This window comes from Halomicrococcus pelagicus, from assembly GCF_050954125.1.
Genome location: NZ_JBPBWC010000001.1, coordinates 380,222 through 597,220, shown reverse-complemented (window position 1 = coordinate 597,220; position 216,999 = coordinate 380,222). Strand labels below are relative to the sequence as shown.

Below are 216,999 nucleotides of genomic sequence, written 5' to 3'. Positions count from 1 at the left end.
GTTTCTCTATCTGGGCCTCGAAGTCCGGGCGCTGGCGCTCGGTTTCCTCCTCGTCCTCGGTCAGGTCGAGGTTCGTGAAGTAGTCGTCGACGGCGGCGTTGAACGAGTCGAACGACTCCGAGTCGAGGCCGGCGTACTCCTCCAGCGGGAACGGCGTCACGTCCACGCGACGGTCGTCCTCGTAGTACACCCGCGGGTCGAACTGCCCCGTTTCGAGCGGCTCTTTCAGCCGCTGGACCGCGTCGTACAGCTTCTCGTACTGCTCCTCGTCGGCGTCCGAAATCGCCGTCTCCTTCTCGACGCCGGCCCGCGTGCAGACCTCCTCGGCGTAGAGTCCGCCGAAGTTCAGTTGCGTCGCCAGCGTCCGGACGAGGTCGGTGTCCGACTCGTCCATCTTCGCCGCAAACGGCTCGTAGTCGATGGTCAGGGGGTTCAGTCGCGAGTCGGGGAACCCGTACTGCGACCCGGGAGCGACCGTCCGGGACTTCAGCCGCACCGTGTCCAGCGAGTCGACCACCTCGTCGTTCTCGTCGAGTACGGCGACGTTGCCCTGGCCGAACAGTTCGGCGACGATGGTGGTGTCGCCGTCCTGTCGCTTGAAGTGGAACTGGAGGATGCGGTCGAACTCGAACTGTTCGACGCCGGCGAAGTCCGCACCCGACAGCCGGTTCCGCAGCATCTTGGCGAAGTTCGGCGGTCGTCCCGGCGCGGCCGGGACGTGCTCGGGCGCGGCGGCGTGCGCCCGTTTCACGTCGCCGACCTCCACGAGCAGTTCGACGCGACCCTCGTCGAAGTCCCGCATCTTCAGGCGCAACAGGTCGTCGCCGTAGAGGTAGGCCTTGTCGACCTTCGCCCCCTCGTAGGCTCCCAGCTCTCGCACGACGGCGGCGAGGTCGATGCTGGAGAGTTCCTGCTTTTCGTCCATACCGGCGATTTCTCGGGGCGACCGGAAATGCGTGTCGTTCGGTGGTACGGCCGAGAGACGACCCTGCGGCCGAGCGCGATGCGGCGGCAGCGTCGGCCGCCGGCAGTCGTGGACGCGACCGTCGGCGGAAGATTCTCCCTTCGAGTCAAACGGAGAGGGTCATGCCGTCGTGGCCGAACCGGAGGTCGAGGTCGGCGTACTCCGCCTCCAGCGCGCGGTAGTCGTCGTAGCTCCGCTGGAACGCCTCCTCTATCTCCGTGAGGACGGTCCGTTCGGGGCGCACCGAGCGGACCTGTTCGACCGTCTCCGCGAACGTCTTCTCCAGTCGCGTCTCGCGCTCCCAGAGGTCGTCGGTCAGGAGCCGATTCCCCTCCGGGTCCTCGCGGAACAGGCCGCACTCGTGTATCCACAGGTCGAGATCGTCGGGAAGACGGTCGACGTCGAGGAACTTCGTCTCGTCAGGCGTCACGACCGCCGACGAGTCGTCGTCCTCGAAACGGTAGCCGTAGACGAGTTCGTCGCCGCCGGGTTCCATCTCCCAGCCGAGGCAGGTCGCGGTGACGTCCCCGAGGTCCAGCGTCTCGCCGTCCGACAGCGTCTCGAACTCGACAAACCCCCAGTCCTCGTAGTCGGCCACGACGCCGTGCGCGTCGTCGAGGAGGGCCATCGTCGCCTCGCCCGCGACGACCGTTACGGGGTCGGCGACCCACTCGGAAACCGGGTAGTCGTCGCGTCCGAGCGCCTGCACGACGCGCAGGCCCCGGACGTGGTCGCTGTGATGATGCGAGAGGAAGACGTACTCCACGTCATCGATTCGCTCGCGGTTCAGCATTCGCCACACCGCCTCCGGCGCATCGACGAGCGCCTCCGCGTCGTGGAGGAAGGTGGCGTTGCCCGCCCGGGCGTACGGGACTCCCTCGTCGCGGGCCTCGATGCAGACCCGGCAATCGCAGGTCGACATCGGCGTCGGGAAGTTGCCGCCCGACCCCGGTACCGTCACGTCCATGCGCTCTCCTCGCCGGGGGGTGAAAGAATCAGCGATGTGACGGAACGGCCCGCGGGTCGTCCCGGCGACCGGACGCCCACCCGTCCCGTCCGTCGCTCCCAGTCCGACGCCGCTCGTCGTCCGTCCGATTCGTCACCGCTCGCAGTCAACCCCGTTCCTCACTCCTCGTCCTCGAAGTCGAGTGCGACCGAGTTGATGCAGTAGCGTTTCCCGGTCGGGTCGGGGCCGTCGTCGAAGACGTGCCCGAGGTGACCGCCACAGTTCGCGCAGACGACCTCCGTCCGCTCCATCCCGTGGCTGTGGTCGGGGCGCAGTTCGACCTTCGCGTCGTCGGCGTCGTAGAAGCTCGGCCAGCCGCAGCCGGACTCGTATTTCGTCTCCGAGTCGAACAGTTCCGTGCCGCAGCCGGCACAGACGTATGCGCCGTCCTCTTTCCGATCCAGGTGCTCGCCGCTGAACCGCGGTTCGGTGCCCTGCTCCCGGAGGACGCGGTACTCCTCCTCGGAGAGAATCTCGCGCCACTCGGCGTCGCTGTCGGGCAGTTCGGTGTCTGACTGTCCCATCTCGGCGGAGATACGTGCCGGAGCGGATTGAACCCTCCGCCGCGGAGGCCAGCAAGTTGATGAGGGTCGGCGGTGACGTTTCGAGCGATATGAGTTCGACGACGAAGTCGAGCGTCATCCGACGCCTCGAAGGTCGACAGTGCCAGTGGTGCGAGGACGGACGGCTCGAGCGAGACACCTACAAGGGCAACAGGGCCGCTGTCTGTCAGTCCTGCGAGACGCCTGCCGTCCAGATCTGGTAGCGCTCTCGTCGCGGTCTTCGCCTCTTCTCTTTTCGCAATCCTCTCGGCCAGGAGGCACCCCCGTCGGAGCGTCGTCCGTCGACCGGGAGGGCGTCGTCCGGCGGTCGCTCCCGAACCGCGGGAGTTAACCGTCCGTGACAGCTACGACGCTCCAATGAGCCAGCAGAGCGAGTACAGCGAGGGGGACCTACGGAAGACGGGAATGTCGCTACGCCACGACCGGGAGTGGGACTACGAACTCGACCGCATCGTCTCGGCGGTCGAGGAGCGCGACGCGGAGACCGTCGGCCTGCAGTTCCCCGAGGGACTGAAGCGCCGCGGCCCGAAGGTCGCAGACGACCTGCGGGAACTGCTGGGCGACGACGTGACCGTCATGATGTCGGGCCAGCCCTGTTACGGCGCCTGCGACCTCGACACCTACCTGATGAAGCGGACGGACGTGTTCGTCCACTTCGGCCACTCGCCGATGAAGAACACGGACAAGGTCATCTACGTCCCGCTGTTCTCGAACGTGGACGTCTTCCCCATCATGGAGGAGGCCACCGAGGAACTCGACGACCCCGACGAGAATTCCGGCGTCGGTCTCGTCACGACCGCCCAGCACATGAACCAGTTCGATGACATGAAGACGTGGCTCGACGACCGCGGATTCGACGTCCACACCCGCCGGGGCGACGACCGCCTCACCCACGAGGGGCAGGTGCTCGGCTGCAACTACGCCAGCGCCGACATCGACGCCGACCAGGTGCTGTACGTCGGCGGCGGGAAGTTCCACCCGCTCGGCCTCGCGATGGAGCACCCCGACAAGTCGGTGGTCATCGCCGACCCCGTCAACAACGTCGTGACCATCGCGGACACGGAGCAGTTCATGAAGCAGCGCTACGCCTCGGTCCACAAGGCGATGGACGCCGAGAAGTGGGGCGTCATCTTCTGTACGAAGATCGGCCAGGGTCGCTGGGAGGTGGCCCAGGACATCGTCGACGACAACGACGACGCCTACCTCATCACGATGGACGAAGTAACCCCCGACCGCCTGCGGAACTTCGACATGGACGCGTTCGTCAACACGGGCTGTCCCCGCATCACGACCGACGACGGCCCGCAGTTCCACAAGCCGATGCTCACCCCCGGCGAGTACGAGATCGCCATCGGCGAAAAGCCGCTCGACGAACTGAACTTCGACACCTTCCACGGCACCTGGTAACCTCCCCGTCGGCCCGACAGCGCAATTCTTACCCCCCTGGTCCGGCTATCGCGGAGTGATGGAACGCGATGCTTTCGAAATCCGCGACCAGGACGCCGCGGGGCGCATCGGCGAGTTGACCGTGCCCCGGGCGGGCGTGACCGTCGAGACACCTGCCCTCCTGCCGGTCGTCAACCCGCACGTCCGCACGGTCGAGCCCGCGCGTCTCGAATCCGAGTTCGGCGCGGAGATTCTCATCACCAACTCCTACATCCTCTACGGCAGCGACGACTTCCGCGAGGCGGCCCTCGACCGCGGCCTCCACGACCTGCTCGAGTTCGACGGTGCCATCATGACCGACTCCGGGTCGTTCCAGCTCGCGGAGTACGGCGAAATCGACGTGACGACCGAGGAGATACTCCGGTTCCAGCACGAGGTGGGGTCGGACATCGGGACGCCGGTCGACATCCCGACGCCGCCGGACGCCCCGCGCGAGCGGGCCGAGTCAGACCTCACGACGACCCAGGATCGACTCGAAATCGCCGAGAACGTCGCCGTTGGCGAGATGCTGGTCAACGCGCCGGTCCAGGGCTCGACGTACGCCGACCTCCGCGAGGCGGCCGGCCGCCACGCCGAGGCGACGAGCCTCGACGTGTTCCCGGTCGGCGCGGTCGTCCCGCTGATGAACGAGTACCGCTACGCCGACATGGTGGACGTGGTCGCCGCCGCGAAGCGGGGACTGGGCGCGGACGCGCCGGTGCACCTGTTCGGCGCGGGCCACCCGATGATGTTCGCCCTGGCGGTGGCGATGGGCTGTGACCTCTTCGACTCGGCGGCCTACGCCCTCTACGCCCGCGACGACCGTTACCTCACGGTCCGGGGGACCGAACACCTCGCGGACCTCGATTACTTCCCCTGCTCGTGTCCCGTCTGCGCCGAGCGCACGCCCGACGACCTCCGGCAGCACGGGAACGAGGAGCGCGAGCGCCTCCTCGCCGAGCACAACCTCCACGTCACCTTCGAGGAGATGCGGACCGTCAAGCAGGCGCTCCGGTCCGGCAACCTGCTCGAACTGGTCGAGAACCGCGCCCGCGCCCACCCCGCGATGCTCGACGGCTACCGCGCGCTCGCCGACCACGCCAGTCAGCTCGAACGGTCCGACCCCGCCTCGAAGAGTTCCTTCTTCTACCTCTCCGGGGAGAGCGCGACGCGGCCCGAAGTGGTGCGCCACCACGAGCGACTCTCGCGCCTCAACCCCGAGGGCGACGTGTTGCTGACCGAGGGCAGTCCTAGCGACAACTTCGACGAGTCCTGGCGCGTCGTCGCGCCATTCGGCCCGTTCCCGCGGGCGCTCTCCGAGACCTACCCCCTGACCGCCGAGACGCCGGAGCGGATGGACGCCCGCGGTTACGAGCAGGCGGCCCGCGGCGTCGCCCGACTCGTCGCCGAGAACCCCGACTGTTCGTTCACGCTCGCCCACCACGACTGGCCGGCGTCGGCGGTGGCGCTGGTCCCCGACGAGGTGGACGTGCTGGACCTGAGCGAGGAGTACTGACGGCTCTCGGCGAGCGACGCGCGGCGTCGCCACTGGTCACCGATTCGTCGCGCGGAGGAGGGGGACCAATCGAACCGGGCGGTTACTTGTACTCCGTGATGGTCAGGTCGTAGCTGCCCGACCCGCTGTAGGAGTCCACGTCTATCTGCATGTCCGTCGAGTCGTCGGGGTTGTCGATGGTGATGCTCTCCTGGCTGTTCGTGCTGGTCGAGGCGTAGTCGTAGTTGCTCGGGGAGGCGTTCGTCGTCGTGCCCGTGTTGATGTAGAGGTCGAAGTCGGCGTCGCTCGGACCGTCGAGGACGACTTCGACCTTGCTCGGGTCGCTGTACTCCCACGCCCACGTCCAGTCGTCGTAGTCCCAGTAGCCCTCGAGCGAATCGGAGACCGTCGTGCTCGTCGACTCGCCGTCGCCACCGCCGCCGCCGCTGGACGGGTCGGTGGTGACCGCGGCGTAGGCGTCGACCTGGCCGCTGCCCTGCTGGTCGCTGGAGAGGCCGACGTCCTCGGCCGTGTTCTTGAGGTGGCTGCGGAGTTCGGCGTTGGAGAGGCTCCACTTGGCGAGCGTCAGGCCGGCGACGCCGGACGTGACGGGCGTCGCCATGGAGGTGCCCGACAGCTTCTCGTAGCTACCGCGGGTCTCCGTGGTGGTCGAGAGGACGTCTACGCCTGGCGCGCAGAGTTCGATTTCGCTCCCGTAGTTGGAGAACGAAGCGAGGTTCTCGCTGGAGTCGACCGCGGAGATGGCCATGCACTCGCTGTAGGCCGCCGGGTAGCTCACGCTGTTCGTACCGTCGTTGCCCGCCGCACAGACGAGCAGACTGCCGTTGTCGTAGGCGTAGGAGACGGCGTTCTTCATCGTGTCCGTGTAGCCGCCGCCGCCGAGGGACATGTTGATGACGTCCGCGCCCTGGTCGGCGGCCCACTCGACGGCGTCGGCGATGTCGGACGTCGAGCCCGAGCCGTTCTCGTCGAGCGCGCGCCCGTTGATGAGCGAGGAGTTACCCTGCCCGGAGACGCCGGTACCGTTGTCGACGACCGCCGCGGCACAGCCGGAGACGTGCGTGCCGTGGTACTCGTCGGACGGGACGTCCGGTGCCGGGTCGGAGTCGCTGTCGACGAAGTCGTACCCGGGGTCGGACTGGTAGTTACCCTCGAGGTCGGAATGGGTGTACTGAGCGCCGGTGTCGACGACGGCGATGAGGACGCTGGAGTCGCCGAGCGTCGTGTCCCAGGCCTGGTCGGACTTGACCTGCTGGGGCGCGTACTGCTGGTCGAACTTGGGGTCGTTCGGCGTGTACTGGGTCTCGAGCGTCTCGTTCTTCTCTGCGTACTTGATGCCCTCTTTCTTCGTTACGGCGTCGATGAAGTTCTCCCGGTCGGTCTCGTTTCCGGGGAACTTCACCGCGACGTACCGGAGCTTCTCGTTCTTGTGGACGACTTCGGCGTTGCCGGGGACGTGCTGGGCGACGGTCTTCTCGACGTCGCCGGCACCGGCCGACACGCCGACCAGCACTTCGTCCTCCTTGGGCCCCGGTTCGCGGCCCGGGGTCGCGGCCGTGACGCCGCCGAGCGCCGCGGCGGCCCCGACAGCGCCAGTCGTTTTCAGGAATGTACGTCGGTCGAATCGAGTGTTGTCGTCTGCCATGCGGTAGATTAACAACTGACCTTATATAATATAAATTTTAATGTTTCATAATATTCAAATCTGTTGAGTCGAAAGAATAGATAAGTAGATAACAAGTAGAATAGAAGTGGAGAGTTCGCAACCTTTGCGCGACTGATGACGATTGTCGGCGCTGAGGGGACGGAGAGAGAAAGTTCCGAAACTACCGAGCGCACGTATACGGAAGGTGGTAGTTCTGCCGACGGCGTGGCGGCTCTACTCGGTATTCGCTCCGAACGGGCGGGAGATTGAAAGTCACGGTTGTTGAGTAAGGGGTATGCGAATCTGTGAAATCTGCGAGAAGCGGAAGGACAACGGGACCAGACTCGTCTCCCGGACGGACGAGGTGTGGGTGTGTCGGGGATGTATGATGCGCGCCGTGACAGGCGAGCGAGACGAACTCTCGTTCGCCGAGTTCTGACGCGGTTTTAAGTCCGTGGCGGGCGTCAGTCCGGACGATGCAGACGGGGAGCCGGCTATCACACCTACGATACGCGAGAACGGACGCCGACTTCGAGAGCGACGGCACCCGCTGTGCCGGATGGCTGTACACGCCGGAGGGGGCGGCGAGACCGCCGGTGGTCGTCATGGCCCACGGCTTCGCGGGCGAACGCACCTTCGGCCTGGAAGCGTACGCCGAGGCGTTCGTCGCCCGTGGCTACGCGGCGTTTCTCTTCGACTACCGCGGCTTCGGCGACAGCGACGGCGAACCCCGAGGTCTCGTCGACCCCGGGAAGCAGGTCACCGACTGGGAGGCCGCCATCGACCACGTTCGTCACCTCGACGGCATCGACCGCGGGCAGATAGCGCTCTGGGGGACCTCGCTCAGCGGCGGGCACGTCGTCGAGGCCGCCGCGGGCGACCACCGCATCGCGGCCGTCGTCGCGCAGGTACCCCTCCTCGACGGTCGCGCCGCGACGAAGGCGGCCGGCGTCGGACACGCGCTGAAGGGAGTGGCCGCCGGGGTCCGCGACACGCTCCGTAAGTACACGTTCCGCTCGCCGTACCGCGTCCCCGTCGTCGCCGACCCAGACGAGTTCGCGGTGATGAACGCGCCGGGAGCGAAACGGGGAATGCTCGACATCGTCCCGGACCCGCCGGTCTGGGACAACGACGTTCCGGCGCGCGTGCTCCTCGACGTCCCCTTCTATCGACCGGTGACGAGCGCCGAGGACGTGTCCTGTCCCGTCCTGCTTGTAGCGGGTCGTGACGACGCCATCGTCCCGTCGTCGTCGGTGGAGTCTGCCGCCGACGAGTTCGGCGACGCGACGCTCGTCTCGCTTCCCATCGACCACTTCGACGTGTACGGAACGGCGTTCGATGAGGTGGTCGCCTACGAGTCGTCGTTCCTCGACGAACGAATCCTGGACTGAGCGTCCCCTCGAACCCTTACGCCGACCCCTCGTCCGATTCGCCGTTCGACCAGTCGGCCGCCGTCTCGGCCTCGAACCGCCAGCCATCCCCGTCATGGTGGACGAACGGTAGTTCCTCGAGCGCGGAGCGCACGCACCCCTCCCAGCGGGCCGGCTCGTCGAGTTCCCCGCGGAGGTCGTCGGTACTCACCGGCCCGTCGCGGTACACCGACAGGCAGGCGGCGTACACGTCCGTTCGACACGCCTCCGTGTCCTCGTCGGGCAGGTCCAGACCCTGAATCGCGGTCTCGACGGGTCGCGGGAGCCCATCCTCGGCGTTCTGCTGGTCACCGTCGTGGACACCGGGGTCGGTGTTGCCCGACGTCTCCGTGTGCCCGGGCAGCCACCACACCGTTTCGCCGTCCCCGACCGTCTTGCGGGCCAGGATGCCGGATTCGGCGAGTTCCTCGAGACGTGACGCTACCCGATGGACCGGCGCTGCGTCGCTGACTTCGGGCGTCGTCAGGACCGGATCGTCGGCCTCACGGAACGCGTCGAGTACGTCTTCACTGGTCACGGTCATCGTACGCAGAAGTAAAAGAAAAGCCCTGTCGTTGCGTATGCTGGTTGGGCCGGGGGTGGAGACACTGTTCGATCGAGCGGAACCGGCGGCTAACGCGTCGAGCGCATCGAAAACGAGGGTACTGCCGCCGACCGCTCAGGGCCAGTTGCCGGACTCCTCGTAGGAGTCGAGGACGCGATCGATGGCCACGACGTACGCCGCCGTGCGGAAGTTCGGCAGGTCGTTCTCCTCGTAGGCGTCCGTGAGGTCGTCGAAGGCGGTGGTGATGATGCCCTCCAGTTCCTCGTTGACGCGTTCCTCGGACCAGTAGAAGCGCTGGCGGTTCTGGACCCACTCGAAGTACGAGACGGTGACGCCGCCCGCGTTCGCCAGGATGTCCGGGAAGACGTACGTGTCCGACTCGGCGAGCACGTCGTCGGCCTCGGGCGTGAGCGGGCCGTTCGCGGCCTCGACGATGACGTCGGCGTCTACGTCCTTCGCGAGGTCGCCGTCGATGGCGTTCTCCAGGGCGGCCGGCACGAGCAGGTCGACGTCGAGCGTGAGCAGGTCCTCGTTGCTCAGCTCCTCGTCCGCACCGTGGTAGCCGGAGACGCTGCCGGTCTCGTTCTTGTGGTCTTTCACGTCCCGGGGGTCGAAGCCGTCGCCGCGGTAGATAGCACCGCTGGAGTCCGAGACGGCGACGACGTTCGCGCCGAGTTCGTCGATGAGTTTGGCCGCTATCCAGCCGGCGTTCCCGTAGCCCTGCACGGCGACCGACGCGCCGTCTATCTCCTCGCCCAGGTAGTCGAACGCCTCGCGGGCAGTTATCACCGTCGAGCGGCCGGTCGCCTCGACGCGACCCGCGCTCCCGCCGGACTCGATCGCCTTCCCCGTGATGACGCCGGGCGCGGTCGTGTTCTCCAGCGTCTCGTAGGTGTCTTTGATCCAGTTCATCTCCCGCTGGCCGGTGTTCACGTCGGGCGCGGGGACGTCCCGGTCCACGCCGATGAACGGCCGTAGCTCCTTGGCGAACGACCGGGTGATACGCTCCAGTTCGTTCTCGCTGTAGTCGTCGGGGTCGATGACGATGCCACCCTTCCCGCCGCCGTAGGGGATGCCGACGACCGCGCACTTGTACACCATCCAGCCCGAGAGCGCCTTCACCTCGTCGCGGTTGACGCCCGGATGGTAGCGGATACCGCCCTTGTACGGGCCACGGTCGCCGTTGAACTGCGAGCGGAAGGCCTTGAACACCTCGACGGACCCGTCGTCCATCTCGACCGAGAGGTTCGTCTCCAGCACACGCTCCGGACGCTTGAGCCGTTCGAGCACGTCGGCATCGGCGTCGACGTACTCCGACGCGTCGTCTATCTGCTCCTGTAGGCTTTCGAATGGGTTCGCTTGCTCCGCCATGGTCCGAAGGAATCGGGCGACAGCCGTAAACTTACTGGAAAAGCGTAATTTTTACGTAGTGCTAGAAGAAAACCAACAGGTTTCTGGACGCCGCACTCCTCTCCATTCTCCCCACACCACGCTCGACGTATAATTGTGTATAAGGCCCTTATTCTCGTCCATATCATTAATATTTTATGCTCGTACACGGACCCCCACACACGATGCAGCGAAACGCCGACGCGGGTTCGGTGGGGGTACGGTTCGACCGTCACGCGCCGGACCGTCGGGTCGGTGTCTCGCGCCGCGACGCCCCGCGCATCTGGGGATAGCGACACCACACGCCACCATGTCTTCAGGAACAGTCGAAAACACGGAGCCGAAGGAGAGCGACGAGAAAACGGAGGAGCCGGAGTCCGCGCTCGAAACCGCGCGCCGACAGCTCGAACACGCGGCTGCCCACCTCGACGTCGATTCCGGCGTCATCGAGCGGCTGAAACACCCGACGAAGGTCCACCGGGTCGCGGTTCCGCTGGAGCGCGACGACGGCGAGGTCGAGGTCTTCACGGGCTACCGCGCCCAGCACGACGACGTTCGCGGTCCGTACAAGGGTGGCCTGCGCTTCCACCCGCACGTGAGCGAGGAGGAGTGCGTCGGCCTGTCGATGTGGATGACCTGGAAGTGCGCCGTGATGGACCTGCCGTTCGGCGGCGGCAAGGGCGGCGTCGTCGTCGACCCCAAGAGCCTGAGTAGCGACGAGAAGGAGAAGCTCACGCGGCGGTTCGCGGAGGAACTTCGGCCGTTCATCGGTCCGAAGAAGGACATCCCCGCGCCGGACATGGGCACCGATGCCCAGACGATGGCGTGGTTCATGGACGCCTACTCGATGCAGGAAGGCGAGACGATTCCGGGCGTCGTCACCGGCAAGCCGCCCGTCGTCGGCGGCAGCGAGGGCCGCGACGAAGCCCCCGGCCGGAGCGTGGCTATCATCGCCCGCGAGGCGGCCGACTACTACGACTACGACCTCGAGGAGACGACGGTCGCGGTCCAGGGGTTCGGCAGCGTCGGCGCGAACGCCGCCCGCCTGCTCGACGACTGGGGCGCGACCGTCGTCGCCGTCAGCGACGTCAACGGCGCTATCTACGACCCCGACGGGCTCGACACCCGGTCGGTGCCGTCCCACGAGGAGGAGCCCGAAGCGGTGATGACCCACGACGCCCCGCAGAAACTCTCGAACGAGAAGATTCTCGAACTCGACGTGGACGTGCTCGTGCCGGCCGCCGTCGGTAACGTCATCACGGCCGACAACGCGGCCGACGTCGAGGCCGACATCGTGGTCGAGGGCGCGAACGGCCCGACCACGTTCGCCGCCGACTCAATCCTCCAGGAGCGGGGCGTCCAGGTCGTTCCGGACATCCTGGCGAACGCGGGCGGCGTCACCGTCTCGTACTTCGAGTGGCTGCAGGACATCAACCGCCGCCAGTGGTCGCTCGAACGCGTCAACGACGAACTCGAATCCCACATGCTGTCCGCGTGGAACGACGTTCGCGCGGAGGTCCAGGCGCGCGACGTGAGCTGGCGCGACGCCGCCTACATCGTCGCGCTGTCCCGCATCGCGGAGGCGAAGAGCACCCGCGGCCTCTGGCCGTAGCTACCGCTCGTCGGCGGCGCGAGCGTACTCCAGTATCCGTTCCGCCTGCGCGACCAGCGGCGCGTCTATCATCTCGCCGTCGACCCGGAAGACTCCCCGGTCCTCGGCGTCCGCCTCCGCCTTCGCTTCCAGCACCCGCTCGGCCCACTCGACGCGCTCCGCGGACGGCGTGAACGCCTCGTTGATCGGGTCGACCTGCGCGGGATGGATGGCCATCTTGCCGTCGTAGCCGAGTTCGACGGCGAACGCCGTCTCCTCGCGGAGTCCATCCACGTCCTCGATGTCGGTGTACACAGTGTCGATGGCGTCCACGCCGGCCGCGCTGGCGGCCAACACGACGTGCTCGCGGGCGTACAGGACCTCAGTTCCCTCGCGGGTTCGGGTCGCCCCGACGTCCGCCGAGAGGTCCTCCGCGCCGAACGCGAGCGCGTCGGTCGCGTCGGCCGCCGCGATATCGGCGGCGTTCAGGACGCCCGCCGCGGTCTCGACCAGCGCGAGCACGGGCACGTCGCAGTCGTGTTCGTCGAGCAGGCGCGCCAGCGTCGTCACGTCGTCGGCCGAGGCGGTCTTGGGGAGCATCACCGAGTCCAGCGTCGCGGCCGCGTCGGTGACGGCGACCTCGCGGAGGTCGTCGTCGGCAGCGACGCCGGTCGGGTTGATTCGCACGCAGACCTCGCAGTCGGGGTCGAACTCCGGGTCCGAAAGTACCGCCCGCACCGCCTCGCGAGCCTCCGCCTTCCGTCCGGGCGCGACGGCGTCTTCGAGGTCGAAGACGACGACGTCCGCGCCCGCGTCCGGTGCCTTCCGCAGCATCTCCGGGCGGTCGCCCGGCGTGAACAGCACGCTTCGTCGTGGCATGTCCGGGACGACGCGCCGCGAGGGTTTAACGGTGGGCGAACCGCGACGCTCGCGTCGGACCGGCCGTCGTTCGCGCCCGGTCTGCGTTCGGTCGCGCGGGAATGTTCGGCCGGCGGGGCTGTAACCTCTAAGGGCGCTCGCTCCGTACTCCCGGAGATGCTCGGGAGACGGGGATTCGTCCGGGCGGCGACGGCGCTCGCGTCCGGCGGAGCGACGACGCTGGCCGGGTGCGTCGAGGAGTTCGGTGGAGAAGCAGACGAACCGCCGGGGACCGCGACCACGACGATGCGTTCGACGCGGTTCGGCACGCCGGCGTTCGAGGACGGCGAAACGATTCCGAAGGAGTACACGTGCGCGGGCGCGGACCGCTCGCCGCGGCTCGAAATCGGGGATGCGACGGGGAAGGCGGAGTCGCTGGCCGTCGTCGTCGTCGACCCCGACGCCCCCTCCGGCGTCTTCACCCACTGGCTGCTCTGGGACGTCCCGCCGGACACGACGACGATTCCGAAGGACGTCCCGACGACCGAGACGGTGGAGGACCTGGGCGGCGCGAAGCAGGGCAAGAACGACTTCGGCGAGATAGGCTACCGCGGTCCCTGCCCGCCGAAGGGGAGCGACCCGCACACCTACCGGTTCACCCTCTACGTGCTCGAACGGCGACCCCGGATCGGTGCCGGTGCGTCGCGGAACCCGCTGCTCGACGAACTGGAGGTCCTCGCGCTCAGAACCGAGCGGTTCACGGGCGAGTTCGGACGGTAGCTATCGACAGGGCGAAGTTCCCCGGGGTCGCGCGTTCGAACGCCATGATAAAGATGGTCGACCTGCTGGTGCGCAAGGACGGCACGAGCCACGAGGAGTTCGTCGACTACTGGCTCGGCGAGCACTCCGAACTCGCGAAAGACCTCCCCGGACTCCGGAAGTACGTCACCTCGGTGCCGAACGACCCCGAGAAGGCGGGCTACGACGGCCTTCTGGAGCTGTACTTTGACTCCACCGCCGACATGAAGGCGGCGTTCGATTCGGACGTCGGCCGACGCGTCCAGGAGGACGCAGCGGAGTTCGTGAACATGGACGAGGGGCCGACGCTCGTCGTCGACGAGACGGTCCAGCTCGACGAACTCGACTAGCCGGGCGAAGCCACTTCTCTTGCTGCCGGAACGGCCCGCCGATACCGCTGGGACCGACCGGTGTCCGACGGGCTACCGCTGGAGTTCGAACTCGACGACGGTCTCGGGGACGTAGACCCGCTTCGTCACGTACTCGACGCTGACGACGGTGCCGTTCGCACGGGTCACGTTCAGGCCTTTCCGCTCGAAGTAGCGCCGCCACGCCTCGGCCCGGGGCGATTCGACGGTGACGTTCATCTCGACGTCGGCACCCGGACCGGCGTGGAAGCGGTCGAACCCGGTGGACTGTCGGTGGGCGACGACCAGCACCGTGGAGTCGCCGCTGACGCTGTGGCTCCCACCGCGCGGGTAGGTGACGAGGAACGGGACGGCCGTCCGACGGGGGCCGAACAGGTAGCCGGGGTCCCGCACCATCACGCTGCGGTCGCCGTCCGTGCGGAACACCGCGCCGGCGACGTAGACGACTTCGCTGTCCTCGACGCCGGAGTAGACCACCGGCTGGGGCTGCATCGCGAACGTCTCGTTCGCGGCGGTGTTGCTGTCGTTTGCCTGCACCCTGACGGTGACGGGGTCGCCGTAGCCCAGTGTCGCGCCGCCGAGGCGGAGTTCGGTCGCGCGACTCGGCGCGCCCTCGCGGCGCACGTCCTCGACGTTCTCCGCGAAGACGTCGAACCCGCGCTGGGCGTTGTTCACCTGCTCGAACTGCTGTGCGTCGTGCAGGCCGCCGATGCCCGCGGCGTACACCACGCCGACCGTCGCGGTCACGAGGACGAACGCGAACACGAATCCCAGCGTCTCGGTGGCCGCCCGGTCCGCGTTCGCGGAACGGCTCACCGTCGCACCTCCAGGTTCCGCTGGCCGTCGCCGTACGCGTCGGGTGCGAGCACGACGCGCAGTTCGCCGCCGGAGACGGTCGTCGCCGCGACGGTGTGGTTCGTCCGGTACGGCACCTCGACCGACACGTCCCTGAAGTTCGCGTCGAGGACGATGGTCGACCCCTCGACCTCGACGGTGTAGCTGACGCCCGCGACGCGGTCCGGGAGCGGCGACGTGACCACCACCGTCTCGCCGCCCGCGTTCGCCAGCCGGTCGGCGGTTTCGATGTCGGCGGCGAGGCGCTGGCCGACGACGCGCAGCTCCGAGCGACCGGCCCCCTCCCGGTGGTCGACGACGACGCCAGCCGTGGCGGTGAGCACGCCGGCGAGGACGACCGCCGCCACGGCCAGGTTGAGCGCGTAGTTCACCGTGACGGAGACGGCGCGGTCACTCATCGCGCTCACCCGGGGCGACCCGGACCTCGGTCGCGTACGTCAGCCGCGGCGTCTCGTAGCGCACGTCGAACGTGGCGCTGTAGACGGCCCGAGCGTAGTACGGCGACTGACCCGTCGTCAGACCGGTGAAGTTCGCTCGCTGCACGGTCGCGTCCGAGGATTCGTTCCGCACGACGAGCGAGTAGGTCCCGTTCGCCTGGTCGCCGTGAACGTACCGGACCGCGTACTCGCCGTCGACGCCCTCGGCGAACGCGAACCCGCAGGTTCGGTTCGCGAGCGTCCCCGCCGTGAGGTCGACCGTCGCCGACGCGGCGTCGACCGAGCAGGTGCCCGAACTCGTGTCGACCGTGACGTTGCTCCCGTTCCGGTAGACGGACGCCCACCACTCGTCGTCGCCGTCGTCCGCGACGACCTGGAAGGCGTCCGAGGAGGACGCGAGGTCCTCGCGGTCGACCGCGACCCGGAACCGCCGGAGTTCGCGCTCGCCGACGTCCGTCGCCAGCGTCCAGTTGGCCTCGCTGCTCGCGTTGGTGAACGCCCAGGAGTCGTTCGCGTGAACGAGCCGGGTCCCGTTCGTCACCGAGACGTTCGAGACGGTCGCCAGCGTCCCGCGTTCGAGGTAGCCGCTCTCGAGCAGGCGCGCGTACCGCCGAATCCCGGCCGTGACGTTCTCGCTCGCGTTCCCGGCGTCCGCGTAGTCGTTCGCGTTCTCCGTGACGACGACCCGCGCCGCGCCGGACTCGACGCCGTTCCGGAAGGCGACGGCGTCGCGGCCGCCGACGTCCGCGCCGCGGGTCGCGAGGTTCTCCGTGTAGACGACCGTGTTGAGCAGCAGGACGAGCGACACGAGCACGACCGCGACGGCCAGCCCCGTCACGAGGATGAGCTGTCCCCTGTCGGCGTCTCTCACATCTTCCATACGACCACGTGCACCTCCAGGACGTTGTACAGCGTCGCGTTCGGGGCGGCGTCGGGCGCTTAGAAGCCGTCGGCGACGGTGCCGCTCGCGCCGGGCGCGGTGCGTTCGTCCCCGTCGAACACCGCGACCGTCCGCGTGGCGACGACCGCGTTGTCGCTCGGCGACCCCATGTACACCATCGTCTGCCGGCGCGTGCCCCCGCCGGGCGTCCGGTAGTCGACGAACACGTCGTAGGCGACCCGGCCACCGCCGGTGGTCAGGTTGCCGAACGTCTCGTTCAGGGCCGCACCGAACGCGTTCGGCGGGCCTCCGTTCTGATAGCCCTCCTCGCTCGCCCCGGCGAAGCGGTCGCCGCTCGCGTTCCAGTACAGCACCGCCGTCCGAAGGCTCCCCTCGGCGTCGCTGGCGGCGAGCAGGTCCGCGGCGGTCGCCTGCTGCTGGTTCTCGACGTGCTGGTTCGACGTGCTCGCAGTCAGCGGCGTCACCGCCGTCGCCTGGAGCGCGAAGACGACGCCGCTCACCACGAGCAGCGCGGCCGTGAACGCCTCCAGCGTGTGTGCCATCGCTCTGTCCATCTTACCACGTCCTCACGTAGAGGTCGCTCTCCTCGCCGTCCAGCAGGACGAGCCGTCGCGCGACGACGACGCTGCCCCGGTCGGGAACCGGCGGGCCTGCACGTAACTCGCTCCCGGAGAGGTTGCGGACGGAGCCGTCCTCCTCGACCGTGACGTTGACCTGGTCCGGGGCATCGATGCCCATCTGTTCGTCCAGGTCGGCGACGCTGCACGCGCCGGCGAGGCTTTCGTTGAAGAACTGTCGGGTGCAGGTGGCGTTCAGGACGCCGGGTCGCCCGGGGCGCGCGAGGGCGTCCTCGACGAGGGTGGCCGCGCCCCGGTCGGCCGCGAGCGTGTCCGATGCCTCGGTCCCCGTGAACGGTGCGAAGATGCCGGAGAGCGAGGCGAAGACGAATCCCACGGTCAGCAGGAAGACGCTCGCGCCGACGAGGAAGTCTATCGTCGTCTGGCCGCGTCGGTGGTTCGTTTTCCCGTGCATGGTCAGATGAACGCGAACACCGCCAGCGCGACGGTCGGGAGGACGACCGCGAACTTCACGCCCGACAGCAGGTCGGCGTCCCGGATGTAGCCCGCGATGAACCCCGAGAGGATGGCCTGCAGCGTGACGGCGTGGAAGAACAGGGCCGCGAGCGTGTTCGTGTCGATGCTCGTCCCGAACTCCATCCCCTGGGCTCCGCCGCCCGCGCTCGGTCGTATTTTTCGAGCGTCTCGGTGAGCAGTTCCGCGACGTCGTCGTCGCCCTCCGAGTAGAGGTCGTAGCGTTCGAGCAGGCGGCGCGTCTCGCGCTCGATGACCTCCTCCCGGGCCTCCTCGTCCGCCTCGACGACCACGTCGTCGCTGGCGTACTTTATCGACGTGCGGAGCTTCCCCGTCAGGAACTCCAGCAGGTCCGCCTCGATGGGCGTCCGGTACGGTTCGACGACGTAGTACTTCGTCTCGTTCTCCTTCTCGGAGTGGAAGATGACGACGAACGAGTAGGGCTTGTTTACCCAGTAGCGGTCCACCTCGCGGAAGTGCTGCTTCTTCGGCAGCGCGACCGTCTTCTCCAGGTCGTAGCGGTTGACCAACGTCGTGTGCCCCTCGACGGTCGAGAAGAAGGCGTCCTCGTCGAGATCCTCGGGCACGTCGAGGGTGCGCTCGTCCTCCACCGCGAGCAGTTCCTCGGCCTTCGCGGCCCCTTCCGCGAGCAGGTCCGGCAGGTCGACCTCCTCGAAGCCGAGCCACTCCTCCTTCTCGAAGTCGACGACGTCGCCATCTTCGTCGCGCGGGCGCTCCGGCGCGGTGACGTCCGTGTCCTCGTAGTAGTACTCGTACTTGAAATGCTCCCACTGGTACTCGCCGACGGTGACCGGCGTCGTGGCCGGGTCGAGGAACTCCTCAAACCGTCCGCTCGCGCGGTCGGCCGCGAACCCGCCCCGGAACAGTCGGTCGGGGAGGTCCTCCTCCGGGAATCCGAGCCACTCCTCGGGGTCGAACGCGACCACCTCGCCGTCCTCGTCGGTCGGCCGCTCGTGCGGTTTCTCGCGGTCCTCGTCGTAGTAGTACTCGTAGCGGAAATGCTCCCAGAGATACTGCCCCAGCGCGACCGGCGTCTCCTCGGGGTCGAGGAACGCTTCGAAGCGCGACGCGAGCGCGGTCGCCTCCGTCGCCGCCGTCTCGACGCGTTCGCGCGTCTCCCCGGGGTCGAACTGGAGGTACTCCTCGGGGTCGAACGGTTTCGGTCGCCCGCGCCAGTCGGTCGGGGGACCGCCGTCCTCGTGGAAGAACTCCTCCTCGAAGTCCTCCCACGTGTACTCCCCGACCGCCACGCGCGCCGGGAGACCGTCCGACAGACGGACTCCGCCGGGTCCTGCGCTCTCTTCGCCGTCGAGCGCTGCGGACTCGTCGCTTGCCATTGACTACCGAAAGTTACTAATCCATTAAAAATACTTGTTAAAATAAATATACATATGATATCGGTTGGATACCGGAGGTTCGCCTCGCTGTCGGCGGATTTCCTGCTATAATCTCCGTTAACTATCGCGAAAGTGGTGCGTAGGTGGGGGAGAACCGGACGCGCCTTCCGACGCGCCCGCGACGCCTGACTTGGTTGCGGTATCGACGAACCGTCGTACCGCAATCACCCATGCTAATAGACAGGTAATAAAAGTTTCACTGGCGAGTCGGGAACGAAGGGCGCACGCTTCGCTGTTCGTTCCTCGCGTTCGCTCGTCACAGAACAGCGGGCGTGGCGGGATTCGAACCCGCGATCGAGAGGTTAGGAACCTCTCGCCCTGTCCGCTAGGCCACACGCCCCGGTTCGAACCCCGGGCAGGGTCGAAAAAAGGGTTACCGTTCGGATTCGCGTTCGGTCTCGGTGTCCTGGGAAGTTTCGGCGTCGGTCTGGTCGACGTTCTGGACGCGCTCGGCGTCGGCCTCGCCGACGTCGCTCGGTGCCGTCTGGCTGCCGGAGCTCTGCATCTCCTGAAGCTCCTGCTCGACCTCTTCGCGACCTTTCTTGAACTCGCCCATCGCCTCGCCCGTCGAGCGAGCGAGCTTCGGAATCTTGTTGGCGCCGAACAGCAGAACGGCTATCAGCAGGATGACCGCCAGTTCCATCCCGCCCGGCACCGGCCCGAACAGTGGTATCATTTCGAACATCCTCTACCTGTTGCTTACCGACTGGCAATTATAGGCTTTTTGCCTTTCACAGGACTGGAAAAGACGCGATACGAACGTTCGCGCTCGGCCGCAAACGCCCGCGGAACTTCCGGTACACGCCGATTGACTCCGGGGGAACCTCACTCTTTTGGCAGCGGAGTCGGTGCGAGACGGCTCGCAGCAATGTCCGGGAACGGCGCCGACCGACGTTTTAAGCCTCGCGGCTGCGTAATTCGACGCATGCTCGCGGGACTGCGCTGGCTGGCGCTGGAAGTGAAGTACCTCGACCGCGCGCGGTCGTTCTACGAGACGCATCTCGACCTCTCCGCCCGTGAGAACGACGGCGAAGTCGCCTTCGAGGTTGGCGACCACCGGCTCGTCCTCCGGGAACCCGGCGGCGTCCCGCGCGGCGGACTCCACACTCACTTCGCGTTCGCCGCGCCCGCCGACCGCTACGACGAGTGGTACGACCGCCTCGACGGGGAGTTCGACCTCGTCGAACACGAGTTCGGGTCGGCGCGCTCGCTGTACTTCTACGACCCCGACGGCAACTGCGTCGAGATCGGCGGTGGCGGCGACGGCGTCGAGCCGATTACGGGCATCTTCGAGATAGTGCTCGAGGTCGAAGACGTAGAGCGCGCCGAGTCGTTCTACGGCGACCTCGGCTTCGAGACATACGACCGCGGTAGCGAACGCCGGCGCGTCCGCATGGGCGGTCCGGTCGACCTGGAACTCTGGGAACCCCAACTCGGTATCGCGGACGCCCGTGGCGGCGTGCACGTCGACGTGGGATTCGACGCCGACGACCCGAACGCCACCGCCGAGCGCGTCGCCGACCGCGCCTGTGACGTTCGGACGCTGTCCGACGGCGTCCGGGTCCGCGACCCCGACGGCCACTCCCTGACCTTCCGTTGAGACCGGCGCAGACGCCGAAACGTTCGGTCCCTAGCGGCTCTCCGTCAGGTACGCTTCGAGCGCCTGCGCGTCCTCGCAGTAGCAGTCGAACAGCTGTCGCCCCCAGCGTTTCGCTCGTTCGGACTCGGCGATGAACTCCGTACGGGGGTCGTAGGACCCGTCCAGGGTCGGTAGCGAGAGCATCACGTAGTCGTCGGTCACCGTCAACGCGAACGAAAACTCGGCGACTCGGATTCCGTCGACGTCCGCCTCGCTCTCGTCCTCGTCGGCTTCCTCGCGGAGGTCGTCGATCACTCCCGCGTCGAGCACGAGCTGCAAGCTCTCGCCGTCCTGTGCGGCGGCGTCGAATCGCTCGTTGTAGATCGGCGCGAGGACGGCGATGGAGTCCGCCTCCGCGAGTCGTCGTTCGGTCTCCCTGACGGCGCGGGACGGCTGCGTGTCGGTCGCACGGACGACCACACCACCGGCCAGGTCGGCGAGTCGGGTACGGAACGCCGGCGGCAGCACCGTCACGTCGTGGTTCTGCCAGTACTCGGGGTCCGCGCTCAGGACCGACTCCGCCTCCCGCTGGCGCTCGATGAGACCGGCGACGACCGTCCCCGCGCCGGTCGGAGCCCACCGTTTCGAGCGCGGTTCGTGGATGAGACCCTGGTCCTGCAGTTCGGTCAACGCGTTGTACACCGCCGACTCGCTCGCGAGGTCGCTGTCGAGTAGCGTCTGCGTCGAGTTGGAGCCCTCGGACACCGCCATGAGAACGTTCGTGCGCGCTCCCGACCGGAGGACGTACTCGACGAACGGTCCGCAGTCTTCCATACACGTACCCCCGGAGCCGTCCCCGTTAGCTTTTTCCAGTCTCTCCCGCGGTGGATTCCAGCCCTCTTGGAGAGTTCTCCGGGCAGGAAACGCTTCCATTCGACCAAATAGAAGATTTAATAAAGTGGGCGTCGTCTGTTTAACCGGCCCTCAGCGGCCCGCTGACGCTCGGTCCCTCCTCCGTTCTACAGTTCGCTCGTGTCGATGTCCACGCCGGCCGGAGAGACGACGAGGAACTCCCGGAAGTGGACGAGGCTGCCGTCGCGACGTTTGACGGCGGGTGCGATGTCCGCGGCGAGTTCGTTCAGGTCGCCGTCGATGGCCAGCACGAGGACGTGTCCGCGCTCGACGGCCGCCACTCGCTCTTCCGCCGGAGTCGTGCCGTCGAGGACGCCGAGGATGACCCGCGCGTCCTCGGTGTGGTCTATCTCCTCCTCGACTGCCTGGAGGTCCAGATCGAAACCGGAGTTGCTCATGGAGAGTCGCTCACGCTCCCCCGAGAAAATCCTTACCCTTGTTTCGGCGCTGAACCGACGCTGCCGCGAACCGAAAACAGGGTCGCGAAACCCGTCTCTGCGAGCGACGTTACTCCTCGTACTCGCGCTTGAACCCGCGGAACTCCGAGCGGTGGGCTTCCTCGTCGCTCAGGATGGTGACCGCCAGGTCCTCGGTGACCGGGTCGTCGGCGTCCCGCGCCGCGTTGATGAGGGAGCGGTACGTCTCGATGGCGTCCTCTTCGGCGTCGAGGACCCCGTCGATGACCGACAGCACGTCCGTGCTCTTCTCCGGCGGCTGGAGGCTCTCCTGGTGCGCCTCGAAGTCGTAGGAGGCCGGCGGGCGCTCGTCTATCTGTTTCAGCCGCTGGCCTAGCATCTCGGCGTGGTTGAGTTCCTCCTGGATGTCCGCCGCCAGGCTCTCTTTGACCTCCTCGGCGCTGACGCCGTCGAGGACGACCGAGTTCGTCAGGTAGTTCATCACCGTCTCGATTTCGTCGCCGTAGGCCTTCTGCAGAAGCCGTGTGATCTCTTCGTTCGTCATGCGCGATGACATACGTCGCGCGACGACCTTATCGTTGTGGCGGCGGGAGCCTCTCGCCCCGAACGGTCGACTCCGGTCGGCGACCGGGTTAAACCGTTCGAGCGCCTACGGTCGTTCATGACCGTTCCCGTTCGATACTACTGTCCCTACTGCGGAGCCATCGTCACGCTGGAACGCGAACCGAGCATGGCCGACAAGTCCGTCACGCGAGACCCGCTCTCCGGCTGGGAGTACGCCCACGCCTACGAGGAGTTCGAGGAGGCCGACGGCGTTGAGATAGTCTGTGGCGCGAGCGAGACCGACGGCGAGGGCTGCGGAGAGGTCTTCTACCTCAACTTCGTGAACTTCGAGGCGGGCGAGGAACTCGACCCGCCCACGCCGCTGCGCCCCGAGGACGCGCCGAACTTCGACTTCCGGACCTGACTCAGTTCCGGACGCGGACCGTGAACCCCCAGTCGAACGTCGTCCCGTCGACCTCGTAGGTCGTCTCGAAGCGATACGCGCCCGGGGGAAACACGTGTCGTTGCCGGGGTGACCGAGCACCGACCACTCCACGGAGCGGCGGTCGCCCGGTGCGACCGCATGACGGCCGACGGACGGTCGAACGTCGGGCAGCGCAGTTCGCCAGCAGTCGCCGCGGTCGCCGACCGCCTCGTACGCCAGGACGAGTTTCGCGTCGCTCTCGCGTTCGACGCCGACCCGGTCGGCGAACGGGAACGGGTAGGCCGCGACGACGGTTCGAGGACCATCGGCGGTGCTCCGGAAGGTGACCCGCAATCGCGCCGGTTCCGCGTCGGTCTGCCCGGTCAGCAGGTCTACCGAGAGCGCCACGGGTAGTCCCGCCGGAGCCGGGTCGGCGGTCACGCCGAGTTCCGGACCGGTTCGACGTCGGAGGACGCCGCCGAACGCCCCCGACACGACCCCGGCGGCGACCGCCCCGAGCATCGTTCGCCGTCGCATACCGTCGGGGTCGTCCGGAACGCCCGAATAGTTTTGCTAAACTGAAAATTTAGCTTTAGCTACCTGTGGCGGACTACCCCTTGATGTTGCAGACGGGGTACGTGCGAACCACCTTGTCCCCGATGCCGAGGGCGTCCGAGACGCGGACGACTTCGTCGACGTCCTTGTAGACGCCCGGCGCCTCCTCGGCGACGGTCGCACCGCTCTGGGCCTTCACGTAGATGTGTTCTTGCTCCAGTTCGTCCTGCACGTCGCCGCCCCAGTAGTCTTTCTTCGCCTGTGTGCGGCTCATCACGCGACCCGCGCCGTGGGCCGTCGAGCCGAAGCTCAGGTCCATCGACCGCTCGCCGCCCCGGAGGACGTAGCTTCCCGCCCCCATGCTCCCGGGGATGATGATGGGCTGTCCCACGTCGAGGTACGCGCCGGGAACCTCCGGGTGACCGGCCGGGAACGCCCGCGTCGCGCCCTTCCGGTGGACGTAGAGCTCGCGGTCCTCGCCGTCGACGCTGTGCGTCTCCTTCTTGGCGATGTTGTGTGCCACGTCGTACAGCAGCTCCATCTCCATGTCGCGCCAGTCGCGGCCGAACACGCGTTCGAACACCTGCCGCGTGCGGTACATTACGAGCTGGCGGTTCACCCACGCGAAGTTGATTGCCGCGCCCATCGCCTGGTAGTAGTCCTCCGCGAGCTGGCTCCCCGCGGGCGCGGCGGCCAATTCCTTGTCCGGTAGCCTCGACAGCAGGCCGGCGTGGGCCTTCTCGATGTCCCGGAGGTAGTCGGTACAGATCTGGTGACCCAGTCCCCGGCTCCCGCAGTGGATGAGGACGACGATCTGGTCCTCCTCGAGCCCGTAGGCGTCGGCCACGTCCGCTCGGAACACGTCGGTGACCCGCTGGACTTCGAGGAAGTGGTTGCCCGACCCGAGGCTCCCGAGCTGGTTCTTCCCGCGGTCTTTCGCCTTCTGGGAGACCTTGCTCGGGTCGCTCTCCTCGCGGACGCCCTCGTCCTCGCAGTGGGCGAGGTCGGCCTCGGTGGCGTACCCCTCCTCCAGCGCCCACTCCATCCCGCGGTCGAGCACCTCGTCCACCGTGTCGACGCCCGCTTCGACGACGCCACCTCCGCCGAGTCCGGAGGGGACGTTGGCGAACAGCGAGTCGACGAGTTCCTCCTCGTTCCCCTGGAGGTCGTCGTACGTCAGGTTCGTCCGCATCATCCGGACGCCGCAGTTGATGTCGTAGCCGACCGCTCCGGGCGAGATGCACCCGTCTTCGGCGTCGATGCCTGCCACGCCGCCGACGGGGAAGCCGTACCCCTGGTGGCCGTCCGGCATGCAGATGCCGTACTTCTGCACGCCCGGCAGGTGGGTCGCGTTCTTCAGTTGCTGGAGCGTCTTGTCGTCGGATATCTGGTCGAGCAGTTCCTCGCTGGCGAACACCCGCGCCGGGGCGTTCATGCCGCCTTCCTGGGGAATCTCCCAGACGTACTCCTGGACCTTCTGCAGGGTGACGTCTCCGGCGGTGTACGTGTCCATAGGCGTGGGTTCGTCGCGCACTCCGAAGGCGTTTCGGGTCGGACGTCACGAGACGATTCGGTTCGGGCGTTCCGGGACAGTTCGGGCGTCCCGGAACGGTTCGGTTCGGGTGTCCTGGAACGGTTCGCGTATCGGCAGACGGGCGCGCCCTCGCTGACGACCGCACGTCAGGCTCCGGGGACGGTGTTGGTCACGTCGAACGTCTCCAGTACCATCCAGACAATAAACAACAGGTAGACGGCCAGCAGGCCCCAGGATTCTCCCTTCGACAGCGCCAGTTCCGTGCGCAGGACGCCGAACACGATGACTGTCGCCAGGGTGAGAAAGCCGAGTAGCGGGACGGCGACGGCGAAGTTCACGGTCACCCGTCCCACGACGAGCACACCCGCCGGGACGGCGACCAGCAGGTCGAAGACGTTGCTCCCGAGGACGTTGGCGAGGCTGACGACGCCCCTGTCGGCGCGGGCGGCGCGAACGCTGACGAGGGTGTCCGGGAGGCTGGTGCCGGCGGCGATGATGGTCAGTCCCCAGAGGAAGTCCGGCGTGTCGAAGAGGCGACTGAAGCCGCGCGCGGACGTCACCAGCCCCTCGACCGCGACGGCAATGACGACGAGACTGACCGCCAGCGCCCCCCACTGCCGGAGCAGGTCGATGTCGCCGGTCGAGTCAGGAGTGACGTGGTCCTGCGTGTCCTGGTACTGGGTGAACACGTAGACGCCGTAGAACGCGACCGGAACGAGCGCCATCGGACGCGTGACCACTCCCGACAGTTGGCCGCTCCCGGAGTCGAGCGGCAGGACGGGGTTGTAGATGACCGCCAGCGCGAACGTGATGACGATAACGGAGACGGCTATCATGTAGAACTGCGCCTCCTTGTAGACGAGCGTGCGGTCGGCCTCGACGCCGTCGGCGAGGATTCCCGACAGGGCCGGGATGACGAGCAGGTTGAAGACGGCCGAGCCGACGATGGCGCTCACGCCGAGGTCGAAGGTCCCGTGGAGCCACGTCGCGATGACCACGCTCGACAGCTCGGGGAAGCTCGACCCGACTGCGACGACGACGGCTCCCTGGACCGCCCGGGGAAGGCCGTACCACGTCGCCAGCCGCTCGCTCGACCGTTCGAGCGTGCTGCTTCCCTTCCAGACGACGGCGGTGCCGCCGACGGCCAGCGCGACGTACCAGGCGAGCGCGGCGAGCATCCGGTCGCCACTTCTCACCAGAAGCTTAAATTAGCGACGTACTACTCCAGGCGCTCGGCGGCGTCGCGTTCGAGCAGCGGTTCGGCGTTCGCGGCCGGCAGCGTGACCACGTCTTCGGTCGAGAGGTCGTAGGCTCGCTCGTCGACGCCGAAAATCTCGCCGACGTCGCTGGTGATGCGGACCGTCGTCCGGTCGTCCAGTCCGGCGAACGAGTCGTCGCCCGCGTCCCCGCCTGCGCCGTCCGCGTCGTCCCGGGACTCGCCGTCCGGCGTTCCATCACCGCTCGCGCCGGCGTCGGAATCGGCGGCGACCGCTTCCGCCTCCTCGCTCGGGCGCGGCGCGTCGGCTCCGCTAGACGTCGTCTCCGGCACGCCGCCGTTCGCCGCGTCGGCCGGCGTCCCGGCGGCGGTGTCGACCGGCGAACCGGTGGTCGCGTCGGACGACTCGTCGCTCGACGTGCCGTCGCTCTCGCCGGCCAGCACGTCGAGCACCGTCTGCTTGTTCGACTCGATGCGCTCGACCAGGTCGGCGAACAGCTCCTGTTCTTCCGTCGTCAGGCCCTCCTCGTCGGCCGGCATGTCGGCGGCCGCCAGGCTCGCGCGCTTGACGACCTTGCCGACCCTGCGCTCGTAGATGGCCTCGACGACCTCCTCGGCGGTCTTTATCTCGTCGGTCAGCCGATTGACCTCCTCGGAGTCGAACGGGCTGTCGGCCCGTTCGGCGGCCCGCTCGCGCTCCTCGCGCAGTTCGCTGATGTACTTGCCGACCTCCGCGTAGAAGGACTCCCGTAGGTGCTGGAGGCTGTCCTTTGACCGCTCCTTGCTCTGAACGCTGCGGAGTTCGTCGAGATTCATTCTTTCCCCTTTTCGGCCCGTCCACGCGCCATCAGGAAGTTGGCTACGTATTCGGGAACCGATACATTACCGGCGGAGAGTGTAAATGTTTCGTCCAGTAGCTCGACCGTCGCCGGTTCGCGTAGCTCGACCGTCACGTCGTGGCCGACGAACGTCTCCGGGACGGCGTCTACGAGCGGGTCGAACTCGTCCACCTCGTCGCGTTCGATGCGGGTGACCCGGAGCGCGCTCCCGCCGTGGAGGCTCCCCGGCAGGCGGATGAGCCGATGGGTGTCGGTCGTCACCGGTTCGTCCACCGCGGCGGTCTGGTCCTCGAACACGTCCGCGGCGAGGATCTTCGCGAGCTGGTAGAAGGCGGGGTGTACGTCGACGTTGCCCGCATCGATTTCGCGGCGGTTGTTCCGCGCGGCGGTGAGCGCACCCTCCGCCTTCCCGCTGCCGATGCCGTCGAACTCCTGGAGACGCTCCATGGCGGTCGCCTCGTCCAGCGCCAGCAGTTCGTCGACGAACGACACGAGGTGGTCGTGGACGCGTCGCCCCCAGCCGCCGTCGGTCGGGAGCGTGCGCTTCTCGGTCGGGTTCTTCAGCCCGATGCCGGCGACGGTCTCCGTCTCGACGAGCGAATCGAACTCGAGGTCGGCGGCCCGAACGTAGTCGACCACCTCGCGGCGCTGGTCGCGGTCCAGGTGCTGGACGCCGTCGTCGCGGACGTGGACGTGGTATCCACGGCCGCCGGAGAACACTATCGTCGCGTCCTCGAACCCGAAGTCGCGTTCGAGCAGGTCCAGCAGGTCGAGCAGTTCCGCCTTGCAGGTGGCGAGCATCTCGGCGTAGGAGTCGACGTCGGGGTCGACGCCCGGCAGGTGGTCGGCGTCCAGGTCGAAGACGAGGTCGGAGCGCTGCCACTCCTTGTCGTCCATCGTGCTCGCGCCGGGGTCGGCGTAGCGTCCGGCCGAGAAGTAGACGTGGCGCGGCCGCTCGCGGTAGAGGAAGTCGCCGAGGTCGCCGAGGTCCAGGAGCGAACTGTGCCGGACCATCGTCGTCCCGGGACCGGCGGTCCAGGGGATGTAGCCCCACTCGCGCTCGTCCGCACCCGGCGGTAGCGACGGCTCCGTCCGTCGATAGTGGTCGCCGAACCGCCCGCGGAGATACGCTCGCGTTCGCTCCTCCATCGTAGTTGCTCTCCGAAGGCCGGCCTCTAAAAACATGCTGTCTTCTCATCCGACGCCGAACGCCGCGCCGCCGCCGTTCGACCTCGCTGTCATTCGACAGCCGGCTTTTTCTGGAAAGGGCGAGTACGGTAGAACATGACGGACGTAATCGTCGTCGGCGGGGGTCCCGCCGGCCTGAGCGCCGCACTGTTCACGGAGAAGAACGGCCTCGACACGACGGTGTTCGACGCGGACGAGACGTGGATGCACAAGGCCCACCTGTACAACTACCTCGGCATCGAGAGCAGAGACGGTACCGAGTTCATGGAGGACGCGCGCGACCAGGTCGACGAGTTCGGCGTCGAACGCCGCCAGGGTGAGGAGGTGACGAGCGTCGACCCGGACGGCGATGCCGTTCGCGTGACGACCGACGACGGCGACTACGACGCCGACTACGTGGTGCTGGCGACGGGTGCCGACCGCGACCTCGCGGACGACGCCGGCTGCGAGTTCGACGACAACGAGACGGTGACGGTCGACCTGAGCATGGAGACCAGCGTCGAGAACGTCTACGCGACGGGCGCGATGGTCCGCGACCAGGAGTGGCAGGCCGTCATCTCCGCGGGCGACGGCAGCGCCGCCGCGCTCGACATCCTGAGCAAGGAGAAAGGCGAACACTTCCACGACTTCGACACGCCGTCCGACGCCGAGTGAGGCCGGCGTTCGCCGGTCGCCGACCCGGTTCGACACTCTTTTCGGAATGCGAACATCTTGGGAGAGCATGGCCGACGAAGGCATCCGAGTGGTCGCTCGCGGCGTGGTCCGGCGCTCTCGCGACGGAGGAGCCGTCGACGGAACGGGCGGCGCGGGCGAGGAACTCCTCGTCACTCGCGACCGGGACCTGGACGGGGACGACCCGTTCTACTACCTCCTCGGCGGCGGCGTGGAGTTCGGCGAACGCAGCGAGGACGCGCTCCGCCGTGAGTTCCGCGAGGAACTCGGCGTCTCGCTGGCCGACGTCGCCTACCGCGAAACCTACGAGGAGGTGTTCACCTTCGACGGGAGGCGGGAGCACGAGGTCTGGCGCGTGTACGAGGTCGAGATCGCCGAGGACTGGCCGTACAAACGCGACGAGTTCACTTGCCGCGAACCGGAACTCGACGAGAAGATAGTCTGCGAGTGGAAACCGCGGACGGCGTTCACCGAGGGCGGGGAGACGTTCCATCCGAAACCGCTCCTGTCCGACCGCTGAACCGCCGCTACTCTGCCCAGTAGGCTTCGCCGGGCGTCGTCTCGAAGACGGCGCGTTCGAGCATGTCGACCGCCTTCTCCAGCCCTTCGCGGGAACTGGTCAGCGAGTCCTCGTGTTCGATGGAGAGCGCGCCGTCGTAGTCGACCATCCGGAGCGCGCTCACCACGTCCTTCCAGTGCTCCTCGCCGTGGCCGTAGCCCACCGAGCGGAACAGCCACGAGCGCTCCGACTCGTCGGTGTACGGCGTCGTGTCGAGCACGCCCTTGTAGCGGGCCTTGGCGTCGTACACCTTCGTGTCCTTCGCGTGGAAGTGGTTGATGGCGTCGTGCTCGCCGAGGAACCGGATCGCCTCTGGCACGTCGATACCCTGCCAGTAGAGATGGGAGGGGTCGAAGTTCGCGCCGACGTACTCGTTGGTCGCCTCGCGGAGTTCCAGCATCCCGGCGGGTTCGTGGACGAGCATGTTCGGGTGCATCTCGACCGCCAGCTCGACGTCGTGGTCGGCGGCGTGCTCGGCCAGGTCGCGCCAGTACGGGATGGCGACCTCCTCCCACTGGTACTCGTGGGCGTCGGCGTGCTCGCCCGGCCACGGCGCCGTAATCCAGTTCGGCACCTCGTCCTCGGGACCGCCCGCGGGGAGACCGGAGAAGCAGGTGACGGCGTCGACGCCGAGCTGGTCCGCGAGTTCGACGGCCTCTCGGAGGTCCGTGTCCGCCTGCTGGGCGGTCTCCTCGTCGGGATGCAGCGGGTTGTTGTGCGTCGCCAGCGCGGAGACGTACATGTCGTACTCGTCGAGCAGAGCGGACAGGTCGTCCTGGGCCTCCTCGTCGTCCAGGTACTCCGAGCGGGGCAGGTGGTCCTGACCGGGGTGGCCGCCACAGCCGAGTTCGACCGCGTCGACCCCGATGTCGTCGAGGTAGGCGAGCGCGTCTTCGAGCGACTCTCCTCCGAGTGGGACAGTGAGAACGCCGATGTCCATGTCCGAAACGACAACCCGGCTCGGGAATAATATTTTGGTGCAAACGCTTACACGCCCCCGGCGCGTGGCCCCCTATGCTCGCCGACTCGTTCCGGAACTTCGCCGACTGGGCCGTCGGCACCTCGCCGCTGTACGAACGCCTCGCGCGCGGCGTCGACCTCCACCCCCTCGACGTGACCGACGAGGACGACGTGCGCTGGCTCCGCGCGCTCGTCTGGCCCGAACACGCGACCCGCCACCGTCTCCTGCGGTCCGCGATCGCAGTGGCCCGCGAGGACCCGCCGGAGCTTCGGCGGGGCGACGCCGTCGAGGTGCTCCCCTCGGTGCTCGACGGGATTCCGGCGTCGCGACCGGTCTGTCTCTTCGACACGCAGATGCGCTACCAGCTAGACGAAGAGCGGGACGCCGAACTCCGGGAGACCGTCGCAGCGGCCGCAGCCGACCGCGAACTGCACTGGCTCTCGGGTCACGCCGCCGCCGAGCGCGACAACGCGCTCGTACTCGAGTGGTTCGACGGCGAGCGGTCGCGGTCGCTGGTGGCCTACGAACAACACGGAAAGTGGGTCGAGTGGCTGCTCTGAGCGGTTCGGACGTTACAGCTCCACGGAGCCGCCCTGTTCTGCGGAGCGGTAGATGCCGTCGATGACGCGCTGGACGGACAGCGCCTGGTCGACGGTGTTGCGGCCGGGGGCGACGCCCTCCTGGACCGCCTCGAAGAAGACGCGCTGTTCGGCCTTGTGGGGGTCCTCCTGGCGCGTCTCGACGTCGCTGTCCGAGAAGTGGTCCGCGCCGACCATGCTCGTCTCGTAGAGCGTGAGCGAGTCGTCGTGCTTGTCGAAGCGCGCGCCGGCCTGCGTCCCGCGGATGAAGAACTCCTCGTTGGAGTCGCGGTTGGCCGCCCACGCGACCTCGAGCGAGATGGTCCGGCCGTCGGCACAGCGCACGAACGCGGTCACCGAGTCGTCGACCGTGAACGTTCCCGATTGGGTGTCCTCGCCCCACATCTCCAGGTAGGTGTAATCGTCGCGGTCGCCGAACTGCGAGCGCACTGCACCGCTGACCTCGACGACCTCCGGGAAGTCGTGGAAGTGCAGGGCGAGGTCGATGGCGTGGACGCCGATGTCGATGAGCGCGCCGCCGCCCGCGACGTCGCGGTTGGTGAACCACGACCCGCGGCCGGGGATGCCGCGCCGGCGGATGAAGTTCGCCTCGACGTGGCGGGTCTGGCCGAACCGGCCCTCCTGCTGGTAGCCCTTGATTATCTCGACGGGGTTGCGGAACCGGTTGTGGAACCCGACCATGCAGAACCCGTCGGCGTTGCGGGCCGCCTCCGCGACGCGCTCGGCGCTCTCCAAGGTGTGGGCGAGCGGCTTTTCGAGCAACACGTCGAGACCGGCGTCCAGCGCCGCTACCGCGTACTCCTCGTGGAACTTGTTCGGCGTCGTGACGATGACGGCGTCGACGTCTGACTCGTACAGCTCTTCGTAGCTCTCGAACGAGCGCGTGTCGTATTTCTCGGCGAACCGAGCACGGGCGTCGGGGTTAATATCGACACCGCCGACGATTTCGTGAGGCATATCAGTAATCCGGTCGGCGTGGTAGTGTCCAATATTCCCAAGACCGACGAGGCCGACTCGGACCGGCTCACTGCTACTCATGGTTACCGCTCACCCGTGAGACGGTGTTATTCTTTTCCCTTCTGGTCCTGCCGTCAGCGTCGCTGGTAATTCTCATGTTGCTACCTGAAAAAAGTCTGACTGTTCCGGTGGCCCCAGTAACTACCGGCAGGAGGAGAGCAAACCGCGCATAGGGGTTCAGCGCGGTTCGACACGTCAGTACAACTGTTGTTTGCGTTCCTCGCGTTCGCGCTCCTTTTCCTCTTCCTGCTTCTGCTCGCGTCGCTCTGCCAGCCAGCCTTTCACGCCGGGGAGTATCTTGTGCTTCAGGTCCAGAGCAAACGAGACGAGCCCGTACGCCCAGAAGAAAAACAGGAGCGTCCCCGCGCCGAGGTAGAGCCAGCCGGTCTGGGTGACCATCTCAGTCGTCCCCCTCCGCTTCCGTGCCGGTGGGTTCCGTCTCGGTCGCCGCGAACCGCAGGTCGTGCGTGATGGCCTCGCCGGTCCCCGTGTCGAACAGGTGGACGTTCTCGCTGTCCAGCACGACCTCGACGTCGCTGTCGACCTCCAGCTCCTTGTCCGGGTCGACGCTCATCAGCAACTGGTGAGCGTCCCCAGCTTCGGCGTCCATACCGCCGCCGGCCATCTCCTGTTCGCCGGTGAGGAGGTAGACGAATATCTCGTCGCCCATGGGTTCGAGCACGTCGGTCTGGGCGTCGATGCGACCGGACGGGTGCGCCACCTTGTCGGCGTCTTCGACGAGGTAGACGTCCTCGGGACGGACGCCCAGCGTCACGTGGTCGCCTGGTCCGACGCCGTCCAGCTGGCCGGGGTCGAAATCGATGTGGTAGTCGGTCAGGTCCAGCCCCGACTCGTCGACGGTTCCCTCGATGAGGTTCATGCTCGGCGAGCCGATGAACCCGGCGACGAAGAGGTTCGCTGGTGCGTTGTAACACTCCAGCGGCGGCGCGAACTGCTGGAGTTCGCCCTTGTTGATGACCGCGATGCGACTAGACATCGTCATCGCCTCCGCCTGGTCGTGGGTGACGTAGACGATGGTGGCGTCCAGTTCCTTGTGGAGCCGCTGGAGCTCGGTCCGCATGTGGACGCGCAGCTTCGCGTCGAGGTTCGCCAGCGGTTCGTCCATCAGGAACACTTCGGGCTCCCTGACGATGGCGCGCGCGATGGCGACGCGCTGGCGCTGCCCGCCGGACATCTCGTCCGGCATCCGGTCGAGCATCCCCTCTAGCTGGACGATGTCGGCCGCCTTGTCGACCCGGCGGTCGATCTCGTCTTTGTCGTAATCGCGCAGCCGCAGCCCGAAGCTGATGTTGTCGTAGACGTCCATGTGCGGGAACAGCGCGATGTTCTGGAACACCATCGCTATCCCGCGGTCTTTCGGCGGGAGGTTCGTCACCTCTCGCCCGGCGATGGTTATCTTCCCCTCCGTGGGCTTCGTGAGACCGGCGATGGTCTCCAGCGTGGTCGATTTCCCACAGCCCGAGGGGCCGACGAGCGTGACGAACTCGCCGTCCTCGATTTCGAGGTTCATGTCGTCGACTGCCGTTACATCCTGGTATCGTTTCGTGACGTGTTCGAGGTTGACTTCACCCATTCTGTATCACTCCTTGAGCGCTCCTGCCGTGAGTCCACTGACGATCTTTTCCTGTGCGATGACGACGAGGATGGCGATTGGCAGTACGCCCACGATGCTCGCCGCCGCCATGAGGTTGTACGACGACGCGTACTGCCCCTGGTAGCCCAGAATGCCCCAGACGATGGGGGCCCAGTTCTTCGCCTGTCCGTCGGTCATCAGGAACGAGAAGAAGAACTCGTTGTACACGTTGATAAACGTTAGCACGCCGGCCGTCGCCACGCCGGGCGCGGACAGCGGCATGATGACCCGGAACAGCGCGCCGAGACGCGTCGTCCCCTCGATGCGCGCGGCGTCCTCCAGCCCGTCCGGTATCTGGCCGTAGAACGTCGTCAGGATGAATATCGAGAGGGGCATGAACAGCGCGCTGAACGGGAGCAACAGCGCGCCGGGCGTGTTGTATAGCATCGGACTGCTGAGTCCGAGTATCTCGACGTTCCCAGTGAACAGCCGGAACAGCGGGATGAGGAACGCCGCCGGCGGGAAGTACGAGATGGCGAGGATGAGCAGCATGAGCGGCCCTCGCCCGGGGAACTCCAGCCGTCCGAACACGTAGCCCGCGAGGCTGGCGAGCACCAGCACGATGGCCGTCGTCACCAGCGCGAGCACGAAGCTGTTGAACATGTAGACGTGGAACGGCAGGCGCTCGAAGATGGTGACGAACGCCTCGGGGTTGAACCCCCTCGGAAGTAGTCCCATGTTCGATATCTTGTTGCTCGGCGTCAGCGCCAGCACGAGCAGCCAGTAGAACGGGAACAGCGTCGTGAGCAGGAAGAACACCGTCACGAGGTAGAACAGGCCCCGGTAGGTGCTCTCGGGGTCCTCCATCGAATCTTTGGCCCACTGCTGGATGCGTCCGCGACTCTCCTCTGCTTGCGACATCTACATTCCCCCCTGTGCGCTGTCGCGGAACTTGAATATGTACACCGACACGACGACGGCGATGATGGCCGCCGTGACGAATGCGATGGCGGACGCGGTCCCGTATCGGCGCGTGCTGAACGTCGAGACGACGAGACACGAGAGCGACGGCACCGTCGTACATCCCGACACCGTCTCGATGAGGCCGTAGATGCGCATCGCGGCGATGGTGCGGAACAGCATCGCGACCATCACGGTCGGGAAGATGAGCGGCAGGGTTATCATCTTGAACTGCTGCCACTTCGACGCGCCCGCGACCTTCGCAACGTCGTAGAGGCTCCGGTTGATGCTCTGCATCCCCGCGAGGATGAGCAGCGCCATGAACGCCGTCGTCTTCCACACGTCGGCGATGACGATTATCGAGAGCGCCTCGGGGCTGTTGACCAGCGGCGTCTCCGAGAAGCCGACCCAGCTGTGAAGCAGGTCGGCCCCGAAGCCGATGCCCGGCGAGAACAGGAGGTAGAAGATCATCCCCTGAATGACGATGGGAACTGCCCACGGGAGGATGATCGCCACCCGGACCCAGCGCCGTCCACGGAACTCCTGGTCGAGGACGAGCGCCTGCCCGAAGCCGATGAGCGTCTCGAGCAGCACGCTCGCGATGGTGAACATGAACGTGACGATTAGCGCGCTCTTGAACGGCGAACTGAGGTCGATGAACGGCTGGGGAAGTGCGACGACGTCCAGTTTCCCCGTGAGCAGGTTGACGTAGTTCTCGAATCCGACGAACTCGCCGATCTGGGACGCTCCCCGGATGCTGTCGGCGTGCAGCGACATCTGGAACGTCCGGACGAGCGGCCAGAGGGCGATGACGCCGAGCAGCAGCAGCGCCGGGATCAACAGTAGATACGCGAACTGCGTCTCGCTCAGATTCTCGATCCATCGGACCGTACTGGCGTACGCTCCCGATTTCTGTCGTTCCGGTAGCCCTTGTTCAGATTCAGTTGCCATAGTTATTAATCAGAGTTGTACTCCTCTATCGACTTGAGTTGGCTCTTCAGCGACTGCATAGCGCTCTCCGGAGATTGACCGCCAGAGTAGGCCGAGTGGACGCTCTGGGCAATCTTGCCCGATTGCTGGGGCCACACCGCCGTCACGGGCCGTGGAATGGCGTTCTGTCCGGCGACCCGAAGCTGATCGATGTACCGACCGATGATTGGAACGTTCCGGGCCTGTTTCGACTTGAGGAGGTCCGGTTCCGGCGGAATCCAGCCGATCAGTTCGAATAGCTTGAACTTGAACGACGGCTGCATCATCGCCCGGAGCACCTCGATGCACTTCTGAATCTTCGGCGAGTTCGGGTTGACGGTCATGTGCCAGCCGCCGAGCGCGGCAACCGGTCCGCCCGTCCGCTTGTACTTGGCGTTGTTCGGTTTGACGCCGTACGGAATGGGCATGACGCCCAGGTCCTTCCCGAACACGTCTTCGGCACCGTTCATGACGATGGAGTACGGCCAGTTGCGGTGCATGACCGCGTTCCCGTTCGTGAACGGTGCGCGCGAGGTCTCCTCGGTCCACGACAGCACCGCGGATGGCGAGATGGGACCCGCGTAATCGTCCAGCGTGTTCGGCGCGTTCGGTCCGTGGATGAAGGTCCGGATCATCTTGATGGAGTCGACGACCGGTTTCTCTGCGACGGTGACGGGTCGCTCGCCGATGGGACCGAACAGGTTGTCGAAGCCGCCGAAGTACGCCCCACCCCACGAACTCATGAACTCGTTGAAGTCACAGCAGGACAGTCCCTCGTAGATGTCGGCCTGGAAGGTGAACCCGTAGGGCATCGACCCTTTCTTCTTGTCGTTCTGTTGTTTCATCACCTCCTTGGTCACCTTCGAGAACTTCTTCCAGTCGATCGATTCGGTGGCCCAGTTGTTCTTGTCCGGCTGGAATCCGGCTTCCTTCACGAGGTCCTTCCGGTACTGCATCGTCGGGAAGTCCGGGAACAGCGGGATAGCGTACAGGTCGCCGTTCCTGGCCGTCGCGGTCTGGACGCTGGCCTCGAAGTAGTCGTTCTTGGCCCTTTTTACCATGTTCTGCGGGAGAGCGTCGCTCAGGTTCAGGACCTGACGGCGGGCGATGAACGTCAACGCCCACCCGCTGTCCATCAGGAGCATGTCCGGCTCTTCGAGGTTGGCCGAAAGCCAGCGCTGGTACTGGGACTGACGGACGCCCGTCTGCGAAGAACCGGCGAGGACATCGACCTCGATGTCTTTGGACAACCCTGCCTCGTGTAGCGCTTTGTTGATAGCGCCGGCGTTGTCGGCCGCGTCGGAGTCAGCCGCCCACTTTATCGTGTTCGGATTGGCGACCTGACCGCGGCTCGTGCAGCCCGCGAGCCCGGCAGCGGTACCCGACACACCGACTGCTTTTACGAACTTTCGCCGTGATACGCCATCACGCGAGCTAGCACCTACCATAGCTCAAAAAATGGGAGTTGGAGCATTTATATCTTCGCCATGATTGACTATGTTAATTGTAACTTTATCGACTAACTCACTTTCGCACACGGGGCTAAGCAGACGTACCGACGTAAAACAAGTTATGGCCGTTCCCTTACGTTGGTCCGACGCGCCAGAAACCGTCAGGTACAGTCTTACGGCCGGAAACGAACGCTGGACCGGTTGACGGACGTGGTACAGACGTAAAAAAACTCCCGGCGAAACCATATTATTTCCAGGTATTTAATAAGAATAATACAGCGAGGGTTGTCGTCGTATTTACAACGCCGCGAAAGTCCACACGCCGTTGTCGAGTCGCCTGCATCGGTCGACGAAACGTCGACGTCCCCGGACCGTCTACTCCTCGATTCCGGCGATTTCGCGCGACCAGACGGGGGTGTTCGGTTCCTCGAGACGTTCGACCTGCTCGTCGGACAGTGACACGTCGAGCGCGGCGACGTTCTCCTCCAGGTGGTCGAGCGTCCGCGGGCCGACGATGGGCGCGGTGACGACGTCCTGATGCAGAAGCCACGCGAGGCTCACCTGCGCCGGAGTGGCGTCGACCTCGTCTGCGACCTCCCGGACCGCGTCCAGGACCGCCCAGTTCTCGTCGGTGAACCGCTGTTCCGTGTACTCGTCGCTGGCGGCCCGGCCTTCGTCGAGGGCGCTGTCGCGGTCGTACTTCCCCGTCAGGAAGCCGCCGGCGAGCGGCGACCACGGGATGACGCCGACGCCCTCCTCCTCGCAGACCGGGAGGACGTTCTGCTCCTCGTGACGGTCGACGAGGTTGTACTCCGGTTGCATGCAGGTGAACCGCTCGTAGTCGTTCAGGTCGCTCTCCGAGAGCGCCCGCTGGAACTGCCAGGCGGCCATCGTGCTCGCGCCGATGTACCGCACTCGCCCCGTTTCGACGAGATAGTCGAGCGCCGACAGCGTCTCCTCGATGGGCGTCGACTCGTCCCACCGGTGAATCTGGTAGAGGTCGACGTAGTCGGTGCCGAGTCGCTCCAGACTCCCCTCGATCTGGTCGAGTACGTGCTTGCGCGAGAGACCCTGGCCGTTGGGGTGGTCGCCCATCTGGCCGTACACCTTCGTTGCGACGACGAGCTCCTCCCGGTTCCGGTCCTCGATGGCGTCGCCGACGATTTCCTCGCTCTCGCCGTGCGAGTAGACGTTCGCCGTGTCGAGGAAGTTGATGCCCAGGTCCAGCGCGCGGTCGATGATCTCGTGGCTCTTCTCCTCGTCACCGATCATCCACGGCTGCTCGCTGCCGAAGTTCATGCAGCCGAGACAGAGCCGGGACACTTCGAGACCGGTGTCGCCGAGCGTCGTGTACTCCATATCAGTCATACGTTCGCCTGCTGGTCGCCCGTCGGCAAATGACTGTGGGCCCCGGGAGCCCCGAACACTGAAACCGGCCCGCGACCAAACATCCCCCACTCTTCCATGCTCGACGCTCTCCGGAACCCGGAACACACGGGCGAGAATCGGTGCTGGCCCTGTACGGCGGTCAACGGTGCGCTCCTCGCGTTCGCGTGCGCGGTCATTGGAATCTGGTTACCCGCCAGGCGCACGGTTCGCGGCCTCGTCGCCCTCGCGCTCGGGACGGTCGGCGGCGGCGTCATCGCACTCCGGGGATACGTCGTCCCCGGGACGCCACGGTTCGCACCGCGGTTCGTCGCTGCGCTCCCGGGAATCGACGACCCGCACGCCGCCGGCCCGTCCGACTCCTCGCCCGACGACCCGGGGTCGCTCGCGTCCGGGGCCGACGACGCGACGGGCGAGCGCGCCGCCGACGCCCTCGTCGACGCGGGCGTCCTGCACGCCGTCGGCGACACCGTCCACCTCGACGAGCGGTTCCGCGAACGCTGGCGTGCGGCGATGGCGGACGTTCGGAACGAGGACCTCGCGACCGCGGTCCGGAGCGTCGCCGAGCACGCAGAGTCGGTCGAGACGGTCGAGGAGGGTCGCTGGTTGGTCCTCTCAGGCGGCGGTCCGGCGAGCGAGACGTGGCTGCCGCGACCCGTCGCCGTCGCGGAGGTAGCGGCGGTGCGAGCGCTCGCCGACGACGGCGTCCCCGTCGCGTTGCGCGCACCCGCCGCGTCCGCGCTGCGGACCTTCCTCCAGGACTGTCCGGCCTGCGACGTTCCGCTGGCGGAGACGACCACCGACGACTGCTGTGGCAGTGCGACGACGAACCCCATGGCTCCACCCGAGACGGTGCTGGCCTGTCCCGACTGCGGTCAGCGCAGCGTCACGCTCGACTGACCGGGGTCGGTCCGAACTCGACCGGAACTCGCCTACGCCGGCGGTTCGCCTTCCCCGACGCGAATCTCGTGGGCTTCGATGGTCTCGAGCGCCGCAACCTGCCCGCCGACGGTGACCTCGCCATCGGCGGTCTCGACGGTCATCCCGGCGACGCGCTCGCCCGCCTCGAACGAGAAGCCGACGATCTTCCCCTCGACGACGCGGGACTCGCCCGTCTCGATGTCCCGCCCCTCGACGGTGGCGTAGAACTCGCCCTCCAGCCCCTGGATCTCTTTCACGCAGCGCCGGATGGACGCGTACCGCCGGGGGAACGAGCGGCCCTCGCCGTTCGAGAAGAGCGTGCGCTCGGTGGTCGTCCAGAGGACGGTTCCAAAGAACCCGGAGACGAGAAATCCCAGCGCGGAACGGTTGAAGATGACGCCGTAGCGGTCGCGGTCGTCGCGCAACGCGTCCTGCGTCGCGTACATCGAGTACCGACCGTCGGCGACGGCGATGACCGGGGTCGTGATGCCGCGGCGGGCGCGCACCGTGGTGGCGACGGCGGCGTAGTCGAACTCGTCCGGGTCCGGTGCCTCAGAGGCGGGCGTCACGATGAGTTCGACGCTGACGCCGTCGTCGGTAGCCCCGGCGAGTTGCTCCGCGAAGCGGTCGAGCAGGTCGGGCGTCAGCGACAGCGCGAGTTCGTACTCCGCCGCGTCGACGACGTCTTCGAGGTACCGAAGGATGGTCGAGCGGGACTTCACCAGCGAGACGGCCTCGGTGTCGCGTCCCGGAGCCGTGTACCGCGATTCGAGGCCGGCTATCATCTCGTCGAGCGACGACTGGACGTTGGAGAACGCCTCTTCGGGGTCGATGGCGATGACCTTCATCGGCCGCGATTCACGCAGTTCGACCAGTCCGCGGTCGCTGAGGCTCCGCACCGTGTCGTACACCCGCGGCTGGGGAATGTCGGTCCGTTCGGCTATCTCGCTCGCGGTCAGGTCCCCATGTTCGAGGACGGTAAGGTAGGCGTCTATCTCGTACTCGCCGAGATTGAACCGCTCCCCCACGCGCTCCAGCGTGCGGTAGAGGTCGTCCGAGGTCATTGTTACTGGCAAGCCGACCGAGCGCCTTATCTCCCCCCGTTTTCCATCGACCGCGACCGCGACGGCTACATGAACATCTTGTCGGGGGCGAGGTCCTCCTCGCTCGCGGCCTGCAGTCGCGCGGACAGTTCCTCGTAGTACCCCCTGACCTCCTCGGCGAACGCCTCCAGTGGTCCGGTGTCGACGTCGAGGTCGTACACCTTGTCGACGGTGGCGATGAGTCGGAGCGCGGCTTCGACGTCTGGGGCCTGGGCGTGGACGGGCGTGACGTAGACGCCGACGCCGAGCGGGGAGTCGATTCCCTGGCCGACGAGCGTCGCGTTCACGCCGTCGAGAAAGCCGCGTCCCATCCCGGGGACGTCTGCGTCGGCGAGGCGGCTGTCGCGGTAGTCGTCTGTAGCGATGTAGAAGACGCGGTGCTCTTCGGGGCCGTGCGGAACGGGGACGCCGGAGAGGACGGCGATCTCCTCGACCCCGTTCTCCTCGGTCCAGTCGATAATGGACCGGCCGAACGAGTCGGCGGCCCACGCCGGGACGAAGAGTTCTCCGAGCAGTATGGTGACGTCGAGGTCGGGCCGGGAGAAGAGCCGGGTGTGGTGGCGGGGGCGGCCGTTCTCGAACGGCGTGATGGCGGGCAACTGGTCGGCGGTGACGTGACCGGTCTCCTCCAGGCCGAGGTGGTCGGCGAGGTAGTCGACGGCGGTCAGGCCAGCCAGTCCGAACTCCGAGAAGCCGGCGAGGAGCGTCGCGCTCGGCTCTCGTTCGGTCGTGATTTCGAACGACGCGCGCACTGGAGGCTCTCCGTCAGGCATGCCGTACGGTACGACGGATGCGCACTTAGTCTCCATCCCCAAATAATGGGGAGCGCGGGAGAAATCGCGGGAAACGAAGAGGACGGTTACTCGTACAGGGGGTTCGCGTCGCAGAGCTTCTGGACGCGTTCGGCGGCGTCCGCTCGCACGTCCTCGTCGTCGACGTTGTCGACGACTTTCGCGATGAGGTCGCCGACCTCGCGCATGTCGTCGGCGTCGAAGCCGCGGGTCGTGAGCGCGGGCGTGCCGGCGCGGATGCCGCTGGTGACGAACGGCGAGCGCGTCTCGCCCGGCACCGTGTTGGCGTTCAGGACGATGCCGACGTCTTCGAGCGCCTGCTCGGCCTCCTTGCCGGTCACGTCCTCGTGGGACTCCCGGAGGTCGACGAGCACGAGGTGAGTGTCGGTGCCGCCGGAGACGAGGCCGAACCCGTGCTCCTGAAGCTGTTCTCCGAGGACCTCCGCGTTCTTCACCGTCTGGGCGGCGTACTCCTCGAACTCGGGCTGGAGGGCCTCCTTGAATCCGACCGCCTTGCCCGCGACGTTGTGCATCAGCGGACCGCCCTGCATGCCGGGGATGACGGCCGAATCGACGTCGTCCGCGTACTCCTCGTCGCACATGATGATGCCGCCGCGACCCGACCGGATGGTCTTGTGCGTCGAGCCGGTGACGAAGTCCGCAACGCCGACGGGCGAGGGGTGTTCGCCCGCCGCGACGAGTCCGGTGATGTGGGCGATGTCGGCGAGATGGTAGGCGTCGGCGACGTCGGCGGCCGCCTGGATGCGCTCCCACTCGACCTGCCGGGGGTACGCCGAGTAGCCCGAGACGACGATGTCGGGCTCGAACTCTCGGGCGTGGTCGAGGAGCGCGTCGTAGTCGATGGTGCCGGTTTCGGTGTCGACCTCGTAGTGTTCGACATCGTAGAGCTGGCCGGCGAAGTTGACGTGGTGACCGTGGCTGAGGTGGCCGCCGTGGGTCAGGTCGAGCGAGAGAATCTTGTCGCCGGGGTCGAGCACGGCGAGGTAGACGCCCATGTTCGCCTGACTGCCGCTGTGCGGCTGGACGTTGACGTGGTCGGCGCCCCAGAGTTCCTTGGCGCGCTCGATGGCGAGCTCTTCGACCGTGTCGACGTGTTCACAGCCGCCGTAGTAGCGTTCGCCGGGGTAGCCCTCGGCGTACTTGTTCGTGAGGGTGCTCCCCTGGGCCTCGAGGACGGCCTCGCTCACGTGGTTCTCGCTCGCGATCATGGCGAGCGTGTCGCGCTGGCGGTCTACCTCTGCCGACAGGGCATCTGCGACGTCGGGGTCGACCTCTCGAACGTGGTCGTACTTCATGTGCTACTCGGAGACAGCACGGCGTATAAGTTTACCTTTCGGTGAATAGAGTTCCTCTCCCCGATAGAAATATAAGTTAATGGTGGGATAACAGTTTTACTGCCGGCATGATCGAGTGGGAGGAGACGAAAGACGGTATCCGGGCATTCGACCGGACCAAAACGGGGATTTCCATAGACGCACCCGACTGGCGCAGGAGCAGTACCCCACTCGACATCGACCGCCCCGTCGACGAGACGGTCACTGGGGTGGCGTCCGAACTGCGGTTTCCGCCGAGTCTGGCAATCGTCACCGACCTTACAACAGGCGAACGTTACGAACACGGGGGTGACTCCGGTACGCTCTCGTTGTCGGACAGCGACTACCTCGTCAACGTCCACGGCAACGTCAAGACCTACCTTCGGTTCTCCGGTCCGGCGACGGTGCGGAAGACGGACGACTTCGACGAACTCATCATCGAGTTCACGGCGCCGACCAGGGTCACGTTCGGGTTCCGGAGCCACCACGAGGTACCCGTCGACACCGTCACGGTGCCGCCGACGCCGCACGGCCTGGCGACGGCGCTCACCGCCCTCTCTGCCTCCCACAAGACCACGGGGCCGGACCGGTCGTTTCCGACGCTCCGGGGCTATCCGCCCCGGATATCGGTCGGCAACCAGACCGACGTTCCGGAGACCGTCCGGGACCGGCGGAAAGACGTCGGCATCGAGTTGCTCGTGCCGGACGACTTCGACTCGCTGTTCGTCGCCGCACCGCTCGCGTACTACCTGCAGGCGGACGTGAAAGCCGAGCGCCGTGACGCCCCGGTGCTGCGCGCGCCGGCACTCGACTACACGTACTCGTTCAGTCCGCTTCCACAGTTCCAGCACGAGGCCGCCGACATGCTCAGGCGCGTGTTCTTCCTCGACTGTCTGGTCCGCAACGCCGGACCGCACAGCTGGAATCTCGCGGAGCTACCGCTGCTCGACGAGGTGGAGATCGACGCCGAGGAGACGTACGAATCGTCGCCCGCGGAACAGCTCGTCACCTACATGCTCGCGCCGTTCGAGCGCATCGACGACGAGTTGCCGGACTGGCACCTCTCGACGTACGTCGACCCGATCGTGGACAACGTCTCGTCGCTGCCGTACATGCTCTCGAATCTCTCGCTCGTCTACCTGCCGGAGACGTCGGAGCTGAATCCGGGCGAACTCCTCGACGCGTCGCTGGACGACTTCTACCGTGGCGCGCCGGAGATTCCCGGACGAGCGACCGCCAGACCCTACCGCCGTACCGGCGCCGGTCCAGTTACGTCGGTCGACCGCGTCAAGCCGGAACTGCACCGCGGACGCGTTCACGGCTGGCTCGCCGACGGCGTCCCCATCGACGTGTTCAAGGTGGAACCGACCGCGTACGAGAACCGGTTCGACTACCTCGACAGGGAGGGCGACGAGATAGAAGTGGCGCTGATTCTGAACGACGAGGAGATGGAGACGGAGCACGAGAGCGCCGCCGACATCTATCGAGAGCGGGCCGAGGAGCTCCCGATGGACGTGACGGTGCGGGAGTACCTTCGCCGCGACGAACTCGCGGGCGTGCTGGAGACGCCACGCGACTTCGTCCACTACATCGGACACTGCGAGGAAGACGGCCTCCGATGTACCGACGGGAATCTCTCCGTCGCGAACATCGCGGAGAGCAACGTTCAGACGTTCTTCCTGAACGCCTGCGGGTCGTACTACGAGGGGATGGAACTGGTCAAGAAGGGGAGCGTCGCGGGCGCGGTTACGTTCAACAAGGTGTTGAACAAGCAGGCGGCGAAGGTCGGCGTCTCGTTCGCTCGACTACTGATGAACGGATTCAGCATCCAGACGGCGATGCAACTGTCCCGCAGGCGCATCATGACCGGGAAGGACTACTCCGTCGTCGGCGACGGGACGTATCAACTCGCCCAGAGCGAGACTACCTTCCCCATAGTCGGGAAAATCGAGAGCGACGGCGACGGGTACGAGTTCAGATATCGGTCGTTGATGGTTCGGATGGTCGGCAGCGGCTATCAGCCGTACATCCAGGACAACCAGGACATCTATCTCCACGGGGACGACGCCGCGTTCGAACTCTCTCGTTCGGACCTACGGACGTTCCTCGAACATGCAAAAATGCCGATAGTGTTCGCCGGAGAACTCTGCTGGTCCGACGAAGTCCTGACTGCCCTCGCCGACTAGGGACCTGTCGCTCCGCCGGAGTGGACCTGCGGCGAAATCCCGTACTCTGCCAGAATCGTGTATCCAAACAGCAGGCTGAATGCGAGATTCGTTGCCTTCGGATGTTCCGTGAACCACTGGCGTATCTTACGTCGCATGACAATAGTTCATACTTCACATCCACACTTCATTCTTTCGGACTGTTCAAGGAAAATGCAATTAGTAAGTAGGAGTTACTCGACGGCCGCCGTCGGCGTCGTCGATTCGATGGTCGTTTCGACCGACGGAATTCCGGGACAGACGGTCGGAGCGGACGACGACGGCCGAAATTTCTTTTCCAGCGCAGGGCAGTATCTGGTACGACGGTCACGGACCCATTATACGTCGCTACCGATTGTAATTACCCCATTGACCAATTGTTCATCCAACATAACCTATGATTTCCGTCGAGTTGGAGCGTTAAAATTAAATAGATGAATCTCGTCCGCGTAGACATGGAAACAAAATCGAACCTGCTGAATAAAAGTGTCAGTGAAATTTTACGAACTGCCATCGACGAATCGCCCGAGAGCATGCTCGTCGTCAACCCCTCGGCGGACGTCATCGAGCAGCTCGTCGACGCTGCGACGGGGTACGACGGCGACCTGCCGGAGATGCGGATGCTGGCCGACGAGTCCATCCTCAAGGACGTGATGGAGGACTTCATCATCGCCAGCAACGCCGCGGACCTCATCGACGAGGGCGCGCTCACGATGCGCACGACCGAGGAGCCGTCCGGCAACGAGTTGCTCATCACCGACGAACTGGTCATCGCGCTCGTCGCTGCGGGCGACCACGTCGGCGGGCTGACGAGCGACGACGACGGGTTCGTCGAGGCGGCCAACGACGCGTACACGACGCGCTGGGACGAGGCGGAGGAATTCTCGCTGCGCACGCCGCCGCTCTCGCGCGTGCGGGCGACGCTGGAAGAGGAGATCAGTCCCGAGGCCGAGGACGATTTCGACAGCGTGCTCGCCTCGCTCGAAACCGCACGCGGTGACGGTGACGGCCTCGACGAGGTGACCATCAGCCTGCTCGTCGCCGCGAAGAACGAGGCGCTGCTGTACGACATCAGCAAGTGGGGCGAGGACGTCGGCATCGCGAGCAAGGCGACGTTCTCGCGGACGAAGACGAAGCTCGAGGACATGGGCCTCATCGGGACGGAGAAGGTCCCCATCGACGTCGGTCGTCCCCGCCTGCGCCTGAAGCTGGCACACGAGGAACTGGAGGGCGCCGACGCGGACCAGCTGGCCGGCGTCGCCCAGAGCATCCTCCACTGACGACGCGTTCTTTTCGTTCTTTTTCCGACAGCGGTAGCTATCCGCGTCGCTTTTGACACGCGGGCGTCTGGGTCCCCGCATGAGCCAGCGACAGTTCGGCGTCGTCGGAGACGGTCCCGCCGCAGACGCGGTCCGGGCAGCGCTCTCGGACGCCGACGGGACGGCCCGGGAGTGTGGGGCGGCGGACCTGGAAGCGGTCGAGTTCGGCGTCGTCGTCGGGGGTGTCGGCGACGACGCGTTCTCGCGTGCGAACCGAGCGAGCGACGGGACGCCGTGGCTGGCGGTCGAACTCGGGGGCGTCGGCGGGCACGCGCTCGGGGACGTCGACGCAGCCGTCTCCGGCTTCGGACCGGGAACGGCCTGCTACGACTGTCTGCGAACCCGCGTGGCGGCGAACGTCGACGACGGGGACGAGCCGGCGAGCGAGGGAGCCAGGGACGAGCCGGTCGAACGCGCGACGGCTCGGCTCGCGGGCGCATTCGCCGGACGCGAGGCGGTCGCGCTGCTGTCGGGCGACGAATCGCCCGTCCTGGGCGGCGTCCTCGAACTGCCCCACGCCCAGCGGACGCTCCTGCCCGTCCCCGGCTGCGAGACGTGCGGAGAGGCACGCGACCGGACCCTTTCGGTCGGGCACGCGACGGCGTCGGTCGAGGAGTCGGTCGAGCGCGCGGAGCGGGCGCTGGACGAGCGCGTCGGCGTCGTCGCCTCGCTCGGCGAGGTGGCCTCGTTCCCTGTTCCGTACTACCTCGCGGAGGTGACCGACACGTCGGCGTTCAGCGACGCCCGCGCGGCTGAGCAGGCCGCCGGGGTCGCCGCCGACTGGGACGCTGCACTGATGAAGGCGCTCGGGGAGGCCCTGGAGCGCTACTGTGCGGGCGTCTACCGTGAGTCCGAGTTCGGGGTCGCGCCGGCGTCCGCGCTCGACGACGCCGTCCCGCCGCGCGAGTTCGTCCGACCGGAGGGGTGGCCCGCCGCGGCGACGGAGTGCGCCTGGGTTCCCGGCCGAAACCTCGCGACGGGCGAACCGGTCACCCTCCCGGCGGAGTTCGTCCAGTTCCCGCCGACGGAACCACGATTCAAGCCGCCGATAACGACCGGACTGGGCCTCGGCAACTCGACCACGGAGGCGCTCCTGTCGGGACTGTACGAGGTCGTCGAACGCGACGCGACGATGCTGTCGTGGTACTCCACGTTCGACCCGCTCGGACTCGACGTGGACGACGAGGGGTTCCGGACGCTCGCTTCGCGAGCGCGCGCGGAGGACCTCTCGGTGACGCCGCTGCTCGTCACGCAGGACGTCGACGTTCCGGTGGTCGCGGTGGCGGTGCATCGCGGGGACGACGCCGAGTGGCCGCGGTTCGCGGTCGGTTCCGGCGCAAACCTCGCCCCCGCCGCCGCGGCGCGGTCGGCGCTCGCGGAGGCGCTCCAGAACTGGCAGGAGCTGTCGATGATGGGGCGGGAGGCGGCGGCCGACGCGGAGGGTGCCATCGCGCGCTACGCCGACTTTCCGGCGGCGGCCCGCGAGTTCGTCGACCCGGAGACGACGGTACCGAGCGACCGCGTGGGGGTCGACGACCCGCCGGAGGGCGAGGACGAACTCGAAGCGGTCGTCGCGCGCGCGAACGACGCCTTCGACGTGTACGGTTCGCGGCTCACCACGCGGGACGTGGAGCGCCTCGGATTCGAGGCGGTGCGCGTGCTCGCGCCGGAGGCCCAGCCACTTTTCACCGGCGACCCCTTCTTCGGCGAGCGTGCTCGCTCCGTGCCCGCAGACCTCGGATTCGACCCGCGCCTGGACCGGCAACTCCACCCCTACCCCTGACACGGTCAGTCGGTGTATTCCTCGCCGCGCTCTCGTCGATGGCGTTCGGAACCCATGTTAACGCCACCCAGGAACTTATGTTAGATACTGTCGTACGTGATACCGCCCAGGACCATAATTATGAATAATTTCAGTAACAAGTCAGCGGGGATCGCATGACGACCGAGTTCGACCTGACGTGTGCGAGTTGCGGAACGCCGCTGTCACGGGGGACGGTACCCGGCGAGCGGTTCGGCTTCGGGGACGTCGCGGACACCCTCGAAGTCGCGGAGTGTCCGAACTGCGGCGGCCGGTACTTCCCCGAGTCGACGCTGGAACGCCTGAGCTAGACGCCGAACGTCGCCCTGAGCATGTCCCGGCTCCCGGGTCCGAGTCCGACCGCGAGGATGGCGATGAGCAACAGGATGGCGTACCGCGGACTCTCCTCGAAGATGCGCCGGTCGAACACCCAGACCACGGCGACGGCGGCGAGTATCTTGACGAACAGGAACGGCCACGCGGTACCGACGACCGACGTAATCGACGCGGGAAGCACGGAGTCGGTGATCGAGACGATAGCGCGGTTGACCGGGTGTTTCGCGCCGTACTGGCCCGCGAGTCCGAGCGCGCCCGCCCAGTCGAGCACCGCGACGTTGGCGACGCCGTCGACGGCGTGTCCCCAGATGACGACCGCGCCGATGGCTCCCGTCCCGGCGTTTATCTCCGGTTCGAACGTCTCGATGGCCCACCACGTCACGCCCGTCACCAGCGTCGCGCCGCCGAGGACGACCGTGGGGACGAGGAGGTTGAGCGTCACGAGTTCGGTGCTGAACGACAGCGCGAGGAGGTACCCGAGCGTGGCGACGAGCGCCACCGCCCCGGCCCCGAACAGCGGGTACTCGTAGCGGTCGACGACGTTCCGGCGTGCGAGGAAGATGCTGGCCACGAGCGCCGCCAGCGTCACGAAGAAGACGGTGAAGTAGATGACGGGACTGATGATGAGCGTGTTCCACGGGTAGGAGATGGCGACGTCGACGCCCTGCAGACCTTCGTCGAGGGCGTCCTCGACGACGCGGAGCGCGCCGCCGAACAGCATGAACGGGAACAGCGCGAAGAAGAGGCTCCGGTCCTGGCCGACGTCGAGCCTACGCAGTAGGAAGACGAGACCGACGAGCGCGGCGATGAGCGTGACGGCGTAGCCAACCTCGGAGACGAGGGTGTAGCCCGGGACGGCGACCGGTTCCGGCGCGGTCGCACAGGCGTTCGCCTCGTAGAAGAACTTCGTCGTCCCGCCCTCGCGGACGGCACACTGTGCACCCTTGGCGTCGGCGACGACCGGTCCCCAGAAGTAGTGCCAGACGAACTCGTCGTACACTCGCCGGGGGAACGCGACCACGCCGCCGACGAGGACGACGAGTGCTGCGAGGACTCCGCCGGCCCACGCGCGCTCGGAGTCGATACGTCCGTTTGCAGTGTCCATGTCCGTGCCACCGGAGCGAGCGGATTTCAGGGTTCCGGTCTCGTCACTCCTCGTCGGCGGCACTCAGGGGAAGCTCCTCGCTCTCGAACGGCGTCCCGAGGACGACCATGGTCTGGGAGCGCGAGAAGCCGTCCATCTGGGCGATGTTCTCGAACATCAGTTCGCGGAGTTCGTCGGCGTCCCTGGCGTACACGCGCATCAGCACGTCCCACGACCCCGTAGTGAGATGGACCTCCTGGACGCCGTCGATGTCTTCGAGACGTGCGAGGGTGTCTTTCTCCCGGCCCTGCTCGACGCGCAGGCCGACGAACGCCGAGATACCGAGCGACACCTCCTTCGGGTTCACCTTGGCGTGGTAGCCGCTGATGACGCCTTCCTCTTCCATCCGGTTGACGCGGTCGTGGACCGTCGCGCTGGACATGTCTATCTGTCGAGCGATCTCGCTGAAAGGAGTCCGTGCGTCGGACTGGAGCGCCCGCAGGATGGCGCGGTCCGTGTCATCCAACTTCATACGCTACCCTGTCCCCCCGGAGATAAATATCCTTACACATATCGGAACGAGTGACTGAACTCGCCGCGGGCGTAGACTACCCGCCGTCGGTTCGCTCCGACTCGGCGTCGCGCGCGGCGGCCAGGACGGCCTCATGTGCCTCGCCGTTCGAGGCGACCAGCCCGCGATTGCCGACCGTCCACCGGTCGCCGTGAACGTCGGTCACGGTCCCGCCGGCCCGTCGGACCAGGTGGACGCCGGCCACGCTGTCCCACGGATTCGGCGAGACGTTCGTCACGGTGGCGTCGAGCGCGCCGCTCGCGACCATCGAGAGCGTGAGCTGGGCGCAGCCGATGCGACGCATGTCCCCGAACCGGGAGACGATGCTCCGGACGGCCGCGGCGTACTCGTCGCGGCGGTCGAACCCCCACCAGATGGTCGGCGCGACGGCGAACGTCTCCGGGTCGGTACGGTCGCTGACCGACAGGGCGTCGCCGTTCCTGGCGGCGTCGTCCGGTCCCGCGACGTAGGCGTCGCCCAGCGCCGGGGCGACGTTCGCCGCCGCCACCGGTTCGCCGTCGCGGACCGCCGCGACGCTCGTCATCCACAGCGGCGTCTCCCGGACGAAGTTGTTCGTGCCGTCGATGGGGTCGACGACCCAGGCGTCGCCCTCCTCGGGCACCGCCTTCAGCGCGTCCTCCTCCTCGCCGACGATGGCGTCGTCGGGGAACTCCTCGCGGACGAGTTCGACGACCCGCCGCTGGGCCGCACGGTCGGCCTCGGTGACCACGTCGGTCTTCCCGTCTTTCGTCTCGACGTCGAGGTCCGTCCGGAAGCCGTCCGCCGCGACGCGACCCCCTTCGGTCGCTGCGCGCTCGGCGAGTTCGACGCGCGCGTCGATGTCGGTCATGGTCGTGGCTGTCCTGGAGCGAGGAAAGGGCTGTCGGTTCCGAACACGTCGGACATGTGAAACGACGCGTCGGCGGAGACGACCGCGGTCGTCGACGGTGCGCGGTCGGTGCTGTCGCCTCGCGTGAGTGGTGGTCACGTGAGCCAAAATCGCATCCCGTGGATGGTTCGAAATACTTATTCGGATGTGAGTTAAGATTTGTAATGAGCAGTCGGCCCCTCTCCCCGCAGAGGGGTGCTGTCGAGAACTGATACCAATGTGGCAAGACTTCGTATTCCTCGGTGGAAGCATCGTCATCATGCTATCGCTCGTTCCGACCCTCCGTGACGAGGACGCGAGCGTTCCGCTCCGAACCAGCCTCCCCTCGGTCGTGGTGCTGTTCGCCCAGACCATCGCGTTCGCCACCATCGGCCTGACAGCGTCGGCGGTCGGCACCGGGATGGGGTTCGTGCTGTGGACGCTCATCGCCAAGCGGAAATCTCCGGTCCGAGAGCGGCGGCCCTCCACCGCCGGCTCGCTTCGCGGCGTCATCTCCATCCTGGCCCGCTAGGACCGTCGTCGCTCTTCTATCGTCGTTGTCGCGTCTCGCAGCGACGGCGACTGTCTGCCGCTGCGTTCGCGCCGTCGAACGATTTCGGAGGGCGTTTATAGATTCGGAGACCTTAGGTGGAAACGCCGAGACGAAAACGACCCACGGTGCGAGGGTAGCCAAGCCTGGAAACGGCGGCGGACTCAAGATCCGCTCCCGTAGGGGTCCAAGGGTTCAAATCCCTTCCCTCGCACTGACGGCCCCGACGGGCCGGAACAGTGCGGCAAGACGGAGCGTCTTGCCCTCGCAAACTGCGGTCCCTCGCGGACCCTCGCAAAACGTTCTCGCGACGTCACGCCGGCCAGCGGTGGTGCCGGCGATGCGTCGAGTCGTTCGCCCTCCGACGAGGTCGAGAGAACAGGTCAGCGTCCTCCGCGAGCGTCGACCGGGAGGTGAATCGCGGTGACGGATTACTCGCCCAGCCGCCGGCTCGTCGCGGCGAGTCCGGCCTCCACGTCGACGTCGGCCCCCTGGTCGTCCAGCGCGTCGCCGAGTGCGCTCACGAGGTAGGAGACGGTCTGGGGGCGCGCGGAGTATCCCATGCACCCGATACGGAAGATGTCGCCGTCGAGGTCGCCCAGCCCGGTGGCTATCTCCAGGTCGTACTGCTCCAGCAGGTAGTCGGTCACGTCGGTGTCGGTGACGCCGTCGGGCACCCGGACGGCGTTGAGGCTCGGCAGCCAGTAGTCGTCCGGCGCGTTCATCGAACCGCCCATCGCCTCGACGCCGGCCTTCAGCGCACCGGCCATCTCGCGGTGACGCTGCCAGCGTTCCTCGATGCCCTCCTCGGCGACGAGCCTGAGCGCCTCGCGGAGCGCGTACACGTTCGTGATGGGCGCCGTGTGATGGTAGGCGCGCTCGTCGCCCCAGTACCCCTCCAGCAGCGAGAGGTCGAGGTACCACGACCGGGCGGGGTCGTCCCGGGAGAGCACCTTCTCCATGGCGCGGTCGTTGAGCGTCAGCGGACTCGCACCCGGCGGACAGGAGAGACACTTCTGCGGGCCGGCGTAGGCCGCGTCGACGTCCCACTCGTCGACGCGCAGTTCGACGCCGCCGAGCGACGTGACGGTGTCGGCAATCACGTACGCGTCGTGGTCGTGAGCGATGCTCGTCAGTTCCGGAACGTCGGGCTGGAGGACGCCCGTGCTGGTCTCGGCGTGGACGAACCCGAACACGTCGGGCTGGTGCTCCTCGAAGGCCCGCTCCACGTCCACGGGGTCGAGCGGTTCGCCCCACGGCGCGTCGACGTGGACGACCTCGCCGCCCGCGCGCTCGGCCATCGACTCCATCCGCCCACCGAAGTAGCCGTTCGTCGGGACGAGCATCGTGTCGCCGGGTTCGACCAGGTTGCCGATGGCGGTCTCCATCGACGCCGACCCGGTGCCGGAGACGGGAATGGTCCATTTGTTGTCGGTGCGGAACGCGTACCGCAGGAGCTCCTGCACCTCGTCCATGATCTCGACGAACGAGGGGTCGAGGTGGCCGACGAGCGGCGTACTCATCGCGCGAAGCACGCGCGGATGGACCTCGCTCGGGCCCGGTCCCATCAACGTCCTGTCCGGCGGCGTTAGTTCTCCGACGTCCGGTCTGTCCATACCGCTCCGTTTTACGGCCCGGCACAAAAACCTCGTCCTCGCGGAACTGCTCTCCAACGCGAGGCTAAATCGGAAAACCCGGGGTTTCCAGCGGAAAACGGTCGAAACGGTCGCGGCGCTTTATCTCCGCCGTCCGCATATCGTGGGGTGCCCAGTGAACGCTGGGCGAGAAACGCAACGGAGACACTGGGGGTGACGCGACGGCGAGGACTGGAAAGCGATTTCCGACCCCGGTCGGGACTGGGGAGCCCGGCCGGGACCGGCCATCGACGGCGGCCGTCGTTCGACCGGCATCGAAGCGAGCGCGGCCCGCGTACGACGCGGGAACCGTCGCTCGTCGGGGGAGGTGACCGGAGACGAACGCGGCCGCCGGGGACGCGGACCTGTGTCCGGGACGGTTCCGGGGTACGAGTCCGTGAGCGCCGGTCTCGACGACCGTCCGCGCCGCCGGGGGACGCTGCGACACTCACGGCCGCACTGTCGGAACGGGCCGTGCTATCCGGGCCGTCGAATCGGCCGCTCGCTCGACCCGCCGGGGACGGGTCGAGCGAGGACAGCTGACGACAGATACTCGTTCCAGTCGTCGCTGTTTCTCGTTCGAAGCGACAGTTGAACCGGAGTAACGACTCGTTTTCCACGCTACGGGCCGCGGCGAACGTCTCGTCGGTGTCGCTCCTGAACGGTTCGGACGAAGCTAAACGGAACGACCCGGTCGCCTGAACGGTCGGGAACGGTCGCGGCGGTTTAACCGGTGGTCGACTGTACTGGCGAGTGCTCCCGCGAGGGAGCGGAGAAAACAATGGCACACCAGTACCAGCAGCCGCAGGCAGGCGGTGGGCAACGCTACGGTGGATCGAGACAACAGACCGGCGGCGGTCAGCAGTCCCGACGGGGCCAGCAGTCGGGCCAGCCACAGCCAGGCGGCCAGCAGTCCCAGTTCGGCCAGCAGGGACAGCAGTTCCAGCAACCCCAGCAGGGACAGCAAATCCAGCAGGGCCAGAAGTTCGAGGACCATCTGACGAGCGAGATGCGGATGTGTCTCGACGACTGCCTCGAAGTCGAGCAGGTCGCGGAGTGGTGTGCGGACCAGTGCATCGAGCAGGGTCCCCAGATGGCCGACTGTGCGCGCCTCTGCGAGGACGTGAGCGACATCGCACATCTGACGGCGAAGACGATATCGCGGAACGCAGCCACGACGCCGTACGTCGCCGAGGCGCTGCTGAACGTCGGCGAACAGACGCTCGAGGAACTCCATCGCCACGACGCGCCCCACACGCAGGAGACGGCGAACGTGCTCGACCGGACGCTCGACTCCACGTACCAGGTGCTCCAGACGATGGGACAGCAGCCCGGAATGCAGCAGGGCGGAACGCAGCAGGGCGGTGGCCAACAGACCGGAATGCAGCAAGGCGGTATGCAGCAAGGCGGAATGCAGCGAGGCGGGGGTCAGCAGGGCGGTATGCAGCAAGGCGGAATGCAGCGAGGCGGGGGTCAGCAGGGCGGAATGCAGCAGGGCGGCGGCCGGCAGCCCCAGTTCTAGACCGAGAGCGACTCTCGGAGGCGCCGGTCAGTCGAGCAGATTTCGCGCGATGACTTTCTTCTGTATCTCGCTCGTGCCCTCGTAGATGGTCGTGATCTTGGAGTCGCGGTAGAACCGTTCGACGTCGAAGTCGGTGGTGTAGCCGTAGCCGCCGTGAATCTGGACCGCCTCGTTGGTCACGTCGACGGCGGACTCGCTGGCGAAGTACTTCGCCATGCTGGCGGCCATCTCCGGCGTCTCGCCGCGGTCGTCGGTGCGCGCCGCGTCCCGGGTCAGCAGGCGCGACGCCTGCACCTTGGTCTGCATGTCGGCCAGCTTGTGCCTGATGGTCTGGATGTCGGCTATCGGCTCGCCGAACTGCTCGCGGTCCTGGGCGTAGGCGACCGCCTCGTCCAGCGCGGCCTGGGCCAGTCCGACGGACTGGCTGGCGATGCCGATGCGACCGCCGGTGAGGATGTGGAACGCCGCCGAGAGACCGCGGCCCTCCTCTGTGAGGCGGTTCTCCGCGGGAATCCGCACGTCGTCGAAGATGAGCGTCGTCGTGTCGCTGGCGCGCAGACCGAGTTTGTCCTCCTTCTTGCCGACCTCCAGTCCGTCGGCGTCCTTCGGGACGGCGAACTGCGTGACGCTCCGGGGGTCGTCGCGGTCGGTCTTGGCGAAGAGGACGACGACGCCCGCCCGCTGGCCGTTGGTAATCCACTGTTTCTTGCCGTCGATGACGTACTCGTCGCCCTCTCGCCTCGCTTCCGTCGTCATCTCGGCAGGGTTCGACCCGGCCTGCGGTTCCGAGAGTGCGAACGCGCCGACGGGACGGCCGTCGACCATCTCCGACAGCCAGCGCTCCCGCTGGTCCTCGTCGCCGAACTCTGCGATGCAGGAGGTGGCGAGACAGTGGACCGAGAGCGCCGTGGCGACCGACAGGCTCCCGTAGGCGACCGCCTCGTTGACGAGGCTGTACGTGAGCCGGTCCACGTCGAGACCGCCGTACTCCTCGGGGACCGTCATCCCGGTCACGCCGAGGTCGGCCATCTCGTCCCAGACGTCTTCGGGGAACTCCTGGCGTTCGTCGCAGTCGGCCGAGAGGGGTCGAATTTCCTCGACGGCGAACTCCCGGACGGTGTCCCGGATGTGGCGCTGTTCCTCGGAGAGGTTCATACCACGCAGTTTCGGACGGTGAAGGAAAAACTTGCCCGTTCCTCGCGGACGGGTCGACGCACGGGAGCGGTGGACCGAAGGTGGACCGAAGAACGTGGGAGGCCGAGCGTGGAGGAGAGCGGCACCCGGGAGTTTTCAACGCGGCCCGCCAACGTACGGACATGAAAGTGCGCGGTCGGCGGGAGTGCAAGGACTGCGGAACGCGGTGGTCGTACTACGAGACGGGAACCGTCGAGTGTCCGGACTGCGGAAGCGTGCGTAGCATCGGCGTCGACGAGGAGCGTCGCCAGCACACCGACAGTCCGGCGGACCTCGACCTCACCGACGTGCGGAATTCGGTCGACGGCCGCCCGATGCGCGAGGTCGCGGCCGACGCCGAGGAGTCGGCCCGGGAGTACGTCCACAAGCGCGGGTTCATCGACGGCGGCGACCTCCGGACGCTGGACGACACGTATCTCGCGGCACAGGAACTCCGCCACGCTGCGGACGTGTTCGGACGCTCGTTCGACCCGACCGACGACGAGGAACTGTACTTCCTCTCGCTGTTGCGCGGCGCGGACGTGGGCGACCGTCCCGCGCCCGCCGAAGTGCCGGAGTCCATGCACGACGTGCGCGGACTGGCGGTCGGCGACGCGCTCCGGGAGTACCACCGAGACCTGACCACGTGGGTCGACGACCGCGACGTCTCCCGGGAGAGTCGGAGCGCGCTGGAGACGCTGGGCGAGCACGTCCGGCGCGTGCGGGCGCTGGAGGGCGGCGTCGACCCCGAGACGGCGGAGTCGCTGGTCGCGGCCGCCAGGGAACTGACGCGCCACCTCCGGGACGACGACGAGGACGCTCTGGTCAGCGCCCGCGACCGCCTCCGACGCGTCGGCGAATAGCCGTGGCGTCGCCTCGTCGACCACCGACTCTCGACCGGTAGCGAACGCTTTTGCCAACTGCTACCTAATGGCAAGATATGGCGACCGACGGTCCATCGTCGGGTGGCCGGCTCGTCAGGGTGATAGTCGCGGCCGCGCTCGTCGCGGCGGTGGTCGGGCCGTGGCTGGACTGGGGTACTGCACTCTCGCCCGGGAGCGACGCGTTCGCTCGACTGGCCGGGCTCGCTATCCTCGGAGTCGTCGTCCTCCTGCTGGTCCTGCAGAAGCGGCGCACGCGCGACCGGCGTCCGACCGACCGCGGTTTCGACGGCAAGGGCGCGGCCTATCGGCGCGAGGAGCACGACGACCGGACCGCGAGACAGCGCGACTGGCAGCGGGAGAATCCCGAGCGGGAGAGAACGAGCGACGGCCGTAGCCGAGATGCGAGCGCGCGACGGGCCGACCGCGACGGGAACGAGCGAGATTAGGGCAGGGTTACGTCGACGCCTTCCTGCCGGCTGGCGGCCTTCGCGGTGTTGTAGAGCAACATTGCGCGGGTCATCGGCCCGACGCCGCCCGGGACGGGGGTGATGGCGCCGGCGACCTCCTTCGCGGATTCGAACTCGACGTCGCCAACGAGTTCGTAGCCCTTCTCGGTGTCCGCGTCCACGCGGTTGACGCCGACGTCGACGACGGTCGCGCCCTCCTTCAGCATCGAACCGTCGATTAGCTCGGGGACGCCCGCGGCCGCGACGACGATGTCCGCCTCGCGGGTGTGCGCCGCCAGATCCGCCGTGCGGGAGTGACAGACCGTCGTCGTCGCGTTTCCGAAGGGTCCCTTCTGGACGAAGAGGTTCGCCATCGGCTTGCCGACGATGTTCGAGCGTCCGACGACGACCGCCTCCGCCCCCTCGGTCTCGACGCCCTCGTGTTCGAAGAGCTTCTGGATGCCGTGGGGGGTACAGGGTTTGAACCGGGCGTCGCCGGCGACGAGCCGTCCGACGTTCTCCGGGTGGAACGCGTCGACGTCCTTCTCGGGGGCGACCGTGCGGAGCACGCGGCGCTCGTCGACCTGGTCGACGAGGGGCATCTGGACCAGGATTCCGTGAACGTCGGGATCGCGGTTCAGCTCCTCGACCGTGTCGTACAGCTCCTCGGCGGGCGCATCCTCGTCGAGTTCGACGTGGACGCTCTCGATGCCGACCTCCTCGCAGTCGTTCTGTTTCATCGAGACGTACGTCTCGCTGGCGGGGTCGTCGCTCATCAGCACCGTGGCGAGCCCCGGTCGAGCGCCCGCGTCGGTGAGCGTCTCGACGCTGGCTTCGAGGTCGGAGCGAATCTCCGCGGCGACGCCGTCGCCGTCGATGACGTTCGTCATTACCGGGGAGTGGAGTCCGGACGCCCTTCAATATTCGGATTCGTGCCTATTTCTCACCCAAAAGAAGACGCGTTATGCATATCGGTGCACAATCGTTCGGGTTACCGGTCTATGTCGGCACCGAGGTCGTACAGCACCTGGAAGAAGTCCGGAAACGACACGTCGACGTGCTCGGCGTCGCCGACCGTCGTCGGGCCGTCGGCAGCCAGCGCGGCGACGGAGAGGGCCATCACGATACGGTGGTCGGCGTGCCCCTCGACGCGGGCCCCCCGGAGGTCGGACTCGTCGCCGTTCACCACGAGTTCGTCCTCGCGCTCCTCGACCGAGGCGCCGAATTTCTCGAGTTCCTCGGCCATGACCGAGACGCGGTCGGTCTCCTTGTACCGGACGTGCTCGCAGTTGACGATGCGGGTCTCGCCGTCCGCGACAGCGCCGAGCGCCGCGACGGTGGGCAGCAGGTCGGGCGTGTCGCCGACGTCCACCTCGGTTCCCGAGAGCGACGAGCGCCGGACGGTGACGACGCCGTCGTCGCGGTTCCAGTCCACGTCCGCCCCCATCCGTCCCAGCACGGGAACGATGTGGGTGTCGCCCTGCGCGCTCGGGTACGCGCCCTCGACGCGCACGGCGGCGTCCTCGTCGGCCGCGACTGCGCCCGCCGCGAGCAGGTACGAGATGGACGAGAAGTCGCCGGGGACGTGGTACTCGCCGTCTGTCGGTTCGTAGAACTGGCTGCCCTCCACGTGGTAGCTGTCGCCACCCTTGCCGGCCTCGACGCCGAACTCGTCTAGCAGTTCGAGCGTGATGTCGACGTAGGGGGCGGACTTCAGTTCCGTCTCGAGGTCGACCTCGACACCCTCGTCGGTGAGCGCGCCGGCCATCAACAGCGAGGAGACGAACTGCGAGGAGACGTCGCCCGGCATCGAGACCGTGCCGCCATCGATAGGTCCTCGCACGACGAGCGGCGCTCGTCCGTTCCCGCGAGTGCTCTCTGCGCGTCCGCCGAGTTCATCGATTGCCGAGAGGAGCGGTCCCTGCGGGCGCGACCGGAGCGACGCGTCGCCCGAGAGGACGGTGATGCCGTCCGCGAGCGCGGCCGCCCCCGTCACGAGGCGCATCGTCGTCCCGCTGTTCGCGCAGTCAAGTACGTCCGCCGGCACGTCGGGCCGGCCGTCGAAGCCGTCGATCTCGACGGCCCCGCTCTCGGTTTCGGTCACGTCGCCGCCCATCGCGTCCACGGCCCGCATCGTCGCCTCCGTGTCGGCGCTTATCAACGGGTCGTACACGAGCGCACCGCCGGAGTAGCCCGCCGCGAGAATCGCGCGGTGTGTGTAGCTCTTCGACGGCGGTGCGCGCGCCGTCCCCGCGAGCGTCGACGGCGTGATTTCTGTGTCCATGTGCGCCACGTCTACCCGGGGCGGTATCAGCATACCGCCTGCCGCAACTATGGACGCCGCTCAGCGCACGACGGTCACCGGCACCGTCGCGCGCCCGGCGACCGCCTTGGCGACGCTGCCGAACAGCCCCTCGTACCGTTCCGACGTCCCGCGGTGGCCGACGTAGATGGCCTCGAAGTCCTCCTCGTCGGCGTACTCCGTGATGCGTTCGACCGGTTCGCCGTACAGCATCCCCGTCTCTATCTCCGCGTCGGCGCGCTCGGCGACCGCCGTCGCCTCGTCGAGCAACTCCTGTCCGCGAGTCTCGGCGTCCTCGACGCTCGACAACAGGAGTTCGTCGTCGGCCTCCGCGAAGCTCTCCGGCGGCTCGTCGCCGCCAACGAAGAACTGCTCGGGCGAGACGACGTGAATCGCCGTCACCGCCGCCCCGGTGTCTCGCGCCATCTCGAGCGCGTACTGGAGCGCGTCCTTGCTCGCTGGCGAGCCGTCTATCGCGACCAGATATCCCCCCATTTCGTACACCCCCTGCATCGTTCGCCCCCTGCGCGGTTGTCCGTTTCGGCTATCGAGTTCGGTATCGCGGGACCGGATTCGAGTCCCGTCGCGCGGTCGTCGTCCGCGTCCGGTCGCGACAGAACGGCTGGAAGCGGACGCGAACCGCAGTAGGCGGCGAGGATGTTCCGAAGGTGATAAACCCCGCGGTACCATTCGCCGGGGTATGGACGTTGCGCTGGGGGGGACGTTCGACCCGGTTCACGACGGTCACCGAAAACTGTTCGAACGGGCGTTCGAACGCGGTGACGTGACCGTCGGATTGACGAGCGACGAACTCGCGCCGAAGACGCGTCACGTCGATCGGTACGTCCGCTCCTTCGAGGAGCGCAAGCGCGACCTCGAAGCCGAGCTCCGGGCCATCGCCGAGGAGTTCGACCGCGAGTTCCAGGTTCGAAAGCTGGAGGAACCGACCGGCATCGCGACCGAACCGCAGTTCGATGCGCTCGTCGTCTCGCCCGAAACCCGGGACGGCGGCCAGCGCATCAACGAGATTCGCGAGCAGCGCGGCCACGACCCCCTGGAGATAATCGTCGTCGACCACGTCGAGGCCGAGGACGGCAACATCATCTCCAGCACGCGCATCGTCGAGGGCGAAATCGACGAGCACGGCAACCTGACGCCGGAGCGCGACGGGCGGAAACCCCAGGAGTAGCGGCCCTTCTCGCTACCACGACGGCGGTTCCAGCCCCGCTTCTTCGAGAATCGACTTCCAGCGCTGCTGGACGGTCAGCCGCGCGACTCCCGCGGCGTCGGCGACCGCCTGCTGGGAGCGCTGGTCCCCCTCGATGAGCGCCCCGGCGTAGAGGCTCGCGGCCGCCACGGCGCGCTTCGACCGCTCCTCGGCGTCGTCGGACCGGGCGACGGTCGAGAGGAACAGGTCGGCGGCCCGCGAACGCGCGGGCGTGTCGAGGTCGAGTCGGTCGGCGACCTGCTGGAGTTCGGCGAGCCACTCCTCGTTTTCCACCTGGTCGCGTGCGCGGTACACGTACACCGGGTAGCGCCCGCCGATACATTAAGCCCTCGTCCAGAACGACAGCTTCTTGAGGAGCAGTTCTGAACGAAACGGTGAGCGCGGGTAGCCAAGCCAGGCCAACGGCGCAGCGCTTAGGACGCTGTCTCGTAGGAGTCCGCCGGTTCGAATCCGGTCCCGCGCATACCGTCTCGAAAGAACGTGAGAGACGTGTGTGCGCAGACCGATTCGAGCCCTGGAAGACGCGCGCAGCGAAGCAAGCACGTCTTCATTCGGTTCGAATCCGGTCCCGCGCATACCGTCTCGAAAGAACGTGAGAGACGTGTGTGCGCAGACCGATTCGAGCCCTGGAAGACGCGCGCAGCGAAGCAAGCACGTCTTCATTCGGTTCGAATCCGGTCCCGCGCACTACGACGAAACACTGCCGATTACCGCAATTGACGGTAACTCCGGGGTCTCACATCATATCACGGGCGTCGCCCCGGGTTACAAATCTATGCCCGTCTGGAGTTGCGTAGTCTCGACCGTATTTTTGTGCAGCACCACTCGCGTCATCGGGCCGACACCGCCGGGCACGGGCGCGATGTGGTCCGCTTTCGGCTCGACGCTCTCGAAGTCAACGTCACCCACGAGCTCGTAGCCCTTCTCGTTGTCAGCGTCGACCCGACCGATACCAACGTCGACGACCGTGGTCCCGTCGCTCACCATGGACTCATCGACGAACTCTGGAACGTCGACAGCGACCACGAGAATGTCCGCTCGCCGGGTTTTCTCTGCAAGGTTCTCGGTCCGGGAATGACAGAGCGTAACCGTCGCGTTGCCACCGTCAGCTTTCTGCGTTAGAAGGTTGGCGAGCGGCTTGCCGACGATCATCGACCGGTTCACGATGACTACGTCTGCACCGTCGATCTCGATGCCCTCGTCGGTCAGGAGTTTCTGGACGCCAAGCGGAGTACAGGGAACGAACCGCGGATCGCCTGCGACGAGCCGACCGACGTTCTCCGGGTGAAGGCCGTCGACGTCTTTCGCAGGGCTGATGTGGCTGACTGCTTCGTGCCAGTCGATGTGTTCCGGAACGTCGTCTTGAACGAGGATACCGTGGACGTCCGGATTGTCGTTCAGTTCGGCCAGCACGTCGTGGAGCTCTTCGGCAGGAGCATCGGAGTCGACATCGACGTGCGTCCCGTTGATGCCGAGGTCCTCGCAGTCCTGTTGTTTCATCTCGATGTACGATTCGGCGGCGGGGTCGTCGCCCATGTGAACGGTCGCAAGCCCCGGGCGAGCGCCTGCGTCCGCGAGCCGTTCGATGGAGTCTCGGAGGTCGTCCCGGAGTTCGGCGGCCAGGGCTTTGCCATCAAGGATTTCGGCCATGTTCGATTATCTAACCTCACCGATAATAAACATATTGATGTATGATGATGCGTATTTAGCCTAAGGAATATACATACACGTGTGCAGAATAGGTCGGCATTCTAGCGACTCGGACGCAGTCCTGAAGGGGTGTAGCTCATTTGACTGTCTCTCCCACTACAAATGCACGGTCGGCTGGTCAGGTTTCCGGAGTGATTCGAACCCTGTCACGAGCGACCGAAGAGAGCGACCTCACCATCTGAAACGTTCGAGCAGAAGATAGGGGTCCCTTCAGAGTCGAGAGTATTGTGATGTGTTCGGCGCCATTTTGTTAGCCCAATAACATTATGGGCGTCCGAGTAGACGTTGACAGTATGGCCGAAGGGGGACGGGGAAACGAGGGTCCTCAGGAGGAGTCGCTCTCTACAGACGAAATACTGGAGATCCTGAGTAACTACCAGCGACGAGGAGTCATCAAGCATCTTCGCGACGCACCGGGACAAGTTCATTCCATCGACGAGATAATAAACTATATCAAGAAGCTCGAACAGAAGCGATACGGCGAATCGCCCGGAGAAGACCATCTACTATCGGTTCTCGTTCACGTCCACGGTCCGAAGCTCGAAGACGGCGGGCTGGTAGACTACGACGTCCCGAACAGGGAAATCCGCTACTATCAGAACGCGAAGGTCGAACGATTGCTAGCGAAGATAGAAACTACCGTCGAAGAGTTCGAAGAAGAATGACCTTCGATATCGGTTCGACCAGCGAACGACCACCTCCACGTTCGGAGGTTCGACGAAGCCGACGAGGCGATCGAGGAGACACCACTCTCCACTTCGACGTACCAGCGCGCTCCGTCGACCAAACCAACGGTACAGCAGTCCGGATACCGCCGTTGGCGTCGAATCCAGTCTCGTGCATACCCTCACGCCACCGAAGGACGACTCCGTCACTTCATCGTCACGTACGTCAGGAGACCGAGCGCGACGAACTGGAGACCCCGAAGGACGGCGACGACTGTCTGGACCGTCGGGTCGGGCGAGAAGAGCATCCGCATGCTGAAGAAGAAGTAGATGGCGAGGGCGTTCTCGACCAGCAGCACTCCGCCGAACGCGAGCAGCCCGAACGCGAGCGGCGTCCGGAACGTCCGATAGTTGCGGAGCCAGACGAGCGTCAGCGCGAGCAATAGGAGTACGTTCACGCCCGAGAGGACGATGCCGAACAGCGTCGTGGCGTTCATCGTTGCCATGTTGGGTCACTCCACGTGGTTCGTGATGCGCTCGAACTCCTCCTTGTGGTGTTCGAAGCGGTCCGTGAGGAAGTAGAGTTTGCCGTACTCGTCACCGCCGGTCTCGAGTACGTCGTGTTCCACCAGCACGTCGAGGTGGTAGCGGATGGTGTTGTAGTCGAGCCCCAGGCAGTCGGCGAGCTGGTTCGCGTTCCGTGGTCGCTCGTCGAGCGCCCCGATGATGCGGGCGCGGTTCTCCCCGCCGCGGGTCCCGACGAGGAGGTACCACAGAACCTTTTCCATTCCACGCGGGACATGTTCGCCTTCGGTCCAGTTAATGCTGCCCCCGGACGGCAGTCGCGACCCGTGGAAAAGCGAGTGAGTAGCGCTCCGGGGAGACGGGGGTGTCGCCGCCGTCCCCGGTGCTCGTCCATCCGCTCAGCTCATCTCCGGCGTGCGCGTGACGCGAATCACTTCGGACGTGTGCGGGTATGCGTAACCGTCGCCGACGTCGGTGACGAGCCGAACCGGTTCGTCCTCCGACGGGCCGGTGTCTGGCCCGGACTGGCGGGGAGCCTGGTTCTCCCCCAGTCCGGGTTCCTCGTTGCGCTCGGTCCCGGCGTCCCAGAGGTCGACCGCGATGGTCACGTCGCCGTCGAGCGGTTCTTCCTCGTCGAACAGCGCGACGCCCCTGTCGTCCGGCGCGTAGAACAGGTCGTTCGACTGGACGAACATCGTCGCGAACGACAGTCGCTCGCCCGGCGAGGCGTCGACGGAGAACTCGTAGGCGTCCCCCGGCCCGAGCGGTCCCGGTTCGTCCGCGCCGACCGGCGTGTCGAACGCTCCGCTGTCCGACACCCCCATTCGTTCGGACAGCGACGACGCCAGTTCCATCGGTACCCCGTCCTCCGCGAGCGCTTCGAGTCCGTTGTCGCGGGCGGGTTCCCCCGCGGTGAACATCGGTGCCGGTTCGTCGTGGACGGCGTACGCGCCCGGTGACAGCGGAATCGGTTGCTCCCCGGCGTCGCCGTTCGCCGACGTCTCGAGCGTGGTCGGCTTCGAGACGTTCTCGATTCGCACGGTGAACGTCGTCGCAGCGTTCGTGCCGTCGTCCGAGCGTGCGGCGACGGACGCGTGGCCGCCTACATCGAGCCGCGACAGGCCGACGGCGGAGAGAACCCCCGCCGACCACGTCAGAACGGTCCGCCGAGACGTCCGCACGTCGTTCGTTCGCTCGCTCTCCCCCGGTTCGTTCGGTGTTTTCGGTGGCATGGTCTATCGTGCGCGTCGGCGCACGGACGGAGGGACAGCGGACGCACGAAAGTGCTTTTTTCAAGCTCTCTCCGGGGTCTCTGGAAACTCTCTCTAGAATCCGGCCGGACTCTCCGCAACGACGTCGGCGGCGCGTGGAACGCGGCGGACGCGGACGGTCCACGAAGCGAGCCGCGCGCTCACTGCTGGTCGGCCAGCCGTTCCACGCGCTCCAGCGAATCCGCGTCCTCGGGGTCCTTGTCCTCTCGGACGCCGAGGAATCGGGGGAACCGCAGGGCGTACCCCGACGAGTAGGTGGGGGACTCCTGAATCTCCTCGTAGCCCACCTCGAAGACGACTTCGGGCGAGAGGTCGACCTCCTGGCCGTCCTGGGCGGCGATGTGGGGTTCGAGCAGCTCCGTCAGTTCGGCCAGTTCCTCGTCGGTGATCCCCGTGGCCACCTTGCCGATGGTCTCGAAGCCGGAGTCGGTCCACGCGGACAGCAGGAAGGTACCGAGGAAGCTCGCGCGGCGGCCCTCGCCCCACTCCGCGCCGGTGACGACGAGGTCGAGCGTCTCCACGTCCGGCTTGCGCTTGAGCCAGTTCTTCCCGCGGCGACCCGGCGAGTACGTCGACTCGGGGTTCTTCAGCATGATGCCCTCGTGGCCGGCGTCGAGCGCGTCGGCCTCCACGTCGGCGATGTCGTCCGGGTCGTCGCTGACGACCAGTTCGGAGACGTCGTCGCCCAGCAGGTCCCGGAGGCAGTCGTGGCGCTCGGTCAGGGGGACTTCCAGCAGGTCCTCGCCGCCGGCGTGGAGGCAGTCGAACGCCCGGAGTTCGACCACGACCTCCTCTCGCGCCCGGGCCACGTCGTGCTTGCGCCGGAAGCGCCGCAGCACCTCCTGGAACGGCAGCGGTTCACCGCCGTCTATCGCCACCACCTCGCCGTCCAGTATCGCCGGTTCGTCGAGCGTCGCCTCCGCGTACTCGACGATTTCGGGGAGCGGGTCGGTCACGTCCTCCATGTTCCGCGAGAAGACGCGGACGTTCGGGGACCCTGCGAGCGCGTCGCGGTCCCCCGGCAGGTCCAGTCCGTCGGGGTCGTAGTGCAACTGGACGCGCGCGCCGTCGTACTTCCAGTCGACGGCCACCTCCTCCCAGTCGTTGAGCGCGTCGCTCACGGTCCCGGCCTGCGCGAGCATCGCCTGCACGGGCCGGCCGACGCTCAGATCGAGCGCCGCGAGCCCCTCGGTGCCGTCCTCGCGGGCGACGCAAGCGACCCGACCGTAGTCGTTCGACACCTGCAGCGCGCGTTCGACCTCTTCGACGGGCACGTCGAAGCCCGCGGCGACGGCGTCGCGCACGGTCCCCTCGCCGACGCCGATGCGCATCTCCGAGAGGACGAGACGAGCGAGGTAGCGCGCCTCCGCCGACCCGGTGCGGTTGAACAGGCCGAACAGGATGTCTATCTTCGTGTCCTGACTGCCGGACCCCTCGACGGCGGCCAGCGCGGCGAGTTCGTCGTACACCTCGGCGACGGTGAGGCCGTCTTCGCTACCCTCACCGAACGCGCCGAGACCCTGCTGACCGCCGAAGTCGTAGCTCGCCGCTACCTCGCCGACGTCGCCCAGTTCGGCGAGTTTCGCTTCCACGTCGTCGGCGGCGACGTTCCGGCCGGCCGCCCGCGCGATGGCTTCGTAGCAGTAGTTCGGTCCGATGTCGAGCGTCGTCGAGTCCCACGCCGGGAACACCCGGCCCTGGACGAACCGCGCCAGGGCCTCCAGGTCGTCGTCGGCCGCCACCAGCAGGTCGGTGACCGCCTCGACGATCTCGGTGTCGGCGCTCATCTCCTCGATTTCCGACGCGCACTCGGCGAACTCCGCGAACTCCATCGTCGGACGTTGCCAGCGCCCCGGATTAAATCGCTCGGTACGGCCTCGAAGCGATCGCGGACCGGAACCGACACGTTCGACTGGGGGGCGCTCGAACCGGCGAGCATGACCGACACGCGAGCGGAGAACGGCGTCACGGCGCGCTACAGCGAGACCGACCGCGAGCGCGTCCTCGAACTCGAAACCGACGGGCGGACGGCGGCGGTCGCGCAGAACCGCGAGGGGTACGGGATGTTGAAGGTGCGGGAGACGGCGGACGGCGAGGAACTGGAGCGGTACTACGGCTTCGACATGGCGATAGACCACGCCGCGGAACTGCTCGGCGTGCGTCCGGACGCGGTTCCGGTGCCCGAGGCGGCGAGCGACATGGGGATGTAGCCCGGGCCGGCGACTCAGAGCAGTGCGGAGACGGTGTCGAGGACGTACGCCACGCCGGCGAGCGCGAGCAACAGGAGCAAAGACCAGACGACGCCCGCGTTCTCGACCTCGACCGGGAACTGCACGGTCACCGACGGACCGACCCACCGGAGTTCGACCGCGGCCCAGGCGAGGAGGACGCCGGCCAGCGCGAAGACGGCGAGCACGTCCCAGAAGCCCATCCACCACGGGAAGAAGTAGCCGAGCAGGCCGTTCTCGACGACCGGCGGGACCAGGTTGCGGATGCCGGCTTCGACGTTGCCGACCACGCCGCGCTCGTCCGTCTCGACGGCGTGCGAGGCGATGCCGGCGCGCTCCGCGCTCGGACCGCCCGCGCTCTCGTCGCCCGTGCCGAGGCGTTCGGCCTCGTAGGCGCGGTCGACCGGCACCGACCAGACGACGTCGCCCGACTCGTCCAGTTCGAACACGCGGTCGCCGACGGTGTCGGTGACGAGCGTGTTGCCGTTCGGCAGGCGGTCGGCGTCCCGCGGCCACTGCATCCGGTCGTCCCGCCACGTCCACGACCGGTGCCACGAACCGTTCTCGCGCTGGTACTCGACGAGACGGTCGTTCTCGGAGTCGGCGACGACGACGGCGGGACCGCCCTCCGACGCCGGGATGTAGTCGGGGTTGTGCTGTTCGCGGAGGACGTCGTACTTGTCCTCGCTGCCGAGCGTCCAGTTCTCCACCAGGCCGTTGCGGTCGAGGAACGCGACCCGGTCCTGGTTGCGAAGGTCGACCATGACGCGGCCGTCTTCGAGGTACTCCACGTCGTTGATGTGCGACCAGTCAGCGTCGTACGCGCCGCCGCTCTCGACGGGCAGGTCGCTCTCGACGGTCCAGGTCCACTCCCGGACGCCCGACGTGGTGTTGACGACGAAGACCGCGTCCGCGCCGATGTCGGCGACCAGAACGTGCGAGTCGTCGATGACGTCGACGTCGTGCCAGCGACCGTTCTCCGCGCGGTGGCTGTACAGCCGCGTCACCTCCCCGGTCGAGAGGTTGAGGCGCTCGACGACGTTGCGCCGGCAGTTGATGCCCGGGTCCGACAGCGGTCCGGACGCACAGACCGACGCGTTGAGTCGCTCGGTGGCGACGTAGGTCACCGACGCCGACCCCGTGAGAGCCGGGTCGACGTCCCAGTACGTGCTGTGGGCGTCGGTGTGGTAGCGGACTGTCCCGTTGGGATTGAACGCGATGAGCTCGCCCGACACCGAGCGCATGTCCCCGTTCTGGGTGGTGACGACGGTGATTCCGCCGCGCTCGCCGACGACGGCGTCCTGCGAACCGGGCTGCGCGTCCGCCCGGCGTTCGTAGACGGCGTTCGGTGCGGCTCCCGCCAGCACCATCTGGGTCACGAGCGCGAGCGCGATGGCGATGGAGAGCGTCGCGAACGCGGCCCGATAGGCGGACTTCCGGTTCATAGTCTCAGTTCCCAAATCTCCGGCAAGAATGTTCCGGATTGTTACACGAACCGACGGTGCGGAGCGCCGGGAGAGCTATCCGTCGCCGGCCACGAGAGACGAACGTGACCGAAACGGTCGTTCGCTGTCCGGAGCACGGCTACGTCGCCGGCGACGCCTGCCCGGCCTGCGACGAACGGTGCCGCCGAGTCCTCTCGGCGGACCGGCGGAAGCGCCTCTCGAAGTTCTGCAGCGGTGCGCTTCGCCACTTCCCCGACGACGCGGGCGTCGAACTGGACGACCGCGGATGGACCGACGACGACGCCCTCGTCGCCGCCGTGACGGAGCGCTACGACTGGGCCACCGCCGAACACGTCGACGCCGTCGTCGCCACCGACCCGAAGGGGCGGTTCGAGCGCAGCGGCGGGCGAATCCGGGCCGCCTACGGCCACTCGGTCGACGTGACTCTCGACGCGGACGCCGGGTTGAGCGGGACGTCCGAAACCGACGAGTCCGCCGTCCCGGACGAACTCTACCACGGCACCGCGCCACGGAACCTCGACGCGATTCGCGACGAGGGACTGCGGCCCATGGGCCGCCAGGAGGTCCACCTCTCGGAGACGCGCGAAGGGGCACGGGCGGTCGGCCGCCGCCACGCCGACGACCCCGCGGTGCTGGCGGTGGACGCGAAGGGTCTCGTCGCGGACGGTCGGCGCGTCACCCGGCGCGGAGAGGGGGTCTACGCGACGGAACGCGTCCCGCCGGAGTACGTCGACCGGGTCGACTGACGGCCCCTATCGAGCGTAAATCCGAGCCTGGCGCCCGGCAAGCGCCAGATAACAAAGCGCGGGCCGGTCGACTGTCGCCGTCGTGCCCCGACTCCGTCGCGTCGCGCCCGTCGCCGTCGTCCTCGTCGTCCTCGCGACCGCCGGCGTCCGGCCGCCGACGTACGCAGTCGTCAGCGGCAGCATGGCCCCGAACGTCGAGGTGGGGGACGCGGTGGTCGTGCTGGACGAGGAGTACACCCATCCCCGGGGAAGTCGGGACGGCATCGTGACCGTCCGCGCCGGACGCGGGACGGGCTACCGGTCGCTCGGCGGGTACGGTGACGTGATACTCTTCGCTCCGGACGGCCGCGCGAACGGACTGCCCGTCGTCCACCGGGCGCGGTTCTGGGTCGAAGCGGGCGAGAACTGGTACGACGAGGCGCGCCCGGCGTTCGTCGCGGCGGACGACTGCCGGGAGCTACGGAACTGCCCGGCACCCCACGCCGGATTCGTCACGAAGGGGGACGCGAACGGCCACTACGACCAGGCCACGGGCCTCTCGGAACCGGTCCGTCCGCGCTGGGTTCGCGGCGTCGTGGTCGCCCGCGTCCCCGAGGCCGGACGCCCCGTCGTCTGGTATCGTCGCTACTCCCGGACGAGCGCTACGTTCACCAACGACTCCCCGCCGGTCACGGTCGCCTCCTGGGTCAGCGAGTAGAGGACGCCCGCGCGGTCGGTCTCGACCTCCTGGAGCGTCTCGTAGGTCGTCGGGTCGTACAGCGTGCCGACGCGCTCGCCGGCGTCGACCCGCTCGCCGATTTCCCGGTCGGGGTCGGGGACGAAGAGACCGGAGTCGCGCGCCTCGACCCGGCCGAGGTGGTTTCGGGCCAGCGTCGGGTCGCCGTCGTCGACCGGGGACCCGTCGAGCACGTCGAGATGCCGGAGGACGTTCAGCGTACCGACGACGCCCGTCTCGACGGCGTCCTCGACGACCTGCTTGTTGTGGGCCAGTTCCGGCGTTATCGAGGGGATGTCCTCCCGGGTGGCGGCGACCCTGAGCTTCCCGCAGAAGTCGCGTCGCTGCCACTCGGCGTCGGCGTCCTCGTCCGCCTCCTCGGACAGCAGGAGGTCGGTGCCGAACGCCTCCGCGAGCCCCCGGGACGCCTCGTCGCCCTCCATGAAGACGACGTGCGTGAGCATGTCGGGGCTCCCGGTGTGGAGGTCGACGACCGCGTCCGCGCGTTCGACGTACGGCCAGAGCCGGGCGGCCATCCGCTCGTGGAGCGTCCCCGCCTCGTCGCCGGGCCAGACGCGGTTCATGTTCGGGTTGACGGCGTCCAGCCCCTCGGGCGTCGTGTAGGACACGCGGTCGAAGGTGAGCGGGTCGGCTACCGGTACGACGACGACCCGGCCGGCGAGGTCGGTCTCGCGGAGGTCGTCGTGGAGCCGCCGGCACACCTCCGTGCCGTTGACCTCGCGACCGTGCTGGGCGGCCTGGACGTACACCGTGGGGCCGTCCGTGCGCCCCTCGTACGTGTGGACGGTGGTCGTCACCGCCACTCCGGAGGGCATCCGTGCGAGCGTCACGCGCTCGGCGGCGTGGTCTGCCATAGCGGAAAAGGCGGCCCCGGGACAGTTGAACGTATCTCTTCCGAACCGATTGCAGTTAAGGCCTCGCGGTGCCACCGTCGAGTCGAACGATGTACTCGCGGGAGCACTTCCTCCTCGGCGCGGTCGCCGCCGGTCTCATGCTCGTCCCACTCTCGCGGACGTTCGGCCCACTGGTCCTGGCGGCGCTGTTCGGCTACGGCGTCCTGCTGAGCGTCTTCGTGGACCTCGACCACTTCGTGCTCACGCGCTTCCGGACGGGCGACTGGCGACACCTCCGGGCCTGCCTCGCCGAACCGACAGCCGCGTTCGGCGACCAGGACTGGGTGTTCGAGGACGTCGACGACATGGAACACGAGCGCATCCTCTCGCACGCCGTCGTCGGCGGCGCGCTGGTCGCGGCGCTCCTGGTCGTCTCGGTGCCCGTCGCCGTCTTCACCGCCGTGCTCCTGTACGTCCACGTGCTCGCGGACCTGTTGCGGGACAACGACCTCGCGTGACCCGGGCGACGGCCGGACTGCGTCGAACTTGCATCCGGCGGCACAGTCGAACTTATCCGGGGAGAGAAGCGATGTAGCGACGGAACGACTGAATCCAAATATACTTCCCCCGGGACCGTAGACATGGGTTCATGAGCCGGACCGTCGCCGTCGCACACTATCCGGAGGGTGCGGGCCACGCTACCCGGATGCTCGCGGTGGCTCAGGCGCTCGAGGGGCCAGCAACGGACGTCGTCCTCGCCGGCGGTGGCCCCGGCTCTCGCTTCATCGAGTACAACGGCTACGACGTGTACCGCCCGGCGACGGTCGACTTCATCGGCGACTACCAGGGCGGGTCGCTGCTGGACGTGGTCTTCAAGAGCGTCCCGTGCAGCGGCAAGCGGGTGTACGACCTCGCGCGGTGGCTCCGCCGCGTGGACCCCGACGCGCTCGTCACCGACGACATGTTCGCCGCGATGGCCGCCCAGACCACCGGTACGCCGCTGTACGTGCTCACGCACAACGCCGCGTCCTACTACGACGCCGCCGTCGAGCAGGTGTTCACGTGGCTGCTCAACCGCTACCAGCTGTCCGTGGCGGAAGGGTTCCTCTATCCGACCGTCTGGGAGCCGGACGTGGGCGACCCGCCCGGAGTCGTCTACCTCCCGCCCGTCGCGCTCGACCCCCCCGACGCCTCGACCCCGCCGGACGACCTCGACGTGCTCGTCGTCCCGAGCACCTACTCCACGAACTTCGACACGCTCGCCGAGACGCTCCGGGCCGAGGGCAACCGCGTCACGCTCGTCGGGGACTCCGACTGGACCTGCGTTCCCTCGATGGTCCCGTGGATACGCGCCGCCGACGTTGTCGTCTGCTCGGGCTACTCGACGGTGATGGAGGCCGGCGTCGCCGGTACGCCCTGCATCATCTACCCGTTCACCGACGAGCAACACGGCGTCTCGCGGGTCATCGAGCGCAACGGCCTCACCGGATTCCAGGTCGAACACTCCATCCCCCACGTCGCCCGCGCGGTCCGGCACCCGCCGGTGTCGCCGGAGTACGAAAACGGCGCAGAGCCGGCGGCCGAGTACGTCCTCGACCGGATGGCCGAGTGACGACCGTCGAACGACGAGGACGCATCGATTTTCGGGTCGAAGGCTCGATGTACGCGTCCCACCGGCAGTGCACCGCTCGCCGAGTCTGCCGAGTCGCGAGCACGGTGCGAAGCGGTCGGCGGCGGACGCGTTCGACGCTCCCGAGCGAATTGCCACTGCCGAAACCCCCTTTCCGCTTCTCCCCCGACTACCGCCATGGTGCAGGTGACGGCCGGCGCGCGACTCCACTTCGGCTTCCAGAATCTCTCGCTGGCCCACGAGCGACTGTACGGCGGCGTCGGCGTCGCGCTCGACGAACCGCGGGTCCGGGTCGAAGCGACCCCTGCGAGGAGCGTCGGCTGCGACCACCCGGCCGCCCGCGAGTACGCCCGGCGGGCGGTCGACCTGCTCGACGTGCCGGGGACGGCCGTGACGGTCCACGAGGTGCTGCCCCGGCACGTCGGTCTCGGCAGCGGGACGCAGCTCGCGCTCTCGGTGTTCGCCGCCGTCGCGCGAGCGCACGACCGCGAGCCCGCCGTCCGCGAGCGCGCGCCTGACCTGGACCGCGGGGGGCGCAGCGGGGTCGGCGTCGCCACGTTCGAGCGCGGCGGGTTCGTCGTCGACGCCGGCCACCCGGTCGAGCGCTTCACGGCTGACAGGCCCGCGCCCGGGGAGTGGTCGGTGCCGGCGGTCGCGGCCCGCCATCCGGTGCCCGACGACTGGCGGTTCGTCGTCGCGCTCCCCGACGCCGAACCGGGCCGCAACGGCGACGACGAGGACGACAGCATGCGCTCGGTGGTCGAGCGCGCGGACCCCGCCGTCGCCGACGACATCGGAGCGGTGCTGTTGCGCCGGGCGCTCCCGGCGATCACCGAGCGCGACTGCGAGACGTTCGGCGACGCCGTCGCGGAGATCGGTCGTCTCAACGGCGCGTGGTACGCCGACGAACAGGGCGGCGTCTACCGGCCGCCGGTCGGCGACGTGGTGGCCCGGTTGCGGGAGTCGAGCGCCGTCACCGGGGCCGGCCAGTCGTCGTGGGGACCGGCGGTGTACGGCGTCACCGACCGCGACCGGGCAGACGCGGCGCGAGAGGCGGCCCGGACCGCGCTCGGCGCGGTCGGCTGCGGGGGCGAGGTGCTGGTCGCCCGGCCGCGCAACCGCGGTGCGAACGTGTGCGAAACCGAAGCGGGGAGTTCCGACCCGGGGAGCGCCGACGGCGGACCTGTCGGCGAGCGTAAACGGTAAGGACCCCCCTCGAGAAGCGAGCGCATGGACCGCATTCAGTTTGGCGTCTCGCAACTCGACTCGCTGATCGGCGGCGGGTCGCCGCCCGGTAGCGTCGTCCTGCTGGCGGGCGACCCCGGAGCGGGCGCGCGCGAGTTCTGCTACACGAGTGCGACCATCAACGCTCTCGCGCACGCGGACCCCGAACTCTTCGACCTCCACTACGGGTCGGTGGCCGACGCGGCCGCTCCCCCCGACGAGATTCACTACGTCTCCTTCACCGCAAGCCCGCGGGAGATCCGCGAGGAGATACTCCATACCATCGACGACGAACTCGTCGACGCCGCGATGACCGAGATCGAGTTCGAGGACCTCTCCGGCGAGTACTTCCAGTTGAGTCCCATCCCGCGCGACTGGTACGTCGGCGAACGACGTACGCTCGCCGACCTCGGGAAGGCGCACGACCGCCGGGACGTCCTCGAAGCGTTCGGCGACTACCTGACCGAGCACGCCCCGGGCGGCCTCGTGCTCGTCGACGCGCTGACCGACCTCACGGCGCTCCCCGACGAGCAGGTCGACTGGAGCGAGGTGACCATGCTGTTGCACGGGCTGAAGAAGGCGTCCCGGTCGTAGGGCGGCCTCGTGCTCGTGCTCGTCAACCAGGAGAGCCTCACGGAGACCCAGATGGGGACGCTGACTGGAGCGGCCGACGGCACCCTGAACTTCGAGTGGGAGAGCGGCGGCAACGAGCGCGACCGCACCATGTTCGTCCGGGAGTTCCGGGGCGTCCTCTCGCGCATCGAGGCCGAGGACATCCTCCGGTTCGAGACCGAGATACACGACGCCGGCTTCGACATCAGCAACGTCCGCAAGATACGGTAGCCGACCGCGACGCGAACCGTCGTGGAAAAGGGTCTTTTGTGTGCCGGGCCGTAGCCTCGCGTGGCCGATGACGATAGAGAGCGTTCCGAGTCGGCGTGGCGGCCGGCGGTGACGAACCCTATGAGTGCCGAGGCCGCGTAATTAACCTTAGATATTTCGGAAGAAATGCTGATTCGGACAAAATACGGCGAAAATTGCCGGTTTCGTGTACGTTTGTGTTACTCCAATGGTTGTGATCGGTTGTCATTGTAGGATGGCTTGGGATTGTGGCCGATTTCGTGGTCTATGTCACCAGAGACCACGAATCTAACGTTGGTTATGGCGGATTGACGGTGCGTCATTACTTGCTTACTGGCTGCAGGTTGCAACGCCGTATGCCACCAATTCCCATGCCCAGCACAAAAATACTACCGGATGTAGAGATCGGCCATCCTCTACTGCTAAAACCAGCTATTCCAATTCTTTCCGCATCGGATTATCTTTCGCCTTTTGTACATTCTCGCGCTCCACCATCTCGTTCGCGCTCTTGTCACCATGTCGTTTGACGGTGCTGGAGATCCGTTCCTTTGTCTGCTGAAAAGCTGTATCGAGCCGTTCTTTTGCTCGTTCATAACCGCTCATATACCGCTGCCCCTTCTCCGTCTCCTCTATCTCATGTGGTTCTTCATCGTCGTCAACCTCTATTAGCCCAAGATCTTCGTATTGCTGCATTGTCTGCGAAAGACCTGGGTCATATGGACCTCGCTCCTCTACGACGAAATCAAGAGACGATTCTTCGGTTTCTTCGTCAACATAGTTGAACAGTAATTTATGGTATTTTGCTCGGCCTTCAATTCGTCCGTCTGACTCATGGAGCATCAGCAATCGAGGGTGGTGGGTCTCGTCGTCAGTCATTCGTAATCCTCCCACGTGAGCTGGATGGGCATAGTCTGTAACGGCTCAATTTGCGATGCATCGAAATATGACTGGATCTCCTCATTTGATGTCGTGATAAGGAACTGTAGATCGGAGTTGTGAATGAACTCAATAGCGCTCTCCCGGTTATCAGGTTCCAAATTCGCAAAGGGTTCATCTAGAACCACTACATCGAAATTGTCCTCTGTGTCTGTCGACGTCTGTGCGATCGTGTAAGCGAACGCGATGTTCAGGAGTCGCCTTTCTCCTGTACTCAATTGAGTATAACTTCGTGGTCCCTCGTTTCCAGGTAGTTGAACTGAGCCGTCTGATTCGATACGAATCTCTTGTCCAAGGTCTCCAGCAAGTCCCTGATAGTTGGTAGACCAATCCTCTTGGAAATCAGTGATAACCTCTTCGAAACTTTCCTCCTGCAACTCAGAGATTTCTTGAGTAATAGCTTCGTGAGAATCTTCTAACTCTGTTAGTGTTGCTTCGCTGGATTCAATCTCGTTCTCTAACTGGTCCTTCTTTTCCGTTAGATGATCAACCTCGTCTCGGTGTTGCGCTAATTGCTTTTCCGTCTCTACTGCGACCGCCTCAAGGTCGTAGTCATTCTCTTCGAGTGTATACCTCGTAAGATCGTTCAGGTCAGACAGATCCGGTACTGACGACTGTATTGATTCAATTTCAGCTTCGATTTCTGATTTCTCATCTTGAAGTGCCTCGATTTCTCTTTCCAAGGACTCAATCGTATCGTCAGCAGTTTCTACTTTTTCGCGGAGATCTGATTTTAGGTCGTCAAGAGAGCGTTCTCGAGCACAGTGAGGACACTGTCCATTTCTCAGACGCCGCTGTGCAAGATCTTCTTCGACCACATGGTCGCAGACAGGACAGACAAGTTCATCGATCGCCTCAAGGATGATATCGTTCACTTGATTCGTATAGCGTTGTTCCTCTCGTAGTTGCCGTTTTTTCTTACGTAGATCCTGCTCAATAGTTCGCTTTCGCTTATAGAGATCCTCCAACTGGTCATTAAGCTCTTCATTGTCCAGCAGACGTTGCTTTATCGTCTGAATCCGTCCTGTTTCGATTAGATCTTGAAGATGCTCGATTTTCTCTAATCGTCGTTCGTATCGCCCAACATCAATCTCTTCTAGTTCGCGTTGTCTCGGATTAAGTTCGGTTCGTGTAACTTGCTCAATTTCAAGTTCTAGCTCTTCTCGTTCTTTTGTAAGCTCTTCAATCTCGTTCTGGAGAGTACTGCTTTTGAGTCTCCGAATCCGTGTGAGAAGCTCTTCGGTAGTGAGTCTGGCGAGCGGAAGTTTGTCGGTCTCTGAATGGACAAACTGGAGTTTGACGAGATTTTCTGCTCCGACTATTTCTTGAATCCGTGTTTCGACGGTATCCTTCTCATAGGTTTCCTCAGTATCTGCGTATTCGCGTCCTCCGCTTCCTCGATCAAGGTGATGCCCGTTGTCAAAGTGTATTTGAACGGAGCTTTGTCGTCCAGGTGAAACACTAAAAGTGCCTTTTGGGCCGTAGAGGCCGTACAGGAGTGCATTCACTGTTAGTGTTTTTCCCGAGCGGTTCCCGCCTTTGAGCAGAAGTGTTTCACCCACGATGTCGTCTTTGGCGATTTCTGGATAGTCGTCGATCGCGAACTGATCGATGTGGAGTCTACTGATTTTCATATTTTGCTTTGTATGGTTCAACGATGTCCCGTGCCAGGGTGTTCATCTGGTCGATTGATCGACGGCACAGCCACTGCAGTGCAAGGATCGCAACAACACAGCCAATTACGGCACCGATGAGGTTGCGGATGTAGAATCCCAAGATTGGAGCCGTTACGGCGATGATAAAACCAGTGAGGATAGAGATATTGTTCTGGTATGCACGGCGATCGAAGTCATCAACACTTGTTTGGATGTCTTCGTTCGCGGCGTGATAGAAGTGATCCTCTCCTGTGAACGCATGAATATACTCGGTAGCACGTTTGAGCTCGCCTCCTGCCCAAAAATCGACAAGAATAGTACTGTATTGTTCCGCAAGGAACATTACGAGGATGGTCGGTAGGACCACGAACGATTTGTAGACATGGTTCTTGGGAAACACCAGGTGAATTCCGATGAGCGTGTATATTGTGAGGAAGATGGCACCCCATCCGCTATCCCAGATTTTCGTTGCGATCCGCATGACTAGTGATGTCATCGAATATTCTTACCAGGACAACATAAAATCTAGGGTTCAACTCCAGGCGAGATAACGTAAAACTCGATCACCTTGATCGAGTGGCAGTACCTATTCGTCACCCGAATCGGATTCGTACTGCTCGATGAACAGCTCGATTCCACAGGTTGCTACGTACTTGCGGCTGAACCCGTGTTCGTCACAAAACCGTTCGAACCGTTCGCGGAGTGCGTCCTCATAGCTCGTTGTTGCCATCTTATTCACCTCGTGTTCGTTGTTCCTCCTCCAACGCGGGTGCAACCACGGAGGAGTCTGAGGAACGCGGTGGCCCATAGTATTCCGCACCGCAGTTTGTGCAGTAGTAGGTCGCCGGTTCGCCCGTGTTCGGCTCTTGAATGTCGAGCGGCTGGTCCTCACACTCGGGACAAATCCGGGTCACTGGTGTTCCACCTCGTCGAGTCTGAATGGTTCGAATGGGCTGTACTCGGCCAGCCAGATACCGAACACTGTTCCCACAGCGAACCCGAGGACGGCAGCAGTCTCGGCGGTCACACCGGATCACCTGCTTGCTGGTAGAGCATTTCGGTGTCGTTTGCCTCGATCCACTCGTGATACGACGGTATCCGCCAACGAGGAGGGATCACCAGTTGCATGTAGTACATCGCAAAGATCATCGGCAGGAGGGCAACCGACACCAGTACAACGAAGATCACCAAGGGGAACGCTACTGTGTTCGGTGGGTCTATGTCCTGCATCAGTCCCTCTATGCCGTCTATCCACACGTCAGCCACGAACCTGTAGCCGTTAATCAGCGCTACCACCCTCAATTCGCTGGTTGACCTCAAGATAGGTGATGATCTTCCCAATATACAGGCTTGCAATGCTGATAGCGGCGACCGTACCGGCCGGAGTAGTACCGTACTCGGATGACACTGCCGCCACTACGAGCAGCATTGCGCCGATCCACGAGTAAAACACGAACCCGGTCTCATCCACCGTGCTCACCGCGGTTCGAGATGATTACTTCGTATGTTTCGATCTCCCTGCAGGAATCGGCGTCCCGCCAGTTCGGAGACAGTTTGTCCAGTAACTGTGCGAGATTCTCCAAGCCCTCCTGTCGCTGCTCCTCAGGCAGATCGCTATCCTTGAAATCATAGTAGCCGCCCAGGAGATGTTCGACGATAGTCCACCGTTCCATCTGATCCAACGCGGCATCGTCGTCGCTCATCGAGTTCACGCTCATTCGATCACCCTCACGTCCATGTAGTGGCTTCCGGTTCGATCCACTTCCAGAAACTCACTGGTGTCCAGTGTTTCGAGAATAAGATCGGCCTCAGCAGGTTCGGCACCGGTTAGAACGATGCTGGCTACACGGTGTGTATCATCACTGCATTCACTACTGTCGAGATTACGTTCGTCTCGATCCAGATTCCGTACGTTGACACTGCCGTTCTCGGGATTGACGCGGTACTGGGCTGCCATCACCGGGTACCGGCACTTTTCAGCACCGATGGACTGGATCACCAGTTCCTCGTCAAGCACGCCGGTCAGTTCCTTCAGGAATTCGCTGGTGCACTCGTCCATGCTCATGTCGTCGGTAAATACCTGGAACGGTGAGCGCCCCCAAATGACGAGTTCGCCGTCCTCTGTGATATCGGCCTGTGGCCGCACATCATACTCGTCAAGCAGGAATTGTGCTCCTTCTTCATCGGAGAGTGCGGCACCGTTTGAGGCGGTGACAGCGTTGAGATTCACCATTACGCAGCACCTCTGAGGCATTTCACGGCGTAGTCATCGACAAGCGTATCGACAATGCATCCGTTGCACGATCCGCGTTCTCGGGACTTGACCTCTTTTTCGCTGGCAGCGATTACGTATGTTTTCTCGACGTTGAATCCGCACTGACCGCATTTCACGCGGCCAGTTTCGTCGTCTGCTTCGTCAAAAACACGTACTTTGGTTGCACCCATAATCATCAAACCTCCACCTATTTACAGTATTATAAACTTTAAATGAATTACTATTAGTAATTATCTCTATCGCAGTATCCGAACGTCTCAATCTCCCACCTAGATGAAGACAGTATTCCGTATGATGCGCATCCTTCAGTCCGGCTTGACCGCGTCGAGTACTCTCATCTACGCGGTGGTGAGCCCCAAATATAGGGGTCTAACTGCGGGATTGAGGCGATAGATTCTGCTACCTATTTCGATTCCAGTCGCCACTACTGATAATATTAGGCAGTTTAAGGATTCACAGGGAATTCCATTGCAGAGTATCGATGAAATCTAGCTGGCAGTCTCATCTACTCAGCAGTAGCTTGTGTCGGGGTCTTGTCCTAGCTGTTCTTTGAGTTTCTGGTTTAGTTGAGTTCCATTTTCCCCGTAATGAACTCTCCGGTGGCACGTTGGGCAAAGAGCAATCACCGTCTCAGGACTATCTTCTCCGCCTTTTCCAAGCTCGTGGACGTGATGCACCTCAAGATATGGATCTCCATCTTTATTTTTAAACGGAGCTGCATCACCGCACCACTCCATTCTCCTGCCGCACGTTCCTTAGCGTATTCCTTGACAGCTTTTGAACGTGAATACCGCGAGCGCGAAGCTTCTACTTCTTTCATAGGACTCTCCGATGCGTCATCTTCTGCTTTCTGACGAAGTTTCTCTAGATCTCGAGTTTCCTCATCGAGGTTTCCCGCAGTCAAATCTTTATCAACAGATGTCTTGTCATATTGGCCAACACCAACTTCCTCCAAAACCTGTTTCTTCCATTCTTCAAAGTTAGCGGGAGTTGAGTACGGGGCAGCTCCAATCAGCTCTGAGCGGTATCGACCTTTATGCTCAAAACTTGAACCACGGAGTTTTATTCTGATATTTTGACCGGGTTCGATGTCGTTGGTTGATCCATAGACAAGTATTTCCTCTGGGAATCTTGAATCGGATACAATTACATTTCCACTTCCACTGATTCGGTCAACATTTCCTATTATCTCACCGGAATAACTTTCAGGAATAAAATTGTTGCATATCCAATGGATATAATTGCCTGTGAATAATGATTGGTTGAGACAAACAGCAATAGCGTTATCCTGATCCGTTATTTGTTGAATTTCCGCTGTAACTGTTTCTCCGATCAAATCTTTAACCATCGGACCGAGAATAATCTTCTTCTCGCCGTCCAACTCTGCTTCCCCCTTGCCAGAGTCGTTAAGACGGTTAATAGTGACAAGAACGATATCGCCACATTCGACCAACGACATATTACGATCTATCAATTTATATCATAAGATTCTATCTTAATGAGAATGACTAGAAGACCCATAGTTGGTCATAGAATCGCTATACTTTGTCTAGGTCATCTGGACTGAAGTAGAGATGTCTGGCTGCTCTCCGTGGTTAAACACCTACTTTTCGATCGCTGCATTAATATTAGCGAGCTCATTTAAGTCGTCCTCACGGACCCGGATTACTTGTGCCGGCCCGCCCCTCGAAGTGAGATCAAAGACACGCTCATCGCTGAGACGGCGATCGAAAACGAGTACAAGTTAGTGACTCACGATGGTGAGTTGCGATATCGTGTAAACAATGATACGCCGGGAACTGCGATTTCTATCGCTGAGTTCCAATCCGAAATTGAGGACTGAGATTACTTGGAGATGGAGCAAGGAGTTTTTGATACCGTATATCGGCGGAGAACTCTTCAACCGAAAAATTTCGGTGGCTCTTAGCTGTGGTCACCGTATTCTGTCACCTTCCGGTACAGCTCCAGGTCAATCCGTTTCCACATCTCCTGCGTTTAGTACTCTCTGCTAGTCCTCTGCACTTCCCCCCAAACTCTGGGTCGGAGACACCGTTACCTCGGTTTCGTCGTCCGCTGATTAGACCAAGGCATCGTGGTCTTTCAATTCCGCCCAATTAGCAGGATTTGATCCCGTCAATTAGCATTATCACTATCACCCTAGTTTTTCTGTTCCTGGACGAGTTCTACTATCTTGCATCACTGGTGCGGCAACGCGCATTGTTCTTCTATTCAAGTCCTTTGAGTGCTTCTACTCCTGGTTCTGCGATCACTGCAGCTAACCCACTAAACAGGAATGTAGCGAAAACACCGGCGAATGGATCTAGTCCTGTCGCTGCTTCAATCGGCCCACTGAACTGTTGGATCATCGCCACTCCGAGAAGAGAGGCCACAATTACTGCACTGAGAGAGGGTAGCTGGCGATGTACCAGTAAACTGGCTGTCAGCACTCCGGTTACAATACCGACGGCAAGACCAGCCTCCCATGGAATTACTTCAGTTAATCCTATTGACACACGAATCCAATTAGCTGCAAGGTGGCCGAGAACTGTTCCACCACCTGCCACCAAGAGAAATACTGCACTCTCTGGTATAGCGTCAAAATCAACCATAAGTAAAAGGTGTGAGTAATACTTTAAATAAATTATTCTATATTTAATATTGAAGAAGTTCTGCGCGGAACGTCTTACCGCGGAATCGTTTTTCGCAGCAGGAAATGGGACTGTTCGCGCATGGTTTTGCGTTCCGGGTTTCCACCCACTGCTCCGTCGCCATGAGTACATACTATGTAAGAACAATTAAATAATTGATCCAGCCGACCACCCGCAGAAAGTGAGGCGTCACTATTCGTCGTTGCTATCCACTAACTTCCAGCCCCAGCCGGGTTCGTACTTAACCTTGTTCTTCCCGGCCATCACGTACAAACCGCTTTCAACCTCTTTCCGAACCCGATTATCCAACACACCACACTCTACGACCTCCTGCATGATCTCAGACAGCGTCTTATACGTCTCCTCCAAAAACAACTCGAGATACTCCGGATCACTCAATTCCCGTCGGAAACGCGGCGTCCCCTGCTCGTTCTCAAGCCGCCGTTTCATCGCCTCAACCTGCGCCTCCAATTCCTCGATGCGTTCTTCACTCCTCCGATCCGTAAGCACACCGTGTTGGCGGTACGCCCGCGCCTCCTGAATTAAGATGTAGAGATACTTGGAACGGCTGCTGAACCCTTCATTGGCGGCCTCTTCACTCCACATATCGCGTTCGTTCTTGCTGCATGTGAGCGCGACCTGCGTTGAGTTCTCGGCCAATCCCATCGATTCTTCCCATTGGGGTCGATCGGTCATCATACATTAGATAGAGTGGCCAACTCTTGTATCAGCCGTGGGACCCTCTATCGTACTGTCGATCCGCCACAGATGTAGCGATCTGCCACAAACGTGTCAACTGATAACAGTTTCGTGCCGTGGGAGTGCCGAGGCCATCGAATTACTAGTACCACTTCTCTCAGGAAAACCGGAACATTTGAATTCGGGTGGGAAGGTTACGGTCGGTCGTGGAACAGTGCGAGGTGGCTGACGATGATCCGACTCTCGAGCCCGCCCGCCAACGCGCCCGAGAGCACCCCGATGGTGCTGATGAACGCACCGGTCCGGACGAGATCGATGAAGCCCACGGTCGGCTCCTCCAGGCTCGGCCAGTTGGACATCAGGTTCGGCGGGAAGACGACCAGTTCGATGACGAGGATGATCGCCCACACGAGCCCGAATAAGCCGACCATCGCCAGAAGGAGGACGAAAAAGACCGTGACGTTGACCAGGGCCGTGTGTTCGGTGACGATCCGATGTCGCTTCCGCGGGAAGGAGAGGTTCTGGACGAACAGGAGGTAGAGCGTTGCAGTGAAGATACTGACGGCCGCGAACAGCGCTGCCGTCACGTTAGTCATGTGGAAGCCGACGTCCCAGGATTCGGCGCTAAAGACGATGACGAGCGTCGGTGCCAGCGCGGCCGTCGACAGCTTCGGTAACGAGAGCGGCAACAACGGTGCCCGGCTGTTACCGAGCGCCTGCAGGATCCGTCCGGGGTTTCGGACGGCACTGGCCGCGTGGAAGGCCAGCCGCTCTACCGGACCGCGTGGGCGGGCCTCGGCCGCGGAGAGCTCCGCGGCGATCCGATGGAGATACCGCTCGACGTCCGCGTCGATCGGCGGAACGGCCCGTCGATCCGGATCGAACTGGAACGGCTCCATGACGCCCCCGTCGGCGTCGCGATGACGGGCGCCCAGCATATGTCCGACGAGGTGGACCACGAGCGTCGCCGTATTCCAGCGGACGGCGTCGTCCTCGAGCGAGCGTCGAGGTTCGTTGCGGGGCGCACTGCGGAGGTTGTTCGTCGAGACGATCGCGACGCGAGCGAGCGGCGACGCCAGTCCGGGGACGAACCGCTCTTTGCTCGAGACGAGCGGAACGTCCGTCACGACGAGGATCAAGTCGTACGGCCCCTCGACCATCTGATGCGTGGCGCGGTCGAGGAACTCCGAGGGCCGTCGCTTGTCGTGGTCTGCGAGCGGTACCGCGTCCTCGAGGTAGAACCGCCAGGCGACGTCCGTAACCGACGCGAGTTCGTCGACCGTATCTTCGGCAGCTTGCGTCGCAAACGACTGGAGCCGCCCCGGGTCGGTTCCCGGCGCGTGCGCGACCAGCACCCCCACGTCGATCTGCAGCCCGATTGACCCCTCGCACTCGGCCGCCACTAGCGTCGGACTGTCGCGGTCGCCCGATCGAGAACGAGACATCGTCTGACGGTTCATCGTGGACGTTCTTAACGGCTGGTGGCGACGTCTCCGTGTGAGTATCGTGCGACAGACCGCCCAACTATGCCGAATTCGAAGCGTACTGCTAGCGCGGTGCCATCGCGTTCGATTCTGTCCGAATACCACTTGCCGACGTGAGTACGGATGGATTCGACTGAGCGGTACGAGTACACCGTCTCCGTTCGAGTGCCGAGGTCGAACTATTACCGAGAATCCGCTTTCCATCGGATGATTATTATTTTATATGCCCGCCGGTGTATTCTGTATATTAGAGAATGTCTTGGAATCTGTCGAAAGTAGCATCCTACTTTCATAACACTGTACTTCCTTCTCTATCGAATTCATCGGTATAGCCAGTCGGTTCCGGAATCAAATTATAGCGACGATTACCCTGACAACACTGCTCGTCGCAATCTTCCAAGTAGAGGCCCTCATGGCCAACCTATTAGGCTTCTCCTCAGTACAACCATTGTTAAATTCTCTTTCCAGAGAAACCAAAATCTTCCTCGCAGCAACAGTCGGTCCATTCATACACCAGGGATCTGACCATCTAACCGACAATATCAGTGTCCTGCTTGTTGCTGGGGCTTATCTAGAGTATGAATGTAATCGTAATTCCCTCTACGGCTTCTACCTGGGAGTTGGATACCTTGCAGCTTGGGCCCCACTCACGCTCGGCTTCACTGGAGCTGTCGGTGCAAGCGGCGTAACCTACGGACTCACCACTTGGTTACTTGTTCACTCAATTAGCCGGCCTTTGGAAGTGGCGTACGATGGCGCTATTGACCGGCGAATACTCCACTTCGCTCCCGTCTTCTTCGGTCTCGTAAAGGCAAGAGAGACAGCCGCAATTCTCAGCATGATGGACGGAGCCGACGACGTCACGCACTTTTTCGGAGCGTTTGTCGGCCTACTTCTGGGGATATATTTCGTACTGGACTACCACGACATCCAAATTACCAACCTGTAGATGTCGAACTCGATTTAGAACCCCTCGCTGACGATATTGGTGAGCTGGTCGCTCGCTATGACCCCAACAAGTATCCGGGGATGTACCTCCGATTCGTGGAAGATGCGCCGCTGATTACTGTCTACCGAACGGAGTACGAGCTACGTCTCGACGGCATCGAGGGGGACGGACATTCGCTGTCGACGTGGTTCGAATCCGAGCTTCTCGTAGTACGCCATCGCTCGCTCGTTGTCCACTTCCACTCCGAGCGAGAGTTGGACACAACCCTCCTCACGTACGTATTGTATCGCCCGCGCGACGAGGTGGTCGGCGAGTCCCGACCCTCTGTAGGAGGGGCCGACGTACAGATTTCCGACGAACAGCCGTTCCGGCGGGTCGAGGAACCGGTCGCTCGGTTCGAGCCCGGCGTTCAGCCAGCCAGCGAAGACGGCGTCGATCTCGTCGAGGCCGACTGTGGAGTCCTCGACGTCGTCGAGAGCCACCCAGCATCGCCTGTCCGGGACGTCGTACCCGTCGAGGAGATCCTCGACCAGCGCGTCCCGGTCGAGGTCCGGACTGAGATGCTGCTCACCGACGGCATCACCCAGATCTCGCCAGAACGGGAACCAGCACTCGTCGACGAACCGATCCACGATGTCTTCCTCGACGCGAACCCGGCGGAGATGGACGGACGAGTGATCACCGGTCATCGGTTCACTGTCGCTGGCTTCTAGCGTGACGTCCTGCAGCGGCACACGCATCCCGAGGCCCTGGACCTCGAAGCCGAGATTCTCGTAGTAGGCAATCGCCCGCTCGTTCTCGATTGCGACGTCGAGCGTCAGCTCTTCACAACCGTCCTCCCGCGCCTGTTGCATCGCGCGTGCAATCAGGTCGTCGGCGAGTCCCGACCCACGGTAGGACTCGTGTACCCAGAAGTCACTGACTTCGAGCCTGTCGGGCCAGTCGAACTGCTGGGGAGACGGGCCGAGACTCGTCCGCACGAACCCGGCGAACGTCGCATCGACCGTCGACAGTGGCATCGTCGGGTCGTCAGCGTCGTCGAGTGTGACCCACAGACGGGTCGATGTCGAATCGAGCAGGTCGAGGTGGAACTCTACTACGTCCTGTACATCAGGGTCGTCGATCAGAGAATGCGCGGCGACGGTTTCGCTCAAATCCTCGTGGTAGGGTAACTAGCACTCCTCGACGTAGCAGCGTAGATCTGCCGTTTCGTTGCGAACACGACGAACCTGCATACGGACATGTCATATCGACCAATCATGAGCATTGGGGTGGTTCGAGTTTGGTTCCTTGCACGGGTCTGTCGGATTCACGATGACGACGGTGAACCTGAGTACTGTCTCAGCTCCGTGGCCAGCGTTCCATCCCCGGTCCTCGAAGAGAAGCGGACGAACGTCGATGGGCCGTGTTATCCTCGGGAGCCAAAGAGTAATTAGAGTACGTCGGGTACGATTGCACTGACCGATTCGATGTTCGTTATCTGGCTCTCGGAATCCGACAGGGAGGGTTGACCTCGTGTCTTCCGAGGATTGGCCCGACGGTCCGGTCCGCCGGCTGGTTCAGTGGGTCCTCCTGTACGGGGATCAACAGGCGCTCACGCTGGTCATGCTGATCGTCGTCTTGTCGCTGCTCCTGATCGTTGGGAGTGCCTGGGAGTTCAAGATGGAGCGACTGGTCACGGAGACGCGGGCGGTCCAGACGCTGTTCAACACGCTACTCGGTGGAATCATCCTCTTCGTCTCCGTCGTGCTCTCGATCAACACCGCTGCCCTCACCCAGGAGTTCGCTCCTCTCCAGGTCAAGCTGTCACGTATCGAAGATTCCATCGAGTTCCAGATCGAACTGGAGGAGCTCGTTGACGACGGCGTGAGCCCGGCCGGACTAGAGCCGTTCCTGGGGTACGTCATCAGGGCGATTCGCTCGGAAACGACGTCGCTCCGAGACGCGACGCCCGCACCGATAGCGAGCGGGCGAGAGAAGATCTGCAAGCCTTCGTCTGCGACGTTGACGCACAACTGTCGGTGATCGAGGATCGCCTCCGGAACACCAACTCCCGTCTGTCGGTTGTCTTGCTGAGCAGTCTCGACTACCCGTACGCCCGCCACATCAACATGGCCCGTCACCTAGAAGCCGTCCACGACTCCGAACTCTCGGAATCGGACCGCGAGTCGCTCGACGCGCTGCTTCGAACGCTCACGGTTCTCGCGTCCGGCCGCGAGTACTTCACGACGCTCTACTTCAAACGAGAGCTTCGGGATCTGTCAAGCAACCTCCTCGTCCTCTCGCTTCCGGTGATCGTCTTCACTTCGTACGTGCTGCTCGCGATAGACGCCGGACTCTTCCCGCAGACGGAACTCCCGGCGGTCGAGCCCCGGCTCTTCTACGTCGATATCGCGTTCGTCGTTGCGCTCTCGCCGTACGTCCTCCTCAGTTCGTACATGCTTCGCATCCTCACCGTCTCGAAACACTCCCTCGAATCGACCGTCTTCACGCTCGACTCGGATGCCGAACCGGGATTCGACGGGTAGACGCCGCCCGGCGGTCGTGGTAGTTCTCGAACGGAACGCGATCTGTCAGCGTGATCGATTTCGGCACGGGAGGGGTTGTACGACGCTTCGTCGCACGCCGGATGTCCTATTGGCGCATCGGATCGAATCGTTCGTCGTCGAGCGGTTCGGAATCTGCTCTGACCGACGCGTAGACGCGTTCGGCCCACTCGCGGGCGATGGGCGATTCGGTGTCGACGAACACCTGCATCATGCCCGTCGCTTCGTCGTAGCCGCCGATTCCGACGCGCTCGTCGAAGATGGCGAGTCCGTACGGGAGATCGTCGCGCGTCCGGAGGGCCAGGTGTCCGCCGTCGACCGCCTCGGTCGCCTGCTCCGGATAGGTCTCGAAGAGCTTGTCGACCGTTCGCGGGAGGTAGATGATCTCGTTGTCGGTTCCGTCGAACACCTGCTGGTGGAACTCGCCGAGGACCAGCGGCGCCATGTGCGTCGTATTGAACCCGCGGAAGGTCTCCGACTCGCCGACGAGTGAGACGAACCGCTCGACCGGCCGATACGGATCGTCCGGTTCGGCGACGGTAACGGTCGCGTCGACGAACGGCTCCACGACGAACTCCTGGTGGTCCTCACAGATGACGTCCAGAAGCGGTGCCAACCGGTGGACGGTTCGAACGTTCGCCTCGAACCGGAGTACCTCGTCGGCGACGGCCTCGCCACGCCCCGTCAACTGGAGCCGGCTATCGACCTTTTCGACGAAGCCTCGTTCGTCGAGCCACTGCGTCAGGCGGTGGCTCGTGGCCCGCGAGATATCCAACCGTTCCTCGATCTCGCCGCGGTCGAGCGACTCCTCGCGAAGCGCTTCGAGCACCGGCCCGTGTCGCACGATGTCGCCGAGCAGGTCCGTATCGACGCGGTCGCCCGCAGCGTCCAGTCGCTGGCCGAGATATTGCCGGTTCCGTGCATTCTCGAGTACCGTCTCCAGTATCGCCGATCCCGGCGGCAGAGCCGGGTCGTCAGGATTCGTTTCGTCCTCCTGGGGTCCCATGGGAGTCCCTCTATCGAGAGACGGTAGCGAGGACAATAGTTCTAGCTGGCACGAGCTGAACCGCGTCTCACGTGGTGAACGCCGTTCGCGACGTCGAACTGTGCTCGATAGATGAGGCCAACACTCCCGCAGTCGTCCGATATGGTATGATACAGCACGTCGACGACGAACGAATCGAACAGTTCGAAGCGGGGTTGCGCGGTGAGCTGATTCGTCCCGAGACTCTCGGATACGACGACGCCCGCGCCGTCTGGAACGGGATGATCGACAAGCATCCTGCCCTCGTCGCGCGATGTGCGGGCGTCGCCGATGTCATCAATGCAGTGGAGTTCGCGCGCGAAACAGAGCTTCTCGTAGCGGTTCGCGGTGGCGGGCACAACGTCGCAGGCACGGCTGTCTGCGACGGCGGCCTCGTCATCGACCTCTCGGAGATGACCGGCGTTCGGGTGAACCCCGAGACGCGGACGGCGTGGGCCCAGGCCGGCGCCACGTGGGCGGACCTCGACCACGAAACCCAGGAGTTCGGTCTCGCGACGCCAGGCGGGGTCGTTTCGGATACCGGTATCGCCGGGCTGACCCTCGGCGGCGGCATCGGTCATCTCCGCTGCAAGTACGGCCTGAGCTGTGACAACCTCCGTTCGGTCGAACTCGTCACGGCCGACGGCGAGTTCGTGACGGCCAGTGCGGAAGAGAACGCCGACCTGTTCTGGGGGCTTCGCGGTGGCGGGGGCAACTTCGGGGTGGTCACGGCCTTCGAGTACGACCTCCACCCCGTCGGCCCGGAGGTCGCGACCTGCCTCGTGTTCTATCCGGGCGACCGGCTGACCGAGGTGTTGGGGGCCTACCGCGAGTTCGTCGCGACGGCCTCCGAGGAGATCAGCACCCTCGTCTTCGCCGGCGAACTCCCGGACGAGGAGCTGTTCTCGGCCGACGAACTCCACGAGCAGAAGTTCGCGATCATGGGCTGCTACGCCGGCCCTGCCGCCGTGGGCGAGGACGAACTGGCGCCACTGCGGGAGTTCATCGAGCCGATAGCCGATTTCAGCGACACGATGCCCTACGCCGAGTTCCAGCAGCTTCTCGACGAGGAGTATCCCGACGGAATGCGCTACTACTGGAAGTCGCTCTATCTCGACGGTCTCCCGGATACTGCCATCGACCGAATCGAGTACTGGGCCGACGCCGCACCCTCCCCGCTATCGACGGTCGACGTCTGGCAGCTCGGTGGCGCCATCACGGACGTCGACGTCGAGGAGAGCGCCTTCGCTGGCCGGTACTCGCCGTTCCTCCTCGGCGTGGAGGCGAACTGGGAGGATGCCGCGAACGACGAGGCTAACGTCGAGTGGGTTCGCGACTGCCTCGACGACATGCGCCAGTTCTCGGACGGATCGGTCTACCTGAACTTTCCGGGATTCCTGGAAGGAGGCGACGACACGATGCGGACCACGTTCGGGTCGGCATACGACCGGTTGGTCGCACTGAAGGACGAGTACGACCCGACGAACCTGTTCAGCCGCAACCAGAACGTCGCGCCGTCCGGGAGCGCACGGACCGATGGTAGGGGTCGGCCGGGAAACGTCGAAAGTACGCCGGGGGAGGAACTGTGGATACCACGGGACTTCCCGCTCGTTGTGACTGATTGGGCACTACTTCCAGGTGAATCCCCTTTTTCTCGTTCATATTTCCGAAAATAAGCGGTGTGAACGGACATTCGTCTTAGAAAATCCTGATTTAGAGCACAGATTCGGAACCCTTAACCGTGTACCCGGCTTTGGTTTAGTTGCAATGGCAAACGGTAAGGTTGATTTCTTCAACGACACGGGCGGCTACGGTTTCATCGCGACTGAGGACTCTGACGACGACGTATTCTTCCACATGGAGGACGTTGGCGGCGAGGACCTTACGGAAGGGACCGAGATCGAATTCGACATCGAACAGGCCCCCAAGGGCCCGCGCGCGACGAACGTCGTCCGCGCATAACTAGGATTTCGCACCGTCGCCACGAGGCGACGTAGCGTTACTTCGTTTCTTTCGACGTACTACTACCCGGGAGCGAGAGCTTCGAACGTCGCTCTCCGACGGCCTGCTCTCCCGCGTTGAGTACCGGGCGAACCCCGGCGTCGACGACTATCGGGAGGACTCGCGGCGGTAGGGAGAGCGACCGGCATCGACATCGGCCCCGTTCGTCGGGGCGATACATCGCCGTTCGGGGTAGTGGTCCTCGCCGCTCCCGGTCGCGTCGTCAGCGCCAGGGCGCGTCCTCGAAGTCGACCCGTCGCTCTTCGCGGTCGATAGCGTCTGCGCTCCCGGTCCTCGTCCGAGAGCGAAAGTTGCCGTGCCTCGTAGTTCTCCCGGATGTGCGCCTCGGAGGTGGACTTCGGGATGGCGACCACGTTCTCCTTCGAGGATAACCAGGCGAGGGCCACCTGCGCCGGCGTCGCGTCGTACGCTTCGGCGATCTCGACCAGTTCGGGCAGTTCGGTCACCGCACCCTTCGCCAGCGGGGAGTACGCGACGAGGTAGTGGTTGTGTTCGCGGGCGACTGCCCGGAGCCGTTCCTGCTGGAGCAGCGGGTGGCACTCGACCTGGTGGGCGAACAGGGGGACGTCGAGGTGTGCGAGCGCGTCGTCGAGCAGTTCCGGCGTGAAGTTGGAGAGGCCGACGTTGCGAATCACGCCCTCGTCGTGGAGGTCGGCGAACGCCGCGAGCGTCTCCTCGGCGTCGTACGCCCGCAGCGGCCAGTGGACGTACAGGAGGTCGATGACGTCCACGCCGAGCCGGTCGCGACTCGTCCGGGCGCGTTCCAGCACGTCGTCGTACGAGAGATTCGCCGAGTGCACCTTCGTCGCGACGAACACCTCGTCGCGGTCGACGTCGGCGGCGGCGATGGCTTCGCCGACCGCGGCCTCGTTCTCGTACATCTCGGCGGTGTCGACGTGGCGATACCCGTAGTTCAGCGCGGTCTCGACGCTCGCCGCGCACGCGTCGGGGTCGGTATCGTAGGTTCCGATACCGACGTCGGGGAGTGTGCCGACCATCGTCCAAGCCGTCGACCGGCCCCGTTATGGCTCTTTCCGGTACTTCGTTCCCGTTAGATAGATTACGGTTTCGCGCGTCGACGGTGAACCGCTCCGTCGTCCGTCGGCGAGTCGTGTTCGCCGCCCGACGCCCGAGGCGAGTGGTTCGCCGGAGACGAGTGACGCCGTCCGACCCGTGGACTCGAACTCGTCGAACCGTACCTCTACTTCGACGCCGCCTCGGACGGCGCTGGCACGTTCGCCGACGCGGTCGCCTCGGCCGTCCGCCGCGCGAGGTAGGGTGACGCTATCCCGCGCTTTCGGCAGGTCGCGCGAGCGTCGGGCGAGCGGCGCGGCTCCCCGACGGCTCCGTCGACCGATTGTGCCCCCGTTCGACGACGTACCGCTGACCGGCCATTGGGTCGAGGAGGCTGTTCACCGGGGCATGGTCGTCGCGGAGCACCGGAACGTCGCCGGTCTTCGGCCCGGTCCGGTAGTCGTCGATTTCCCGCGAGAGGTCGATGCCGATATCGCGGTTCGCGTTCCGCGCCCGGAGTTCCGCCTGCGTGATGCGTCGCGGGTCCTTCGTCGCGACGACCTCGATGTTCTGGACGGCGCTCACGCCCGCGGTCGGGAAGCCGTACACCTGCGGGAACACCTGCGCCATCGTCTCGTACTCTGCGCGGTAGAACTTCGAGGCGGGACCGCTCGGTGCGGAGATGAGGTTCGCGAACAGGACGCCGTCGTCGGAGAGTCGGCGCTCGGCCAACCGCATGAACTCCACCGTCGTCAACTGGAACGGGACCTTGTCCTTCTTGTAGGCGTCGAGTACGATGAGGTCGTACGTCTGGTTGGTCTCCCGGAGGAACTGCCGTCCGCCCCGGTTGTAGACGTTCAACTGGGGGGACTCCTCGACGCCGAAGTACCGCTTGGCGACGTCGATGACCTCGGGGTCTATCTCCGCGACGTCGACCGTCGCGTCGTACTCCCGGGCGAAGTGTTTCGGGCCGGTGAACCCGCCCCCGCCGACGAACAGCACCCGGTCGACGTCGTCGGTCATGAGATACGGCAGGTGGAAGTACCGCGTGTAGTCGAAGACGTGCCGGTCGGGGTCGTCCAGGTCCATCGCGCTGTGTCGCTGGCCGTCCAGGTACAGCGTCCTGACGCCGCCGCGGTCCGCGACCTCCAGTTCCTGGTACGGCGTCTGGGTGTGGTAGACGACCTCCCCGTGTGCGGAGAATCCCACGGACCCGCCGCCGGCTGCCGCGACGAGCAGCAGTGCGACGCCCAGCGTGGCGTACACCGGCTTCGGACTGGCGGCGGGCGCGGCGAGCCACAGGGCCGTCCCGACGAGCAGTAGCCCGAATCCGAGCCCTATCTGCTCGATACCGAGCGCCGGGACGAGGAAGAACGTCGTCCCGAACGCACCGACGATGCTGCCGACGGTCCCCAGCGCGTACACGTGCCCGGAGGCTTCGCCGGGACTCTCCTTTTCTGAGAGCTCCGCGGCGTACGGGCTGACGAACCCGAGCAGGTACGTCGGCGGGCCGAAGAGCAGCGTCACGGCGGGAAGGGAGGCGAACCGGGCGGGGAGCGGAATCGTCGCGGCCACGGCCAGCAGCGTGTCGCTGGCGAAGACGAGCAGCGCGACGTACGCCGCGGTACCGAGGAGCAGCCACGTCAGCCGCTCGTTCGTCGCTCGCGACGCCGCCCGTCTCCCACCGAGGTAGTAGCCGAGGCTCAGCGCCGCGAGGAAGACCGCGATGATACTGCCCCACGTGTAGATGCTGCTCCCGAACTGCGGTGCGACGATGCGTCCGGCGAGTATCTCCAGTCCCATGCTGGTGACCCCCGAGACGAACACCGCCAGTTCCGGCCTGGACACCCGTCTCCGCTCGCGGTCTCGAAACGCCGCCATCCGGAACCCGTACGGGAGGCGACTCAATAATTCCTTCTCCCGCACGGCAGGGGCCGTGAGATGGCGTCGAGGTCGGCCCCCGACTGGAGAGCGAACCGTTTTTCCCACGTTTCGAGTAACGGACCACATGGACCGACTGCACGAGTCACTCCACGAGGCGCCGATAATCGACAAGGACGGCTACCAGTATCTCGTCCACCCCATCAGCAACGGGGTGCCGATGCTCGAACCCGAACTGCTGCGCGAGGTCGTCGTCGGTCTCACGCGGGCGGCCGACCTCGACGTGGACAAGATAGTCGCCCCGGAGGCGATGGGCATCCACATCGCGACCGCGCTCTCCCTGCAGACGGACGTCCCGCTGGTGGTCATCCGCAAGCGCGAGTACGGCCTCGACGGCGAGGTGGCGCTCCACCAGACGACGGGCTACTCGGAGTCGGAGATGTACATCAACGACGTCGAGGAGGGCGACCGCGTCCTCGTCGTCGACGACCTGCTGTCGACGGGCGGAACGCTTGCGTCCATCTGCGACGCGCTCGACGACATCGGCGCCGAGATAACCGACATCGCGGTCGTCATCCGGAAGGTCGGCGAGACGGCGCTCGACGACACGGACTACGAGGCGACGAGCCTCGTCGACATCTCCGTCGAGGACTACGAGGTCACGATCCACTGACCGGGCGGACTCGACCGGCGGCGCTCCGCAGGCGGAATACACGAACTTGCATATTATCACGATAGCAAAGGCGGATATACGCTCGAACGCGGAACTATTATTGCAGGTCGCCGACTCCTGGGGAGTACAGATGACGACCGACACGGACGGGGAGATCGACCTCGAGTACGAACTCGACGAACGGCCGCCGTGGCCGAAGTCGCTCCTCTTGGGGCTGCAACACGTCTCGGTGATGATCGTTCCGGCGACGGCGGTCGCGTACATCGTCGCGGGTGCCGTCGACCTCGGGGCGGCGAACACCGCCTACGTCGTCCAGATGGTGCTCCTGTTTTCCGGGCTGGCGACGGTCGTCCAGGCGTACGCCGTCGGGCCGGTCGGGTCCCGGCTCCCCATCGTGATGGGGACGAGCTTCACGTTCGTCGGCGCGGCGACGACCGTCGGCGTGAACTACGGGCTCGGTGCCGTCTTCGGCTCGATTCTCGTCACTGGCTTCCTCGTCGAGGGGCTCATCGGCTGGCAGTTCGAACGCATCAGACCCTTCTTCCCGCCGCTCGTGACGGGACTGGTCGTGGTCATCATCGGACTGTACCTCGTCCCCGTCGCCATGGACTACTCGGCGGGCGGCGTCGGTGCCAGCGACTACGGCGCGGTACACAACGTCGGTCTCGCCGCGCTCGTCCTGTTCGTCGCGGTCGCGCTCAACCTGTTCACCGACGGCATCACGCGACTCCTGAGCACGCTGACCGGTATCGCGGTCGGCTACGTGGCCGCCGTCTCGCTCGGCATCGTGAACTTCGCGCCCGTCGGCGAGGCCGCCTGGTTCGCGGTTCCGCGACCGGGCGCGTTCGGTCTCGCGTTCGAACCCGTCCCGATGGTCACGTTCGCGTTCCTGTTCCTCGTCTCCGCGATGGAGACCGTCGGCGACATGTCCGGTATCACGGCCGCCGAGGGCAGGAACCCGACCGGCGAGGAGTTCCGCGGCGGGCTGTTCACCGACGGTCTCCTGAGCTCCGTCGGGTCGGCGTTCGGCGCGTTCCCCGTGACGTCGTTCTCCCAGAACGTGGGGGTCGTCAACTTCACGGGCGTGATGAGCCGCCACGTCGTCGGCGTGGCCGGCGTCATCCTCGCGATACTCGGGCTCAGCCCGAAGGTGGGTGCCGCCGTCGCGACCATTCCGAGCGCCGTCTTCGGCGGGGCCGTCCTGCTGATGGCCGGGATGGTCGCCGCAAGCGGCACGCGCCTGCTCCTCCTCCACACCGACCTCGACCGCCGGAACATGGTCATCGTTGCCGTCTCACTCGGACTCGGTCTCGGCGTCGCCACGCGCCCAGACGCGCTCGGCGGACTTCCCCAGGCCGCACGGACCTTCTTCGGGGAACCGGTCGTCGTGACGGCGCTGACGGCGCTCGTCCTCAACGCCCTCGCCCCCGGCGAGCAGAGCCCGCTCTTCGACGCGCCGGATGAAGAGACCCCGACCGAATCACGGGACCGCCCCGCGAGCGGCGACTGATTCACCGACCACGCGGACCACAGGATTACGGCGGTCGACGCCGTAGGACGGCACGGACTTCTCATGACATCCGAACCCGCTATCTCGGTCGTCAGACCGGACGACTTCGAGCGAACGGACCAGGCGGCGACGCGGGCGACTGTCTTCGAGACCGACGAGACGCTGCTGGTCCGGAGTCGACTGGACGGCGGAGAGTCGTCCGGGTGGCACACGCAAGGCGACAGGGACGCCTACGGCGTCGTGCTGGAGGGGAGAGCGCGCATCGAGTACGGACCGGACGGCGCGAACGCGGTCGAGGCCGAGGCGGGCGAGTTCTTCCACGTCCCCGCGGGGGTCGTCCACCGGGACGCGAATCCGGGCGACAACGAGCGGTCGACCGTGACCGCGTTCGTCGGGGCCGGAGCGTCCGTGGTCGACGCCGACGGGCCGTCGTCGGACGCTCCCGGCTCGCCGCCGAGGGTCGTGGGCGAGGACGACCTCGTCGCGACCGCCGAACTCGCGAACCTGACGCGCCTGACGCCGTTCCCGGACGCCGACGTCCAGCAGGTTCGCGGCCACGCCGACGGGCGCGTCGAGTCCAACTGGCACCACCACGGCGACAACGACGTGTTCGGACACGTGCTCGACGGCGAGGGCTACATCGAGTGGGGGACGGGACGGAACGAGCGGAAGCTGGCTCGTGCGGGCGAGTTCTTCCACGTCCCCGCGGGAGTCGTCCACCGGGACGTGAACCCGAGCGACGACGAACAGGACTACGTCCTCTGGCTCACCGGTTCGGAGCCGCGGAACGTCCCCGTCGACGACCCCTCGAGCGACGGAGACGTCTCTGGCGGGTAGCGTCGTCGAAGAACTGTCGTTCTGCGAACGTCACCTCTCGGGCCGAGCGAACTTACTCGATGTGGCCTTCGGCGCGAAGCTGGTCGGCGTCCTGGCCGGTGTACCGCCACTCGATGTTGGCCTTCTCGTCCTGCCAGTCCCAGGGTTCGACGACGACGACGTCGCCCTCGTCGATCCAGGTTCGGTACTTCATTCGGCCAGGGATGCGTCCCATCCGGTTCTTGCCGTCCTCACACTGGACGCGAACGTGGTTCCCGCCGTTGTGTTCGGTGACGACCGCGAACAGCTCGTCGTTGTTGGGCATTCGGAGATTCCGACGCCCGGATTCTTCACTCACACCTTCACTACGCACGTCACACGTATAAACCATCGGAGAGTCCCGGTACCATCTGACACGGTGGTAGACCGTTCGTCGTCGCCCGGTACGGCGCTCACTGCTGGCGATTCCCGGCGATAGACCCCGGCGAACACCGCCGACCTGGAGGAACGCCGACCGTTCCATCCCTCGACGAACGCAGACCGCTCCGCCCGGACGACTGCCACCGTCCGGCTATCGCAAATCGTTCGCTTATGCGGTTCTGCATGGTACCTCGACGCATGTCCGACGAGAACGACCGCGAGAACGAGACCGAGGAAGAACAGAACCAGTACGGCGGGGACTCACAGAGCATGGACGCGGAGGGACAGACCGAGCGCATCCAGAACGAAACCGACGAAGACGACGAAAACTGAACGGCGACGGGGCGTCCGGGTGACGGTCGGCGGAGCGGAAACGGCCGCAGTCGGCGCCCCGGTGGCGGAAGGGACCGCCTTCTCGGGTCGCTCGGAGCGTTCGCGGAGACGCGTCACCCGGGGCCGTCACGGTCACGCCGCGCGGGGGCGAGCGACCGTCCGTCGCGGAGCGGTTCGACGATGCGGGGAACCGGGGCGATTTACTCGGGATCGAAAAACAAAATCCGCGTTACAGGCGCTCTGGAGGGCGACAAACGGTGAATAATTAAACCTCCTCCTGTTGTCTTCGACCACGATGTCAGACTCCGCGCCGAGGGTCCGAACGCCGACGACCGCCCTGCCCGACCCCGTAGAAGCGGACGGCGTCGTCTACGACCCGTCGCTGGAACGACTCCGGGAATTCTCCGAGAACCTCGAAACGACGACCGAGTTCGGCTCCCCGTCGTACGTCAGCGACCACCGCTCGCGCAACGCCGACCGGACGAGAAACGAGGTCGACGACGACTTCGACGCGAGCGACTACGCACACGTCGAGGACGCCATCGAGTACGCTCGCGACCACGAGATGGTCTGTCTCGACCGCCGGATGGGCCGCCACCCCGACCACTCCTACCGCTGCCGGCTGTACGTGCCGAAACCGCACGCGCGCATCGCCCTCGCGTGGGCGAAGCTGTTCGAGCCGGTGACGGCGGAGGACGGCCAGCGAGCGCCCGACCCCGACTTCGTCACCATCCAGGTGCCAGAGCGCGACGAGGTCGCTGTCCGCGTCCTCCCCGACGACGGCGTGACCGCCGTGCTGGGCAGCGACTACACCGGTGAGGCCAAGAAGTCCTTCCTCCGCCTGTTCATGTACCACGCCAAGCGCGGGGGCGGACTCGGCCTCCACGCCGGGAGCAAGCGCGTCCGACTACGGCGCGGCGAAGCGGGCGCGGACGACGACGGCGACGGTATCGACGAGGTCGGACAGCTGTTCCTCGGACTGTCGGCGACCGGCAAGTCGACGCTGACCGCTCACGGTCTCCGACTCGACGAGCCCGAGGAAGCGACGATGCTCCAGGACGACGTCTGTGCGTTGCTTCCCGACGGCACCGTCGCCGGGAGCGAGGGCAACGGGCTGTACGTCAAGACCATCGGACTCGACGCCGACGAACAGCCCGCGATGTACGACGCGGTCATGCACGAGTCCACCGTCCTGGAGAACGTCGACGTGGCCGACGACGGCACCGTCGACTTCGACAGCGACCGCCACACGTCCAACGGTCGGGCGGTCATCCAGCGCGAACACCTCTCGTCCGCGGGGGAGGACGTCGACCTCGAGTCGGTCGACCAGGTGTTCTTCATCACGCGCAACCCGACGATGCCACCGGTCGCGAAGCTCTCGCCCGAGGAGGCCGCGGCGGCGTTCATGCTCGGGGAGTCCGTCCAGACCAGCGCGGGCGACCCCTCGAAGGCGGGCGAGGCCATCCGCGTGGTCGGGACCAACCCCTTCATCGTCGGCTCGAAAGGCGAGGAGGGCAACCGGTTCCGCGACCTCGTCACCGACCTCGACGTTGACTGCTTCGTCCTCAACACCGGCGACCTGGGCGGGACCGACATCCGCGTCGAGGACTCGGTGACTCTCCTGCGCGAACTCGTCCGCGGCACCGTCGAGTGGACCGACGACGAGGCGACGGGCCTCACCGTCCCCGCGTCGGTGCCGGGGATGGACGTGGACGCGTTCTCGGTCGCGGACAACGTCGACGACCACGAGCGGAAGCTGGCGGAGTTGCGCACCGAGCGGCGGGTCCACCTCAACACGTTCGAGGACCTGGACGAGGAGATTCGAGACGCCGTCTACTGACCCCTCGCCGCGTCGCGCCCCGACGCGGGCCGCCGGACGAGGGCGTCCGCTCCGGCGGTCGTCGCCGTCCAGTGACGGGCGCGCCGCACCGTCCGGGAGGGACCGCACCAGAGGGGGTAGGCCGCACCTGCCCCGGGTGTGGACCGGAATACCGCTCTCCGACGCCGCCCGCGGGGACGACTGCTCCTCGACCGGGAGTTCGACTCGCGGTTCGGTCTCCGCGACCGGAAATTCGACTCGCGGCGGGCGTCGAATCAGTTCAGCGAGTCGACCTCGTCGGTGAGGTCGTCCGGCGCGTCCACCGGGCCGTTGACGAACAGGCCGTGACCGACGAGGAGCACGCCGACGAATCCGCCAGCTATCGCCGTGGTCGTCGTCGGAATGGCGGTCAACTGCCCAACGGCGACGCCGCCTATCAGGCTGACGAAGATGGCAGCGAGAACGAGGTCGTAGTACTGCCAGGTGTATCCCATGTCCCAGTGAACGTGATTCTCACGTGAAGTTCTGGCGGTCGTCCGCCGTCGAGACCGGGGAACGGACCGTCCCATGTCGAGCGGTCGATGCGACTGCCGACCTGACGGTTCGTCGCCACTACTGACCACACGGGGGTATCCATTCCACTTCATGAGTATTCCGGAAATCGTACAGTCCACGCTGGGCGACGAGCAAGTCGCCGCGACGGTCCCCCTCGGCGGTGAAGACGCCCTCTACGTGACGCCGACGCGGACGCTCATCTACCGGGGCGACGGCCTGTTGAGCGACGAGTCCGTCGTGGAGTACTCCCACGACGCCGAGCGCATCGAGGTGACCGAGGGCCGACGGAAGGCGACGGTCGCCCTCGACTACGGCATCGACGGCGTCGAGGAGTTCACGGTCCCCGCCAAACGCCTCCACGACGCCCTCCACCCGGTCCTCGCGGGCGTGCTCAACGGCGCGGGCGTCACCGACGCCAACGAGCAGGTCATCCAGACCTACCAGTTCAGCGAACTCACGCTCGTCGTCACGAGCGCACGCGTCGTGAAACACGTCGGCGAGGCCGTCTGGGACGAGGACTTCGAGCAGTACCACTTCGAGGACGTGACCCGCCTTGACGTCGAGGAGGGCACCGTCTCCTCCCAGATAATCATCGAGGCCGACGGCCGGCCCCAGCGCGTCAAGACGCCCAGCAACCGAACGCGGGAGGTGCGGGAACGCGTCGAGCGCGCGCTGCTCTCCTACCACGACGCCGACTCGTACGCCGAGTTCGAGCGCAGTGCCGCGCCCGACGACGCCGATGACGAAGCGTCCGACGCTAGTGACGCCGACGACGCCGACGACCCGTTCGGCGGCGTCGACCCCATCCAGGCGAACCCGCCGGAACTCGACGTCGACGGCCAGGTCGTCGAGGCCGATTCCGACGCCGGCGTCGACGACGAGTCCGCCGACGCCCTCGGCGATACGGCGAACGCGGACGCCGAGACCGCGACCGACGCCAGCGACGCAAGCGCCGACGTCGAGACCAGTTCCGGCGGCTCCGTCGTGGTGGACGACCCCGTCGGAGATGCAGCGAGCGGCGGAACGGAGAGCGTCGACGCGGCAAGCGTCGACGACGCGGTGTCCGAGGACGAACCCGCCGGTACCGGCGGCGACGGAGCGCTCGCGACTACGGGTCGCGAGTCGACCGCCGAATCCCGGGAGGAAACGGCCGACGGCGAGTCGTCCGGGTTCGCCGGCTCCGGGTTCGAGCCCGCCGAGGAGAACATGGGCGACGACGTCGAGGAGCGACTGGCGGCGCTCACCGAAGCGGTCGAACGCCAGAACGAACTGCTGGAGCGCCAGCAGCGGACCATCGAGCGGCTCGTCGACCGACTCAGTCGCGACCAGTGACCTTCCGGATGCAGGACGAACCGAACGGACCGTGCTCGCCGGCGTCGAGTTTCACGAAGTGACCCTCGGAGATGCTGGCCCCGCAGCGCTGGCAGGTGAAGTCGCCCTCCTTGACCACGACCTCGCTCTCGAACCGGACGAACCCGCCGCCGGTAGGCCGGATGATGCCCTGCTCGCGTTCGACGAGGCCGCGCTTCTCGGCCTCGTCGAGGATGGTCCGGGTCGTCGTGGGGTCGGTCGTGATGGTCTCGATGCGGTCGACCGCCTCCGCGACCGACAGTTCGGCGTGTTCGAGTTTCCCGAGCAGTTCGACGCCCAGCGCCACGGGGTCGTCCCGGCCATCGCCGTCGCGCCGACCGGCGTCCGCCTCCGACCCGCTCCCTGACTCGCCCGCCTCGGCGCTCTCGCCAGTCGAACTCTTCGATGCATGGGGGGCATCGTCCTCTTCGCTCATCGTCTCCGAATCGGCCACCTGACGGATTAAAAGTTGCGCGCGGAAGAAAGTACTTAGCCGTCCGGCGGGCAAACTGGGGTGAATGGCAGTGCGTCAGCACCGCCGGCAGCTCGCCGGTCTCGCCGTCCTCTCGCTCGTCGTCGCCGCGGGGTTGGTCGTCTCGCCCGACCTCGTCTACCGGCAGGTCGAGGCGGTCACCGACAGCCCCACGCTCGCCGCGGGCGCGTTCCTCCTCGTCTATCTCGTCCGTCCGGTGCTGGCGTGGCCGACCTCGGCGGTCGCGCTGGCGGTCGGGTACGTCTACGGCCCGGTCGTCGGCTTCCCCGTCGCGCTCGCCGGCACGACCGCGAGCGCCTGCGTCCCGTTCCTCGGTGCGCAGTACTTCCGGGGCGATGGCGGTCTCGCCGGGCGACTGGGAGCCTCGGGCGAGCGCTTCTTCGACGCGACCGGCGACCTGCGCGGCATGGTCGCCTCGCGGCTCGCGCCCGCGCCCTCCGACCCCGTCTCGGCGGCCGCGGGGCTCTCGGGGGTCCCCCTGCGCGCGTTCGTCCTCGGGACGGCGCTCGGCGAGGTGCCCTGGACCGCCGCCGCCGTGCTGGCCGGGGGGTCGCTGGAGACGCTCGCTGCGGGGTCGGTCGGGAAGAACTGGTGGCTCGTCGCCGCCGCGGCGGTCGTCGCGCTCGCCCTGCTCGTGCAACCGGCCCGCGAGGCGCTGACCTAGTTCCAGAAGGTGTCCCCGCAGTCCATCACGACGCCGTGGTTCGGACAGACGTACTTGCAGTGGCGGCGGAACATCGGCTCCTGGCACGTCGGACACGGCCGACCGCCCGTCGCGTCGTCCACCACCTCGGTCGCGTCCGTCGCCGCCGCCCCATCCCTATCGGACTCCTCGCCCGCGTTCGTCTCGTCGCCCATGCGCGAACGACCGGCCGCCGACTGTATCACTGTTTTCACTATCGTCCGGCCGTCGTCGACGTAACCGAAATCGGTTACCCAAGGATGGGAACGAATAACGTGCTAGCGCACCATTATAACGGATAGAAGTTACTATGACTGACTTAGGCGGTTTCCAGGACCACGTCGCCCGCGTCGACCTCACGGACGGAGCGGTCGACTACGAGGGCGTCGACGACCAGGACGCGAAGAAGTACATCGGTGCCCGCGGACTCGGAGTGAAGTACGTGTTCGACCAGGGACCGGACGTCGACCCGCTCGGCCCCGACAATCTGCTCGCCTTTATGAACGGGCCGTTGACCGGCACGCAGACGGTGATGAGCGGACGCATCGCGGTCTGTACGAAGTCGCCGCTGACGAACACCGTCACGGACAGCCACCACGGCGGCTGGTCGGGCGCGCGACTGAAGTGGGCCGGCTTCGACGGCCTGCTGTTCGAGGGGCAGGCCGACGACCCCGTCTACGCCTTCGTCGAGGACGGTGAGGTCGAACTCCGCGACGCCTCCCACCTCTGGGGCAAGGGCGTCCACGAGACGCGCGACACGCTCGAGGAGGAGGTCGAGGGGTCGTACGGCAAGAACCTCTCGCTGATGGCCATCGGTCCCGGCGGCGAGAACCAGGTTCGGATGGCATGCATCATCAACGAGGACGACCGCGCCTCGGGCCGCGGCGGCACCGGCGCGGTGATGGGGTCGAAGAACCTCAAGGCGGTCGTCGTGAAGTCGACGACGAAGATGCCCCAGCCCGCCGACTCGGAGACGTTCCAGAAGGGCCACAAGCAGGCGATGCAGGCCATCCAGGAGTCGGACGTGACCGCGCCGAACGAGGGCGGTCTCTCGATGTACGGCACGAACGTCCTGATGAACCTCACCGAGGAGATGGACGGCCTGCCGACCCGCAACGCCGCGTACACCAGCACGCACAGCGAGGCCGAGTCGGAGCCGGACGAGCCGAACATCGACGCCGAGAACGTTTCCGGTGAGAACGTCCGTGAGAACATCCTCGTCGACGAGCCGACGTGTCACTCCTGCCCCGTCGCCTGCAAGAAGGAGGTCGAGGTGCAGGTCCACCACAAGGGCGAGGACATGAACATCCGGATGGAGTCGTACGAGTACGAGTCGGCATGGGCGCTCGGTCCGAACTCGATGAACGACGACCGCGACAAGATCGCGGCGATGATCGACCGCTGCAACGACATGGGCATCGACACCATCGACACCGGGAATACGATGGCCATGGCGATGGAGGCCACCGAAGAGGGTCGCCTCGACGAGGGACTCGACTGGGGCGACTCCGAGACGATGCTGGAGATGATCGAGCGCATCGCCCACCGCGAGGACGACCTCGCGGACCTGCTGGCCCGGGGCTCGATGCGCGCCGCCGAGGAGCTCGGCGACGCCGAGATGTCCCTCGACGTGAAGGGCCAGACGATGGCCGCCTACGACCCCCGCAGCATGAAGGGGATGGCCATCGGCTACGCGACGAGCAACCGCGGCGCCTGCCACCTCCGCGGCTACACGCCGTCCGCCGAGATCCTCGGCTTACCGGAGAAGGTCGAACCCACCGAGTGGGAGGGGAAGGGCGAGCTCTGTGTCACCTTCCAGGACATGCACGCCATCTCGGACAGCTTCGACATCTGCAAGTTCAACGCCTTCGCGGAGGGCATCGAGGAGTACGTCATGCAGTACAATGGCATGACCGGCCGCGACGTCTCCGAGGAGGAACTGATGGAGGCGGGCGAGCGCATCTACAACCTCGAACGCTACTACAACAACCTCGTCGGCTTCGACGGCGAGGACGACGACCTGCCGGCCCGGTTCGTCGAGGGCAGCCCCGAGGCCATCCCCGGCAAGGGCGGTTCCGAGGGCGAACTCGTCGAACTCGCCGAGCTGAAAGACGAGTACTACGCCGTCCGCGACTGGGAGGACGGCGTCGTGCCCGACGAGAAGCTCGAGGAACTCGGCATCGACGTCGGTCCTGGCACCGGCGTGTCCCGCGGCGGCGCGGCGGCGTCCAGCGACGACTGAAACGACCGGCGACCGCTCTCGTCCCGTCCGTCGCGGCGCGCGCGACGGTCGCGGGTGGCCGCGCGCATTCGGTTCACCGCGACGGATCGTTGTATTCTCTCCTCTTCGTCAGGAACGATGTCGGACGATGTTCGGCGATAATTCGTGTGCGAGCGCGATTCTCTCGACGCATGGCAACACCTGCCGCATCGAAAGATACTAAATTAGGATGCCGAAGGGACCGGTGGCATGACCGACCCCTCCGACGCGGACCCTCGGTTCGAGACGCTGGCGGTGACCCACGGCGAGCAACCGTCGCACGACGAGCGGGCGGGCGACGTGACGATGCCCGTCCACCTCTCGTCGACGTACGAGGTGCCCGGCATCGACCCCGACACCGCCCTCGAGGACCTCGACCCCGAGGACAACGAGTACCTCTACTCGCGGCTGGCGAACCCGACACGCCACGCCCTGGAGAAGCGACTGGCGGCGCTGGAGGGTGGCGACCACGCCATGACCTTCGCCTCCGGCACGTCGGCCATCGTCGCGACGGTCACGGCGACCGTCGAACCCGGCGACCACATCGTCGCGTTCGACGACCTCTACGGCGGGACGAACACCATGCTGAAGGAACTGTTCCGGGACCGCCTCGACGTGGCGGTCGACTTCGTCGACGCCCGCGACCCGGAGAACGTCGCCGACGCCGTCCGCGAGGAGACGGAACTCGTCTGGATGGAGACGCCGACGAACCCCCTGCTCCGGCTCTGTGACATCGAGGCCATCGCCTCGATTGCGGCGTCCGCCGACGCCCGCCTCGGCGTGGACAACACCTTCCTCTCGCCGTACTTCCAGCGCCCGCTCGACCTCGGCGCGGACGTGGTCGTCCACAGCACGACGAAGTACCTCAACGGACACAGCGACTCGCTGGGCGGCGTCGCCGTCACCGACGACGACGACCTCGCGAACGAGATCGGGTTCCTCCAGCAGGTCGGGATGGGGAACGTGCTCGCGCCGTTCGACGCCTTCCTCACGCTGCGCGGTCTGAAGACGCTGCCGCTGCGCATGCGACAGCACGAGACCAACGCCGCCGAAATCGCCGCGTTCCTCGACGAACACGACCGCGTCGAGACGGTGTACTACCCGGGGCTCGAATCGCACCCCCAGCGCGACCTCGCGAGGCGGCAGATGGACGGCGCGGGCGGCGTGCTGTCGTTCGAACTCGCTGGCGACCTCGCCGACGTCGAGCGGTTCGTCGCGGAACTGGAGGCGTTCGAACTGGCGGTCAGTCTCGGCGGCGTCGAGTCGCTGATAGAACACCCCGCGAGCATGACGCACTCGCCGCTGTCGCCCGAGGAGCGCGCGGAACTCGGCATCACCGACTCGCTGCTCCGGGTGTCGGCCGGCGTCGAACACCCCCGCGACCTCATCGCGGACCTGGACGCCGCCCTGGAGGCTCTCGACCGAGGCGCGCGACGCGCCTCTCGATAGAGGGGTGGGAGGCGAAAGCGCCGAGATGCCGCCCCGGTCCCGCGAGCACGAGTTTGCGGTCGGCCAGTTCCGAGAGCGCGCCGGCCAGCGCGCCGGCCCCGGCACGGTCGGCCGCCCAACGGTCCGCGTCGTACTCCGTCCACCGGACGACCCAAAACAGCGCGACGGTGGCCGGCAGCGAGAGGACGAGGACCGCGGCGAACGCGCCGTCGACGTGAAACTCGACCGCCGCGACGAGCGGGACGAGCAGACACATCGGTAGCGCGACCCGGAGCGCGACGTGTCCCCGACGGTGGTGGGCGAGTTCGTGGGCGAGCACGGCCCGCCGCTCAGCGGGACCGAGCACGTCGAACAGCGATTCCGCGAGGAAGACGTAGCGAGCGCCGGGAGCGACGCCCGCCGCGAACGCCACGCCGACCCGGGTGGCGTCCGGGACGACGCGAACGCGCACGTCGTCGGGCAGGTCGACGAGCGACGCGCACTCGCCGGGCGTCGGCGGGCGAGCGCGCAGCACGTACGAGAGCAGGACGGGCATCCCGGCGGCACCCGCGACGGCGACGGCGAGTGCGGCGACCACCCTGCCCCACCCGGCGGGCGCGACCCAGACGACGACCGCGGCGACCCCGACCGCGAGCGGCATCGCCGGGACGCGGGCGAGGAACCAGCGAACCACGTCCGAACGGGTCGCTTCCACCGGCCGCACCTCGCGCCGGTACGGGTGAACGGCGAGGTCGACCGCGACCACGACCAGCAGGACGGGACCGAGGAAGACGACGCAGGCGACGAGCACCGCGCCGTAGGCGGTGCCGGCGATGCCCGCGGGGAGCGTTCCCGCGACGAACGGCGTGACTCCCGAGAGCTCCGAGACGACGACCGCTCCGCTCCCGCCGACGAGGCTGCCGGCGCGCCGGAGCGTTCGCAGGCGCGCCGCCGTCCGTACCCGCGACGCGTGCTTCCGGGCGACGCGAGCCGCCAGCGCGCTGGCGAGACCGTAGCTCGCCAGCGCGAGCGTCGCGTGGGCGAGAATCGTGACGACGGCGGAGTACACGCCCGCTCCGTCTCACGCCCGGGGGTTCAATTTACCGCTCCGGCGCGTCGGAGCCATCCCGTCGGCCCACCACGACGGCCGTCCGCAACTCCAGCGCCGACGCGAACTCCTCGCGGCGGTCCTCTCGACGGCCGAGACGCAGCAGTTGCTCCTCGTGCGCACGGCGGACGGCGTCGCGCTCCCGTCGGCCGAAGCCCAGACGGTCGCCGACCGTCCGCCAGTGGTCGTCCGGGACGAGGAAGACGGCGCGCTCGCCGTCCTCGTGGACGCACTCGAACCGGCGGCGGACGGCGTCCAGGCGCGGACCGAGGTCGGCCTGTACGCGTTCGAGCAGGTCCGGAATCCGTTCGAGCGGGACGCTGGCCTTGGCGCCCGCCAGCAGGACGACCTGCCCGTCGACGGGGTGGGGGTCGCCCGTCACGTCCCGTCACCCCCCGGCGCGCATCGCCTTCTGCGAGAACTCCTCGACCAGCGGGTCGAGAACGTCCTCGTCGCCCTCGAAGACGACCGTCACCTCCGTCAGTTCCACGCTCGGTCCGACGTTCACTTTCTCGGCGGAGAGCGACGCCCGCCAGTCGTCGCCCTCGACGTCGCCGTCGTCCCGCACCTCGCCGCCCAGATTCTCCAAGTAGTTCCGGGCGAGTCGCTTCGAGATGCCGCGGAAGGACTTCTCGCGGCGCATCTATCCACCCGCGACCGGCGGGAACACGGAGAGTGTGTCGCCGTCCGAGAGCGGCGTCTCCGGGCCCTCGATGTGGACCACGTCGGTCCCGTTTTTCATGATGCTCAACTGGTCGCGCATCTCGCCGTCCTCGAAGAGGTCGAGGTCGTACTCCTCGACCAGCGATTCGAGGACGTCCCCGACGGTGGCGTCGTCGGGGTACTCTCGTTCCAGCGTCTTCTGACCGACGGCCTCGCGGAAGTTGGCGAAGAACCGCAGCGTCAGGTCCATACCGACTCCTCGGACGCCGGCGACATAAATCCCGGTCGGTGGCGTCCCGCCACCGTGACAGCGTTTCGTCTCCCCGGCGGTCGTTCGGGCCCGTCGCCATCGCCGCAACCCCCTCATAAAAGGCGGCGCATCGAAGCTCAAGCTTTCTCCCTCCCGAGTTCCAGGGAGGGAACGAGAAGATGGCTCACAGAAACGACACACCGTTCCCGCCGACCGAGGACTTCTGGAAGGGGTTCGTCGTCACCGGCGTCGTCTCGCTCGGGTTCTGGGCGCTCGTCCTCGCCGCCGTCTGACGCCTGCGGCCCTCACGGCCGCCGCGCGAGCGCACCGGCGACGCCGCCGGCGGTCACGAGTGCGACGACTGTTGCCGCGAGGAGACCGGGGCCGCCGGCGTCCGCGACGAGAACCGCCCGGACGGCCGCCAGCGGCCGCGTCGCCACGGCGACCGCGCCGACCCCCGTCAGGACCAGCGTTCCGGCGACCGCCAGCGCGCCGTGAAGCGCGCCGCGGCGTCGGTCTCCTCCCGTGCGAGTAGCGTCGCCCGTGCTGGCGTAGCGTCCCGCGACGTATCCGCCTAGCGGGACGGCCAGCGTGCTGGCGAGCGCCGCGACGTCGGTGAGTCCCGGGAGCGACAGCAGCGACAGCAGCGCCGCGGCGAGTTTCGCGCCGAGGGCGGGAACGAGACCGACGGCCACAGCGCCGGCGTCGAGACCGCGCGTCGGCGGCCGGGTCGCCCGCTCGGTCTTCGCGCGGCGGACGCGCGAGAGCGGTGCGTCGTCCTCGGCGTCCGGCGGGTCCTCGGTCGGACCCCCGTCGCTCATTTGCCGGGGCGGATGCCGTCGCTGACGAGGCGGGCGTGGCGCTCGCGGTCGACGCGCTCGGCCAGCTCCTCGTGGTCGTACAGCTGGCGAACGAGCGACCCCATCAGGTCGCGCCACGCCATCGCGTAGATGGGCGACTGTCCCCAGGCGCGTAGCTCCGCGACGAAGTCGTCGTACTGCTCCCAGCGCTCCTCGAATCGCTCCAGCACGTCCACGACGGCGCTGGCAACCTCCTCGTCGCCGTCGGTCTCCTCGCGGAGGCGGTTCAGTCGAGCCTCCCAGCCCTCGACCGCCCGCCGCATGTCCTGTTCGGCGTCCCCGCCGTCTTCGGGAAGCGACTCGACGATGGTCTCGGGTACGAAGAGCGTTATCTCGTCCATGGCGTGGCGTTGGGCGTTATGGTTCAAAAACTCTCGCCCGGAAACGGACGCCGTCCGTCGCGTCAGGGAGCGCTGACGGTGCGGGCCGGGACCGTTCGGACGACTCGCGTCTCGTCGGCGGTCGAGGGCGAACTACTCCTCGTAGGCGAGGTTCATCATCCACTGCGAGAAGGCGTCGCTCTCGGGGTCTATCTCCTCCTCGCCGATGAACGGCGAGAGCATGTCGCCCGCCATGAGGAGCGAAAAGTCGAGGTCGCGAGCGGCGGGCGTTATGTAGTACGTGTTGTGGCCCTGGTAGACGGTCTCCTCGCGCTGGACCATCTCCTTCTCGACGAGCGACTCGATGATGCGACTCCCCTTCCGTGAGGAGACGTCCATCTCCTTCCAGAAGTCGCTCTGGTGGATGCCGCCCGTCTCGCGCACGAGTTCCAGGCCCCTGCGTTCGTCCTCGGTGAGGTCCTCCTCGGACGTAGCCGTGCTCATATCCTATACAGGTATCGGCGGCGGTTTAAAGCTGACCTTCCGCGGCGTCGTGATACGCCGTCTCGCAGGGCGGCCCGTCGGCGAACTCGTAGGTCGCCCCGCCGTCGGCCCGGAGGACGACGATGGACGAGGACCGCGTGCCGTAGCCGTCGCCGTGGACGCACGCGCCGACGTCGTGGTCGGCGAGCACGTCCTTGGCGTGGGCCATCCACTCGTCGAGACTCTCTTCGTGGTCCATCCCGCCGCGGTAAGGGTGAACCGCCTCGCGGATGCGCTCGGCCTTCGGCGCGGCGTCGTTCAGGCCGTCGTTGACGACGACGTGGACGCCGGGGTCGAGGTGCCTCGTCCGGAGGACGCCGTCCCACTCCATCACGGTCGCGGCGTCGGCGTCGGCGACGAAGAGGTTGAACCCCGCGTACTCGCGGTCGGCCAGTTCGTTCTCGACGTACCGGACCGCCTCGTCCGCCGACGCGCGGGCGAGCGCCGACCGGACCAGCAGCCCCCGCGAGCGCCCGCCGTCGAGGTCGGTCCGGCGGTTCGTCACGCCGACGAACAGGCCCTCCTCGTTGTAGCCGATCCACGTCCCGCCCGCCTCCTCGTCACGGGGTGCGACGACGGTCGGACTCCGGTCGATGACGGCGGGCGGACGCGAGGGTCGCGAGAGCGCTTCGTCACGGTTCGCGGCCGCGACGACCGGCGCATCGTCGAACACCTGCCACGCGACGATGAGTGTACACACGAGTTCAAATAGGGTCGCCGACGGTTAAAGTGGTTCGTCGGGCGACGGACTCCGCCCCTAGCATCGACTCGGCGGCCCGCGCCGGGACCGGCGGACGTCCCCGCCGAGGCTAGTCCAGTTTCTCCAGCGCCTTGTAGAAGTCCGCCGAGGGGCCGGCGATGCGGGCCGGTTCCGGTGTGAGCGAGACGCTGACCGTCTCGGGAACCGCGACCTGCTTGTGGGTGGCGTCGCTGCTGACGACCGCGTGCGGAGTCTCCGAGACGTGAATCTCGATGTCCTCGTCGAGGTCGACGACCAGCGGCGGCATGGGGTCGGTCGCGCACATCTGATTTATCACCAGGCCGCCCACGTCGGGGTTGACAAGCGGTCCGCCCTCGCTCAGGTTGTACGCCGTGCTCCCGGTCGGCGTCGAGACGAGCACGCCGTCGGCGTGGCCGGCGTCGTACGTGGTGTCGCCGACGCGAATCTCGAACTCGCCGCCCTGACCGTGGCCGCGCTGTGCGCCCTGCACGGATATCTCGTTCAGCGCCGGATGCGTCGACCAGTCGCCGTCTCCCGAGGCGACGAGTCGGGGGGCCTTGCGGGAAGGAATTGCGCCCGTCTCGCGGTACGTCGCCACCTCCGAGCGCACCTCCTCGACCGCTTCGTCGGGCCTGACGGCGTTCAGGAACCCCACTTCGCCGAGGTTGACGCCGAGGATGGGCGTGCTGCCGGCGCCGCGGGCCGCGAACAGGAAGGTACCGTCGCCGCCGATGCTCACCACGAGGTTGCACTCCGTCATCTGGTCCACGTCGACGCCGGGGGCGTCGATCTGCTCCGCGGTCGATTCGTCGACCCAGATGTCGACGTCTTCCGCCTCCAGCGTCTCGCGAAGGCGCGAGGCGAGGTCGGCGGCCCTGTCGTTCCCGCGCTGGGCGACGATTCCGACGTGCATCACGTCGCAGTTCTCCCCCGCGACCCAAAAACCCGCCGACGACCGCTCGTCGTTCGGGCGCGACCGCCACGATGCCCGACCGCCATCAACGCCCTTAACGCGACCAGGCGACTAGCGGGACCGAATGACTGCCGCCATCGAAACCGAGGACCTGCGGAAGCGTTACGACGACGTGCAGGCGCTGGACGGCGTCACGCTCTCGATTCCGGCGGGGAGCTTCTTCGGACTGCTGGGGCCGAACGGCGCGGGCAAGACGACGTTCATCAACATCCTCGTCGGCCTCGTTCGGCGGAGCGGGGGCCGCGCCGAGGTGTTCGGTCACGACGTCGAAGACGACTACCAGCAGGCCCGCGACCTCATCGGTCTCGCGCCCCAGGAGTTCAACGTCGACCGATTCTTCCCCATTCGGGAGGTGCTCCAGCACAAGGCCGGCTATCACGGCATCCCCGAGGAGGAGGCCGGCGAGCGCGCCGACGAGGTCCTGCGGCGGGTCGGCATCTACGAGAAGCGGAACACGCGCTTCGACTGGCTCTCCGGCGGGATGAAGCGGCGGTTCATGCTCGCGCGGGCGCTCATCACCGACCCGGACCTGCTCATCCTCGACGAACCCACCGCGGGCGTGGACGTGCAACTGCGCCACGACCTCTGGGACCTCATCACCGAACTGAACGAGGGCGGGACGACCGTCCTGCTGACCACACACTACATCGAGGAGGCCGAGCGCCTCTGCGACGAGGTGGCCATCCTCGACTCGGGCAACCTGCTGACGGTCGCCACCCCCGAGGACCTCATGGAGCGCGGGCCGGACCGCATCACGGTCACGCTGCGCGACCCGCCGGCGACCGCGCCCGACCTCGACGCGCTCGCCGCGACCGCGAGCGACGACCACGACGTCGAGTCGGTCGAACTGGACGGCGACCGCCTCGTCGTCACCGCGCGCCAGGGCGGACTGGTCGCGCCGGACCTCGTGCGCGACCTCGACCGTGCCGGCCACGAGATCGTCGACCTCGACATCTCGCGCACGTCGCTCGAGGAGGTGTTCGTGGAGATGACCCGCGAGGACGACGCGACGATAACGGGAGACGACGAGGCCGACGAGCGGGCGACCGAAGCGGCCACCGTCGCCGGCGACGGGGGTGAGCGGCGATGAGCCTCGTCTCGGGGCTGACGGGGTTCAAGACGCTGACGAAGCGCGAGATACTGCGATTCCTGCGTCGGCCGCGGAACACGTTCGTCCCGCCGTTCGTGACGAACGTGCTCTACTTCTCCGTGTTCGGCGTCATCCTCGGCGGGCGCGTCGGGAGCGTGCGGGCCGGCGGCCAGTCGATTCCCTACATCCTCTACATCCTGCCCGGACTGGTCGTCCTCGGAGCCATCGCGAACGCCTTCGAGAACTCCTCGTTCTCCATCTTCCACGGTCGCTGGAACGAGTACATCGAGGAGGCGCTCACGTCGCCGATGTCGTACTCGCGGATGGTCGCCGCCTACATCGTCTCCGGCGCGACCCGGGGACTGCTCGTCGGCGCGCTCATCGCCGTCGTCGGCGCGTTCTTCACGCACGTCGACCTCGCCGGCGTCCGGCCGTTCTACCTCGTGGCGTTCGCGCTGGTCATCACCGTGCTGTTCTCGAGCATCGGCGTCGTCGGCGGGCTCTGGGCGGACGACTGGGACAACCTGACGATGATGAACCAGTTCATCGTCCGCCCGCTCGTCTTCTTCGGCGGCGTGTTCTACTCCATCCGGGAACTCCCCTCGCCGTACCAGGAGCTCTCGCTGCTCAACCCGATGGTGTACATGGTCAACGGCGTCCGGTACGGCTTCCTCGGCGTCTCCGAGGTCGACCCGACGGTGTCGCTCGCCGTGCTGTCGGCGATGACCGTCGCCGTCGTCGCACTCGACGTGGCCCTGTTCCGGCGCGGGTACGGCCTGACGGATTGAAGCCCTGGCCGCGACCGGTGTCCCTTTCTCGCGACGCCGCCAACGCCCGCATATGCCAGCCGAAGACGACCCGGACGCGGTCGACGACGCGACCGCCCCGGACGACTCGCTCGCGTGGGAGACGCTCGACGCCGAGGTAGTCTACTCCTGCCCCGGCTTCGACGTGGTGAACGAGGACGTGCAGATGGCCGACGGCGCGGAGACGGAGTTCGACTACGTCTCCGAACCCGAGAGCGTCGTCGTCCTCCCGTTCACGTCGGACGGCGACGTGGTGGTCATCGAGGAGTGGCGACAGGCCGTCTCGCGGGTCTCGCGCGGGCTACCGGTCGGCGGCGTCGAACCGGACGACGAGCACCTGGACGCGGCGGCCCGCCGCGAACTCGCCGAGGAGACGGGGTACGAGGCCGAGACCGTCGACCACCTCACCACCGTCGAGCCCGCCAACGGCATCGCGGACTCTGTCCTGCACTACTTCGTCGCCCGGGGCTGTACGCCGACGGCCGAACAGGAACTGGACCACAACGAGAGCATCAGACCGGAGACGACGACGTTCGACGCGCTCCGCGACGCGGTCGCCGCCGACGAGGTTCGGGACGGTCGGACCGTGCTCGCGGTGCTCTACTACGACGCGTTCGGGCCGGACGAGTGACGGGGCCGCCCATGGGCGACGGAATCGACCGCTCCGGCAGGGGATTCGGTGCCGTTCTCTCGCGGCTCGACTCGTTGATGCGGAGTTGCCGAGGTCGCCGTTCGCGACGGCCACGAGTGGCCGCTGAAGTCCGAGGTCCCGTCCCCCAAAGCGTGCGACGGTTCACCACTATCACGGCGCAGAGTGGTTTCCGGGCTGTCACCAGCGCTCAGGGCGGATTCCGGATGATGCGACTTTAATGGCTCTCACGCGAAACGTTCGGTAATGGCTGCACCGACCGGAATCACGACGGGGCTCATCAACCTGCTCGAAGTTTTCATCATCGCAGCGGCCGTGGGCGTGTTCGTCGCGAAAATCGGCCGGTTCCCCTACACCATCGCGTTGCTGCTCGCCGGGTTGGGCGTCTCGGTTCTCGACATCCGCATCGACATCGCGCTCTCCCACGACCTCATCCTGCTCGTGCTGTTACCGCCGCTGCTGTTCGAGGGCGCGGCGACGACCGACCTCGAGAGCTTCCGGGAGAACCTCGGACCGGTGATAACGCTGGCCGTTCCGGGGCTGATACTGTCCATCCTCCTGTTAGGGTGGCTGGGGAGCTACGCCTTCGGCTACCCGCTCTTGCTCTCGCTGCTGTTCGCGGCGATGGTTCTCCCGACCGACCCCGTCTCGGTGCTGGCGCTGTTCGAGGAACTCGGCGCGCCAGAGCGCCTCGCCACCCTCGTCGAGGGCGAGAGCCTCATCAACGACGGCGTCGGCGTCGTCGTCTTCTCGACGCTCTTCGTGCTGATAACGGAGACCGACCCCTCCACCGACCTCGGCGAACTGGCGACGCTGGGGACCGTCGGGGACGCGACGGTCGAGATCGTGGTTGCCAGCGTCGGCGGTATGCTCGTCGGACTCGCCGCGGGATACGTCGTCTACCGCGTGATGGTCAACCTCGACGAGCACATGACCGAGATAGTGCTGACGCTCATCCTCGCCTACGGCAGCTTCATGCTCGCCGAACACTACCTGCACGTCAGCGGCGTCATCGCGACGGTCACCGCGGGGATGTTCATCGGCAACCGCGGCGCGGAGTACGCGATGAGTCCGCAGACGAAGATATCGGTGTTCAACACCTGGGACACTGCGGCCTTCCTCGTCAACACGCTCATCTTCGTCCTCATCGGCGCGAAGACGCCCATCGCCCAGATGATCGACAACTGGCAGCTCATCCTCGTCGCCATCGTCCTGACGGTCGTCGTTCGCGCCGTCATCGTCTACCCGTCGACGGCGTTCGCGAACTACTTCGACGGCCGCAAAGTGCCGCTAGAGTACCAGCACGTGATGGTCTGGGGCGGCCTGCACGCCTCCATCCCCATCGCGCTCGTGCTGGGACTCCCGAACGACTTCCCCCGGGAGACGGAACTTCGTTCGATGGTGTTCGGCGTCGCCGCCTTCAGCCTCGTCGTCCAGGGTCTCACGATGGGGAACCTGCTCGACCGGCTCGGCATCGTCACCCGGTCGGAGGCCGAAGAGCTGTACGAACTGCTCACCGGTCGCGCCCGCGCGGTCGACTCCGCGCTGGAGGCCGCCGAGCGCCTGCACGACCAGGGCGACCTCCCGCCCGACGTGTACGAGGACTTCCGGGGGGAGTACGAGCGCGAGAAAGAGGACCTCAACGACACCATCTCCCAGCTCCTCCGGGAGAACCCCGAGATACGCCACGAGGAGCTCCTCGTCGGCGAACGCCGCGTCCTCAAACAGGAGAAGAGCGCCATCATGGACGCGATGCGGTCCGGCGTCATCAGCGACGACGTCGGCGAACGCCTGATCGAGGAGGTGAACATGAAACTCGACCGCATCGAGGTGGGCGAGAGCACGGTCCGCGAGGACCCCGACCGCGAGGGGTACGAGGAGTTCTGGCGCACGCGCGCCGCCGAGTACGGTCTGGAGACGAAACCGGCGGCCGACGACTGAGCCGAACGTTCAAGTACGGGGACGGAACCACTCCGGCACGGCCGACGCGTCGAACGCACCAGTCGGTCCGACAATCCATGAGCTGTAACAACTGCGGACACGCCGGATCGTTCGTCCTGCTGGTCGACCTCGCGGCGCTCGTCACGCTCGACGCTCCCGCGAACTCGGGGGAATCCCCGGACGCGAAGTCCGACGACCGCTGCCGGCGACGGGAGTGGTCGCTGACGGCCCAGTGTCCGGCCTGTGACAGCAGCGTCGTCGCGTCGACCGCGACGTCGGTGCTGTCTCGGGCCGCGGCGACGCGGTCGTAGGCGTCGGGCGCGCCGTCGCCAGCTACCGTCGTTCACCCTCGAGACCGCGTCAGAAGCCGTAGACGAGCGAGTTGTCCATCTCGACTATATAGTCGGAATAGCTAAGAATGTCTAATAATGCCGAATCACGAGTGGACGATACATGGCAGAGCAGATACTCGGTACGACGACGGTGACCCAGCGGTGGCGGATCAGCCTGATCAAGGCCGTCCGCGAGGAGTTCGCCGCGGACGACCAGGAAGTAGAGGAGGGCGACCGCCTCGTCTTCAAGAAGCGCGACGGCGACATCATCGTCGAGCCGGCCTGACCGGAACGATGGGAGGTCAGCTCGCCGAGAAAACAAAGCATTACTTGTCCCGCTCCGGAGGGTGAGGTATGGCCCTTCGGAAACCGCCGTTGCGGGACCACCACGACGAGCGGGGCGCGACCTTCACGGAGTTCGGCGGGTGGGACATGCCCGTCGAGTTCGACTCCATCACGGAGGAACACCGCAGCGTCCGGGAGGATGTCGGCATCTTCGACGTCTCCCACATGGGCGAGATAGCGGTGCGCGGCCCCGACGCCGAGGAGTTGATGCAGCGGCTGACGACCAACGACGTGACCGAACTCGGAGTAGGCGACTCCCAGTACGCGATGATAACCGACGAGGACGGCGTCGTCCTCGACGACACCGTCGTCTACCGCTTGCCCGACGCGGACGAAGTCGAGTCGACCGGCACTCGGACGCCGAGCGACGACGGCGCGGAGTTCCTCTTCGTCCCGAACGCGGGTCACGACGAGGAGATGCACCGGCGCTGGACGTCGTTCAGGGACGAGTGGGACTTAGATGCCGAGGTCCACGACCTCACCGACGACTACGCGATGTTCGCCGTCCAGGGACCGGAGGCGGCCGACGTGCTGGACGACGCCGCCGACGACGGAGTCGTCGACCTCTCGAGGTTCGAGGCCCGCTACGCCTCCATCGCGGGCGTCACCTGCTGGGTCGCCCGGACGGGCTACACCGGCGAGGACGGGTTCGAGCTGATCCTGTCGTCGGACGAAGCCGAGACCGTCTGGGAAGCTATCGAGGCCCAGCCCTGCGGACTCGGCTCGCGCGACACGCTCCGCATCGAGATGGGATTCCTGCTGTCCGGTCAGGACTTCGACCCCGAGGAGAACCCGCGCGACCCCTACGAGGCGAACGTCGAATTCACCGTGAAACTCGACACGGAGTTCGTCGGCCGGGACGCGCTCGAAGTGTCCAAGGAAAACGGCGTCGAGGAGACGCTCGTCGGCCTCCGGCTCATCGACCGGGGCGTGCCGCGCCACGGCTACGACATCACCGATACGGACGACACCATCATCGGCGAAGTGACGAGCGGAACGATGAGTCCGACGCTGTCCGAACCCGTCGCGCTGGGCTACGTTCCCGTGGAGTACGCCGACCCCGGCACGGTCGTCAGGGTCGTCGTTCGCGGCCAGTCGAAAAAGGCAAAGATTGAGAACACGCCGTTCCTCAAGGACAAACAATGAGCTTCGAAGTACCCGAGGACCGCAAGTATCTGGAATCGCACGAGTGGGTCGAACAGAGCGACGACACCGCCAAGATAGGCATCAGCGACTTCGCGCAGGACGAACTCGGCGACGTCGTCTTCGTCGAACTGCCGGACGAGGGCGACGACGTGACGCAGGGCGATGAGTTCGGCGTCGTCGAGTCGATCAAGGCCGTCTCGGACCTGTACTCCCCCGTCTCGGGCAGCGTCACGGCGGTCAACGACGCGCTGGAGAACGAACCGGAACTGGTCAACGACGACCCGTTCGGTGACGGCTGGATGCTGGAGGTCGAGCTCGACGACGCGGGAGAACTCGACGACCTGCTCTCGGCCGAGGAGTACCGCGAGCAGATCGAATGAGCGGACGAGAGAGCAGTGCGGGCAGCCCGTACGCCCCGCACACGGCGACGGAGACGGCGGCGATGCTGGACGCCGTCGGCGCGGACTCGGTCGAGGAACTGTTCGACATCCCCCGGCCGGTCCAGTTCGACGGCGAGTTCGGCATCGAACGGCGCACGGAAGCGCAGGCGAGGCGCGAACTCCGGACGATGCTCGGCAAGAACCGCGACCTCACCGAGTTCCTCGGTCGCGGCCACTACGACCACTACGTCCCCTCGCTCGTCGACCACCTCTCGCTGCGCTCGGAGTTTCTCACCTCCTACACGCAGTACCAGCCCGAGGTGACCCAGGGATTCCTGCAGGCCCTGTTCGAGTACCAGTCGATGCTGGTCGAGCTGACGGGCCTGGAGATAGTCAACGCCTCGATGTACGACCACGCGACGGCGCTGGCGGAGGCGGCGCTGCTCGCCGCGCGCGTCCGCGAGACTAGCGGTGACCGCGTGCTGGTCCCCGACTACCTGCTCGACGACCGCCGGAGCGTCCTCAAGAACTACGCCGCCGGCCCCGGCCTGGAGGTAGAGACGTACGGGACCGACGACGGCAACGTCGACGTGGACGCGCTGGCGGCGGCGCTGGACGAAGACTGCGTGATGGTGTACGCCGAGAACCCGACGACGCGCGGGACCATCGAGGAACACCTCGACGCGGTCGGGGACCTCGCGGACGACCACGGCGCGCTGTTCTGTCTCGGCTCCGACCCCGTGGCGCTGTCGCTGCTCCAGGAGCCCGCGGCGGTGGGCGCCGACGTGGTCGTCGGCGACGCCGCGACGCTGGGGCTGCCCACGAGCTACGGCATGGGACTCGGCCTGTTCGCCACGCGCGAGGCGTTCGTCCGGCAGGTGCCGGGCCGCCTCGTCGGCGCGGGTGAGGACGGCGACGGCAACCGAGCGTACACGCTGACGCTCCAGACCCGAGAACAGCACATCCGCCGCGAGCGAGCGACGAGCAACATCTGCACGAACCAGGCCTGGGTCGCGCTCCGGGCGGCGATTCACGCCGCCTACCTCGGCCCGTCGGGCCTGCTCGACCTCGCGGAGGACTGCGTGACGCTGGCCCGGGACCTCGCCGAGCGCATCGACGACGTGACGGGCGTTCAGGCACCGGTCCACGACCGCCACCACTTCCGCGAGTTCGTGGCCCACACGGACCAGCCCGCGGCACCCATCGTCGAGGACCTCGAATCGAAGGGGTTCGCCGTCCACGACGTTGGCGAACACGAGATACAGGTCTGTGTCACTGACACGAACCAACACGCCGTCGACGAGTTCGTCACCATGCTGGCGGAGGTGGCGCGATGAGGGCTCACGACGACCACGTCGCGTCCACCGCGGGGTGGTCCGCGTGAAGTACGACCAGGCCAGATGGCAGCGCGAGGACGAGGACCTCTACGAACCGCTGCTGTCGGAGAAAGACGGCGAGACGGTCGACGTCGACGAGTCGCCGCTACCGGACGACCTCACCCGGGACAGCCTCGAACTGCCCGACCTCTCCGAGCCCGAGCTGGCGCGCCACTACACCCGTCTCTCGCAGATGAACTACGGGGTCGACAGCGGCCCGTACCCCCTCGGTAGCTGTACGATGAAGTACAACCCGAAGTTCACCGAGGACGTGGCGGCGCTGCCCGGCGCGGCCGTCCACCCGGACCGCTCGGAGGCGAGCGTCCAGGGCACGCTGGAGTTGCTGTACGGACTCCAGGACTATCTGGCGCGCATCGGCGGGATGGACGCCGTGAGTCTCCAGCCTCCCGCGGGCGCGGCCGGCGAGTTCACGGGCATCCTCGTCGCGCAGGCGTACCACGAGGCCAACGGCGAGGGCCACCGCGACGAGATACTCGTCCCGGACAGCGCCCACGGCACCAACTTCGCCAGCGCGGCGATGGGGGGCTACGACGTGGTCGAACTCCCCTCGGGCGACGACGGCCGCGTCGACCTCGACGCCCTGGAGGCCGCCGCGAGCGAGGACACGGCGCTCTTCATGCTCACGAACCCGAACACGCTCGGGCTGTTCGAACGCGACATCGAGGAGATCGCCGCCATCGTCCACGACGCGGGCGGGCTGCTGTACTACGACGGGGCGAACCTGAACGCCCTGCTCGGTCGCGCCCGGCCGGGCGACATGGGCTTCGACATCATGCACTACAACGTCCACAAGACGTTCGCCACGCCGCACGGCGGCGGCGGTCCGGGTGCCGGTCCGGTGGGCGTCACCGACGAACTCGCTGCGTTCCTGCCTGCACCCCGCGTGCGGGAGACCGACGAGTCCGCGGAGGGAACGTACGAGCGGTTCGACCCCGAGGAGACCATCGGCAAGGTCCACGGATTCGCCGGCAACTGGCTCGTGCTCGTGAAGGCGTACGCTTACATCGCCCGCCTCGGCGACGAGGGACTCGCCGACGCCAGCGCGAAGGCGGTGCTCAACGCCAACTACCTCGCAGAGCAGATCTCGTACGAGGTGCCCCACGGCCCGTTCCACCACGAGTTCGTCGCCAGCGCGGGCGACCAGGACGCCGCCGACGTGGCGAAACGGATGCTCGACTACGGCGTCCACCCGCCGACGACGAAGTGGCCGGAGATCGTCCCCGAGGCGCTGATGACCGAGCCGACCGAGGTGGAGAACCGCGAGACGCTCGACCAGCTCGCGGAGGCGTTCGACGCCGTGGCGAGCGAGGACGAGTCCGCGCTGGCCGCCGCGCCGGAGCGCACGACGGCGAAGCGCATCGACCAGGCCAGCGCCGCCCGGAACCTGCGGCTGTCCTGGCACGCGCTCGACGACGAGTAACCGACGCGGCCGGCGCTTTCGTTCGACCATCGCGAACGCAACCGACAGAAAGATTATAATTTTCATCGTCGCGTTTCGACCACATGAACCGCCGTTCGTTCGCCGCGTCCGCCGGTCTCGCCGCCCTGGCTTTCGGTACCGGGTGCGTCGACACCCTCCGGGACGCGTTCGGTCGTCCCCCGCGATTGGGCTGGCTGGCCGTGTCCAACTACAGTCACGAACCGCAGCGATTCCAGATACAAATCGAACGCGCCGGAGAGACGATTCACGACTCGACTCACCGGGTAGAGGGATACCCGGAGACGCGACAGGGCGAAGTGGCAACGATTCCGGACGACGTGGTGGACTGCACGTGGGAGGACGCTCGCGGCCCGTTTACGCTGCGCGGACGCGTTGGCGATGCCGAGTGGGTCGAGCGACCCATCGACGAGGACCGTTCCTCGGACGAAGGGACGGCCGACTGCGTCGTCGCGGATGCCGAATACGGCAGGATTCACTCGGAGAACGTCGTCTTCTCGGTGTCCCCCCGTTGTCGAGAAGTTCCGACGTACGAGGGGGGCTGTTCGTTCGCAAACTCGGACTCGTAGGTGCGTACTGGCTCCAGGAGGGAAGTGAGCCAAACCGCTGGAGAACGGCCATCTTTCCGGAGAGGATTGAACCGAAGAGGGACGATTCGTGCGACGAAACTCCCGGATTCGGTACTGCCGCCGCCGACGTTCGCTATAGCCCTCGACGGTTTATCGGGGGAGAGCGAGCGCTCCGCTCGTCCGCAAGAGCGCGAAGAAAGGGTGGTTACGCCGAGGCGGCCGAGTCGATGTCGCCGTCGATGCGGACGATGCCGAAGTCGCACTCGGTACAGCGCCACTTCGTCTTCTCGCCGAGGTGGAGAGTCGTGCTCGCGCTTCGGTAGAACGTCTCGGTGCCGCCGCAGCGGGGGCACTCGTGTTCGATCTCGAGGCTCATGTCCCGAACTCCGAGCGTGTCGAAGTTCAAGCTACTGGTTTCGAGTCACTTCGCCTCCCTCGCGGCGTCGAGCATCGCCGTCACGTCGACGCGCCGACCCGTCTCGTCCGCCTCGTAGGCGGCCTCCGTGAGCGCGGTCACCTGGAGGCCGTACTCGGCCGGCACCGCGGGGTCGTCCTCGCCCTGGACCGCATCGACGAAGTTCACCAGCTTCGCCTTCGTGAGCGTCCCGAAGTCCGTGTCGGCCGTGACGGTCGTCACGGCGGTGGTCTGGCCCCCTTCGGCGACGACGAGGCGGTCGTCGGAGTAGCTCACCTGACCGTGAGTCCCCCAGACGACGTACCCCTCGGACGGCGTCATGTCGACGCCGTCTCCGGTGAGGCCCACGCTCGCCGTCGCGGTCCGGTCGCCCGCGTCGAGGGCGACGCCGAGCGCGCTGTTGCAGTCGACGCCCGGTTTCGCGTACTCCATCTCGGCGACGACGGACGTCGGGGTCGTCGCGGTCGTCCAGAGCATGGCGTCGAGCATGTGCGACCCGGTGTCGTACAGCTGGCCGCCGCCGGAGAGGTCGGGGTTCGTGCGCCAGGTCCCCCGCTGGACGTCTATCCAGTCCTGGCCGAGATAACAGTTGACGGTGTGGACGCCGCCGATGCGCCCGCTGGTGACGATGCGCCGGAGCTCCCGAAATCCGGGATGGAAGTGGCGCTGGTAGCCGACTTGGAGGACCCGGTCGCGCTCGTCGACGGCCTCCACGAGGTCGACCGCGTCGTTCACGTCCGTCACCATCGGTTTCTCCAGCAGGACGTCGAGGTCCGCCCGGAGGCAGTCCATCGCCTGCTCGTAGTGCAGGGTGTGCGGCGTGACGATGGTGACGGCGTCCAAGGCCTCACCGTGGTCGTCGAGCATGGCCTCGTAGTCGTCGTACGCCGGCGCGTCGTACCCCGTCTCGAACGCCTCCCTGGCCTTCGGGGAGACGTCCGTTCCCGCGACGAGGTCCACGTCTCCCATTTCCGCGTACGCGTCGAGCATCAGATGGCCGAGCCCCCCGAGTCCGATGGCCCCCATTCCGACCATATCCCGTCCACCATCCGTGTCGCCATAAGTCACGTGGTACCACGTACCATTGCGTATCGGGGCGACCACGCCCGCGGTCGACACGCCACGGGCTTCCCGAGGGGCCGAAAGGCACAGTATCGTCGGAGTGGTATGGTAGCGTATGCCAATATGTCCGGGGTGTCACAGCGAGGTCCCTTACGAGCGACTCGCGCCGCACGTCCGGGGTTGTCTGTGGATATGGAACGAGCAACCTAACGCCGGAGGCAGTACGGACCTGCAGTTCGCACGGCGACTGGAGGAGATAGAGGTCCGACTCGACGAACTCGAATCCGAGCGCCGGTGATTCTCGACGACCGTCAGGGAACGAGCGCGTCGAGCGTCGCGAGTCCGCCGAACTCGAACAGGTAGTAGTACACCTGAACGACGCCTGCGACGACCAGCAGCGCGCCGGCGACCCGAACGAGCCGTCCGGACCGGACGGTGAACCGACGCACGAGCGCGTCCCGGCCGAGCGCGGACAGCACGGTGACCGCGACCATCAGCAGACTCATTCCGCCGGCGTACGCGCCGAGGGTGGCGACGGCGGTGACCGACCCGCCGGCCAGGCCCCTGAGCGCGACGGCGACGAACACCGGTGCCGTACAGCCCGCCGCGGCGACTGCGTAGACGACGCCGAAGAGCACGAATCCGCTCGCCGACCGACGGCGCTCGGGCAGGGGGAGGTGACGCCAGGAGCCGCGACCGGTGACCATAGCCACGCCGAGCACGACCAGGGTGAGGCCGACGCCGAGTTCCAGTATCGCGACGTCTTCGAGAGTGCGCGCACCGAGGGCGACGACGGTACCGACGAGGACGCCGTACACGACGAAGAAGCCGCTACTGGCGAGCAGGCCGACGACCGCCGCCCGGCGCAGTCGCCCGGCGACCCCCACTTCCGGCGACCTCTCGGCGTCGCTCCCGAGGAAGTAGGCGACGTAGCCCGGCAGCAGCGGGTACGCGCAGGGCGCGAGGAACGTCACCGCACCGGCCGTGAACGCGAATCCGACGGCCGTGGCGTCCGTCATCCGAGTGCCCGCTCTATCTCGGTCGCGATTCGCTCTTCGCTGGCGAGACCGACGTGCCGCCAGCGTTCGCTACCGTCCGGGCCGACGACGAGCAGTGTCGGGAGTCGATGCACACGGTATTGTTCGGTCGCGCGGAGTTCGGGGTCGAGCGCGACGGGCCACGTTCCGTCGTACTTCCGCCAGAACGACCGTACTGCGGTCCGGTCGCGTTCGTTCGTTATCGAGAGCAGGAAGACGTTCGAGTCGAACCGCTCGCGCACCCGCCGGAGGTGCGCCATCTGGGGTTTGCAGGGCGCACACCAGGTGGCGAAGAAGTCGAGCACCGCGACTCGGCCCGGTGGATGGACCAGGACCGGTTCCCCCGGTGACCCGGCGACCGACAACGTGTCGACCGCCAGCCCCTCGCTCCGGCCTCCGAAACAGCCGGCGAGCGCCGTAACGCCGCTTCCCACCCCGAGCGCGAGGAACCGCCGTCTCCCGAAGCCCATGTCGAACTCTCTGGTTCCGGAACCGCTTAGCGTCCGGGCCGTCGTGCGAGCGAACTTCACAACCGCCCTCGGACTAAGTCCGTCCGGTCCGGAGCCGTCGTATGGACCGGCGGCAGTATCTCGCAGCGTTCGCGGCCGCCGTCTCGGGAGGCTGTGCCGCGCCTGGAACGACCGGCGGGTCGGACGAGTCGACGACCGCGAACGCCGCCGAGTACCCGATGCCCGACGACCTGCCGGTTCCCGAGACGGAACTCGAACGCGGGGCGCTCCGGGACGCCATCCCGGCCATCACCGACCCCGCGTTCGGCGCGGACTGGAGCGGCGTCGCCGTCGAGGTGCGCAACGAGTTCGGCGAGTACGCGGCCACGCCGAGGCTGGCGGACGGCGACCGCGTCGTCGGCGTCGAGCGCGACGGACGGGCGCGCGCCTATCCGCTGCGCGTCCTCGTCTGGCACGAGGTGGTCAACGACGCGTTCGGCGGGCCGCTGCTGGTCACCTACTGTCCGCTGTGCGGGAGCAGTCTCGTGGCGAAGCGTCTGGTGCGCGGTGAGGAGACGGTGTTCGGCGTGTCTGGACAGCTGTGGTGGTCGAACCTGGTGCTGTACGACCGGGCGACCGACAGCCTCTGGTCGCAGCTCGCTGCGACGGCGATACGGGGGCCCGTGACCGGCGACTGGCTGACGCTCGTCCCGTCGACGCTGACGACGTGGGCCGACTGGCGCGACCGCCACCCCGACACCGAGGTGTTGCGCCCGCCGCCAGAGTCGGGGTCGGTCGTCGGCCGGGAGCGCGCGGTCCGGGACTACACGTTCGACCCCTACGGCGCGTACCGGACGAACGACCGGGTCGGTCTCGGCGGGACGTTCGCGGGCGACCTGCACCCGAAGACGCAGGTGCTCGGTATCGCGGCGAACGGCCGGGCGCGGGCGTACCCGTTCCCGGCGGTCGAGCGAGCGGGCGTCGTCAACGACGCCGTCGGTGGCCTGCCGGTCGTCGTCGCAGTCACGCCCGATGGGACGCTGGTCGGCTACGACCGTCGCGTCGGCGGTGAACCGTTGCGGTTCGAGCGCGACGGCGACGCGACGATGCGAGGCGGTGGCTCTCGCTGGGCGCTCTCGACAGGACGGGCCGTCGACGGTCCGCACCGCGGAACGGAACTCGCTTCGGCGACCGACGCCCCGCCGCTGTTCTGGTTCGCCTGGCGGAAGTTTCACCCGTGGACGGACCTGTACGACGAGTCGCGGTCGTGATGCCGGCGGTCACGACCGCAGACGGGTTAAGCCGGCACCCGTGGTACGGACGGGCATGGACCGCGACGAGCGTCGCGACGGCGCGCCGTCGGACGTGAACCGCCGGGCGTTCCTCGCGAGCGTCGCCGGAGCGGGCGGAGCCGGGGTCGCGGGCTGTTTCGGGCGCTCGTCCGAGGGCGGACGGGACGGCCACCGGGAGACGCAGTCGAGGACGACCTCGTCGGGAGCGACGGAGACGGCCGGCCTCGCGTCGCGAGGAATTCCGGCGACTATCTGCGAGGAGGAGCCGGCCGGCGGCATCGACGCCATCGTCGACCCCCTGTTCGCGGCCGACTGGTCGAGCTACGACGTCGATGCGGCGTACGGCGGTGGCCGGCTCTCTCCCGACGACGTGGTCGTGGGCATCGAGACGGATCGGGCGGCGCGGGCGTATCCGCTGACCGTGCTCGACCGACACGAGGTGGTCAACGACGCGTTCGGCGGGCCGCTGCTGGTCACCTACTGTCCGATCTGCCGGAGCGGCGTCGTCGCCGAGCGCGTGGTCGACGGCGAACCCACAGCCTTCAGCGTGACGGGGTTGCTCTGGCAGCCGCCGGGTGTCCGTGCGGCCGCCCGGAATCAGTCGGGTGACGCGTTCGGCGCGTCGTCGGACGACCCCGACGCCTCCCTCAGGAACAGCGGCAACCTGGTCATGCGCGACGAGGCGACCGGGAGCTACTGGAGTCAGCTACTGGCGCGGGCCATCTGCGGACCCCGAACGGGCGACGAACTCGCCATCCGCGCTTCGACGGTCGCCACGTGGGAGGAGTGGCGGACGTCTCACTCGACGACCGACGTGCTCGTGCCGCCGCCACATTCGGGAACGCTGTAGCTCGTCGTTTCGAGGGATTTCTCGACCCGTCGCTTCTCGTCCCGTTTCCTGGCTCGTCGACACCCGCGAGAGGTCGCAGCCGTCCCGTCACTGGAGCCTACTCCGTCTCGAGATTGAGCGCGTCGAAGAACCGGTTCGAGACGCGCCGGGCGACGAACTCTACCAGTTCGTCCGTGTCGGCGTCGACGTCCGCGAACAGGCCGAGCGGGATGGACGCGCCCGCCATGTCGGTGTGGCCACCGGCGCTGCCGACGTCGCCGAACGCCTCTATGAGCACGTCGCCGACGTCTACCCGGGGATCGATGGAGCGGGCACTCATCTCGACGGCGTCGTTCACGATGCCGAAGACGAGCACCGTGTCGACGCCCTCGATGTTCTGCAGGTAGTCGGCCACCTGCACGAGCGCGTCCCGCTCCGACGTCCGCCCGATGCAGGAGGTGAGACTCGCCCCGCGCTGGGTTCGGTTCCGGATGCCCTCCGCGATAGCGTCCACGGTCGACGGCGTGAACGACGCTCCGTACAGCTGGTCGAGCAGGTCGATGTCGGCGTTCGGATAGACGCTGAGCGCGGCCTCGTACTCGTTCACGGTCGGATGCCGGAGGTAGTCGATGCGCTCGCGGTGGAGTGCGAACAGGAGCGCGGACGCGAGGCGGGCGTCGGGGTCGATGCCGAGCTCCTCCAGATACTCGACGAAGATGGTCGTCGTGGCTCCGACCGATTCGCGGACGTCGACGAACGCGGTGTCGACCTGCTCCTCCGAAGGGTGGTGGTCGACCACCACGTCGGGGACGACCTCCGGGCCGAGTTCGATGTGGCCGCCGGGGACGGCGTGGTCGACGAACGCCATCCCCTCGTAGTCGTGCAGGTCCACGTTCACGAGCCGTTCCATCAGAACGTCGAGAAGGTTGACGAACGCGCGGTTCTGCTGGTGGGAGATGTCGCCGCCGTACAGGACGTCGGAGGTCTCCACGCCGGCGAAGTCCGCGATCGCGACGAGGGCGAGGGCGCTGGCGATGCAGTCCGGGTCGGGGTTGTCGTGACAGACGATGGCGAGCGAATCGACGTCGGCGAGGTAGTCGACCAATTCCTGGGCGCGACCCATGCCGACGTGTTAGTGCCTCGTCTATATCAATTAGAACCAATATTTGAGTTCTCGGCAGGTTGTAAACTTCGTACCGCTATACGAAATCGGGGAACGACCCCGAACGAATCCCGAGAGACGCGCGTGTGGTCGGTGACTGACACGACTGACGTCGCGTCCCCCGACGCGGACGAGCCGGGAGGTCTCCAGCGGGTCACCCGGCGGCAGTATTTATGACCGGGGGGACCTAAGAGGCGGGACGATGAGATTCCGGCGGCTGGTGCGCGGCAACGTCGAGTGGTCCCTGCTCGAAGGGGTCGGCCGCGAGATAGCCAAGCGATACGGCCGCGAACGGGTCCGGGTCGAGTTCATCGACGCCGACAACTGGCTCTCGACGCCATGCGTCGTCGACGACGAGTGGTTCGTGAAGATAACGACCGACCAGAACTCGCTGGTGCACGCGCTGTTCACCAGCGCCCGCAACCTCGGTGCGTTCTCCAGCGGCACCGAGGGGTTCTTCGAGCACTTCGCCGACCCCGTCGAGATGGCCGAACACGAACTGGAGGCGACCCGCCGGATGCGCGAGATCGGGCTGAACGTCCCGAAACCGGTCGAAGCGTTCGAGTACGACGGCATGGGCGTGCTCGTGATGGAGTACCTGCCGGAGTTCGAGACGTTCGAGGAGATGGAACCGGACCGCGTTCGGGAGTACGCCCCGAAGCTGTACGGCTCGCTGGCGGTGATGCACGACAATCAGCTCGCGCACGGCGACCTCCGCGGGGAGAACGTCCTCGTCCACGACGGAGAAGTGTACTTCATCGACGCGACCGGCGTCGACGAGAACCGCATGGACGAGGTACGGTCGTACGACCTCGCGTGTGCGCTCGCCGCGCTCGCGCCGCTGGTCGGCGCCCGAGACGCCGTGGTCGCCGCCCGCGAGCATTACTCCGCCGAGGAACTGCTCGCCGCCCGGGAGTTCCTCGACTTCGTGAACATCCGCCCGGACCACGACTTCGACGCCGCCAGCGTCAAGGGCGAGATAGAGAAACTGGCGGACACGGAACGACAGGAAGCCCCCCGGTAGTCGCCGGTCGTCACGTCGCTCCGCCCCGTCCGGCGTTCGATTCTGTGGCGCGAACCGAGACGTTCACGCGAACGACGAACCGTGGGCGGGCGCGGCGGTCCTCGCCGAACCGTGGCCGTTCGTTGTCGGTCGCTGAGGAAAGTGAGAGCCTTTTTTACCGCTCCGCTCCCAGTTTCGTCCGTATGAGCCAGCAAGCCAGCGAGCAGGTGTACGGCCACTACATCGGCGGCGAGTGGCGCGACGGCGACGGCGACGAGACGTTCGAGAGCGTCGACCCATCGAACCAGGAGACGCTGGGCGAGTTCCACCGCGGAACGGAGTCGGACGTCGACGCCGCGCTCGCCGCCGCCGAGGCGGCCGAAGAGGAGTGGCGAAACCTCTCGTACATCGACCGCGCGGAGTACCTCTGGGACGTCTACCACGAACTCCGCGACCGCACCGACGAACTCGGCGAGATCATCACCAAGGAGTGCGGCAAGGAGATTAGCGAAGGCAAAGCCGACGTGGTCGAGGCCGCCCACATGGTCGAGTGGGCCGCGGGCAACGCCCGCCACCCCCACGGCGACGTGGTGCCGTCGGAGATTCCGAGCAAAGACGCCTACATGCGCCGGAAACCCCGCGGCATCATCGGCTGTATCACGCCGTGGAACTTCCCGGTCGCCATTCCGTTCTGGCACATGGCGCTCGCGCTCGTCGAGGGCAACACCGTCGTCTGGAAGCCCGCCGAACAGACGCCGTGGTGCGGCCAGATCGTCGCCGAGATGCTCGAGGACGCGGGTATCCCCGACGGCGTGTTCAACATGGTCCAGGGCTTCGGCGACGCCGGCAACGCCATCGTCGAAGACAGCCGCGTCGACACCGTCCTCTTCACGGGCTCCTCGGAGGTCGGGCACAAGATCGCGGGGAAGGTCGGCGGCGAACCCGGCAAGCTCGCGGCCTGCGAGATGGGCGGCAAGAACGGCATCGTCATCACCGAGGAGGCCGACCTCGACACCGCCGTCCACTCGGCCATCATGTCCTCGTTCAAGACGACGGGCCAACGCTGCGTCTCCAGCGAGCGCCTCATCGTCCACGAGGACGTCTACGACGAGTTCAAGGAACGCTTCGTCGACCTCGCGGAGGACGTCTCCGTCGGCGACCCGCTCGACGAGGACACGTTCATGGGGCCGCTCGTCAACGAGGAGCAGGTCGAGAAGTTCGGCAAGTACAATGACCTCGCCCGCCAGGAGGGCGCGAACGTACTGGTCGACCGCGAGGAACTCGACGACAGCGAGATTCCGGAGGGGCACGAGGACGGCTACTGGGTGGGCCCGTTCGTCTACGAGGTCGACTACGACCCCGACCTCCGCTGCATCAAAGAAGAGGTCTTCGGCCCGCACGTGGCGCTGATGAGCTACTCGGGCGACATCGAGGACGCGGTCGAGATCCACAACGACACGCCGTACGGCCTCGCCGGCGCTATCATCAGCGAGGACTACCGCCAGATAAACCACTTCCGCGACCACGCCGAACTCGGTCTCGCCTATGCGAACCTGCCGTGCATCGGCGCGGAGGTCCAGCTCCCGTTCGGCGGCGTCAAAAAGTCCGGCAACGGCTATCCGAGCGCCCGCGAAGCCATCGAGGCGGTCACCGAGCGCACCGCTTGGACGATAAACAACTCGAAGGACATCGAGATGGCGCAGGGCCTGTCGGCGGACATCAAGACCTCCGACGACGATTGAACGGCGGAGGCCGTCTCCGGCGGCCGGAGCCCCCAATCTCGTCCGAGTGGTTCGACGACGACTGACCGCGATGCGTGGCCGGAAGGCTCGCATCGCCGCACTCTCGTCGGAACGGGACGACGATTGAGCAGCGAAACGGGCCTCACGGGCACGTTTCGTCCCAATCGCGTCGGAACGAGACGCGGCAGACCGGTACGGCCACGTCGACGTAGCCGGACGTCGGTCTCGCGGCGTCGCTCTCAAAGTTCCTTCTCGATGACGTAGCCCCACTTCTCGTAGCGCTGTTCCTGGTAGTAGTCGTGAACGTCGTCTTTCCCGAGCGGCGAGGCCAGCGCGACGTACTCACAGTTTCGCTCGTCGGCCCATCGCTCGACGAACGCCACGAGCGCGCGGCCGTGTCCCTCCCCTCTTCGGGGTTCGTCCACGACCAGGTCGTAGAGCCACGCGTGGCGAGCGTGGTGGAGGACGCCCGCGACGAGGACGCCGGCCACGCCGACCAGTTCGCCGTCGACGAACCCGCCGAACAGGTGGTACTCGTCGTCCCCGGTCCACTCCAGCACCTCCTCGGGGGCAGCGTCGTCCCACAACTGGCGGAGAATCGGAACGGTCTCGCGTCGTTCGGACTCGTCCGTCAACTCTCTGACGTCCATACGTTCGCGTGGACGACCCGGAGGAAAAATCGAACGGTCGTCGGGTATCGGCCGTGCGAGCGCTCGCACCAGGCCGGTCGCTCGCGTCGCTCGTGTCGGTAGCGTCTCTCGCCCGCGGTCGACTCGTCCGAGTCCCCGACTGTGGCCGATTCGTCTCGACGGAGAGTCACGACTGCGGCGTTCTCGAAAGGGGGTGTCGCGATTGGAGACGACGAGGAGGGAAAGTGCTCCCGGGAGCAGATTGGACCTCCCGACCAAGGGTCCACTGCGACGAGGGGCACAGTCCATGCCGACACACGACGAGAAAAGCGTCGTCCGTCGGCGTGGGAGGATTGCCCCTTCTGCCATATAAAACTGTGCAACCCGGGACGCGGGTCACCAACGGCGACAGGTCACCTCCGATACACGTGGGCGGGAGACGGTGGCGCGAGACGCCACTCGCGCTACACGACCCGATTGTCGAGGTCGTCGTACTCGCCCGTCGCCACGACGCGCTCTACGTTCCCGGCGACGACGTCGGCAAGGCGCGCGTAGTACTCCGGCGTGTGGCCGGCGTTGTGCGGCGTTATGGTGACGTTCTCGAAGTTCCAGAGAGGGTGGTCCTCCGGGAGCGGTTCGGGGTCGGTCACGTCCAGTGCCGCACCGTCTATCTGGTTGCCGCGGAGCGCCGACACCAGCGCGTCCGTCTCGACGACCTTGCCGCGGGCGACGTTGACGAGCAGGGCGTCCGGCGGGAGCGTGTCGAACTCCTCGGCTCCGACGAGTCCGCAGGTTTCGTCGGTCAGGGGGCAGGCCAGCACGAGGAAGTCGGTGCGGGCCAGGGCGTCGTGGAACTCGTCGAAGCCGAACACCTCGTCCGTCGGGCCGCCCTTCTTCGGGGAGTACCGCACCCCGAGCGTCTCGACGCCGAACCCGTCCAGTCGCTCGACGACGGCGTGACCGATTGCTCCCAGGCCGACCACGGTGACGGTGCTGCCCTGCAGTTCGCGGGCGCGGAAGTGTCGCCACTCGCGTCGCTGCTGGCGCCGCCACGCCTCGTGGAACCCGCGGACGAAGGAGAGGACGGCTCCGACGACGTGTTCGCCGATGTTCGGTCCGTGGACGCCGGAGGCGTTCGTCACGGCGACGCCCTGCGATTCGAGCGCGTCCAGCGGGAGGTGTCCCGTCCCGGCGTACGCACAGGCGAACAGCCGGAGGTCGTCGGCGCGCTCCAGTAGCTCCTCGTCGATGCTCATCCCGGTCACGATTTCGGCGTCGGCGACGAGTTCGCGCTCCTCGGCCGGCGTCTCGGCGCGCCGTACCTCGACTCCGGGCAAGCGCTCGCGCAGTTCCTCGGCGTACTCGGCGACGGGCATGCCGTGGGTTCCCCGTCGGAGGACGAGCACGGTCGGCGACGTGGATGGTTCGCTCACGTTCCCACTTCACGTACGTCGGATACTAATCGTTCCGGCGCGACGCCCGACGGCGTGGTTCCGCCTGCCCGTACGTTCTCGTCGGCGTCGAACTGGCAGGGTCGTCCCCGGGGCGGGAAGCCCTAAACCGGTCGAGCACCTACCACCTGGCATGGCCACCGAAGAGACCGCGGCGGACGAGACCGGGAGCCAGGAGACGCCGGTCGACGGCGACGCGGCGAGTCGGGTCGTCGTCTCCTACCCCGAGGACCTGAGCGACTGGGGCCGGTTCCAGGTGGAGAAACCGTCGTTCCGGGCGTTCCTCCGCAAGACGAAGGGTCGGGTGACGGCGGGCGACGAGTGGGAGGAGTTCGTCGGCGTCGGCTGCTGTGGCAACACGCTGGACGTGCCACTGCGCGTCGAGGACGTCGAGGGCGGCGACCGGATGGGACCGGAGACGGCGATAGCGTTCGAGGTGCGGGAGGCCTGCGGCATCGAAGGCGGCTGGCAGGTCCAGAGCGCGGGCGGGTCGAACGAGATCTAGAACTGCTCGTCGAGAAACGCCGCGACCCGGTCCCGCGTCGGCGTGGTGCGAGCGCCCTCCTCCATCGACGCCAGCGCGCCGCAGGCGTTCGCGAACTCCAGGGCGCGCTCGTAGTCCGGGCCGGACTCCAGGAGGACGGCCAGGAATCCGGCGGCGAAGGCGTCGCCCGCGCCCGTGGTGTCGACGGTGTCGACGCCGAATCCCGGATGGGTGTACGCTCCGTGGGTCGTGTCGACGTGCGCCCCGTCGCTCCCGCGTTTGACGACGACGACGCGCCCGTCGAGTTCCAGGGAGGGGTGTTCGAGGTCCCGGTCCAGCAGCGTCTCCGCCTCTAGGTCGTTGAGGAAGACGACGTCGGAGTACGCGAGCGCCTCGTCGAAGTCGCGGTCGCAGAGGCGGCGTCCGGGGTCGAAACTGACGGGGACGCCGGCGTCCGTCGCGACGGCGGCGAGCCTCGCGGCGGTGTCGGGGCGCTGGCTCGTCAGGTGGAGGTGGTCGGCCGCCGCCACGTAGTCGGCGTCGACGTCGTCCGGCGTTATCGCCTCGTTCGCGCCCTCGTTGCCCAGCACCATCACCTCGCCGGTGTCGTCGACGACGAGGTACTTCGTCGTCGTCTCCATCCCCTCGACCGACGGCAGGTGCGAGACGTCGACCCCCGCACGCTCCAGTTCCCGACGCGCGAGCCGTCCCTGTTCGTCGGTACCGACGCTCCCGACGACGCCCGCCGAGACGTCCATGCCCGCGAGCGCGACGGCGACGTTCCCGGCGCTGCCCCCGCCGGAGCGATGCTGGGATTCGATACGGGCTTCCCCGTCCGATTCCGGCAGGGCGTCAACCCGGAGGGTCACGTCCCAGTTGACGTGACCCGCGGTGACTACCTCGACCATACTGAGCTGTTCGCGGGGAACATACCGTTTCCGTAGGCTCGCGTCCGTAAAAAGTCCTGCTGGCTCAGACGGGCGACGCGATGGCGAACAGCAGCAGGTTGTACGCGCCCGGACCGAGGCCGACGGCCGCGACCAGACCGAGCAGCAGGTAGCCCTCCGTCGGTTCCTCGACCACGTAGTCGGCGAAGAGGACGACGATGAACTCCGCCAGCGCGACCTTCACGAGCACGAACAGCCAGCCGACGCCGATGACGTCCGCGGTCGGCAACCCGTGGGCGAACTCGAGGATGAGCCGGGAGACGGGCGTCCGCTCGCCGAAGTTCAGCACGTCGATGCCGACCGCCGTCGAGACGGCGTCGAGGGAGTGCCCGAACAGCACGAGTGCGCCGACCGCACCCGTGACGACAGCGACGTCGGGGTAGAGATACCGCGTCCCGCCCCACAGCAGGCCGGTGAGCACGACGGCGGTGACGAGCCCGACGAACGGCCAGAACAGCCGCAGGCTTCCGTTCGACACGCCGTACTGGACACCCAGACCCACGACGGGCAGCACCGCGGCGATGCCGGTTACGGCGAGCGTGCGCGCCACCGGCAGCGAGGACAGGGAGAAGACGGCCAGCCACACAGTCCCGGCGACGGCGAACGTCGTGAGATACACGGCGGGCGTTCCGAGCAGCGGTTCGACGACCGCCGGCGGGAGACGGACCTGGTAGAGGGCGTGGAGTCCTGAGCCGACGACAATCCACGGAGCGAACGCGACGACGGTGCGCTCGCCGACGGGAGGCGACACGCGCCAGAGCGTCCCCCCGACGACTCCGACCGCCAGTAACAGCACGAACAGGTACGGTAGCGGCGGGAGCGCGAATCCCGAGGGAAGCACCATGTCCCGACAAGGGAAGGGGTTCCGGGAAAGGTTTGTGGTCGGACGTCGGGAACGCCAGCGGGGAACCGTGCCCGCTCGATGCCGCCGTGTCGAAGTGCGGACACTACCGAGCGCGGTGCGGACGTGACTCCGTGTAGCGCGGACGTGACCCCGTGTAGCGTGGACGTGACCCCGAATATTTATTTGTAATAGTACCTGACATAATATATGGTTTCAGTGCTCCGGTCTTGCGGGGACGGCGACCGCCCCGACTTCCACGCCTGGCTACGGGAGCTCAGGGAGCGTGGGAGTAACCTCCTCGTGACCGGAGACGTTCCGGACACCGTCTCGGCGACGGCCTCTCGAACGCTCTTCGGCCGCGGGACGGACCGATATCGAACGCTCGCACTCGTCGACCGGACGGTCGCCGCCCCCGGGTCGCGGCTGCCGGACGACGCGTCGGTCGACGACTCGACGACGTGGGTCGTCGACCAGCGCAACTGCGAACGGTCGATTCCGGCCGACGCGACGTCGGTCACGTCCAACCTCGAGCCACCGGAGCGCAAAGACGTCGGACAGCTCTGCGAGGAACTGCAGACCGCGATAGGATTCTTCGAGGAGCGCGCCGGCGGACTCGACCCCGCACAACTGCGGGTCGGCGTCGACTCGCTCTCCCCGCTGGTACAGCGCGACCTCGCGGCGACGAAACGCCACCTTCGCACGCTCGCCGCCACCGTCCGTGGCGTCCACGGAATGGCTCACTACCACCTTCGCGTGCCGGACGACGAGGACGTCGTCGCGGCGCTGACGCCGCTTTTCGACGTGCGTATCGAACTCCGGAAGCGTCCGGGCCGGAACCCCGAACAGCGCTGGCACGTGCCGGAACTCGATGCGACGACGATGTGGGTCGAACTGTAGAGGAGAGGAATACGCATGGAGTTCGACACGCTCGACAGGCGGCCGGGAATCGCTGTCTTCGACCCCATCGAGAACGCCCGGTTCGAACTCTACACCGACGACCCCGTCGCCCCGGAGCCGACCGCGACGGACGAGTTCTACTTCCCGGTCGACGCCGCCGTGGCGTTCGAGACGACGGCGGTCGAGATTCCGAACTACCTCTCGGTGGTCGTCCGCACGCAGGATGGCGAGGTACGCGTCGACGCGACGACGTTCGACGACCGGTCGCTTCCCGCCGACGACTACCTGCTCGAACTCCAGAGCACGCCGATGAAGCTCTACGTCGCCGTCCGGGGCGAACTGGAGCTGAACCACGACGAGACATCCGTCACGATTCGATTCGACGGCTCCCGTCGCCCTCGCGTCGGCACGCGGTCGTTTCACGAACGGCCGACCGGGACGATAACCGTCACCGACGACGTCGAGGACGCGATGAAGGCGGTGTCGTTGCTCGGGTCGGCGCTGAAGACGACCTCGTGCGAGCGGTCGTTCCCGACGCTCCGGGGTCACCCGCCGCTCGTCGAACGCGGGGAGTCGTTCGACGTTCCGGACGGCGTGGAGCGTCCGGAGACGGGCGTCGAACTCGTGATGCCGCCCAAACGGGAGTACGTCTATCCCGCGGCCTCGCTCGCCTACTACCTCGGAGCGGCGGTCGTTCCCGGCGACGAACCGCGCCTGGTCGCGGACGGGGTCGAACGCTCTCTGAACGGTCCGGACGGGTACGAGACGACGGTCAATCGCGTGCTCCGACAGTCGTTCTTCCTCGACTGCCTCACCCGCACCGAGGGGTACTACGACGTCGACCTCTACGAGCGCGAGCAGGTCGAACCGCTCGTGGACCTCGACTTCGCCGACCTCTACGGGCGGCCGCTCGCCGCGCAACTGGACGCGTACCTCTCCGTGCCCTTCGAGACGCTCGAACCGTACGTCCTGGACTGGCACCTGACGACCGACGTCGTGCCGACGGCGGAGAACCTCCCCGCCCTCCCCTACTTCGCCGACGAACTCTCGCTCGTGCGGACGCCCCGGCGGACCGACGTCGCCAGCGTCGAACCGACGCCGGAGACGTTCGACGACTTCACCCGGGCACGCACCGCGGCGGCCGTCGCTGACGGCGAGTTCACCCGTAGCACGAGCGACGAGTGGAACTGGGACGACGACGAGATGTTCCAGGTCCAGGCGGCGGACACGGTCGAACACGCGTGGGTAGGGAGCGGATACCCCCTCGGGGCGAACAAGGTCACGCTCGAATCGCTCCGACGGAAGGTCGACCACACGCCACCGGACGACTCGGCGCTGACGGTACACGTCGTCTGTAACGATTCGGCGATGGCCGACGAGAACGTCGTCGGGGAGTTTTACGGCCTGCGCGACCTCATCACGTTCGACGTGTCGATACACGAGCGGACGACCGCAGACGAGCTGGCGACCCTGTTCGAGACGTCGGCCGATTTCCTCCACTACATCGGCCACGTCGACGACGACGGGTTCCTCTGCGCCGACGGCTACCTCGACGCCCGGTCGCTCGACGACGTGAACGTCGACGCCTTCCTCCTGAACGCCTGTCGCTCCTACCGGCAGGGCGAGATGCTGGTCGAGAAGGGCAGTCGCGGCGGCGTCGTGACGCTCGCGGAGGTCATCAACAGTTCGGCGACGAACGTCGGTCGAGCGCTCGCCCGGTTGCTGAGTTGCGGGTTCTCGCTTCGAACGGCGCTCAGCCTCGCGAAGGACGAGGTGCTCGTCTCGGTGGAGTACGTCACCATCGGCGACGGCGGACTGACGCTCTGTCAGAGCGAAAGCGGCGTTCCGACGATGTTCCAGATTCGTCGCGAGGAAGACTGCTATCTCCTCGAACACCACACGTTCGTCGCCTCCAACTACGGGATAGGGTCGATGGTGTCCTCGATTCTGGAGGAGTCCCCGACGCGGTATCTCGTACCCGGTTCGAGACCGCGCTTCGAGTTGTCCGCCGAGGAAGTCGACGACGCTCTCGACCTCAAATTACACCCCCTCAAAATGAATGGACGACTCTACTGGAGCGACGATTTCTCGTTGACCGACGGCTGACTATCTACGGCCCGTTCGTAGTGTTTGCATTCGCTGCGATTACGCTTCCGGCCTGCATCAGCGCCAGGCCGACGGTGAACAGGACGCCAATCATTCGCGGATGCTCGGACAGGAACGCTTGCACGTTGTTCTGTACCATACACTCCAACGTTAAACTCATTTATATAAATAATTAACTTAAATATTAGTACTGATAAATACAGAAGAAATAGTGTGGGGGGTCGACGACACCGGGAGTGGTTTCGAGAAACGCATCGCAGGCCGTGCCAGCGGAGCGAAAGCGGGGACGGCGCTCACCGGTCGACGCTGGTCCGCCCGGTTCCGGGCGAAACGAACGCGGGACCCGGGAGCGGGCGTCTCACTGGAGCGTTTCTTCCCACGGCTCCTCGCCGTGCTGGTCGCCGAACAGTTCCCGCATCAGCGTGACGATGCTCTCGGGCGGGAACTGGCCGCGTTCGGTGACGATGGCGTCGACGTGGCGCGGCGGCGTCACGTCGAACGCCGGGTTCTCGACGGCGAGGTCGGGGTCGTCCGCTCCCCGGCCGATGTCCGCGCGCTCGTCGTCGGCGAGCACCTCGCTCTCGTCTCGCATCTCTATCTCGACGGTGTGGCCGGTCATCGTCGCCGGATGGAGCTTCAACGTCTGGGCGGCGACCATGACGGGAACGCCGCGTTCGCGAGCGTTGACGGCCAGACCGGAGGTTCCTATCTTGTTGATGACGCTGCCGTCGGCGGCGATGGAGTCCGCGCCGACGAGCACGTGGTCGACGTCGTCGAGATACCGGCGCGCGGCGTTGTCGACGATCAGCGTGACTGGCACGCCTAGCTTCCGAAGCTGGCGGGCGGTGATGTGACCCTGCTTGCGCGGTCGCGTCTCCTTGACGACGGCGGTCAGTTCCTTGCCGTCGTCGAGCGCGTGGCGAACGCAGGAGAGGGCGTCCGTCGAGTGGCAGTGGGTCATGATGGTGTCGCCGTCCCGGAGCCGGTTCGCGCCGATCTGGCCGAGGTTGTCCTGCGCCTGGTCGAGCTGGTGGCGGAACTCGGTGGCGCTGCTCTCGACGCTCCGGCGCAGGCGTTCGACGGTGTCGCCTTCGGTGTCCCGGAGGACGTACCGCAGGGCGTTCGGGAGGCTGACGGCGGTCGGCCGCGTCTCGTGCAGGCGTCGAGCGGCCGCGCGCATCTCCGCGCGGAACGCCGCCGGTGAGTCGGCCTCGCTGGCCGCCGCTCGCTCGCCCAGCGCCTCGGCGGCGGCGTCCGCGATTGCCGCCGCACCGCGAATCTCCATCGACGCGATGCTCTCCGCGGCGTCGGCGACGGCGGGGTGAACGTCGCGGTCCATGCTAGCGGTTACGTAACCTGCGCGTAAAAATTGCGTCCCGGGTCCGGACCGTACGGGTCGGAGGGTCGACGGCGAACGACCGCCGCATTACTACAGAGCATACACAAACCTTTTTGTATACCTACCAGGTATTGGTGGGTACGATGAGCGCCACTTCGAGTCCCGACGTGGAACACGCGATCGAACGCTGCCGACCCGCAGACGTGACACCCGTGACCCTCGACGCCACCGCGCTACCCTCGACGCGAGACGACCTGCGCGACCTCCAGAGCGCCCTCGACGCGAACGATCTCGTCCCCGCTGGCGTCACGGTCGAAGCCTGCTTCGACGAGTCCTGCTCGTACGCCACGCAGGACGAGGCCGACCGCGTACGGGAGTGCATCCGTACGGCGGCGTTCCTCGGAGCGGGTACCGTCACCGTCGAGTTCGACAGCGTCGCCGACGAGTCGAAGGTCCGACCCGCCCTCGCCGCAGTTCGCGAGCGCGCCCGCCGGGAAGGGGTTACCCTGGAACTCGACGGGCCGCTCACCCTGTAACGCGGTCCGAACTCCCGCCACGGGACTGCCCGCTCCCGTCCCGTCTCGCCAGCCGTTCCTCCGTTCGCGGTCGACCGTCGAGGACCGTCGGTCGCCGGGTCGTTCGGCGACGGACTCGTCAGTCGCCGACGGGACTCTTTCCGAGGACGAGGTACCTTTCGCGCCCGACGTTCTGCATTGAAAACTCCAGTGGCCGACGTCGCGCACGAACGCTTTTTGCGTCGTGGTCCAACCCTTCCGTATGATCGAAGGTTGGAACGTCGACAAATCTCGCGCCGCGTGGTGGACCATCGGTGCGGCCCTGGGCGTCACGGCGCTGTACATCGTCTACTCGTTCATCGGCACGTTCGTCTTCGGCATCTTCATCTACTACTCGACCCGCCCGGTGTACGACCGGCTCAAGCGACGAATCGGACCGCCGAGTCTCGCGGCCGCCATCGCCCTCTTCGCGCTCGCCCTGCCCGCCCTCCTGCTGATGACGTACACCGGCGCCATCGCGATTCAGGAACTCCGCAAGTTCGCCGGGCGGACCGACATTCAGGAGTTGCCCGAACCGCTCCAGCCGTACGCGGACGTCTCGAACATCGTCCAGAGTCCCGGAACCCTCCTGTCTGGCGGGATAGACACGAAGCTCGCCCAGGACGTGTTCGGCTCCACGCTGGGGTATATCGGGTTCGTCGGCACTGCCGTACTGCATCTGTTCGTCATGATCGCCATCGCCTTCTACCTGCTCCGGGACGACCACAAGCTCTCGCGGTGGTTCCGGCGCACCTTCTCGGACAGCGAGGGCGTCCTCGACTCGTACGTGACACGCGTCGACACCGACTTCAACAGCATCTTCTTCGGCAACATCCTCAACGCCCTGCTGACCGGGACCATCGGCGCGATCTCCTACAACGCGCTGGACTTCGTCGCACCGGCGGGGCTGGCCATCCCGTATCCGACGCTGCTCGGCCTGCTCACCGGCGTCGCGAGTCTCATCCCGGTCGTCGGGATGAAGCTGGTGTACTTCCCGGTGAGCGCGTACGTCGGCGCGGAGACGCTGCTCCTGCGCGACCCGACCGTCATCTGGTTCCCGGTCGCGTTCTTCCTCGTCTCGCTCGTCATCGTCGACACCATCCCGGACCTCGTCCTCCGACCGTACGTCTCCGGACGCAACCTCCACGTCGGGATGGTGATGCTGGCGTACATCTTCGGGCCGCTGCTGTTCGGCTGGTACGGCATCTTCCTCGGTCCGATGATACTCGTACTCGTCGTCCACTTCGGCGAGATCGTCCTCCCGGAACTGCTCGCCGGCCGGCCGATAAAACCGTGGGCGGTCGACCCGACGTATCTCAACGAGGAACAGGGGGCAGCACGGCAGCCGCGAGATCGCGGCGACGTCCCCGAGACCGGGTCGGAACCTGTCGACGCGGACGAAGCGGGTAGCGACGCGGCGAACGAATCCGGACAGAGGGGAACCGACTCCGCATCGAAACGGGAGGACGCCGACGGGTCGGAGCCGGTGGGAACACCGTCGCCAGGCGAGGACCAGAAGTGACTGCCGTCGAGTCGCTCCGTCCCGGCCGAGAATCAGCGAGACGTCTCAGAGGTCGACGAAACGGTCTTCCCACTGCCGGCGGTTCGCGATGGCGGCCTCACCGCCGTCGGTGAGCGTGTAGTAGTTGGTCCGCTGGTCGCGTTCGCCCTTCTCGACGAGTTCCTTCTCGACCAGCGTGTCGAGATTCGGATAGAGCCGGCCGTGGTGGACGTTGACGTCGTAGTACTCCTCGAGGTCCTCCTTGATGGCGAGTCCGTGTGGTTCGCCGTGGCCCGAGATGACGTACAGTATGTCCCGCTGGAATCCCGTCAGATCGTTCATCGTCGATATCACCCATTCTATCATTGATGGAATAAATATAACGGTATAATAATGTTCGGGAAATGGAGCCAGCGGTGTCGTCCCACTCGGGACGCGGGAACGCTCGGACGGACCGACCGGACCCGAATCTCGGACGGCGACGACTGTACACTTATCAGCGTCGGGAACGTACGTTACGTCATGCCCGAAGAAGTACTGTTCGAGACGGAACAGACCCAGAGCCGCAGCGAGATAGCGACCTACCTCCGGACGGTCGCCGACAAGCTGGAGGACGGCAAATCTGTGACGCTCACCGCAGGCGACCAGACGGTGACGCTCACGCCGCCCGAACGCCCGACGTTCGAAGTGAAGTCCGAACGGGAGACTGGGAGTGGTCGCGACGAACTGAGCCTCGAACTGGAGATCGAGTGGACGGAAGGCGACGACGGTGCCGGCGGGTCGCTCGACATCGAGTAACGACCGCGACCGACCCGCGACCGGTTTTTTCTCGCGCCACGGCCGAGGCTACGCGAACGTGAATCGTCGACGGGAGAGAACGCAGTCGCTCGAATCGTAGTATCGAAAGGAAAGCGGAACACGCGGGGGCGAAAAGACCCCGCGAACCGCTTGCCGCCCTGAATTGGTCCCCGCTGACGCTTCGGCCCTCCAAAGCGAAGCGTCACTTAGAGTAAGACGACCCACCATCATAAACCTAACGCCCTCGGTTACACGGGTGGGGTACCCGAAAGCTACTCAGATGTGCTCCTCTTCGAGCACCCAGCCGAGCGCGCGTTTGTAGTAGGTGAACATCTCCCTGACGCCCTCGTGGCGCATGTCCTCGCTGTCGAGATGCTCCTCGAGGAACTCGTACTGCTCACGGATCTCCTCTTCGTCTCTCATACCCCTGGCTTGGACTTCGTCGCACATCAGTCCGGGGGTGACGGAACCGGAGCGACGACGACCGACGAACGCGGGCCGCTCGAACCTCGTCCCCGTTCCAATCGTGACGCGACGTCCCGCCGCCGGGACAGAAGGATTTTGTCGAACGGAATCCAACGTGGAATCGTGAATCTCTACCGTAGCGTCCGGGCGGTCACCGGGGCGTCCGGGACCGGCCCCATCGACTGGGACGCCGTCGCCGAGGCAGCGAAGGCGTCGACGGATCCCGGTTCTATCGCGCTCTCGCCCGCCGAACGGTCGGGGTACGCGGCCGACGTCCGCGACGCTCGCACTCGCGTTCGCGAGGTTTCCGGCGTCGACTTCGACGTGCCGGCGACCGTCGAGATACAGAACCGACACCACTGGATCGACGCCAACGTCACCACCTTCCGACAGGTGATGAAACCGATCGAGGAGCACGGACCGCCCGCCCTCCCCGGCGTCGCCCGCGTCGTCAACACGGGTACGATGTCCGTGATGCTCTCCGTGCTGGGCACCAACGTCCTCGGACAGTACGACCCGCTGCTGCTCGCGGAGGGCGACGACCACGCGCTGTACTTCGTCCATCCGAACATCGAACGCATCGCGGACGAACTCGACGCGGACTTCGACCGCTTCCGGCGCTGGATCGCGTTCCACGAGGTGACCCACGCCGCCGAGTTCGGTGCCGCGCCGTGGCTCTCCGACCACCTCGAATCCCGGATGGAATCCGGCATCGAGGCGCTCGCCAGTGGCGGCGTCGACCGCGAGGCGTTCCGCGAACTCGACGCCGCGATGACCGCCGTCGAGGGGTACGCCGAACTGCTGATGGACGAGGCGTTCGACGAGGAGTACGCCGACCTCCGTGCCAAAATCGAGGCCCGCCGCCGCGGGATGAATCCGCTCTCGAAACTCGTTCGCCGCCTGCTCGGACTCGGCCTCAAGCGCCGCCAGTACGAGCGGGGCAAGGCGTTCTTCGAGCACGTCGTCGCCGCTCGCGGCATCGACGGCGCGACCCGGGTGTGGGACGCGCCGGACAACCTGCCGACCGCCGACGAACTCGACCATCCGCAGAAGTGGATGGCTCGCGTCCAGGGGTAGCCGGCGTCGAACCGGCGAGAAAAACGGTGGCGGGTCGCTCTCCGACGCTTACTGCCCGTCGGACGCCTCGTTGTACATCTCCTCGATGGTCTCCTGGAGGTCGGGAGTACCGCCACCCGGCTGGGTGCCGAACGAGAACTCGCCCTTGCCGTCGAACGACGGTCCGTCCGTCCAGGCCTCCCCGGGGTCCTCGTGTTCCTCGCGGAACGTCGACATGAACTCGTAGTCGTGCTCCTGGTTCTCCTTCTCCTGCGGGAAGCTCGCCGGGACCGGGACCGTCTCGCCCAGTTCCTCCAGGGCGGCGTGCCACTGGTTCTGGTGCATGGTGTCGCGGGCGATGAGGTACGCGAGCATGTCCTTCATCCCCGGGTCGTCGGTGAACTCGTAGAGACGGGTCGCCAGCAGTCGCCCGGTCGACTCGGCCATCACGTTCGCGTACATGTCGGCCGCGAGGTTGCCGCTGGCGACGACGTAGTTCCCGCTGAACGGCACGCCGTTCGAGTCGACCGGCATCGCGTGGAGGCCGGCCGAGAGGGCTTGCCGCGGCTGGCCGCCGCTCATCATGGCGTCGATGACCGCGTCGTCGCGGGCCGCCTCCCGCATCTCCTCGGGCGCGCCCTGGAGGTTCTTCGCCACTGCGGTGGCGAGCATCTCGATGTGGCCGAGTTCCTCCGCCGCCGTCTCCATCAGCAGCGTGCGGTACTTTTGCTTGCTCGCGGGCACCGCGAACGCCTGGAACATGTACTGGAGCGCGACGCGCATCTCCCCCTCGGCTCCGCCGATGGCCTGCTGGAGCATCTTCGCGAAGTACGGGTTCGGCTCCTCGACCTCGACGTCGTACTGGAGTTCGTTGTCGTGGTAGAACATTTTCTCCCCGTCGGGACGGCACCGCCCACGGTCAAAAACGTGCAGCATAATTGAGATATAGTAACGAGCTAGTTGAAGATAGACGAACAGTTTCGGTCGTCGAACGCCGGGTCGTCTAGGTGGCAGAACAGGGAGACGCGAGCGTCGCGGACGCCGTCCAGTCGGTCGCTGAGCGTCCGTCACGTTCGTGCGGTCGAAGACGGGGTACGAAGAGGCCGCGGCCGCCGCTACAGTATCCAGCCGATGTACCACGTCAGCGCCGCCCCGACGACCAGTCCGAAGACGAGCGCGGCGACGATGCCGAGCGGTCCGGCACCGCCGTGGAAGGCGACGAGTGCGCTCGACACGGCGACCAGACTGACGATACCCACCTTCAGGCGCATCATCGCCGCCGTGCGCTCCTCTTCGCTGATGGGTCCGACCATCTATAGCTCGTGCGGAGCGCTGACGTGCATGCTGGTGAACAGCCACTCCCCGTCGTGTCGTTCGAGCGTCCCGCTCCAGCGCGTGTCGAACGAACGGCGTTCGTCCGCCTCCACGTCGGTCCACGACAGCGCCACGTCGTCCGTGAACCGCGCCACGTCGTCGCGTTCGACCACCCTGAGAGCCGAACTCTCGACGGTCCAGTCGTCCGTCGTCCGGCTCTGCTCGCGCAGTCCCTCGGCGATGGCGTCGTACCCGACCAGTCGTTCGCCGACGCCGAACTTCGTCGCGTCGTCGCGTTCGGCGAAGTAGGGGTACAGCGGTTCGCCGCGCCGGAGCGCCTCGTAGTACTCTCGAATAGTTTCCTCGGCCCCCATGCGAGGGCAGTGGTCGAGCACGTGCTTAAAGCCAGCCGACTCGCTCGCGGGAATGTCAAATGGGCGTTTGAGTCTACTGAAAGGCTTTACCGTACGCGACTGTGGTCCGAACCGGGTGCACTGCTCGCGGTCGAGTGCGCCCCACCATGCCCCTGCCCGGAACCGCGGCGGCGACACCCCCGCCGTCGGCGCGACGGCCACCACACCCGTAGACGCTGTGCCCTCCATCGACTACCGACGCGGTGGTCCCCTCGACCGACCACCAGATGAACCTCGCGTGCGCGAAGTCCCGGAGAAGAGACGACCGCTACTGGAAGCCCTTGCCGACTTCGTCCTCGTCGATGAGGTCGTCCAGTTCGGCGTCCAGCAGTTCCTCGGCTTCCTCGAACGTCGCGGCGAGGTCCTCGACCGCGTCCGGACGGTCGTAGTTGTCGTAGTCCATCGGTCCGAAGGCGGGGCTCTCCATCGCCTCCATCACGTCGTCGAACAGGTCGGCCCGGTTCGTCGGCGCGTCCGCGTGAGCCTTGATGGTCTCTTCGAGCCGTTTGGCGCGCTCCTCGGCCTCCTCTTCGTCGCCTGGGGCGGCGTCGGGGTGCTGGACCGCGAACCGGCCCTCCCGGTAGTCCTCCCGCGGGAGGTAGGAGCCGATCTCGTCGTCCAGACTTCGGGCGACGCGCGCGCCGACGCCGCGCACCTCGAAGGGGTTCTTGGCGTACGTCTTCAGGTGGTAGACGCCGGCGTTCGGGTGGCCGACGTAGAGGTCCTCGCCGACGCCCTCGGCCCGGGTACCCCCGGTCGCGCGCCAGCCCTCTGGGTCGACGTCCCGCTCGACGACGTCCTGGAGGATGTCCTGCCAGTCTCGGATCCGCATAGGTAGTACGTGTCACGGTGAGCAAATCAACGTGTCGGTCTCATCGGCGACCCGGACGGCGGTCGTCGGCGCGGTCGGTCGAGGCGTCTCGCGCCGAGTCGAAGCCCATTTATCTCGACGCCGATACGCTCCGTCGATGCGTCTCCTCCAGTACTCCGACGTCGAGAACGCCTACGACGACCCGGGCCGCATCGGCCGTCTCGCGGGCCGTCTGGGTCAGCTGGACGGCGAGGACGCCCTGCTGGTCGGCACCGGCGACAACACCTCGCCGGGCGTGCTGGCGCTGGTCACCGAGGGGCGACAGGCGCTCGACCTCTTCTCGGCCGTCGAACCGGACGTGGCGACGTTCGGCAACCACGACTTCGACTACGGCCCCGCGGCCGTCCGCGACGTCGTCGCCGAGTCGCCCCAGACCTGGGTGACGGCGAACGTCTTTCGGGACGGCGAGCGCTTCGCCGCCGACCTGACCCGGCGCACGGCCGTCCTCGAAGCGGACGGAACGCGCGTCGGATTCACGGGCGTCACGACGCCCCGGACCGCCTCGCTGAACCCCCAGGCGACCGACCTGACGTTCGCCGACCCCGTCGCGGCGGCCGAGGAAGCGGTCGCGGACCTCCGGACGCGCGGCGTCGACCGCCGCGGCGAGGTCGTCGTCGCCCCGGCCGAGATGCGACAGGACGACGACGCGGTCGACGCCGACGCCGTCCTCGGCGGTCACGTTCCGACGGAGCGGATCGACCGCGTCGACGGGACGCTCGTCACGCGACCCGGCGACGGCGGTCGCGCGGTGCTGGAGGTCGACCTGGAGGCGGGGACGGCGACGCGCCACGAGACGGGCGACGCTCGGCGCGCGAACGAGGTCGCCCGCGCGCTCCGCGAACGCATGGCGGCCGCGGGACTGGACGAGGTGGTCGCCTCGGTCGAGGAGCCGCTGGTGCGCACGGAGGCCACCCTGTTCGGCGGCGAGAGCCGCGTCGGCAACTTCGTCGCCGACGCCTACCGCTGGGCGATCGGCGCGGACGTCGCCCTCCAGAACAGCGGCGGTATCCGGAGCGGCGACCCCATCCAGGGAGAGGTCACCGTCGCGGACCTCGTGAGCCTGATCCCCTTCGAGGAACCGGTCGCCGTCGCGGAACTCTCCGGCGAGCGACTCCGCGCGGCGCTCCGGCAGGCAGTCGACGGCTCGCTCGAGTTCGCCGAGGACGGCTGGTTCCACGCCCACGTCAGCGGGGCCGAACTCGCCTGGGACCGCGACGCCGGGACCGTCGAGGTCGTCCGCGTCGACGGCGAACCGCTCGACCCGTCGGCGACCTACACCGTGGCGACCAGCGACTACGTGCTCCACACCGACGACGAGTTCCCGGCCATCGAGGAGTCCCAGCGGGTCGCGACGGGCGACGTCCAGTACGAGGTGCTCGTCGAGTACGCCCGCACGACGGGTATCGGCCCGTCCGTCGAGGGGCGGGTCGTCGAACGGTAGAATCGACAGCGGGCGTCGAGGGCGGACGGGGATAGTAAGGTACTCACCGCCGCGCGGCGTCCACTATGACATGTCCCGCGTCCTCGTACCGGTCCGGTATCCGCTGTCGGCACACTCCAAGCGGACGCTAGCGTCGGCGATAGACCTGGCCGACGAGCGCGACGCCGACCTGACCGTCCTCCACGTCAACCTCTACCATCGTGGCGACGACGTGACGCGACGCGACCTGAAGCGGGGGGTCGAACGGGTGTCCGACCGGTTCGCCCGCGTCCGGTTCGTCGTGCGCGAGGGGTTCCTGGTCGAGGAGACCATCCTGGAAGAGATCGTGGCGACCGACGCGGACGTGGTCGTCATCGGTCGCAAGCAGGTGGGGCGCTGGCGGCGAGCGATTCGTCGCATCATCGGCGACCCGGACATCGAAGCGTTCCTCGACGAGAAGGTCGACTGCGAACTCGTCACCGTCGGCTAGCGCCGCTCGGACTCGCCCGGCGGGTCGTGGCGCGCCTGCTCGGCCGACTCGCGTCGAGGGGGAACGCCACCGCGCTCCGGGTCGACCGAGACGCGCGCGGTGCCGCTCGTGTCGTCGAACACGAGGTGGGAGTGGGGGTAGGCTATCTCCACGTCCGCGTCGTCGAGGTCCGCCCATATCTGTTCCTGTATCTTCGAACGCACCCGGCCGACGTAGTAGGGGTCTTTCACCCAGTACTGCAGTTCGAGCAGGACTCCGTGGTCGGCGAAATCCTTGATGTACGACACCGGCGCGCTCGGGTAGCGAGCGCTCCCGATGCGGATGTCCGGGCCGGTCTCGACCACCTCGCGGGTCTCGCGGGCCGCCCGCTCCATGATGGCTCGCGCCTCGTCTAAGTCCCCCTCGTAGGTCACCAGCAGTTCCAGCGAGAGCCGCGAGCGAGTGTCCTCGGCGGAGTAGTTTATCACGTCGCGCTCGCGCATCGTCGCGTTCGGGATGACGAGGAACGTGTTCTGGAGCGTGAAAACCTTCGTGTACCGCAGGGTGATGTCCTCGACGTAGCCCCGAGTGCCGCCGGTGGGCGAGCCGTTGTCCACGAGTTCGATCATGTCGCCGATCTCGTAGGGCTGGTCCGCGAGCACGAACAGGCCGTTGACGACGCTACCGACGAGGGGCGCGAGCACGAGGCCGAGCACCGCGGAGAACACCGTCACCGACAGCACGACGTTCGACACGTGGAACCCCAGCCGACCGGCGGCGAGCGTCACTGCGACGAACAGCACCACGCCCCGGACGCTCCGGAGGATGGTCTTGCGGACGCTCGGGCGCTGGAATCGCCGCGCGACTCGCCGGCCCACGAACCGGACGACCAGCTGGGAGACGTACCAGCCGGCGACCAGCAGGAGTCCCGCGACGAACAGGTCGGCAACGACGACGCCGGGTGCGATGCGCTCGTCGCCCACCGCCGTGAGGACCCGCCACGCATCGACCAGCGGGTCCGGGAGCCATGCCATGCGTTCCGCCTCTCAATCGCCGTCCAAAAATCCTCCCTTCTGGCGCGACCGCCCCCCATTCCGCCCCGAGACGGCCGCCTCGCGGCGCGTCCGGGTTACAGTAACGGCCGGGAAGAGCGAGTATTACGACCGCGAGGGCGAACGAATCCGCGTCGACGGGGCGCGAATCGTCGCGGCCGGCGGGGCGCGGAGCGACGGAACGCGTCGACGCGGACCGGCTATCGCTCCGCTCCCGCCCAGTCGACCATCCGGTCGTAGAGGTCCCGCGACCGGAGTGCGGCCTCGTCGCCGACGAGCACGAGCGACTTCTTCGCCCGCGTCAGCGCGACGTTCACCCGACGATAGTCCTCGAAGATGGGGCTGTCCAGGTCGCCCGTGGCGACGAACGAGACGACGATGACCTCCTCGCTCGACCCCTGGAAGCGGTCGACGGTGTCGACCGTCACGTCGTCCGGGACGCGCCGCGATATCTCCGCGACCTGCGCCCGGAACGGCGCGATGACGCCCACGTCTTCGACGGCGACGCCCGCCTCGACGAACCGCTCGACGACCTCGCGCACGCGCTCGGCCTCCACCGGGTTCGTGTTCCCGACCGTCGTCCCGTCGGGGTCGACGAACGACACGGCGTTCCGGAGGCGGTCAGGCAGCGCGTCGCCGTCGACGCCCGGCAGGTCGTCGACCCGCTGGGCGGCGGTCTCGCCGTCCGCCGGACGGAGCGCGCCGTCGTAGAACTCCCGGGAGGAGAACGCCTGGATGCGCTGGGCCATCCGGTACTGGCGTTCGAGCATCACCGAGGCGTCCGGATAGCGCTCGACGAGGCGCTCGAACAGCGACTCGCCAAGGTCGCTCGCTCGCGGTTCGTCTCGCTCTCCGCTCGCGCGCTCCGCGGAGTCGCGCTCCGCTCCCTCGGCCCGAACGACCGGCGGCAACTGGTGGTGGTCGCCGACGAGGACGAACCGGTCGGCGAGGTTGATGGCCGCGAGCGTCGCCGGTTCGGTCAACTGCGAGGCCTCGTCGACGAGCGCGACGTCGAACTCCTGTTCGCGCATCACCCGCGACCCGCAGGTGGCCGTCGTCGCGGCCACGACGCTCGCACCACGGAGTTCGGCGACGCGCTCGCCGGGGTCGCCGCCGTGTTCCAGTCGCAGGTCCTGCATGTCCTCGCGGACGCCGTTCTCCGTCCCGACGCGGACGATATCTTCGAACCCCTGGTCGCGCAGCGCTTCGAGGGCGTTGTCCACGGCGCGGTTCGTGAACGCCGACAGGAGGACCCGGTTTCCGCGCTCGACGAGCGCCCGGACGGTGCGGGCGATGGTGTACGTCTTGCCCGTGCCGGGCGGGCCGTGGATGAGCGCGCAGTCCTCGGTGTTCACCGCGAGGTTCACGGCGGCGTTCTGGCTCTCGTTGTTCGCGATGTACGTCTCTTCACCGGCTCGCGGTTCGCTCCGCTCACCGCTCGCTTCCACCGAGGCCCGTCGCGCCTCGCCACCCCCGAATTCGGGCTCTCGACGGCCGAAGAGCACGTCCTTCCGGTCGGCGTCGCCCTTCAGCAGGCAGTCGTGCAGCGCCGTGAGCATCCGGTCGGCGCTCAGTTCGGAGGGGTAGACGTCCAGTCGGCGCAACTCCACGGGTTCGTCGGTCGTGACGACGACCTCCTCGCCCAGTTGCTTCACCCGCGCCAGTTCGGCGTGGCCGTGGACGGGGTGGCCGTCGCTGGCGAGCACCACGTCGCCCTCCCGTATCTTCGAGACGGCGTCGTCGGTGCGGCGTGCGCGCAGTCGCCAGCGCTCGTCTTCTATCTCCTCCTGGCCCGCGGGTTCGAGGTCTATCAGGGCCTTGTCGGCGTCGGCGCGCTCCTCGGCGGTCTGCTCCCAGAGTTTGACGTACTCGCGGTGGACCTCGCGGCGCTCCGCCTCGATGGCCCGGTACTGCGCCTCGAAGTACTCCCGCTCCTCGTCGGGAATCGCGGTGCCGACCTGCCCGGCCTTCGACGTCTGGTCGAGGCGACCGGAGACGACCATGCAGGTGTCCTGTTCGAAGCAGTGCGCGCAGGTCGCGTCCGCCTCGTAGCCCGTCGGGACGCCGTAGTCGAACTCCATCGCGGCGATCTCGTTGCGCGTCCGGACGACGAACTCCAGCAACCCCCGGCCGACGGAGAACTCCTTGGCGGGCGAGAGGTCGCCCGTCGCCTCGTTGCGGTCGAGCGTCGAGTTCTTGGTGTACAGCAGGGTCCCCGTGTCGGCGGGCACGTCGCGCTCCTGAAGCAGCAGGGCGTAACAGGCCGCCTGAATCTTGTCCTGGAACCGGGGGTCCCGCTTGGTGTTCTTCCCCGTCTTCAGTTCGACGGGCATCCCTCGCCGGAGCGCGTCAGCCCGCCCCTTGATGCCGAACCGCTCGCTGATGAGCGTGTACTCGCTGCGCCACTGGTCCTCTTCGGTGAGCGCGCCCTGTTCGAGCCACCCCTCGATGGCCTTCGCGTTCTGGCGCACCTCGCCGGCTACCTCGTCGGCCTCGCGGCCGAGCAGCCCGAGTTCGAGGCCGGCCTCCTCGACGCGCTCGTCGATGGCGTCGTCGAGGTCCCGCCCCCGGAGTAGGTCCCCGAACACCTCGTGGACGATAGTCCCCTTGACCACGGGGTAGTTCAGCGGGACGCCCGACAGCTTGTTCAGGTAGTACATCCGCGGACACTGCACCCACGACCGGACGTCGGTCACGTTCACGAGGAACGAGGGCTCGACGACGACGTACGACTCCTCGCCAGTCGCGTACCGCGTCTCGCCGCGGTACTCGTCCTCGTCCACGTCGGTCACGAGCAGTTCCATGTCCTCCTCGAGGAGGTCGGCCGTCTCGGTCCACTTCCCCCACAGCGTCACCGTCGTCGACTCGCCGTCGTCGCGCCGAACGACCACCTCGGCGAGGTCGCGGTCGCCGTACTGCGTGCTGACCGTCCGCACTTCGCCCGGTTCGACGACCGTTCCCCGTACGTTCACGCAACGTTCGTAGCGCTGCACCTCGAAAAGTTCTGTCGGTTGGACCACTGGTCGACCGGCGCGACCCGCCGGTCCCGTAAATTTATCAGTCGAGAGGAACTACTGGGGAGTGCGATGACGAGCGAATCCCTCGTGAGTCCGGAGGATAGAGGAAGCCGTCGGTCGGCGGCTGATCGAGAAATTCTCCCGCGAACGTAGCGACGCTTCTGCCACTGACGACGCGTCACACGCCGACCAGCCGCGGGTGTCGGTGTCGAGCGCGGGCGGCGCGGTCGAGGTGACCGTGGCCGGCGAGACCGAGGTGCTGTCGAGACGCCAGGCCGACCGGTTGCGGGAAGCGCTCGGGGCGGCGCTGACGGAGCGCCGCGAGTTCGTCCACACGGTCGGCGAGTACCGGGAGGACGGCTGCTACGTCGTCTTGCGCCGGGGAGCCGACTCGTCGGGTCACCGGAAGGTGTTCGAGAGCTTCGAGGCGCTCTCCCGGCGGTACGAGCGTCTCCCGACCGAGTTCACCGCCGCCGACGTCGGCGAGACGGGGCTGACCGGCGGTCGCCGACACATGCTGGTCCACCACTTCGTCGAGCATGCCGCGTTCGACTGCGAACTGGTCGCGCGCCAGCCCCTCACCGCGCACAAGGGGGGAAAGCGCTAGTCGGCGCGACCGCAGACCGGGCGGAGGGTCGCGGCGTCGACGACTCGGCCGCCGCAGCCGTCGTGGGCGAACTCGTCGGAGCCGTCGAAGTCGGCGATTCGGTCGCCGCTGGCGTCTTCGAGGACGACCGCGGAGAGGCGACGGGGTCGGTCGAGCGGCGCGTCCAGCCCGACGGTCAGGTTCGCGTGGGTTCCCGGCGGGAGGTACGACGAGACGCCGACGACGCGCATCTCGCCCGCCGACGCGTCGGGGTCGGGCGTGAGGACGACGAAACCGCCGGTTTCGAGCGTCGCGTCGGTCACCGTCGCGGCTCCGGCCCCGTTGGTCACCGACTGGTTCTGGACCGTCACGCGGGCGTCCTTGTCGCAGGCCGACGGCGAGAACGCGTCCGGCGCGTGGCCGGCGACGCCGACGGGAAACAGTGCGACGAGCACGAGCAGTACTGCGGTGCGCACGCCGGACGTACGCGCTCCGACCGGAAAACGTCGCCAGACGTGACGATGCGACGGACCGTCGAGGCTCAACGTTTTTCGGGGTGGCGTCCGAGGAGACCGATATGCCACGACCCTCGACGTTCTCCATCGTCGCTCGCGACCCCGAACGGGACGCGGTCGGCGTCGCCGTCCAGTCGAAGTTCGTCGGCGTCGGCGCGGTCGTTCCCTTCGCCAGCGCCGACGCGGGCGCGATAGCCACCCAGAGCTTCGCAAACGTCGCGTACGGTCCGGACGGACTGGACCTGCTCCGGCAGGGCGCGTCGGCGGACGACGTCGTCGAGGCGCTGACCGACGACGACCCGGAGGCCGCCCAGCGACAGGTCGGCGTCGTCGGCCGGGACGGCTCCGTCGCGGCGTTCACGGGCGAGGAGTGTTTCGACCACGCCAGCGACGTCCAGGGCGACCAGTACACGGTCCAGGGGAACATCCTGGAGAACCGCGAGACGCTCGAAGCGATGGCGGAGGCGTTCGAGGAGAGCGGTAAAACCGCGAACCGCGGCCTCCCCGAGCGGCTCATCGCGGCGCTCCACGCGGGCAACGAGGCCGGCGGCGACAAGCGCGGCGAACAGAGCGCCGCCCTCTACGTCGTCAAGCCCGGCGGCGGCTACGACGGGAAGAACGACCGCTGGGTCGACGTGCGCGTCGACGACCACGAGACCCCCATCGAGGAACTGGAGCGGGTGTTCAAGATATACGACGTGACGCTGCTCGAGCGCGAGGAACCGGAGGAGACGCGGGAGCTATCGGGGGAGACGGCCGAATCCGTCGCCGCGACGCTCGCCGACCTCGGGTTCTACGACGGGACGCCGTCGGGCGCGTTCGGCGAGAGCGAGCGCGCCGCCCTCGAATCGTTCCGCGGGATGAACAACTTCGAGAACCACGACCTCGCGGTGCTGGAGGACGCGCTCGCCCGCGGCTGGGACGACGCCGACGGAACCGGCGAGGAGCGGCTGGTCGACGCCATCTGGCACGGCCTCTCGCGTCTGGACAGGAAGTAGGTTCGGCGTCTCTCGACGGCTCCGACCGCTCGCGTCCTCACTCCGCCCTGCGTCGGCGTCGCTGTCGCAGCACGGTCACTCCGACGGCGACGAGGACCACGAGCAGCGGCATCAGCTTCCCGGTTATCGGCGGCCGTCCGTCGCTGTCTCCCCCGGTCTCCGTCGTTTCGCCGCCGAGCGAGAGGACGCCGCCTCCGTCGCCTCTGCCGACGTCGAGCGTGAACTGCGAATCGTGGAAGTGGAGTTCGAGAATCCCCATGCCTTCCCGTTCGACGAGACGGCCCTTATCGGTTCTGGGGGTCGTCGTCGCTCGGCGGTCCGACGGCGCCGAGCCTCCGGGTTCGAGACGGCGGACGATGCGAGGGATTGAATACGTCACGTTCCCGCGTGCCGATATGGACGAACGACAGCGCGCCTTTCTCGACGACTTGCTGACGACGCCGAGTCCCTCCGGATTCGAGACGGCGGGACAGCGCGTCTGGGTCGACTACGTCTCCGAGTTCGCCGACGAGGTACAGACCGACGAGTACGGCAACGCCGTCGCGGTCCTGCACGGCGACGGCCCGGAACTGGCGTTCGCGGGCCACGCCGACGAGATAGGGCTGATGGTCGCCGGCGTCAACGAGGACGGGTTCCTCCGCGTCGGCCGCATCGGCGGGTCGGACCACACCGTGACCAAGGGCCAGCACGTCGAGGTCCACACCGACGACGGCGTCGTCCCCGGCGTCGTCGGTCAGGCCGCCATCCACCTCCGGGAGGGCGACGAGGACGTCGAGGACGTCGACGAACAGCACGTCGACGTCGGCGCGGAGAGCGAGGCGGAAGCCGACGAACTCGTCGACGTGGGCGACCCGGTCACAGTCCGACAGACGCTGTCGGACCTGCACGGCAGTCGCGTCGCCGCCCGCGGGATGGACAACCGCGTCGGGACGTGGACCGCAGCGGAGGCCATGCGCCGCGCGGCCGAGCGCGGCGTCGACGCGACGGTGTACGCCGTCAGCACCGTCCAGGAGGAGGTCGGTCTGAAAGGGGCCACGATGGTCGGGTTCGACCTCGACCCGGACGCCGTCGTCGCCGTCGACGTCACGCACGCCATGGACAGTCCCGACGTGACGGGCGAGGAGCGGTTCAAGGACCTGAACGTCGACCTGGGCGGCGGCCCGGTCGTCGCTCGCGGGAGCGCCAACCACCCCGAGGTCGTCGCCGCGGTGCGCGACGCTGCCGACGACGCCGGCATCGACGTGCAACTGCAGGCCGCGGGCATCAGCACGGGCACGGACGCCGACGCGTTCTACACCGCCCGCGGCGGCATCCCCTCGCTCAACCTCGGCCTGCCGAACCGGTACATGCACACGCCGGCGGAGATCGTCGACACCGAGGACCTCGACGCGGCCGCCGACCTGCTGGCCGCGTTCGCCGAGCGGGTCGAGGACCGCGACGAGTTCGCCGTCGACGTCTGAGCGTCGTCGAGGGTCGCGATGGCGTCGCTTCGCCCGAGTTACATCCGGTACGTTTAAGAACGCAACCGCTGGGAATTGTCATATGAGTGGACGACCGCTTGACGTGCTCGAAGCGTCGCTGAATAGCGAAGTGACGGTGCGTCTGAAGGGCGGCGAGGAGTACACCGGAACGCTGACCGGCTACGACCAGCACATGAACCTCGTCATCGAGGACGCGGCGGACGAAGACACAACCATTATACGCGGCGATAACGTCGTTTCTATCAATCCATGACCGGTGCAGGAACGCCTAGCCAGGGGAAGAAGAACAAGACGACGCACGTGAAATGTCGCCGCTGCGGCGAGAAGTCCTACCACGTGAAGAAAAAGAAGTGCTCGTCGTGTGGCTTCGGCAAGTCGAGCAAGCGACGCGACTACGAGTGGCAAGGCAAGACGGGCGACAACTGAGTCGCCTCCTCCCTTTCTCTCGCTCTCTACTCGGTAGCCGCGGCTGTCGTCCGCTCCGTCGTCGACGTCGGAAGAGAGACGGGTACGCCGACCGGACCATATGAGCACGCTCGTGCATAAATTCAGCTTGGGAACGGAAGAATACGACACGATAACGAGGCTTTTTACTACTGGCCCGCACTATGAGTAGCTATGCCAGATGGCCGGGACGGGTCCTTCGACGGCCCGACAGAGAAGTGCGGCGTCGTCGGCGCGTCGCTCGCCGACCGAGACGCTGCGCGACCCCTCTACTACTCGCTGTACGCCCTCCAGCACCGCGGCCAGGAGTCTGCGGGAATCGTCACCCACGACGGGTTCCAGCAACACAACCACGTCGAGATGGGTCTCGTCGGCGACGCGTTCGACACCGACGACGTCGACGGACTCGCGGGGAGCGCGGGCATCGGTCACGTCCGGTATCCCACCGCGGGCAGCGTCGACGAGAGCTGCGCACAGCCGTTCACCGTCTCGTTCAAGAGCGGCTCGCTCGCGCTATCGCACAACGGCAACCTCGTCAACTCCGAAGAGATTCGCGAGGAGCTGGCCGGACTTGGCCACGCGTTCACCTCCGACGGCGACACCGAGGTCATCGCCCACGACCTCGCTCGCAACCTGCTGGAATCGGACCTCGTCCGGGCGGTCAAACGAACGATGAGCCGCATCCACGGCTCCTACTCGCTGGCCATCATGCACGACGACACCGTGCTCGGGGTCCGGGACCCCGCCGGTAACCGTCCGCTCTGTATCGGGACGGTCGAAGACGGGTACGTCGTCGCCAGCGAGTCGGCGGCCATCGACACCATCGACGGCGAACTCGTCCGGGACGTCCGTCCCGGCGAACTCGTCGTCCTCCACCCCGACGGCGAGGGGTTCGACAGCTACCAGCTGGTCGAGCGCGACCGGCCGGCTCACTGCTTCTTCGAGCACGTCTACTTCGCGCGGCCGGACAGCGTCATCGACGGCAACCTCGTCTACGAGGTGCGGCGGGAGCTCGGACGCAACCTCTGGGAGGAGAGCGGCATCGACACCGACGTCGTGATGCCGGTGCCGGACTCCGGTCGGGCGTTCGCCTCGGGGTACGCCGAGGCGGCCCAGGATAACGGGGCCGGCGTCGAGTTCGCCGAGGGGCTGATGAAGAACCGGTACGTCGGTCGCACGTTCATCATGCCGACCCAGGACGAGCGCGAGCGCGCCGTCCGCCTGAAGCTCAACCCCATCAAGTCGACGGTCGAGGGGAAGACGGTGACGCTCATCGACGACAGCATCGTCCGGGGCACCACCTCGACGCAGCTCGTCCAGTTGCTCAAAGACTGCGGGGCGGAGGCGGTCCACATGCGCATCGGCGCGCCGCCTATCGTCGCCCCCTGTTACCTCGGCATCGACATGGCGACCCGCGAGGAGCTCATCGCCTCTGACAAGTCCGTCGAGGAGATCGGCGACGCCATCGACGCCGATAGCCTCGCGTACCTCTCCAGGGAGGCGGTCGCGGACGCGCTGGGGGCCGACCGCGGCGACCTCTGCATGGGCTGTGTCACCGGCGAGTACCCCTACGAGATAGACGGCGAGGAGACCGACCGCGAGGTGAGTCGCCCCGTCATCGACGGCGGGTCGTCGGCCGGCGCGGACGACTGACGGCCTCGGTTCTCCATCGGCCGCCCGAATCCTCGTCCCGATCAGTACGCCACGTACAGCAGCAGGTAGACGACCACGCCGAGGAAGAACGATATCAGCCAGAGCGAGGCGGCGACGCGGCCGATTCGGGGGTGGTTCGTCTCCGAGAGCGTGCCGACCGGGCGCGTGAGCGCCAGCAGCAGGACGTAGTACAGCAGGGGGATGCAGACCACCGCCAGCAGGACGTGGACGGCCAGTATCGGGAAGTAGACGAACCGCTCGACTGCGGCGGGGCCGGGGAACTGCGTCGGACCCTCCAGCGCGACCTTGTAGAGGTACAGCGCGAGGAACGCGACGAAAAGGACGAGTCCTGCCAGCATGCCGCTGCGGTGCCGGTCGACGTTCCCGCGGCGAATCGCTCGCCACGCGCCCGCGATGACGACGATGGCGACGGCGCTGATTGCGGCGTTGACGTGCGGGATGGCGGCGAGCACCGCGGCGGGGGCGTGTGGGAGCGCCCCCTGCGGAACGACCCCGAGCGCCGCGGCGAACACGAGCGCGAGAGAGACGACGGAGAGGACGGCGGTCAGTGCCGGGACGTGGTTCCGCGTTGTCCAGTTCATGTGACGGCGTTGGGGCCGACCCGACATACGCGTTATCCTACCCGCTCGTCGCGTCGGCGTCGCTCGCCCCGGTCAGTTCACGACGCGATGGAGGTCGCCCTCCTCGCAAATCGGGCAGGCGTCGTACGGCAGGTCGAACGCCCGCGCACAGTCCGAGCAGACGTAGTCGATGCGGGTGTTTCGGAAGCGATCGAGCAGGGACTTGAGCATCGCCCGGGGTATCTTCGCGCGGACGAATGAACTTATTGTGTGAAAGTCTATACGTCGGCGTCGAGTCGGCGGTCCAGTTGCCATCGTCGGCCGCCGGTCGCGCCGGGAGTGACGGACATCGAAGTACGCCCGGTGCAGTACGGCGCGTGAACGCCCACCGGACTGCGAGCAAATGAAAGGCCTTTTATCGGGGCACCATCTACCACCGAGTGCGGAAAGTGACTGCGAGCGTGGGTAGCCAAGCTAGGCCAACGGCGCAGCGTTGAGGGCGCTGTCCCGTAGGGGTCCGCCGGTTCAAATCCGGTCCCACGCATCGCACGGCGACACTCGCCACGAACGATGCAAGGTGCCCTCCCACATCGGGACTGCACCCACGCACAATCCTATCGAACCGACACTGACCAGCCGTGGCTGGTCCGTTCTCCTGGACGCGATTGCACGAGAAGTAGCGCCGGGGTCCGCGAACTCAGAGGCCCTCGTAGGTACTGATACGGTCGCGCCAGAGCTCGGGGAGCGCCCGCGACTCGCGCGTCTCGGGGTCGACGGCGACCTGGACGACCTCCGCGGTCGCTGCCACCTCGCCGTCCGCGCGGATCTCATACTCCATCGGGATGCTGGACTCGCCGAGTTCGGGGACGCGAACGGCGACGATCACGTCGTCGTCGAGCGTGACGGCCTGGCGGTAGTCGATTTCGAGGTGGGCGATGACACCGCCGACGTCCTCGAGTTCCGCGCCGACGACGTCGCGGAAGTAGTCCATGCGCGCCTGTTCGAGGAACGTGGCGTAGACGGCGTTGTTGACGTGGCCCATCGTGTCGAGGTCGCGATACCGAACCTCGATTTCCGTCGCGTACTCGAAATCGTCCATGCCGGCGTTAGTCACGAGCGGCTACATCCCGCTGTCGGTTCGGTGCTGTCCGACGCCGGCCTCGACGGGTGGCGTCAGACGGGGTCCGTCTCGTGGAGGAACGTCTGCACTTCGACGGTGCGACCTTCGGGGTCGTCGGCGAAGAACTGGTAGATGTCGTAGCGCTCGTTCTCGACGGGGTCGCCGCGAGCGCGGTCGGCGAGTTCTTCGTGGAGCGCGTCGACGCCCGCCCGGTCGTCGGTGACGAAGGTGACGGTGCCGTCCGTGTCCGCGGACTCGCGCTCGCAGAACCCGAAGAGCATGTTGTCATACTTGAGGACGGTGCAGTCGGGCTGTTCGAGCCACACGTCCGCGCCGAGGCGGTCGGTGTAGAACGAGACGGTTCGTTCGCGGTCCTCGCTGGCGAAGAAGACGACGCCGCTCATGGTCGTCCCGACGGAGGCCGGGACGAAAAATCTCGGGTGTGCACCACTGCGTCGAGCAGCGTCCCGGGCGGGACGTCGCGCTCGTCGACGACCGTGGCGTCCGTCGAACCGGTGCATCGACGCGATTCCGGGCGGCTGGTCGACGAGCACGAGGTCCGGCGACCGGTTCGTCGCCGGCGCGGCCTCGAACTGCCCGTCGGGGGAGAGCCGAGCGTTACGGTCGGTTCTGCGGCAACAGGGGGTGCATAACAAAGGGTGCGACCGGCGTCGCCGGGGACGAGCGAATGGTTCGGACGCACTCACACCGACTGGAGAAGAGTGCGCTCGTCGCCGGGTTCGCGGCACTGGCCGTCGGCGTGGTCGCGGCCCACGCCGACCCGGCGCGGGCGTACGAACTGTCCATCTACTCGGCGACGCCGCTCGCGTTCTGGGCCGGCATCGGCCTCGCACTGGTAATCTCGGTCGGGGTCGCCTGCGCCTCGCCGGACTGGTACCGGTCGCTCGCGCTGGTGCTCGGCGGCGCCGCGACGCTCGCGGTTACCGCCCTGCCGGTCCTCCGGGGGTATCACTTCTACGGCGCGGGCGACTCGCTGACCCACCTCGGCTGGGCGAAAGACATCGCCGGCGGGAAGATGGCCGCCTACGACCTCCTGTACCCCGGCACCCACTCCATCGCCATCGTCATCAGCGAGACGACCGGTCTCCCGCTGCGCGACGGTCTCATGCTGATGGTCGTCGCGTTCGCGCTGCTGTTCCTCGTCTTCGTCCCGCTCGGGGTGCGGACGGTTACGGGCGACCACCGGGCGACGACGTTCGCCGCCCTGGGCGGGTTCCTGCTGTTGCCCATCAACAGCATCAGCGTGTTCCTCCTCGCACACCCCACCTCCCAGGCCATCCTGTTTTTCCCCCTGATGCTCTTCGTCGCGGCGAAGTACATCACGAACGTCGACGGACCGAGCGTGCTGCCGTTCGGGACCTCCTTCGGGACGCTGCTCGCGCTCACGTCGGCCGCCATCGTGTTCGTCCATCCGCAGCAGGCGGTCAACGCCGCCTTGCTGTTCGGGGGCATCGTCTTCGTCCAGTTCGTCTATCGGCTGTTCCGCAAGGGCCACGCCATCGCCCGCCACCGCGCCATGTACGGCCAGACGGCGTTCCTGCTGGCGGTCTTCCTGCTGTGGGCGCCCCGCCACGAGCGGTCGTCGGGCGCGACGCGGGCGCTCATCGTCCGCATCGCGACGGACCCGTCCACGGGGGGTGACATCGGTCAGCGGGCCGCCAGTCTCTCCCAGATCGGCGGGAGCTTCGAGGCGCTGTTCCTGAAGCTGTTTCTCGTCACCGGGGTGTTCTGCGGACTCGCCGGGATACTGCTGCTCGTGGGATTCTTCGGTCGGTTCCGGGACGCCGACGTGAACGCGTTCAGCAAGTATCTCGCCGTCGGCCTCGTGCCGCTGTTCGGCCTGTTCGGCGTCTTCCTCGCGACGAGTTACTCGCAGTTCCACTTCCGCGTCCTCGGGTTCATCATGGTGCCCGTGACGATGCTCGGGGCCATCGCGGTCGCCCGGACCGTCGACGTCGTCGAGGCTCGCGCGCCGAACGGGGACCCCGTCCCGCTCGTGGCCGGCGTCGTCGTCGTCGTCCTGCTCACGCTGTCGCTGCTCACCGTGTTTCACTCCCCCTACATCTACCAACCGTCCGGCCACGTCACCCAGGGGTCGATGACGGGCTACGGAACGGCGTTCGACCACCGGGCCGACGCACGATTCGTCGGCCTCCGGTCGCCCGCCGAGCGATACGGCGACGGGGTGCTGGGCTACCGGAAGAACAAGCGCCTCGACTTCACCGGCACCGCCATCTACGGCGGGTTCAACGCCACCGGGCAGAACTTCACCGCGGGTCGCATCGCCCGGTACTACGACGGCCCGCGGTACCTGCCGGTAACGGACGCCGCCCGTCAGCGTGAGCTACGGGTGTACGACGGGTTGCGCTTCCCCGCTCGCGGCTTCAGGAGCCTCGAAGCCCACCCCGGCGTCTCCCGCGTCCAGTCCGGCGGCGGCTTCCAGCTGTACTACGTGAACGGGAGCGAATGATGGACGCGAAACGGCTCGCCCGCGGATTCAAAGCGACGCTCGGGGCGCGCGCCGCCCACGTCGTGGCCAACGGTCTGCTCGTGGTCCTGCTGACGCGCTTCCTGCTGACGAACGCGGAGTACGGCCTCCTCGGTACGGTGCTCGCCGTCTGCGGCGTCGCCGGACTGTTCGCCGACCTCGGTCTCGCGAAGTCGGCCGCTCGATACGTCACCGAGTACCGCGAGACCGACCCCGGACAGATTCCCCACGTCCTCCGGACCGCGCTCGGCTACCGGCTCGTCGCTACCTTCGCCGTCGTCGCCGGATTCGTACTGTTCGGCGGCCGGGTCGCCCACCTCGTCGGACATCCGGACCTCGCACCGCTGCTCGGCCTCGGCGGCGTGTACGTCGCCGTCTACTCGCTGTCGACGTTCGCCGTCATCGCGTTCCAGGGGTTCAACCGCGTCACGTACAGCGCGGTCACCCGGGCGACCGGGAGCGTCTGCCTGCTCGCGTTCGTCTCCCTCGGCGTGGTCGCGCTCGGCGGTGCGGCCGGCGCACTCGCGGGCTACGTGGTGAGCTACGCGCTGGCCGCCGCCGTCGGCGTCGGCCTGCTCTACTGGAAGTTCTACAGGGACCACGAACGCGCCGCCCCCGACGCGGTCGAGTCCGGCCTCGCCCGCCGGGTCCTGCGATACAGCGTGCCGCTGACCGCGACCCGGGGCGCGAACGTACTCGACAAGCGCGTCGACACCATCCTCGTCGGGGTGCTCGTCGGCCCCATCGCGGTCAGCTACTACTACCTCGCGAAGCAGATCTCGACGTTCGTCCAGACGCCGGCGGCGTCGCTCGGGTTCACCGTCTCGCCGACCTACGGCGAGCAGAAGGCCGACGGCGAGATGAAGAGCGCGGCGCGGCTCTACGAGACGACGCTCGAACACACCCTGCTGCTGTACGTCCCCGCCGCGGCGGGGATGGTGCTCGTCGCCGACCCCGCGGTCGTGACCGTGTTCGGCACGACGTACGGCGCGGCCGTCCCGGTCGTCCAGGCGTTCGCCGGCTACGTCGTCCTCCAGGCGATAACGTTCATCACGAGCGACGCACTGGACTTCCTCGGCCGGGCACGGGAGCGCGCGCTGGCGAAGGGCGGCACCTCGGTCGCGAACTTCCTGCTGAACCTGCTCCTGATACCCGCGTTCGGGGCGTTCGGAGCGGCGATAGCGACGGTCGCCACGCACTCCGTCTACGTCGCCGTCAACCTCGCAGTCGTCCACGCCGAACTATCGCTGTCGATCCCGCGGCTCCTGCGCCACGTCGCCTTCGTCTGTGCCATCACCGCCGGGATGTCCGGCGCGGTCCTGGTCGCGCTCCCGTACGTCTCCGGCCCCCTCTCGCTCGCCGGCGTCGTACTGCTCGGCGTGGTCGTCTGGGCCGCCCTCGCCGTGTTCAGCGGCCTGCTCGACGTCCGTCGCGTCGTCGGCATCCTGGCCTGAGCGCGCCCGCCGGACCTTCGGACGCCCCGTTTCCTCGACGTCTCGAACTCCGGCAGGCGGGCGCGTTCGAGACGCCGTCCCCGCCCACGCGACGCTACCGTGTCTACGCGGGGACGCCGTCGGTCGGTGACTGCGCCGTCGTTCGACGCGTGACCCCGCGGCGGCCGCGACCGGTGAGGCGACTCGTCCGGCGTCGGCGAACGTTCAGGACCGGCTTTCCCCGCCGAAGGGCGACGCTGGGGCCGGCGAGGCCTTCGAATCGAAGGCCAACGGCGTTCCGGTCCGCGGCCTCGGAAAGCACGGCCCAACGGGGACCAATCGGCGCATAACAAAACCGACGCAGGTAGTCCGACGGAGCAAGCGATTATGTCGATGGACACGACCAGTCCCGACCGGGCGTTCGTCCTCGGACTCGACGGCGTCCCCTGGGACCTGCTCAGCACGTGGATACAGGCGGGAGAACTTCCGAACCTGGAGCGACTCGCCGCGGAGGGAGCGGCCGGGGCGCTGTCGAGCACGACGCCGGCGGCGACGCCGCTGGCCTGGCCGACCATCGCCACCGGCGTCTGGCCGGACAAACACGGCGTCTACGGGTTCCAGCACCTCGAATCGAACTACACGCACCGGATGAACACCAGCGCCGACGTGCGCCAGCCCGAACTCTGGGACGTGCTCTCGCCCGCCGTCGTCGGCAACGTCCCGATGACCTATCCGGCCGACGAGGTCGACGGCACGCTCGTCTCCGGGATGATGACCCCCCAGATGGACGAGCAGTCCACGCATCCCGACGGCCTCGCCGACGAGATAGCCGAGAAAATCCCCGAGTATCGCGTCGGCCTATCGTGGGACGAGTACCGCGACCGGCCGGAGGAGTTCCGCGAGGAACTCTCCTCGCTCCTGGCCACCCGTCGACGGTTGATGCGCCTGCTGATGGACCGCGAGGAGTGGCGACTCTTCTTCTTCGTCTACACTGCGCCGGACCGCCTCCAGCATCTCGTCTGGGACGAGGCGGCGTTGCTCGAACACTACCGCGAACTCGACGACGTGGTCGGCGAGGTGATGGAGTACGTCGCCGACCGCGACGCCATCCTCTTCGTCGCGTCCGACCACGGCTTCGGCCCCATCTCGACCATCGTCTCGGTGAACACGCTGCTGGAGCAGGAGGGGTTCCTGGCGCGCAAGGGCGGCGACGGCACCCGGGGCGTGCTGGCCCGGTTCGGCGTGACGAAGACGACCATCGAGAGCACCCTCGCCCGGCTCGGCGTGAGCGAGGAGGCCCTGGTCGAACACCTCCCGCGCTCGCTGGTCGACACCGTCGCCTCGCAGGTCCCGGGCGACCACAACCTCTACGACGTGGACTTCGACGAGACGAGGGCGTTCGTCCACGGCTCCGGCAACTGCTACGTCAACGACACGACGCGGTTCGACCCCGGCGTCGTCGACCCGGGCGACGTCGAGGACGTGAAGACGGAGCTCCGGTCGTTGTTCGAGGCCACGACCGACCCCGAGACGGACGAGCGCGCGCTCCGGGTGCTCGACGGCGAGGACCTGTTCCCGAACGACCCGTACTCGCCCGACCTCATCGTACGGGGCATCGAGGAGTACGAACCGGGGTCGAAACTCACCCGCACCGTGTTCTCCGACAGCGGGAGCAAGGTCGCCAGCCACCGCCCGGAGGGCGTCTTTCTCGCGTGGGGGCCAAGCATCGAGAGCGGCGCGACCCCCACCGACGCCAGCGTCGCCGACGTGGCTCCGACGGTCCTCCACTCGCTGGACGAGCCCATCCCGGCGAACGCCGACGGTCGAGTGCTCAAGGAGATATTCGACCCGCATTCGATGGCCGGCCGCGGCGCGGTGTCCCAGCGCGAGTACGGCCAGTCCGCCTCGGAGACAGTCGACGCAGACTTCGACGACGTCGAGGACCGCCTGCGCGGACTCGGCTACATGGAGTGAGATTCCACGGATGACCGTCGATAGCGGCGAAGTTCAAGACGAACGACAGAGAGGAAGAGCGGCGATTCAGTAGCTACGGACCTTCGGCTCGTACTCCTTCTCCTCGCCCTCGAGGATGACCGGCTTGTACCAGAGTTCGGGGTCGCCGCGGTTCCACGACAGCAGCGTGTGCTTGAGCCACTCGTCATCCTTGCGCTCCTGGTGTTCCTGGCGCCAGTGGGCGCCCCGGAACTCGTCGCGGGCGAGCGCGCCGAGCGTGATGGCCTCCGCGAGGTCGATGAGGTTGCGCATCTCGATGGTCTGGACGAGGTCGGTGTTGAACGTCCGCGACGGGTCGTTGACGTAGACGTCCTGGTACCGCTCACGGACCTCGCGAATCTCCGCCAGCGCCTGCTTGAGGCCGTCCTCGTTGCGGAAGACGTTGACGTAGTCGGTCATCGTCTCCTGGAGGTCCTCGCGGACCTCGGCCTGCTGGATGCCCTCGTCCTTCTCGAGGAGCCGCTCGACGCGAGTCCGTTCGTTCTGGACCGCGCTCTCGACGGTCTGGCCGGGGTCGGCGAGCGTCGCGCCGCCGTCGGCCTCGGTCTCGCCCGCCCCGTCGGCCGCGACGTCCTCGTCGGTCTCAACCGCGCCGGGCGCGACGGGCGTCTCCACCTCGCCGGGTTCGGTGTCCTCGGTGCGACCCGTCGTGATTTCGGCCTCGCCGAGGTCGGTGCCTGCGGCGTGCCGGCCGGCGCGCGCGCCGAAGACGATGAGTTCAGGCAGCGCGTTACCGCCCAGGCGGTTCGACCCGTGGACGGAGACGCAGGCGCACTCGCCGGCGGCGTAGAGACCGGAGATGCAGGTCTCGCCGTTCTCGTCGGTCTCGATGCCGCCCATCGCGTAGTGCTGGCCGGGTTTGACCGGCATCGGCTCCTCGAGCGGGTCGACGCCCTCGAAGTCCTCCGCGAGGTGGACGATGTTCTCCAGGCGGTCCATGATGCGCTCCTCGCCGAGGTGGCGCATGTCCAGGTGGACGTGGTCGTCGTCGATACCGCGACCCTCGTTGACCTCCGTCAGTTCGGCGCGAGCGACCACGTCGCGGGACGCGAGTTCGCCGACGTTGTTGGCGTACCCGCGCTCGAACATGAACCGCTCGCCCTCGCTGTTGTAGAGGATACCGCCCTCGCCGCGGACCCCCTCGGTGATGAGGACGCCGGTCGAGGGGAGCGTCGTCGGGTGGAACTGGATGAACTCCATGTCCTCCAGCGGGACGCCGGCCCGGTAGGCCATCGCGGCCCCGTCGCCGGTGTTGGCGACGGCGTTCGTCGTGTGGTCGTACACCTGGCCGAGACCGCCCGTCGCGAGGATGACCCCGTTGCGGGCGACGAACCCCTCGACGTTGCCGGACTTGATGTCGTAGGCGACGACGCCGTGACAGTCGCGCTGCTCGGGGTCGTCGTGGTCCGTGACGGCGAGCCGGGAGACGTACCACTCGTCGTACACCGTGATGCCCCGCTTGACGAGCTGTTCGTACATCGTGTGCAGCAGGTGGTGGCCCGTCTCGGCCCCGGCGTAGGTCGTCCGCGGGAAGGACAGACCGCCGAACGGTCGCTGGGACACCCGGCCGTCGTCCTCGCGGGAGAACGCCATCCCCCAGTGTTCGAGCTGGATGGTCTCCTCGGGACTGTCCTTGGTCAGGGTCTCGATGGCGGGCGCGTCACCGAGGTAGTCCGACCCCTTCATCGTGTCGTAGGCGTGTTTCTCCCAGGAGTCGCCCTCCCGGAGCGCCGCGTTGATACCGCCTTCTGCCGCGCCGGTGTGGCTTCGCACGGGATGGAGCTTCGTCACGATGGCCACGTCGGCCCCCTCCTCGTGGGCCGCGATGGCCGCGCGAAGTCCCGCACCGCCCGCACCGACGACGACGACGTCGTGTTCGTGCATGTGTGTGAGTTCGGGTTACCAGAACTTGAGGTTGTTCTTCACCGCCGAGCGCTTGAGTTCCTGGATGTGCTCGGTCAGCGGGATGTCCTTCGGACAGACGTTCGTACAGGAGAACTGGGTCTGGCAGCGCCAGACGCCGTGCTCCTGGTCGAGATGTTCGAGCCGCTTTTCGTGCTGCCGTTCGCCCTCGCGTTCGTCCATGGCGAACCGGTAGGCCTTGTTGAGCGCGGCCGGGCCGAGATACTCGTTGTCGCCGGCGGCGATGTTACACGAGGACATGCACGCGCCACACCAGATGCAGCGCGTCGACATCTTGACCTTCTCGCGGTTCTCGCGGCTCTGGCGCTGTTCTTCCAGTTCGTCGGTAGGTTTCTCGTCCGTCTGGAAGTACGGCTCGACGGCGTGCATCTGGTCGTAGAAGTGCTCCATGTCGACGACCAGGTCCTTGACGACCTCGGCGTGGGGGAGCGGCTCAATCCGAACCGGGCCGTCCAGGTCCGCGATCTGGGTCTTGCAGCCGAGTCGCTGGCGGCCGTTGATGAACAGCGCGTCGCTGCCGCAGATGGCCTGCCGGCAGGAGTGCCGGAAGGTCAGCGTCGTGTCGAACCGGTCCCGGGCGTAGATGAGCGCGTCCAGGACCGTCATCCCCTTCTCGAAGGGGACGTGGAAGTCGTCGAACCGCGGCTCGTGTTTCCCCTCTATCTCGGGGTCGTAGCGGAACACCTTCAGGTGAACCGTCTGCTCGGCGGACGCGACCGCTTCCTGCGCCCCGGACTGCTGGCGGACCTTCTCGTCGTGCGGCCGGTCGTCCGCGGACTGGTGGTAGTGCGTCTCTGCCTCGTCTTCTTCGGTCGTTTGCATACTCATGATATGATTCCGTTCATTATGAGCGCCACGTAGATTCCCTGCGCCGACAGCAGGACGCCGGCGACTATCAGCACCCACTTGACGGCGGTCTTCTGCGTCCCGGTGAGTCCCTGGTTGAGCAGTGCGGCGTAGACGCCGTTGACGCCGTGGAACGCCGCGGTGACGAGGAACAGCACCATCGTGGTGAAGTATCCCCACTGGCTCATGCGCGCGGACGTTCCGGCGAACGTGATCTCGGAGGGGTGGTGGACGAAGTGGAGCAGGAAGAAGTGGAATGCCAGCACGGCGACGAGGAACGCCGCCGTCACGCGCTGGAGCAACCACGTCAGACTCCCGCTCTCGAAGGAGGAGTAGCGTTCGGCCATCAGAACACCCCCTCCATGAACGTCGGCACGCTCGCCAGGACGATGACCGCCGTCACGACCAGCGAAGCGTAGAAACTCTTGTCCTGTGCTTCCAGACCCACGCCGAGGTCGACGAACAACAGTCGGACGCCGTTCAGGATGTGAAAGACGGCGACGGCCAGCAGCCCGACCTCGCCGATGCGAACGATGAGGAGACTCTCGAGGCCCTGGAGGGTAGCCTTGTAGGCTCCCGCTCCCGTGGTGGACGTGCTCAGGACGGCGATGTGCGTGAACAGGTAGCCGATGAGCACCCACCCCGTGAACTTGTGGAAAACCCAGGCCCACATGCCGGCGGTGAACTCCCGCCAGCGCCCGAAGTCCTCGACGAGGCCCCGGTCGTACGTTTGACTCATGCCACTCGGAAACTCGGGACCGGGGGCAAATAGAAGTTACGTAAGGAGATTTTCCGGCGTTCTCCCCGCAGTAATATGATTCGCTGGCGTCGGAGTCGCGGCGCTCGCGCACACGCACCGCTCGGACGCGTGGAACCGTGACCGACTACGACAACGTCGGTCGGCGCGCCCCGTCGCGCTACCGACCGCCGTTCTCGCTCTCTCGACCCGCGAGATAGCCGGGGGGCTGGGCGTCGCCCCCCGACTCGCGGCGCGAGCGCTCGCGCTTGAGCGCCCGCCGCGTGTCGGCGTTCAGTTCGACGATGTGACACAGCGGATTACCCGGATAGACGACCGGGTTCTCGAGGATGCCGACGAGTAACCCGGTGAAGGGCGCTTCCACGGGTTCGTTCTCGGTCTTGAACGGGTTCGTGATGGTGCAGATGGGCGTCCCCTCGTAGACGAGCGACCCGCGGTCGTAGTGCATCTCGACGAGGCCGCCGGCGTCCGCGCGCAGCCACGTCTTCTCCTTCTCGTCGTCGATGACGGTCCGCCAGCCGGGCCACTTCACGGGGTCGTCGGGGTGGAGGTCGTACTCCGCGAAGACGCTCATCACGCCCTCTAGCGCCCGGTCGATGAACTCGCGCTGGAAGCGGTGTGCTTCGCCCATCTCGATGGTGATGGCGGGCGTGCCGTCCTTCGACGCCTCGCGCCGGAGCATCCCGGAGGAACCGGACGAGGAGATGATGACGTTCGTCCCGAACGCGCGGGCGAGTCTGGCCACGTCGGGGTCGTCCATGTCCGCGCGGGCGTGGAGCATGTTGGTCCGACCGCGGGTCGACGTGTGGAAGTCGATGCCGAAGTCGCACGGTTCGATGAAGTTGCGGTATATCTGGTCGGCCATCCGTTTCGCGCTCGTCGACCCCTCGCGGCCGGGGAACGAGCGGTTCAGGTCGCGGTCGTATATCGGCAGGTACCGCTGCTGGGCGAGGAAGCCGGGGACGTTCAGCACGGGCAGACAGACGATGGTGCCCCGCAGTTCGTCGTGGTTCCACTCGTGGGCCACTTCGCGGACGACCTCGATACCGTTGAGTTCGTCGCCGTGGGCGGCCGCCGACAGGAAGACCGTCGGTCCCGGCCGTTCGCTGTTGACGATAGTAACGGGGATGCGCACCGGGTCGCCGAGATAGGTCTCGCTGATGCCGTACCGGATGTTCTGGGTCTCACCCGGTTCGACGATGCCGCCGTTGTAGGTGAACGCTTCCGCCGCCGCTTCGGTCCCGGCCATGTCCGTCCTTGAGAAGTCAGCGTACAAAAAGGTGGCACTACCCGAGCAGGCCCGGCAAAAAATTTCTGGCCGCCGACGTTTTCGGTTCAAAGAATCTGGGAACGTTTTAAGTCGTATCGGACGAAACGTAGATTCACATGGTTGTTGATGGCTCGAACGTACGCGTCGGGGTGCTCAGTCTGCACAACAGCAAAGAGACGAAAGCAATCCTGAACGCCGTCGAGGACCTCGGACACGAGCCCGAGTGGCTCCGCCAGGAGAACACGGCGGTTCACATCGTAGACGACGAGATAGTCCGCGAACCGGAGGTCGACATCGTCGCGAACCGGCTGTTGCTCTCGAACACCGAACAGCCCTCCGAGGCGCTCGGACTGGCGAACATCTACGACTCCATCTGCCCGGTTCTCAACAGGCCCTGCTCGGTGATGACGGCTATCCACAAGTTCTCGACCGCGACGGCGCTCTCGGACGCCGGCATCAGGGTTCCGGACGCCCTGCTGGCGCTGGACGACGGTCGGCTCAACGACGGCCGTAGCGCGTTCGGCGAGGAGGCGGTGTACAAGACCGCCATCGGCACTCACGGCGGCGGTACCTGGAAGGTCGGTCCGGACGAGATGGTCAACCCCCAGGTGGGCCAGCGCCAGGCGTTCCTCCAGGAACTCATCGAGCGCGACAGCGAACGTCACCGCGACCTGCGGGTGTACGTGGTCGGCGACCGGATCGTCGGCGCGATGAACCGGTACGCGCCCGAAAACGACTGGCGGACCAACGTCGCGCTCGGCGGCGACGTCGAGGACATGTCCGAAAACCTGCCGGAGAACGTCCCGGAGATCGCCCGTCGCTCCGCGGAGGTTATCGGACTCGACTACGCCGGGGTCGACCTCATCGAGGGTCACGACGGTTGGTACGTCCTCGAAGTCAATCCGACGGCGGGGTTCAAGGGCCTGTACGAGGCGACCGGCCGGAGCGCCGCCCCCTACATCGCCCAGCTCGCCATCGAAGAGGCCGGCGGCACCGTGGACCGCGAGCGCGTCGAGGAACTCGCGGCGACGCTCGACGACTCGGTGCCGGCCTGCAAACCCGTCAGCAGGAGTCCCGAGTCCGGCGAACCGCTGGTCATCGGCTACACCGAGCAGGTGCTCGTCTCCGGTACCAGTGGCTCCGAGACCGTCACCGCCAAGGCGGACACCGGCGCGACCCGGTCGAGCATCGACACGAAACTCGCCGCGGAGATTGGCGCGGGACCGATAAAGAGCATGACCAGGGTGAAGTCGGGTAGCCGGAAGTCGAGCAAGTCCCGGCCGGTCGTCGACGTGGTCATCGGGGTCGGCGGCAATCGCCACACGGTCACGGCGAGCATCGAGGACCGGGGCCACATGGACTACCCCGTCCTCCTGGGCCGGGACATTCTGGAGAACTACCAGGTCGACGTGCGGCGGCGCGTGGACCGCGACGAGGAGAACGAACTCGAAGAGTAGGGACGACGCCTTTTTTCCGCGCGAACGCTTACCTCGCATCCCACCAGCTACGCATGGACGAGGACATCGAAGCGACGCTGCGGGACGACCCCGTGATGGCCGAACTGCTCGACGAACACGACCCCTACACGGAACCGGAGTGGACCGAGTACGAACGACTCGTGGTCTCGATAATCAACCAGCAGCTATCGACGGCCAGCGCCGCCGCGGTCAAAGAGCGGGTGTTCGCGGTGCTCGACCAGGAAGTGAACCCGGCGACCGTTCTAGAGGCCGAGGCCGACGCGCTCCGGGACGCCGGGCTCTCGCGCACGAAAGTCGAGTACGTCCGGAACGCCGCGCGAGCGTTCCGCGAGAACGACCTCACCCGGGAGGGGCTGGCCGAACACTCGGACGAGGAGGTGATAGACCAGCTCACCGACATCAAGGGAATCGGCAAGTGGACCGCCCGGATGTACCTCATCTTCGTGCTGGAGCGACCGGACGTGCTCCCGCTCGGCGACCTGGCGGTCCGGCGCGGCATCGAACGACTCTACGCCGACAGTGGAGACCTCTCGCGGTCGGAGATGCGCGACATCGCCGAGGCGTGGCGGCCGTACCGGAGCTGGGCGACGCGATACATCTGGGCGGAGTACGAGTCCGACTGAGGTGGCGAGAACGGACGGCGTTACAGCGGTCGTTCCTGCTTGGCGGCGAGGTCGAGGTACTCCTCCAGTGGCGGCGTGAGGTCGACGAACTGAACCTCGTCGCCGACCTCGACGATGCCTTGTTCCCCCATCTTCGGGAGATGTTTGTGGTACAGCTCCGTGGTGATTCGCTGTCGGTGCTTCTCGGAACGTTCGCCTTCCCATCGAGCGAGTTGCTCCGCGAGTTCGGCGACGTCTGCCGACCCCTCCTCCTGCAGGTAGTACAGCACGTATCGTCGACGGCGGTCTGCGAGCAGTTCCATGACTGTGTCGAGGTCATGTCTGCTCGCTTGGTCGCCGTCTTCCGGACCGAAATCCGGCTTCCCTGGCGAATCAGAACTCATAGTGCTACGCTAGACAGTAAGCATAAAAAGGGCCGCGCCTAAGTAATTAGGTATCCGGTTTCGGAGCAGAGCCGACGGGAGACGAGCGAGTACGATACGTGCCGGAGCCTTTTAGTGGCGAAGTGAGCCGGAACGCCGACGCGGGAAGACGTCGCAAAGCGGCCTCCAGTAGCCCTAAACCGATGGAGCGACAAGTCGGCGGCGATGGAGGAAACGACGACGCCGGACGGCGAGACGCTGTACGTCAGCCGGCAGGACGGCGAGCGCGGTTCGAAAGGTCCCTTCTTCGTCGTCTATCGCTCTCCGGAACGCGAGCGCCGGTACGGCTACTACTGTGGCCACTGCGAGACGCTCGACACGGCGATGGATACGATGGGGCGAATCAAATGCAACCAGTGTGAGAACCTCCGGAAGGCGACGGAGTGGGACGCCGCCCACGAGTGACCGAGGGGAAGTCGATGACGTCGAGGCCGGTCCGGACGTTCCGCCGGTCCGTGCCGCCCTGCGAGTATCGCCACGCCGGTCGACGCTGACCCATTCTTCGGAATAGCTCGTTCCACGCTCGAGCGCGCAAGAACATTTATTATGCGGCGTGTGCTATCGTCGAACGAATGGCCCCTGTTAACACGCCACCGGTCGAGGAGGCCAAGTCGATATTCAACGATCTCGGGTACGAAGTGCTCGAAGACGGCGACGAGTTCCGGGCCAAACGGAAATGGCGAGAAGTGCACGTGACGGCGCTCACCGACGGTTCCGACGCGCCGGAGCGAGGCGACCTCCGGTGTTTCGTGACGTGGGAAGAACACGCCGCGCGACTCCGCGAACGGGTACGGGAACTGAATCCGGAGTACGAGTGGGCGGTCATCGGTGTCCGCGAAAGTGGCGACTACGAGGTAACGCGCGCGCCACCGTCCTCCATCGCGGTCTGACTCCCGACGACCCCGACGGTCGCCCTCTTTCGCTCCCCCGTCGCGGCGAGGCGGGGAAAACGACAGGGGTACGCAGTCCTTACGGAGAGGTATGGACGACCACACGCGCGACCCGAGCGTCGGGCCGCCGATTTCGGGCAATCCGACCGGCTGGCTCCCCGGTGAGGGTCGCTGGGAGCACGACACTCTCCGGCAGGCGACGGTGCACGGCGTGCGCCTCTACAACGCCGGCGAGTTCCACGAAAGCCACGACTGCTTCGAGAACGAGTGGTACAACTACGGCAGTGGCCGCCCCGAATCGAAGTTCCTCCACGGGATGGTCCAGGTCGCGGCCGGCGCGTACAAGCACTTCGACTTCGAGGACGACGGCGGGATGCGGTCGCTGTTCCGGACTGCGTTGCAGTATCTCCACGGCGTCCCGAACGACTACTATGGAGTCGACGTTCTTGGCGTGAGAACTACGCTCACGAACGCACTTGACGATCCAACCGCGTTAGAAGGGTGGAAGATCGAACTAGACGGAGAGCGACCTGAAGCGGGAGAGGAAGATTATGACTATGCAGAAGCGATTGAATGATATTATTATAAAATAAAACGGCAAAATAAGGCATCTTTGGTGTCCTCGCTCAAAGAGATACCGTGCTGGATACGATTACCGCAGACAATTCGTTGGGAGTAGCCGTCAATTCTTGTCCGGCATTGTCGAGTGGCGAGTCGAACGACCCATGTCAGACCGGGACGACGGTACTGTGGAGACGTTGGTAGTGACCCGTCCGCGACCGCTACCTCCACGCTCGTCCCCTTCGGTTTCTTCAGCCGTCTCCTCGTCAGTATCATCATCTTCCGCCGTCTCCCCGTCAGTATCATCATCTTCATCCGATCTGGCGGCATCGAATAGCGAACGAAGCTCCGCGATGGTTTCCTCAGTCGACGAGGATTCGTCTTCTTCACCGTTCTCGCTTTCTGCCTCGGGTTTGTCGCCGTCCACCTCGTCGTCGCTTCTCTCTTCGGTCGTCGTTTCCTCGTCGGAACCGAATTTCGGCAACACTGCCGACAGCAAGTCGCTCACGCTTCTATCGCCAGTGTTGGACGTTTCATCGCCGCCGATGCGTTCGAGCCGTTCGACGCGCTCTTCCGCGTCGAGGCTCGACCATTCGTTCGAGAGGTCTGCCAGTTCGAGTACGTGACGGAGGTCGAGCACGGCATCAGGGTCAGCGTCCTGCATCACCATCGGTAGGTCGGTCGGATCGATGTCGTCCGATATATTTGTGAATCCGGTGGATGTAAGTAATTCGTCGAACGACGCATCTGCTACTTCGTCGTCGACGGCGTTGATGGTGTCGTGTACTGATTCGGCTTTTTCGTCCGGCAGTTCGTCGTCCTCGACGGCGTCAAGTGTCGTCCGAATTTGCTCCTTCGCATCGGTGAGGTGCTGTTCGAGATCGGATTCGGCGTTAGTCATGGTCTGAACAGGATGTTCGAGAATCAGTCGCTGACGTCGCGTACTCTACTCCGTATTGGTTTGTTCTTCGTCTGGCTTAGCACTGTCGTTGAATTCCTCAACGATGGCGTCGACCATTTCTTCGTGCTTCAAGTTGGCCTTCACGCCGACCTCCTTCGCGACGGACCGAAGTTCCGAGTACTCCATCGTCTCGAGGAGGTCACGGTACGTCTCTTCTCGAATGGCCTGTATATCGTCAGCGTCGAGATTACTGGCGTCGATGCTAGCGTCTTCACCACTCTCTCCCTCTACGTCTTCTTTCGTATCTGTCGCTGCCTCTTCGGCACTCTCTTTCGCCTCGGCAAGTGCCTCCTCCCGCTGTTCGACGTGTTCACGAAGTGCGCTTTCGATAGAATCACGAAACTGCGGTCGGCTCAATGTCCGCCCGAGTGCTACAACGAACGCACCCCCGATACGGCGAAGCAGCGAGCGCTCCCCTTCATCGTCGTTCTGAAACGTTAGCTTCGAGACGAGCCAGTCGAACGCAGTGCGACCGACATAGCGCCCAGCGAATGCGCCGACCGTTTCGCCGATCGTTCGCCCGAGCGATGCACCATCTACCTGGTCGGATACGCCGTCACCAGCCAGTAGTGAACTGACGTCAATTTGCTCGGTCAGCTCGTCGGTAATCGTTTCCTTCAGATCGGGGTTATCGGTCACGCGTTCTCGCCTCCCCCATCGCTTTCGGTATCGTCGCCATTATCCTCTTCACTTGCCTCGTTCTCAGCATCAGTGTCGGCTTCCTCATCACCGTTTGCGTCCGATGCGGAATCGGAGAGAGAATCCAACAGCAGGCCACCAAGGAGACCACCGAGCCACCCACCGAGATGGCGACCGAGGAACTCCCCGACCGTCGCACCGAGTGACTCCGCCGACGCCTCGTCGTCAAACTCGCCCTCGAGCGGCGTGTCCGCGAACACTTCGTCGAAATCGATGTTCCGAATCGCCGAACCGACATCTAGCGGCGGAGTATCGTCGCTCATGCTTCCGACTCTGTCCCGGATTCCTCCGCGGAATCATCTCCGAACATCTGGTCGATGAACTCTTTCAGGAGTGTCGTTAGCAGTTCATCGAGTGGTACGTCTGCCAGCGCATCGCTTACCGAATCACGGGCAGAGTCGACCGACGACGAGAGCGGGCCAGAGTCATCGGACTCCTCGTCGGAATCAGAACCACCGAGCAATCCCTCGAAGAGGCTTCCGGAGAATAGCCCCCCCAGCAGCCCTTTCGAGCCGCTACCGAGTAGATTTCCGACACTGGAGAGTAGATTCCCTAGCAATCGACCGGGGCCGCTTACCGCCGTCACGTCCAACTCGATCTCTTCGAGATCGACTTCGAGGCCGAGCAGGTCGAGGAACAACCCTTCGAGGTCGAGATACAACACCGTCGTCTCCCCTTCCTCTCGATAGTCGGATTCGTCCGACTCTTCTTCGCTCTCTTCCGCCGTCTCTTGTGATTCGTCTGCCTGACCCTCGGATTCTTCCGCTTCCTCCTCGCTAGTCTCCTCTGATTCATTGGTCTCGTCTTCCTCTACTGCACCACCGTCGGGCAACAACTTTCCTCCCGGAGAGTCAGCAGCGATATCTCCATCACTGTCCAGGGCGACGCTATTCTCTTCGTTATGCGACTCGTCTCTGTAGTCAATGAGGTCTGTCATGATAACTCGCTTGATTCAAATAGGGGCAGTCATCACTAAGCTATTCTGGCTATGTATTCAAGTCTGACTAGTAGAATATGTCCTCGAAACGGATATCGAGGGTCGAATCTACAGATTGTTCGGATAACGTACTACGATTCCAGAAGACGGCCGCTGGGGCCGTCCCTACGATACTCGGGACCCGCTGCCGGGTCCGCGATAATCCCGGACCGGCGCCCCGGGGGGTCGCATCGGCAGTGAGAGGGTCCTCGGCGGACGGACCGGCGACGCGGTCCGGTGTCGGTACCTCGACCCATTCCAAGCATCTCTCCTCGTAGTCACAACATTAACAACACCCAGTTACTCGACATGCACTGTGAAAGACTACTCAGACGAGTTCGGTAACGACGGCCTCAACCAGCGACTCGACGTGGACTCGCTCGTCGAGGAGTGCGGCCTAGACGCCCGGGAGGTCCAGCGGCGGAAGGAGTTTGTCGGGTTCGACGAGACAGACGAGAAGCGCCTCTCCGACATGGAGTCGCTGTTCCGCGAGCACGCGGACGAAATCGCCGAGGACTTCTACGAGAACCTGACGCAGTACGAGGACGCACTCGACGTCATCGGTCGCTCGCCGAAGAGCATCGACCAGTTGAAGCGGACGCAGTCGGCGTACTTCGTGACGCTCGCCACCGGCGACTACGGAATGGAGTACGTCCGGGACCGCGCTCGTATCGGCAAGATTCACGACCTGCTCGACATGCCGATGAAGCACTACCTCGGTCAATATGGCGTCTACTACGACCTCATCTTTACCCTCCTGTTCGACCGGCTCGAGGAGCGGCTCCTGGACCGCCTCTCGAACCGGAGCGATGTGGCGACCGACGGGGGCGGAACCGCGACGGCTACTACCGCCGAGCGAGAGGCGACGACGGAAGCCGTCGGCGACGAGCTCGACCGGGCCCTCGAGGAGATACTCGCCATCCTCCGGGTCATCAATCTCGACATGCAGGTGGTCGCGGACACCTACATCCACTCCTACAACGAACGACTCGAGGAGGCCGTCGACCGACAGGAAGCGCTCATGCGGGAGGTCAGGACCGACGTCCACGCTCCGCTTACGGAACTCCAGGAGATGTCGGACGAAGTGACCGAGAGCACGTCCCAGATGAAGGAACTGTCCGACGACCAGGTCGACTCGATGGAGAGCGTCTCTAGCGAGGTATCGACGATGGCGGCGACCGTCGAGGAGATCGCCGCTACCGCCGACGAGGTGGCCGCGTCGAGCGAGCGGAGACGCTCGCCGAGGAGGGCCAGACGGCGGCCGACGAAGCAATCGACGTGATGGAGCAGGTGAACGCGTCCTCGAAGACCACCGCTACCGACGTCAGGCAGCTCCGGGAGCGGATCGACGAGATAGACGAAATGGTCACCGTAATCGACGACATCGCGGAGAAGACGAACTTGCTGGCGCTCAACGCCTCGATAGAGGCGGCGCGCGCGGGCGAGGACGGCGACGGGTTCGCGGTCGTCGCCGAGGAGGTGAAGGCGCTCGCCGAGGAGTCCCAGGAGCACGCGAGCGAGATATAGGAGCGGGTCGCCGAGATCCAGGCGGACGCCTCTGAGACGGTGGCGAGTCTCGAAACGACGACGCAGCAGGTCGACGAGGGGCTGGAACGGGTCGAGGGCACGGTGCAGAAGCTCGCAGAAATAGTCGACTCGGTGACGGAGACGTCGACGGGTATTCAGGAGGTCGCTGACGCTACCGACGACCAGGCCGCCAGCACCGAAGAGGTGGCGAGCATGATCGACGAGATGGTCGAACAGACCGAGCGCGTCGCCGACGAGATAGAGGACGTCGCCGCCGCTAACGAGCGGCAGTCCGCGAAGGTCCGACAGATTCACCAGACCGTCCAGCAGCTCGCCGACGAGTGACGCTCCCGTGCCGTAGACCGGCCGTCCGACCACAGAACTACGGTACGGGAGCGCGTAGGGGTGACCATGAGCACCGTCACCGACCGTCCGGACTTCTCGCGCGACGACCTGCCCGGCCTGCTCGCGGCCGTCGTCGTCTGCGAGCTCGCAGGTGTCGTGCCCGCCTTCCTCACCGCTGACGACGTTTCGGGGTGGTACACGACGGTCCAGCAACCGGCGTTCACGCCGCCCAACTGGGTGTTCGGGCCGGTGTGGACGACGCTGTACCTCCTGATGGGCGTCGCACTGTATCTCGTCTGGCGAGGCGAGCGGGACCGACTGGCGCTCGGAGCGTTCGCGGTGCAACTCGCACTGAACGCCTCCTGGACGCTCGTGTTCTTCGGCATGCAGTGGCCGGCGGGCGGACTGGCGGTCATCGTCGCGCTGCTCGCCGCCATCGTCGCGACGATAGCGCTGTTCTCGCGCGTCGACCGCCGGGCGGCGCTGCTGCTGGTGCCGTACCTCGCGTGGGTGGCGTTCGCGACGGTGCTCAACTACGAAATCTGGCGGCTGAACTGACCATTTTCCTTCGGTTCGAACCGGGGCGAACCCCGGCGGAGAACTTTTCCCCGAAGACGATGAATGGCGGCGCAGGTGGGGGAGATGAACAGGCGACAGTTCTTGACGTACGCGACGATAGCGGGAGCCGCGGGGTCGCTCGCCGGCTGTCCCGGTCCCGTGAGGTCACCGGGCGAGGAGACGACCGAACGACCGTTCACGGAGGCGGAGACGACCGGCGAAGCAGGAGAGACGACGACCGAAGAAACGGGCGAAACGACGACCGGAGAGACGACAACCGGAACGGCCGCGGACGGGCAGGTCACCGAGGTAGCGGTCGGACCCGAGGGTCGACTCCGGTTCGTCCCGGAGACCGTCGAGATATCGGTCGGGGATACGGTGCGCTGGACGTTCGAGAGTGCTGGACACAACGTGACGACGAAGCCGGGGGCGTCCGAGAAGATATCGATTCCGGAGGACGCGGAGCCGTTCGGCTCCTACGAGGGCGACGCACATTACAGCATCAACGAGGTCGGGACGACGTTCGAGCACACGTTCACGGTTCCGGGCGAGTACGTCTACGTCTGCGAACCGCACGCCGACCAGGGGATGATCGGGACAGTCGTCGTCTCCGAGTAGAACGACGCTGGCGACGGGGCTCCGGACGGCGAACGGAAGTCGCTCCGGACCGGACGACCGCTACGTCTCGGACCGGTCGGCGAGGGGTCTCGTACGATTTTCGGCGCTTTGAGCTTCGATTAATTCCCGTCGGAACCTGACCGCAGACGTAGTTTTATCAGGAAATACGCCGATGATTGGCGGGTATGCCGGGGGAGGAAACCGACACTGACGCGAGGGAGAGAGAGCGCTACCTGAGTCGGCGAAAGTACATGATGGCGGCCGGGTCGCTGGCCGGCGTCGGCGTGCTGGCCGGGAACGCAGCGGGACAGACCACGACGCAGACGACCCAGGGGGACGGACAGCAGGGGGAGGTGAGCCTCGAAGAGCAGTATCCGGGACTGCGAATCCTGTCACCGGAGCCCGAGAACGCGGAGGCGGCGAGCAAGAGCACCTACCGGAGTTTCGTCACACCGCGAACCGAACATTACATCCGCAACCACTATCCAACGCCGGACATCGACGCGAGCGAGTGGACCGTCTCCCTGACGGGGATGGTCGACGAGGAAGTCGAACTGTCGATGGACGAGATACGGAACGACTACTCGACGGAGACGGTCACGCACACGATGCAGTGTTCTGGCAACGGACGGTCGTACTTCGAACCGCAGGTGGGCGGCAACCAGTGGACGTTCGGCGCGGTCGGCAACACGGTCTGGACGGGGACGCCGGTCGGCGAGATACTGGAAGCGTACGGGGCGAACACGGAATCGGGAACCTGGCTCTCCGTGATGGGCGGCGACGCGCCCGACGGCGAGGACATCTTCACGCGCTCGATACCGATGGAGAAGGTGATGGAGGACTGCCTGCTGGCCTACGAGATGAACGGCCGGCCCATGAACGGCGACCACGGCTTCCCGGTGCGCCTGCTCGTGCCGGGGTGGTTCGGCAACAACAACGTGAAGTGGGTCGACAGGATGCACGTCATGGAGATGATGGTGTTCGGCGACCAGTGGGAGGAGGGTGACCAGCAACTGTACACCCACTGGCAGCAGTACTCCTACCGCATCATCCCGGAGGACGAGGAGCTACAGCAGAACCGCTCCATCGACGTCTTCGACACCCAGGAGCAGATGGGCGTCGAAGAGATCGGCCAGCCGTACCTCTACGACCAGATGGTCAAGTCCATCATCGGCTATCCGAGTGGAGACGAGACCGTCGCTCCCGGCCCCGGCGGCCAGATAGAGGTCGTCGGCGTCGCGTGGGCGGGCGACGACGCCGTCCAGACCGTCGAAGTGTCGACCGACGGCGGCGAGTCGTGGAACGAGGCGGAGTTCTTCGGCCCGCAGCTCGGTCCGTACGCCTGGCGACAGTTCCGTTACGTCTGGTCGGACCCGGACCAGGGCGAGCACACCCTCTACGCGCGGGCGACCGACGAGCAGGACCGAACGCAGCCGGCGACCATCTCCAGTCCGGAGGAGGGTCTCCAGGCCATCACGGACGACAAGTACCCCTGGAACGTCGACGGCTACGGTGCGACCGCGTACGAACCGCTGGGCGTGACCGTGACGGTCCAGAGCGAGGGTGGCACGGAGACGACCACGACGGAGGAGGAGACGACCACGACGGAAGGAGAGACGACGACCACGACCACCGGCGGAAGCTGACCCGCCGGTCGCGCCGCGACTGCATCGCCGGCACCCGACTGGTGACTACTCCCCGCCGTGGGCCTCCAGCACGCGTATCTCCAGTTCGACCGCTTCGCCCGCGAGTTCGTGGTTGAAGTCCACCGTCACGCTCTCCTTGCCGACGTCGACGATCCAGCCGGTGTCACCGGTGTCGCTACGGACGAGGTCGCCCTCCTCGGCGGTGGCGTCGCTCCGCTCCTCCAGTTCGTCCCGGGGCATCTCGACGACTCGCTCCTCGCTGTACTCGCCGAACGCGTCCCCGGGGTCGAGTTCGACGGTGCGTTCCTCCCCGACGTCCATCGACCGGACGGCCTCGTCGAGCCCGGCGATGACCTTGTCTTCCCCGACCCGGAACTCCAGTGGTTTGTAGTCGCGGTGGTCGTGGTAGACGCCCGAGTCGAGCGCCACGTCCACGTCCGTCGTGTCGAACACGTCGCCGTTCGAGAGTCGCCCCGTGTAGTGGACCACCGCGACGCGGCCCGCTTCGACCATGCACGCTCCGACGACGGGCGGGATATTCAGTGCTCCGCCGAGGAACGGGCCGACGTCCGGTGAAACGATGCCGCCACCGCGCTCGGACCGGTTCGACCGGACTCCTCTACGAGTCCGAAACGGCTTACCGGCCGGGACGCCAAGCCCGAAGCGACATGTACGGCGTGGTGACGCGGAACCCGGAGGAACTCGAGTGGGCGGAGTTCGACCTGGGGTTCTACGAGGTCAAGGACGTGACCGGGCGGGCGACGGAACCGGTCGAGACGGGCGTGAACATGGTCTCCTGTTTCGGCGACAGCGCGGCGGCCGAGCGGGACCCTTCGCTCGTCCCGGTGAGCGAAGACGGCGAGCGCGCGACGCGCGACCAGCCGTACTTCGACTGGGGGTACGTCTGTCCGACGCGAGACGCCTACCGGGAGGGGCTACTGGAGATGGTCGAGGACTGCGCCGCGGCGAATCCCGATGTGCGCCTGGACGACGTGGGGTTCCCGCGGGCGGAGTACTGTCACTGCGAGACGTGCAACGAGCGGTTCGCCGACAGCGAGTGCGACGACCGGATGGAGTGGCGCGCGAACGTCGTCACCGAGTTCGTCGCCGAGGCGACCGACCGCATCCCCGGAACGACCTACTTCACACTCTACCCCGACCCCTACCCCGGCCACCTCTACGAGCGCGCCGGGCTGGACCTGGACGCGCTCGCCGAACACGTCGACGAGTTCGTCGTTCCGCTGTACGACATGGCCTACTCGACGACCTACTGGCTCGAGGTCATCGCCAGCGGGTTCGAGGACGCCCTCGATACGCCCTTCAGCGTCGAACTGTACGCCGTTGACATCGACGTCGACGACCTCATCCACGCGGCGGAGGTGGCCGACGCCTACGCCGAGAACGTGCTCTTCGGCTACGAGTCGGGCAACGCCCGGGCGGCGCTCCGCCGGATGAACGCCGACGCGCGCGAGGGCGTCACGCACGGCGAGGAGTGAGTCAGCGCAGCGTCCGTTCCCGCCACGTCCGCAACTGGTCACGGTCGCGGGTGTTCTCCGGCAGTTCCCGGAACCACTTCGCGTCCGTTATCTCGCCCTCGGGGTCGTCGACGGTCGGCGTCGTGGTCTCGGCGCGGGCCTGGAACGTCGGCAGGACGCCCCACGTCGAGTACTCGCCGCACTCGATGGAGATCCGCGTCGCGATGGCCAGTCCCTCGTACTCGGCTTCGAGACCGGCTTCCTCGTGGAGTTCCCGCTCGGCCGCTTCGCGGTAGGACTCGTCGTCGTGGACGCCGCCGCCGGGGAGGACCCACATGTCGACGCCCTCGTGCCAGACGAGCAGGAGTTCACCGGAGGGCTGGTAGACGACCGTGTGCGCCCCGTACGGTGCGCCGGTATCGTCGACCCGGCGCGCGAGCGTCCGAAACCGTCGGCGCGACACGTCGTAGGTGCGCGAAAACTCCAGAAACTGCGAGTACGTGTCCGCCAAGCGGTGGTACGCCTGTTCGGCGCGCTGCTCCGCCCTGGTTGCGAGAAACCAGAGGTCGTCAAGCGTCATCGTCCGGCCGACGGGATGTCGACTGTCGCAGCGAGCGTGGCCCGGAGCGCAGAGAGACAGAAGTCATACCTCCAGATAATCCAGCGCGCGAAATAAGCCTTCGGTCGTCGAAGCTCGGGTGATAGCTCGCGTCTCCGTCGCTTCTAGACGCTCACGGGCCGTCGGTCGGCGAAGCCGATTCACCGACTCCGGGTATCACGGTCGTTACGTATCGTCGGTCCGAAGGAAGCTTTATGTCGCAGATGTGCCAAACGTCACCGTGACATGGACCGCCGTCGATTCGTCGGACTCCTCGGTGTCGCCAGCGTCGCCGGTCTCGGCGGCTGTCTCGCAGAGCTCCGTCCCGTCGACGGCGGGGAGAAACGCTCCCGACCGGTCGGACTCGTGGTCCGGAGTTACTTCGAGGAGCAACGGACGGTGGACGTGAACGTCGACGACGTCGACTCCGAGTCCCAGTACAACGAGGAGTTCACGCTCCTGCCCGGCGACGTCGCGCGACGGAAGGGACTCTTCGAAGCGGGCACCTACCAGGTGAGTGCCGGAGTGAACGACGACATGTGGCAAACGGCGAAGTGGCAGATGGGCGACTGCCGGCGCGACGACATCCACATCGAGGCCGGCGACGAGGGAATCCGCATCACCTCGACCTGCCACGACTAGCCGAGTCGGCGAGCCGTTCTCCCGACCGTCGCGGTCCCCGGCGAACTCACCGGGGGCCACTCCCTGCGCCGTGTTCGCGCCCCGGTTGCGTCGGCCTACCAGAGCACCTGCGGCCAGACGAACCGGAACAGCAGCCAGATGAGTCCGGTGAGGATGGCGGTCATGAGCAGGTTCAGGAGGACGCCGGCGCGCATCATCTGGCTCTGTTTGAGGTAGCCGCTACCGAAGACGATGGCGTTGGGGGGCGTCGCGACGGGAAGCGCGAACGCGAAACTCGCTGCGATGGTCCCGGAGACGGCGAGGAAGACGGCCGCGGCGACGTCGGTGAGACCGAGCGTGGCGGCGAAGACGCTCCCGATGCTGATGAGGAGCGGCGCGATGATGGTCGCCGTCGCCGTGTTCGAGGTCATCTCGGTCAGGAAGATGACGAGCAGGACGACGACGGCCACCACGAGGACGATGGGTGCGCCGGTCAGCGACCCGAAGACGGAATCGGCTATCCACTTCGTCGCGCCCGTCGCTTCCAGCGCGTCGGCCAGCGCGATACCGCCACCGAACAGGAGGATCGTCCCCCAGTCGATGTCGGCGAGTTCGTCCCACTCCATCGTGTCCGCGAGCACGAGCGCCGGAATCGACGCGAGACCGACCATCACGTAGTAGAGGACTCCCTGATGGCCCTCGACGCCCATGACGCTCGTGCCCTCGCCACCGAACAGCGTGACCGCCCACGCGTCGGGGAGCGCCGGGGCGACGAAATCGTCCAGTCCGCCGACCACCCACAGCAGCGCGGTCGCGGTGAAGATGATGGCGACGCGACGGCCGCGTGGGCCGAGGTTCCCCTCCTCCGCGAGATACTGCTTGGCTTCATCGCGTGCGTCGCTCACGTCGTCGATCTCCGGCGGGTAGAGCCAGTACGTGAGCACGTACCAGATGATGGGGAGGGTGATGACGACGATGGGGAGGCCGATGAGCATCCACTGTGCGAAGCCGACCTCGTAGCCGAGCATCTCGTTCAACTGCGACGCCAGCACCGCGTTCGGCGGCGTCCCGATGAGCGTCCCGACGCCGCCAACGCTCGCGGCGTAGGCCGTCCCCAGCAGCATCGCGACCTGGATGTTCCGGAAGCCGTCGTCCACGGCAATGCCGCCGTCCGTGGTGACCTCCGAGTCGACGTCGTCGACGTTCGTGGCGGCCTCGACGACGCCCTCCTGACCGACGACCTGCGCGAGCACGCCCACGGCGATGGGCGTCATCATGGCCGTCGTCGCGGTGTTGGACACCCACATCGAGAGGAAGGCGGTGGCCACCATGACCGAGAGGACGAGGCGGCGAGGCGAGGTGCCCATCACGGACAGTATCCACAGCGCGATGCGGCGGTCGATGTCGTACTTCTGGAGCGCGTTCGCCAGCATGAACCCGGCGACGAAGAGGAAGATGAGGTGGTCGGCGAACCCCACGAGGGCCGCGTCCAGGTCCGGGTACACCCCGAAGGTGGTGAGCAGGACGGGTATCGAGAGCGCCGTCACGGCGAGCGGGAAGGCCCCGGTCACCCAGAGCGACCCGGCGAAGAACATCGTCGCGAGCGCGTACTGTCCCCGGAGCGAGAGGCCCTCGGGGTTCGGCCCGAACGCGAGGACGGCCGTTCCGAGTAGCGCGAGCACGAACGTTACGACTCGACCGCGTGGACTCGACGGTCTGAATTGTATCATTGATACACCGGCGATTACCGGGATGTGACGATTAATATTTTCGGTTGTCGTGTGAGACCATCCCACCGGTCGGAGACTCGGTCGGTCGGCGTCCGAGTCGCTCTGGCGGCGGTACAGCGCTTCAGAAGTTGTCCGCGATGGACCGAATCTGGTCGGCGTCGAGTTCCGCGGCGTAGAGGTCGAAGAGTTCCCGACGGCGGGACGCCGAGAGCGCCCGGGTCCCGTTCTCCAGCATCGACACGTGCGCCTGCATCAGATCGTCCAGTTCTCGCTCTATGGCGCGCTGTTCGTACCCCGCGGCGACCCTGAGCAGTCGCCAGGCGAGCGGAGAGAGGTCCGCGACGTCGGCGACCGTCGATTCCTCCGTGTCTTCGGAGCGCGCCATCCGGAAACGACTAGGTATCGGCCGGGCATAAATGTCGGGAAACGGAGGCTGCCGGACCGAGGAGCCACTCGGAGAGTCGGCCGGCACGACACGGCGCGTCACGAACGCCACGGGGTGACGCAAAGACCCTCCGAGGTCAACTGTCTGCCATGAGAGTCTTACTCGTCGGCGGTAGCGGGTTCGTCGGCACGGCGCTCGCGCGGGAACTCCACGATCGAGGCCACGAGGTGGCCGCGCTCTCGCGCTCGCCCGACGAGGCCGACCTGCCCGCCGGTGTCGAGACGGTATCGGGCGACGTGACCGAGTACGAATCCATCGCGGGAGCGTTCGCGGACCGCGACGCCGTCGTCAACTTCGTCGCGCTGTCGCCGCTGTTCGAGCCGCCGCGCGGCACGAGCCACGAGGCCGTCCACCTCGGCGGGACGGAGAACGTCGTCGCGGCCGCCGAGGACCACGGCGTCTCCCGACTCGTCCAGATGAGCGCGCTCGGCGCGGACCCGGACGGCGCGACGGCGTACATCCGGGCCAAGGGCGCGGCCGAGGAAGTCGTCCGCGCGTCGTCGCTCGACTGGACCGTCTTCCGGCCATCGGTCGTGTTCGGCGACGGCGGCGAGTTCGTCGCGTTCACGAAGAAGCTGACGACGCCGTACGTGACGGGACTGCCCGGCGGTGGGAGAACTCGATTTCAGCCGGTCTGGGTCGGGGACCTCGCGCCGATGCTGGCCAGCGCGACCGTCGAGGACGGTCACAGCGGCGAGACGTACGAGATAGGCGGTCCCGAGGTGCTCACCCTCGCGGAGGTGGCGAAGCGAATCTACCGCGCCGAGGGGAAGTCGCTCGTCGTCCTGCCAGTTCCGATGGTCCTCGCGCGGCTCGGGCTAACGGTGATGGGCGCGGTACCCGGGTTCCCGATGGGTCCCGACCAGTATCGCTCGCTGCAGTTCGACAACACCACTGCGGACGGGGACGCGTCGGTCTTCGGACGCGACCCGGCGGGACTTCGGACGCTCGGTGACTACCTCGGCGTCGACTGAGGTCCGTCGGCACGAGGACCTGAACTACCGTCATCGACTTCTGTACGTTTTTACCTGCCCGCGCCTAACTCGGTGACATGACAACGCTCTCGTTCGACGACGACGGAGTCGACGTAGTCTACCAGGGGACGGAGTTCCGGCTCTCGAAGGACCTCGTCGAGGAAGCGACCCAGAAGTCCTACTTCGACGTGACCGACCACGAAGTGCTACAGATGGTCGAGGAGGAGCCGAACCTCGGCGGCGAACCGCGGCGCATCGGCGACATCGTGCGCTGACGGGGACGTCGGGACGCCGTCGCCCGCGTCCGGTAGCGTTTAGGTGTCGGGTACTCGAACTCTCCGTATGAACCTCCCTGCAGACTTCGACCACCCCACGTGGCTAACCGCGGCCGGCACCGTCGGGTCGTACCTGCTGATACTGGCCGTCATGACCGCGCTGCTGTTCGGCGTGCCGTACCTGCTGTTCCTGCTGTTGTAGGGCGGCCGAACGGCCCGTACTGTAGGCGACGGTACGCTCCTGTGCGACCCGGACAGGGCGTCGCGTCGACCACCGACGAGCGCGAGCGTCGCGGCTACCGGACGACCACCGGCGAGCAACGAGCGCGTGCCGACCGTGCGGTCGAGATGCGGAACGTCGGCGTTTCCGGTCAGACGGCGTGCATCGGTTCGCGCTCCGGAAACGGGAGTTCGTCGAGCGACGCGACGACGGCGTCGACGTCGTCGTCGAAGTCGCCGAGGAACGCCGCCGCCGCGTCCGTCGTCACCGCGCCCCGCTCCGTCGCCTCGACGAGTCCCTCCTCTTCGAGGAGACGGAAAGCGATGCGAATCTCGTGGTGTTCGTAGTCGGTCGCGCCAGCGGTGCGCCTGATGCCGACCGGTTCGTTCTCTCTAATGTACGAGAGGGTCCGGAGGGCGCGTGCGAGCAGGTCGACTTCGCGCTGGAGACTGTCGAGCACGACTGGAGGCTGGGAACGGTCCCCCTAAAACGTTCCTTGGGAGCGATACGTTCCGATATAGAGGGCTACAGAGCGCTACTCGCCGGACGGTACTCGGTCGCCCGTCCCGACGAACAGGAGGACGATAGCGAACAGGAGCGGCGAGACGAACGCCAGCAGGACCGCGCCGGCGAAGAAGTACGCGTCCGTCGGTATCCCGCTTCCGCCGTCGTCGCCGTCCCCGTCCCCGCCGCCGCCCGGCATCTGTATGTCCCCGATCATCGTCGTCGGGTGGACGGTACAGATGTAGTCGCTCATCTCCGGCGTGGCAGTGAACGTCAGCGACAGCGTCGCTCCCTCCTCGCTCGTCGTCTCGGTGCTCTCCAGTTCGTTGCCCTGGTCGTCCCTGATGGTGAAGTTGTGCGGCTGGCCGTCGAGATTCTCCCAGACGACCCGGTACTGCTGTCCGGGCTCTAACTGGAGCGTCGGATTGTCGGTGTTCGCTATCGACGACGGCTCGCGACCGTGCCACGCGACCACCTCGCCGCCGAACCGGTACGTCTCGGCCTGCGCGTTCGCCGACGTGCTCGCGCCCGCGGCCGCGAGCGCCCCGAGCGCGCTGGTCTCGAGAAACGACCGCCGAGTGAGACCGGTCCCGTCGTTCCCGGGTTCCGTTGCTTGCATCGTACCCCACGTTCCCCACGGCGGAGAGGGTCAAGTATCCACAGGGTCGTTCACGGACCGACGAGCGCAGCGTCGAAAAGGAAAGCGAGTCAGTTCAGGGGACCGGCACCCAGACGGCCTGGGGGAACACGCCGACCGCCGCCAGCACCGCGACGAGGAAGGTGCCGACGACGATGGCGGCCGCGGGCGGGTCGAGGTGGGTGTCGGCGTGCGCGTAGAACACCCGCTGGACGACTTCTCCCGCCAGTGCGCTGACGACGCCGAAGACGCCGCCGACGACGAGCGCGGGCAGCAGCGGAACCGCGGCCGCGACCTCTCCGGGCGGCACCTGCGAGACGGCCACCCCGGCGGGCGCGAGCGCCAGCGCCGCGGTGCTGGCGGGGAGGCTGATGTGGTGCGTGACCGGGATGTTCTCGACGCCGCAGTTGAGGAAGAGGAGGCTCGCGGCGCTGATGCCGAACGCGAGGAACGGGCTCCCGGTCTTGTAGGCGATGAACGCGGCGAGAATGCCGACCACCAGGCCGATGGTCGCCACGTTGGCCCACTCGTACTGGTGGGGCAGCCACGGTTCGACGACGAACCGACCCTCCGCGGTACCGCCGTCCGTCGCGGGGTCGTTCCCGCCGTCCTCGACCGTCGCGGTCTCGCCGATGACGCGACGGTTGCCCTCCTCGAACGGCTTCATGTTGAGGAGGCCGGTGCTAGTGTCGCCGATCAGGTCGTAGCCGAACGCTAGGCGGTGTGCGAACGCGGAGAGCACGACGCCCATGGCGATGGGGTCGTACGGCATGCCGAGGGTCGAGGACGCGACGGTCAGCCAGTAGCCGAGGATACCGAACGCGCCGCCGACCGCGAGCACGTCCGGCTTCGTGCCGAGCGCGAACGCGATGTCCTTCGCGTTGTGGTAGTCGAAGCCCGACTCCATATAGCCCTTCTTCGAGGCGTAGGCGGCCGCGGCCACGCCGCCGCCGAAGCTGATAGCCGGGGAGAACGGCGGTCCGAACGCGATGGACCCCGTGATGCCGACCGCGGCGAGTTCGCTCGCCGTGCCCGCGCTGGTCCCGGCGACCGCCTTGCCGACGACGTTGGCGGCCTCACCCGCGACGACCAGGAATCCGGTGAAGATGAATGCTGGAAGCGCACCGAGCGCGGCACCGAACGCACCGCCGGCGAACGCCGCGAGGAGCATCTCCAGCGCCCAGAGGTCACTCCAGGCCATCAGTTATCACTGTCGCGTGCCCAGTCGCGGGAGCGTTCGACCGCCTCACTCCACCGGTCGTACATCCGGTCGGCCTCGGCGTCGTCCATCTCGGGTTCGAACTCGCGGTCGACGCGCCAGTTGCTCCGGAGTTCGTCGGGGTCGTCCCAGTAGCCGACCGCGAGACCGGCGGCGTACGCCGACCCCAGCGCGGTCGTTTCGTCGACCTCCGGCCGGACGATGTCCGTGCCGATGATGTCCGCCTGTAGCTGACACAGGAAGTTGTTCTTCACCGCGCCGCCGTCGACCTTCAGGCTCTCCACCTCGATGCCGCTGTCGGCCTCCATCGCCTCGGCCACGTCGCGGGTCTGGTAGGCGATCGATTCGAGGGTGGCGCGGACGATGTGCTCGCGCCTGGTGCCGCGGGTCATCCCGACGATGGTGCCGCGGGCGCGCTGGTCCCAGTGGGGTGCGCCCAGTCCCGTGAACGCCGGGACGACGTAGACGCCGTCCGTCGAGTCGGCCTCGCGGGCCAGCTGTTCGGTCTCGGCGGCGTCCTCGATGAGCGTCATGTCTTCGAGCCACTCGATGGCCGCGCCGGTGACGAAGATGGAGCCCTCGAGCGCGTACTGGACCGGTTCGCCGGACCGCTGGAAGCCGACCGTCGTCAGCAGGCCGTGGTCGCTGTCGACGGCCTCGTTACCCGTGTTCTGCAGGAAGAAGCTTCCCGTGCCGTAGGTGTTCTTGGCGTCGCCCGCGTCGAAGCAGGTCTGGCCGAACAGCGCCGCCTGCTGGTCGCCGAGCGCGCCGGCGACCGGTACGTCGGCTCCGAGGAACCCTTCGGGGTCGGTCGTTCCGTAGTAGTCGTCGTCGCTGGACGGTCGGACCTCGGGGAGGCAAGCCTCGGGGACGCCGAACTCGTCGAGCAGGTCGGCGTCCCAGTCCATCTCGTGGATGTCGAACAGCATCGTCCGACTCGCGTTCGTCACGTCGGTGACGTGCTCGCCGGTGAGGTTGTAGATGAGCCACGAGTCGATGGTGCCGAACATGATTTCACCGTCCCCGGCGCGCTCCCGGAGGTCCGCCGGCCGGGCGCGCTGGGTCTTGATGGGGTCGGCGTTCTCGAGGAGCCACTCGGCCTTGGTGGCCGAGAAGTAGGCGTCCGGCTGGAGCCCGGTCTTCGCTCGGATGGTCTCGGCCTTGTCCTCCGCTTCCAGTCGTTCGACGCGGTCGGTCGTCCGGCGGTCCTGCCAGACGATGGCGTTGTGGACCGGCTTGCCGGTGTCGCGGTCCCACAGCAGCGTCGTCTCGCGCTGGTTCGTCACGCCGATGGCGGCGAGCTGGTCGGCCTCGATGTCCGCGTCGGCGAGCGCTGACTGGATGACCGTCTTGGTGTTCGCCCAGATTTCGAGGGGGTCGTGTTCGACCCAGCCGGGTTCGGGGTAGTACTGTTCGTGCGTCTCGTAAGCGTCCGTGACGACGGTCCCCTCGTGGTCGAAGACCATGAACCGCGTTCCGGTCGTTCCCTGGTCGATGGCGCCGACGTATGTGTTCTGAGTTGACATCGTTTGTGAGTTGATTTTGAAAGTTAGCCTCGGTTTAGTTGCCGTCGTACACGAATGCAGTTGGAACCAGAGTATAAAATAGTTAACTTCATAAAAGGTGCAGGAACATGCTGATTTATTACCTGTTTCATTCAATATCCGAACCGAGAGACAGCATCTGGCGATAACCTCAAGTGAACCCCGTCCAATCGTCCATCGAATGACCGACACCGAGGTCCTCGTCGTCGGGGGGGGTTCGACGGGTTGCGGTATCGCCCGTGACCTCGCGCTGCGGGGAGTCGACGTGACGCTCGTCGAGCAGGGGAATCTCACCCACGGCACGACCGGCCGGATGCACGGCCTGCTGCACAGCGGTGGTCGCTACGCCGTCGCCGACCCGGCGAGCGCACGGGAGTGCATCGAGGAGAATCAGGTGCTCCGGGACATCGCGGCCCACTGCGTCGAGATGACGGGCGGGCTGTTCGTCCAGATGCCCGAGGATTCGGACGAGTACTTCGAGCGCAAGCTCTCGGCCTGCCGGGACTGCGGCATTCCCGCCGAGGTCATCTCCGGCCGGGAGGCCCGCGAGCGCGAACCCTACCTGACCGAGGAGGTCGAACGCGCCATCGCGGTGCCGGACGGTGCCGTCGACCCCTTCCGGCTCTGCGTCGCCAACGCCGCCGACGCCGAGCGCCACGGCGGGCGCGTCGAGACGCACGCCGAGGTGACCGACGTGCTCGTCGACGACGAGGCGGTGGTCGGCGTCGAGGTGCGCCACGCGAGCGGTCCGGGCAAGCGCGACCACGCCACCCCCGGCACCACCGAGCGCATCACCGCCGAGTACGTCGTCAACGCGACCGGCGCGTGGGCCGGTCAGCTCGCCGACATGGCCGGCGTCGACGTCGCGGTCCGACCCTCGAAGGGCGCGATGGTCGTGATGAACTGCCGGCAGGTCGACACCGTGGTCAACCGCTGCAAACCGAAAGGCGACGCCGACATCGTCGTCCCCCACGAGACCACTGCCATCCTCGGCACGACCGACGAGGAGGTCGAGGACCCCGCAGAGTACCCGGAAGAGGAGTGGGAGGTCGACCTGCTGATAGACGAACTCGCGAAACTGGTGCCCGTCCTCCGCGATTCGCGGACCGTGCGCTCGTTCTGGGGCGTCCGCCCGCTGTACGAACCGCCGGGCCGGGGAACGACCGACTCGACCGACATCACCCGCGACTTCTTCCTGCTCGACCACGCCGACCGCGACGGCCTCGACAACTTCGCGAGCATCGTCGGCGGGAAGTTCACGACCTACCGGATGATGGCGGAGACGGTCACCGACCACGTCTGCGACGAACTGGGCGTCCAGGCGCGCTGCCGGACCGCCGACGAGCCGCTGCCGGGCAGCGAGGACTTCGACGTCCTCCGGAACTACATGGACGAGTTCGGCCTGCGCTCGCCGGTCGGCCGCCGGAGCGTCCAGCGCCTCGGCAGCCAGGCCGACGACGTGCTCGACACCGACGGCCCAAACCCCGTGCTCTGTGACTGCGAGGCGGTCACGCGCGCCGAACTCCGGGACGCCATCGACGACGCGGGCACCGACCTCAACGCGACGCGCATCCGCACCCGGGCGTCGATGGGCAACTGCCAGGGCGGGTTCTGCTCGCACCGGATGGCCGCCGAACTCCATCCGGAACACGACGAACCCGCCGCCCGCGACGCGCTCGACGATCTCTTCGAGGAGCGCTGGAAGGGCGAGCGCCACGCGCTCTGGGGCGAACAGCTCTCGCAGGCGGCCCTGAACTACGCGCTGCACGCGACGACGATGAACCGGGACCGCGACCCCGCGAACGGGGGCGGCGTCGACTTCGCCGCCTTCGACGCCGGAGGGAAGGATGGCGATTGAGGACGACGTGGTCGTCGTCGGCGGCGGTCTCGCGGGGCTTACCGCCGCGCTCGCCGCCGCCCGGGACGGAGCGCAGGTCCGGGTCATCAGTCACAAGGAGAGCACGCTCCGGCAGGCCTCCGGGCTGGTCGACGTGCTCGGTTACCCACCAGGCGGCGAGGGTCCCGTCGTCGACCCGTTCGACGCGATTCCCGACCTCCCGGACGAACACCCTTACCGCCGGGTCGGCGTCGAGGGAGTGCGCGAGGGACTCGCCCTGTTCGACGACGTCGCCGGCTACGCGGGCGACCACACCGACAGGAACGCCCTCGTGCCGACGTTCGGGGGGACGGTCAAGCCGACCGCCCGCTACCCCGACAGCGTCGTCGCGGGACTCGCGAGCGACCGCCGCGACGCGGTGCTCGTGGGCTTCGAGACGGTCGTCGACTTCGACGCCGCGCTCGCCGCCGACCACCTCGAAGCCGCCGGCGTTCCATTCGCGGTCCGGGGCGCGACCACGCGGTTCCCCGGCGGGTTCCGCGCCGACGCCGCCGTCACCAGACTCGCCCGCGCGCTCGACGAGAACGAGCGCGTCGAACGGGCGGACGGCCCCGCCGGCGTCTCGACGACCGTTCCCGCCCGGGAGGCGCTCGCCGAGCGAGTGAAACCCCATCTCGGCGACGCCGGGCGCGTCGGCTTCCCGGCGATGCTCGGCCTAGACCACCCCGACGAGGTGCGGGCCGACCTGCGGTCCCTGCTCGGCGCGGACGTCTTCGAGGTGCCCATGGCCCCGCCGAGCCTGCCGGGGATGCGCCTCCAGTCCCGTTTCGAGGCTGCGCTGCGGGAGGCCGACGTGGCGCTGACCTCCGGGAACCCCGTCGTGGACCACGAGCGCTCCGGAGAGTCTGGCGACCGCGTCGACGCGGTCGTCGTCGAGCGCAACGGGGCACGCGTTCCCCACTACGCCGACCAGTTCGTGCTCGCGACGGGCGGCCTGGTGGGGAAAGGCATCGACTCCGACCGGAGCGGCGTGCGCGAGCCGATTTTCGACTGCCGCGTCGCCGCGCCCGACGACCGCTACGACTGGTTCGACGAGGATGCCTTCGGCGACCACCCGTTCGCGCGGTTCGGCGTCGAGACGGACGACGACCTGCGGCCCGCGGACGCGGACGGCGACCCGACGTTCGACAACCTCCGGGCCGCAGGCGCGGTCCTCGGTGGGTACGACTTCGCCGCCGAGAAGTCCGGCAGTGGCGTCTCGCTGTCGACCGGCGTCGTCGCGGGGCGGCGAGCGAGCGAGGCGACGAGATGAGCGTGGAGCGACGGGCGACCGACGAACGCGCCGCCGACGAACCGACCGACGAAACGAAGACGAGCGAGAAACGATGACAGAGGACGAACTCACCGACGTGTTCACCGGCGAATCGATGGACCTCAGACCGGGGTCCGACGACTGTTACAAGTGTTCGACCTGCGACACGGAGTGTCCCGTCGCGGAGGTCGACGACGACTTCCCGGGGCCGAAGTTCCAGGGGCCCGAACAGTGGCGGCTCAAGCGGAAGGAGGACCACGACATCGACTCTTCGGTGATGTCGTGTTCGAACTGCATGCGCTGTGACGACGCCTGCCCCTCGGACGTTCCGCTCTCCCAGATGCACAACTCGGCCCGCGAGGAGTACGTCGACGAGCAGATGGACAAGTTCTCGCGGGAGTACGTCCGCAACCGCATCCTGGCGAACTACGGGCGACTCGCGCCGCTCGGCTCGAAGTTCCCGCGCCTGACGAACGCGATCATGAGCAATCCCGTGACGAAGTGGGTGAACGAGAAGCTACTCGGTATCACCAGCGAGCGGGAGTTCCCCGCGTTCGCCGAGCAGACGTTCCGCGACTGGTTCGAGGAGCGAGGCGGCAACGAGGCCTCGAAACGCCGAGCGCGAGCGGCCCGGGAGCAGCGTGGCGAAGCGGTCGAGAACGAGGAGAAGCGCGTCGCCTACTTCCACGGCGACTACTCGAACTACAACACGCCGGAGGTAGCGAAGGCGCTCGTCCGCGTGTTCGAGTCGTTCGGCTACGAGGTCGCCGTGCCGGAACAGCGCTGCTCGGGCACGCCGATGTTCGCCAACGGGATGGGAGACGACGCCCGCCGCGCCGCGAAGTTCAACGTTGAGACGCTGGCCGCGCTGGTCGAGCGCGGCTACGACGTCGTCTGTTCCTGCACCTCCTGTTCGATGGCGCTCCGCCAGGAATACCCCGAACTGTACTCGTTCGACGGCACGGCGAAGGTCGCGGCGAACACCTACGAGGCTCTCGAGTATCTCCGGGTGAACGAGGACCTCTCCGGCGAACTCGCCGAGGCGAACGTCCCGGACGAGGAGTTCGGCGACCTGGCGTACCACGCCCCCTGCCACGCCCGCAACCAGGGCATCGCCGGACAGGCGGTCGAACTCCTCGCGGACGTCGACGGTGCGAACCCCGAGGACGTCGGCGACTCCTGTTCGGGAATCAGCGGCACCTACGGCTGGAAGGCCGAGAAGTACGACGTCTCGATGGCCATCGGCGAGGAGATGTTCGACCACATGGAGAGCGTCGACGGCGAGACCGGCATGACCGAGTGCCCGACCTGCGCGATGCAGATGGAACACGGGACGGGCTACGAGATTCGCCACCCCATGGAAGTGCTGGACACCGCGCTCGTCGCGGAGTGAGGACGGCGGAACCGCGGGTCGTCACTTCTCGCTGATGGACTCGCTGGCGATGTTCCGGCCGCGGGTCTTCAGGCTGACCTCGCGCCGCTTCCGGACCTCTTTGAGGACGTCGAGTTCGATGAGACGTTCGAATATCTCCTCGACGCGATCGACGTCCATTCCCAGGAAGTCCGGAATCTCGAACGAGGAGACGCCGGTGTACAGCGCCATCAGCACTTCCTTCTCCATCTCGTCGAGTTCGACGCCGGCCCTGCTCTGCTGTTCGCCCTTCCGGAACAGCGAGCCGAGGAGCGAACACCGCTGGGCCTTCCCCGAGATGTACGTCTGGATGCTCGTGTCCCCTCCGTGTGCTCGACTTCGAGGACGGTCCGGCTCTCGCCTTCGACCGTCCGCTTCGCGGTGTCGACCTGACCGACGTCGTCGAGTTCGATCTGGATGAAGGTGCCGCTGGCGACGGCGATACCGACCTCACCGACCTCTATCTTCACCCTGGCGCGCTCCCAGTCGGTGTCCTGCACGACGCCCCCTCGACCGCGGGGTGTTTCGTGAGGATCATCGTCTGGTTCAGCATCGCGCCGTACAGCTTCGCCTCGAACTCGTCGATGTCCATGTTCGAGGAGACCAGCAGGACGTCGTCGCCGACCTCGATGCTCAGGTAGTCCGACACGCTGGCGACCGTCTGGTTCACGTCGTACCGGCCGCTCATGCTCCCGATGTCCGAGAGCTGGATGGTTCGCTTGCCCTCGTTGCCCGCGAGGACGAGGCGCTTGTTCGACAGGAGGATGCGGCCACTGGTCCAGTCGGCGTCGGTCATCTTGTGACCGTCCTTCATCGCCTGAAGGAACTTCCCCCGCGTGTCCGCTATCTTGTGTTCACCTTCGCTCATACGTGAGAACCAACGAGGTCAGTCGTCCAGGACCTGCTGCTCACCGGCCGATCCGGCGGGCAGGTCGTCGACTCTTTCGGCGAGCTCGTTGATCGCCGTCGTCTGTTCCCTGCTCGCGTCGACGATGTCCTCCGTCGCCTCCTGGACCTCGCCGGTCGTGTCGCGAACGTCTTCGACGGTCGCCATCACCTGTTCGACGTTCTGGGTCTGCTCGTCGTTCGCCTCCGCGACCTCCGTCACGCCGGTCGCCGCCTCGTCGACCGCGTCTGCGATCTCCTCCAGTGCGATGAGCGCGTCTTCGATCTCGCTGCCCGCGTACTGGACCTGTTCGTTCGACTCCTCGACCGCGACGACGGTCTCGTTGGCCTGCGACTGTATCTCCTCGATGCGCTCGGCGATCTCCTCGGTGTGCTCGCGCGTCTCGTTGGCGAGTTCTTTCACCTCGTCGGCGACGACCTCGAACCCGCTGCCGGCCTCGCCCGCGCGGGCGGCCTCGATGTTCGCGTTCAGCGCGAGCAGGTTCGTCTGGTCGGCCACCTCGGCGATCACTTCGACGACCCCCTCTATCTCGGTCATCTGGGACTCGAGTTCCGTCACCGTCTCCACCAGGTCGTCGCTCATCTCGATGACCTCCTCGGTCGCCTCCCGCGCCCCCTCGCTGGAGTCGAGACCGCTGTCGGCGGCCGCTTTCGCCTGCTCCGCCGCGGACGCGACCTGGTCCGAACTCGCGGCGACCTCCTGCATACTCGCGCTAAAGTTCTCCATCTCGGTCGCGACCATCGACAGCAGTTCCGTCTGCTCGTCCACCCGGTCCTCTATCTGGTGGGCGGACGTCGACGCCTCCTCGACCGAATCAGCCAGCTCCGAGGCCTGGTCGTCGACGCGCATCGCCAGCGTCTCGAAGCGATCGGCCATGTCGTCGACCTGGTCGGCGACGCCGACGAGCTGCTCGTCGAGCACGCCGTGTTCGTCGGTGAAGTCCGCGCGCGCAGAGAGGTCGCCCTGCCGCATGGCCGTCAGGGTGCTCCCGACCTCCTCGACCAGCGCGGTCACGCTCTCGTGACGACGGACGTCCTCCGTCCGGTCGCGTACCGTCTCGACGACCGCTTTCAGCTCGCCGTCCTCGTAGATCGGTTTCGCGGCGAACGTTATCTTCCGTTCCTCACCACCGGGGCCGACCATCGTCCCCTCGTCCTGATAGAGGGTGCGCTCGGCGTCCGCCCGTTGACGTCGAAGACCTCGTCGGCGTTCTCCGGTGCTTCGACGACTTTCTCCGCGAGCGTCTTCATCCGACGGCCGTCCGAGTAGAACGCCTCGGAGACGCCGTCGAACTCGCTCGCCTCCTCGGCGGTCACGCCGGTGAGGTTCTCGATGGCGCTGTTCCACGCTCGAATCTCGGCGTTCGAACAGATCATGAAGACGGGGACCCCGAGCCCGTCGAGGAGGTCGTCGTCGTCGACGTCGAACTCCTCGTCGTCTCCGGCCGTCCGGCTGCTTTCGTGGGCTTCCAGACCGGTCTGCATCCCGGAGACGCCCGCCCAGATACCGTCGACGAGCTCCGACTGAGCGCGCTGCAGTTCGCTCGACACCGCCTCGTTGTCGTCGCCGAAACGGTGGGCGAGGCGGTCGAATATCTTCTCGGTCATCTCCTCGAACGCCGCGCCGTACGTGGCGGCGTACACCGCACCCGACAGCTCGGCGTCCGCGTGTCTGCGTCCCAGCGTCGCGGCGTTCCCGATGGCCGCGTCCGGATTCGTGAACAGTTCGTCCAGGTGGTCGGCCTGCGCCCGCCGCAGTTCCTCGTCGGCATCGGTGCCACCGTAGATGTCGTCGAGCGAATCCGGTGACACACCTGTCACTCTCGATACCGAAACGCCGTCGGTGTCGGTGCCGCCGTCGAACGTGATTCGTTTCTGAGACTCTCCTGAGGTCTCGTTGCCGTCACCGATAGACTGCAAAAGTCGAACGAGCGTGTCCGTGACCATCTCTGGCGAAGCAAGACACCATCCGGACATAAAACTTTAGTAAAATCTCAGACGAGATAACGCTCCCCGATTTTAACGGTGTGATATCTTACCCCCGGCCGCCGAGTTTCGACAGAGCGGCGAACGCTCGCTTGCGGACCTCCTCGTCGTCGGTCTGGTCGACCAGTTCGTCCAGTCGCTTGCGGGTGCGTTCGCCGCCGACCTTGCCGAGGCCGAACGCCGCCATCGCCTTCGCGTCGGTGCTTGCCTCCCTGTTCGAGAGCAGTTCGAGCAGCGCCGTCTCGACCGACTCGCCGCCGATAGTCGCCAGACTTGTCACCGCGAACTGGGCCGCCATCTCGTCGTCGTCGTCCAGCACGTCGACCAGCGCCTCGATGGCCGCCCAGCGGTTCTGGCTGCCGGTAACTCGCCCCAGCAGCCAGGTGGCGTTCCGCCGCTGGTGGGCCTGCGACCCCTCCTCCAGGATTTCGACCAGCGACGAGACCACGACGCGGTGGTCGGTCGCGCTCAACCGCTCGACCATCGTCTGGCGCAGTTCGTGACTCCGTTCCGCGGGCACGTTCGACAGCAGTTCGACGAGCGAGAACACCGCCGCCCGCCGGACCGTGTCGGAGTCGTCTCCGAGGAGGCTCACGAGCGCGTCCAGCGACCTCGGACTCCCGAACTCGCCAAGTGAGCCGGCGGCGATGCGTCGAACCGCCTCGCTGTAGTCGTCGAGCATCGCCAGCAGCGCCGCCAGCGCCTCGTCGCCTTTCGTCCGGCCGAGCGCCTCCGCGGTCTCCCGTCGCACCTCGGCCTGCTCGTCGTTCCGCAGTTCTGCGAGCGCCGAGACGGCGCGCCTGTCTTCCAGTCGCCTGAGGGCTCTCGCCACTCGGGCCCGGACGCGATGGTCGGGGTCGGAGAGTCGGTTCACGAGGTCGTCGGTCGGCGAGCGACTGCCGATGCGGCCGAGCACGTTCGCCGCGGCCATCCGCAGTTCCGGCTGCTTCGACGTGAGCGCGTTCGTCAGCTCCTCGGCTCGCGCCCACTCCGCCTGGCCGCCGTCGACCTCCTCGCCGACGATGGCGGTGATGAGCTGTTCGACCGCCTCGCGCTGGTCCAGCGCGTCGATGGCCGCTGCCCGCACCCTGGCGTCGTCGTCCTCACGGGCGGCGACGGTCAGCGAGTCGACGACCTCCTCGTCCGGCGCGTCGACGTCGCCGAGTATCTCGGCAGCGCGACGCCGGACGCCCTCGTTGTCGCTCGCTTCGAGCACCGAGGTAAGTTCGTCGACGTCGTTTTCCTTCTCCAGGGTGAACAGCGAGGTCACGGCCTGCGATTGGTGTCGTGCGGCAAAAATATAACTTTCGTGTGACGATGCGCTCCGCGCTCGAAGGGAGAAGTCCCGGAGGTCGTTAGACCGTGACGGCGCTCTCCTGAGAGAGCGACTGCGGGACGTTCGCGCGGTAGATGGTCACCGCGCCGTACCGAGCCGTCGGGCGTAGTTCGACGTTCTGACCCCCGTCAAGGTCCTGCCGATCTTAGAGGCACGCATCGTGATGGCGAATCGATTATCTTGGCCGTCTACCACTGGTTCGGATTCGTCCGCATCACTGGTCTAAGAAGTGACGGAACATCAGTCCGACAGTATTCCAAATATAACTGATAAGAACCTGGCGGTCGTGAGCAGGTAGTTGACCGAGAGGAGAACGGGGGTCCGTTCGAAACCCGTGAGGAAAGCGCTCACCGTGGTCGCGGTGGCGGCTGCGACGATGAGCGTGAATCCGACGGAGAGATGCAAGAGCGCGCGACGCGACGTCCGCTGGTAGGCGCGGACGGCGAAGCCGACCATCGAGAGCCCCGCGACGGTGAGGGTGAGGCTGAAACCGACGTAGAGTAGTTCTATGGTTTGCATCGTCACTCGTTTTTGAGGTCGCGCCAGACGTCGACCAGCGAGTTCTCCGCCTCGGGGCGGTCCTCGATGGTGACGTCTATGTCGTCGGTCTCGAACGTCACCTGGAGGCTGTCGATGTCGCGCCGGTACACCTTCGTTCGTCGCCCTTCGTCGGAGAACTCCCGACCCGAGAGTTCGAGCAGGTCGGCCTCCGTGAGCTCCTCGATGCGGCGGTAGCTGGTCGCGATCGGGATGTCGAGTTCGTCGCTGAGCTCCTGGGCGGACTTCGGCTCGTTGGTGGCGCTGAGGATTTCGGCGTTGTACTTGTTGCCGAGCACCCGGAGCAGTTCCACGGACCCCATCGGTTATCGGGTTTGATAACCGCCCCATAAAAAATACCATCACTAACTTAGCGGAACCAATATCGAAAGAGTTCAAAAAGAGGATGTGAGTGTAGACTGATGAGCGAGTGATTGCCGACGAACTGCCGGACGGCGGAACAGTAAAGTAGGCACCGTGGGGAAGAGGTGGTATGTCAAAAAGCGTTGCAGACGTCCAGGTACTCGTCTTCCGTCTGGAGGACAAACGGTACTGCGTCGACATCCCGCACGTCGACGAGATCGTCGATCGTGAGAAACTGACCCAGTTACCGAACTCGAAACCACACGTCGAGGGCGTGATGGACCTCCGGGGAACGACCACGACCATCGTCAATCCGAAGACGGTGCTTGAACTCGACGACTCCGAGACGGGCGACCGCGTCGTCGTCTTCGACACGGAGGGGGAAGGTAGCACTGGGTGGCTCATCGACGAGGTGAGCCAGGTCGTGAGCGTCGACGAGGAGGAACTGGACGAGTCCGTCGAGAGCGAGTCGGTCCACGGCGTCGTCCGTCGGGGCGACGACTTCGTCGTCTGGCTCAAACCGTCCGCTATCCACGCCTGAGGCCGTCTTCTTTCCGTTCGACAACGATGGACTGGCCGGGCGTTCGGCCGACGCCGTCACCGGGGTACGGCTGAGATATAGCTCATAGGCCGTCCCTGCGGACAGTTCAGCAAGCGTATAACAAAGGTGGTTACCGGGGTTTCATAGATACCGTTCGGCCCTCGACAGTGGCCTGTTGAGGTGCTCTGGACACAGCGGAGGCGAGTTACCTATGAGATTCCCGAACGCTAGGCGAACGTTATTCAGTCGGGTCGTACTGGACCAGTACGAATCAGGACCGGTCGAGCATCCATGAGCGGTCCAGCACGACTACACCGCCGTCACGCACGGCGGTCCGAGAGCGCCGTCGTCGAGCGTGTTATCGAAGGGAGTCTCAGGGGGGTGAGTGTGTATGTTTGAACGTATCTTTCCACATTCGAACGCAGTGATAGTCATCAGAACGACAGCAACGGCCCGAAGCACCGTCGACCGAACGTCCGGACGCTCGAACCGCGAGCCGTCCGAGCACTCGAACGACTCGGGGTCGCAGGGGGTGGTCGCCTGATGTGTGGCATCATCGCCTGCGTCGGCGACTCCGACGACGCGGTCGACGAACTGCTGGTCGGTCTCGAGAACCTGGAGTACAGGGGGTACGATTCGGCCGGACTGGCGGTGAAGAACGGCGGTGACCCCGCGGTCTTCAAGCGCAAAGGGGAGATCTCCCGGCTGAAGGACGTGCTTGCCGACGAGACGCCCTCCGGTGGCCTCGGCATCGGTCACACGCGCTGGAGCACCCACGGCCCGCCGACCGACGCGAACGCCCACCCGCACACCGGTTGCGGCGACCGCGTCGCCGTCGTCCACAACGGCATCATCGAGAACCACGGGGCGCTCCGCGAGGAGCTCCGGGCGCGGGGCCACGTCTTCGACAGCGACACCGACACGGAGGTCATCCCGCACCTGGTCGAGGAACACCTGGCCGAGGGCGTCTCGCCCGAGACGGCGTTCCGGCGGACGGTCCGCCGGCTGTCGGGGAGCTACGCGGTGGCCATGCTGGTCGAGGAGAGCGACGCGGTGTACGCCACCCGGAGCGGGTCGCCGCTCGTCGTCGGCGTCGACGACGGCGAGTACTTCCTCGCGTCCGACGTGCCGGCGTTTCTCGATTTCACCGACGACGTCATCTACCTCGACGACGGCGACGTGGTCGTCGCGCGACCGGACGGCCACGTCATCACCGACCTGGACGGTAACGCGGTCGAGCGCACGGTCCAGACGGTCGACTGGGACCCCGAGGACGCCGGCAAAGGGGGGTACGACCACTACATGCTCAAGGAGATACACGAACAGCCGACGGCCCTCCGGCAGACGCTCCGCGGGCGCGTCGACGCACAGACCGGGGAGGTAGCGCTGGAGGATTTCCCACCGGGTACGTTCGAGGACGTCTCCCGGGTCCAGTTCGTCGCCTGCGGAACCTCCTACCACGCCGGCATCGTCGGCGCTCGACTCCTCGGGGCTCGCGACGTCCCTGCACGGGCCTTCCTCGCCAGCGAGTACGCCACGTCGCCGCCGCCGGTCGACGGGGAGACGCTGGTCGTCGGCGTCACCCAGAGCGGCGAGACGGCCGACACGCTGGCGGCTCTCCGCCGAGCCAGGGCCGCCGGGGCGCGCACCGTCGCCGTGACGAACGTCGTCGGGTCGACCGCGGCGCGCGAGTGCGACGACGCGCTCTTTATCCGCGCCGGACCGGAAATCGGCGTGGCCGCGACGAAGACGTTCTCCTCCCAAGTCGTGTCGCTTACTCTCCTCGGCGAGCGCCTGGTGCGGGACGTGACGGGGAGTCGAAGCGACGACGTCGAGGAACTGTTCGCCGCGCTCTCGGACCTGCCGGGCCAGGTCCAACAGGTGCTCGACTACACGAAGGCGCGCCGCGTCGCGAAGCGGTACCGCGACAGCGACGCCTACTTCTTCATCGGTCGAGACACCGGGTTCCCCGTCGCGCTGGAGGGCGCGCTCAAGTTCAAGGAGATAACCTACGAGCACGCCGAGGGGTTCGCGGCCGGCGAACTGAAACACGGCCCGCTGGCGCTGGTGACGCCGGAGACACCCGTGTTCGCCGTCTTCAACGGACGAGACCACGAGAAGACGCTGGGCAACGTGAAGGAAGTCGAGGCACGGGGCGCGCCCGTCGTCGCGGTGGCGACGGACGACGACGAAGCGGCGTTCGAACACGCCGAGACCGTGCTGACCGTCCCGGAGACTCATCCCGACGTGGCCGGCGTGCTCGCCAACGTCCAGCTCCAGCTCCTGTCGTACCACGCGGCGGACCTGCTCGGAAGATCCATCGACAAACCCCGCAACCTCGCCAAGAGCGTCACCGTGGAGTGAACGGTGACCCGTAACCGGGGAGTGACCGGGGACAACTTTGGCTTACGTGGCCGAACCGGCGTGAACGGTCTGTGCGGTTTAATCGCAGACCGGTCGCACTCACTCGAGTAATGACTGCTGTCGTTCTCTCCGTAGATGCGGAACTCGCGTGGGGATTCCACGACTCGTCGGAGGTCCCCGAACGCCGGGCGGTCGCTTCCGAGACGTGGGAACGACTGCTGGACCTGCTGGACGAGTTCGACGTACCCGCGACGTGGGCCATCGTCGGTCACCTGTTCATCCGGGAATGCGACGGCGAGCACGAAGACCACGCGACGCCGACCGACGACTGGTTCGACGACGACCCCGGCGGGTCGGCGGCCTCCGCGCCGCCCTGGTTTGGCGACGGTCTGGTCGAGGCCGTCGCCGACGCGGACGCCGGCCACGAGATCGGCGGCCACACGTTCTCCCACGTGGCGTTCGGCGACGAGCGGACGACCCGCGACGTCGCGATCGCCGAGACGCGGGCTAGCGTCGAAGCCGCCGACGACGCCGGTTTCTCGCTCCAGTCGTTCGTCTTTCCGGGGAACGACGTCGGGCACCGCGACGTGCTCGCGGCGTACGGGTTCACCTGCTATCGCGGCACCCGTCCAGCGCTCTGGTACGACGACGCGATACTCCGGTCCGTCGCCAAGACGGTCGACCTGACGGTGAGCGGGACGACGCCGCCACTCGTCGAGCCGACGGTCGACGACCACGGACTCGTCAACGTCCCGGCGTCGATGTACCTCTTCGGCTTCGAGGGGTGGCCGCGGACGGTCCTCGAACGTAGCTGGGCCGACCCGATGCTCAGGGCCGCCAAGCGCGGCATCGACCGCGCCGCCGACGAGGAGGGCGTCTTCCACCTCTGGTTGCATCCGAGCGACCTCGTCGCCGAGCGGGACTTCCGGCGACTGCGCGCCGTCCTCGAACACGTCGACGCCGTGCGCGAGGCGACCGACCTCGCCGTTCGGACGATGGGCGAGGTGGCGGCCGACCTGCGACCCGAGGACCCGGTCACAGAACGGACGCCGATCGGCCCGCGCTGAGACGGGTCGACCGTCTTTGCGCCAGTCGTCGCCGCACGAACCGGACGACTACACCGCCGGGTCGGTGGAGACGACTGCGCCGGTCGATAGAAACTTCATAGTTTTCGCTCCGAACGGGGAAGCACCTTTAACTATGTCCTTTGTTGACACTATGATGTCGTCTCGAGAAATAGAGCTCCGGAGTACGGTAGCAAGGTTCGCGGCGGAAGGGAAACTCCACACACTGAGCGTGTGGTTCATCCTCGCGCTGAGACTCATGATGGGACTGGCGTTCTTCCAGAGCGGTCTCGACAAGGTTCTCTCGGGCGAGTTCTCCGCGGGTGGCTATCTCCAGAACGCACCACCGGCGAACGGCAGCCCCGTCGCCGACCTCTTCGTTGCGATGGGGAACACCCCGTGGTTCGTGGACTTCGTCAACGTCGCTGTGCCGTGGGGAGAGGTTCTCATCGGCCTCGGTCTGCTCTTCGGCGCGGTCACGCGCCTCGCAGCGTTCTTCGGCGCGTTCATGATGCTGCTGTTCTATCTCGGGAACTGGGACATCGCCCACGGCTACATCAACGGTGACTTCGCGTACATGCTCATGTTCCTCTCAGTCGCTGCCTTCGGTGCTGGCCGGATTCTCGGCCTCGACCAGTACATCGAACAGTACGAAGTCGGTGGGAAGCCGCTCGTCGAGCGGTATCCGTGGACTCGGTATCTCCTGGGATGACGTTCCTCCCGTACTCCTCGAACCGTACCCGGTAATCTCGATCTAGCGATTCAGACCGGGATAGTCGCAGGGATAATCGTCGCAGCTCCGAGCCAGTCGTTCGCTTTCGGTCGCTGTCGCTTCGCGTTCGTCGCAGCCAGCGGAAGGGGCGGGATTCGAACCACGCGAAGCCTGTCAGGCTCCCACCGTCAAACGGTGGTGCTCTACCACTGAGCCACCCTTCCATGAACCGTCAGAAAGGACGCCGGGTTTCTGACGTCCACGCGCGACCGTTCGGTAGCGAGCGTAGAAACGGTTTCGGACGGCGACAGCGAGACCCCGACGGTGTCGCCAGTCCTGGTTCGCCGAACCGAGACGGGAAGCGAGCACGTTCGCGCGGGCTCGCCGGGGAGACCCCGACGACGCGGAGAGCGCTCGAACTAGCGGCACTGCGAGAGAGGCTGGGTCGCAGACAGGGACATCGTTATCCAGGCGTCGTCTCGGCTCACGTCGGCGATGACGGCGACCCGTCCGCCGCGCTCGTCGGTGTCCACCGCGAACATGACGTCGTCTTCAGAATCCTGTACGTCTCCGTCGTCGGTCGTGCGTGTCCAATTCAGGGGAGATCACCGTCGTTTCGCGTTACCCCACGCCGGGGTTGCAACGGGGATACACGGGTATCTCTCTTTGTTATGTGCTCCATTTCGCTCGGTAAGCACCACTTGCGTCGGCGGAACTGCGCGAACGGCGTTCCCGGAGTCCGACCAGTGTAGCGTCTCTCGACCGCCTCAGCGCACCGCTGCGCGGAGTACGTGCAGGATAACAAAGTGCCGTCCCGGGGTAGGCCGACGGGAGTTGAACGACATGGCTCCCGGATGTACGACGGACCAGCACGGCGCGAGGACGCTGCATCGAGCGAGGACGAGGCGTCGGTGGGGGGGACCATGAGTCACGACGCGGCCGACTCCAGGGTGAAACGGTTCGGCGCGCTCGCGGCGTTCCCCCTGGACCTGGCCGCGCTGGTCGCCTTCGTCGGCGTCGTCAACTTCGCGCTCTCCCAACCGCTCGTCCGTGGAACGCCGCTGGCCGTCGCGCTCGGGCTGCCGCTCGTCTTCTTCGCACCGGGGTACGCCGTTCTCGCCGCGCTGTTTCCCGGGTCCAGTCCAGGGAAGGTCGATGGCTGGGTGCGGACGGTCGCCGGGCGACGAGAAAAAGGAATCACCACAGGCGAGCGGCTCGCGCTCGCCTTCGGGACTAGCGTCGCGTTGCTCCCGCCGCTGTGGGTCGCGCTCTCGCTCGCCGGCGTCGGCTTTACCCCGCTGACGGTGCTGGCGGCGGTCAGCGGTCTCACGTTCGTCGGCGTCGCCGGCGGTGCGGTGCGGAGGGCACGCATCCCCCCGGGCGACCGCTACGACGTACCGCTGCACTCGCTGGCGGGGCGATTCCGCGAGAGCGTCACCGACAACGAGGACGACGTCGACGCGGCGCTGAACGTCGCGCTCGCGCTGGCGATCGTGGCCGCGACCGCGAGCATCGGCTTCGCCGTCGCAGTCCCGACCGACGGCGAGCGGTTCTCGCACCTCTCGCTGCTCACGCGCGGGGAAGACGGCGACCTCGTCGAGGCGGGCTACCCCGAGAACGTCACGGCGGGCGAGGACGAGCATCTCACGGTCGCCGTCGAGAACCACGAGGGACGCACCGTCGAGTACACGCTCGTCGTCGAACTCCAGCGCGTCGAGCAGGCCGCAGGCGGGGGTGGACGCGTGGTCGAACAGACGGAACTCCGGCGCACGCAGCACAGCGTCGCGGCCGGGGAGACGTGGCGGACCCGCGACCACATCGAGCCGACGATGACGGGCGAGGACCTGCGACTGACGTACCTCCTCTACGAGGGCGAACCGCCCGCGGACCCGTCGAAGAGCAACGCCGACCAGCACGCCCACATCTGGATCAACGTGACCGCGGCGTCCGGAGGAGAGCAGTGACCGCGACCTTCGAGACGGAGGTGAGGTGACGATGTGGCCCTGGGAACACCTGGCCGTCGGCTATCTCTGTTACTCGGCGTACAGCCACCTGGTGGCGCGCCACTCCCCCCGGAGCGACGCGGTCGTCGTCCTCGTGGTCGCCACGCAGTTACCCGACCTCGTCGACAAGCCCCTGGCGTGGTCGCTGTCGGTGCTGCCGAGCGGGCACTCGCTGGCGCACTCCCTGCTGACGGCCGCGCCGCTGTCGGCGTTCGCACTCGCGCTGGCGGCCCGCGCGAACCGCGCCGACGTCGGCGTGGCGTTCGCGGTCGGCTACTGCTCCCACCTCGCGGGCGACGTGGTCTACCCGACGCTGCTCGGCCGACCGCCGAACGTCGCCTTCCTCCTCTGGCCGGTCGTTCCCGCGCCGCCCGAGACGGAGAGTCCCGGACTGCTCGCGCAGTTCTCGCGGTACTTCGGCGACTACCTCGCGCGTCTCGGGGAGGCCGGGCTGTCTGGCTACGTCGCACTCGAACTGGCGCTGCTGGGCGCTGTCTTCCTCCTCTGGCTCTACGACGGAATGCCGGGACTCCCGGGACGGGCGCGCGTCACTCGGCGCTGACCCACCCTTACCGGCCGGGTCTGGTCCCGCAGTCGCGACGGGCGTCCCGGCTACCTTCGTCGACATCGCCGCAGTTCCGATACGCGACGACCGACGAGCTATCGTCGTCGAAAAGAATCGACGCTGCGCTCGAAAAAATCGGGATCGTCAGCGGAACCGCTTGTACACGTCCGAGAGGAGGTTCATCATCCGGGTGCCGCGCTCGACGCTGTAGTAGCGCACGAGTTCGGGCGCGAACTTCGCCTTGTAGCTGCAGAGGCGCTGTTCGTTCGCGCCGACGAGGTCGTACCGGGCGATGCCGTCGTCCATCGCGTCGGTCATGATGGCCCAGTCGACGAGGTCGTTGACGGGGACGTCGGCGTCGTGCTTCGCGCCGCCCTGCCAGCGGTAGACGCGTTCGTCGTCGGCCAGCGCGACCATCCCGCCCGCGAACTCGCCGTCGACCTCGCAGACGTAGGGCCGGACCGCGCCCTCGGGGAGGCGGTCGCGGAGCACGACGACGAACTCCGCATCGAGGGTGTACGGCTCGCCCTGTTCCTCGTGGCGGGCCTCGACCTGTCTGACGATGCGCCGGATGGCGTCGGCACCGCCGACGCGGATTTCGTAGCGGTCGTCGTCGGTGCGGACGTTGCTCCGGGCGTCGCTGCTGAAACTCGCAAGCAGGTCGTCCTCGCTCCGCGTCAGGTCCACCTCGTACGTGTGGCGGGGCTGGACCTGGAACTCGTTCCACTCGAAGGGGCGCACGTCCTCGTATCGCCCGCCCGTGCGGACGTGGACGTACTTCGGGTTGCACTCCCGGTCGAGCCAGTCGAGGCAGCCGTCGACGAACCGGCGGTGGCGGCGTTCGGCCTTCCGGCGCTTCAGCTTCTCCATGTTCAGCAGGGCGGGACCGAGGTGGGGAACCCAGAGGTTCGGCGGCGGCGAGAACGCGGTCGCCACGCCGCCCCTGGTGATGGTGAAGGCGGGGAAGAGTCCCACCGGCTCCTGTCCCTTGAACCCCACGAGGGGGTGGAGGTCGGCGCCTGTGGAGTCGGCCTGGACGCGGAGTGCGTCCAGGCGGTGGAACAGGTCGCCCTGGGGCGACCGCTCCACGAGGTCGTTCCAGCGGCCGAGGAGGTCCTCGTCCGCGCGCTCTACTCTGATTCCGTTCCGTTCGATGGTGACGCTCATCTATTCTATGTACCCGAGGTCGGCGAGCCGCGCTTCCACGTCGCCGTCGTCGGTCGCAACCGTCTCGCCCGCGTCGTACGCGGGGTAGCTCTGCTCGCCCGCCGGTTCGACGACCGGCAGCGTCTCGCCGTCCATCCGGTCGCTCGCGGGCGCGTCGAGCGTGGCCAGCACGGTCGGAGCCACGTCGAACAGGTGGGCGTCCGAGAGGTCGGCATCGGGGTCGACGCCCGCGCCGGCCGCCGCGACGATGCCGTCGCGCTTGTGGTTCCACGGCTCTCGGGGCTGGCCGAACTGGGTGCCCCGGAGTTGTGCGGAGAGGAACTGGTCGAAGTCTGCGGGGACGGTGACTACGTCCGGAGCGTTGTCGACGTGCGGTCCGTCGAAGAACGCCTCGCGGGTCGCCACCGTCTCGAAGACCCGGTTCCCGCTGGGCGTGCGAACGCCCTCCAGCGCGTCGACGAGGTCGGACCGCACCGACCGGTAGCGCTCGGGGGAGACGACGCCGTCCGGTTCGCGCCCCCGGAGGTTGATGCGGACGCCGCACTCGATGCGGTCGCGGACGTACGCCTTCGACGAGGGGAAGTCCACGCGCTCAGTGGCGGCCCGGACCAGGTTCTCGGGGACGCGTTCGGCGACGAACTCGTCGAGGCCGGCGCGTTCCAGCGCCGCCCCGATGCGCTGGCTGGTGATGCCGACCTTCGCGCTCACGGCCAGTCCACGCTCTAGCAGACCGTGGCCGCGGTCGTTCCCGGCGTCGCCCTGCTGGAGTTCGTCGCTGGCGATGGTCGACCACGAGGGCATCCCGTCGCCGCCCCGCGCCGTCTCGACGTACCCCTGCTCGCGCAGGAAGTCGTTGACCCGGAACTCGTAGCCCGAGTACGGCCCGATGCCGTGGTCGCTGGCGACGAGGACGGTGTCGGGGTCGCAGTCGTCCAGAATCTCCCCCACCTGCTCGTCGACCGCCTCGTACACCGCTCGAACCTTCGCGTCGTCGTCCGGATACTCGTGGAACACGGTGTCCGTCTGCTGGAACTGGACGAACCCGAACGACGGCTCGAACCGGGAAACGAGGTAGCGGAAGGCCTCGCCGCGCATCCCGACGAGCCGCCGGTACCACGCGACCGCCTCGTCTTCGTCCACGTTTCGTGGTGCGTACACCCGGTAGTCGCCGATGGCGTCGCGCACCTCGTCGAGGACGCCGTCGGGGTGGCAGGTGGGGTCCTCCGGCGCGGTGTAGCCCGGGACGAGCGCGCCGTCGAACGCCCGTGGCGGATGGGTCACTGGCGCGTTGACGACGACGCTCGAGTGGCCGCAGCGGTCCAGCAGTTCCCAGAGGGCGTGCTCGCGGACGCAGGTCGCGTTGACCACGTCCCAGTCGTACCCGTCGAAGTCCAGAAATCCGAAGACCCCGTGCTTGCCGGGATTGACGCCGGTGTACAGCGAGGGCCACGCGCTCGGCGTCCACGGCGGGACCTGCGACTCCAGCGGGGCGGCGGTGCCGTCGTCTAATATCGACTGCAGGTTCGGGAGAGCGCCGTCCTCGAAGAGCGGGTCGAGGACGGACCGACAGCCGGCGTCGATGCCGACTAACAGCGTCTGCAACGGTTGGCTGTCCATCCTGTCCGTTCAGACCCCAGCTTCAGCCTTTGTTATGCACTCGCTGGAATTTCGGTAGAGGAGACGTACTGTCGCGCCGTCGTCGTCGATATCCGGCGTCCGGTCGCGGACCGTCCGTCGCGGCATTTCGGCGTCGTTCGTCCCGGCGCGGACGTCGTCGCGTCTGGCCGCGCCGTTCGTCCGTGCGTCGGCGCGGAGCGCTCGGGTCGTTTCCGCGCGCCCGGTCCGGCCCGGTGCAGTGGTCGCGCGACGCGAGGACCGTCGCCAGTTCGGAACGCCGGGCGTCACGTCTCCGCAGGGAGGTCGACGACGCGGACGACCACGGCGTCGCGGTTCCGGTAGACGATGCGATAGCGGTCCGAGGCGGCGAGCGAATGACGCATCTCGGGCGACTGCTCGTACATCCGGTACAGCGAGGAGTACTGCCCGCGGGGCAGGTAGAGGTAGTCGGGGGAGAGTCCGCGCTCGACCAGCGTCGCCGTCAGGCAGTCGGCGTCGCGACAGTTCGTCAGCGCCTGCTTCGTCTGCAGGTGGCGCTGCTGGGTCGCCCGTCCCTCCCACTCGGTCCCGCGGTAGCTCACCAGCGACGTTCGCTCGGCGAACAGCGGGAACCACTCGCCGACGTCGCCGACGACCACGAACGAGGCCTCCGGCGGCGTCTCGGACTGGATCCACCGCATCGCCTCGAGGTCGCCGTCGTCGAGGTACGACTGGGTCGCGGTGGCGTCGTCGACGCCCGGATAGTTCGCGACGTGCATCGCGCCGGTTCCCGCGCCGTACAGGCAGAGCAGGGCGACGACGACCGTGGGGGCGCTGACCGGAAGCGAGCGCGTCCGGGTCGTGGCGACGCTCGCAGCGCCCCAGAGGCCGACGGCGGCGACCATCGCGCCGACGAGCATCGTCACCCGGCCGGGGAAGACGAGGAGGGAGACGGCGAGCCAGCCCGGCAGGAGAAGCTTCCGGCGAGCGAGCAGGTAACAGCCGCCAAGCAGCACGAGCAGGTGCCAGAGCGAGGGAAACGGGAGGTTGGGCGTGTACCAGAACAGGAGGGGGCCGAGCGGTTCGAGACCGAGCCCGCCGTGGGTTCCGCTCGCGCGCGCGAATACAGAAGTACCGTGACGCGCGAGGACCGTCGCCCACCAGGGACTCGTTAGCACGAACCCGGCGACCGCGACGGTGGCACCGAACGCGAGGCCTCGTCGGGTGCGGTCCAGGACGGCGTAGAGGAAGAGGTAGCTGAACGCGAAGGAAGCGGCGTTGACGGGGTGGGTCAGCAACAGGACGGCGAAGCAGGCGACGCCGGCGTACAGCCAGCGCCGGCGGTGAGTCTGGAAGAGGCGGACCCCCGCGTACAGTCCCGCCGTGAGGACGGCGAAGGCGGGCGCGCGGACCACACCGCCTGCGGTGAGATGCATCGTCGTGATGGTCGGACTGGTGGCGACGACGACGGCGGCGACGCTCGCCCGGCGGCGCGTCCCCAGCAGCTGGTACGCCAGGAAGTACGCGGCGACGACGTACCCCAGCGCGAACAGTCCGGGGAGTACGCGAACGAGCGTGAGGTAGTCGAGGCCGGTCAGATCCAGTAGCCCGGCCAGACCGTAGAACCCTAGCGGCGGATAGGCGAACGGAATCCCGCCGGACGTGTAGTGGGGAATGCGTGCGGGGAGCCGGTACCCGTTCGCGAGTATCGCCTCGGCCATCGCACCGTAGAGTCCCGCACCGTACCCCGGAAGCGGATGGGTGAGGAGGTAGGCGAGATACACGGAGAGGGCTGCCGCGACGGGTGGTAAGAGGGCGGCTACGTGTCGCGTTCGTTCGGACGCTGCTGTACTCTCGACGGTTGCGTTGCGAAGTTTCTGGGCGACGCTCATCGGTTGTCTCCTCGAAACGGGCCGCTAACGTTCGAAACCACCCGTGTCCGTTTTGTTATGGGCTCCTTGTTGCCGGGAGAGCCCCCAGCAGGAGCATCTTCACTTGTACCGGCTGGTGCTCAGCGTTCAGCCGGCCAGTAACGGTACCCTACTGGGGGTGTCTTCGATTCGGCCAGTAGCCTTAAAATCTGTAATCCAGCGTTGGGCAGTAATCGTCATCTACTTAAACTAGTAAGGTAGCATTGAAGCTGCATGGCACGCGACGAAACGACACGCGAGCGAACGGAAAGCGAACGCGGAAACGAAACGAATCGCAACCCGAGCGAGCGATCCGAGAACACCGTCAGCAGGCGGTCCTACCTCCGGCTTGCGGGCGCAGCGACGGCGGCCGCGGTGGGAGCGAACGTGACGACCGGGCTGTCGGACGCGGGCCAGTACGAGACGATTACCGTCCCCGCCGGCGAGACGAAGGCCATCACGGTCGGCGACGGCGAGACGTTCGAGAACAAACTCATCGACCAGAGCGCCGAGGGGGCCGCGGCGAAGATCGACGCCTCCGGTTCCGACTGGACCATCCGCAACGTCGGGTTCAAGGGCAAGTGCGGCGCGAGCTCCTTCGGCTTCTTCAGCCTCATCCCGAGCGTCTCGTCCGGCGGCAAGGCCGTCGTCGAGAACGTCTACATGGGCGACGGCGTGGAGACGAACAGCGCGAACGAGGCCGAACCCGGTGCAGTCTGGGTGAACGCCAACAATCCCCACGAGGGCGAACTGACCTTCCGGCACTGCAACATCCAGAAGTACGCGAACAACGGACTGTACGCCAGCGGACCGGGCGCGAAACACGGCGCCGGCGCCGGCGGTCCCGTGAAGGTCGAGAGCTGTTACTGTGCGAGCAACGACATCGCCAACGTTCGCCTCGGGACGCCGGGGTCGTACGTGAAAGACAGCGTCATCGAGAACAACGGTGTCGACGTCCACCACTCCAACGGTCCGAACAAGCGCGGAATCTGGGGCTGGTACGTCCCGATTACCGTGAAGAACTGCGACGTTAACGTCACCGAGTACGAGGCCGTCAACGGAGGTTTCCACGGCGGGAAGGTTGCCGTGAAGAACTCCGAAGTGAAGGGACCGACCAGCGGTAGCGTTTCGACGACAGGCGTCAGTAGCAGCCCCAAGACGAAGATTCCGAAGAAGGTCCCCCAGAGCGCCGAGCAGGCGGCGAACGGGAAGTAATCGCCCGTTTCTCGACGAAACGCGAGCATAACGAGCCTATCCTTCTTTCCCGTCTTTATTTAAATTGACCCGTTAGTATTGAGTTGGAATCGGTAACTTCTTGAATCAGTAACGTAGCATTGAAGCCGCATGGCACGCGACGAAACGGTACGCGATTCGAAACGAGACCGTCTCATCGACCGCCGTTCGTATCTGAAGCTCGCCGGTGCGACGGCGGTCTCGGCCGCGGCGGCTGGCGCCGCGACGGCGGCGAACTACGACACCATCACCGTCCCCGCGGGCGAGACGAAGACCATCGACGTGGGTGACGGCGAGACGTTCGAAAACAAACTCATCGATATGACCGCCGACGGCGCGTCGGCCCTCGTCACCACCAGCGGGTCGAACTGGACCATCCGCAACGTCGGGTTCAAGGGCACGCACCCGGGTGGCCACTACCTCATGACGCCCGGCGTCGCTGCCGCGGAGGGCACCGGTCTGATCGAGAACGTCTACATGGGCGACGGCCAGGTCGCACGCAGCGGCTCTGGCGGCATCTGGGTGGACGCCAACCTGCCGCACCAGGGCACTATCACGTTCCGTAACGTCCACGTCGCCGGGTTCATCGACAACGGTCTGTACGGCTCCGGTCCCGGCGCCCAGGGACACGGCGGCAACCTCCACGTCGAGTCGTCGTACTTCGCGGCAAACACCATCTCGAACGTCCGCCTGAACGCGAAAGAACGGCCCTGCAAAGTGACCGACACCGTGGTCGACGCGACTGGCAACGACCCCTGCGGCGAGGGTTGCTCCGCGCCAGGTTCGACGACCACCCGCGCCGTCTGGTCGTGGTACGGCGAGACCCACCTCCGGAACTGCGACGTCGTCGGCTCCATCGCCACCGCGAAGGGCGGCTCGGTGACAAAGACGAACACCCGGACGGGCAACGACGCGGACCTCACACCGCCGAAGGGCGTCCCGATGTCGGCGAAAGCGGCCGCCAGCGGTAGCGGAACCGGCGGCAAATCCGGCAAGCGGTCGTCCGGAAACGGGTCCGGCAAGCAGTCCGCCGACGGCTCCTCGTCCGGCAACGCCGCGCAGGCGACCGTACGGAGGGTCGCGAACGGACGCGGACTGCCGAACGTCATCAGCATCGCCAGCTCCGACGCCGGAACCAAGACGAACTACGAGCTGACCGTCTCGGGCAAGCTCCGCAAGAGCACGGACCGGAGCGCGACGAAAGACGCCGAGGACGGCGTCGAGGACGGGACGGCGACCGGAGCGGTCGCCGGCGGCACCGACAGCTACCGCTTCGGCGGCGCGGTCACGAACCTCGACATCGACGGGACGGCGACCGTCTTCCTCGACGGCGAGCAGGTCGCGTCCGGCGAGGGCGGACTGCCGAACGCGCTCGTCGTCGACGGCTCAGGGTCGCCGAACGCGGTCAGCGAGTACTCGTTCGACGTGAGCGGCAAGGTGCGGGGGAACGACGACTCCGGTCGCATCGAGGCCCACGACACCGTCGAGAGCAAGCGCGTGAGCGGAATCATCGTCGACGCGAAGGACGGCTACCGCTTCTCCGGTCGGCTCACTCGCTTCCAAGTCGACGGACCCGCGACCGTCACGCTCGAACCGGGTGAGAACTGAGATGGTCTACGAGTCCTCGCCCGGTCGGAACGCCTCCAGGAAAGACTGGCGGCGGGTGCCGGACGACCCCGACCTCGAACGCGATCTCGACTACGAACTCGACGACTGGGAGGTCGTCCGAACGCGCGATAACGGACCGGACAGACTGATGTTCCTCCCGGCCGACGAGGAGATGCTGCGCGACGAGGCGTTCGTCCTCGCCGACGACGACGCGGTCTGCAACCTCGAACACCAGCTGTAGTGCCACTCGGTCCCGCTTCGCTTCGGCCCCACCGCATCTCCTCTCGACCGCGTCGACCCGCCATTCAGCGGTCTCCCGCGAACGACGACCTGCGCGACGCTACCGCCGTGCCCCGGACGACTCGTCACTGACTGTCGGCCCGCCGGAGTTCGGGTGGCGTCTCCCGGCCGGCCCCGTGACGGTAGTAGAGATACTGGAAGAGCGCCGACGCGCCGTACACGACGAGGACGATGGCCGTCGCCGTCAGCCCCGACAGCGTCGAGAAGGGATACACCTCGAGCCAGACGCCAGCGACGAGCGCGATGCTCGCCAGCGAGAGCGCCAGGTAGTATCGGTCCCAGGGGAGTTCCCGCCTGGAGACGTCGCCGAGGTAGGTGTCGAGCTCTCTGGCACGTCTGGACAGGGTTATCTCGCCGCTGTCCTCGTCGTAATCGACGATGTCGGCGTCGTCGAGCTTCGGTAGATGCGTCTGGTACAGCGAGATGTACACTCGCTTGCGCTGTTCGGTCGTCAGCTCGCCGGGCGTGGTGTCGTTCTCCCACGCGGCAACCTGCTCGGTCAGGTCCGATAGCTCGGCCGACCCTCCTTCGCGCCGAAGGTAGTAGAGCGCGTATCGCCGCCTGGGACTCTTGAGAACTTCGAATACCTGGTCCTGCGAGAGCCCGGAACTAGCCATTGCACCGAGACTGCCGCTCTATCATCGGAAACAGTACACCCCCGTTCCGGATCGTGACCACCCTGCAGTCACGGGTTCCACCACCGCATACACCGTCTGTCGCGGTTTCCCTACTTTGTTACCAAGGTGCTGTCGGTCGGTAGCCCGGACGTGTGCCGCGTCCGCCCGTCTCGGCGCGGTCGATAAACCGGACCAA

The 216,999-nt window shown here is 66.4% G+C and carries 236 protein-coding genes, 5 tRNA genes and 7 pseudogenes (1 of these 248 running past the window's edge); 109 read left to right on the top strand and 139 right to left on the bottom strand.

Annotated elements, in window-relative coordinates:
- The 3 genes from rqcH to msrB form a co-directional block, all read right to left on the bottom strand.
- Window positions 1-925, bottom strand: the start of a protein-coding gene (gene rqcH / locus ACRYA2_RS03350) for a ribosome rescue protein RqcH (RefSeq protein WP_433624200.1). The gene continues 1,169 nt to the left of window position 1, outside the view; only the first 925 of its 2,094 coding nucleotides appear in the window; it begins with the start codon at window positions 923-925; its stop codon lies beyond the left edge, outside the window.
- A 145-nt stretch (window positions 926-1,070) separates the two neighbouring features.
- Complete coding sequence (locus ACRYA2_RS03345) at window positions 1,071-1,931, bottom strand: MBL fold metallo-hydrolase (protein WP_433624198.1); 861 nt, start codon at window positions 1,929-1,931, stop codon at window positions 1,071-1,073.
- Between the two features lie 158 nt (window positions 1,932-2,089).
- Window positions 2,090-2,494, bottom strand: coding sequence for a peptide-methionine (R)-S-oxide reductase MsrB (gene msrB, locus ACRYA2_RS03340; protein WP_433624196.1), 405 nt, complete (start codon window positions 2,492-2,494; stop codon window positions 2,090-2,092).
- 89 nt (window positions 2,495-2,583) lie between these two features.
- Between msrB and ACRYA2_RS03335 the strand changes: the two genes are divergently transcribed.
- The 3 genes from ACRYA2_RS03335 to tgtA all read left to right on the top strand — a co-directional run bounded on the left by ACRYA2_RS03335 (window position 2,584) and on the right by tgtA (window position 5,474).
- The gene (locus ACRYA2_RS03335; protein ID WP_433624194.1) at window positions 2,584-2,736 is read left to right on the top strand and encodes an HVO_A0556 family zinc finger protein; all 153 of its coding nucleotides are present in this window, start codon (window positions 2,584-2,586) and stop codon (window positions 2,734-2,736) included.
- Window positions 2,737-2,890: 154 nt separating this feature from the next.
- Complete coding sequence (gene dph2, locus ACRYA2_RS03330) at window positions 2,891-3,940, top strand: diphthamide biosynthesis enzyme Dph2 (protein ID WP_433624192.1); 1,050 nt, start codon at window positions 2,891-2,893, stop codon at window positions 3,938-3,940.
- Between the two features lie 58 nt (window positions 3,941-3,998).
- Window positions 3,999-5,474 carry a tRNA guanosine(15) transglycosylase TgtA gene (gene tgtA, locus ACRYA2_RS03325; RefSeq protein WP_433624190.1) on the top strand — a complete coding sequence of 492 codons (1,476 nt, stop codon included), beginning with the start codon at window positions 3,999-4,001 and terminating at the stop codon, window positions 5,472-5,474.
- An 82-nt stretch (window positions 5,475-5,556) separates the two neighbouring features.
- On the opposite strand, the gene ACRYA2_RS03320 is transcribed toward tgtA, so the two are convergent.
- Window positions 5,557-7,119 carry a S8 family serine peptidase gene (locus ACRYA2_RS03320; protein ID WP_433624188.1) on the bottom strand — a complete coding sequence of 521 codons (1,563 nt, stop codon included), beginning with the start codon at window positions 7,117-7,119 and terminating at the stop codon, window positions 5,557-5,559.
- Between the two features lie 295 nt (window positions 7,120-7,414).
- On the opposite strand from ACRYA2_RS03320, the gene ACRYA2_RS03315 reads away from it, so the two are divergent.
- Window positions 7,415-7,558 (top strand): hypothetical protein, encoded by a 144-nt coding sequence (locus ACRYA2_RS03315; protein ID WP_433624186.1) that lies wholly within the window; start codon window positions 7,415-7,417, stop codon window positions 7,556-7,558.
- A gap of 37 nt (window positions 7,559-7,595) precedes the next feature.
- Window positions 7,596-8,510: an alpha/beta hydrolase gene (locus ACRYA2_RS03310; RefSeq protein ID WP_433624184.1), complete on the top strand. Its 915-nt coding sequence runs from the start codon at window positions 7,596-7,598 to the stop codon at window positions 8,508-8,510.
- 16 nt (window positions 8,511-8,526) lie between these two features.
- On the opposite strand, the gene ACRYA2_RS03305 is transcribed toward ACRYA2_RS03310, so the two are convergent.
- Together ACRYA2_RS03305 and ACRYA2_RS03300 are read right to left on the bottom strand one after the other, a co-directional pair.
- Entirely contained in the window at window positions 8,527-9,066 is a 540-nt protein-coding gene (locus ACRYA2_RS03305) for a hypothetical protein (RefSeq protein ID WP_433624182.1), read from the bottom strand.
- A 141-nt stretch (window positions 9,067-9,207) separates the two neighbouring features.
- Window positions 9,208-10,464 (bottom strand): Glu/Leu/Phe/Val family dehydrogenase, encoded by a 1,257-nt coding sequence (locus ACRYA2_RS03300; RefSeq protein WP_433624180.1) that lies wholly within the window; start codon window positions 10,462-10,464, stop codon window positions 9,208-9,210.
- A 328-nt stretch (window positions 10,465-10,792) separates the two neighbouring features.
- On the opposite strand from ACRYA2_RS03300, the gene gdhB reads away from it, so the two are divergent.
- The gene (gene gdhB / locus ACRYA2_RS03295) at window positions 10,793-12,094 is read left to right on the top strand and encodes a glutamate dehydrogenase GdhB (RefSeq protein ID WP_433624178.1); all 1,302 of its coding nucleotides are present in this window, start codon (window positions 10,793-10,795) and stop codon (window positions 12,092-12,094) included.
- Here gdhB and ACRYA2_RS03290 read toward each other — a convergent pair whose 3' ends face one another.
- Window positions 12,095-12,952 carry an HpcH/HpaI aldolase/citrate lyase family protein gene (locus tag ACRYA2_RS03290; RefSeq protein ID WP_433624176.1) on the bottom strand — a complete coding sequence of 286 codons (858 nt, stop codon included), beginning with the start codon at window positions 12,950-12,952 and terminating at the stop codon, window positions 12,095-12,097.
- 156 nt (window positions 12,953-13,108) lie between these two features.
- Here ACRYA2_RS03290 and ACRYA2_RS03285 point away from each other — a divergent pair, with 156 nt between their 5' ends.
- Together ACRYA2_RS03285 and ACRYA2_RS03280 are read left to right on the top strand one after the other, a co-directional pair.
- The gene (locus ACRYA2_RS03285) at window positions 13,109-13,711 is read left to right on the top strand and encodes a YbhB/YbcL family Raf kinase inhibitor-like protein (RefSeq protein WP_433624174.1); all 603 of its coding nucleotides are present in this window, start codon (window positions 13,109-13,111) and stop codon (window positions 13,709-13,711) included.
- A 44-nt stretch (window positions 13,712-13,755) separates the two neighbouring features.
- Complete coding sequence (locus tag ACRYA2_RS03280) at window positions 13,756-14,079, top strand: EthD family reductase (protein ID WP_433624172.1); 324 nt, start codon at window positions 13,756-13,758, stop codon at window positions 14,077-14,079.
- Between the two features lie 72 nt (window positions 14,080-14,151).
- Here the strand turns inward: ACRYA2_RS03280 and ACRYA2_RS03275 are convergent, their stop codons facing one another.
- The 9 genes and pseudogenes from ACRYA2_RS03275 to ACRYA2_RS03240 form a co-directional block, all read right to left on the bottom strand.
- Window positions 14,152-14,913, bottom strand: coding sequence for a DUF7289 family protein (locus ACRYA2_RS03275; RefSeq protein WP_433624170.1), 762 nt, complete (start codon window positions 14,911-14,913; stop codon window positions 14,152-14,154).
- Window positions 14,910-15,350 carry a DUF7266 family protein gene (locus ACRYA2_RS03270; RefSeq protein WP_433624168.1) on the bottom strand — a complete coding sequence of 147 codons (441 nt, stop codon included), beginning with the start codon at window positions 15,348-15,350 and terminating at the stop codon, window positions 14,910-14,912. The genes ACRYA2_RS03275 and ACRYA2_RS03270 overlap by 4 nt, the downstream gene beginning before the upstream one ends.
- A complete protein-coding gene (locus ACRYA2_RS03265; protein ID WP_433624166.1) occupies window positions 15,343-16,269 on the bottom strand; it encodes a DUF7261 family protein in 927 nt (308 codons plus the stop codon). Before ACRYA2_RS03265 ends, ACRYA2_RS03270 begins: the two co-directional genes overlap by 8 nt.
- Window positions 16,270-16,328: 59 nt before the next feature.
- Window positions 16,329-16,844 (bottom strand): DUF7288 family protein, encoded by a 516-nt coding sequence (locus tag ACRYA2_RS03260; RefSeq protein WP_433624164.1) that lies wholly within the window; start codon window positions 16,842-16,844, stop codon window positions 16,329-16,331.
- 1 nt (window position 16,845) lies between these two features.
- Window positions 16,846-17,322 carry a DUF7287 family protein gene (locus tag ACRYA2_RS03255; RefSeq protein WP_433624162.1) on the bottom strand — a complete coding sequence of 159 codons (477 nt, stop codon included), beginning with the start codon at window positions 17,320-17,322 and terminating at the stop codon, window positions 16,846-16,848.
- 2 nt (window positions 17,323-17,324) lie between these two features.
- Window positions 17,325-17,531, bottom strand: a pseudogene (locus tag ACRYA2_RS03250) (type II secretion system F family protein); the annotation flags it as partial.
- Between the two features lie 236 nt (window positions 17,532-17,767).
- Window positions 17,768-18,739: pseudogene (locus ACRYA2_RS26620) on the bottom strand (hypothetical protein); the annotation flags it as partial.
- 327 nt (window positions 18,740-19,066) lie between these two features.
- A tRNA-Arg gene (locus ACRYA2_RS03245) sits at window positions 19,067-19,139 on the bottom strand.
- Window positions 19,140-19,172: 33 nt separating this feature from the next.
- On the bottom strand, window positions 19,173-19,484 hold the full coding sequence (locus tag ACRYA2_RS03240; RefSeq protein WP_113275608.1) for a twin-arginine translocase TatA/TatE family subunit: 312 nt from the start codon (window positions 19,482-19,484) through the stop codon (window positions 19,173-19,175).
- A gap of 240 nt (window positions 19,485-19,724) precedes the next feature.
- On the opposite strand from ACRYA2_RS03240, the gene ACRYA2_RS03235 reads away from it, so the two are divergent.
- Window positions 19,725-20,399 carry a VOC family protein gene (locus tag ACRYA2_RS03235; protein ID WP_433624160.1) on the top strand — a complete coding sequence of 225 codons (675 nt, stop codon included), beginning with the start codon at window positions 19,725-19,727 and terminating at the stop codon, window positions 20,397-20,399.
- A gap of 30 nt (window positions 20,400-20,429) precedes the next feature.
- On the opposite strand, the gene ACRYA2_RS03230 is transcribed toward ACRYA2_RS03235, so the two are convergent.
- The 3 genes from ACRYA2_RS03230 to ACRYA2_RS03220 form a co-directional block, all read right to left on the bottom strand.
- Window positions 20,430-21,212, bottom strand: a complete 783-nt coding sequence (locus ACRYA2_RS03230) for a helix-turn-helix transcriptional regulator (RefSeq protein WP_433624158.1) — start codon at window positions 21,210-21,212, stop codon at window positions 20,430-20,432.
- 185 nt (window positions 21,213-21,397) lie between these two features.
- Complete coding sequence (locus ACRYA2_RS03225) at window positions 21,398-21,688, bottom strand: DUF5779 family protein (RefSeq protein WP_113275605.1); 291 nt, start codon at window positions 21,686-21,688, stop codon at window positions 21,398-21,400.
- Between the two features lie 109 nt (window positions 21,689-21,797).
- On the bottom strand, window positions 21,798-22,250 hold the full coding sequence (locus ACRYA2_RS03220) for a ferritin-like domain-containing protein (RefSeq protein ID WP_113275604.1): 453 nt from the start codon (window positions 22,248-22,250) through the stop codon (window positions 21,798-21,800).
- Window positions 22,251-22,367: 117 nt separating this feature from the next.
- On the opposite strand from ACRYA2_RS03220, the gene ACRYA2_RS03215 reads away from it, so the two are divergent.
- Complete coding sequence (locus ACRYA2_RS03215; RefSeq protein WP_433624155.1) at window positions 22,368-22,673, top strand: DUF7969 family protein; 306 nt, start codon at window positions 22,368-22,370, stop codon at window positions 22,671-22,673.
- Window positions 22,674-22,781: 108 nt separating this feature from the next.
- Window positions 22,782-23,087, top strand: coding sequence for a hypothetical protein (locus tag ACRYA2_RS03210; RefSeq protein ID WP_433624153.1), 306 nt, complete (start codon window positions 22,782-22,784; stop codon window positions 23,085-23,087).
- Window positions 23,088-23,283: 196 nt separating this feature from the next.
- Here ACRYA2_RS03210 and ACRYA2_RS03205 read toward each other — a convergent pair whose 3' ends face one another.
- The 4 genes from ACRYA2_RS03205 to priS all read right to left on the bottom strand — a co-directional run bounded on the left by ACRYA2_RS03205 (window position 23,284) and on the right by priS (window position 27,966).
- On the bottom strand, window positions 23,284-24,741 hold the full coding sequence (locus ACRYA2_RS03205) for an RtcB family protein (protein ID WP_433624151.1): 1,458 nt from the start codon (window positions 24,739-24,741) through the stop codon (window positions 23,284-23,286).
- Between the two features lie 167 nt (window positions 24,742-24,908).
- Window positions 24,909-25,940 carry a sodium:calcium antiporter gene (locus ACRYA2_RS03200; RefSeq protein WP_433624149.1) on the bottom strand — a complete coding sequence of 344 codons (1,032 nt, stop codon included), beginning with the start codon at window positions 25,938-25,940 and terminating at the stop codon, window positions 24,909-24,911.
- A gap of 41 nt (window positions 25,941-25,981) precedes the next feature.
- Window positions 25,982-26,794 (bottom strand): hypothetical protein, encoded by an 813-nt coding sequence (locus ACRYA2_RS03195; RefSeq protein ID WP_433624147.1) that lies wholly within the window; start codon window positions 26,792-26,794, stop codon window positions 25,982-25,984.
- Complete coding sequence (gene priS / locus ACRYA2_RS03190; RefSeq protein ID WP_433624145.1) at window positions 26,791-27,966, bottom strand: DNA primase small subunit PriS; 1,176 nt, start codon at window positions 27,964-27,966, stop codon at window positions 26,791-26,793. The genes ACRYA2_RS03195 and priS overlap by 4 nt, the downstream gene beginning before the upstream one ends.
- A 135-nt stretch (window positions 27,967-28,101) precedes the next feature.
- Here priS and ACRYA2_RS03185 point away from each other — a divergent pair, with 135 nt between their 5' ends.
- Both ACRYA2_RS03185 and ACRYA2_RS03180 read left to right on the top strand, forming a co-directional pair.
- Window positions 28,102-28,659, top strand: coding sequence for an NAD(P)/FAD-dependent oxidoreductase (locus tag ACRYA2_RS03185; RefSeq protein ID WP_433624143.1), 558 nt, complete (start codon window positions 28,102-28,104; stop codon window positions 28,657-28,659).
- A 67-nt stretch (window positions 28,660-28,726) separates the two neighbouring features.
- A complete protein-coding gene (locus ACRYA2_RS03180) occupies window positions 28,727-29,197 on the top strand; it encodes an NUDIX domain-containing protein (RefSeq protein ID WP_433624141.1) in 471 nt (156 codons plus the stop codon).
- Between the two features lie 7 nt (window positions 29,198-29,204).
- Here ACRYA2_RS03180 and ACRYA2_RS03175 read toward each other — a convergent pair whose 3' ends face one another.
- Window positions 29,205-30,176 (bottom strand): sugar phosphate isomerase/epimerase family protein, encoded by a 972-nt coding sequence (locus tag ACRYA2_RS03175; protein ID WP_433624139.1) that lies wholly within the window; start codon window positions 30,174-30,176, stop codon window positions 29,205-29,207.
- Window positions 30,177-30,250: 74 nt separating this feature from the next.
- Between ACRYA2_RS03175 and ACRYA2_RS03170 the strand changes: the two genes are divergently transcribed.
- Window positions 30,251-30,757: a DUF2332 family protein gene (locus ACRYA2_RS03170; RefSeq protein WP_433624137.1), complete on the top strand. Its 507-nt coding sequence runs from the start codon at window positions 30,251-30,253 to the stop codon at window positions 30,755-30,757.
- A 12-nt stretch (window positions 30,758-30,769) separates the two neighbouring features.
- Here ACRYA2_RS03170 and ACRYA2_RS03165 read toward each other — a convergent pair whose 3' ends face one another.
- From ACRYA2_RS03165 to ACRYA2_RS03135, 7 genes are all read right to left on the bottom strand, one after another.
- Window positions 30,770-31,834: a Gfo/Idh/MocA family protein gene (locus ACRYA2_RS03165; RefSeq protein ID WP_433624135.1), complete on the bottom strand. Its 1,065-nt coding sequence runs from the start codon at window positions 31,832-31,834 to the stop codon at window positions 30,770-30,772.
- Window positions 31,835-32,008: 174 nt separating this feature from the next.
- On the bottom strand, window positions 32,009-32,212 hold the full coding sequence (locus ACRYA2_RS03160) for a DUF8005 family protein (RefSeq protein ID WP_433624133.1): 204 nt from the start codon (window positions 32,210-32,212) through the stop codon (window positions 32,009-32,011).
- A 1-nt stretch (window position 32,213) separates the two neighbouring features.
- The gene (locus ACRYA2_RS03155; protein ID WP_433624131.1) at window positions 32,214-33,407 is read right to left on the bottom strand and encodes an ABC transporter ATP-binding protein; all 1,194 of its coding nucleotides are present in this window, start codon (window positions 33,405-33,407) and stop codon (window positions 32,214-32,216) included.
- 6 nt (window positions 33,408-33,413) lie between these two features.
- Window positions 33,414-34,328, bottom strand: a complete 915-nt coding sequence (locus tag ACRYA2_RS03150) for a carbohydrate ABC transporter permease (RefSeq protein ID WP_433624129.1) — start codon at window positions 34,326-34,328, stop codon at window positions 33,414-33,416.
- Complete coding sequence (locus ACRYA2_RS03145; RefSeq protein WP_433624128.1) at window positions 34,329-35,318, bottom strand: carbohydrate ABC transporter permease; 990 nt, start codon at window positions 35,316-35,318, stop codon at window positions 34,329-34,331. It lies immediately after the preceding gene.
- Between the two features lie 5 nt (window positions 35,319-35,323).
- Window positions 35,324-36,784, bottom strand: coding sequence for an extracellular solute-binding protein (locus ACRYA2_RS03140; RefSeq protein ID WP_433624126.1), 1,461 nt, complete (start codon window positions 36,782-36,784; stop codon window positions 35,324-35,326).
- 378 nt (window positions 36,785-37,162) lie between these two features.
- Window positions 37,163-38,155, bottom strand: coding sequence for an aldo/keto reductase (locus ACRYA2_RS03135; RefSeq protein WP_433624124.1), 993 nt, complete (start codon window positions 38,153-38,155; stop codon window positions 37,163-37,165).
- Between the two features lie 96 nt (window positions 38,156-38,251).
- Here ACRYA2_RS03135 and ACRYA2_RS03130 point away from each other — a divergent pair, with 96 nt between their 5' ends.
- On the top strand, window positions 38,252-39,073 hold the full coding sequence (locus tag ACRYA2_RS03130; protein WP_433624122.1) for a DUF8054 domain-containing protein: 822 nt from the start codon (window positions 38,252-38,254) through the stop codon (window positions 39,071-39,073).
- A gap of 32 nt (window positions 39,074-39,105) precedes the next feature.
- Here the strand turns inward: ACRYA2_RS03130 and trmB are convergent, their stop codons facing one another.
- The 3 genes from trmB to glyA all read right to left on the bottom strand — a co-directional run bounded on the left by trmB (window position 39,106) and on the right by glyA (window position 42,304).
- Complete coding sequence (trmB, locus tag ACRYA2_RS03125; RefSeq protein ID WP_433624120.1) at window positions 39,106-40,158, bottom strand: HTH-type sugar sensing transcriptional regulator TrmB; 1,053 nt, start codon at window positions 40,156-40,158, stop codon at window positions 39,106-39,108.
- A gap of 65 nt (window positions 40,159-40,223) precedes the next feature.
- Window positions 40,224-40,970 carry a proteasome assembly chaperone family protein gene (locus ACRYA2_RS03120; RefSeq protein WP_433624119.1) on the bottom strand — a complete coding sequence of 249 codons (747 nt, stop codon included), beginning with the start codon at window positions 40,968-40,970 and terminating at the stop codon, window positions 40,224-40,226.
- An 86-nt stretch (window positions 40,971-41,056) separates the two neighbouring features.
- Complete coding sequence (glyA, locus tag ACRYA2_RS03115; protein WP_433624118.1) at window positions 41,057-42,304, bottom strand: serine hydroxymethyltransferase; 1,248 nt, start codon at window positions 42,302-42,304, stop codon at window positions 41,057-41,059.
- Window positions 42,305-42,411: 107 nt separating this feature from the next.
- Between glyA and ACRYA2_RS03110 the strand changes: the two genes are divergently transcribed.
- Window positions 42,412-44,508 carry a hypothetical protein gene (locus ACRYA2_RS03110; RefSeq protein ID WP_433624116.1) on the top strand — a complete coding sequence of 699 codons (2,097 nt, stop codon included), beginning with the start codon at window positions 42,412-42,414 and terminating at the stop codon, window positions 44,506-44,508.
- Here ACRYA2_RS03110 and ACRYA2_RS03105 read toward each other — a convergent pair.
- Window positions 44,505-44,645, bottom strand: a complete 141-nt coding sequence (locus ACRYA2_RS03105; RefSeq protein ID WP_433624115.1) for a hypothetical protein — start codon at window positions 44,643-44,645, stop codon at window positions 44,505-44,507. The genes ACRYA2_RS03110 and ACRYA2_RS03105 overlap by 4 nt on opposite strands.
- Before the next feature lie 336 nt (window positions 44,646-44,981).
- Between ACRYA2_RS03105 and tbsP the strand changes: the two genes are divergently transcribed.
- The 3 genes from tbsP to ACRYA2_RS03090 all read left to right on the top strand — a co-directional run bounded on the left by tbsP (window position 44,982) and on the right by ACRYA2_RS03090 (window position 47,957).
- Window positions 44,982-45,806 (top strand): transcriptional regulator TbsP, encoded by an 825-nt coding sequence (tbsP, locus tag ACRYA2_RS03100; protein WP_433624113.1) that lies wholly within the window; start codon window positions 44,982-44,984, stop codon window positions 45,804-45,806.
- Between the two features lie 79 nt (window positions 45,807-45,885).
- Window positions 45,886-47,628, top strand: a complete 1,743-nt coding sequence (locus tag ACRYA2_RS03095) for a YcaO-like family protein (RefSeq protein ID WP_433624111.1) — start codon at window positions 45,886-45,888, stop codon at window positions 47,626-47,628.
- 155 nt (window positions 47,629-47,783) lie between these two features.
- The gene (locus tag ACRYA2_RS03090; RefSeq protein WP_433624109.1) at window positions 47,784-47,957 is read left to right on the top strand and encodes a DUF7479 domain-containing protein; all 174 of its coding nucleotides are present in this window, start codon (window positions 47,784-47,786) and stop codon (window positions 47,955-47,957) included.
- On the opposite strand, the gene ACRYA2_RS03085 is transcribed toward ACRYA2_RS03090, so the two are convergent.
- From ACRYA2_RS03085 to ACRYA2_RS03075, 3 genes are all read right to left on the bottom strand, one after another.
- Window positions 47,954-49,087: a DUF63 family protein gene (locus ACRYA2_RS03085; protein ID WP_433624107.1), complete on the bottom strand. Its 1,134-nt coding sequence runs from the start codon at window positions 49,085-49,087 to the stop codon at window positions 47,954-47,956. The genes ACRYA2_RS03090 and ACRYA2_RS03085 overlap by 4 nt on opposite strands.
- Before the next feature lie 43 nt (window positions 49,088-49,130).
- The gene (locus tag ACRYA2_RS03080; protein ID WP_433624105.1) at window positions 49,131-49,598 is read right to left on the bottom strand and encodes an Lrp/AsnC family transcriptional regulator; all 468 of its coding nucleotides are present in this window, start codon (window positions 49,596-49,598) and stop codon (window positions 49,131-49,133) included.
- Between the two features lie 76 nt (window positions 49,599-49,674).
- Window positions 49,675-50,487, bottom strand: coding sequence for an inositol monophosphatase family protein (locus ACRYA2_RS03075; protein ID WP_433624103.1), 813 nt, complete (start codon window positions 50,485-50,487; stop codon window positions 49,675-49,677).
- 256 nt (window positions 50,488-50,743) lie between these two features.
- Here ACRYA2_RS03075 and ACRYA2_RS03070 point away from each other — a divergent pair, with 256 nt between their 5' ends.
- Window positions 50,744-51,037 (top strand): hypothetical protein, encoded by a 294-nt coding sequence (locus ACRYA2_RS03070; RefSeq protein WP_433624101.1) that lies wholly within the window; start codon window positions 50,744-50,746, stop codon window positions 51,035-51,037.
- 148 nt (window positions 51,038-51,185) lie between these two features.
- Window positions 51,186-51,269, top strand: a tRNA-Leu gene (locus tag ACRYA2_RS03065).
- 217 nt (window positions 51,270-51,486) lie between these two features.
- On the opposite strand, the gene ACRYA2_RS03060 is transcribed toward ACRYA2_RS03065, so the two are convergent.
- On the bottom strand, window positions 51,487-52,671 hold the full coding sequence (locus ACRYA2_RS03060; protein ID WP_433624099.1) for a pyridoxal-phosphate-dependent aminotransferase family protein: 1,185 nt from the start codon (window positions 52,669-52,671) through the stop codon (window positions 51,487-51,489).
- Between the two features lie 799 nt (window positions 52,672-53,470).
- Here ACRYA2_RS03060 and ACRYA2_RS03055 point away from each other — a divergent pair.
- Complete coding sequence (locus ACRYA2_RS03055) at window positions 53,471-54,211, top strand: four-helix bundle copper-binding protein (RefSeq protein ID WP_433624097.1); 741 nt, start codon at window positions 53,471-53,473, stop codon at window positions 54,209-54,211.
- Between the two features lie 27 nt (window positions 54,212-54,238).
- Here ACRYA2_RS03055 and ACRYA2_RS03050 read toward each other — a convergent pair whose 3' ends face one another.
- Window positions 54,239-55,366: an acyl-CoA dehydrogenase family protein gene (locus ACRYA2_RS03050; protein WP_433624095.1), complete on the bottom strand. Its 1,128-nt coding sequence runs from the start codon at window positions 55,364-55,366 to the stop codon at window positions 54,239-54,241.
- 161 nt (window positions 55,367-55,527) lie between these two features.
- Here ACRYA2_RS03050 and ACRYA2_RS03045 point away from each other — a divergent pair, with 161 nt between their 5' ends.
- Both ACRYA2_RS03045 and ACRYA2_RS03040 read left to right on the top strand, forming a co-directional pair.
- On the top strand, window positions 55,528-56,247 hold the full coding sequence (locus tag ACRYA2_RS03045; RefSeq protein WP_433624093.1) for a DUF7117 family protein: 720 nt from the start codon (window positions 55,528-55,530) through the stop codon (window positions 56,245-56,247).
- Between the two features lie 77 nt (window positions 56,248-56,324).
- Entirely contained in the window at window positions 56,325-56,714 is a 390-nt protein-coding gene (locus ACRYA2_RS03040; protein WP_433624091.1) for a hypothetical protein, read from the top strand.
- Here the strand turns inward: ACRYA2_RS03040 and ACRYA2_RS03035 are convergent.
- The 3 genes from ACRYA2_RS03035 to ACRYA2_RS03025 all read right to left on the bottom strand — a co-directional run bounded on the left by ACRYA2_RS03035 (window position 56,711) and on the right by ACRYA2_RS03025 (window position 59,511).
- Window positions 56,711-57,604, bottom strand: coding sequence for a bifunctional methylenetetrahydrofolate dehydrogenase/methenyltetrahydrofolate cyclohydrolase (locus ACRYA2_RS03035; RefSeq protein WP_433624089.1), 894 nt, complete (start codon window positions 57,602-57,604; stop codon window positions 56,711-56,713). The two genes, ACRYA2_RS03040 and ACRYA2_RS03035, sit on opposite strands and share 4 nt — an antisense overlap.
- A gap of 101 nt (window positions 57,605-57,705) precedes the next feature.
- Window positions 57,706-58,998, bottom strand: a complete 1,293-nt coding sequence (gene aroA / locus ACRYA2_RS03030) for a 3-phosphoshikimate 1-carboxyvinyltransferase (RefSeq protein ID WP_433624087.1) — start codon at window positions 58,996-58,998, stop codon at window positions 57,706-57,708.
- Between the two features lie 60 nt (window positions 58,999-59,058).
- Complete coding sequence (locus ACRYA2_RS03025) at window positions 59,059-59,511, bottom strand: universal stress protein (RefSeq protein WP_433624085.1); 453 nt, start codon at window positions 59,509-59,511, stop codon at window positions 59,059-59,061.
- 205 nt (window positions 59,512-59,716) lie between these two features.
- Here ACRYA2_RS03025 and ACRYA2_RS03020 point away from each other — a divergent pair, with 205 nt between their 5' ends.
- Window positions 59,717-60,205, top strand: coding sequence for a phosphopantetheine adenylyltransferase (locus tag ACRYA2_RS03020; protein ID WP_433624083.1), 489 nt, complete (start codon window positions 59,717-59,719; stop codon window positions 60,203-60,205).
- Window positions 60,206-60,217: 12 nt separating this feature from the next.
- Here the strand turns inward: ACRYA2_RS03020 and ACRYA2_RS03015 are convergent, their stop codons facing one another.
- Window positions 60,218-60,538 (bottom strand): transcription initiation factor IIB family protein, encoded by a 321-nt coding sequence (locus ACRYA2_RS03015; protein ID WP_113276152.1) that lies wholly within the window; start codon window positions 60,536-60,538, stop codon window positions 60,218-60,220.
- 84 nt (window positions 60,539-60,622) lie between these two features.
- Here ACRYA2_RS03015 and ACRYA2_RS03010 point away from each other — a divergent pair.
- A tRNA-Leu gene (locus tag ACRYA2_RS03010) sits at window positions 60,623-60,707 on the top strand.
- A gap of 302 nt (window positions 60,708-61,009) precedes the next feature.
- On the opposite strand, the gene ACRYA2_RS03005 is transcribed toward ACRYA2_RS03010, so the two are convergent.
- Window positions 61,010-61,894 (bottom strand): tetrahydrofolate dehydrogenase/cyclohydrolase catalytic domain-containing protein, encoded by an 885-nt coding sequence (locus tag ACRYA2_RS03005; RefSeq protein ID WP_433624081.1) that lies wholly within the window; start codon window positions 61,892-61,894, stop codon window positions 61,010-61,012.
- A 353-nt stretch (window positions 61,895-62,247) separates the two neighbouring features.
- Here ACRYA2_RS03005 and ACRYA2_RS03000 point away from each other — a divergent pair, with 353 nt between their 5' ends.
- Window positions 62,248-62,619, top strand: coding sequence for a DUF7344 domain-containing protein (locus ACRYA2_RS03000; protein ID WP_433624079.1), 372 nt, complete (start codon window positions 62,248-62,250; stop codon window positions 62,617-62,619).
- Between the two features lie 206 nt (window positions 62,620-62,825).
- Here ACRYA2_RS03000 and ACRYA2_RS02995 read toward each other — a convergent pair whose 3' ends face one another.
- From ACRYA2_RS02995 to ligA, 4 genes are all read right to left on the bottom strand, one after another.
- The gene (locus ACRYA2_RS02995; protein ID WP_433624077.1) at window positions 62,826-63,125 is read right to left on the bottom strand and encodes a DUF8036 family membrane protein; all 300 of its coding nucleotides are present in this window, start codon (window positions 63,123-63,125) and stop codon (window positions 62,826-62,828) included.
- Between the two features lie 6 nt (window positions 63,126-63,131).
- Window positions 63,132-63,407 carry a winged helix-turn-helix domain-containing protein gene (locus ACRYA2_RS02990; RefSeq protein ID WP_433624075.1) on the bottom strand — a complete coding sequence of 92 codons (276 nt, stop codon included), beginning with the start codon at window positions 63,405-63,407 and terminating at the stop codon, window positions 63,132-63,134.
- 135 nt (window positions 63,408-63,542) lie between these two features.
- The gene (locus ACRYA2_RS02985) at window positions 63,543-64,376 is read right to left on the bottom strand and encodes a spondin domain-containing protein (RefSeq protein WP_433624073.1); all 834 of its coding nucleotides are present in this window, start codon (window positions 64,374-64,376) and stop codon (window positions 63,543-63,545) included.
- Between the two features lie 179 nt (window positions 64,377-64,555).
- Entirely contained in the window at window positions 64,556-66,247 is a 1,692-nt protein-coding gene (gene ligA / locus ACRYA2_RS02980) for an ATP-dependent DNA ligase LigA (protein WP_433624071.1), read from the bottom strand.
- Window positions 66,248-66,352: 105 nt separating this feature from the next.
- On the opposite strand from ligA, the gene ACRYA2_RS02975 reads away from it, so the two are divergent.
- Window positions 66,353-66,625, top strand: a complete 273-nt coding sequence (locus ACRYA2_RS02975) for a DUF7111 family protein (protein WP_433624069.1) — start codon at window positions 66,353-66,355, stop codon at window positions 66,623-66,625.
- 14 nt (window positions 66,626-66,639) lie between these two features.
- Here ACRYA2_RS02975 and ACRYA2_RS02970 read toward each other — a convergent pair whose 3' ends face one another.
- Window positions 66,640-68,088: an aryl-sulfate sulfotransferase gene (locus tag ACRYA2_RS02970; protein WP_433624067.1), complete on the bottom strand. Its 1,449-nt coding sequence runs from the start codon at window positions 68,086-68,088 to the stop codon at window positions 66,640-66,642.
- Between the two features lie 104 nt (window positions 68,089-68,192).
- On the opposite strand from ACRYA2_RS02970, the gene ACRYA2_RS02965 reads away from it, so the two are divergent.
- Both ACRYA2_RS02965 and ACRYA2_RS02960 read left to right on the top strand, forming a co-directional pair.
- The gene (locus ACRYA2_RS02965; protein WP_433624065.1) at window positions 68,193-68,855 is read left to right on the top strand and encodes an RNA 2'-phosphotransferase; all 663 of its coding nucleotides are present in this window, start codon (window positions 68,193-68,195) and stop codon (window positions 68,853-68,855) included.
- An 82-nt stretch (window positions 68,856-68,937) separates the two neighbouring features.
- Entirely contained in the window at window positions 68,938-69,552 is a 615-nt protein-coding gene (locus tag ACRYA2_RS02960; RefSeq protein ID WP_433624063.1) for a S24/S26 family peptidase, read from the top strand.
- On the opposite strand, the gene ACRYA2_RS02955 is transcribed toward ACRYA2_RS02960, so the two are convergent.
- Window positions 69,480-70,445: a succinylglutamate desuccinylase/aspartoacylase family protein gene (locus ACRYA2_RS02955; protein WP_433624061.1), complete on the bottom strand. Its 966-nt coding sequence runs from the start codon at window positions 70,443-70,445 to the stop codon at window positions 69,480-69,482. The genes ACRYA2_RS02960 and ACRYA2_RS02955 overlap by 73 nt on opposite strands.
- A gap of 89 nt (window positions 70,446-70,534) precedes the next feature.
- Here ACRYA2_RS02955 and ACRYA2_RS02950 point away from each other — a divergent pair, with 89 nt between their 5' ends.
- From ACRYA2_RS02950 to ACRYA2_RS02935, 4 genes and pseudogenes are all read left to right on the top strand, one after another.
- Window positions 70,535-70,942 carry a hypothetical protein gene (locus tag ACRYA2_RS02950; protein ID WP_433624059.1) on the top strand — a complete coding sequence of 136 codons (408 nt, stop codon included), beginning with the start codon at window positions 70,535-70,537 and terminating at the stop codon, window positions 70,940-70,942.
- Between the two features lie 131 nt (window positions 70,943-71,073).
- Window positions 71,074-72,036, top strand: coding sequence for a glycosyltransferase (locus ACRYA2_RS02945; RefSeq protein ID WP_433624057.1), 963 nt, complete (start codon window positions 71,074-71,076; stop codon window positions 72,034-72,036).
- Window positions 72,037-72,231: 195 nt separating this feature from the next.
- A complete protein-coding gene (locus tag ACRYA2_RS02940) occupies window positions 72,232-73,260 on the top strand; it encodes a beta-ribofuranosylaminobenzene 5'-phosphate synthase family protein (RefSeq protein ID WP_433624055.1) in 1,029 nt (342 codons plus the stop codon).
- Between the two features lie 24 nt (window positions 73,261-73,284).
- Window positions 73,285-74,121: pseudogene (locus ACRYA2_RS02935) on the top strand (RAD55 family ATPase).
- A gap of 450 nt (window positions 74,122-74,571) precedes the next feature.
- Here the strand turns inward: ACRYA2_RS02935 and ACRYA2_RS02930 are convergent.
- The 14 genes from ACRYA2_RS02930 to ACRYA2_RS02865 form a co-directional block, all read right to left on the bottom strand.
- On the bottom strand, window positions 74,572-75,015 hold the full coding sequence (locus tag ACRYA2_RS02930) for a hypothetical protein (protein WP_433624053.1): 444 nt from the start codon (window positions 75,013-75,015) through the stop codon (window positions 74,572-74,574).
- On the bottom strand, window positions 75,012-76,709 hold the full coding sequence (locus ACRYA2_RS02925; protein WP_433624051.1) for an ATP-binding cassette domain-containing protein: 1,698 nt from the start codon (window positions 76,707-76,709) through the stop codon (window positions 75,012-75,014). The genes ACRYA2_RS02930 and ACRYA2_RS02925 overlap by 4 nt, the downstream gene beginning before the upstream one ends.
- On the bottom strand, window positions 76,696-77,226 hold the full coding sequence (locus ACRYA2_RS02920; protein ID WP_433624049.1) for a hypothetical protein: 531 nt from the start codon (window positions 77,224-77,226) through the stop codon (window positions 76,696-76,698). The genes ACRYA2_RS02925 and ACRYA2_RS02920 overlap by 14 nt, the downstream gene beginning before the upstream one ends.
- 90 nt (window positions 77,227-77,316) lie before the next feature.
- The gene (locus tag ACRYA2_RS02915) at window positions 77,317-77,460 is read right to left on the bottom strand and encodes a hypothetical protein (protein ID WP_433624047.1); all 144 of its coding nucleotides are present in this window, start codon (window positions 77,458-77,460) and stop codon (window positions 77,317-77,319) included.
- A gap of 293 nt (window positions 77,461-77,753) precedes the next feature.
- Window positions 77,754-78,026 (bottom strand): hypothetical protein, encoded by a 273-nt coding sequence (locus tag ACRYA2_RS02910; protein WP_433624045.1) that lies wholly within the window; start codon window positions 78,024-78,026, stop codon window positions 77,754-77,756.
- Complete coding sequence (locus tag ACRYA2_RS02905) at window positions 78,010-78,201, bottom strand: hypothetical protein (protein WP_433624043.1); 192 nt, start codon at window positions 78,199-78,201, stop codon at window positions 78,010-78,012. Before ACRYA2_RS02905 ends, ACRYA2_RS02910 begins: the two co-directional genes overlap by 17 nt.
- Window positions 78,194-78,433, bottom strand: coding sequence for a hypothetical protein (locus ACRYA2_RS02900; RefSeq protein ID WP_433624041.1), 240 nt, complete (start codon window positions 78,431-78,433; stop codon window positions 78,194-78,196). The genes ACRYA2_RS02905 and ACRYA2_RS02900 overlap by 8 nt, the downstream gene beginning before the upstream one ends.
- An 11-nt stretch (window positions 78,434-78,444) precedes the next feature.
- Window positions 78,445-78,963, bottom strand: a complete 519-nt coding sequence (locus tag ACRYA2_RS02895) for a hypothetical protein (RefSeq protein ID WP_433624039.1) — start codon at window positions 78,961-78,963, stop codon at window positions 78,445-78,447.
- Window positions 78,963-79,175, bottom strand: coding sequence for a hypothetical protein (locus ACRYA2_RS02890; protein ID WP_433624037.1), 213 nt, complete (start codon window positions 79,173-79,175; stop codon window positions 78,963-78,965). The genes ACRYA2_RS02895 and ACRYA2_RS02890 overlap by 1 nt, the downstream gene beginning before the upstream one ends.
- Before the next feature lie 339 nt (window positions 79,176-79,514).
- The gene (locus tag ACRYA2_RS02885; RefSeq protein ID WP_433624035.1) at window positions 79,515-79,682 is read right to left on the bottom strand and encodes an HNH endonuclease; all 168 of its coding nucleotides are present in this window, start codon (window positions 79,680-79,682) and stop codon (window positions 79,515-79,517) included.
- Window positions 79,628-80,464 carry a hypothetical protein gene (locus ACRYA2_RS02880; RefSeq protein ID WP_433624033.1) on the bottom strand — a complete coding sequence of 279 codons (837 nt, stop codon included), beginning with the start codon at window positions 80,462-80,464 and terminating at the stop codon, window positions 79,628-79,630. The genes ACRYA2_RS02885 and ACRYA2_RS02880 overlap by 55 nt, the downstream gene beginning before the upstream one ends.
- Window positions 80,465-81,230: 766 nt before the next feature.
- Window positions 81,231-81,614, bottom strand: a complete 384-nt coding sequence (locus ACRYA2_RS02875; RefSeq protein ID WP_433624031.1) for a hypothetical protein — start codon at window positions 81,612-81,614, stop codon at window positions 81,231-81,233.
- 231 nt (window positions 81,615-81,845) lie between these two features.
- Entirely contained in the window at window positions 81,846-82,319 is a 474-nt protein-coding gene (locus tag ACRYA2_RS02870; RefSeq protein ID WP_433624029.1) for a hypothetical protein, read from the bottom strand.
- A 227-nt stretch (window positions 82,320-82,546) separates the two neighbouring features.
- Complete coding sequence (locus ACRYA2_RS02865) at window positions 82,547-83,797, bottom strand: hypothetical protein (RefSeq protein ID WP_433624027.1); 1,251 nt, start codon at window positions 83,795-83,797, stop codon at window positions 82,547-82,549.
- 451 nt (window positions 83,798-84,248) lie between these two features.
- On the opposite strand from ACRYA2_RS02865, the gene ACRYA2_RS02860 reads away from it, so the two are divergent.
- The gene (locus ACRYA2_RS02860; protein WP_433624025.1) at window positions 84,249-84,785 is read left to right on the top strand and encodes a rhomboid family intramembrane serine protease; all 537 of its coding nucleotides are present in this window, start codon (window positions 84,249-84,251) and stop codon (window positions 84,783-84,785) included.
- A gap of 140 nt (window positions 84,786-84,925) precedes the next feature.
- Here the strand turns inward: ACRYA2_RS02860 and ACRYA2_RS02855 are convergent, their stop codons facing one another.
- Complete coding sequence (locus ACRYA2_RS02855) at window positions 84,926-85,939, bottom strand: GNAT family N-acetyltransferase (RefSeq protein WP_433624023.1); 1,014 nt, start codon at window positions 85,937-85,939, stop codon at window positions 84,926-84,928.
- Window positions 85,940-86,390: 451 nt separating this feature from the next.
- On the opposite strand from ACRYA2_RS02855, the pseudogene ACRYA2_RS26615 reads away from it, so the two are divergent.
- A pseudogene (locus tag ACRYA2_RS26615) lies at window positions 86,391-87,313 on the top strand (DUF7972 family membrane protein).
- Window positions 87,314-87,419: 106 nt separating this feature from the next.
- On the opposite strand, the gene ACRYA2_RS02840 reads toward ACRYA2_RS26615, so the two are convergent.
- On the bottom strand, window positions 87,420-88,337 hold the full coding sequence (locus ACRYA2_RS02840) for a helix-turn-helix transcriptional regulator (protein ID WP_433624017.1): 918 nt from the start codon (window positions 88,335-88,337) through the stop codon (window positions 87,420-87,422).
- Window positions 88,338-88,483: 146 nt separating this feature from the next.
- Here ACRYA2_RS02840 and ACRYA2_RS02835 point away from each other — a divergent pair, with 146 nt between their 5' ends.
- Both ACRYA2_RS02835 and ACRYA2_RS02830 read left to right on the top strand, forming a co-directional pair.
- On the top strand, window positions 88,484-90,031 hold the full coding sequence (locus ACRYA2_RS02835; RefSeq protein WP_433624015.1) for an FAD-binding oxidoreductase: 1,548 nt from the start codon (window positions 88,484-88,486) through the stop codon (window positions 90,029-90,031).
- Window positions 90,032-90,122: 91 nt separating this feature from the next.
- On the top strand, window positions 90,123-90,317 hold the full coding sequence (locus ACRYA2_RS02830; protein ID WP_113275558.1) for a cold-shock protein: 195 nt from the start codon (window positions 90,123-90,125) through the stop codon (window positions 90,315-90,317).
- Window positions 90,318-90,579: 262 nt separating this feature from the next.
- Here ACRYA2_RS02830 and ACRYA2_RS02825 read toward each other — a convergent pair.
- Window positions 90,580-91,375, bottom strand: a pseudogene (locus ACRYA2_RS02825) (aldo/keto reductase).
- Between the two features lie 286 nt (window positions 91,376-91,661).
- Entirely contained in the window at window positions 91,662-93,272 is a 1,611-nt protein-coding gene (locus ACRYA2_RS02820) for a spermidine synthase (protein WP_433624012.1), read from the bottom strand.
- Window positions 93,273-93,399: 127 nt separating this feature from the next.
- On the opposite strand from ACRYA2_RS02820, the gene hpt reads away from it, so the two are divergent.
- The 3 genes from hpt (at window position 93,400) to ACRYA2_RS02805 (ending at window position 96,292) form a co-directional block, all read left to right on the top strand.
- Window positions 93,400-93,945: a hypoxanthine/guanine phosphoribosyltransferase gene (hpt, locus tag ACRYA2_RS02815; RefSeq protein WP_433624010.1), complete on the top strand. Its 546-nt coding sequence runs from the start codon at window positions 93,400-93,402 to the stop codon at window positions 93,943-93,945.
- A gap of 130 nt (window positions 93,946-94,075) precedes the next feature.
- Window positions 94,076-95,455 (top strand): uracil-xanthine permease family protein, encoded by a 1,380-nt coding sequence (locus ACRYA2_RS02810; RefSeq protein WP_433624008.1) that lies wholly within the window; start codon window positions 94,076-94,078, stop codon window positions 95,453-95,455.
- 63 nt (window positions 95,456-95,518) lie between these two features.
- Window positions 95,519-96,292, top strand: a complete 774-nt coding sequence (locus ACRYA2_RS02805) for a cupin domain-containing protein (protein ID WP_433624006.1) — start codon at window positions 95,519-95,521, stop codon at window positions 96,290-96,292.
- 52 nt (window positions 96,293-96,344) lie between these two features.
- On the opposite strand, the gene ACRYA2_RS02800 is transcribed toward ACRYA2_RS02805, so the two are convergent.
- Window positions 96,345-96,629 carry a translation initiation factor eIF-1A gene (locus tag ACRYA2_RS02800; RefSeq protein WP_433624004.1) on the bottom strand — a complete coding sequence of 95 codons (285 nt, stop codon included), beginning with the start codon at window positions 96,627-96,629 and terminating at the stop codon, window positions 96,345-96,347.
- A gap of 260 nt (window positions 96,630-96,889) precedes the next feature.
- Here ACRYA2_RS02800 and ACRYA2_RS02795 point away from each other — a divergent pair, with 260 nt between their 5' ends.
- Both ACRYA2_RS02795 and ACRYA2_RS02790 read left to right on the top strand, forming a co-directional pair.
- Window positions 96,890-97,024: a hypothetical protein gene (locus ACRYA2_RS02795; protein WP_433624002.1), complete on the top strand. Its 135-nt coding sequence runs from the start codon at window positions 96,890-96,892 to the stop codon at window positions 97,022-97,024.
- A 295-nt stretch (window positions 97,025-97,319) separates the two neighbouring features.
- Window positions 97,320-98,864, top strand: a complete 1,545-nt coding sequence (locus ACRYA2_RS02790; RefSeq protein WP_433624000.1) for a phosphoenolpyruvate carboxykinase (ATP) — start codon at window positions 97,320-97,322, stop codon at window positions 98,862-98,864.
- Between the two features lie 254 nt (window positions 98,865-99,118).
- Here ACRYA2_RS02790 and ACRYA2_RS02785 read toward each other — a convergent pair whose 3' ends face one another.
- On the bottom strand, window positions 99,119-99,337 hold the full coding sequence (locus ACRYA2_RS02785) for a DUF8015 family protein (RefSeq protein ID WP_113275548.1): 219 nt from the start codon (window positions 99,335-99,337) through the stop codon (window positions 99,119-99,121).
- Window positions 99,338-99,488: 151 nt separating this feature from the next.
- Between ACRYA2_RS02785 and ACRYA2_RS02780 the strand changes: the two genes are divergently transcribed.
- A complete protein-coding gene (locus tag ACRYA2_RS02780) occupies window positions 99,489-100,730 on the top strand; it encodes a DUF7115 domain-containing protein (RefSeq protein ID WP_433623998.1) in 1,242 nt (413 codons plus the stop codon).
- On the opposite strand, the gene ACRYA2_RS02775 is transcribed toward ACRYA2_RS02780, so the two are convergent.
- Window positions 100,714-101,184, bottom strand: coding sequence for a DUF5830 family protein (locus ACRYA2_RS02775; protein ID WP_433623996.1), 471 nt, complete (start codon window positions 101,182-101,184; stop codon window positions 100,714-100,716). The genes ACRYA2_RS02780 and ACRYA2_RS02775 overlap by 17 nt on opposite strands.
- Window positions 101,185-101,266: 82 nt before the next feature.
- Here ACRYA2_RS02775 and ACRYA2_RS02770 point away from each other — a divergent pair, with 82 nt between their 5' ends.
- On the top strand, window positions 101,267-101,905 hold the full coding sequence (locus ACRYA2_RS02770) for a TVP38/TMEM64 family protein (RefSeq protein ID WP_433623994.1): 639 nt from the start codon (window positions 101,267-101,269) through the stop codon (window positions 101,903-101,905).
- On the opposite strand, the gene ACRYA2_RS02765 is transcribed toward ACRYA2_RS02770, so the two are convergent.
- Window positions 101,902-102,099, bottom strand: coding sequence for an HVO_2523 family zinc finger protein (locus ACRYA2_RS02765; RefSeq protein ID WP_433623992.1), 198 nt, complete (start codon window positions 102,097-102,099; stop codon window positions 101,902-101,904). The two genes, ACRYA2_RS02770 and ACRYA2_RS02765, sit on opposite strands and share 4 nt — an antisense overlap.
- Window positions 102,100-102,233: 134 nt before the next feature.
- On the opposite strand from ACRYA2_RS02765, the gene ACRYA2_RS02760 reads away from it, so the two are divergent.
- Both ACRYA2_RS02760 and ACRYA2_RS02755 read left to right on the top strand, forming a co-directional pair.
- Entirely contained in the window at window positions 102,234-104,165 is a 1,932-nt protein-coding gene (locus tag ACRYA2_RS02760; RefSeq protein ID WP_433623990.1) for an aldehyde ferredoxin oxidoreductase family protein, read from the top strand.
- Between the two features lie 228 nt (window positions 104,166-104,393).
- Complete coding sequence (locus tag ACRYA2_RS02755; protein ID WP_433623988.1) at window positions 104,394-105,632, top strand: trans-sulfuration enzyme family protein; 1,239 nt, start codon at window positions 104,394-104,396, stop codon at window positions 105,630-105,632.
- Here the strand turns inward: ACRYA2_RS02755 and ACRYA2_RS02750 are convergent.
- The 9 genes from ACRYA2_RS02750 to ACRYA2_RS02710 form a co-directional block, all read right to left on the bottom strand.
- A complete protein-coding gene (locus ACRYA2_RS02750; protein ID WP_433623986.1) occupies window positions 105,568-106,680 on the bottom strand; it encodes a M48 family metallopeptidase in 1,113 nt (370 codons plus the stop codon). The two genes, ACRYA2_RS02755 and ACRYA2_RS02750, sit on opposite strands and share 65 nt — an antisense overlap.
- Window positions 106,681-106,711: 31 nt before the next feature.
- Entirely contained in the window at window positions 106,712-107,101 is a 390-nt protein-coding gene (locus ACRYA2_RS02745) for a DUF8048 family protein (protein WP_433623984.1), read from the bottom strand.
- 6 nt (window positions 107,102-107,107) lie between these two features.
- Window positions 107,108-107,362, bottom strand: coding sequence for a MoaD-like domain-containing protein (locus tag ACRYA2_RS02740; protein WP_433623982.1), 255 nt, complete (start codon window positions 107,360-107,362; stop codon window positions 107,108-107,110).
- On the bottom strand, window positions 107,363-107,632 hold the full coding sequence (locus ACRYA2_RS02735; protein ID WP_433623980.1) for a ubiquitin-like small modifier protein 1: 270 nt from the start codon (window positions 107,630-107,632) through the stop codon (window positions 107,363-107,365). It lies immediately after the preceding gene.
- Window positions 107,633-107,937: 305 nt separating this feature from the next.
- Entirely contained in the window at window positions 107,938-108,453 is a 516-nt protein-coding gene (locus ACRYA2_RS02730) for a hypothetical protein (RefSeq protein WP_433623978.1), read from the bottom strand.
- Window positions 108,450-108,833, bottom strand: a complete 384-nt coding sequence (locus ACRYA2_RS02725) for a DUF7971 family protein (protein ID WP_433623976.1) — start codon at window positions 108,831-108,833, stop codon at window positions 108,450-108,452. Before ACRYA2_RS02725 ends, ACRYA2_RS02730 begins: the two co-directional genes overlap by 4 nt.
- 132 nt (window positions 108,834-108,965) lie before the next feature.
- Entirely contained in the window at window positions 108,966-109,316 is a 351-nt protein-coding gene (locus ACRYA2_RS02720; RefSeq protein WP_113275538.1) for a helix-turn-helix transcriptional regulator, read from the bottom strand.
- Between the two features lie 25 nt (window positions 109,317-109,341).
- On the bottom strand, window positions 109,342-110,055 hold the full coding sequence (locus ACRYA2_RS02715) for an NRDE family protein (protein ID WP_433623973.1): 714 nt from the start codon (window positions 110,053-110,055) through the stop codon (window positions 109,342-109,344).
- Between the two features lie 109 nt (window positions 110,056-110,164).
- Window positions 110,165-110,989: an NAD(+)/NADH kinase gene (locus ACRYA2_RS02710; RefSeq protein ID WP_433623971.1), complete on the bottom strand. Its 825-nt coding sequence runs from the start codon at window positions 110,987-110,989 to the stop codon at window positions 110,165-110,167.
- 124 nt (window positions 110,990-111,113) lie between these two features.
- Here ACRYA2_RS02710 and ACRYA2_RS02705 point away from each other — a divergent pair, with 124 nt between their 5' ends.
- The 11 genes from ACRYA2_RS02705 to ACRYA2_RS02655 all read left to right on the top strand — a co-directional run bounded on the left by ACRYA2_RS02705 (window position 111,114) and on the right by ACRYA2_RS02655 (window position 121,142).
- Window positions 111,114-112,139, top strand: coding sequence for an ABC transporter ATP-binding protein (locus tag ACRYA2_RS02705; RefSeq protein WP_433623969.1), 1,026 nt, complete (start codon window positions 111,114-111,116; stop codon window positions 112,137-112,139).
- Window positions 112,136-112,927, top strand: a complete 792-nt coding sequence (locus ACRYA2_RS02700; protein WP_433623967.1) for an ABC transporter permease — start codon at window positions 112,136-112,138, stop codon at window positions 112,925-112,927. Before ACRYA2_RS02705 ends, ACRYA2_RS02700 begins: the two co-directional genes overlap by 4 nt.
- 52 nt (window positions 112,928-112,979) lie before the next feature.
- On the top strand, window positions 112,980-113,576 hold the full coding sequence (locus tag ACRYA2_RS02695) for an NUDIX hydrolase (protein ID WP_433623965.1): 597 nt from the start codon (window positions 112,980-112,982) through the stop codon (window positions 113,574-113,576).
- A 264-nt stretch (window positions 113,577-113,840) separates the two neighbouring features.
- Window positions 113,841-115,535 carry a Na+/H+ antiporter gene (locus ACRYA2_RS02690; RefSeq protein WP_433623963.1) on the top strand — a complete coding sequence of 565 codons (1,695 nt, stop codon included), beginning with the start codon at window positions 113,841-113,843 and terminating at the stop codon, window positions 115,533-115,535.
- Between the two features lie 77 nt (window positions 115,536-115,612).
- Window positions 115,613-115,846, top strand: a complete 234-nt coding sequence (locus ACRYA2_RS02685; RefSeq protein WP_433623961.1) for a hypothetical protein — start codon at window positions 115,613-115,615, stop codon at window positions 115,844-115,846.
- 142 nt (window positions 115,847-115,988) lie between these two features.
- Window positions 115,989-116,153 (top strand): hypothetical protein, encoded by a 165-nt coding sequence (locus ACRYA2_RS02680; protein ID WP_433623959.1) that lies wholly within the window; start codon window positions 115,989-115,991, stop codon window positions 116,151-116,153.
- Window positions 116,154-116,221: 68 nt separating this feature from the next.
- Window positions 116,222-117,358, top strand: a complete 1,137-nt coding sequence (gcvT, locus tag ACRYA2_RS02675; RefSeq protein WP_433623957.1) for a glycine cleavage system aminomethyltransferase GcvT — start codon at window positions 116,222-116,224, stop codon at window positions 117,356-117,358.
- Window positions 117,355-117,738: a glycine cleavage system protein GcvH gene (gene gcvH / locus ACRYA2_RS02670; protein ID WP_433623955.1), complete on the top strand. Its 384-nt coding sequence runs from the start codon at window positions 117,355-117,357 to the stop codon at window positions 117,736-117,738. The genes gcvT and gcvH overlap by 4 nt, the downstream gene beginning before the upstream one ends.
- Window positions 117,735-119,075 carry an aminomethyl-transferring glycine dehydrogenase subunit GcvPA gene (gene gcvPA / locus ACRYA2_RS02665; protein WP_433623953.1) on the top strand — a complete coding sequence of 447 codons (1,341 nt, stop codon included), beginning with the start codon at window positions 117,735-117,737 and terminating at the stop codon, window positions 119,073-119,075. Before gcvH ends, gcvPA begins: the two co-directional genes overlap by 4 nt.
- A gap of 43 nt (window positions 119,076-119,118) precedes the next feature.
- A complete protein-coding gene (gene gcvPB, locus ACRYA2_RS02660; RefSeq protein ID WP_433623951.1) occupies window positions 119,119-120,555 on the top strand; it encodes an aminomethyl-transferring glycine dehydrogenase subunit GcvPB in 1,437 nt (478 codons plus the stop codon).
- A gap of 83 nt (window positions 120,556-120,638) precedes the next feature.
- Complete coding sequence (locus tag ACRYA2_RS02655; protein WP_433623949.1) at window positions 120,639-121,142, top strand: hypothetical protein; 504 nt, start codon at window positions 120,639-120,641, stop codon at window positions 121,140-121,142.
- Window positions 121,143-121,347: 205 nt separating this feature from the next.
- On the opposite strand, the gene ACRYA2_RS02650 is transcribed toward ACRYA2_RS02655, so the two are convergent.
- Entirely contained in the window at window positions 121,348-121,518 is a 171-nt protein-coding gene (locus ACRYA2_RS02650) for a DUF7838 family putative zinc beta-ribbon protein (protein WP_433623947.1), read from the bottom strand.
- A gap of 45 nt (window positions 121,519-121,563) precedes the next feature.
- On the bottom strand, window positions 121,564-122,592 hold the full coding sequence (locus tag ACRYA2_RS02645; RefSeq protein ID WP_433623945.1) for a Gfo/Idh/MocA family protein: 1,029 nt from the start codon (window positions 122,590-122,592) through the stop codon (window positions 121,564-121,566).
- A gap of 142 nt (window positions 122,593-122,734) precedes the next feature.
- Here ACRYA2_RS02645 and ACRYA2_RS02640 point away from each other — a divergent pair, with 142 nt between their 5' ends.
- Window positions 122,735-122,917, top strand: a complete 183-nt coding sequence (locus ACRYA2_RS02640; RefSeq protein ID WP_433623943.1) for a hypothetical protein — start codon at window positions 122,735-122,737, stop codon at window positions 122,915-122,917.
- A gap of 13 nt (window positions 122,918-122,930) precedes the next feature.
- Here ACRYA2_RS02640 and ACRYA2_RS02635 read toward each other — a convergent pair whose 3' ends face one another.
- Both ACRYA2_RS02635 and ACRYA2_RS02630 read right to left on the bottom strand, forming a co-directional pair.
- Window positions 122,931-123,638 (bottom strand): cytochrome c biogenesis CcdA family protein, encoded by a 708-nt coding sequence (locus ACRYA2_RS02635; RefSeq protein ID WP_433623941.1) that lies wholly within the window; start codon window positions 123,636-123,638, stop codon window positions 122,931-122,933.
- Entirely contained in the window at window positions 123,635-124,186 is a 552-nt protein-coding gene (locus ACRYA2_RS02630; protein ID WP_433623939.1) for a TlpA family protein disulfide reductase, read from the bottom strand. Before ACRYA2_RS02630 ends, ACRYA2_RS02635 begins: the two co-directional genes overlap by 4 nt.
- A 41-nt stretch (window positions 124,187-124,227) precedes the next feature.
- On the opposite strand from ACRYA2_RS02630, the gene ACRYA2_RS02625 reads away from it, so the two are divergent.
- Together ACRYA2_RS02625 and ACRYA2_RS02620 are read left to right on the top strand one after the other, a co-directional pair.
- Window positions 124,228-125,376, top strand: coding sequence for a DUF3179 domain-containing protein (locus ACRYA2_RS02625; protein WP_433623937.1), 1,149 nt, complete (start codon window positions 124,228-124,230; stop codon window positions 125,374-125,376).
- A gap of 55 nt (window positions 125,377-125,431) precedes the next feature.
- Window positions 125,432-126,247, top strand: coding sequence for a DUF3179 domain-containing (seleno)protein (locus tag ACRYA2_RS02620; protein ID WP_433623935.1), 816 nt, complete (start codon window positions 125,432-125,434; stop codon window positions 126,245-126,247).
- A 97-nt stretch (window positions 126,248-126,344) separates the two neighbouring features.
- On the opposite strand, the gene ACRYA2_RS02615 is transcribed toward ACRYA2_RS02620, so the two are convergent.
- Window positions 126,345-127,349 (bottom strand): DHH family phosphoesterase, encoded by a 1,005-nt coding sequence (locus tag ACRYA2_RS02615; protein ID WP_433623933.1) that lies wholly within the window; start codon window positions 127,347-127,349, stop codon window positions 126,345-126,347.
- Between the two features lie 241 nt (window positions 127,350-127,590).
- On the opposite strand from ACRYA2_RS02615, the gene ACRYA2_RS02610 reads away from it, so the two are divergent.
- A complete protein-coding gene (locus tag ACRYA2_RS02610; RefSeq protein WP_433623931.1) occupies window positions 127,591-128,412 on the top strand; it encodes an RIO1 family regulatory kinase/ATPase domain-containing protein in 822 nt (273 codons plus the stop codon).
- Window positions 128,413-128,594: 182 nt separating this feature from the next.
- The gene (locus tag ACRYA2_RS02605; protein ID WP_433623929.1) at window positions 128,595-130,133 is read left to right on the top strand and encodes an aldehyde dehydrogenase family protein; all 1,539 of its coding nucleotides are present in this window, start codon (window positions 128,595-128,597) and stop codon (window positions 130,131-130,133) included.
- Window positions 130,134-130,372: 239 nt separating this feature from the next.
- Here the strand turns inward: ACRYA2_RS02605 and ACRYA2_RS02600 are convergent, their stop codons facing one another.
- Window positions 130,373-130,783 (bottom strand): GNAT family N-acetyltransferase, encoded by a 411-nt coding sequence (locus ACRYA2_RS02600; RefSeq protein ID WP_433623927.1) that lies wholly within the window; start codon window positions 130,781-130,783, stop codon window positions 130,373-130,375.
- A gap of 443 nt (window positions 130,784-131,226) precedes the next feature.
- Complete coding sequence (locus ACRYA2_RS02595; RefSeq protein WP_433624722.1) at window positions 131,227-132,138, bottom strand: D-2-hydroxyacid dehydrogenase; 912 nt, start codon at window positions 132,136-132,138, stop codon at window positions 131,227-131,229.
- 208 nt (window positions 132,139-132,346) lie between these two features.
- On the opposite strand from ACRYA2_RS02595, the gene ACRYA2_RS02590 reads away from it, so the two are divergent.
- Window positions 132,347-132,718, top strand: coding sequence for a DUF7968 family protein (locus ACRYA2_RS02590; protein ID WP_433623925.1), 372 nt, complete (start codon window positions 132,347-132,349; stop codon window positions 132,716-132,718).
- On the opposite strand, the gene ACRYA2_RS02585 is transcribed toward ACRYA2_RS02590, so the two are convergent.
- Together ACRYA2_RS02585 and ACRYA2_RS02580 are read right to left on the bottom strand one after the other, a co-directional pair.
- A complete protein-coding gene (locus ACRYA2_RS02585) occupies window positions 132,715-133,605 on the bottom strand; it encodes an ATP-dependent ribose-1-phosphate kinase (RefSeq protein ID WP_433623923.1) in 891 nt (296 codons plus the stop codon). The genes ACRYA2_RS02590 and ACRYA2_RS02585 overlap by 4 nt on opposite strands.
- 64 nt (window positions 133,606-133,669) lie before the next feature.
- The gene (locus ACRYA2_RS02580; protein WP_433623921.1) at window positions 133,670-134,488 is read right to left on the bottom strand and encodes a DUF63 family protein; all 819 of its coding nucleotides are present in this window, start codon (window positions 134,486-134,488) and stop codon (window positions 133,670-133,672) included.
- 207 nt (window positions 134,489-134,695) lie between these two features.
- Here ACRYA2_RS02580 and ACRYA2_RS02575 point away from each other — a divergent pair, with 207 nt between their 5' ends.
- Window positions 134,696-135,385, top strand: coding sequence for a DUF7504 family protein (locus ACRYA2_RS02575; RefSeq protein ID WP_433623919.1), 690 nt, complete (start codon window positions 134,696-134,698; stop codon window positions 135,383-135,385).
- Between the two features lie 15 nt (window positions 135,386-135,400).
- Complete coding sequence (locus ACRYA2_RS02570; RefSeq protein ID WP_433623917.1) at window positions 135,401-137,491, top strand: hypothetical protein; 2,091 nt, start codon at window positions 135,401-135,403, stop codon at window positions 137,489-137,491.
- A gap of 4 nt (window positions 137,492-137,495) precedes the next feature.
- Here the strand turns inward: ACRYA2_RS02570 and ACRYA2_RS02565 are convergent, their stop codons facing one another.
- Window positions 137,496-137,630: a DUF7503 family protein gene (locus tag ACRYA2_RS02565; RefSeq protein ID WP_433623915.1), complete on the bottom strand. Its 135-nt coding sequence runs from the start codon at window positions 137,628-137,630 to the stop codon at window positions 137,496-137,498.
- Window positions 137,631-137,849: 219 nt separating this feature from the next.
- Window positions 137,850-138,830 carry a ribose 1,5-bisphosphate isomerase gene (locus ACRYA2_RS02560; RefSeq protein WP_433623913.1) on the bottom strand — a complete coding sequence of 327 codons (981 nt, stop codon included), beginning with the start codon at window positions 138,828-138,830 and terminating at the stop codon, window positions 137,850-137,852.
- 143 nt (window positions 138,831-138,973) lie between these two features.
- Between ACRYA2_RS02560 and ACRYA2_RS02555 the strand changes: the two genes are divergently transcribed.
- Together ACRYA2_RS02555 and ACRYA2_RS02550 are read left to right on the top strand one after the other, a co-directional pair.
- Entirely contained in the window at window positions 138,974-139,366 is a 393-nt protein-coding gene (locus tag ACRYA2_RS02555; protein WP_433623911.1) for a DUF7961 family protein, read from the top strand.
- Between the two features lie 241 nt (window positions 139,367-139,607).
- Window positions 139,608-140,906 (top strand): AI-2E family transporter, encoded by a 1,299-nt coding sequence (locus ACRYA2_RS02550; RefSeq protein WP_433623909.1) that lies wholly within the window; start codon window positions 139,608-139,610, stop codon window positions 140,904-140,906.
- A 45-nt stretch (window positions 140,907-140,951) separates the two neighbouring features.
- Here ACRYA2_RS02550 and ACRYA2_RS02545 read toward each other — a convergent pair whose 3' ends face one another.
- Window positions 140,952-141,227: a PadR family transcriptional regulator gene (locus tag ACRYA2_RS02545; RefSeq protein WP_113276148.1), complete on the bottom strand. Its 276-nt coding sequence runs from the start codon at window positions 141,225-141,227 to the stop codon at window positions 140,952-140,954.
- A gap of 180 nt (window positions 141,228-141,407) precedes the next feature.
- On the opposite strand from ACRYA2_RS02545, the gene ACRYA2_RS02540 reads away from it, so the two are divergent.
- A complete protein-coding gene (locus tag ACRYA2_RS02540; RefSeq protein WP_433623907.1) occupies window positions 141,408-141,683 on the top strand; it encodes an amphi-Trp domain-containing protein in 276 nt (91 codons plus the stop codon).
- A gap of 276 nt (window positions 141,684-141,959) precedes the next feature.
- Here the strand turns inward: ACRYA2_RS02540 and ACRYA2_RS02535 are convergent, their stop codons facing one another.
- Window positions 141,960-142,106 (bottom strand): hypothetical protein, encoded by a 147-nt coding sequence (locus ACRYA2_RS02535; protein ID WP_433623905.1) that lies wholly within the window; start codon window positions 142,104-142,106, stop codon window positions 141,960-141,962.
- A gap of 165 nt (window positions 142,107-142,271) precedes the next feature.
- On the opposite strand from ACRYA2_RS02535, the gene ACRYA2_RS02530 reads away from it, so the two are divergent.
- The gene (locus tag ACRYA2_RS02530; RefSeq protein ID WP_433623903.1) at window positions 142,272-143,225 is read left to right on the top strand and encodes a zinc-dependent metalloprotease; all 954 of its coding nucleotides are present in this window, start codon (window positions 142,272-142,274) and stop codon (window positions 143,223-143,225) included.
- 48 nt (window positions 143,226-143,273) lie between these two features.
- Here ACRYA2_RS02530 and ACRYA2_RS02525 read toward each other — a convergent pair whose 3' ends face one another.
- The 4 genes from ACRYA2_RS02525 to ACRYA2_RS02510 all read right to left on the bottom strand — a co-directional run bounded on the left by ACRYA2_RS02525 (window position 143,274) and on the right by ACRYA2_RS02510 (window position 145,763).
- The gene (locus tag ACRYA2_RS02525) at window positions 143,274-144,092 is read right to left on the bottom strand and encodes a manganese catalase family protein (RefSeq protein ID WP_433623901.1); all 819 of its coding nucleotides are present in this window, start codon (window positions 144,090-144,092) and stop codon (window positions 143,274-143,276) included.
- A gap of 227 nt (window positions 144,093-144,319) precedes the next feature.
- A complete protein-coding gene (locus ACRYA2_RS02520) occupies window positions 144,320-144,517 on the bottom strand; it encodes a hypothetical protein (RefSeq protein WP_433623899.1) in 198 nt (65 codons plus the stop codon).
- A complete protein-coding gene (locus ACRYA2_RS02515) occupies window positions 144,518-144,892 on the bottom strand; it encodes a nuclear transport factor 2 family protein (RefSeq protein WP_433623897.1) in 375 nt (124 codons plus the stop codon).
- Window positions 144,893-145,199: 307 nt separating this feature from the next.
- Window positions 145,200-145,763: a hypothetical protein gene (locus tag ACRYA2_RS02510; protein ID WP_433623895.1), complete on the bottom strand. Its 564-nt coding sequence runs from the start codon at window positions 145,761-145,763 to the stop codon at window positions 145,200-145,202.
- Between the two features lie 136 nt (window positions 145,764-145,899).
- Between ACRYA2_RS02510 and ACRYA2_RS02505 the strand changes: the two genes are divergently transcribed.
- Together ACRYA2_RS02505 and ACRYA2_RS02500 are read left to right on the top strand one after the other, a co-directional pair.
- Window positions 145,900-147,243 (top strand): bifunctional metallophosphatase/5'-nucleotidase, encoded by a 1,344-nt coding sequence (locus tag ACRYA2_RS02505; RefSeq protein WP_433623893.1) that lies wholly within the window; start codon window positions 145,900-145,902, stop codon window positions 147,241-147,243.
- A 70-nt stretch (window positions 147,244-147,313) separates the two neighbouring features.
- Entirely contained in the window at window positions 147,314-147,712 is a 399-nt protein-coding gene (locus tag ACRYA2_RS02500; RefSeq protein ID WP_433623891.1) for a universal stress protein, read from the top strand.
- Here the strand turns inward: ACRYA2_RS02500 and ACRYA2_RS02495 are convergent.
- Window positions 147,709-148,725 carry a mechanosensitive ion channel family protein gene (locus ACRYA2_RS02495; RefSeq protein ID WP_433623889.1) on the bottom strand — a complete coding sequence of 339 codons (1,017 nt, stop codon included), beginning with the start codon at window positions 148,723-148,725 and terminating at the stop codon, window positions 147,709-147,711. The genes ACRYA2_RS02500 and ACRYA2_RS02495 overlap by 4 nt on opposite strands.
- Before the next feature lie 218 nt (window positions 148,726-148,943).
- On the bottom strand, window positions 148,944-151,715 hold the full coding sequence (locus ACRYA2_RS02490; protein ID WP_433623887.1) for an AAA domain-containing protein: 2,772 nt from the start codon (window positions 151,713-151,715) through the stop codon (window positions 148,944-148,946).
- Window positions 151,716-151,959: 244 nt separating this feature from the next.
- Here ACRYA2_RS02490 and ACRYA2_RS02485 point away from each other — a divergent pair, with 244 nt between their 5' ends.
- Complete coding sequence (locus ACRYA2_RS02485; RefSeq protein ID WP_433623885.1) at window positions 151,960-152,367, top strand: DUF7528 family protein; 408 nt, start codon at window positions 151,960-151,962, stop codon at window positions 152,365-152,367.
- On the opposite strand, the gene ACRYA2_RS02480 is transcribed toward ACRYA2_RS02485, so the two are convergent.
- Window positions 152,364-152,822 carry a DUF7282 domain-containing protein gene (locus ACRYA2_RS02480; RefSeq protein WP_433623883.1) on the bottom strand — a complete coding sequence of 153 codons (459 nt, stop codon included), beginning with the start codon at window positions 152,820-152,822 and terminating at the stop codon, window positions 152,364-152,366. The two genes, ACRYA2_RS02485 and ACRYA2_RS02480, sit on opposite strands and share 4 nt — an antisense overlap.
- Window positions 152,823-152,923: 101 nt before the next feature.
- Between ACRYA2_RS02480 and ACRYA2_RS02475 the strand changes: the two genes are divergently transcribed.
- Window positions 152,924-153,859 carry a DUF1028 domain-containing protein gene (locus ACRYA2_RS02475; protein WP_433623881.1) on the top strand — a complete coding sequence of 312 codons (936 nt, stop codon included), beginning with the start codon at window positions 152,924-152,926 and terminating at the stop codon, window positions 153,857-153,859.
- Between the two features lie 37 nt (window positions 153,860-153,896).
- Here ACRYA2_RS02475 and ACRYA2_RS02470 read toward each other — a convergent pair whose 3' ends face one another.
- A complete protein-coding gene (locus ACRYA2_RS02470) occupies window positions 153,897-154,118 on the bottom strand; it encodes a hypothetical protein (RefSeq protein ID WP_433623879.1) in 222 nt (73 codons plus the stop codon).
- A gap of 136 nt (window positions 154,119-154,254) precedes the next feature.
- Between ACRYA2_RS02470 and ACRYA2_RS02465 the strand changes: the two genes are divergently transcribed.
- From ACRYA2_RS02465 to purF, 4 genes are all read left to right on the top strand, one after another.
- Window positions 154,255-155,319, top strand: a complete 1,065-nt coding sequence (locus ACRYA2_RS02465; protein ID WP_433623877.1) for a M20/M25/M40 family metallo-hydrolase — start codon at window positions 154,255-154,257, stop codon at window positions 155,317-155,319.
- An 82-nt stretch (window positions 155,320-155,401) separates the two neighbouring features.
- Window positions 155,402-155,593, top strand: a complete 192-nt coding sequence (locus ACRYA2_RS02460) for an LSM domain-containing protein (protein WP_113275493.1) — start codon at window positions 155,402-155,404, stop codon at window positions 155,591-155,593.
- Window positions 155,590-155,766 (top strand): 50S ribosomal protein L37e, encoded by a 177-nt coding sequence (locus ACRYA2_RS02455; protein WP_433623875.1) that lies wholly within the window; start codon window positions 155,590-155,592, stop codon window positions 155,764-155,766. The genes ACRYA2_RS02460 and ACRYA2_RS02455 overlap by 4 nt, the downstream gene beginning before the upstream one ends.
- Window positions 155,767-155,958: 192 nt before the next feature.
- Window positions 155,959-157,437 (top strand): amidophosphoribosyltransferase, encoded by a 1,479-nt coding sequence (gene purF / locus ACRYA2_RS02450; RefSeq protein ID WP_433623873.1) that lies wholly within the window; start codon window positions 155,959-155,961, stop codon window positions 157,435-157,437.
- A 41-nt stretch (window positions 157,438-157,478) separates the two neighbouring features.
- Here purF and ACRYA2_RS02445 read toward each other — a convergent pair whose 3' ends face one another.
- Together ACRYA2_RS02445 and ACRYA2_RS02440 are read right to left on the bottom strand one after the other, a co-directional pair.
- A complete protein-coding gene (locus ACRYA2_RS02445) occupies window positions 157,479-158,039 on the bottom strand; it encodes a DUF420 domain-containing protein (RefSeq protein ID WP_433623871.1) in 561 nt (186 codons plus the stop codon).
- 72 nt (window positions 158,040-158,111) lie between these two features.
- Entirely contained in the window at window positions 158,112-158,249 is a 138-nt protein-coding gene (locus tag ACRYA2_RS02440) for a hypothetical protein (RefSeq protein ID WP_433623869.1), read from the bottom strand.
- 228 nt (window positions 158,250-158,477) lie between these two features.
- On the opposite strand from ACRYA2_RS02440, the gene ACRYA2_RS02435 reads away from it, so the two are divergent.
- A tRNA-Leu gene (locus ACRYA2_RS02435) sits at window positions 158,478-158,562 on the top strand.
- A gap of 153 nt (window positions 158,563-158,715) precedes the next feature.
- Here ACRYA2_RS02435 and ACRYA2_RS02430 read toward each other — a convergent pair.
- Together ACRYA2_RS02430 and ACRYA2_RS02425 are read right to left on the bottom strand one after the other, a co-directional pair.
- On the bottom strand, window positions 158,716-159,117 hold the full coding sequence (locus tag ACRYA2_RS02430; protein WP_433623867.1) for an acyl-CoA thioesterase: 402 nt from the start codon (window positions 159,115-159,117) through the stop codon (window positions 158,716-158,718).
- Between the two features lie 74 nt (window positions 159,118-159,191).
- Window positions 159,192-159,542, bottom strand: coding sequence for a VOC family protein (locus tag ACRYA2_RS02425; RefSeq protein WP_433623865.1), 351 nt, complete (start codon window positions 159,540-159,542; stop codon window positions 159,192-159,194).
- A 284-nt stretch (window positions 159,543-159,826) separates the two neighbouring features.
- On the opposite strand from ACRYA2_RS02425, the gene ACRYA2_RS02420 reads away from it, so the two are divergent.
- Both ACRYA2_RS02420 and ACRYA2_RS02415 read left to right on the top strand, forming a co-directional pair.
- A complete protein-coding gene (locus ACRYA2_RS02420; protein ID WP_433623863.1) occupies window positions 159,827-161,629 on the top strand; it encodes a hypothetical protein in 1,803 nt (600 codons plus the stop codon).
- A complete protein-coding gene (locus ACRYA2_RS02415; protein ID WP_433623861.1) occupies window positions 161,626-163,101 on the top strand; it encodes a lipopolysaccharide biosynthesis protein in 1,476 nt (491 codons plus the stop codon). Before ACRYA2_RS02420 ends, ACRYA2_RS02415 begins: the two co-directional genes overlap by 4 nt.
- Window positions 163,102-163,204: 103 nt before the next feature.
- Here the strand turns inward: ACRYA2_RS02415 and ACRYA2_RS02410 are convergent, their stop codons facing one another.
- Complete coding sequence (locus ACRYA2_RS02410) at window positions 163,205-163,402, bottom strand: hypothetical protein (RefSeq protein WP_433623859.1); 198 nt, start codon at window positions 163,400-163,402, stop codon at window positions 163,205-163,207.
- A gap of 65 nt (window positions 163,403-163,467) precedes the next feature.
- On the opposite strand from ACRYA2_RS02410, the gene ACRYA2_RS02405 reads away from it, so the two are divergent.
- The gene (locus tag ACRYA2_RS02405; protein ID WP_433623857.1) at window positions 163,468-165,054 is read left to right on the top strand and encodes an alkaline phosphatase family protein; all 1,587 of its coding nucleotides are present in this window, start codon (window positions 163,468-163,470) and stop codon (window positions 165,052-165,054) included.
- Between the two features lie 66 nt (window positions 165,055-165,120).
- Here ACRYA2_RS02405 and ACRYA2_RS02400 read toward each other — a convergent pair whose 3' ends face one another.
- From ACRYA2_RS02400 to ACRYA2_RS02380, 5 genes are all read right to left on the bottom strand, one after another.
- On the bottom strand, window positions 165,121-166,977 hold the full coding sequence (locus ACRYA2_RS02400; protein WP_433623855.1) for an FAD-binding protein: 1,857 nt from the start codon (window positions 166,975-166,977) through the stop codon (window positions 165,121-165,123).
- 15 nt (window positions 166,978-166,992) lie between these two features.
- Window positions 166,993-167,844 carry a succinate dehydrogenase/fumarate reductase iron-sulfur subunit gene (locus ACRYA2_RS02395; RefSeq protein ID WP_433623853.1) on the bottom strand — a complete coding sequence of 284 codons (852 nt, stop codon included), beginning with the start codon at window positions 167,842-167,844 and terminating at the stop codon, window positions 166,993-166,995.
- Window positions 167,841-168,209 carry a succinate dehydrogenase hydrophobic membrane anchor subunit gene (locus ACRYA2_RS02390; RefSeq protein ID WP_433623851.1) on the bottom strand — a complete coding sequence of 123 codons (369 nt, stop codon included), beginning with the start codon at window positions 168,207-168,209 and terminating at the stop codon, window positions 167,841-167,843. The genes ACRYA2_RS02395 and ACRYA2_RS02390 overlap by 4 nt, the downstream gene beginning before the upstream one ends.
- Window positions 168,209-168,601, bottom strand: coding sequence for a succinate dehydrogenase, cytochrome b556 subunit (gene sdhC / locus ACRYA2_RS02385; RefSeq protein ID WP_433623849.1), 393 nt, complete (start codon window positions 168,599-168,601; stop codon window positions 168,209-168,211). The genes ACRYA2_RS02390 and sdhC overlap by 1 nt, the downstream gene beginning before the upstream one ends.
- A 178-nt stretch (window positions 168,602-168,779) precedes the next feature.
- On the bottom strand, window positions 168,780-169,868 hold the full coding sequence (locus ACRYA2_RS02380) for a succinylglutamate desuccinylase/aspartoacylase family protein (RefSeq protein ID WP_433623847.1): 1,089 nt from the start codon (window positions 169,866-169,868) through the stop codon (window positions 168,780-168,782).
- Between the two features lie 137 nt (window positions 169,869-170,005).
- Between ACRYA2_RS02380 and ACRYA2_RS02375 the strand changes: the two genes are divergently transcribed.
- A complete protein-coding gene (locus ACRYA2_RS02375; RefSeq protein WP_433623845.1) occupies window positions 170,006-171,346 on the top strand; it encodes an ATP-grasp domain-containing protein in 1,341 nt (446 codons plus the stop codon).
- A gap of 53 nt (window positions 171,347-171,399) precedes the next feature.
- The gene (locus tag ACRYA2_RS02370) at window positions 171,400-171,990 is read left to right on the top strand and encodes a DNA-3-methyladenine glycosylase family protein (RefSeq protein ID WP_433623843.1); all 591 of its coding nucleotides are present in this window, start codon (window positions 171,400-171,402) and stop codon (window positions 171,988-171,990) included.
- Window positions 171,991-172,010: 20 nt separating this feature from the next.
- Here the strand turns inward: ACRYA2_RS02370 and ACRYA2_RS02365 are convergent, their stop codons facing one another.
- The gene (locus ACRYA2_RS02365; RefSeq protein ID WP_433623841.1) at window positions 172,011-172,373 is read right to left on the bottom strand and encodes a DUF7344 domain-containing protein; all 363 of its coding nucleotides are present in this window, start codon (window positions 172,371-172,373) and stop codon (window positions 172,011-172,013) included.
- 204 nt (window positions 172,374-172,577) lie between these two features.
- Between ACRYA2_RS02365 and ACRYA2_RS02360 the strand changes: the two genes are divergently transcribed.
- The 3 genes from ACRYA2_RS02360 to ACRYA2_RS02350 all read left to right on the top strand — a co-directional run bounded on the left by ACRYA2_RS02360 (window position 172,578) and on the right by ACRYA2_RS02350 (window position 173,879).
- Window positions 172,578-172,817 (top strand): DUF5816 domain-containing protein, encoded by a 240-nt coding sequence (locus tag ACRYA2_RS02360; protein WP_433623839.1) that lies wholly within the window; start codon window positions 172,578-172,580, stop codon window positions 172,815-172,817.
- A 167-nt stretch (window positions 172,818-172,984) separates the two neighbouring features.
- On the top strand, window positions 172,985-173,302 hold the full coding sequence (locus ACRYA2_RS02355) for a DUF7116 family protein (protein ID WP_433623837.1): 318 nt from the start codon (window positions 172,985-172,987) through the stop codon (window positions 173,300-173,302).
- A gap of 91 nt (window positions 173,303-173,393) precedes the next feature.
- Complete coding sequence (locus tag ACRYA2_RS02350) at window positions 173,394-173,879, top strand: DUF309 domain-containing protein (protein ID WP_433623834.1); 486 nt, start codon at window positions 173,394-173,396, stop codon at window positions 173,877-173,879.
- Between the two features lie 105 nt (window positions 173,880-173,984).
- Here ACRYA2_RS02350 and ACRYA2_RS02345 read toward each other — a convergent pair whose 3' ends face one another.
- From ACRYA2_RS02345 to ACRYA2_RS02330, 4 genes are read right to left on the bottom strand one after another with little or no spacing between them, the layout of a single operon-like run.
- Window positions 173,985-174,764, bottom strand: a complete 780-nt coding sequence (locus ACRYA2_RS02345) for a hypothetical protein (protein ID WP_433623831.1) — start codon at window positions 174,762-174,764, stop codon at window positions 173,985-173,987.
- A gap of 45 nt (window positions 174,765-174,809) precedes the next feature.
- The gene (locus ACRYA2_RS02340) at window positions 174,810-175,463 is read right to left on the bottom strand and encodes a hypothetical protein (protein WP_433623829.1); all 654 of its coding nucleotides are present in this window, start codon (window positions 175,461-175,463) and stop codon (window positions 174,810-174,812) included.
- On the bottom strand, window positions 175,460-175,786 hold the full coding sequence (locus ACRYA2_RS02335; RefSeq protein ID WP_433623827.1) for a hypothetical protein: 327 nt from the start codon (window positions 175,784-175,786) through the stop codon (window positions 175,460-175,462). The genes ACRYA2_RS02340 and ACRYA2_RS02335 overlap by 4 nt, the downstream gene beginning before the upstream one ends.
- A complete protein-coding gene (locus tag ACRYA2_RS02330; RefSeq protein ID WP_433623825.1) occupies window positions 175,783-176,460 on the bottom strand; it encodes a hypothetical protein in 678 nt (225 codons plus the stop codon). The genes ACRYA2_RS02335 and ACRYA2_RS02330 overlap by 4 nt, the downstream gene beginning before the upstream one ends.
- Window positions 176,461-176,815: 355 nt before the next feature.
- Between ACRYA2_RS02330 and ACRYA2_RS02325 the strand changes: the two genes are divergently transcribed.
- The 5 genes and pseudogenes from ACRYA2_RS02325 (at window position 176,816) to ACRYA2_RS02305 (ending at window position 181,193) form a co-directional block, all read left to right on the top strand.
- Window positions 176,816-177,781 carry a protoglobin domain-containing protein gene (locus tag ACRYA2_RS02325; protein ID WP_433623823.1) on the top strand — a complete coding sequence of 322 codons (966 nt, stop codon included), beginning with the start codon at window positions 176,816-176,818 and terminating at the stop codon, window positions 177,779-177,781.
- Window positions 177,781-178,371: pseudogene (locus ACRYA2_RS02320) on the top strand (methyl-accepting chemotaxis protein). The gene ACRYA2_RS02325 and the pseudogene ACRYA2_RS02320 overlap by 1 nt, the downstream one beginning before the upstream one ends.
- Before the next feature lie 66 nt (window positions 178,372-178,437).
- Window positions 178,438-178,929, top strand: a complete 492-nt coding sequence (locus ACRYA2_RS02315; RefSeq protein ID WP_433623821.1) for a TspO/MBR family protein — start codon at window positions 178,438-178,440, stop codon at window positions 178,927-178,929.
- A gap of 84 nt (window positions 178,930-179,013) precedes the next feature.
- Entirely contained in the window at window positions 179,014-179,547 is a 534-nt protein-coding gene (locus tag ACRYA2_RS02310; protein ID WP_433623819.1) for a plastocyanin/azurin family copper-binding protein, read from the top strand.
- Window positions 179,548-179,732: 185 nt separating this feature from the next.
- Window positions 179,733-181,193: a sulfite oxidase gene (locus tag ACRYA2_RS02305; RefSeq protein ID WP_433623817.1), complete on the top strand. Its 1,461-nt coding sequence runs from the start codon at window positions 179,733-179,735 to the stop codon at window positions 181,191-181,193.
- Window positions 181,194-181,238: 45 nt separating this feature from the next.
- On the opposite strand, the gene ACRYA2_RS02300 is transcribed toward ACRYA2_RS02305, so the two are convergent.
- Window positions 181,239-181,706 (bottom strand): FKBP-type peptidyl-prolyl cis-trans isomerase, encoded by a 468-nt coding sequence (locus ACRYA2_RS02300; RefSeq protein ID WP_433623815.1) that lies wholly within the window; start codon window positions 181,704-181,706, stop codon window positions 181,239-181,241.
- A gap of 155 nt (window positions 181,707-181,861) precedes the next feature.
- Here ACRYA2_RS02300 and ACRYA2_RS02295 point away from each other — a divergent pair, with 155 nt between their 5' ends.
- Complete coding sequence (locus tag ACRYA2_RS02295; protein WP_433623813.1) at window positions 181,862-182,689, top strand: acyl-CoA synthetase family protein; 828 nt, start codon at window positions 181,862-181,864, stop codon at window positions 182,687-182,689.
- A 1-nt stretch (window position 182,690) separates the two neighbouring features.
- Here ACRYA2_RS02295 and ACRYA2_RS02290 read toward each other — a convergent pair whose 3' ends face one another.
- Complete coding sequence (locus ACRYA2_RS02290) at window positions 182,691-183,248, bottom strand: NUDIX hydrolase (protein WP_433623811.1); 558 nt, start codon at window positions 183,246-183,248, stop codon at window positions 182,691-182,693.
- Window positions 183,249-183,512: 264 nt separating this feature from the next.
- Between ACRYA2_RS02290 and ACRYA2_RS02285 the strand changes: the two genes are divergently transcribed.
- Window positions 183,513-183,908 (top strand): Ig-like domain-containing protein, encoded by a 396-nt coding sequence (locus ACRYA2_RS02285; protein WP_433623809.1) that lies wholly within the window; start codon window positions 183,513-183,515, stop codon window positions 183,906-183,908.
- Window positions 183,909-184,003: 95 nt separating this feature from the next.
- Here the strand turns inward: ACRYA2_RS02285 and ACRYA2_RS02280 are convergent, their stop codons facing one another.
- A complete protein-coding gene (locus ACRYA2_RS02280; protein WP_433623807.1) occupies window positions 184,004-185,617 on the bottom strand; it encodes an SLC13 family permease in 1,614 nt (537 codons plus the stop codon).
- A 121-nt stretch (window positions 185,618-185,738) separates the two neighbouring features.
- On the bottom strand, window positions 185,739-186,002 hold the full coding sequence (locus ACRYA2_RS02275) for a hypothetical protein (protein ID WP_433623805.1): 264 nt from the start codon (window positions 186,000-186,002) through the stop codon (window positions 185,739-185,741).
- A 149-nt stretch (window positions 186,003-186,151) separates the two neighbouring features.
- Here ACRYA2_RS02275 and ACRYA2_RS02270 point away from each other — a divergent pair, with 149 nt between their 5' ends.
- The 3 genes from ACRYA2_RS02270 to ACRYA2_RS02260 all read left to right on the top strand — a co-directional run bounded on the left by ACRYA2_RS02270 (window position 186,152) and on the right by ACRYA2_RS02260 (window position 187,513).
- Entirely contained in the window at window positions 186,152-187,036 is an 885-nt protein-coding gene (locus ACRYA2_RS02270) for a complex I NDUFA9 subunit family protein (RefSeq protein WP_433623803.1), read from the top strand.
- 77 nt (window positions 187,037-187,113) lie between these two features.
- The gene (locus ACRYA2_RS02265) at window positions 187,114-187,311 is read left to right on the top strand and encodes a DUF5800 family protein (protein WP_113275471.1); all 198 of its coding nucleotides are present in this window, start codon (window positions 187,114-187,116) and stop codon (window positions 187,309-187,311) included.
- 67 nt (window positions 187,312-187,378) lie between these two features.
- Window positions 187,379-187,513 (top strand): hypothetical protein, encoded by a 135-nt coding sequence (locus ACRYA2_RS02260; protein WP_433623801.1) that lies wholly within the window; start codon window positions 187,379-187,381, stop codon window positions 187,511-187,513.
- A gap of 169 nt (window positions 187,514-187,682) precedes the next feature.
- Here ACRYA2_RS02260 and ACRYA2_RS02255 read toward each other — a convergent pair whose 3' ends face one another.
- The 4 genes from ACRYA2_RS02255 to glpK form a co-directional block, all read right to left on the bottom strand.
- The gene (locus ACRYA2_RS02255; RefSeq protein WP_433623799.1) at window positions 187,683-187,991 is read right to left on the bottom strand and encodes a hypothetical protein; all 309 of its coding nucleotides are present in this window, start codon (window positions 187,989-187,991) and stop codon (window positions 187,683-187,685) included.
- Between the two features lie 75 nt (window positions 187,992-188,066).
- On the bottom strand, window positions 188,067-188,654 hold the full coding sequence (locus ACRYA2_RS02250; RefSeq protein ID WP_433623797.1) for a cupredoxin domain-containing protein: 588 nt from the start codon (window positions 188,652-188,654) through the stop codon (window positions 188,067-188,069).
- A 94-nt stretch (window positions 188,655-188,748) separates the two neighbouring features.
- Window positions 188,749-189,873: a DUF7973 family transport facilitator gene (locus ACRYA2_RS02245; protein ID WP_433623795.1), complete on the bottom strand. Its 1,125-nt coding sequence runs from the start codon at window positions 189,871-189,873 to the stop codon at window positions 188,749-188,751.
- Window positions 189,873-191,417 carry a glycerol kinase GlpK gene (gene glpK, locus ACRYA2_RS02240; RefSeq protein ID WP_433623794.1) on the bottom strand — a complete coding sequence of 515 codons (1,545 nt, stop codon included), beginning with the start codon at window positions 191,415-191,417 and terminating at the stop codon, window positions 189,873-189,875. The genes ACRYA2_RS02245 and glpK overlap by 1 nt, the downstream gene beginning before the upstream one ends.
- Before the next feature lie 199 nt (window positions 191,418-191,616).
- On the opposite strand from glpK, the gene glpA reads away from it, so the two are divergent.
- From glpA to ACRYA2_RS02225, 3 genes are all read left to right on the top strand, one after another.
- The gene (gene glpA, locus ACRYA2_RS02235; RefSeq protein ID WP_433623792.1) at window positions 191,617-193,293 is read left to right on the top strand and encodes an anaerobic glycerol-3-phosphate dehydrogenase subunit GlpA; all 1,677 of its coding nucleotides are present in this window, start codon (window positions 191,617-191,619) and stop codon (window positions 193,291-193,293) included.
- Window positions 193,283-194,584 carry a glycerol-3-phosphate dehydrogenase subunit GlpB gene (gene glpB, locus ACRYA2_RS02230; protein ID WP_433623790.1) on the top strand — a complete coding sequence of 434 codons (1,302 nt, stop codon included), beginning with the start codon at window positions 193,283-193,285 and terminating at the stop codon, window positions 194,582-194,584. The genes glpA and glpB overlap by 11 nt, the downstream gene beginning before the upstream one ends.
- A gap of 73 nt (window positions 194,585-194,657) precedes the next feature.
- Complete coding sequence (locus ACRYA2_RS02225; protein WP_433623788.1) at window positions 194,658-195,977, top strand: anaerobic glycerol-3-phosphate dehydrogenase subunit C; 1,320 nt, start codon at window positions 194,658-194,660, stop codon at window positions 195,975-195,977.
- A gap of 21 nt (window positions 195,978-195,998) precedes the next feature.
- On the opposite strand, the pseudogene ACRYA2_RS02220 reads toward ACRYA2_RS02225, so the two are convergent.
- From ACRYA2_RS02220 to ACRYA2_RS02195, 6 genes and pseudogenes are all read right to left on the bottom strand, one after another.
- Window positions 195,999-196,863: pseudogene (locus ACRYA2_RS02220) on the bottom strand (CheF family chemotaxis protein).
- An 18-nt stretch (window positions 196,864-196,881) separates the two neighbouring features.
- A complete protein-coding gene (locus ACRYA2_RS02215; protein WP_433623786.1) occupies window positions 196,882-198,045 on the bottom strand; it encodes a methyl-accepting chemotaxis protein in 1,164 nt (387 codons plus the stop codon).
- On the bottom strand, window positions 198,012-198,713 hold the full coding sequence (locus ACRYA2_RS02210; RefSeq protein ID WP_433623784.1) for a globin family protein: 702 nt from the start codon (window positions 198,711-198,713) through the stop codon (window positions 198,012-198,014). The genes ACRYA2_RS02215 and ACRYA2_RS02210 overlap by 34 nt, the downstream gene beginning before the upstream one ends.
- A 223-nt stretch (window positions 198,714-198,936) precedes the next feature.
- Window positions 198,937-200,157, bottom strand: a complete 1,221-nt coding sequence (locus tag ACRYA2_RS02205) for a HEAT repeat domain-containing protein (RefSeq protein ID WP_433623782.1) — start codon at window positions 200,155-200,157, stop codon at window positions 198,937-198,939.
- Between the two features lie 306 nt (window positions 200,158-200,463).
- Window positions 200,464-200,742 (bottom strand): DUF7521 family protein, encoded by a 279-nt coding sequence (locus ACRYA2_RS02200; protein WP_433623780.1) that lies wholly within the window; start codon window positions 200,740-200,742, stop codon window positions 200,464-200,466.
- Window positions 200,743-200,744: 2 nt separating this feature from the next.
- The gene (locus ACRYA2_RS02195) at window positions 200,745-201,083 is read right to left on the bottom strand and encodes a helix-turn-helix domain-containing protein (RefSeq protein WP_433623778.1); all 339 of its coding nucleotides are present in this window, start codon (window positions 201,081-201,083) and stop codon (window positions 200,745-200,747) included.
- 170 nt (window positions 201,084-201,253) lie between these two features.
- Here ACRYA2_RS02195 and ACRYA2_RS02190 point away from each other — a divergent pair, with 170 nt between their 5' ends.
- From ACRYA2_RS02190 to ACRYA2_RS02175, 4 genes are all read left to right on the top strand, one after another.
- The gene (locus ACRYA2_RS02190; protein WP_433623776.1) at window positions 201,254-201,664 is read left to right on the top strand and encodes a chemotaxis protein CheW; all 411 of its coding nucleotides are present in this window, start codon (window positions 201,254-201,256) and stop codon (window positions 201,662-201,664) included.
- A 543-nt stretch (window positions 201,665-202,207) separates the two neighbouring features.
- Entirely contained in the window at window positions 202,208-204,028 is a 1,821-nt protein-coding gene (gene glmS / locus ACRYA2_RS02185) for a glutamine--fructose-6-phosphate transaminase (isomerizing) (protein WP_433623774.1), read from the top strand.
- Window positions 204,029-204,138: 110 nt separating this feature from the next.
- A complete protein-coding gene (locus tag ACRYA2_RS02180; protein WP_433623772.1) occupies window positions 204,139-205,095 on the top strand; it encodes a polysaccharide deacetylase family protein in 957 nt (318 codons plus the stop codon).
- Window positions 205,096-205,249: 154 nt separating this feature from the next.
- A complete protein-coding gene (locus ACRYA2_RS02175) occupies window positions 205,250-205,804 on the top strand; it encodes a DoxX family protein (protein ID WP_433623770.1) in 555 nt (184 codons plus the stop codon).
- Window positions 205,805-205,944: 140 nt separating this feature from the next.
- Here ACRYA2_RS02175 and ACRYA2_RS02170 read toward each other — a convergent pair.
- Both ACRYA2_RS02170 and ACRYA2_RS02165 read right to left on the bottom strand, forming a co-directional pair.
- Window positions 205,945-206,028, bottom strand: a tRNA-Gln gene (locus ACRYA2_RS02170).
- Window positions 206,029-206,223: 195 nt separating this feature from the next.
- Entirely contained in the window at window positions 206,224-206,403 is a 180-nt protein-coding gene (locus ACRYA2_RS02165; protein ID WP_433624720.1) for a DUF7556 family protein, read from the bottom strand.
- 255 nt (window positions 206,404-206,658) lie between these two features.
- Here ACRYA2_RS02165 and ACRYA2_RS02160 point away from each other — a divergent pair, with 255 nt between their 5' ends.
- Together ACRYA2_RS02160 and ACRYA2_RS02155 are read left to right on the top strand one after the other, a co-directional pair.
- On the top strand, window positions 206,659-207,768 hold the full coding sequence (locus ACRYA2_RS02160) for a DUF1616 domain-containing protein (protein WP_433623768.1): 1,110 nt from the start codon (window positions 206,659-206,661) through the stop codon (window positions 207,766-207,768).
- Window positions 207,769-207,799: 31 nt separating this feature from the next.
- Window positions 207,800-208,369 (top strand): metal-dependent hydrolase, encoded by a 570-nt coding sequence (locus ACRYA2_RS02155; RefSeq protein WP_433623766.1) that lies wholly within the window; start codon window positions 207,800-207,802, stop codon window positions 208,367-208,369.
- A 147-nt stretch (window positions 208,370-208,516) separates the two neighbouring features.
- Here the strand turns inward: ACRYA2_RS02155 and ACRYA2_RS02150 are convergent, their stop codons facing one another.
- The 4 genes from ACRYA2_RS02150 to ACRYA2_RS02135 are packed head-to-tail and all read right to left on the bottom strand — an operon-like array spanning window position 208,517 to window position 213,027.
- On the bottom strand, window positions 208,517-209,539 hold the full coding sequence (locus tag ACRYA2_RS02150) for a lipid II:glycine glycyltransferase FemX (protein ID WP_433623764.1): 1,023 nt from the start codon (window positions 209,537-209,539) through the stop codon (window positions 208,517-208,519).
- Window positions 209,540-211,156, bottom strand: coding sequence for an alkaline phosphatase family protein (locus ACRYA2_RS02145; RefSeq protein WP_433623762.1), 1,617 nt, complete (start codon window positions 211,154-211,156; stop codon window positions 209,540-209,542).
- A gap of 9 nt (window positions 211,157-211,165) precedes the next feature.
- Window positions 211,166-211,444, bottom strand: coding sequence for a hypothetical protein (locus tag ACRYA2_RS02140; RefSeq protein WP_433623760.1), 279 nt, complete (start codon window positions 211,442-211,444; stop codon window positions 211,166-211,168).
- On the bottom strand, window positions 211,441-213,027 hold the full coding sequence (locus ACRYA2_RS02135) for an ArnT family glycosyltransferase (RefSeq protein ID WP_433623758.1): 1,587 nt from the start codon (window positions 213,025-213,027) through the stop codon (window positions 211,441-211,443). The genes ACRYA2_RS02140 and ACRYA2_RS02135 overlap by 4 nt, the downstream gene beginning before the upstream one ends.
- A 252-nt stretch (window positions 213,028-213,279) precedes the next feature.
- Between ACRYA2_RS02135 and ACRYA2_RS02130 the strand changes: the two genes are divergently transcribed.
- The 3 genes from ACRYA2_RS02130 to ACRYA2_RS02120 all read left to right on the top strand — a co-directional run bounded on the left by ACRYA2_RS02130 (window position 213,280) and on the right by ACRYA2_RS02120 (window position 216,127).
- Complete coding sequence (locus ACRYA2_RS02130; RefSeq protein WP_433623756.1) at window positions 213,280-214,260, top strand: hypothetical protein; 981 nt, start codon at window positions 213,280-213,282, stop codon at window positions 214,258-214,260.
- A 129-nt stretch (window positions 214,261-214,389) separates the two neighbouring features.
- The gene (locus ACRYA2_RS02125) at window positions 214,390-215,886 is read left to right on the top strand and encodes a hypothetical protein (RefSeq protein ID WP_433623753.1); all 1,497 of its coding nucleotides are present in this window, start codon (window positions 214,390-214,392) and stop codon (window positions 215,884-215,886) included.
- A gap of 1 nt (window position 215,887) precedes the next feature.
- Window positions 215,888-216,127, top strand: coding sequence for a hypothetical protein (locus ACRYA2_RS02120; RefSeq protein WP_433623751.1), 240 nt, complete (start codon window positions 215,888-215,890; stop codon window positions 216,125-216,127).
- 124 nt (window positions 216,128-216,251) lie between these two features.
- Here the strand turns inward: ACRYA2_RS02120 and ACRYA2_RS02115 are convergent, their stop codons facing one another.
- Complete coding sequence (locus ACRYA2_RS02115) at window positions 216,252-216,803, bottom strand: DUF7344 domain-containing protein (RefSeq protein WP_113275450.1); 552 nt, start codon at window positions 216,801-216,803, stop codon at window positions 216,252-216,254.
- Window positions 216,804-216,999 lie beyond the last annotated feature (196 nt).

Coding starts and splice junctions, on each gene's coding strand:
- ACRYA2_RS02955 (WP_433624061.1), bottom strand. CDS start 70,445: ATGGCAGACCACGCCGCCGAGCGCGTGACGCTCGCACGGATGCCCTCC.
- ACRYA2_RS02680 (WP_433623959.1), top strand. CDS start 115,989: ATGGCAGAGCAGATACTCGGTACGACGACGGTGACCCAGCGGTGGCGG.
- ACRYA2_RS03265 (WP_433624166.1), bottom strand. CDS start 16,269: ATGGAAGATGTGAGAGACGCCGACAGGGGACAGCTCATCCTCGTGACG.
- ACRYA2_RS02470 (WP_433623879.1), bottom strand. CDS start 154,118: ATGGGGATTCTCGAACTCCACTTCCACGATTCGCAGTTCACGCTCGAC.
- ACRYA2_RS03170 (WP_433624137.1), top strand. CDS start 30,251: ATGCTCGCCGACTCGTTCCGGAACTTCGCCGACTGGGCCGTCGGCACC.
- ACRYA2_RS02945 (WP_433624057.1), top strand. CDS start 71,074: ATGAGCCGGACCGTCGCCGTCGCACACTATCCGGAGGGTGCGGGCCAC.
- ACRYA2_RS02710 (WP_433623971.1), bottom strand. CDS start 110,989: ATGCACGTCGGAATCGTCGCCCAGCGCGGGAACGACAGGGCCGCCGAC.
- ACRYA2_RS02970 (WP_433624067.1), bottom strand. CDS start 68,088: ATGAACCGGAAGTCCGCCTATCGGGCCGCGTTCGCGACGCTCTCCATC.
- ACRYA2_RS02555 (WP_433623911.1), top strand. CDS start 138,974: ATGAGCGCCACTTCGAGTCCCGACGTGGAACACGCGATCGAACGCTGC.
- ACRYA2_RS02615 (WP_433623933.1), bottom strand. CDS start 127,349: ATGGGTCGCGCCCAGGAATTGGTCGACTACCTCGCCGACGTCGATTCG.
- ACRYA2_RS03020 (WP_433624083.1), top strand. CDS start 59,717: ATGGACGTTGCGCTGGGGGGGACGTTCGACCCGGTTCACGACGGTCAC.
- ACRYA2_RS02755 (WP_433623988.1), top strand. CDS start 104,394: ATGACCGACCCCTCCGACGCGGACCCTCGGTTCGAGACGCTGGCGGTG.
- ACRYA2_RS02975 (WP_433624069.1), top strand. CDS start 66,353: ATGACCGACACGCGAGCGGAGAACGGCGTCACGGCGCGCTACAGCGAG.
- ACRYA2_RS02335 (WP_433623827.1), bottom strand. CDS start 175,786: ATGAGCGACGATACTCCGCCGCTAGATGTCGGTTCGGCGATTCGGAAC.
- ACRYA2_RS02650 (WP_433623947.1), bottom strand. CDS start 121,518: ATGAGCCTCGAGATCGAACACGAGTGCCCCCGCTGCGGCGGCACCGAG.
- ACRYA2_RS02605 (WP_433623929.1), top strand. CDS start 128,595: ATGAGCCAGCAAGCCAGCGAGCAGGTGTACGGCCACTACATCGGCGGC.
- gcvT (WP_433623957.1), top strand. CDS start 116,222: ATGGCCCTTCGGAAACCGCCGTTGCGGGACCACCACGACGAGCGGGGC.
- ACRYA2_RS03070 (WP_433624101.1), top strand. CDS start 50,744: ATGTGGCAAGACTTCGTATTCCTCGGTGGAAGCATCGTCATCATGCTA.
- ACRYA2_RS02160 (WP_433623768.1), top strand. CDS start 206,659: ATGTACGACGGACCAGCACGGCGCGAGGACGCTGCATCGAGCGAGGAC.
- ACRYA2_RS02880 (WP_433624033.1), bottom strand. CDS start 80,464: ATGTCGTTGGTCGAATGTGGCGATATCGTTCTTGTCACTATTAACCGT.
- ACRYA2_RS03165 (WP_433624135.1), bottom strand. CDS start 31,834: ATGAGTAGCAGTGAGCCGGTCCGAGTCGGCCTCGTCGGTCTTGGGAAT.
- ACRYA2_RS03005 (WP_433624081.1), bottom strand. CDS start 61,894: ATGGCCGAAATCCTTGATGGCAAAGCCCTGGCCGCCGAACTCCGGGAC.
- ACRYA2_RS02215 (WP_433623786.1), bottom strand. CDS start 198,045: ATGGTCGGCCCCGGTGGTGAGGAACGGAAGATAACGTTCGCCGCGAAA.
- ACRYA2_RS03260 (WP_433624164.1), bottom strand. CDS start 16,844: ATGGACAGAGCGATGGCACACACGCTGGAGGCGTTCACGGCCGCGCTG.
- ACRYA2_RS02895 (WP_433624039.1), bottom strand. CDS start 78,963: ATGGTGAATCTCAACGCTGTCACCGCCTCAAACGGTGCCGCACTCTCC.
- gdhB (WP_433624178.1), top strand. CDS start 10,793: ATGTCTTCAGGAACAGTCGAAAACACGGAGCCGAAGGAGAGCGACGAG.
- ACRYA2_RS02290 (WP_433623811.1), bottom strand. CDS start 183,248: ATGACGCTTGACGACCTCTGGTTTCTCGCAACCAGGGCGGAGCAGCGC.
- ACRYA2_RS02695 (WP_433623965.1), top strand. CDS start 112,980: ATGCCAGCCGAAGACGACCCGGACGCGGTCGACGACGCGACCGCCCCG.
- ACRYA2_RS02700 (WP_433623967.1), top strand. CDS start 112,136: ATGAGCCTCGTCTCGGGGCTGACGGGGTTCAAGACGCTGACGAAGCGC.
- glpB (WP_433623790.1), top strand. CDS start 193,283: ATGGCGATTGAGGACGACGTGGTCGTCGTCGGCGGCGGTCTCGCGGGG.
- ACRYA2_RS02775 (WP_433623996.1), bottom strand. CDS start 101,184: ATGAGCGAAGAGGACGATGCCCCCCATGCATCGAAGAGTTCGACTGGC.
- ACRYA2_RS02865 (WP_433624027.1), bottom strand. CDS start 83,797: ATGTCTCGTTCTCGATCGGGCGACCGCGACAGTCCGACGCTAGTGGCG.
- ACRYA2_RS02315 (WP_433623821.1), top strand. CDS start 178,438: ATGAGCACCGTCACCGACCGTCCGGACTTCTCGCGCGACGACCTGCCC.
- ACRYA2_RS02120 (WP_433623751.1), top strand. CDS start 215,888: ATGGTCTACGAGTCCTCGCCCGGTCGGAACGCCTCCAGGAAAGACTGG.
- ACRYA2_RS03285 (WP_433624174.1), top strand. CDS start 13,109: ATGCTCGGGAGACGGGGATTCGTCCGGGCGGCGACGGCGCTCGCGTCC.
- ACRYA2_RS03280 (WP_433624172.1), top strand. CDS start 13,756: ATGATAAAGATGGTCGACCTGCTGGTGCGCAAGGACGGCACGAGCCAC.
- ACRYA2_RS02610 (WP_433623931.1), top strand. CDS start 127,591: ATGAGATTCCGGCGGCTGGTGCGCGGCAACGTCGAGTGGTCCCTGCTC.
- ACRYA2_RS02295 (WP_433623813.1), top strand. CDS start 181,862: ATGTACGGCGTGGTGACGCGGAACCCGGAGGAACTCGAGTGGGCGGAG.
- ACRYA2_RS02540 (WP_433623907.1), top strand. CDS start 141,408: ATGCCCGAAGAAGTACTGTTCGAGACGGAACAGACCCAGAGCCGCAGC.
- ACRYA2_RS02520 (WP_433623899.1), bottom strand. CDS start 144,517: ATGGTCGGACCCATCAGCGAAGAGGAGCGCACGGCGGCGATGATGCGC.
- ACRYA2_RS03130 (WP_433624122.1), top strand. CDS start 38,252: ATGCTCGACGCTCTCCGGAACCCGGAACACACGGGCGAGAATCGGTGC.
- glyA (WP_433624118.1), bottom strand. CDS start 42,304: ATGAAGTACGACCACGTTCGAGAGGTCGACCCCGACGTCGCAGATGCC.
- ACRYA2_RS02195 (WP_433623778.1), bottom strand. CDS start 201,083: ATGGGGTCCGTGGAACTGCTCCGGGTGCTCGGCAACAAGTACAACGCC.
- ACRYA2_RS02735 (WP_433623980.1), bottom strand. CDS start 107,632: ATGGACCTGACGCTGCGGTTCTTCGCCAACTTCCGCGAGGCCGTCGGT.
- ACRYA2_RS03140 (WP_433624126.1), bottom strand. CDS start 36,784: ATGGTAGGTGCTAGCTCGCGTGATGGCGTATCACGGCGAAAGTTCGTA.
- ACRYA2_RS02360 (WP_433623839.1), top strand. CDS start 172,578: ATGGAGGAAACGACGACGCCGGACGGCGAGACGCTGTACGTCAGCCGG.
- ACRYA2_RS02770 (WP_433623994.1), top strand. CDS start 101,267: ATGGCAGTGCGTCAGCACCGCCGGCAGCTCGCCGGTCTCGCCGTCCTC.
- ACRYA2_RS02830 (WP_113275558.1), top strand. CDS start 90,123: ATGGCAAACGGTAAGGTTGATTTCTTCAACGACACGGGCGGCTACGGT.
- ACRYA2_RS02725 (WP_433623976.1), bottom strand. CDS start 108,833: ATGGACGAGATAACGCTCTTCGTACCCGAGACCATCGTCGAGTCGCTT.
- ACRYA2_RS02440 (WP_433623869.1), bottom strand. CDS start 158,249: ATGCTCAAGTCCCTGCTCGATCGCTTCCGAAACACCCGCATCGACTAC.
- gcvH (WP_433623955.1), top strand. CDS start 117,355: ATGAGCTTCGAAGTACCCGAGGACCGCAAGTATCTGGAATCGCACGAG.
- ACRYA2_RS02840 (WP_433624017.1), bottom strand. CDS start 88,337: ATGGGACCCCAGGAGGACGAAACGAATCCTGACGACCCGGCTCTGCCG.
- ACRYA2_RS02175 (WP_433623770.1), top strand. CDS start 205,250: ATGTCGTCTCGAGAAATAGAGCTCCGGAGTACGGTAGCAAGGTTCGCG.
- ACRYA2_RS02270 (WP_433623803.1), top strand. CDS start 186,152: ATGAGAGTCTTACTCGTCGGCGGTAGCGGGTTCGTCGGCACGGCGCTC.
- ACRYA2_RS03255 (WP_433624162.1), bottom strand. CDS start 17,322: ATGCACGGGAAAACGAACCACCGACGCGGCCAGACGACGATAGACTTC.
- ACRYA2_RS02265 (WP_113275471.1), top strand. CDS start 187,114: ATGACAACGCTCTCGTTCGACGACGACGGAGTCGACGTAGTCTACCAG.
- ACRYA2_RS02260 (WP_433623801.1), top strand. CDS start 187,379: ATGAACCTCCCTGCAGACTTCGACCACCCCACGTGGCTAACCGCGGCC.
- ACRYA2_RS02940 (WP_433624055.1), top strand. CDS start 72,232: ATGGTGCAGGTGACGGCCGGCGCGCGACTCCACTTCGGCTTCCAGAAT.
- ACRYA2_RS02355 (WP_433623837.1), top strand. CDS start 172,985: ATGGCCCCTGTTAACACGCCACCGGTCGAGGAGGCCAAGTCGATATTC.
- ACRYA2_RS02305 (WP_433623817.1), top strand. CDS start 179,733: ATGCCGGGGGAGGAAACCGACACTGACGCGAGGGAGAGAGAGCGCTAC.
- ACRYA2_RS02330 (WP_433623825.1), bottom strand. CDS start 176,460: ATGACAGACCTCATTGACTACAGAGACGAGTCGCATAACGAAGAGAAT.
- ACRYA2_RS02565 (WP_433623915.1), bottom strand. CDS start 137,630: ATGGTACAGAACAACGTGCAAGCGTTCCTGTCCGAGCATCCGCGAATG.
- ACRYA2_RS03155 (WP_433624131.1), bottom strand. CDS start 33,407: ATGGGTGAAGTCAACCTCGAACACGTCACGAAACGATACCAGGATGTA.
- ACRYA2_RS02620 (WP_433623935.1), top strand. CDS start 125,432: ATGGACCGCGACGAGCGTCGCGACGGCGCGCCGTCGGACGTGAACCGC.
- ACRYA2_RS02460 (WP_113275493.1), top strand. CDS start 155,402: ATGAGTGGACGACCGCTTGACGTGCTCGAAGCGTCGCTGAATAGCGAA.
- ACRYA2_RS02835 (WP_433624015.1), top strand. CDS start 88,484: ATGATACAGCACGTCGACGACGAACGAATCGAACAGTTCGAAGCGGGG.
- ACRYA2_RS02300 (WP_433623815.1), bottom strand. CDS start 181,706: ATGGTCGAAGCGGGCCGCGTCGCGGTGGTCCACTACACGGGGCGACTC.
- ACRYA2_RS02795 (WP_433624002.1), top strand. CDS start 96,890: ATGTCCGACGAGAACGACCGCGAGAACGAGACCGAGGAAGAACAGAAC.
- ACRYA2_RS02575 (WP_433623919.1), top strand. CDS start 134,696: ATGGTTTCAGTGCTCCGGTCTTGCGGGGACGGCGACCGCCCCGACTTC.
- aroA (WP_433624087.1), bottom strand. CDS start 58,998: ATGGACACAGAAATCACGCCGTCGACGCTCGCGGGGACGGCGCGCGCA.
- glpK (WP_433623794.1), bottom strand. CDS start 191,417: ATGTCAACTCAGAACACATACGTCGGCGCCATCGACCAGGGAACGACC.
- ACRYA2_RS03085 (WP_433624107.1), bottom strand. CDS start 49,087: ATGGACACTGCAAACGGACGTATCGACTCCGAGCGCGCGTGGGCCGGC.
- ACRYA2_RS03300 (WP_433624180.1), bottom strand. CDS start 10,464: ATGGCGGAGCAAGCGAACCCATTCGAAAGCCTACAGGAGCAGATAGAC.
- ACRYA2_RS03160 (WP_433624133.1), bottom strand. CDS start 32,212: ATGGTCACCCAGACCGGCTGGCTCTACCTCGGCGCGGGGACGCTCCTG.
- ACRYA2_RS02425 (WP_433623865.1), bottom strand. CDS start 159,542: ATGAGCGGCGTCGTCTTCTTCGCCAGCGAGGACCGCGAACGAACCGTC.
- ACRYA2_RS02375 (WP_433623845.1), top strand. CDS start 170,006: ATGGTTGTTGATGGCTCGAACGTACGCGTCGGGGTGCTCAGTCTGCAC.
- ACRYA2_RS02915 (WP_433624047.1), bottom strand. CDS start 77,460: ATGGCAACAACGAGCTATGAGGACGCACTCCGCGAACGGTTCGAACGG.
- ACRYA2_RS02930 (WP_433624053.1), bottom strand. CDS start 75,015: ATGACTGACGACGAGACCCACCACCCTCGATTGCTGATGCTCCATGAG.
- ACRYA2_RS03320 (WP_433624188.1), bottom strand. CDS start 7,119: ATGGCAGACGACAACACTCGATTCGACCGACGTACATTCCTGAAAACG.
- ACRYA2_RS02550 (WP_433623909.1), top strand. CDS start 139,608: ATGATCGAAGGTTGGAACGTCGACAAATCTCGCGCCGCGTGGTGGACC.
- ACRYA2_RS02535 (WP_433623905.1), bottom strand. CDS start 142,106: ATGAGAGACGAAGAGGAGATCCGTGAGCAGTACGAGTTCCTCGAGGAG.
- gcvPA (WP_433623953.1), top strand. CDS start 117,735: ATGAGCGGACGAGAGAGCAGTGCGGGCAGCCCGTACGCCCCGCACACG.
- ACRYA2_RS02990 (WP_433624075.1), bottom strand. CDS start 63,407: ATGGAAAAGGTTCTGTGGTACCTCCTCGTCGGGACCCGCGGCGGGGAG.
- ACRYA2_RS03185 (WP_433624143.1), top strand. CDS start 28,102: ATGACGGACGTAATCGTCGTCGGCGGGGGTCCCGCCGGCCTGAGCGCC.
- ACRYA2_RS03035 (WP_433624089.1), bottom strand. CDS start 57,604: ATGACGAACGTCATCGACGGCGACGGCGTCGCCGCGGAGATTCGCTCC.
- ACRYA2_RS03095 (WP_433624111.1), top strand. CDS start 45,886: ATGAGCCAGCGACAGTTCGGCGTCGTCGGAGACGGTCCCGCCGCAGAC.
- ACRYA2_RS02890 (WP_433624037.1), bottom strand. CDS start 79,175: ATGGGTGCAACCAAAGTACGTGTTTTTGACGAAGCAGACGACGAAACT.
- ACRYA2_RS03050 (WP_433624095.1), bottom strand. CDS start 55,366: ATGAACCTCTCCGAGGAACAGCGCCACATCCGGGACACCGTCCGGGAG.
- ACRYA2_RS02465 (WP_433623877.1), top strand. CDS start 154,255: ATGGACGAACGACAGCGCGCCTTTCTCGACGACTTGCTGACGACGCCG.
- ACRYA2_RS03175 (WP_433624139.1), bottom strand. CDS start 30,176: ATGGACATCGGCGTTCTCACTGTCCCACTCGGAGGAGAGTCGCTCGAA.
- ACRYA2_RS03060 (WP_433624099.1), bottom strand. CDS start 52,671: ATGGACAGACCGGACGTCGGAGAACTAACGCCGCCGGACAGGACGTTG.
- ACRYA2_RS02545 (WP_113276148.1), bottom strand. CDS start 141,227: ATGAACGATCTGACGGGATTCCAGCGGGACATACTGTACGTCATCTCG.
- ACRYA2_RS02415 (WP_433623861.1), top strand. CDS start 161,626: ATGATGGACGCGAAACGGCTCGCCCGCGGATTCAAAGCGACGCTCGGG.
- purF (WP_433623873.1), top strand. CDS start 155,959: ATGCCAGATGGCCGGGACGGGTCCTTCGACGGCCCGACAGAGAAGTGC.
- glpA (WP_433623792.1), top strand. CDS start 191,617: ATGACCGACACCGAGGTCCTCGTCGTCGGGGGGGGTTCGACGGGTTGC.
- ACRYA2_RS02925 (WP_433624051.1), bottom strand. CDS start 76,709: ATGAAAATCAGTAGACTCCACATCGATCAGTTCGCGATCGACGACTAT.
- ACRYA2_RS02740 (WP_433623982.1), bottom strand. CDS start 107,362: ATGCGCCGCGAGAAGTCCTTCCGCGGCATCTCGAAGCGACTCGCCCGG.
- ACRYA2_RS02150 (WP_433623764.1), bottom strand. CDS start 209,539: ATGAGCGTCACCATCGAACGGAACGGAATCAGAGTAGAGCGCGCGGAC.
- ACRYA2_RS02705 (WP_433623969.1), top strand. CDS start 111,114: ATGACTGCCGCCATCGAAACCGAGGACCTGCGGAAGCGTTACGACGAC.
- ACRYA2_RS03315 (WP_433624186.1), top strand. CDS start 7,415: ATGCGAATCTGTGAAATCTGCGAGAAGCGGAAGGACAACGGGACCAGA.
- ACRYA2_RS02475 (WP_433623881.1), top strand. CDS start 152,924: ATGCCACGACCCTCGACGTTCTCCATCGTCGCTCGCGACCCCGAACGG.
- hpt (WP_433624010.1), top strand. CDS start 93,400: ATGGACCGACTGCACGAGTCACTCCACGAGGCGCCGATAATCGACAAG.
- ACRYA2_RS02600 (WP_433623927.1), bottom strand. CDS start 130,783: ATGGACGTCAGAGAGTTGACGGACGAGTCCGAACGACGCGAGACCGTT.
- ACRYA2_RS02225 (WP_433623788.1), top strand. CDS start 194,658: ATGACAGAGGACGAACTCACCGACGTGTTCACCGGCGAATCGATGGAC.
- trmB (WP_433624120.1), bottom strand. CDS start 40,158: ATGACCTCGGACGACCTCTACCGCACGCTGGAGCGCGTGGGGGAGCGG.
- dph2 (WP_433624192.1), top strand. CDS start 2,891: ATGAGCCAGCAGAGCGAGTACAGCGAGGGGGACCTACGGAAGACGGGA.
- ACRYA2_RS02760 (WP_433623990.1), top strand. CDS start 102,234: ATGACTGACTTAGGCGGTTTCCAGGACCACGTCGCCCGCGTCGACCTC.
- ACRYA2_RS02495 (WP_433623889.1), bottom strand. CDS start 148,725: ATGGCATGGCTCCCGGACCCGCTGGTCGATGCGTGGCGGGTCCTCACG.
- ACRYA2_RS02280 (WP_433623807.1), bottom strand. CDS start 185,617: ATGATACAATTCAGACCGTCGAGTCCACGCGGTCGAGTCGTAACGTTC.
- ACRYA2_RS02115 (WP_113275450.1), bottom strand. CDS start 216,803: ATGGCTAGTTCCGGGCTCTCGCAGGACCAGGTATTCGAAGTTCTCAAG.
- ACRYA2_RS02250 (WP_433623797.1), bottom strand. CDS start 188,654: ATGCAAGCAACGGAACCCGGGAACGACGGGACCGGTCTCACTCGGCGG.
- ACRYA2_RS03220 (WP_113275604.1), bottom strand. CDS start 22,250: ATGACGAACGAAGAGATCACACGGCTTCTGCAGAAGGCCTACGGCGAC.
- ACRYA2_RS02525 (WP_433623901.1), bottom strand. CDS start 144,092: ATGTTCTACCACGACAACGAACTCCAGTACGACGTCGAGGTCGAGGAG.
- ACRYA2_RS02810 (WP_433624008.1), top strand. CDS start 94,076: ATGACGACCGACACGGACGGGGAGATCGACCTCGAGTACGAACTCGAC.
- ACRYA2_RS03240 (WP_113275608.1), bottom strand. CDS start 19,484: ATGTTCGAAATGATACCACTGTTCGGGCCGGTGCCGGGCGGGATGGAA.
- ACRYA2_RS02580 (WP_433623921.1), bottom strand. CDS start 134,488: ATGGTGCTTCCCTCGGGATTCGCGCTCCCGCCGCTACCGTACCTGTTC.
- ACRYA2_RS03345 (WP_433624198.1), bottom strand. CDS start 1,931: ATGGACGTGACGGTACCGGGGTCGGGCGGCAACTTCCCGACGCCGATG.
- ACRYA2_RS03110 (WP_433624116.1), top strand. CDS start 42,412: ATGATCGAGTGGGAGGAGACGAAAGACGGTATCCGGGCATTCGACCGG.
- ACRYA2_RS03000 (WP_433624079.1), top strand. CDS start 62,248: ATGGCCGAAGGGGGACGGGGAAACGAGGGTCCTCAGGAGGAGTCGCTC.
- ACRYA2_RS03090 (WP_433624109.1), top strand. CDS start 47,784: ATGACGACCGAGTTCGACCTGACGTGTGCGAGTTGCGGAACGCCGCTG.
- ACRYA2_RS02135 (WP_433623758.1), bottom strand. CDS start 213,027: ATGAGCGTCGCCCAGAAACTTCGCAACGCAACCGTCGAGAGTACAGCA.
- ACRYA2_RS02765 (WP_433623992.1), bottom strand. CDS start 102,099: ATGGGCGACGAGACGAACGCGGGCGAGGAGTCCGATAGGGATGGGGCG.
- ACRYA2_RS03045 (WP_433624093.1), top strand. CDS start 55,528: ATGAAAGTGCGCGGTCGGCGGGAGTGCAAGGACTGCGGAACGCGGTGG.
- ACRYA2_RS02655 (WP_433623949.1), top strand. CDS start 120,639: ATGAACCGCCGTTCGTTCGCCGCGTCCGCCGGTCTCGCCGCCCTGGCT.
- glmS (WP_433623774.1), top strand. CDS start 202,208: ATGTGTGGCATCATCGCCTGCGTCGGCGACTCCGACGACGCGGTCGAC.
- ACRYA2_RS03310 (WP_433624184.1), top strand. CDS start 7,596: ATGCAGACGGGGAGCCGGCTATCACACCTACGATACGCGAGAACGGAC.
- ACRYA2_RS02595 (WP_433624722.1), bottom strand. CDS start 132,138: ATGCCCGTCGCCGAGTACGCCGAGGAACTGCGCGAGCGCTTGCCCGGA.
- ACRYA2_RS02820 (WP_433624012.1), bottom strand. CDS start 93,272: ATGGCGGCGTTTCGAGACCGCGAGCGGAGACGGGTGTCCAGGCCGGAA.
- ACRYA2_RS03335 (WP_433624194.1), top strand. CDS start 2,584: ATGAGTTCGACGACGAAGTCGAGCGTCATCCGACGCCTCGAAGGTCGA.
- ACRYA2_RS02860 (WP_433624025.1), top strand. CDS start 84,249: ATGGCCAACCTATTAGGCTTCTCCTCAGTACAACCATTGTTAAATTCT.
- ACRYA2_RS03150 (WP_433624129.1), bottom strand. CDS start 34,328: ATGTCGCAAGCAGAGGAGAGTCGCGGACGCATCCAGCAGTGGGCCAAA.
- ACRYA2_RS02505 (WP_433623893.1), top strand. CDS start 145,900: ATGCGTCTCCTCCAGTACTCCGACGTCGAGAACGCCTACGACGACCCG.
- sdhC (WP_433623849.1), bottom strand. CDS start 168,601: ATGAGTCAAACGTACGACCGGGGCCTCGTCGAGGACTTCGGGCGCTGG.
- ACRYA2_RS03215 (WP_433624155.1), top strand. CDS start 22,368: ATGACCGTTCCCGTTCGATACTACTGTCCCTACTGCGGAGCCATCGTC.
- ACRYA2_RS02590 (WP_433623925.1), top strand. CDS start 132,347: ATGGCCACCGAAGAGACCGCGGCGGACGAGACCGGGAGCCAGGAGACG.
- ACRYA2_RS02345 (WP_433623831.1), bottom strand. CDS start 174,764: ATGACTAACGCCGAATCCGATCTCGAACAGCACCTCACCGATGCGAAG.
- ACRYA2_RS02155 (WP_433623766.1), top strand. CDS start 207,800: ATGTGGCCCTGGGAACACCTGGCCGTCGGCTATCTCTGTTACTCGGCG.
- ACRYA2_RS03120 (WP_433624119.1), bottom strand. CDS start 40,970: ATGCCTGACGGAGAGCCTCCAGTGCGCGCGTCGTTCGAAATCACGACC.
- ACRYA2_RS02245 (WP_433623795.1), bottom strand. CDS start 189,873: ATGGCCTGGAGTGACCTCTGGGCGCTGGAGATGCTCCTCGCGGCGTTC.
- ACRYA2_RS02640 (WP_433623943.1), top strand. CDS start 122,735: ATGCCAATATGTCCGGGGTGTCACAGCGAGGTCCCTTACGAGCGACTC.
- ACRYA2_RS02445 (WP_433623871.1), bottom strand. CDS start 158,039: ATGAACTGGACAACGCGGAACCACGTCCCGGCACTGACCGCCGTCCTC.
- ACRYA2_RS02635 (WP_433623941.1), bottom strand. CDS start 123,638: ATGACGGACGCCACGGCCGTCGGATTCGCGTTCACGGCCGGTGCGGTG.
- ACRYA2_RS02275 (WP_433623805.1), bottom strand. CDS start 186,002: ATGGCGCGCTCCGAAGACACGGAGGAATCGACGGTCGCCGACGTCGCG.
- tbsP (WP_433624113.1), top strand. CDS start 44,982: ATGGAAACAAAATCGAACCTGCTGAATAAAAGTGTCAGTGAAATTTTA.
- ACRYA2_RS02995 (WP_433624077.1), bottom strand. CDS start 63,125: ATGGCAACGATGAACGCCACGACGCTGTTCGGCATCGTCCTCTCGGGC.
- ACRYA2_RS02720 (WP_113275538.1), bottom strand. CDS start 109,316: ATGAGCACGGCTACGTCCGAGGAGGACCTCACCGAGGACGAACGCAGG.
- ACRYA2_RS02455 (WP_433623875.1), top strand. CDS start 155,590: ATGACCGGTGCAGGAACGCCTAGCCAGGGGAAGAAGAACAAGACGACG.
- ACRYA2_RS02690 (WP_433623963.1), top strand. CDS start 113,841: ATGGCTGCACCGACCGGAATCACGACGGGGCTCATCAACCTGCTCGAA.
- ACRYA2_RS02510 (WP_433623895.1), bottom strand. CDS start 145,763: ATGCGGATCCGAGACTGGCAGGACATCCTCCAGGACGTCGTCGAGCGG.
- ACRYA2_RS03235 (WP_433624160.1), top strand. CDS start 19,725: ATGCTCGCGGGACTGCGCTGGCTGGCGCTGGAAGTGAAGTACCTCGAC.
- ACRYA2_RS03180 (WP_433624141.1), top strand. CDS start 28,727: ATGGCCGACGAAGGCATCCGAGTGGTCGCTCGCGGCGTGGTCCGGCGC.
- ACRYA2_RS02400 (WP_433623855.1), bottom strand. CDS start 166,977: ATGCACGAACACGACGTCGTCGTCGTCGGTGCGGGCGGTGCGGGACTT.
- ACRYA2_RS02780 (WP_433623998.1), top strand. CDS start 99,489: ATGAGTATTCCGGAAATCGTACAGTCCACGCTGGGCGACGAGCAAGTC.
- ACRYA2_RS02685 (WP_433623961.1), top strand. CDS start 115,613: ATGAGCTGTAACAACTGCGGACACGCCGGATCGTTCGTCCTGCTGGTC.
- ACRYA2_RS02875 (WP_433624031.1), bottom strand. CDS start 81,614: ATGGTTGATTTTGACGCTATACCAGAGAGTGCAGTATTTCTCTTGGTG.
- ACRYA2_RS02785 (WP_113275548.1), bottom strand. CDS start 99,337: ATGGGATACACCTGGCAGTACTACGACCTCGTTCTCGCTGCCATCTTC.
- ACRYA2_RS02805 (WP_433624006.1), top strand. CDS start 95,519: ATGACATCCGAACCCGCTATCTCGGTCGTCAGACCGGACGACTTCGAG.
- ACRYA2_RS02310 (WP_433623819.1), top strand. CDS start 179,014: ATGAACAGGCGACAGTTCTTGACGTACGCGACGATAGCGGGAGCCGCG.
- ACRYA2_RS03270 (WP_433624168.1), bottom strand. CDS start 15,350: ATGAGTGACCGCGCCGTCTCCGTCACGGTGAACTACGCGCTCAACCTG.
- ACRYA2_RS02560 (WP_433623913.1), bottom strand. CDS start 138,830: ATGGACCGCGACGTTCACCCCGCCGTCGCCGACGCCGCGGAGAGCATC.
- ACRYA2_RS02420 (WP_433623863.1), top strand. CDS start 159,827: ATGGTTCGGACGCACTCACACCGACTGGAGAAGAGTGCGCTCGTCGCC.
- ACRYA2_RS02405 (WP_433623857.1), top strand. CDS start 163,468: ATGTCGATGGACACGACCAGTCCCGACCGGGCGTTCGTCCTCGGACTC.
- ACRYA2_RS03080 (WP_433624105.1), bottom strand. CDS start 49,598: ATGAAGTTGGATGACACGGACCGCGCCATCCTGCGGGCGCTCCAGTCC.
- ACRYA2_RS02985 (WP_433624073.1), bottom strand. CDS start 64,376: ATGCCACCGAAAACACCGAACGAACCGGGGGAGAGCGAGCGAACGAAC.
- tgtA (WP_433624190.1), top strand. CDS start 3,999: ATGGAACGCGATGCTTTCGAAATCCGCGACCAGGACGCCGCGGGGCGC.
- ACRYA2_RS03145 (WP_433624128.1), bottom strand. CDS start 35,318: ATGGCAACTGAATCTGAACAAGGGCTACCGGAACGACAGAAATCGGGA.
- ACRYA2_RS02390 (WP_433623851.1), bottom strand. CDS start 168,209: ATGGCCGAACGCTACTCCTCCTTCGAGAGCGGGAGTCTGACGTGGTTG.
- ACRYA2_RS03230 (WP_433624158.1), bottom strand. CDS start 21,212: ATGGAAGACTGCGGACCGTTCGTCGAGTACGTCCTCCGGTCGGGAGCG.
- ACRYA2_RS02145 (WP_433623762.1), bottom strand. CDS start 211,156: ATGGACAGCCAACCGTTGCAGACGCTGTTAGTCGGCATCGACGCCGGC.
- priS (WP_433624145.1), bottom strand. CDS start 27,966: ATGGAGGAGCGAACGCGAGCGTATCTCCGCGGGCGGTTCGGCGACCAC.
- ACRYA2_RS02790 (WP_433624000.1), top strand. CDS start 97,320: ATGTCAGACTCCGCGCCGAGGGTCCGAACGCCGACGACCGCCCTGCCC.
- ACRYA2_RS03225 (WP_113275605.1), bottom strand. CDS start 21,688: ATGAGCAACTCCGGTTTCGATCTGGACCTCCAGGCAGTCGAGGAGGAG.
- ACRYA2_RS02900 (WP_433624041.1), bottom strand. CDS start 78,433: ATGAGCGACGACGATGCCGCGTTGGATCAGATGGAACGGTGGACTATC.
- ACRYA2_RS02190 (WP_433623776.1), top strand. CDS start 201,254: ATGTCAAAAAGCGTTGCAGACGTCCAGGTACTCGTCTTCCGTCTGGAG.
- ACRYA2_RS03075 (WP_433624103.1), bottom strand. CDS start 50,487: ATGACCGACATCGACGCGCGCGTCGAACTCGCCGAGCGCGCAGCGACC.
- ACRYA2_RS02365 (WP_433623841.1), bottom strand. CDS start 172,373: ATGAGTTCTGATTCGCCAGGGAAGCCGGATTTCGGTCCGGAAGACGGC.
- ligA (WP_433624071.1), bottom strand. CDS start 66,247: ATGGAGTTCGCGGAGTTCGCCGAGTGCGCGTCGGAAATCGAGGAGATG.
- ACRYA2_RS02920 (WP_433624049.1), bottom strand. CDS start 77,226: ATGACATCACTAGTCATGCGGATCGCAACGAAAATCTGGGATAGCGGA.
- ACRYA2_RS02370 (WP_433623843.1), top strand. CDS start 171,400: ATGGACGAGGACATCGAAGCGACGCTGCGGGACGACCCCGTGATGGCC.
- ACRYA2_RS02730 (WP_433623978.1), bottom strand. CDS start 108,453: ATGAGCGACGGGGGTCCGACCGAGGACCCGCCGGACGCCGAGGACGAC.
- ACRYA2_RS02570 (WP_433623917.1), top strand. CDS start 135,401: ATGGAGTTCGACACGCTCGACAGGCGGCCGGGAATCGCTGTCTTCGAC.
- ACRYA2_RS02180 (WP_433623772.1), top strand. CDS start 204,139: ATGACTGCTGTCGTTCTCTCCGTAGATGCGGAACTCGCGTGGGGATTC.
- ACRYA2_RS03290 (WP_433624176.1), bottom strand. CDS start 12,952: ATGCCACGACGAAGCGTGCTGTTCACGCCGGGCGACCGCCCGGAGATG.
- msrB (WP_433624196.1), bottom strand. CDS start 2,494: ATGGGACAGTCAGACACCGAACTGCCCGACAGCGACGCCGAGTGGCGC.
- ACRYA2_RS02870 (WP_433624029.1), bottom strand. CDS start 82,319: ATGGGATTGGCCGAGAACTCAACGCAGGTCGCGCTCACATGCAGCAAG.
- ACRYA2_RS02950 (WP_433624059.1), top strand. CDS start 70,535: ATGTACTCGCGGGAGCACTTCCTCCTCGGCGCGGTCGCCGCCGGTCTC.
- ACRYA2_RS02350 (WP_433623834.1), top strand. CDS start 173,394: ATGGACGACCACACGCGCGACCCGAGCGTCGGGCCGCCGATTTCGGGC.
- ACRYA2_RS02395 (WP_433623853.1), bottom strand. CDS start 167,844: ATGAGTATGCAAACGACCGAAGAAGACGAGGCAGAGACGCACTACCAC.
- ACRYA2_RS03200 (WP_433624149.1), bottom strand. CDS start 25,940: ATGCTCGCCGCGCTCGCCTGGTACGTCGCGCTGGCCGTCGGCGGCACC.
- ACRYA2_RS02585 (WP_433623923.1), bottom strand. CDS start 133,605: ATGGTCGAGGTAGTCACCGCGGGTCACGTCAACTGGGACGTGACCCTC.
- ACRYA2_RS03135 (WP_433624124.1), bottom strand. CDS start 38,155: ATGACTGATATGGAGTACACGACGCTCGGCGACACCGGTCTCGAAGTG.
- ACRYA2_RS02285 (WP_433623809.1), top strand. CDS start 183,513: ATGGACCGCCGTCGATTCGTCGGACTCCTCGGTGTCGCCAGCGTCGCC.
- ACRYA2_RS02200 (WP_433623780.1), bottom strand. CDS start 200,742: ATGCAAACCATAGAACTACTCTACGTCGGTTTCAGCCTCACCCTCACC.
- ACRYA2_RS03105 (WP_433624115.1), bottom strand. CDS start 44,645: ATGCGACGTAAGATACGCCAGTGGTTCACGGAACATCCGAAGGCAACG.
- ACRYA2_RS03055 (WP_433624097.1), top strand. CDS start 53,471: ATGGCACACCAGTACCAGCAGCCGCAGGCAGGCGGTGGGCAACGCTAC.
- ACRYA2_RS03040 (WP_433624091.1), top strand. CDS start 56,325: ATGGCGACCGACGGTCCATCGTCGGGTGGCCGGCTCGTCAGGGTGATA.
- ACRYA2_RS02515 (WP_433623897.1), bottom strand. CDS start 144,892: ATGGGGGCCGAGGAAACTATTCGAGAGTACTACGAGGCGCTCCGGCGC.
- ACRYA2_RS03195 (WP_433624147.1), bottom strand. CDS start 26,794: ATGAATCTCGACGAACTCCGCAGCGTTCAGAGCAAGGAGCGGTCAAAG.
- ACRYA2_RS02430 (WP_433623867.1), bottom strand. CDS start 159,117: ATGGACGATTTCGAGTACGCGACGGAAATCGAGGTTCGGTATCGCGAC.
- ACRYA2_RS03025 (WP_433624085.1), bottom strand. CDS start 59,511: ATGGGGGGATATCTGGTCGCGATAGACGGCTCGCCAGCGAGCAAGGAC.
- ACRYA2_RS02380 (WP_433623847.1), bottom strand. CDS start 169,868: ATGGCCGGGACCGAAGCGGCGGCGGAAGCGTTCACCTACAACGGCGGC.
- ACRYA2_RS02645 (WP_433623945.1), bottom strand. CDS start 122,592: ATGGTCGGAATGGGGGCCATCGGACTCGGGGGGCTCGGCCATCTGATG.
- ACRYA2_RS02130 (WP_433623756.1), top strand. CDS start 213,280: ATGGCACGCGACGAAACGACACGCGAGCGAACGGAAAGCGAACGCGGA.
- ACRYA2_RS03205 (WP_433624151.1), bottom strand. CDS start 24,741: ATGGACACGTACACCGCCGGAGACGTCACCCTGCAGAAGGTCCAGGAG.
- ACRYA2_RS02625 (WP_433623937.1), top strand. CDS start 124,228: ATGGACCGGCGGCAGTATCTCGCAGCGTTCGCGGCCGCCGTCTCGGGA.
- ACRYA2_RS02125 (WP_433623753.1), top strand. CDS start 214,390: ATGGCACGCGACGAAACGGTACGCGATTCGAAACGAGACCGTCTCATC.
- ACRYA2_RS02500 (WP_433623891.1), top strand. CDS start 147,314: ATGTCCCGCGTCCTCGTACCGGTCCGGTATCCGCTGTCGGCACACTCC.